A 229,227-nucleotide genomic window follows, 5' to 3' on the forward strand; every position below is an offset into this window, starting at 1 on the left:
GCCGGGTCAGAGTCGGCTCGCCCCGCCAGGGCAGGTGGGGAGCGAACATGACCCGCTCCCCCGCCGCGTCGACGAACCCCGCGGCGGCCAGGCCGACGCCGGCGACGGGCCGGCCGGCGGCCACCTCGGTGACCGCCTCAGTCAGCGCGTCCTCCACCAGCTCCAGCTCGACCCGGCGCCCGGGCGTGCTGCGCTGAGCGGTGCGGAGCACCTCACCGTCCGGTGAGACCTCCGCCGCGAGCACCTTGGTGCCGCCGATGTCGACACCGATGTGCAGGCTCAAGCCGCCACCTCCGTAGCGCAAGCGCAATCATACGGACGTGGCGGCCTGAGATTTATCGTCGCTCGCTGGCGCTCGCTCACTTGTGGTGGCTCACTTGCGAGCCAGGTCAGCAGCGCCGATCAAACCCGCCTGGTTGCCGAGCGTCGCCTTGCGTACGTCGAGCATCGGCCGGTGTCCCCGGCCGGTCAGCTGAGCTTGGAAGGCACGCCGAGCGGGCCCGAGCAGCAGGTCGTCGGCCTCGGCCACTCCCCCGCCGATGGCCACCACGGCCGGGTCCAGCACGGCGGCGATCGAGGCGATCCCCTCGCCGAGCCAGACGCCGAGGTCGGTCAGGGCCTCGATCGCGAAGGCGTCCCCGTCGCGGGCCGCCTCGGTGATCAGCGGGCCCTTGATCTTGTCGAGGTCACCCTCGGCCCGGTCCAGGACCTCGCGGGCCAGCAGGGAGCCGCCGCGCGCGGCGGAGCGGACGTTGCGCACCAGGGCCGACCCCGAGGCGTACTGCTCCCAGCAGCCGCGGTTGCCGCAGCCGCACAGGTGGCCGTTGGGCACGACCCGCATGTGGCCGATCTCGGCGCCGACGCCGAAGGCGCCGCGGTAGAGCTCGCCCTCGAGCACCAGGCCGCCGCCGACACCGGTGCCGACGGTCACCAGCATCATGTTGTCGACCTCGGCACCCGCGCCGTACTCGAACTCGCCCCACGCGGCCGCGTTGGCGTCGTTCTCGATCACGACCGGCAGCTCGAGCACCTTCTCCAGGCGCTCCTTGAGCGGTACGTCGCGCCAGGCGATGTTGGGCGCGAACATGACCGTCGAGCGGCCCTTGTCGATGTAGCCCGCGGCGCCGATGCCGACGCACTCGATCGGGTGGCGGGTCTTGAGCTCCAGGACCACCTCGATGATGGCGGCCTCGATGGCCTCCGGGCTCTTCGCCGGCGACTCGACGCGGTGGTCCTCGATGATGTTGCCGTCGTGGTCGACGACGCCGCCGAGGATCTTGGTGCCACCGACGTCGACGCCACAGGCGAGCTTCTTCGTCGTCGTCATGCCTCAGCTCCAGCCGTCGAGATCGATCCGCTCGACCTTCTCCGAGCGCTGCGCCCAGTCCCGGGTCGCATCTTCCTCAGCCCGCACGCCATCACTGTGAGCATCCTCGCCTTCACTAGGGCCAGCACCCGGACTCGTGGCCGCCGCATTGAGCACCGTGACCGCGGCCTGCATCAACGATGCGGCAGCGCTGGCCAGGTGCACCTTGACCTCCGGACTCGACTCCCGGAGGACATGTACGGTACGGCACAGCGGGCAGTAGGCACACTCCGGTGCCCCGGTATCGAGATGCTCTCCGACCGCCTCGGTGAAGTGGCCGATCCGGGAGTCCTTGGCCCACTCGCCGATGGCCTCCATCAGCCGGCCGAGCTCCTCGGCGGTCGACCCCAACGGCTCGTCCGCCCACTCGTGGCGCTGCTCGCTCACGCGACCACGTCCGTAGCGCGAGCGCCAGGATACGGACGCGGCCGCGTGTTGACCTGATGGCTCGCTCGCTGACGCTCGCTCACGATAACTCGCTCTCGGTGTTCGTCGTCTGACGAGAAAACGTTACTCGCAGCTCCCCGCCCTCGACCCGCGCCCCGCTGACGCGCATCCGGGCGAGGGCGGCGGGAAGGGTCAGCAGGCGGCGGTAGGCGCCCACGGTGATCGCCAGCTCGTCGCCGTTGCGGCCCAGCTGCACCTGGTCGCGCTCGACCCACTGGGCCAGCCCGGGCAGCGCCAGATGGACGATCGTGGCCTCGCCGGTGGTCTCGGTGCGGAACGGAGCCGCGGTCTCGGGGACGGCGAGCGGGTCGACGCTGCCGGTCCATGCATAGGCCGCCTCGGCTACCTCGCGCAGGTCCTCGACGCCCACCGGCTCGGTCGGCCGGTAGAACGAGCGCCAGACCGGCAGACCTTCGAAGGAGGCGCCGACGTCGCCGAGCACGTCGTCCTGGGCCTTGACCCAGCCGGCGCGCCAGTCGTCGGAGCCGCCGGCCGGGAAGATCCGGTTGGCTACCACACCGTCGACGCGGTAGCCGTAGAGGGAGAGCGTCGTCCAGGAGCGTCGCGCCTCGGCGAGCACGACCCGCTCGGGGGTCAGCACGATGCGTACGGATGCCTCGGGGCCGGACAGCAGGGCGCGGACCTCCGCGAGCTCGTCGTGGAGCCGCACCAGGGCGTCGAAGACGGAGTCGCCGGGCATCGGCACCCCGGCCGCCTTGGTCAGCACCGGCTTGAGCGCCTTCACCATCTTGCGCTGCACCGGGAGGATGCGCTCGAGATACCAGCCCAGGGCCTCGGGAAGGGCGAGCAGCCGCAGCGTCTCGGCGGTCGGGGCGCAGTCGACCACGATCGTGTCCCACTCCCCCGAGACCGCCATCCGGCGCAGCTCCAGGAGCGCGAAGACCTCCTCGGCCCCCGGGATGATGGTCAGCTCCTCGGCGGCGATCCGGTCCACCCCGATCGTGTCCAGGACGCTCAGCAGATAGCCCTGCACCTCCGCCCACGACTCCTCGAAGCGGCGCTGGGCGTCGACGTGCTGGACGTAGAGGTGCTCGGTGACCTGGACCGGCTCCGAACCCAACGCGCCGTCGACCCCGAACGCATCGCCCAGAGAGTGGGCGGCATCGGTCGAGAGGACCAGGGTGCGCAGGCCGCGGGCCGCGGACATCGCCGCGGTGCCGGCCGAGACGGTCGACTTGCCGACGCCGCCCTTGCCGGTGAAGAGAAGGATTCTCACGAAGGCATGCCCTACTTCTCGACTCTCTGCTTGAGGCCTCGCAGCGCGGTGTCGATCAGGACCTTCTCGCCCTTGCGCTTGAGCATGCCGATCAACGGGATGCTCAGGTCGAGCGCGAGCCGGTAGGTGACCTCGGTGCGACCGCCGAGGTCGCGCAGCACGTAGGCGCCGTCCATCGAGCGCAGCAGGTTGCCCTTCACCAGCGACCAGGTCACCTGGCGGTCGTCGTCCCAGTCGTACGTCAGGGTGTATTCGTCCTTGATCGGCGCGACATCCAGCACGAACCGGACCTGCTCGGCCCGCCCGTCGACGCCTGTCTCGAGGACGCTGACCTCCTGCATGCCCTTGGCCCAGGCCGGATAGGACTTGAAGTCCGCGATCACCGCCATCACTGCCGAGGGCGCGGCCTCGATCACGATCGTCGAGGTGGTCTGATCGGCCATCGGTGGTGTCCTCACTCCCTGACTTGCTAGGTGCCATGGAGCGTACCGGATAGCATCCCGGTGAAATGGTCGGGCTGTGACGGGGGTAACCTCCGGTTCGTACCCACCTACCATCAGTATGCGGAGGCCCTAGTGCGCGAGTTCTCCACGCCCGCGACGTACGTTGTTCCCCCCACCGGAAGTCTGAGCGACGATGTCGTGCGCAACGCCGCCGAGGCACCCGATGCCGCCGTCCTCAGCCGGCCAGGCGCGGACGGCTCCTGGGTCGACGTGACGTCGTCCGAGTTCCTCGCTGAGGTCTCGGCGGTCGCCAAGGGACTGATCGCGGCGGGCGTCGGCGCTGGGGACCGGGTCGCGCTGCTCTCGAAGACGCGCTATGAGTGGACGCTGATCGACTACGCGATCTGGTTCGCCGGCGCGACGACGGTGCCGATCTACGAGACTTCCTCGGCCGAGCAGATCGAATGGATCCTCCAGGACTCCGCCGCCGTGGCGATCATCGCCGAGGACGCCGGCCACATGAGCCGGATCAGCGAGGTCCGCGCGGGTTGCGCGGCGCTCAACAGCGTGTGGTCGATCAACGACAACGCCGTCGACCTGCTGGTCAAGCTCGGTGCCGACATCACCGACGAGGAGCTCGAGGCCCGCCGCAGCGCGGTCACCCCCGACGACGCCGCGACGCTGATCTACACCTCCGGCACCACCGGCCGCCCGAAGGGCTGCGTGCTGACCCACGGCAACTTCATGTTCGAGCTCGGCGTCGTCGTCGACTCGCTCGACGGCCTGTTCAACATCGAGGGCCGCAGCACGCTGCTGTTCCTGCCGCTCGCGCACGTCTTCGCGCGGATCATCCAGATCGGCTGCATCACGTCCCGCACCCGTCTGGGCCACACCCCCGACATCAAGAACCTCGTCGCCGACCTCGGCACCTTCCAGCCGACCTTCGTGCTGGCCGTGCCGCGGGTGTTCGAGAAGGTCTACAACACCGCCTCGCAGAAGGCCGTGGCCGACGGCAAGGGCCGCATCTTCGACATGGCCACCGAGGTCGCCATCGAATACTCCCGGGCCACCGAGACCGGCAAGGCGCCGTTCCTGCTCGCCGCCAAGCACAAGCTGTTCTCCAAGCTCGTCTACGGCAAGCTGCTCGCCGCGCTCGGCGGCAACTGCTCCTACGCGATCTCCGGCGGGGCGCCGCTCGGCGACCGCCTGGGCCACTTCTACCGCGGCATCGGCGTCACCGTCCTGGAGGGCTACGGCCTCACCGAGACGACCGGCGCGCTCACCGTCAACCTGCCCGAGGCGTTCAAGATCGGCACCGTCGGCCGGCCGATTCCCGGCACCTCGGTGCGTGTCGCCGATGACGGCGAGCTGCTCTTCAAGGGTGGCCAGGTGCTGAAGGAGTACTGGCAGAACCCGGCCGCGACCTCGGACGCGAAGACCGAGGAGGGCTGGTTCCACTCCGGCGACCTCGGCGAGGTCGACGACGAGGGCTTCGTCAAGATCACCGGCCGCAAGAAGGAGATCCTGGTCACCGCCGGCGGCAAGAACGTCGCCCCGGCCGTCCTCGAGGACCGCCTGCGCGCCCACGTGCTCGTCGACCAGTGCATCGTCGTCGGCGACGGCCAGCCGTTCATCGGCGCGATCGTCACCATCGATCCCGAGGCGCTGCCCACCTGGGCCGAGGCCAACGGCAAGTCCGGCAACATCGAGGATCTCGTCGAGGACGACGACCTGCGCGCGGCCATCCAGAGCGCCGTCGACGACGCCAACAAGGCGGTCTCGAAGGCCGAGTCGATCCGCAAGTTCGCGATCATCCCCGAGTCCTGGACCGAGGAGGGTGGCCAGCTCACCCCCAGCCTCAAGCTCAAGCGCAACGTGGTCATGCGCGAGTTCAGCCACGAGGTCGACGCGCTCTACAGCAAGTAAGACCACGCCGAGTCGGCTCGTTCTGACGAGCCGACTCGGCGCTGTTTTCGGTCAGGACGAGCCGACTCGGCTTCAGTCGAGGACGCGGTGGGCGATCGCGATGCGCTGCAGGGTCGTCGGGTGTGAGCCGAACCACGACTGCGACCAGGCCTGCGGGGACGGGTCGGAGAGCGAGCGGGCACCGAGGTCGTGCTGCAGCCGGGTGAACGACTCCAGGTCGCCGGTGGCATGGAGCGCGTCGACATCGGCGCGGGCCTCGACGTGCCGGCTGAGGCCGTTCTGGATCGGCATCGCCAGTACGCTCGCCAGCGCGAAGACGGCCATCAGCATCGGGACGGCTTCGGGGGTGGCGTACTCGTCCTGGCGGCGGTAGGACAGCAGCAGGCCGAGCAGACCGACGCCGGCGACCGCGCCCGCGGCTCCGATGACCGTGCCGACCAGGACGTCGTCGTGCTTGGCGTGGGCGAGCTCGTGAGCGACGACGGAGAGGACGGCGCCGCGCGCGGCCGCGCCCCGCTGCGAGTCGACGAGGTTGTCGTAGAGGACGACGCGGCGGGTGGAGCCGAAGCCGGTGACGTACGCATTGAGCGAGGTCGTACGCCGGGAGGCATCGACCACCAGGACGTCGTCGAGCTCGACGCCCTCACGCTCGGCGATCGCCATCACCTCGGTCCGGAACTGGCCGCGCGGCAGCGGCTCGAAGTCGTTGAACAGCGGCTCGATGACGACGGGGTAGACGAACGAGCCGACCACCACCAGGGCCGCGACCAGGACGGCGGCGACGGCCGGCCACCAACGCCGGCAGAGGCGGATGCAGGCGAAGAGAGCGAGCAGCGCCACGGAGGTGGTCACGATGCCGACGACCTGGTTCAGCAGCGAGTCGCCCAGCCAGGGCCCCCACGCCTGCCGGGAGAGCCCGTAGCGCATCTGCAGCCGGTGGATGGCCACCCCGAACGGCAGCGTCGCGATCCAGCCGAGCAGCGTGACCACGGCGACGGCGAGCACCACCCGAAGCAGCCACGGTCCACGCAGCCGCGCCACCAGACGCCGGCCCAGCGAGGTGAACCCGAGCACGCAGGCGACCACCAGGGAGACGACGAGCGAGGCCCGGCTGATCCAGCGAGCGGTGCCGGAGTAGGCCAGCATCCGCTCGAGCTCCTCGGGCGTGAACACGTCACGCTCGTCGGGCAGGTCGAGCGCGCCGCCCGGGTAGGGGTGCCACGGGATCAACGTCCAGGCGAGCACCACGAACGCCACCGCCCCGAGGACGAGAACCACCCAGGACGTACGCCGCGTTGCACTCATTTCTGCCCCCGTCATCGAGCCGAGTGTGACAGACGGGTCCGCCAGCGGGCGGTCAGCTCGTCCTCCCCGAAGCCGAAGCTTGCCTGCAGCGCCTTCTCCAAGCCGATGCCGCGCCCGGTCTCCTCGTAGAGGTCGACCAGGGCCTGCTCGCCGCCGGCCTCGGCGAGCACCTCGCAGGCGAGCCAGGCGGCTTCGTACTCGGCGCCGAAGTGCTCCGAGCGGGTGTTGAACTCGGCCTTGCCCGGCAGGTGTTCGGGGGCGCCGTCCTCGCGTACCTGAGCGAGGATCTGGCCTGCGGTCTTCGACAGTGGCAGCTTGGTGTCGCGGAGCGCGACGTAATCGGCGAAGCCCTCGACCAGCCACATCGGCCGGCGGGTGTTGGTCGCGGCGTCGGTGGCCGCGTGGGTGGCCTCATGGGTGATGACGATCTGGGCGCCGGGGGCATCGAGGTCGCCGATAACGCCCTGGTCGACCCATACGTGCAGCGGGGTCCCGGCCTTCGTGGACCCATCGACGGTCGCGGTCACCGCCGCGACGGCGGTGTAGGTGCCCGGCTGCGCGCCGAGAGCGGAGTCGAGGCCGTTCGCGGGCACCTCGAGGACCAGGCGCGGGTCGTTCCAGGGGATCACCTTGCGGACCCCAGCGACGGCGGTGGTGGCCAGCTCGGCGTAGCGGTCGGCGACCTCGGCGGACGCCTGGGCGACCACGAGCGTGGAGCCGGTGCGGCGCACCTCGACCGGGCCGCTGAGCCACAGCGGCAGCCGGGTGCCCTGGGCCGCCGAGAACCCGCTGATCGCGCCCTCGGCGTCGAAGCCGACCTTCAGCTCCTCGGTCAGCGCCGGGTCGCCGGGCGTGCGCCACGACATCTCCACGTCGGCCGTCCAGGAGCCGTCCGGCTCCACGTTGCCCGACTCGGCGACGTACCTCGCGGTGACGTCCCCGATGCCGATGGCCCGGGCGTTGCGCACCGCCACCGAGGCGGCGTCCTCGCCCTCGGGCTCCGCCCCGTCACGTACGCCGTCGACCAGCTCCTCCAGCGAGGCCCGGGCGCCTTCGGTGTCGGCGCGCACGACCGGCGCGCTGCTCGGGGTCGGTGCGACGTACTCGCCACCGCCGGTCAGCCGCCAGCCGACGAACCCGGCGAGCAGCATCACCAGCACGAGCCCGGCCCCGATCAGGGCGGGATGGGCCTGGATGCGGGAAAGAAGAGAGCCGACCGTTCGCACCTGCGAACGATCGGCCTCTTCGGGGTCCTGGGTCAACTCAGCCCGGGCGGACGGCGCCCGTGTAGGGCATCTCGTCCATCGGGGAGACCTTCACACCGGTGCTCGGGTTGGACGCGTGCACGATCATGCCGTTGCCGATGTAGATGCCGACGTGGCTGATCGGGCTGTAGTAGAAGACCAGGTCACCGGGGGCGAGCTGGTCGCGCGAGACCTGGGGTCCGCTGCTGTACTGCGCCGAGGAGGAGTGCGGGAGCGAGACGCCGGCCTGGCCCCAGGCACCCATGGTGAGGCCCGAGCAGTCCCACGACTCGGTGCCGGTGGCGCCGTAGACGTAGGAGTCGCCGACCTGGGCGAGGGCATAGTCGACGGCCACCTTGGCGCGGCCCGAGGGCGGCGGCAGGTTGGAGGGGATGCTGGTGTCGGTGGACTGGAACTCCTCCAGCTCATCGGCCTCCAGCTCGTCGAGCTCGGCCTGGGCCGCCTCGTACTTCTTGTCGATCTCGCTCTTCTTCTGCTGCATGGTCGTCTTGACCTTGGCCATCTGGGACTTGGCGTCCTCGGTGGCCTCGCGGCGGACCTGGAGGGCCTCCGCCTCGGTGTTGTACCGAGCCAGCAGGTCGGCCTGCAGCGCGTTGTAGGACGAGACGGTGGAGAGACCGGCGAGGAACTCCTGCGGGTCCTCGGAGGTGATCACCTGGCCGACGGCAGAGACGTCGGAGCCCTCGAACTGCCGCAGCACGGAGTCACGGAGCTCGGCGCGGATCTTGTCGAGCTCCTTGCTCTGACGCTTCTCGTCGGAGCTGAGGTCGTCGAGCTGGTCCTTGAGGTCCTGAAGCCGCAGCTTGGCGTTGCTGTAGTCCTCGTTGGCCGCCTCGGCCTGGGTGTAGAGCTTGTCGACCTTCTTGCGAACGTCGTCGATGTCAGGGTCTGCCTGGGCGGGGGTCGCTGCGGGAATGATCCCGGCGACACCGATGGCGGCGATGCCGGCTGCTCCGGCAATGAGTCGCTTCCGGTCGCGTGTCACGAGCGGACGGTCTCCTTGTGTGTAGTCGTTGACGCCTACCGGGTGAGCTGACGGGTTCAGGCACGACCTGCCTTACCACCGCTCCTCGATCTGGTCTCCCAGATCGCCCTTGCGGCGGATGCACCCCAGGTGATCGCACTCCGTTTTCGCGGCGTACGACCGGTGTGGTTCCCCGGCTCCTGGCCCGCCCCGAAGCGGGCCTGGACTAAGCGCGACACTCGCGTGGGCCGGTTGACCCACTTCCACGAGCGCCAAGTTCCTGCGCACACTAGCCGACGGCATCCCCCACCTGCCAACCACCCACGCCCAAAAGTTCGGCTACATCCCTTCCACCATGCGCAGCGGCGGGACCAGTCCACCCTCGGCCAGCACGTCGAGCGCCCGGCGCTCGTCGTCCTCGATGGTCAGCTCCGGAGGCGGCCCCAGAAGCACGGTGACCACGCAGTCGTGGCACGCCAGTCCCCGCACGAGGCAGGTGTCACAGTCGATTCTCGTCGTCATGTGAGTGACGGTCTCACCGAGCACCGACATTTTTGCTTTCGCCCGGTTGCGTCCGGCGTGTCACCACCATCGCAGCACGGTATTCAAGGCGGCGATCGCGGACCGGGTCCCTACACTTGGAACATGGAGGTCTCCGCGTACGCGACGCTCCCCGACACGGTCCGGGGGCGCATCGTCGCGCTCACGGCCGGGGTGCTTCCCGACGTGGTGCGCCTGCCGCCCGCGCTCAAGCGGATCGCCGACTTCGCGCCCGCCCGGCGGGCCAAGGCCGGTGGCGCGATGATCGCCTCGGTGCTCGAGAGCGACGACGAGGTCCGGGAGAAGGTCGGCAGCCAGCTGCGACCGGCGTACGTCTCCGAGGGCTCCTCCGACGACGTGGTCCTCCCCGAGGATCCGGCCGAGGCGGCCGCGGTCGTCTGGCTCATCCGCCCCGACGGCTGGGAGGTCTCGCTCAAGGAGGCCCTGGACCGGCTGGAGGCCGCCGCGGTGCCGGTGGTCGACGCCGAGGTCGCCCGGCTGCGCGGCAAGCTCGCCGCGGCCGAGGACGAGCTCCGCGAGGTGCGTGCCGACCGCAAGGCCCGCCTCGACGACCTCAAGGCCGACAACACCGCCCTGCGACGCAAGCTCGGCGAGGCCCGGGCCGCCGCCCGCGAGGCCGGCACGGGGCTGGACGAGGCTCTGACCGAGGCTCGCACGGCGCTCGCCCGCGCCGAGGACGAGCTCGCCGCACGTGACCGCCAGCTGCGGCAGCTCCGCAGCCAGATCGACAAGCTGGAGCGTGAGGCCGCTGCCGAGCGGCGTACGTCCAAGACGGACCGCGAGGATGCCTCGCTGCGGGCCCGGTTCCTGCTCGACACGCTGCTCGACGCGGCCGGGGGCCTGCGTCGCGAGCTGGCGCTGCCGCCGGTCACCGGCACCCCGGGCGAGCGGGTGGAGGCCGAGCTGGCCTCCGCGGACGCCGCCGCCGGTGCGGGGGTCACCAGCAGCGCCCACCTCGAGCAGTTCCTGGCGATGCCGCGGGTCCGGCTGATCGTCGACGGCTACAACGTCTCCAAGGCGCTGTGGCCCGGCTCGGCGCTCGATGCCCAGCGGCTGCGGCTGCTGCGGGCGATCGCGCCGATCGCCGCCCGCACCGGCGCCGAGACGACCGTCGTCTTCGACGCCCACTCCGCATCCGTACGTCCCACCGCGGTGCCTCCGCGCGGCGTCAAGGTCCTCTTCTCCCCCGAGGGCGTCATCGCCGACGACGTCATCCGCGACCTCGTCGACGCCGAGCCCGCCGGCCGCGTGATCCTGGTGGCCACCGACGACGCCGAGGTCGTCAAGGACGTACGCCGCGCCGGCGCGCGCACCGTCCCGCTCTCCTCGCTCTCGCCCCTGCTCGGTTGATCCAGCAGGCTTCCTGCGCCACCCCGGCCTGATTCGATAGGTTCTCCCGACGTTCGAATCATCGGGAGTGGGAGACCAGCGCGTGCGGCACACCCTCAGCGCGATCGCCAGGATGATCCTGTGCGCCGCGGGATTCGTGATGTCCATCTACGGCAGCGTCCAGCTCAACGCCCTCAAGTCCCCGGGATTCCGCGAGCTGCTGCACGAGTCGAGCTTCTGGGTCGCGGCTGTCGGGGGCCTGATGACCGCGATCGCGTTCGAGGCGATGCGACGGGCGCAGGTGCCCGTGGCTCCCGCTCCGCAGCCCGCTGAGCCCGTCACGCCCGTCACACCGGTCACGCCCGTTGCCTCCGAAGAGCCTGCGAAGGACGAGAGGGACGAGCGACCCGCCGATCAGGCCGACAAGCTGAGCCTCGTCGAGGTCGTCGGTCTCGCCGCGGGCGGCGTGATCGGATCGGGCTGGCTCCTGGCCGTTCCCACCCTCCACGAGAGCCTGGGCGAGGCCGCGCTCCTCGGCTGGGCCGCCGGCGGCGTACTCATGCTCACGATCGCGGTCGTGATGGTCGAGTTCGGGCTCATCTCCCAGCGCACCGGCGGGTTGCTGTTCCACCCGCACGACGCCTTCGGGCCGCTGGTGGTGATCATCCTCGCGGCATCCCTGTGGATCTCGTACGCCATCAACCCGGCCGCCCAGGCGGCGGCCGCGGTCAACGGGCTGGCCGAGATCGTCCCCGCCCTGGCCGGCGACGGCGGGCTCACCGGGACCGGATCGACCCTGGCGGTGCTGGTGACCGCCGCGATCATCGCCTTCGTCCTGCTGCCCCGACGGCTCGTCCTCCGCACGAACGCGGCCCTGACGCTGCTCAAGATCGCCATCCCGGTGGTCTTCGTGGTGTGCCTGGCGCTCGCCGTCCCCGCTCCCCTCACCGGCCCCGGACCGGCCGCCGGGCCGACGTCGACCGGCGTACTGAGCGCGCTGATCACCAGCGGCGTGATCTACGCCTACATCGGCTTCCAGGCGCCCCTGGACGTGACCGGCGAGGTCCGTGGCGGCCGTCGCGAGGTGGCCAGGCGGGTGCGCTGGGCGGTCTACGGCACGGTCGTCGGCTCGTTCCTGCTCTACTCCGCCCTCCAGCTGGTCTACGCCGAGCACATGGCCGGCTCCGGGGCCGAGCACGGCACCTCCTACGCTCGCCTGACCGACGCGGCCACGCTGGCCGGGGCGCCGCTCGACTGGCTGGTCGTGCTGGTCCGGATCGCCGCGATCCTGGCCCCGATCGGGTCCGGCATCGTGTTCACCTACGCCCTCAGCCGCGAGGTCTACGCGCTGAGCGCGGAGAGGTACGTCCCCAGCGGCCTGCACGAGCCGCGGGCATCACGGCTCCCCGGCCGCACCGGCGACTCGTTCTGGCTGATCCTGCTCGTGAACCTGGTGCTCGCGCTGGTCGTCCTGGTCGCGGTGGGCGGCGACTGGCAGACCCTGGCCGTGCTCAACACCATCCCGATCCTGATCCTGTACGCAGTCACCTGCGTCGTCCTGGCCGTGCGCTCCGACCTGCTCGGGACGGGTGCCCAGCGGCTCCTCCCGTTCGCGGCGTACGCGGCCTTCGTCGCCATCGCGCTGGTCGTCAACGAGTCCGCGTGGGACCGGGTGTGGAAGGGCGTGGCGGTGATCGGCTGGGGATCGCTCGTCCTCCTCGTGCTCCCCTGGCTCCATCATCTCCGGGTCCCCGGCCTGGGTTGGTACGACGCGAAGAACCACGGCGCGCGGCTGGTCTCTCGTGACCCGGCGAACCGTCCGTTCGTCGTGCTGGCGCTGTACCTGGTCGCACTGACGCTGCTCAGCGCCGTCCGCCACCGGATCGACGACGACTCCGTGTGGAGCGTGTGGAGCCTGCGTGCCCTGGTGATGATCGTCGCCTCGGGCGCGTTCGTCCTCCTCGTCGGTGCGGGGCGCCGCTACCTCAGACAGACCCGGCTCACGACGACCCGGCCCTGACCCACTCGGCCTCCTCCTCCTGGCCGGCGGCGACCAGGGCCTCCACGACGGCATCGACTCGGGCCCGGTCCTGCCACCGCCCCACCGAGCGGCGCAGGACCCCGGCGCGACTCGCCTCCGGATAGCGGTGCAGGCGCAGCCGGGTGGTGATGCCGACGATGTCGGTGGGGGTGACGCTCTGCGCCTGGTCGAGATAGCGGATCAGCAGCCGGTCGGCCGTGCCGGCGAGCTCCTTGCTCAGGAGCTGATGGGCGGTCTCGGCGATCGTCGGCCCGGCACCACGGCGGTTGATCGCCTCGTCGGCGAGGTGATGCCAGGACGTACGCACCGCGTCGGTGAACCCGGCCGACTCGAGGGCGGCGAGGCACTCGGCGTACCAGGCGACGTACGTCTCCTCGGTCGGCGCCGGGTAGACGAGCAGATCCTCGGCGAGCCTCCAGCCGACGTCGGCGGCGACGGCCGACCGGCCCCGTCTGCCGACCCGGGAGGGCACGTGCCCGAGCAGACCCACGATCTCCTCGGCGGGGCGGAGCCTGACCAGGGTCGCGGCGTGGCGCCGAAGGTCCTCGCCCAGCGTCCTGCCGTGGCCGTCGGCGAGATAGCCGGCGATGCCCTCCACGACGGCGGACGCCATCGGCTCGCGGTCCGCGCCCTCCGGGGTGAGCACCCAGTGGAGAAGCTTTCGGGTGGTGTCGGCGGACGGCTGCGCCCACGACCACCGGTCGAGGAAGTCGCCGAGTCGCTCGATGTGGCCGCTGTGGGCGAGCGCGCGGACGAGCATCGCCGCCTGGGCCTCGTCGCCCTCCTCCATGAGGGTCTCGCAGATGCGTTTGAGGTTCATCGGCGTCGCGTCGCCGGCCATGGCTGCCAGGAGGCTGTCGCGGCCGGGTCCCCGGCTGCCCCGCAGCAGCAGGACCACGTGCTCGCGCGCCTCCTCGGCGTTCTCGCTGCCGTCGAGGCGCAGCTTGAACCAGTCCTCGAGCACGCGTCCGCCCGGGCACAGCTCCCAGAACGCCGCGACGAGATCCTGCTGCTGGGCGGGACCCGGCGCCCGGCCGAGGTCACCGATCGCGCCGAGGGTGCGCCAGAGCAGGTCCAGGGCGATCTCACGCAGCCTCGGGCTGGCGTACAGCGCGACGTAGAGCAGCGCCTTGTCGAGGTTCGAGCGACCGCTGGCAGGGGCCGCGAACTGCTTCACCGTGTCGTTGACCAGGTCCGGCGCGCCGAGCAGGTGCAGCGCCCGGAGGAACCGGGCGATGTCGGGGACGGTCCGCTGACGGAGCACGTCGTGGATGACGGCGTAGGCGATGGAGGCGTCGTGCTCGGTCTCGATCGCGAGCCGGGCGGCGTCCTCGGGCGGGCGGTGCAGCGCGGCGGCCGCGATCAGGATCACCCGGTCCGCGGCGGACTCCAGCGAGGTCGCCACCACGGCCAGGTCGCCGTCCGCGAGCCGTCCGTAGGCGTGCAGCGCCTGGACCGCGATCGCCGGATGGCCCTGCGTACGCAGCTCCGCGAGCCAGGCCACGAACCGGTCGACACCTTGGGCCGAGACCCGGGCGAAGGCGTTGTCGATCAGCTTCTGGGTGTTGAGGACCTCGTCGGCCTTGGCGCCGTCGAGGACGGTGACGTACTCGACCAGGCCGGCCAGATCGCCGGTCAGCGTGTCGAGCACACGTTCGTTGAACCGCAGCGCCGCGGTCTGCCCGTCCTCGCTCAGCAGCGTCCTGGCCTGCTCACCGGCCTCGGCCGGCTCGACCTGCAACGAGCCCGAGCGAGCGAACCACCTGGCCCAGGGCCGGTCCTCGTTGCCGGACGTCGACCCCTCGGTGCCGCTGTTTCTCGCAGCGATCGCCCACACCTCCCATGTCAGGTGGCCACACCCTAGTGCCGCAAGACTGTCGGCGGCACTCGCTAATGTGTTCGCATGAGCACGGCAGCGGTGAGAGAGGCACGCAAGGAGATGCGCGCCCGGGCCGTCGCTCGCCGCCAGCGCGAGCAGGCCACCGGAGGCTGGGAGGCCCAGCGGGGCTTCGACGAGCTCGGCAGGCCGCTGCGCGACCTGACCTTCTGCGTGGTCGACCTGGAGACCACCGGCAACAGCCCCGACAACGGCGGCATGATCACCGAGATCGGCGCGGTGAAGGTGCGCGGCGGCGAGGTGCTGGGCGAGTTCCAGACCCTCGTCAACCCCCACACCGGCATTCCCCCCTCGATCGCCGTGCTGACCGGGATCACCAACTCGATGGTCGCCTCCTCCCCCACCATCGAGTCGGTGCTCCCGGCGTTCCTCGAGTTCGCGGAGGGCTGTGTGCTGGTCGCCCACAACGCCCCATTCGACGTGGGCTTCCTCAAGCACTTCGCCGCCAAGCAGGAGCGGCCCTGGCCGCGTTTCGAGGTGCTCGACACGGTGAAGATCGCCCGCCGGGTGGTCACCCGCGACGAGGCGCCCAACCACAAGCTCGGCTCCCTGGCCCGGGTCTTCGGCTCCCCCACGACCCCCAACCACCGCGCCCTCTCCGACGCCCGCGCGACGGTCGACGTCCTCCACGGCATGATGGAGCGCCTCGGCAACATCGGCGTGCAGACTCTCGAGGACCTGGCCGTCTTCTCCGCCAAGGTCACCACCGCCCAGCGCAAGAAGCGTCATCTGGCCGAGGACCTGCCGCACGCCCCCGGCGTCTATCTGTTCAAGGACGACAAGGGCCGGGCGCTCTACATCGGCACCTCCAAGGACCTCCGCACCCGCGTACGCACCTATTTCACCGCCTCCGAGACGCGCTCCCGGATGGGCGAGATGGTCGGCCTGGCCGCGACCGTGCAGGGCATCGAGTGCGCGACGGCGCTGGAGGCCGGCGTGCGCGAGCTGCGCCTCATCGCCGAGCACAAGCCGCCCTACAACCGCCGCTCGCGACGCCCGGAGAAGATGCACTTCGTCAAGCTCACCCAGGAGCCGTGGCCCAGGCTGTCGCTGGTCAAGCAGGTGCTCGACGACGACGCGGACTACCTCGGCCCGTTCGGCTCCAGGAAGGTCGCCGAGAAGGCGCTCCAGGCGCTGCACGACACCTTCCCGATCCGGCAGTGCGCCGACCGGCTCCCGCTGCTGCCGCGCAAGACCCCGTGCGTCCTCGCCGAGCTCCATCGCTGCCTGAGCCCGTGCGACCAGAGCGTCCCGTCCGAGACCTACGCGGCGCTGGTGTCTCGGGTCCGCGAGTCGCTGCTCCACCGGCCCGACGAGGTGGTCGAGACGGTCACCGAGCGGCTCACCGGCCTGGCCGAGCAGGAGCGGTTCGAGGAGGCGGCCGTCCACCGCGACCGGCTGACCTCCTACCTGCGCGCCGCCGCGCGCACCCAACGGCTCACCGGCCTCACCCGGCTGCCGGACCTCACCGCGATCCGGCGTGAGGACGACGGCCGCTGGGCGGTCCACGTGGTCCGTCACGGGCGCCTCGCCGGGGCCGGGGTGATCCCGCGTGAGGCCAACGCCCACGCCTACGTCGCCGACCTCCAGCTCAGCGCCGAGACGGTCCTGCCAGCCCCCGGTCCGGTGCCGGCCGCGAGCGCCGAGGAGACCGAGCTGGTGCTGCGCTGGCTGGAGTCCCCAGGGGTACGCCTCGCCCACGTCGAGGGCGAGTGGACCTGTCCGATCGGCGGTGCGGGCCGGCGGGCAGCGGCGCTCTAGGAGGATCGGCTAACGTGACCTGCGTGATCACAGCGATCGTCTTCATCAATGCCGAGGTCTCCCAGATCCCCGAGGTGGCCGAGGCCGTCGCCGCCATCGACGGCGTCAGCGAGGTCTACTCCGTCACCGGCCAGATCGACCTGATCGCCCTGGTGCGCGTCCGTGCCCACGAGGATGTGGCCAACGTCGTCGCCGACAAGGTCAACAAGGTCCCCGGAGTGCTCGAGACCGAGACCCACATCGCCTTCCGCACCTACTCCCAGGTCGACCTGGAAGCCGCCTTCTCCATCGGGCTCGACTGAGCCCGTCGTGTGTAGCCGACTCGGCGCATAATCATCTAGATCGCGCAGAGCGGGGTCAGCGAGCGGTAGCGGCAACCCACCGGTCGAGCACAGCCTGAGCAGCCCCGGAGTCGATCGCGTCGGCGGCGCGAGCGATGCCGCCCGCGAGACGCTCGTCGACACTGCCGGACCCGGCGTCGTGGACGGCGAGGGCGGCACCGGCGTTGAGCACGACGGCGTCGCGTACGGCGCCCTTCTCCCCGGCGAGCAGACGGCGGACGACGGCGGCGTTGTAGGCGGCGTCGTCGCCGCGCAGGTCCTCGGCGGTGGAGCGGCCGATGCCGTGGTCGAGGGGCTCGACGGTCGCCTCGGTCACGACACCCTGAGAGACCATCCACACGTGTGAGGTCGTGGTGGTGGTGAGCTCGTCGAGGCCGTCGTCGCCGCGGAAGACCCAGGCGTCGACGCCACGGCGGGCGAAGACGCCGGCCATGATCGGCGCGGCGGAGGCGTCGGCACAGCCGATCGCGGAGGACGCGGGGCGAGCCGGGTTGGTCAGCGGGCCGAGCAGGTTGAAGACGGTGGCGATGCCGATCTCCCGACGGGCCACAGCGGTGTGCCGGAACGCCGGGTGGAAGGCCGCGGCGAACAGGAAGGTGATCCCGGCCTCCTCGGCCACCTCTCCTACCCGGGAGACGTCGAGGTCGAGCCGGATGCCGAGCGCCTCGAGCACGTCGGCCGATCCCGACTTGGAGGAGGCGGACCGGTTGCCGTGCTTGACGATCTTGGCCCCGGCGCCGGCCGCGACGATCGCCGACATCGTGGAGATGTTGACCGAGAAGGACCGATCACCACCGGTGCCGACGATGTCGAGCACGCGCCCGGGCACGAAGATCGGGTTGGCCTTGGCCAGCATCCCGTCGGCGACCCCGGCGAGCTCGTCCACGGTCTCGCCCTTGGCACGCAGCGCCACCGCGAAGGCGGCGATCTGCGCGGGCGTCGCCTCTCCCGAGAGGATCTCCCCCATCGCCCACGCCGCCTGGTGCGCGGACAGGGACTGTCTCGCGACCAGCGTGGTGAGGACCTCGGGCCAGGAGTGGGGCGCGGACGTCATGCGCCAACGTTAACGGGCCGCAGCAGTCCCACGACCGTCCGGGCCAGCTCGAACGGGTCGAGCGGGTGCGGCACGGTGGCTTCCGCACGCGACCAGGTGCCGAGCCACGCGTCCTGAGGACGACCGATGAGGACCACGATGGGCGGAGCGTCCTTCACCTCGTCCTTGACCGCCTTCGCGATCCCCAGCCCGCCGGCCGGCGCGGCCTCTCCGTCGAGCACGGCCAGCGCCAGGCCACCGGCGTCGAGCTGCGCACGCACGGCCGGCTCGGTGGCCACCTCGACGTACTCCACCTCCGGCAGAGACGGGTGCGGGCGGCGCCCCAGAGCGAGGATCACCTGCTTGCGTACGTCGACGTCGTCGCTGTAGACGAGGATCTTCAGTGAATTCGAGGTGGTGTCGGTCACACCCTGATGCTAGCGCCAACACCATGCCCTGCGGCCACATGTCACACACCGAACCTGAGCGGTGTCTAAGGGTGTAGCAGCACCTTGAAACACGACACACAGGGTCCCAAGAAGACTCTGGAAAGGGGGCAGGACATAATGGCGGGCGTGGCGACAGTATCGACTCTTCCAACAGCCCGCCTGCACGGGCATCACGACCGTCCGAGCATGGTCAGCGTGGGGACGATCATCTGGCTCTCCAGCGAGCTGATGTTCTTCGCGGCGCTGTTCGCGGCCTACTTCACGATCCGCGCGGTCAGCCCCGAGGTGTGGGAAGCCAACACCGAGGTGCTCAACATCCCGTTCGCGGCGGTCAACACGACCATCCTCGTGCTGTCGTCGTTCACCTGCCAGTTCGGCGTCTTCGCCGCCGAGCGTGGTCAGGTCGGACGCAAGGGCTCCCTGTTCGCGGTCCGTCTCTGGGGCCTGCGTGAGTGGTTCATCCTCACCTACCTCATGGGCGCGGTCTTCATCGCCGGTCAGGCGACTGAGTACGCAGCCCTGGTGCAGGAGGGCATCGCCCTCAACAGCGGCTTCACCGGTCCCGACGACCCCTACGGCTCGGTCTTCTACCTGACGACGGGCTTCCACGGTCTGCACGTCACCGGCGGCCTGATCGCCTTCCTCTTCGTGCTCGGCCGGACGTACGTCGCCAAGCGCTTCACCCACGAGCAGGCCGTCTCCGCGATCGTCGTGTCCTACTACTGGCACTTCGTCGACGTGGTGTGGATCGGCCTGTTCGCGACCATCTACCTCCTCAAGTGACCAAGGACTGAATGTGCGTCTACTGAACCGCTCCGTCGGTCGACTGTCGCGGCACCGTCGCCGCCCGTTGGCCGGTGCCGCCGTGCTCCTGGTCGCCCTGTTGAGCACCGGCGGCGCGTACGCCGCGCTCGCCCCGGCCTCCCAGGCCGAGCAGGAGAAGGACAACGCTGCTCTCGTCGCCGAGGGCAAAGAGCTCTTCATGATCAACTGCTCCACCTGCCACGGCTCCAACGGCGAGGGCATCACCACCCAGAACGGGAAGCTCTACGGCCCCTCCCTGATCGGTGTCGGTGCCGCCTCCGTCGACTTCCAGGTCGGCACCGGCCGGATGCCGATGGCCCAGCCTGGCGCCCAGGTCGAGGTCAAGGACCCCAGCTTCAACCAGGACGAGATCGACGCCTTGGCCGCGTACGTCGCCAGCCTCGGCCCCGGCCCGGCCGTCCCGGACCGGGAGCAGTACGACCCGGAGACCTTCGCGTCCGAAGAGGAGAGGGAGGAGGCGGTCGCCCTCGGTGGCCAGATCTTCCTGACCAACTGCACCGCCTGCCACAACTTCACCGGCGCCGGCGGCGCGATGCCGCGCGGCGGCGAGGCTCCGAGCATCCTCAACACCGACCCGAGGCACATCTACCAGGCGATGCTGACCGGTCCGCAGTCCATGGACACCTTCTCCGACGGCAACATCAGCCCGGAGGAGAAGAAGGCGGTCATCGCCTACGTCGAGTCGATGAAGGAGCAGCCTGACTACGGCGGCTTCAACAACGGCGCGCTCGGTCCGGTGACCGAGGGCATCGTCGCCTGGGTGGTCGGGCTCGGCGTCCTGGTGGCATTCGCCTTCTGGATCGCCGCGCACACCACGCGCACCAACCAGACCAAGAAGGGATCTGCCAAGTGAGCAGCGACCTCAGCGAGATCGAGAAGCACGACGACTCGCACCCCGAGCTCAACGCGCACACCGACGCGCTGCTGCCCGACCCGGGCATGCACGAGCATCACTGGCGTCCCACCGACGTCGACCCCAAGGCGGAGAAGCGCGCCGAGCGCCAGGTGAGCGCGTTCTTCGGTCTCTCCGCGATCTGCTCGGTGCTGTTCGTCGTTGCGTACTTCGCCATCGAGCCCGGCTACGACGGTGACGTCTGGGCCGGCTTCGGCGCCTCCAACCTGGCGCTGGGATCGAGCCTCGGCTTCGCCCTCCTCTTCCTCGGCATCGGCGTCATCCAGTGGGCCCGCAAGCTCGTCGTCGACATCGAGCACTCCGAGGACCGCCACCCGGCCTCCTCCTCCCCCGCCACCCGCGAGGCCGCCGTCGCCGAGCTGAAGGCCGCGCTCCACGAGTCCGGCATGGCTCGCCGTCCCTTCATCCGCAACGCGATGATCGGCTCGGCCGCCCTGCTCGGTCTGCCCGCGGTCGTCATCCTCAGGGACCTGGGTCAGACCAACGCCCAGATCACCGAGGAGCAGCCCTACCCGGGCGCCGGCCTCGAGCACACCGTCTGGGATGCCGGCGTGCGGGTCGTACGCGACGTGGTCGGCACCCCGATCCGCCCGGGCGACCTGGAGATCGGTGACCTGGTCAACGCCGAGCCGGCGACGATCTTCGACGGCAGCCTGCACGGCGCGCCGCTGCAGATCGCCAAGTCGAAGGCGGCCACCATCCTGCTGCGGATGGACCCCAACGACATCGACAGCGACGTGACCCGCAACTGGTCGGTCAACGGCATCGTGGCCTACTCCAAGATCTGCACCCACGTCGGTTGCCCGATCTCGCTGAACGAGCGCACCACGCACCACCTGCTGTGCCCGTGCCACCAGTCGACCTTCGACCTCGCCGACCACGGCAAGGTCATCTTCGGTCCGGCCGGCCGCCACCTGCCGCAGCTGCCCCTGGGCGTCGACGCGGACGGCTTCCTCGTTGCCCTCTCGGACTACCCTGAGCCTGTGGGCGTCAGCTTCTGGGAGCGCAACACCTACGACATCGACGAGATCTTCGACGACTGGTCCAAGGACCACGCCGCCGATGCTGAGCAGTACGGCTACAAGGAGGGCGGCCAGTGAGCACCGACACGTCCAAGGTTGCCGCCAGCAACGGCACCGAAGCCGCTGCCCCGGCGGGCAAGCCGACCAAGGCAGGTGCGGCCGCGAACTGGGCCGACGAGCGCCTCGGCATCGGCGGGCTGAGCAAGTTCCTCTCCCGCAAGATCTTCCCCGACCACTGGTCGTTCATGCTGGGTGAGATCGCGCTGTGGAGCTTCGTGGTCCTGCTGGTCACCGGCACCTTCCTGACCCTGTGGTTCAAGCCGTCGATGGCCGAGATCACCTACCAGGGCTCCTACGCGCCGCTGCGCGGCATCGACATGTCCGAGGCGATGGCCTCGACGCTGGACATCTCTTTCGACGTACGCGGCGGCCTGCTGCTGCGCCAGGTCCACCACTGGGCGGCGATGCTGTTCATCGCCTCGATGATGATCCACATGATGCGCGTGTTCTTCACCGGCGCGCACCGCAAGCCGCGTGAGATCAACTGGGTCATCGGCGCGACGCTGCTGCTCCTCGGCACGCTCGAGGGCTTCACCGGCTACTCGCTCCCCGACGACCTGCTCTCCGGCACCGGCATCCGGGCCGCGGACGGGTTCATGATGGCGATCCCCATCGTGGGGACGTACCTCTCGTTCTTCCTGTTCGGAGGCGAGTTCCCAGGCGACGACATCATTCCACGCCTGTTCACGATCCACGTGCTGCTGATCCCAGCGATCCTGCTGGCGCTGATCGGTGCCCACCTGATCCTGCTGATCTACCACAAGCACACCCAGTGGCCTGGACCCGGACGCACCGAGAAGAACGTCGTCGGCTACCCGATGGTGCCGAACTACATCTCCAAGATGACCGGCTTCTTCTTCATCACCTTCGGTGTGACGGCTCTGCTCGGCGCCTTCTTCTCGCTCAACCCGGTGTGGAAGTTCGGCCCCTACGACCCGACCAAGGTCACCGCCGGCTCGCAGCCTGACTGGTACATGGGCTGGCCCGACGGCGCGCTGCGGATCATGCCTGGCTGGGAGTCGCACTTCTGGGGCTCGACCTGGTCGTGGAACATCTTCTTCCCGGTCATCGTGCTGCCGATGGCGGCCTGGATGGTCGTGCTGATGCTCCCGTTCATCGAGGCCTGGATCACCGGCGACAAGCGCGAGCACCACCTGCTCCAGCGCCCGCGCAACGCTCCGACCCGCACCGCCACGTTCGTCGCGCTGATGACGTTCTACGCGGGCTTCTGGGCCGCGGGCGGCAACGACATCATCGCGATCAAGTTCGACCTCTCGATCAACCAGATCACCTACTTCCTGCGGGCGTTCGTGTTCCTGGGTCCGATCGCGGCGTTCATCATCACGCGTCGTTGGTGCATCTCGCTGCAGCGTCACGACAACGAGAAGCTGCTGCACGGCTATGAGACCGGCACGGTCATCCGTACGCCGGAGGGCGCCTACCACGAGAAGCACCTCCCGCTTCCCGAGGCCGAGGCCTACGCCATGACCGTCCGCGACCGCGGCCGGGCCGGCGAGGAGCCGGAGCTGAAGAAGAATGGCAAGCCGTCGTTCCGCGCGAAGCTCCGGGCCTTCTACTACGACCACGACGTGGACAAACCGACTCCCGAGGAGCTCAGCGAGGCGCACCACCACGCCGAGCACGAGGCCCACGAGCTGGCTGCCCACGAGGGTCACCAGGTCGACGGTCACGACTTCGACGATCACCGTCACTCGGCGATCGAGGAGCCGCTCAGCCACTGACGCTGACGCTCGTACGCCGCGTGGCGCCGTTCCCTCCGGGGGACGGCGCCACGTGCGTTTCTGGGCGTTCTAGCGGCCGAAACCCGGTTGCCCGCGACCGCACGCGGACCCTAGGGTCCAGCACATGACCGGCCTCCAGGCTCGACTCCGAGCCGACCTCCTCACCGCCCGCAAGGCCCGCGACACCACGGCCACAGCCGTGCTCCGATCGACGCTGTCGGCCATCGCCAACGCCGAGGCGCTCCCGGTGGCGGAGGCGGCCCTCTTGGGCGACGGACCGATCGCCGGCGCCGCGAGCGGCGTGGGCGCCACCGAGGCCGCGAGACGCGACCTGACCGACGACGATGTACGAGGCATCATCACCGAAGAGCAGACCGAGCGGCTGAGCGCCGCGACGGACCTGGAGTCCCACGGCGCGGGCGAGAAGGCGGAGCAGCTCCGCGCCGAGGCGGAGCTGCTCGCGGCGTACCTCTAGGCGATCAGCCCTGGGGGTCGAGCTCGCCGCCGACGACCTCGAGCACCCGGGCGCGTACGTTGGCGGCGGCCTCCGGGTCGCGGGCCGCCACGGCGGCCACGAGCGCGTTGCCGAGGATGAGCTGCGGGATCCGGATGATCGAGTCGAGCTCCTGGCGGAACCCGGCGCGACCGCCCTGCGGGGTGACCAGCTCGACCTCGGCGAGCTTGGTCAGCTGGGTGCCGGTGAAGGAGGTCAGCGCGATGACGGCCGCTCCCCCGGCGACGGCCGCCTGGGCGACCTGGATGGTGGGCGCGGTGGCGCCGGTGCCGCTGACGACGACGCAGACGTCACCCGGCTGGAGCAGACGGGCGCGGATGAGCTGGTCGAGGTGGTCGCTGGGCGCGACGGTGCTCAGGCCTTGGGAGCCCAGTCTCATCGCGATGTCCTGGGCGACCGGCGAGGAGACACCGGTGCCGGCGACCAGGATCGAGCGGGCCTCGGCGAGCAGCTCAACGGCCCGGGTAACCTGCTCCTCGGAGAGGAGCCCGACCATGTCGGAGGCGGAGTCGGCGATGTCGGCGAAGAAGGAGCGCACCACCGTCAGCGGGCTGCCTCCCTCGGTCGTCTCGGTCTTGGCCGTGCCCAGGTCGCGCGCCAGCAGCACCTTGAGGTGCGGGAAACCGCGGAACCCGAGTCTCTGCGCGGCTCTGACCACGGTCGCGGTCGAGACGGAAGCCTCGGCGGCGATCTCGGCGGTGGTCGCCTCGATGGCCCACTCCGAACGGGTCAGCACGACCTCGGCGACCGCGCGCTCGGAAGGGTTGAGCCGCGGCATTGCGGCCCTGATGGCTGGGAGAACCGGCGCACTCGTCATGCCGCCACCGCAGTGGCTTCGGCGCCGTGCAGGATCCGGTGACGCAGCGTTGCTGACAGCTGGTCGACCAGGATCGTCACGATGATGATCACAGCTAGCATGATTCCACCCCACTCCCACTCACGGCCCCGAAGGACACGGTTTAATAACGCACCAATTCCACCAGCGCTCACGACGCCGAGGATCGCGCTTGCCCTGATGTTCACCTCGAAGCGGTAGAGCCAGAACGCCACGGTCTCCGGCATCATCTGCGGGATGACCGCCGTGCGGATCCGCTGCCACCACGTCGCACCGGCCGCCGTGACCGCCTCGACGGGGCGCGGGTCGACCGCCTCGATGTTCTCCAGCGTCAGCTTTCCAAGCGAACCGATCGAGTGGATGCCGATCGCCATCGCTCCTGCCATCGGGTTGAGCCCGAACAGCGGCAGCATCACGATCACCGCGAGCAGGATCTCCGGGACGGCGCGGATGGCGTTGAAGAAGAGCCGCACCGGGAGGCGTACGACCATCGGCGCGGTGGTGGAGGCGGCCAGGAAGGCCAGCGGGAACGAGAACAGCGCCCCGACGCAGGTGCCGATCCAGGCGAGCGCCACCGACTCCCCCATCAGCTTCAGCGACTGCAGCCACCAGTCCCCGTAGGTGAGCTCCGGGTCGGCCTGGCCCTCGGGATGCGCTCCGGGCCAGGTGAGCACGCCGTCGAGCATCTGCCCGGCGTACTGCAGGATCTCTCCGGGGAACTGCGGCAGCCGCTCCCACTTGGCGTCGTCCAGCGACCATGCGGCGACCAGCACGATGCCGATCAGCACCAGGCCGACCGCGGTGTAGGGCCACTTCGGCGGCGGCTTCGGCCGCGTCGTCGCTGTCGCCGAGGTCATACCAGCCTCCGGCGCAGGAACTGGGAGAGCAGGTCGATCGCGATGACCACCACGAAGATGACGATCACGACCGCCGCCAGCCGGGCATAGTCGGCCCGGTTGAAGTAGAGCATGATCAGCTGCCCGATCCCGCCGGCCCCGACCGCCCCCAGCACCACGGAGGCGCGGATGTTGAGCTCGAAGACATAGAGGACGTACGAGGCGTAGTTGGGCAGCACGGCAGGCACGATCGCGACCCGGGCCCGCTGCCAGCGGGTCGCCCCGGCGGCGTCGAGCGCCTCCAGTGGGCCGGGATCGACGGCGTCGATGCTCTCCGCGGTCAGCTTGGCGACGATGCCGATGTTGAAGATGGTCAGCGCCAGGATCCCCGGAAGCGGGCCGGTGACGACGGCGACGAAGACCAGCGCGTAGGCCAAATCCGGCAGCGACCGGATCACCGACATCACCGGCTTGGTGACCCGGTAGACCGCGGGAGGTGCGCTCACCTTTGAGCCCAGCAGCGCCACGCCGAGGGCGATCAGCGAGCCCACGAAGGTCGCGATGATCGCGATGGCCGCGGTCTCCTTCAGCGCGGTCCACAGCCGCGAGGACGGGTCGGTGATCTCCGCCCACTCGGGGTGCACGACCTCCTCGAGGATCATCGTCAGCATCGGCCACTGCTCGATGACCGGCGCGAGCGAGAAGTCGATCGCCCAACCCGCCACCACGGTGACGGTGACGGCACCGAGGATGCCCCCGATGAGGAGCGGGCTCGGCGGCGGCTGGGCCGGACGTACCTGCTTCGGCGAGCCGCCCGGGCGCTCGAGGGTCGCCTGACTCATGCCGCCGCCTCCGTGCGATAGGGCGGAGAATACGGACGCGGCGGCCTGAGGCTTATGGTCGCTCGCTTGCGCTCGCTCATGTCAAGACGTCCTCGGCGGTCAGCGAGCGCCCGTAGATCTTCTCGAAGACGGCATCGTCGACCTCGGCCGCGGGACCGTCGAAGACCACCTCACCCGCGCGCATGCCGATGATCCGGTCGGCGTAGCGCCGGGCGAGATCGAGGAAGTGCAGGTTGACCACAGTGGTGATACCCAGATCGCGGTTGATCCGTTGCAGGTCACGCATCACCAGGTTGGCCGTCGGCGGGTCCAGGGAGGCGACCGGTTCGTCCGCGAGCACCACAGAAGGCTGCTGCGCCAGCGCGCGGGCGATCGCGACCCGCTGCTGCTGCCCGCCGGAGAGCTGAGAGGCGCGTACCCACGCCTTCTCGACGATCCCGACGCGCTCCAGCGCCTCGAAGGCGATCTCCTTGTCGGCCTTGGTGTGCAGCCCGAGGGCCGACCGCACCCACGACTGGGCGTGCAGCCGCCCGGTGAGCACGTTGCCCATCACCGAGCGGCGGGTCACCAGGTTGAACCCCTGGAAGATCATCCCGATCTCGGCACGCAGCCGGCGCAGTCGGCGTCCGCGCGCCGTGGCCACCTCGGTCCCGCCCACCGACAGCGATCCCGAGGTGACCGGCACGAGGCCGTTGATCGTGCGGACGAGCGTCGACTTGCCGGCCCCGGAGAGCCCGACGACCACGACGAACTCCCCCGCCGAGATGGTCAGGGAGACCTTGTCCAGGCCGCGGGTGCCGTTCGGGTAGACCACCGAGACGTCGTCGAAGACGATGCTGTGCCCACCACCGCTGGTCCGGTCCCCGGGATCCGAGCTGCTCATTCGCCGAAGTTCTCCTCCACGGACTTCGCCTTCTTCAGCGCGGCCGTGTCGACCTTCTCCAGACCCTCGATCTCGTAGACGGCCTCCAGCGTCTTGAGCCCCTTGGGGTCCTTCGCCATCGCGGTGAACGCGTTGGTCACCTTCGTACGCAGCTCCTTGGAGAGGCCGGCGGCGACGACGATGCCGTCGTTGGGGATCTCTGTGGAGTAGGCGAAGACCACGACCTCGGAGGCGACCTTCGGCTCGTCGGCCGCGACCTCTTCGCGGGCGTCGTCGAAGCTCACCCCGATCGGGTAGTCACCGCGCGCCACGGCCAGGACCGCGGCGTCGTGGTCGCCGGCGAACTGCGCGTCGAGGTCGACGAGCGCGTCGCCGCCGGTGACCTGTCCCCACTGGGTGGCCGGGTAGTAGTAGCCAGAGGCGGAACCCTGGTCGACGAAGGCGATCGAGGTGCCGGGCTTGATCTTGGCGAGCGCCTTCTCGCCGGCGGGACCGGTCTTGGCGGCGTCGGTGCCGTTGCAGTACTTGAAGCCCTCGACCACCTTGACCTCGTCGGCGCAGTAGGTCTCGGGGTCGTTGGTGAACCACTGGGTGTGGTAGGTCCCCGAGCCGAAGCGCACCGACTGGAGGACCGGCACCGCGCCGGCCTGGTCCTCGGCCTGGACCATCCCGATCGGGCCGAGCATCGCGACCTGGGCCTGGTCGGCCTTCATCGCCACGATCGCGGCGGCATAGCTCTCGGTCACCTCGGCGCGTACGGGGATCCCGATCTTGTCGCTGAGGAACGACTCCAGGCCCTTCGCGCTCTCGGTGATCGAGTCGACGTCACCGGAGGGCACCAGCGACAGCACGATCTCCTCGGGGTCCTCCGCGGGCGCGGTGCTGTCCTCACCGCCGCCGCAGGCGGCGAGCGAGAGGGCGAGCGATGCGGCGGCACCGACCGCCAGCAACCGGTTCCTGGGGGTTCTCAACATTGGACAGACTCCTTGAGGGGGTGAGCTGCTATGAAGGATGACGGGTCACTCGACCAGTCCGAGACTGCGGGGTACAGGTCCACGAACGATCCTGCACGAACATGGGCCGGTCCCTGCCGGCGGTCGAAGGCGTCAACGTATGCAGCAACACAACCACGCTCGACGGCGGGGGCAAGGTCATTGCGCCAGATGTCGCCGACCGACATCAACCACTCCGGCGTGTCGGCGGCACCGACGTGGTCGAGGAAGGCGTCCAGGTGCCCCTTCATCCGGGTCGGCTTGAGCGCGTCGGTGCACACCTCGTCGACCACGTCGCGTACGCCGAGGTGCTCCAGGATCGCGTCGAGCCCGCTGCCGCCGGGCGAGTTGGTCAGGATCACCCGGTGCGCGTCGATCCCGTCGAGCAGGTCGATGAGCCCGTCGGGAGTGCGGATGTCACCCGGTTGCTCGCTGATCGCCTCCCGGCTCGCGACGTACGCAGCGCTGAGCTGCTCCTCGGAGACCCCGGCCGCCAGGCCCAGGATCTTGACCGCCTCATAGCCGTCCTGAGCGCCTGTCAGCGTCTTCGGGGCGGTCTCCGGCAGTCTCTGCCCGAGGAAGGCCGCTGCGGTCTCCAGGAGCACCTCAGGGGCGTCGGTGAGGTCCGCCACCCGGGTGGCGTAGAGAAGTGCCGGTGTGTCTCCGAGACACACCGTGCCGTCCAGGTCGAGCACCAGCACAGGCCGAGGCAACGAGTCCACCTTCCAGGGCGGCGCGGGCCGTCGGGGTCAGCCCTGCGCAACGCGATTACGTCCTCATTGGAACGTAGGTAAAGCCGCTTCCGGAAGCAAGCAGCAACCGCGTGATGTCACGCGCTATTTACTGCAGTGCACATTATCGACTCAGACCGCGCCGAGGACTCAGGCGGCGCCCGGCGCGCCGCAGGTCAGGCGAGGGCAGACCCCGCCTGGTATTCCTCGTAGGAGGTGTTCCAGTCGCCCCAGCCGTTGCTGAAGGTCATATCGCGGTTGGTGCCGACGGTCTCGACGACGTCACCGCGGCGGGTCATGTCGTAGAGGAACTTGGCGTTCTCGTCGCTCATCCCGGTGCAGCCGTGGGAGACGTTGGCATTGCCCTGCTGCGCGACCGACCACGGCGCGCCGTGGATGAACTCACCGGAGAACGTCAGCCGCATGGCCCACTTCACGCCCTCCATGTTGTAGTACTCCCGGTCGCCCTGATTGATCCCGATGGTCTCGGAGTTCATGGTCTTGCGCTTGAACTTCTCGATGATCACCTTCACGCCGCTGCGGGTGATGAACCCTTCCTTGCCGGTCGTGATCGGGATCGTCTTGATCTTCTGCCCGTTCTTGAAGACTTCCATCTGGTGAGTCTGCGCGTTGGCCCGGTAGATGTGCGCGTCACCGGTCTTGAACGTGATCTCGCGGTCCTTCTGGCCGAAGATGCCGCCACCGGCGGGGACCGAGTTGATGTTGAGCTTCACGTTGATCGTGGAGTTGGCCTGCCAGTAGGTGCGCGGGCGGTAGTGCACTTCCTTGTCGCTCACCCAGTACCACGACCCCTCCTGCTTCGGGGTCGACTCGACGATCATCTTCTTCTCGAAGGCGGCCTTGTTCGTCACCGGCAGGTCGTACGTCACGATGATCGGCATCCCGACGCCGACCGTCTCGCCGTCGAGCGGTGCGATCGACGGGTAGGTCTGGCGGTCCAGGCCGAGATCCTCGGTGGAGAACTTGATCTCGCTCGTCTGCTCCAGACCGTCGTCGCCGGTGGCGGTGACCGCAAGGGTGTAGGAGGCGGTCGGCTCGAGCACCTCACCCGCGCTCCAACTGAGCCCGTCCTCGGTGATCGTGCCCCGCACTTTGGTGCCCTTGGCGCCGGTCAGCATGACCTCGTCGAGACGCCCCTTGGCCACATCGACCTTGACGACCTTGTCGACCGCGACGCCGGTGGCGTTGTTCTCGATGTTGGGCGTGATCTGCACCGTCGGCTCGGCGGGCTTCTTGGGCTCCTTCGAGCCCGGGTCTGCCCCGCACGCGGCGAGCACCGGCGCGAGGGCCGCCGCTGCCGTGGTCAACAGCACCCGGCGGCGGGCAAACACGGACGGGCGGCGAAACGGTGACTGCGTTGACACGGTGAGACTGCTCCAGACCTGATTCATTTACCCCGACGCCCTGAACCGGGACGTGGGCGCGATAACCCTACCGGGCATCACCAAGAGCTTCCCAAGAAGGGAAGCGGGGCCCGATCCATCTCGGATCGGGCCCCGCGTACGTCCATCTGCTCAGTGCTTGAACTCGCCTCGGTAGTACTCAAAGTTCCAGCCGGCGAGGGCCAGCAGGCCGAGCACGGCGGCGATGATGAAGAGCCACCAGGCGGCCATGGCCACGGCGAGAACGATCAGACCGAAGGTGAGGGCGGCCCACAGCGGCCACCAGGAGAACGGCGGGAAGAAGCCATACTCCCCGGCGCCCTCGGCGATCTCGCCGTCCTCGCGGTCCTCGGGACGCGGGTCCATCTTGATCGCGTGGAAGCCGAGGTAGACGGTGATCATCGCGAACAGCAGCGTGCACATCACCAGCGCCGAGGTGCCGGTCCAGTCGCCGCCCTCCTCGGAGGCCGACGTGACGAACCAGTAGGCCGGGGTGACCAGCACCATGAAGGCGGTGCAGACCACGAAGATCCAGGCTTCAGACTTCATCGGGCTCAGCCTTCCTTGTTGGAGCCGGTGGAGGCGAGATCGTCCTCATCGTGCTCCAGCGCGGCGATCTCCGGGTGGTGGAGGTCGAAGGCCGGGGACTCCGAGCGGATCTTCGGGATGGAGACGAAGTTGTGGCGCGGCGCCGGGCAGGCGGTGGCCCACTCCAGCGAGCGGCCCCAACCCCAGGGGTCATCCACCTCGACCTTGGGGGCGTTGCGGGAGACGTAGAGGTTGTAGAAGAAGGGCAGCATCGACAGGCTCAGCAGGAACGCGCCCACCGTCGAGAACTGGTTCAGGAAGGTGAACCCGTCGCTGGGCAGGTAGTCGGCGATGCGTCGCTGCATGCCCTCGACACCGAGCCAGTGCTGAACCAGGAAGGTCGCGTGGAAGCCGACGAACAGCAGCCAGAAGTGGACCTTGCCGAGGCGCTCGTCGAGCATCCGGCCGGTCATCTTCGGCCACCAGAAGTAGAAGCCGGCGAACATCGCGAACACCACGGTTCCGAAGACCACGTAGTGGAAGTGCGCGACCACGAAGTAGGAATCGGAGACCTGGAAGTCGAGCGGCGGGCTCGCCAGGATGATGCCGGTCAGACCACCGAAGAGGAAGGTCGTCAGGAAGCCGATCGACCACAGCATCGGGGTGTCGAAACTGACCGACCCGCCCCACATCGTGCCGATCCAGTTGAAGAACTTCACGCCTGTCGGCACCGCGATCAGGAACGTCATGCCGGAGAAGAACGGCAGGTTGACCGCGCCAGTGACGAACATGTGGTGCGCCCACACCGCCACCGAGAGGATCGCGATGCCGAGGGTCGCGGCGACCAGGCCGACGTAGCCGAAGATCGGCTTGCGGCTGAAGACCGGGAGGATCTCGGAGATGATGCCGAAGAACGGCAGCGCGATGATGTAGACCTCGGGGTGACCGAAGAACCAGAACAGGTGCTGCCACAGGATCGGGCCACCATGGGCCGCGTCGAAGACGTGGGAGCCGAACTGGCGATCGGACTCGAGCATCAGCAGCGCGGCCGCGAGGATCGGGAACGCGATCAGCGCGAGGAGCGAGGTGACCAGGGTGTTCCAGGTGAAGATCGGCATCCGGAACATGGTCATGCCCGGGGCCCGCATGCAGATGATCGTGGTGATGAAGTTGACCGAGCCGAGGATGGTGCCCAGACCGGCCATGTAGAGACCCATGATCCACAGGTCGCCACCGACCCCCGGCGAGTACTGCGCGCTGGACAGCGGCGTGTAGGCGAACCAGCCGAAGTCGGCCGCACCGGTCGGGGTGAGGAAGCCGCTGGCCGCGATCAGGCTGCCGAAGAGGTAGAGCCAGTAGCTGAACATGTTCAGCCGCGGGAAGGCGACGTCAGGGGCGCCGATCTGCAGCGGCATGATCACGTTGGAGAAGCCGAAGAACAGCGGCGTCGCGAAGAGCAGCAGCATGATAGTGCCGTGCATCGTGAACAGCTGGTTGAACAGCTCGTCGTTGACGACCTGCTGTCCCGGGAAGGCCAGCTCCGAGCGCATCAGCAGCGCCATCAGGCCGCCGATCAGGAACCAGACGAACGACGTGACCAGGTACATCTTGCCGATCAGCTTGTGATCGGTGGTGGTCAGCAACTGGTAGATCTGCGTTCCGAGCGGCTTGCGGCCCTCGGTGACCGGGCGCGCAGCGGTGGCGGTCACTCGCCCTCCTCCTCGTGAGTGGGGATCTCGTCGGCGGGGCGGGTGGACTTGCCACCACCGAGCAGCGGGCGCTCGGCCTCGAAGCCGTTCTGCGCCAGCGTGTCGACGTAGGACTTGTAGTCGCTCTCGGAAAGGATCGCGACCTTGAAGATCATCCGGGCGTGGTAGACGCCGCAGAGCTCGTAGCAGGCGCCGCGGAAGGTGGTGCCCTCGATGAGGTCCTCCGCGCTCGGGTCGAAGGTGGCCGTGGCCTCCTTCGTGGTGATCGAGTAGTGGTTCACCCGACCCGGGATGACGTCCATCTTCATGCCGAAGTCCGGGATACCGAAGTTGTGGATGACGTCGGCCGAGCGCAGGTTGAACCGCGTGGTGGTCTCCTCCGGGAGGACCAGCGTCGGGATGTGCGAGCCCGTGCCCACGACGTAGCCGTAGCTGTCGTAGGCGAACTCGTCGTCGACGAGGTTCTCGTCCGCGCTCAGGTCGGGCTCACCGATGCCGTGGTTGAAGGTCCACTGCCACTGCTGGCCGGTCACCTCGATCACGTTGGTCGGGTTGCCGTCGTCCAACATCTCGTTCTGGACCTTGACTGTGTGGTCGAAGAACACGATCACCATCAGGACCGGGGCGATCGTGTAGAAGATCTCCAACGGCAGGTTGTAACGCGTCTGGACCGGGACGTCGGCGTCGCTGCGGCGCCGGTAGCGCCAGATCGCCCAGAAGATGAGCCCCCAGGTCAGGACACCCGTGATCAACGCGGCGATCCATGCGCCCTGCCACAGGGCGAGGTTGTGCTCCCCCTGCTCAGAACGTGGCTCGGGGAAGCCGAAACGCGCCGCCTCGTCCGAACAGCCACTCAGCAGGAGGGCGCCGGCCGTCAGCGTCGCCACCAGCGCACCACGTCGGGCGCGGGCGTGGGACGGAGTCGTTCCGGCCCCTGGCAAGTGCAGACCCACTACGAGCCTCTCTCTCATGCGAACACTCAGATGTCGGCAGACTACCGCGAGCGCCTCCGGATTCATCTTCAGGGGTTCCTCATGTCGCGTATGGCTACCGTTGGGTTCTGTGACCGACCGCTTCACCTACCTCGACGCCGCCTCGGCCGAACCGCTCCATCCCGCCGCGCGGGAAGTGCTGCTCGCCGCGGCGGATCAGGGGTACGCCGACCCCCGCCGCCTCCACCGGCCGGCCCGTAACGCCGGGCTGCTGCTCGCGAACGCCCGCGAGGTCGTCGCCGAGGCGCTGGGGGTGCGTCGAGATGAGGTGCTTTTCACATCCTCGGGGACCGCCGCCGTGCACGCGGGCCTCCTGGGTCTCGGATCACGTGGCATAGGTCACAGTGCCGTCGAGCACCAGGCCGTCATCGACGCCGCGCGATGGTCGCAGCGCTCCCCCGTCACCGAGCTGGCCGTCGACGGCGAGGCCCGGGTCGAGGTCTCCGCCGTCCGGGACGCGGTGCAGACCGGAGACGTCGACGTGATCGCCGTCCAGCAGGCCAACCACGAGGTCGGCACGCTCCAGCCCCTCGACGAGGTCGCCTCCGCCGCCGGCCCAGCGTCCCTCTTCGTCGACGCCGGCGCCGCCATGGGACGGCTGCCGCTGCCCTCGGTCGGAGATGCGATCGCCGGATCCGCCCGCAAGTGGGGTGGCCCCGGTGGGGTGGGAGTGCTGGTCGTACGCCGGTCCGCCCGGTGGCGCTGGCCGTTCCCGGGCGATGAGTGGTCGCGTACGGATCAGGGGTTCACGAACATCCCCGGGGCCTTGGCGGCCGCGGCCGCGCTCCAGGCGGTCGTCGCCGAGCGCGAGGAGGTCAACGCCCGCCAGCACGAGCTGGTCGCACTGGTCAGGGAACGGGTCAGGACGGAGATCCCGGACGTGGACGTCGCCGGCCCGGCCGAGGGGCGACTCCCCCACCTGGTGACCTTCTCGGCGCTGTACGTCGACGGCGAGGCGCTGGTGACCGCGCTGGACCGCATCGGCGCCGGTGTCGCCAGCGGTTCTGCCTGCACCTCCGACACCCGCGAACCCTCTCGGGTGCTTGCTGCCATGGGAGCGCTGACACACGGTAACGTTCGGCTATCGCTGACCCGCGACACGACGCGAGAGGATGTGGAGCGCGTGCTCGACGCACTGCCCGGGATCGTCAAGGACCTACGCGCCGAGGCCGGGCTGTGAGCGCGCCCAACATCACCCTCGACTGCCGCGGCCAGGCCTGCCCGCGACCGATCATCGAGCTCGGCCGCCACCTCGGCGACGTCGAGGTCGGCGAGGTCATCGCCGTCGCCGCCGACGACGTGGCCGCCCACCACGACGTACCCGCCTGGGCCCGCATGCGCGGCCAGGAGTTCGTCGGCGAGGTGGAAGCCGAAGACGGCGTGCCCGTCTATCGGATACGCCGTCTGAGCTGAGCCGGGAGGAATACCCGGTTAACCGGGTATTCCTTCACTTCTCTGGCGTTGCATTGCCAGAGAAGTGAAGGAAACACCTGAGAAGTTCAGGCCTTGATGTGCGGTGCGATCTGGTCCGCGGCGGTGTCGCCGTAGGACTCACGGACCCGGGCGACGAACTCCTCGGCGGTGAAGGAGTACTCCTGCGGGCCGACGGTCTCGACGCAGTAGGCGGCGAGGACGCAGCCGACCTCGGCGGCCTGCTCGAGCTCGCAGTCCCAGGCCAGCGCGGCCAGGAAGCCGGCCCGGAAGGCGTCGCCGACCCCGGTGGGCTCGACGGCATTGACATTCTTCGCGGCGGGCAGCTCGATCGCGTCCTCGCCCTTGCGCTGGATGCGTACGCCGTCCTTGCCGAGCGTGGTGACCTGGGTGCCGACGCGGGCCAGGACGTCGTCGGCGGACCAGCCGGTCTTCTGCTGGAGGACGTGCGACTCGTACTCGTTGGTGAACAGGTAGGCGGCGCCGTCGACCAGCTCGCGGATGAGCTCACCGTCGCCGAAGGCGAGCTGCTGGCTCGGGTCGGAGATGAAGGTGTAGCCGCGCTGGCGGGCCTCCTGGGTGTGGCGCTTCATCGCGTCGGGGTCGTCCGGCGCGATCAACACGAACGACGGCTCGCCGACCTTGTCGGCGATCGGGCCGAGCTCGATCTCGCGGGCCTCGGCCATCGCGCCGGGGTAGAAGCTGGCGAACTGCGCCATCGCGGTGTCGGTGGTGCACACGAACCGCGCGGTGTGCAGCGTCTCGGAGACGTGCAGGTGGTCGCAGTTGACGCCGTGGCGCTCGAGCCAGGAGCGGTAGTCGGCGAAGTCCTCGCCGACCGCGCCCACGAGCACTGGCGCCAGGCCGAGGTTGGCCAGGCCGAAGGAGATGTTGGCGCCGACGCCGCCGCGGCGGATCTCGAGGTCGTTGACCAGGAAGCTCACCGAGAGCTTGTCGAGCTGGTCGGCGACCAGCGAATCGGCGAACTTTCCACCGAAGCTCATCAGGTGGTCAGTGGCGATGGAGCCTGCGATCAGGAGTGAACCGGACATGCGCGGAACCCTACCGGCGAGACCTCGGGCGACGTTAAGGCTCGACCGTGGACAGCAGATGAAACATTACCGTTGAGTCGGCCTTCTGCTACTGATTGGTAGTGCTTACCGTCGTTTGCATGACAGACATGCGCGTTCCGTACGACGACCTCGACAGCCCCGCGCAGCTCTGCGCCGACTGCGCCGCCGCCGACAGCACGCTGCGCCTGCCCGCGCCACGGGTGCGCGAAGCGGCCCGCCCGGCACCCGCCGTACGGATGCAGGCCCGCGAGCCGGGCGACACCGCCATGCTCGAGGCCTGCGGACACGTCGCCGACGACCTCGCCCTGACCTGAGCCGGACGCAGCCACGACCGCATGCCGTGGCTGCCCGAAGACATGAGAGCCCCTGTCACGCACAGGGGCTCTCGTCATGTCGGCGACCCGGTCAGTCCCTCGCGGTCACCCCGTCCAGGGCGAGGTCGAGAAGCCTCGCGGCGCGGTCTGGGCCGGCAGCCCGCTCACGGCTGACGACCCAGGCGATCCCGGCGGCGAGATCGAAGACGTCGTCCATGCGTACGTCCCGCCGGATGTCTCCGGACTCCTGCGCCCGGGCGAGCAGCGTCCGGGTCGTCTCCTGCATGTGCTCACAGGTCACCCCGAGCAGCGACCCCTCCCGGCCGGCAGCGTCGAGCACGCTGCCCGGGAGTCCCCCGTAGGTGCTGATCTGGGCGATCGTCGCCAGCAGCCACTCCCGCAGGGCCGTCAGCGGCTCCTCTGCCCCGGCGAGCTCGGTGCCCCGCTTGTGCACCGCCGCCATGTTCTCCGCGAGCGCCGCGGAGATGAGCTCGTCGCGCGTCGGGAAGTGCCGATAGAGCGTCGCGTTCCCGACCCCCGCGGAACGGGCGATCTCGTCGATCGAGGTGTCGACGCCGTAGCGCGCGAAAGCCGCTCGCGCCGCCTCGATGACGGCGTCGTAGTTGCGGCGCGCATCCGCCCGCTTCGGCCGCCTGCTCTCCCAGTCGGTGATCTCGGTCGCAGTCATCATTACCCCTTGACAATAACCGGGGACTATCCCCACATTTGAAATGGGGAGTCTCCCTGGTTCCGATGATAGCGAGGTACGAAGACATGACAGAGCTTCACGAGGCACGGACCGGAAACAGAGCCGGAAGCAGAGCCGGTGCCCGCGGCGGAGGTTGGGCGGTGGCGGCGGTGGTGACCTGCCAGCTGATGCTGATGGTCGACGGCGTGATCGTCACCGTCGCCCTGCCCTACATCCGCGAGGAGTTCGGGCTCAGCGCGGTAGGCCTGTCGTGGGTCGTCTCCGCCTACGCCCTGGCGTTCGCGGGCTTCCTCCTGCTCAGCGGACGGCTGGGGATGATGTTCGGCCCCCGCCGCGTGCTCCTGGCGGGCGCGGCGGTCTTCGTGGTGGCCTCCGCAGCCGGAGGGCTCGCCCCGTCCGGGGAGCTGCTGATCGCCGCTCGGGCCGTGCAGGGCGTCGGTGCCGCGCTGGCCGGGCCGGCGATCATGGTGCTGCTGGTCGCGAACACCGACGAAGGGCCGCAGCGACTGCGTGGGATGTCGTGGTTCATCATCGGCTCCAGCCTGGGCAGCTGCCTCGGCCTGGTCGCCGGGGGCGTACTGACCGTGGCCCTCGACTGGCGCTGGGTGATGCTGATCAACGTACCCGTCGGGGCGGCGGTCATCGTGGGCACCGTGGCCTTCGTCCGAGAGGCCGACCGGACACCCGGACGCCTGGACATCCCCGGCGCCCTCGCCTCCGCCCTCACCATGGTCGCCCTGGTGCACGGGCTCACCCGAGCGGGCCAGGAGGGCTGGGGCGACCCCGTCGTGCTCGGCTCCCTGGCTCTCGCACTGCTCGCCCTGGTCGTCCTGGTCGCCGTGGAGTCACGCGCGGCACACCCCGTCGTACCGCTCCGCCTGCTCCGCGGCGCTCGCCGCGCCGTGCCCTATGCGGGCATGCTCCTGGTGCCGGCGATGATGATCGGGTTCTTCACGTTCTCGGTGCTCTTCCTGCAGGACGTACGCCACTTCGACGCCCTCGAGGCCGGGTTGGCCTACCTCCCGTGGGGAGCGTCGGTGATCATCGGCGCCCGGCTGGTGCCGGCGCTGGTGGCCCGCATCGGCGACCGCGGCACGATCGTTCTCGGGGTCGCCCTCGGCCTGGCCGGGCTGGTCGCGTTCGTACTGCTCGCCGCCGATGCCCCGCTGTGGGCCGGCGTCCTGCTGCCGTGCTTCGTCTTCGGCTTCACCGCGCCGTTCTTCTTCACCCCGGCCAGCGCCGCGATCATGGCGGCGGCCGGGGGTGAGGACTCCGGTGCCGCCGCCGGGATGTTCCAGGCGATGCAACAGCTCGGCGGGGCGATCGGCGTCGCGACGCTCACCGCCGTGTTCACCAGCCGCGCCGCAGCGGGCGTCGAACCGGCGATGGAGACCGCGATGCTCGCCTCCACCGCCTTCGGGCTCGTGCTCCTCGTGCTGGCCCTGGCGACGCCCGCGTTCGCCGGTCGCCGGCCCGCACCGGTCCCTGCCTGAGCGTCACCGAACGCGCGAGCGCCCCTGTCCGAGTCGGACAGGGGCGCTCGCGCTGATGCTCAGTGGCTGTGCTGACTCAGTGGAAGGAGTCGCCGCAGGCGCAGGAGCCGGTGGCGTTGGGGTTGTCGATGGTGAACCCCTGCTTCTCGATGCTGTCCACGAAGTCGATCATGGCGCCGTTGAGGTAGGGAACGCTCATCCGGTCGACGACGACGGAGACACCGTCGAAGTCGGTGACGACGTCACCGTCGAGGGTGCGCTCGTCGAAGAAGAGCTGGTAGCGCAGGCCGGAGCAGCCACCGGGCTGCACCGAGATGCGCAGGCTGAGGTCGTCTCGGCCTTCCTGCTCCAGGAGGCTCTTCACCTTCGAAGCGGCAACGTCGCTCACGTTGATGGAGTCTTCGCGGCGTTCGGTCGTCTGCTCGGTCATGTAGCTGGGCTCCCTGTGCGTGGGTGCGGGTGTGTCTTAAGGCTCAATCGTCGCACATCATCGGTTATTCCCGCTGGTCGACGGACCACGTACGGGCCACCCTGGCGGCGACCTGGACCAGGGAGTCGTACGCCTGGCCGAGCGCCTGCTCCTCGCCGACACTGTCGACGAGCGAGTAGGCGGCGTCGATGCCGAGCGTACGCATCTCCCGCCCGCTCATGCTGACCTTGCCCGCCAGCACGATGCAGGGCCGCAGCGCCTGCTCGGCCAGTTTGGCGACCCCGGCCGGCACCTTCCCGGCCGCGCTCTGCGGGTCGAAGGAGCCCTCACCGGTGATCACCAGGTCGGTCCGGGCGGCCAGCTCGGGCAGCCCCAGCAGGTCGGCGACGACGTCGAACCCCGGCCGCCGGGTGGCGCCGAGGAGCAGCAGCGCGAACCCGATCCCGCCGGCCGCCCCCGCGCCCTTCTCGGTCGCGGTCTTGCGCGACGTGGCAGCGGCCAGATCCTGGAGCACCCCGTCCCAGCGGGGCATGGTCTCCTCGGCCAGCCCCTTCTGTTCGCCGTAGACCTTGATCGCGCCGAAGAGCCCGGTCAGCGGGTTGTCCACGTCGCTGGCGATCACGATCTCGAGGCCCGGGGGCTCGGGGAGCGTGACCTCGGTGATGCCCTCGAGCCCGGCGACGCCGGCATCGAGCGGCCGGTCCGCGGTGGCGCCGAGCGCGGCGAGCAGCCCCGCTCCCCCGTCGCTGGTGCCCGAGCCGCCGAGGCCGACCACAACCGTGCTCGCGCCGGCGTCACGGGCGGCGAGGAGCAGCTGGCCCACTCCGTACGAGCTCGCCTGCTCTGCTCCCTTCCCGCCGGTCAGGTGCAGGCCGGCGGCCTGGGCCGACTCGACATAGGCGGTCTCGCCGTCGACCAGCACCTGCGCGGTCGCCGGCTCACCGTGCGGGCCCCTGACCTCGATGTCGTGGAGGTCGCCACCGAGGACGTCGTGCAGCAGTTCGAGGAAACCCGGTCCGCCGTCCGCCATCGGCGCGAGCGAGAGCTCGTCGCGGGGCGCCGTACGCCGCCAGCCCTCCGCGATCGCGGCGGCCGCCTGGGCGGCGGTGAGCGTGCCTGCGTACTTGTCGGGGGCGATCAGCACTCGCATGGCCGAAACCTACCCGCGCACGGAAGCACCAGGTGTTCCACCTGACGTTTTGAGTGTCGTAACCATTCCGCATGCGTCGCGTTAAGGTCGTTTCGTGCGGATCTTCGGGCGGCGCGGGGCCGGCGACTCAGAGACCAGGCGGATCAATGGCTTCTGGACCTGGTGGGCCCAGAAGGGCGCTCTGGCCTGTGGCGCGGCGCTCGACGCCGACGACCAGGACGCTCTCGTCGCGCTGCTGGCCAGACGGATCGACGCGATCGAGGCCGGTCTGAGCTGGGAGGTCGGCCCCGGGCCGTTGGGCGGCCGGCTGCTCGTCGTCTCGGCCGGCGGCAACCCGGACCATCGTGCGCTGGCACGCCGCTGGCTGCTCGCCGCCCCCGAGCCCGACGGCGTCTCGCCCTGGGAGTTCAGCGACCAGCGCCCGCCCGTCGACGACCCGGTCGAGGCGGTGCTCACCACGCCTTCCGGTGACGCGATCAGGCTGGCCGACGTGCTGGTCGCCGCCCGGCAGAACGGCGCTCACTTCGACCTCACCCTCTTCCACCCGGCCTTCCCCGACCTCGCCGACGACGCCCGTCTCCAGGTCGCCTTCCACGCCCTCGACACGACGCTGGGCGAGTCCAGCACGGAGCTGTGGATCGGCGAGGTCGACACGACCACCGCCCGACCCCGCGACGGCTTCGGCCTCGACGGGCTGCGCGTCGCCGTACGCAACCTCCGCAAGGAGTACGTCGACCCCGACGGCAACCCGGCCTGGGTGCTGCTCCACGGGGAGAGCCCCCAGGGGCCGGTGATCGCGAGCGCGGTCGTGCCCCTGCACCCGGTCACCGCCCCCAATCTGACCCATCACGTCGGCGTGATGGTCCCCTATGTCGGCTTCGCCGAGCGGGGTCTCCCCTCCCCCGACGCCCTGCGCGAGCTCGGCCAGCTCGAGGACCGGCTCGCCTCGACCCTCGGCCCCGACGGCCGCGTCGTGGCGCACGAGACCACCAACGGCGTACGCCTTCTCCACGCCTACGTCGACCCCACCACCTCCGCCCCGCAACGGCTCGAGGAGACGGTCGGCGGCTGGGTCCACGGAGACGTCGTCACCCGGGTCGACACCGACCCGGGGTGGGACGCCGTGCGTCCCCTGCGCGCTTGATCCGTACCACCATGTGACCCATGCCACCGGGGCGCCCAGCCCTCGACATGTATTATCGTCATCATGACGACTGTCGACCTCCCGCTGCTCCCCCTGGGGCGTGGCACCGACCTGAACTCCGAGCGTGGCGTCGAGTGCCCCGGCGATCTGCCGGCCGCCTCCGACCCCGACCTGGTCAAGCGCGCGCTCGCCGCCAAGGAGAAGCTCGGCGAGAAGGTGTTCGTCCTCGGACACCACTACCAGCGCGACGAGGTCATCCAGTTCGCTGACGTGACCGGGGACTCCTTCAAGCTCGCGCGCGACGCCGCCGCCCGGCCGGACGCGGAGTACATCGTCTTCTGCGGCGTGCACTTCATGGCCGAGTCGGCCGACATCCTCACCTCTCCGTCGCAGGCGGTCATCCTCCCCGACCTCGCGGCCGGGTGCTCGATGGCCGACATGGCGCGGCTGGGCCAGGTCGAGAAGGCCTGGGAGGCGCTCTCCGAGGCCGGTGTGGCCGACCAGGTCGTGCCGGTGACGTACATGAACTCCTCCGCCGACATCAAGGCGTTCTGCGGGCGCCACGACGGCGTCGTGTGCACCTCCTCCAACGCGCAGGCCGTGCTGGAGTGGGCCTTCGACCAGAAGACTGATTCAGAAGGGGGCGCCAAGGTCCTCTTCTTCCCCGACCAGCACCTCGGCCGCAACACCGCCGTGCTCAAGCTCGGCATGTCCCTGGGCGACTGCGTGGTCTGGGACCCGCTCAAGCCCGGTGGCGGCCTCAGTGCCGAGGAGCTGCGGGCGGCGAAGGTGATCCTGTGGAAGGGCCACTGCTCGGTCCACGGCCGCTTCTCCCCCGACACCATCGACGACCTGCGCGCCGAGATCCCGGGTGTGCAGATCCTGGTCCACCCCGAGTGCCAGCACGAGGTCGTCCTCAAGGCCGACCTGGTCGGCTCGACCGAGTTCATCATCTCGACCATCGAGGCCGCTCCCGCCGGGTCGGCCTGGGCGATCGGCACCGAGCTCAACCTGGTCAAGCGCCTCGCCAACGCCCACCCGGACAAGCGGATCGTCTTCCTCGACCGCACCGTCTGCTACTGCTCGACGATGAACCGCATCGACCTCCCCCACCTCGTCTGGGCCCTCGAGTCCCTCGTCGAGGGTCAGGTCGTCAACCGCATCGAGGTCGACCCCGACACCGAGCGCTACGCCAAGCTCGCCCTCCAGCGCATGCTCGACCTGCCGGGCAAGACCCAGGACGACTGACCTGTCCGCCCGGCGCCGAGATGGCGCCGGGTCAGGTGTCGTTGAGCCAGGCCAGGACGGCGAGCACGCGACGGTTGTCGTCGCTCGCCTGGGGCAGGTCGAGCTTGGTGAAGATCGAGCTGATGTGCTTGCCGACCGCCTTCTCGCTGACGAAGAGCCGGGCGGCGATGGCGGCGTTGGAGCGCCCCTCTGCGATCAGCGTCATCACCTCGCGCTCCCGCTCGGTGAGCCGGTCGAGCGGGCGTTCCCGGCGGGTGAGGAGCGCGGCGACGACCTCCGGGTCGAGGACCGTCCCGCCGCCGGCGACCTGGCGCACCGCCCCGAGGAAGGCGTCGACGTCGGCGACGCGGTCCTTGAGCAGGTAGCCGACCGCGCCCTCTCCCCCGGCGAGCAGGTCGCGCGCGTAGAGCGGCTCGACGTACTGGCTCAGCACCAGCACCGGAAAACCTGACCGCGCCTGCCTGGCCTCGATCGCCGCGGTGATGCCCTCGGTGGTGAAGGACGGCGGGAGACGTACGTCGACCACCGCCGCGTCCACGTCCGGCCGGACCAGGGCCCGAGCCAGGGCGGGCGCGTTGTCGACGGCCTCGACGACCTCGATCCCGCCCGCTTCGAGGATCCGGGTGAGACCGACGCGGAGGAGCGCCTGGTCCTCGCCCAGGACCACCCTCAGATCCGGCAAGGCACCTCCAGGGTGATCAGGGTCGGGCCGCCGGAGGGGCTCTCGACCTCGACCGTGCCGTCGAAGGCGGCCAGCCTCGTCGCGACGCCGGCGAGCCCGTGTCCGGTCGGGTCGGCGCCGCCGCGGCCGTTGTCGCCCACGACGATCCGCAGCCGCTGCCCGTTGTGGCTGCCGCGTACGAACGCACGGTCGGCGCCGGAGTGCTTGACAGCGTTGGCCAGGCACTCGGCCACCGCGAAGTATGCCGCCGACTCGACCGGGTCGGGTAGGCGCCCGGGCAGCTCGATGGCGACCGTGACCGGCAGCGGCAGTCCCGCGGTGAGAGCCTGGACGGCTCCCACGAGGCCACGGTCGGCGAGCACGGGCGGCAGGATGCCGCGTACGACTCCGCGTAGATCCTCCAGCGCGGACACCGTGGTCTCGCGGGCCTCGCGCAGCAGCGCGGCGGCGGCGTCGGGGTCGGACGCCATCAGCTTCTCGGCCAGCCCGACGCTCATCCCGACGGCGGCGATCCTGGCCTGGGCACCGTCGTGGAGGTCCCGCTCGATGCGACGCAGCTCAGCCGCCGAGTGGTCCAGCGTCTCGGCACGGGTCGACTCGACCTTCTCCACCCTGGCGGCCAGCGCGGCGACCTCCCCCTGACCGAAGATGCCGCGCTCGGCCAGCGTCCGCGCCCGGACCAGGCCCGGGGTCGCCACCCACCACACCAGCAGCAGCGGGCCGGTGAGCAGGAGCAGCAGCCAGACCACCCAGGTGATGCCGGCGAAACTCAGGATCAGCCAGGTCAGCGGCACGGTCAGGAACGCCGCGGGCAGCAGGGACAGCACGAAGCCCCCGGTCGCCGAGAAGCAGCAGAAGGCGAAGTCGCGCCAGCGCGCCTTCTCCCGAAGCCACCGGAACGGCCGGCTCAGGACCGGCCGCGCACTCAGGTCCGCGTACGTCTCCGGGATTGTCTCCCCGAGGAGCATCCCGCTCACCCGGCGATGCACTCCGGCGACGGCCTGGGTGGCCGGCACCGCGCCCAGGGCGATCCCGATGCCGACCCCGAACACCAGCCCGAGCGGGATCGAGAGCACGGTCAGGATCGCCAGCACCAGGGCGGGCGCCATCATCAGGGCGTAGCCCAGAGCCAGTCCGGTCAGCCGGAGCCGCTCGACGAGCGCCTGCCCGCTGAACGGCTCCGGCCGCACGGTCCGGATCGGTGCATCCCACTCGGTCATCAGGAGTGAGTGTGACATCAGCGGGCGCCGGACGTCGTGCGTAATGCCCGGCTCGTCGCACCGGCCGCGGAGGCCAGCGTCAGCGCCACGGCACCGGCGATCAGCAGGGGCGGCAGCCAGAGCTGTGCGTCGGGGACCAGGCCCTCACCCCGGACGTAGGCGAAGGGGACGATCGTCGCCTGGGCGGCGAGCAGGCCGATGACGGTGCCGACCGCGGCGACCACACCGGCCTCGGCGAGGATGGAACCGCGTACCTGGCCGGGGGTGGCGCCGAGCAACCGCAGCCGGTGCAGCTCAAGGCGCCGGTCGGCGAGGAGGGCGGCGAAGGCGTTGACGACCATGATCGCGGCGAACGCGCAGATCATCGCGGTGACCACGTTGTTGAGCAGGTTGATCGTCTCGTAACCCTCGGTGACCTCCGCGGGCAGACCGGTGGGCAGCGTACGCTCGTCGATCCCGACCAGCATCAGGATGCTGACCGCGGCGGCGGAGAGCACCATCACCGGCGCGAGCACACCGGCGAGCAGGTGGGACCTCCGCGAGGTGTTGTACGCCGCCAGGTGACCGCTCGTGCCGCCCAGCAGCGGCCGCAGCGCCCAGCTCCCGGCCCGCAGCAGCAGCGGTGCCAGGGCGGCGAGACCCACCGCGACCAGGAGGCCGAGGGAGCCGGTCATCGCCATCGCGTCGTACGGGTCGGCGGCGTCCTTGCCCGTGGCCATGGTCATCACGACCATGGTCGTGGCGTGGCCGACGGCGACCACGGCCACCAGCCACCGCCACCAGGCGATGCGTCCCGTGCCCGTCCTGGCCTCGGAGAGGGCGACGGTCGCCGGTCCGCGGGAGGCACGTGACCCGGCCAGGCCGGAGGCGGCCAGGGAGACGAGCAGGAGCAGGACGACGGTCGCGGCGAGTGCGACCCAGCCGCCCGAGTGGGCGACCTGCTCGCTGACGACGCCACCTGACTGCAGCAGGTCGAGGAGGGCTCGGCTGGTCAGGCTCGCCACTACGGCGCCGAGGACGGCGGCGACGAGCGCGACCACGAGCGTCTCCGCCCGTACCAGGGCGCGTACCTGACGGGGCTCGGCGCCGACGGTGCGCAGCAGGCCGATCTCGACCTCGCGCTGCCGGACGGTGACGCCGACGGTGGAGACGATCGAGAAGAGCGCGATGACGGTGCCCCAGGCTCCGACCACTCCCCCGAGGACGAGCAGGGTCTCCCGCTCGGCGCTCGGCGTGCCGGATTCGAGGGCGATCTGGATCAGCGGCGTGAACGAACCCATCACCGCCGTGCCCAGCAGGATCGCGACGAAGGTCGCGGTCATGGCGGTGGCGCGGTGTCGCAGCGAGCGCAGTGCCAGGGTCAACATCACACCATCTCCCGCTCGGCCCGGGCGGTGAGCTCGTCGAGATGTGCCATCTGGCCGGCGACGGCCTCGGCGGCGGGGTTGTCCATCCGCCCCACGGCACGGCCGTCGACGAGGAAGACCACGCTGTCCGCGTACGCAGCGGCGACGGGGTCGTGGGTCACCATCACGACGGTCGCACCGAGCTCGCGGACGAGGCTTCGGAGCAGGGCGAGCACCGAGGCCGCCGTGTGGGAGTCGAGGGCTCCGGTGGGCTCGTCGGCGAGGACGATGTCGGGACCGGTCACCAGCGCTCGGGCGATCGCGACCCGCTGCTGCTGGCCGCCGGAGAGCTGCGCCGGCAGGTGGCCGGTGCGATCTCCCAGGCCGACGCGATCGAGCAGCTCGCGGATCCGACGGCGGGCAGCCGCGTCGATCCGGCCCCCGGCCAGCCGCAGCGGCAGCGCGACGTTCTGCTCGGCGGTCAGGTAGGGCAGCAGGTGGAAGCCCTGGAAGACGAACCCGATCCGCTCGCGGCGCAGCCTGGTCCGGTGTGCCTCGGTCAGCTCGGTGACATCCTGGCCGGCGATGACGACCCGGCCGCCGGTCGGCTGCTCCAGCGCTCCGGCGCAGGTCAGGAAGGTGGACTTGCCGGAGCCGGAGGGCCCCATCACGGCGGTGAAGGTGCCCGGCGCGCAGGCCAGGTCGAGTCCGTTGAGCGCGTGCACGGCGGCCGCGCCGGTGCCGTAGGTCCTGGTGAGGCCGGTGACCTCGAGGGCTGGTGTGGTCATGCGATGGCTCCTGGGTTTCGGGTGGCTGATGTCACCCTTCGACGCTAAGGAACCCGCCGCTTCCCCACGATGGGCTCAAGGAGCCGAACCGGGTAGGGAAAACCCCACCTCAACCTTCGGACGAGCGCGGGAGGCGTACGGCGATCGTGGTGTCTCCCGGGGCGCTGGCGAGGGTCACGGTGCCGCCGTGGGAGGTGACGATGGCGTGGACGAGGGCGAGGCCGAGGCCGGCGCCGCCGTCGCGCTGACGGGCCTCGTCGGCGCGGGTGAAGCGCTCGAAGGCGTGCGGGACCAGGGCCGGAGGGAAGCCGGGGCCGTCGTCGTGGACGTCGAAGCCGTCAGGACGTACGCGGACGGTGACCGTGGTGCCGGCGGGCGTGTGCCGGCGCTCGTTGGTGAGCAGGTTGCTGATCACCTGGTGGAGGCGCTGGGCGTCGCCGGTGACGATCACCTCGGCATCACCGGAGTCGGCGTCGGCCGGCAGCTCGAGCCACCAGGTGTGAGAGGGGTCGACGACGCGGGCGTCGTCGACTGCCTCCAGGAGCAGCCGGGTCAGGTCGACCGAGTCGCGGGCGAGCGGGCGGCCCTGGTCGAGGCGCGCGAGCAGGAGCAGGTCCTCGACCAGCGCGGTCATCCGCAGCGACTCCTCCTCGACCTTGCCGAGCGCCGTCGGGACCGCTTCGGGTCGCTGCTGGGCCAGCTCGGTGTAGCCGCGGATGGTGGTCAGCGGGGTGCGCAGCTCGTGGGAGGCGTCGGCGACGAACTGGCGTACCTGCTGCTCGCTGCGGTGACGCTCGGCCAGCGATGTCTCGACGTGGTCGAGCAGCGAGTTGAGCGCGGCGCCCACCTGGCCGACCTCGGTGTCCTCGTCGGTGAGCCGCTCGGGCACCCGCTCGGTCACCGAGACCTCGCCGGAGGAGAGCGGCAGGGCGGCGACCGTGTGCGCGGTGGCGGCGACCTCTCGCAGCGGGCTGAGCTGGCGGCGTACGACGAAGTAGCCGACGCCCGCGGCGGCAACCACTCCCAGCAGGGTCAGCAGTGCCTCCCAGAAGATCAGGCTCTCGATGGTGTTGTCGACCTCGTCGGTCGACATCCCGACGACCTGTACCGCCTGCTCGCCGGTGTCGAGGAATCCGGACTGGGCGATCACGCGGAAGCTGCCTTGATCCAGCTCGACATCGTGTAGGCGGGCGTCGACACGTACATCCTCGAGAACCTCCAGGTCTGCGTCGGACAGCTCGTCGTCCGCGTCCGGGTCGAAACCACCGACCTGGCTGTCCGCGGCGGAGGAGGCTGGGATGAGCGCTCGGATCGCACCCGGCGGAACATTGATCATGCCCGCCGGCCTCGGGCGGCTCACCGACCCCGCCATCTCCTTGACGTCCCGGTCGAGGCGGTCCATCAACGTCTCGCGCAGCGCGATCGTGGCGAAGGTGGCGATCAGGAGCGAGACGACCAGCACCAGGGAGACCGCGGTGATGACCAGGCGCGAGCTCAGCGGCGCGACCAGCCGCTTGAGCTGGACGTTCACGCGACCACCTCCGTCGCGCAAGCGCCAGAGTACGGACGTGGTCGCGCGAGACTTTGATGGTTCACTCGCTGACGCTCGTTCACTCAGCGGCCTTCAGCACATAGCCCGCGCCGCGCATGGTGTGGATCATCGGCTCCCGCCCGGCGTCGATCTTCTTGCGCAGGTAGGAGATGTAGAGCTCGACGACGTTGGCCTGGCCACCGAAGTCGTAGGACCAGACCCGGTCGAGGATCTGGGCCTTGGACAGCACCCGGCGGGGGTTGCGCATCAGGAAGCGGAGCAGCTCGAACTCGGTGGCGGTGAGGGTGATCTCCTCGTCGCCACGGTGCACCTCCCGGGAGTCCTCGTCCATCGTCAGGTCGCCGACGCGGATGACCGAGTGTTCCTCGACCCGGGTCGCGCCGGCCCGCCGCATCAGCCCACGCAGCCGGGCGACGAGCTCCTCGAGCGAGAACGGCTTGATCACGTAGTCGTCACCGCCCGCGGTGAGCCCGGCGACCCGGTCCTCGACCGCGTCCTTGGCAGTGAGGAAGAGGACGGGTACGGCCGGGTTGGTCGACCGCACCCGGCGCAGGACCTCGAGCCCGTCGAAGTCGGGCAGCATCCAGTCGAGCACGATCGCGTCGGGAGCGGTCTCCTTCGCGGCAGCCACGGCCTTGGAGCCGGAGTGGGCCACGGCGATCTCCCAGCCCTCGAACCGCAGCGCCATCGCGATCAGCTCGGCGATGTTCACCTCGTCGTCGACGACGAGCACCCGCAGCGGCGAGCCGTCGGCGCGGGTCAGGTCCTTTCCTCCAGCACTCATGACCCCATCATGCGGCTGTTTGCTGTGTGGTGCCTGTGAGGTCGCTGTGGCGTGTCGATGTCATCGCTGACCACCGCCCGGCAGCTGTCCTCCGGGCCCGCCACCGGGCATCTGGACGACACCGCTGCCCGTGCGCCCGAAGCCCTGCTGCTCGGAGGTGTCACCGCTGGGCAGGTCCTGGGAGAGGTCCGCCAGGACGACCTGCTGACCCTCCTTCACCCCGTCGGTGACCTCGATCCGGGTGGAACCGAGTAGGCCGGTGGTGACCCGCTGGCGCTGGGTCGTGTCGCCGTCGACAACCAGCACCGAGCCGTTGGAGAGGGCCGAGGCCGGGATCGTCACGACATCCTCCGCGGAGCCGACCACGACCTCGACCGTGGCCATGTTGCCGGCGAGAAGGTCGAGGCCCGTCTCGTCGAGAGTGACCGTCACCGGGAACGTACTGCTCCCCGAGGAGGTGTCAGGCACCTGGCCGACCAGGGTGACCTTGCCCGGCAGGGCCTTCTCGGCGCCCGCCGGGGTGACGGCGGCGACCTGGCCGGTCTCGAGCTGCTCGACCTGGGTGGCGCTGACGGTCAGCTCGACGCTGGTCAGGCCCGCGGCGATGAGCGTCACCGCCGCGGTGCCGGCCGAGGCGCTGTCTCCCTCCTTCACCGCGATGGAGGCGACCGTGCCCGCTGCCGGCGCCTTCAGCACCGCGCCCGCGAGCGCCGCCTCTGCCACGGCCACCTCGGCCTTCGCCTGGTCGATCTCGGCCTGGTCCTTGGCCAGGGTCGCGGCGGTCACGCTCTCGCCTGCGCCGGAGGCGTTCGAACCGCTCTGGTCCTCCCTGCCGCTCTGCTCCTGGGAGCCACCGGTGCTGGGTATCTCACCGGGCTCGCCTCCGGCACCGGACTCCCCGCCTGCACCGCCCGCACCACCGGAGGGCTGCTCGGCCCCCTGCTGGGGCTGGCCGCCGCCGGACTGGTCCGGGTTCTGACCGCCGGACGAACCGGCAGCCGCGAGGGTCTCGTCGAGCTGCGCGCTGTAGTCCAGCAGGTCGGCCTTCGCGGTCTTCACCGCCGCCTTGGCATCGCTGAGAGCCGACTGGGCCGAGCCGAGCAGCGCGACGACCTCGGAGACGGTCCCGCCGGCAGCGTCCTGGGCACCGAGCGCGGTCTCCAGGTCCCCCTGGCAGGAGGTGGAGGTTTCCTCGGCACAAGACTCCTGGGCCGCCTTCAGCGCGGCGGCGAGCTCGCCGCCCTCGTCGAGGGTGCCGCCGGAGGCGACCAGCGCGGCCAGCTTCTCCTGGGCCGAGGCGAGGTCCGTCTGCGCGCTGCCGAGCCGGGTGTCGGCCGTGTCGAGTGCCTTCTGGGCCGAGACGACCGCGTCCTGCAGCTCCTTCACCTTGGCGACCAGGTCGGCGGTCGCGTCGGTCGAGGCGGTGTGCACGGCCGACGACGTGGCCCCGGTCCAGAGCGCGGAGACGGTCCCACCCGAGGAGCCGGTCACCGAACTCGGCGAGGCGGTGGTCCCGGAGGAGGACGTTGAGCCCTCCGATGAGGTGACACCGGAGACCTGGGCCTCCTTGTCGCTCTCCAGCTGCGCCCGGGCCGCGGCCAGCGCGGCCTTGGCGGAGGTGAGCGACTTCTTCAGGGACGTACGGTCCAACCGGGCCACCACCTGGCCCTTCTTCACGGTGTCGCCCTCGGCGACGACGGTCTCGACGGTCCCGTCGGTGGCGAAGGCGAGGTCGGCGCGGCCGTTGGGCGCGACGGTTCCGGTCAGCGAGAGGGTCTGCTCCACGTCGCCGGTGGTGACCGCGGCGGTGCGGTAGCCGGCCGAGGAAGAGGCGGTCGCTGCGTACGCGGTGTAGCCACCGCCCGCGACCACGATCAGCGCCGCGGCACCGGAGGCCGCCTTGACCCAGGTCCGCGAGACGCGTCTCACGAGGACGCCCCGTCCTGGCCCGGCGCGCCGCCCGGCATCCCGCTGCGGCCACCGAAGCCGGTGCTGCACTCGCCGTCGACCGGGTCGGAGACCGAGATCCGCTCGGCGGTGACCGCCCCGGTCTCGTCGGCCTCGCCGGTGGCGGTCACGCAGGTGCCGACGACCAGAGCGCTCTTCGTCGCCGTCCTGGTCGTCGTGTAGGTGGTCTCGGAGCCGACCGACACGCTCACCGAGGTCGTCTCCTCGGAGTCGCGCGAGGTCGCCGCCACGGTGAAGCCCGAGTCGCTGACCGCGGTCACCTCACCCGAGGTGCCCATGCCACCGCCCATGCCCCCGGGACCGCCCGACGGCATCCCCTCAGGCATGTCGCTGGGCAGATCGGTAGGCATGTCGCTCGGCATGTCGCTGGGCATCCCCTCGGGCCGCTGACCACCTCCGAAGCCGCCGGCGCAGGATCCGTCGGCCTTGTCGGTGATCCGGACGGTGCCCGCGGTCACGACGGTCTCGCTCGACTCGGCGCCGTCGGCGGTCGTGACCGTGACGCAGCTGCCGACCGTGACGTCGGCCAGCGCGGCGCTGACCTGCTGGCTGATCGTGGTCTTGTCGGTGTAGGTGACCGCGGTCTGGGCGTCGCTGCTCTGGACCTGGAGCGTGCTGCCTTCGATGGCGGCGATCTCGCCGGAGGCACCCGGCATGCCGCCGCCCATCCCCTGTCCCTGCCGTTGACCCTGCCCCTGGCCGTACCCCTGTCCCTGCTGGTCCGTGGCCGCGTCGCCGTCGGCGCTACAGCCGCTCAGGACGATGAGCCCGACCGTGGCGAGGGCAACGAGCGACAGCGTGCGAGTGCCTCGCGCGCCGGGTGTGAACGTGTTGGTCATCGAGATTCCTTCGTACGTCGAGATGGTGGTGTCACTCGCTGCGGAGCGCGTCGATCGGGGTCAGGCGAGCGGCCCTGCCGGCGGGGTAGACCCCGAAGCCGACGCCGAGCGCCAAGGAGGTGACCAGCGCGGCGGCGGTGGCCAGGAGGGACAGGGAGACGGGCTGGTCGATCAGGCCGGGAAGGCCCCAGGCGCCGACGGCGGCGATGACGATGCCGACGACACCACCGGCCAGGCCGAGCAGGGATGCCTCGGCCAGGAACTGGCGCCGGATCACCGACGGGGTCGCTCCGAGCGCCTTGCGCAGACCGATCTCGCGGATCCGCTCGGTGACGGAGACGAGCATGATGTTCATGACGCCGATGCCGCCCACGAGCAGCGAGATCGCCGCGATGCCGCCGAGCAGCACCGTCAGGGTCTTGTTGGTGGCATTGGCGGTCTCGACCAGCGAGTCCTGCGAGGAGATCGAGAAGTCGGCCTCGTCGGCGCTCACGCCGTGCAGGTTGAGCAGCAGCGCGTTGATCTCCTGGTAGGCCGCAGGCAGGGCCTCGTCGGAGACCGCCTCGACGTAGACCGTCGAGACCGAGCTGCTGGTCGAGCCGGTGAGCGACTTCGCGGTGCCCATCGGAGTGACCGCGGTGTCGTCCTCGGTGGAGCCCGACGAGCTCGCGCCGGTCGACTCCAGCACCCCGATGACGGTCAGCGCGGTGCCGCCGACCGAGACCGTCTCCCCGACGGGGCTGGCCGGCCCGGGGAAGAGCTCGGCGGCGGTGTCCGCGCCGAGCACTACGACCTTGGCGCCAGAGGCGACCTCCTCGGAGGTGAAGAACCGGCCGGTGGCGACCTCGCGCTTGCGCACCTGCGGCCACGTGGTCGTGGCACCGACCAGCGAGGTCGTCCAGTTGGTCGAGGCGGTGTCGAGCTGAGCGTTCGAGGTGGTCACCGGGGCGACCGCCTTCACGTCCGGCGCGGCCGCGTCGTCATCGAGAGCCTCGGCGTCGGAGAGGGTCAGCGTGGAGGCCGACCCGAAACCGCCGCGTACGCCCGAGGAGTCGGTGGATGAACCCGGCGAGACGATCAGCAGGTTGCTCCCCAGCGCGCTGATCTGGCTCTTGACCTGGTCCTGCGCACCTTGGCCGAGGCCGACGGTGAGGATCACCGAGGCGATGCCGATGACGATGCCGAGCATCGTCAGCAGCGACCGCAGCCGGTGCGAGCGCACCGCGTCCCACGCGGTCGCGAGGGTCTCCGCCCAGCTCATCGTGCACCTCCGGTCAGCACCGGCTCGTCGGCCGTGATCAGGCCGTCGCGGATGGTCAGCCTGCGGCCGGCGCGTGCGGCGACGTCGTGCTCATGGGTGATCAGCACGATCGTCCGCCCGCTCGCGTGCAGCTCGTCGAGCAGCGCGAGCACCGCCTCGGTCGAGCCCGAGTCGAGGTTTCCGGTCGGCTCGTCGGCCAGGATGATGTCCGGCTCGGTGACCAGCGCCCGGGCCACCGCGACCCGCTGCTGCTGGCCGCCGGAGAGCTCGCCGGGACGGTTCTCGAGCCGGTCGCCGAGCCCGACCCGCGCCAGGGCCCGGGCGGCGCGCTCGCGACGCTTCGACCTGGGCACGCCGGCGTACGTCAGCGGGAGCTCGACGTTGCGCCAGGCCGGCAGGCTCGGCAGCAGGTTGAACTGCTGGAACACGAAGCCGATCCGCCGATTGCGTACGTGGGCGAGGGATGCCTCCGACATCGTCGAGACGTCCTCGCCGCCGAGGTGGTAGCTGCCCTCGGTCGGCACGTCGAGGCAGCCGAGGATGTTCATCAGGGTCGACTTGCCGGAGCCGGAGGGCCCGATCACGGCGACGTACTCCCCTGCGTCGATCTCCATGTCGACGCCACGCAGCGCCTCGAACTCGATCGATCCGGACCGGTACGTCTTCCGTACGCCGTCCACGGAGACGACCGGGGCGCTCGCGCTCACCGACCGCCACCCATCTGGTCGGGCATCCCGCCACCCGGGAACTGACCGCCGCCGGGCAGCTGCCCCGTCTCCCCCTCGCCGCCGAAGCCACCGAAACCGCCCTCCTGGCCACCTTCCTGGCTCCCGGACCTCGAGCCGCCGGGACGGGTGAAGGCCTCGATCTCGACGGTGTCACCCTCGGCGAGCCCGTCGGTGATCTCGGTCGTGGCGCCGTAGACCTCACCGATGGTCACCTTCGTCTTGACGGTCTTGCCGTCGACGACCTTCTGGACGTACGCCTGGTCGCCGTCGGTCGTGATCGCGGCGCTGGTCACGGTGAGCACGTCCTCGCGCTGCTTCACGGTGATCTCGGCAGTGGCCGAGGTGCCCGGGTAGAGGTCGTCGCGCTCACCGGTGACCGTGATGCTCACCGGGAAGACCGCGGCGCCCGAGGAGCTCGTCTCGGCGACCTTGCCGACCGTCGCGACGGTCCCGAAGACCTCCTCATCGACCCCGTTGACGGTGACGGTCGCCTGCAGGCCCTTCTTCAGGGAGGCCGCGTCGTCCGCACTGACCGTCGCCTCGACGACATGGTCCCCCGCCGAGACGATCGAGACGGTGCCGGTGCTCGTCGAGTCCGTGGAGCTGTCCGTGCTCGCGCCGCCCGAGTCCTCGCCCATCGACGAGCCGGAGCCGCCGGAGGACGTGCCCGAGGAGCCGGATGACGAGCCCACGACATCACCGACGGCGATGTCGAAGGCGGTGACCGTGCCGCCGATCGTGGCGCGCAGCACCGCGTCGTCCACGGCCTGGCGGGCGGAGTCGAGGTCGGCCTCGGCGGCCGCGACAGCGGCCTCGTCCGAGGCGATCTGTACGTCGGAGGCTCCCGAGGAATCGTCGGTGTCGAGCTGCTCCTGGGCGGCGGTGAGGGCCGACTCGGCCGCGGTGCGGGCCGCGACCAGGGTGGTGTCGTCCACCCGGGCCAGCGGGTCGCCCTTCTTCACGGTGTCGCCCTCGGCAACGTAGATCTTCGTCACCGTGCCGGAGACCTCGAACGACAGGTCGGCGGTCTCGGCCGCCTCCACGGTGCCGCCGGCCGACACGGTCTCCTTCACGGTCCCAGACGTCGCCTGGACCTGCATCGCCTGCGCCTGCGCGGTGTCCTCGCGGGTGAGCGCCCACGCGCCCGCTCCGCCGCCGACCACCACTGCCGCCACCCCGGCGGCGAGCAGGATCCGGGCCGTACGCCCCAGCCTCCGCCACCGCTCCGTGAGTCTCTTGCGCACCACACTGCCTCTCTCCTACGCCCCGGCGGCGCCGGAGGCCTGACGAGAGGACTGTCGTGTGCGTGGCTATGCGGGAGGTCGGCTCCGGCTGTGGGGAGCCTATGAATCAGGCGCGTCGTCGGCTCGGCGGGCGGTGTGGACCATCAGGTCCGCACGCACCTCCACCTGCTCGGGGAGGACCGCGGCCAGGTCGGCGAAGAGCGCGGACCGGTCGGCGGCCGAGAGGATCCGGATCGCGGAGATGGTGTCGAGGTGGCGCACGTAGTCCGCACGAGCGAGGGTGAACCGGCGCGGCACCTCCCGCTGGCGTACGTCGCACAGCCGGTCGTCGGCCAGCATCTCGTCCCCGGGGAACAGCATCGGCGCGTCAGCCGCGGACGGCGGCGGCAGGTGGCGGCCCTCCGGGGCGTACGCCGCGATCATCTCGTCCTCGATGGCCGCGACCTCGTCGTCGGCCAGCACGAACGGGCCGCCGAAGAAGGCCACCGCTCCCCCGTCGCGGACCAGGGCGGTGGCGAGGTCCCACCGCGTCGCCGGCGCCGTCCAGTGCCAGGCGGCGGCAGCGTAGAGCAGGTCGAACGGCTCGTGCGCCGCCGGGTCGAGCTCCTCAAGAGCAGCGTGCACGGTGGTCACCGGCAGGCCCGCGCACTCGCGCCGGAGCACGCCGAGCATGTCGGTGTCGGGGTCGGTGGCGACCACCTCGATCCCGGCGGCCGCGAACGTCCGGGTCGCCTTCCCGGTGCCGGCGCCGATCTCGATCGCCCGTCGCACCGGGCCGTGGGCGACCTCGCTCACCAGCGCGACCAGATCCTCGGGGTAGCCGGGGCGGAAACGCTCGTAGTCCTCCGCGACCGCTCCGAAGCTCCGTGCACGTTCCATAGGTCTCAGAGCCCGGGGGCTCCCCAGACGGCGAGCCAGCGGGAGAGGTCCTTCTCGACCGGAAGATCGCCCTCGATCGCGCTGCGGACGTTGATCTCGAGCAGGTTGTCGCGCTGCTGCGGGCCGGTCGGGACGAAGGGGTAGAAGGTGCCCTGCTTGTAGAGGTAGATCAGGCCGACGCTGCGCCCGTCGGCGCCCGTGCTGTCGCGGAAGGCGATCAGCGAGCACAGCAGCCCCGGGCCGAAGCCGTTCATCTCCAGGGTGGTGTTGACCGCGTGCAGGTCGGTGACCAGGCCGGTGATGTCGGGGTTGTCCGGGTCCAGGGGCTCGTGGTCGACGCTGAGCCAGGTGAAGCCGAACTCGTCGACGCTCGTGGTCACCGTCGGCGCGCTCTCGGAGACGCCGAGCAGCTCGACGATGTCGCTCTGCGTGCCGGCGAACCCTGCGCCGGCCGCGGCCCGGTAGCAGACCGCTCCGTCGCCGGTCGGGACCAGCCCGAGCGAGGTCTGCATGGTGAGCGCGGCGGTCGGCACCGCGAACAGTGCGTCGAGGTTGGCCTGCTTCGGTCGCGTACGACCCGTGATGACGTCCCAGAAGCCCACGTCGCCGACCCTACTGGGTCGGGCGGCCGAGCTCGGCCTCGATCCGGGCGAGCTGCTCCAGGCGTTGCTCCAGCGAGGGGTGCGTCGAGGTGAGCGTACGCAGCGACTGGCCGCTGATCGCCGGAGCGATGAAGAACGCGTTCATCGCCTGCGACGACCGCAGGTCGCGGCTCGGGATCGCGGAGATCTCGCCGGTGATCTTCTGCAGCGCGCTGGCCAGCGCGCCCGGCTTCATGGTCAGCTGCGCGCCGGCCCGGTCGGCGGCCAGCTCGCGGTAGCGCGACAGCATCCGCAGCAGCAGCCACGACACGGCGTAGACCGCCAGCGAGACCAGCAGCACCACCAGCCACACCGGGAGACCGTTGTTGTTGTCGCGGCGGCCGCCACCTGCGTACGCACCGTACTGGGAGCCGCGGCTCAGCATCCCGGCCACGATGCCGGCCGAGGAGGCGACGGTCATCACCAGCACGTCGCGGTGGGCGACGTGGGAGAGCTCGTGGGCGAGCACACCCTCCAGCTCCTCGGCGGTCAGGCGCTGCATGATGCCGGTGGTCACCACGACGGCGGACCGCTTCGGCGAGCGGCCGGTGGCGAAGGCGTTGGGCATGTCGGTGTGCGCGATCCCGACCCGCGGCTTCGGCATGTCGGCCAGCGTGCACAGCCGGTCGATCATCGCGTGCAGCTCGGGCGCCTCCTGGGCCGACACCTCGCGCGCGCCCATGGCGCGCATGGCGAGGGTGTCGGAGGCGTACCACTGCCACCAGGCGATGCCGAGCCCGACGATGCCGATGATCGGCGCCCACTGCGCGGGCATGACGAACATCAGCGCCACGATGAGCCCGACGAACAGCGCGCCGAGCAGGAACATCACCGTGGTCATCCGGACGGTCAGCCCGGCATCACCCTGGAAGCGTGACATTGCTGGTCAGCCGGGGATGAGGCCCTCGTCGCCGAGCATCTCGGAGACCTCGGCGAGCGTGGAGCCGGGTCCGGGAAGGATCAGGTCGGAGGAGTCGATCGCGTCGACCGGGTGGGCGGTGCCCAACGAACGTACGCCATCGAGCAGTGCCGCCAGGGCCGCGTCGAAGACGGCCTCGTCGGTGCCCTTGCAGGCGGTCTCGACCGCGGCGTCGAGCTCGTTGAGCTTGTCGACTGCGGCCTCGTCGAGGTCGTACTGCCCCTCGCCCAGGATGCGTACGATCACTGCTCGGCCTTCTTCTCGGTCGACTCCACATCGATGACCGGCGCGTTGGCGTCGGCACCGGGCAGCGCCTGGGTCTGCTGCGGGGAGTTGAGGCCCTTGAGCGCGGCGAGCTCGGCCTCGACGTCGCTGGTCGAGCTGAGCGCGTCGAGCTGGCGGGTGATGTCGTCGGAGGGACCGGCGGTGAGGTCGTCGAGGGCACCGGAGGCGAGCAGCTCATCGACGGCGCCGGCGCGAGCCTGCATCTCCAGGGTCTTGTCCTCGGCACGCTGCATGGCCATGCCAACGTCGCCCATCTCCTCGCCGATGCCGGAGATCGCCTCGTTGATCCGGGTCTGCGCCTCGGCGGCGGTGTAGGTCGCCTTGATGGTCTCCTTCTTGGTGCGGAAGGACTCCACCTTGGCCTGCAGGCGCTGCTGGGCGAGGGTGAGCTTCTCCTCCTCACCCTGGAGGGTCGCGAGCTGGGTGTTGAGGTCGTTCATCTGCTGGGTGAGACCGCTCTTGCGCGTGAGGGCCTCGCGGGCAAGATCCTCGCGGCTCATCTCGATGGCCTTCTGGGCCTGCTGGGTGAGCTTGTCGGACTGCTGCTTGAGCCCGTTGATCTGCAGCTCGACGCGCTTGCGGCTGGTCGCGACGTCCGCGACACCGCGGCGCACCTGCTGCAGCATCTGAAGCTGCTTCTGGTAGCTGTAGTCGAGCACCTCCCGTGGGTCCTCGGCCTTGTCGAGCGCCTTGTTTGCCTTCGCCTTGAAGACCAGGCTCAGCCGCTTCATCACACTCATCGGTTCCCTTTACGCCTCTCATATGCGGCCGACCGCCGGCCGCCCCGCGTCGTCGCTTGCCGCTGGACTCTCGTCGTCCTAGGACAAGTGTTGCCTCTCACCTTAGGCCGGGTCCACAAAACTCGCTGTCAGGGTCCTTCGGGATATCCTGTATGTGTCCCAGCCAACAGTAAGAGGTCACCCCGTTGTTCGGTCGCAAGTCCCCCGCCCCGCAGGTCGTCGAGCCCGAGAACCAGGTCAAGGAGACCGGTAAGGGTCGTCCGACTCCTTCGCGCAAGGAAGCGGAGGCTGCCCGCAAGGCGCGCCTCAAGCAGCCGCGCTCCCGCAAGGAGATCAACGCCGCCAACCGCGCCCAGCGCTCCGAGCAGGGCGACAAGATGCGCCAGGCGATGAAGACCGGCGACGAGCGCTACCTTCCGCTGCGCGACAAGGGCCCGGTCAAGCGCTTCATCCGCGACTGGATCGACGCCCGGTTCACCTTCGCCGAGATCGTGCTCCCGGTGTTGATCATCGCGCTCGTGGTGCCCTACATCAGCCTCGAGCTGGCGATGTACTCCCAGCTCTTCACCCTCGTCGTGATGGCCACCGTGATCATCAACCTGATCGCGCTGCGCTTCCTGCTCCGCAAGGAGCTCAAGCGCCGCTTCCCCGACAACGACCTCAAGGGCACCACCTACTACGCGATCATGCGCTCGATCCAGATCCGCCCCCTGCGCCTGCCCAAGCCGCAGGTCAAGATCGGCACGCAGCTCCCCGACGACTACCGCTGAGTCTCGGGCCCGGGAGGGTCCTCGACCTCGCAGATCAGGCTGGCGCCGCCGGCGCGGTGCTGGAAGCTCCAGGCGCTGGCCAGATCGGTGAGCTTGTCGGCGATGAAGGGCTCCGGTGCCGCCGCGGGCATCGAGGTGAGGGTCCAGACCGCGGAGAGCTCGACCCGGGTCGGCGTACGCCACGCCAGCTTGACCCAGATCTCGCCGGGCAGGTTCGAGAGGGCCACGTGGACACCGAAGGCGGCGAGCACCTCGAGCCGGTTGGCGGCGCGGTCGCCGACGACCCGTGAGTCCGTCCACGCCCGTACCTGGGTCATCGCCTGGTCCGGCGTCAGCAGATCGACCGCATCCTCACGGTCCGTCTCGTGGACGTGGTCGCTCATCAAGTGACCTTTCGGGTGGGGGCTGGTGCGGCCGGAGTCGTCCGGATGTCCCAGATGGTGTCGAGGCCGGCCCGGCGGAGCCGGCCGGCGAGCGCCGGATCCGCGTTGCGGAGGCGAAGGGGTACGCCCCGCGTCCCGCAGCGACGTTTGGCCCACAGCAGCGCCGCGACGGTCGTCGAGGAGAACCCGGTCAGACCTGCCAGGTCGACCACGACCGCCTCGGGACCGCCCGCGAGCATCTCCGCCAACCGCCAACGCAGGCTGTGGATCGCCCGCAGGCAGGTGGCGTCGGAGAACGGGACGACGACGGTCTCGTCGACCGGGTAGAAGTCCCCCTCGCTCATGCCGTCCACACTGCCCACGCTGTATGGAGGGCCCTTCGCAGTTTCATGTCAGTTTCGTGTCACTTGCGGCGGGTGGGCCGCCATGGATCGGCCTCCTGACCGCTCGGGTGAGACGATGCGAGACGTGCAAGAGGCAGCCAAGCGAGTGCTCATCCTGGAGGACGACTACGGGCTGCGTACCTCTCTCCGGCTCTTCCTCGAGCAGGAGGGATACGTGGTCGGTGAGGCCGACGATGCCGAGATCGCCCTCGACCTGGACGCCGTCGAGCCGTTCGACGTGATGCTCGTCGACCTGATGCTCGGCGGCATCGACGGATTCACCTTCATCCGCAGCGTTCGCCCGCGGACGACCGCCCCCATCATCGTGATCAGCGCCCGCGACGGGTCCAAGGATGTGGTCGCGGCGCTCGAGGCAGGAGCAGACGACTACGTACGCAAGCCGTTCGACGTCGCCGAGGTCAGGGCCCGGATCAAGGCCGCGCTGCGGCGCCCGGACTACCCGCTCGTGTCCTCCTCGGGCGGCTTCACGCCGGTCGGGGGCATCGTGCTCGACTCGACCGACGGACCACTGGTCTTCGACCCGGCCGCCGCCACCCTGCGTCGCGGCGCCGAGGACCTGCACCTGACCAGCACGGAGTTCAAGCTCCTGCTCGCGCTGACGGCCAGCCCCGGCCGCGTGATGACCCGCGAGAACCTGGTCAGCCAGATGTGGCCCGAGGGCCACCACGGCGACGTCCGGGTCGTCGACGTTCACGTGAGCCGGTTGCGCAACAAGGTCGACAGCGACCCAGCGGCCGGCGGCGTCATCTCGACGGTCCGTGGGCTGGGCTACCGGCTGGATCCGCGATGATCCGGTGGCCGGCCAGGCGCGGGCTGCGCGCCAACGTCGTGGCGGCGTTCGCTGCCGGCGCACTGCTGATCAGCCTGATCCTCGCCTTCAGCACCTACTTCTCGGCGCGTCACTACCTGATCGTCCAGCGCGAGCGGAACGCATTGCAGCAGGCCTACATCGACGCTGCCCTGGTCAAGGAAAGGCTGCGCACGAACGGCGTGAACGTCGCCGAGGTCCTGTCCGAGATCGCCCCGCCGAGGCGCACCACGGTGTTCGTCCACCAGGACGGCCAGTGGTACTCCTCCGATCTCACCACGCGGGTCCACGACGCCACCAGCAACGTCGCGACCAGCGTCGAGGCCGGAGAGGTCGCGCTGTCGTGGACCGATACCGGCGACCGGCCCAACATCGTGGTCGGCGTCCCGCTCGAAGGGGTAGACGCCGACTACTACGAGGTCACCCACGCCAAGGAGCTCAGCGAGACCCTCGACACGATGGGCTACGCGGTCACGATCTCCGCGGCCATCACCACCCTCGCCGGCGGACTCCTGGGCTGGTACGCGGCCCGGCGGGTGCTGCGGCCGCTGCGGCAGGTCGCGCTGGCCGCCGCCCGGATCTCCGCCGGAGAGCTCGACACCCGGGTCGAGGCGACCGACGACCCCGACCTGGCCACGCTCACCGGGTCGTTCAACACGATGGTCGACACCGTCGTCGAGCGCCTCGACCATGACGCCCGCTTCGCGGCCGACGTCAGCCACGAGCTTCGTACGCCGGTCGCCACCCTCACGACAAGTCTCGGAGTCCTTCAGGGCGACCGCACGCTCTCGCCGAGCTCGGCAACCGCCGTCGGACTGATGGCCGGCGAGCTGGACCGGTTCCGCGGTGCGCTCGAGGACCTGATCACGCTGGGACGACTCGACGCGGGCGTGCGCGAGTCGGAGTGGGAGGTGCTGGGTGTCGCGGACCTGGTCGCCGCGACCCTCGCCGAGGCCGAGATCGGCGGCAGGGCCACCGTCGACGTCCCCGCTGATCTCGCGATCTATGCCGACCGGCTCCAGGTGCACCGGGCGCTGGCCAACCTGGTGCGCAACGCGGAGACCCACGGCGGCGGCCTGACCGCGGTGCGCGCGATCGCACGACGCGGCTACGCCGAGATCCATGTCACCGACTCCGGACCCGGCGTCCCCGCCGCCGAACGAGAACGCATCTTCGACAGGTTCGCCCGGATGGGCGCCCGCGGCGCGACCACCGGGAGCGGGCTGGGGCTGAGCATCGTCGAACAGACCGCACAGCTCCACGACGGCTCGGTCTGGTGTCGCGAGGCCGACTCCGGCGGCGCCGACTTCGTGCTCTCCTTCCCGCTGGCGCCCACGGCGAGGACCGCCTCGGCTCGAGAGGCGACATGAGGGCGGTGCGTACGTCCTGGGCTGCGGGCGCCGCCGGCCTCCTCCTGCTCGCGGTGGCGTCGTGCGGAGTCCCCGACGACGACGAGGTACGCACCGTCGACCCTTCGGAGGTGCCGTACCACCTGCTCGAGGACGTGGACGACGTCCCCTCGGGCGCGGCGAGCGGTCTCGCCGGTCCCCGGCTCTACTGGGTCGACGCCGAGGGCCGGCTCGTCGGCCGGCCGGCGGCGAGCTTCTGCGCGAAGACCCTCGCAGGCGTCGCCAGGAACATCCTCGGCCAGCTCGGCGACGGGCCCTCGGCCCGCGACCTGGGCTCCGGCCTCGGCACGGCCCTGCCTCCGGAGAGATGGCTGAAGCTCGTGGCGATCACCCACCGCACCGCCCACCTCCGCGTCTCCATCGACGACACGATCGCCACCAACCGGGTCGTGCTCGCGACGGCGCAGACGGTGCTGTCGCTGACCTCGATCCCCGGCGTGGACCGGGTGGAGATGGAGTACGACGCCGGGCCGCTGCAGGTACCGCGGTCCTCGGGTGAGCTCGCCGACGGACCGCTGCGGCACGACGACTACCGCAGCCTGCTCGCCGACCCCGCCGAGCAGCCCAAGGACGAGTCGCTCGAGCCCAGCGACCTCTGCCCGGGCTGAACTGACTCCCCGGCGGTCTCAGACGAGACCGAGGACTTCCTCCAGGCCGACCGTGAGCCCCGGCCGCGAGCCGATACCGCGGATCGCGGCGAGTACGCCGTGGGCGAAGGAGGCGTGCGAGAGCGAGTCGTGACGGATGGTCAGGAGCTCGCCGACACCGCCGAGGATGACCTCCTGGTGGGCGACCGATCCCGACATCCGCAGGGAGTGGACCGGGATGCCGTCCACAGAGGCCCCACGGGCCCCGTCGAGGGCCGAGGTGGTCGCGTCGGGCGCCGGGTCCACCCCCGCCTCGCGGCGCGCCGCAGCGACGAGCTCGGCGGTCCTGCGTGCCGTACCCGAAGGAGCGTCGGCCTTCCGCTCGTGGTGGGTCTCGACGATCTCCACCGACGGGAAGTGGGCGGCGGCGAGCTCGGCGAACCGCATCATCAGCACCGCGCCGACCGAGAAGTTGGGCACCACCATCGCGCCGACGCCCGGGTTCCTCGCCAGCCAGGTCTCGAGCTGCTCGACGCGGTCGGGCCCGAAGCCCGAGGTGCCGATCACCGTGTGCACGCCGTGGGACAGGCAGAACTCCGCGTTGCCCATCACCGCCTCGAGCGTGGTGACGTCGACGGCCACCTCGGCACCGGCGTCGGTGATCGCCGAGAGCTCGTCGTCACGACCGATCCTGGCGACGAGCTCCAGGTCATCGGCGGACTCGACGGCCTCGCAGACCGCCGAACCGAGCTTGCCACGTGCACCGAGAACAGCCACCTTAGTCATGAGGCCACACCTTATAGATCACGCTCCAGCAACGATCGACCACCATCCGGTGAACAAATTGCGAGGCTTGTTCAGAGCTTGTCGAAGGGGCTGTGAGCGGAACGGTATGAGGATCTGGCAGTCTTGGACCCATGGTGGTGCAGACGATCCCTGCTCGGATCCGTTGGGCCGTTGATTTCATGGACATTCAACCGAACGATCATGTCCTTGAGATCGGCTGTGGCCCGGGGGCTGGTGCCGAGCTGATCTGTAGCCGGCTGGAGACCGGAAAGCTATTTGCGATCGACCGCTCGGAGTCGGGTGTCGATCGTACGAAGCGACGCTGCGCGAAGTACCTGGAGGCAGGACGCCTCACGGTTCGCCAGATCGACCTCGCGACGCTGCGGGTCCCGGTCAAGCGGCTGACGAAGGTGTTCGCGTTCAACGTCAACCTGTTCTGGGTGCGTGACGCATCCGCCGAGATAGCGCTGCTCCATGAGCGCGTACTCCCCGGCGGCACCGTCAACCTCTTCTACGAGGCCACCCAGCGCGAGCAGGTCCCCGAGATCGTCGAGAAGGCGAGCAAGGCCCTGGCCGACGCCGGGTTCCGCGTCTCCATCGTCGACTCCAAGGTCCCCGCCGCCGTCGGGATCATCGGCAAGCGCTGACCCAGATCGCGCCGAGACGACTGGAGCGAGGTCGAGCGGCGAGCTTGCTCGTCCGCTCGCGCCGAGCGAAGGAGTAACCGCGCGAAGCGCGGAGTCGGCTCGTCATGACGAGCCGACTCGACCGGAAGTCCGGTCAGGACGCGCCGACTCGGCGTCAGGCCGGTCCCACTACCGCCAGGATCTCGGGCCGGGTGAGGATCTCGGCGGCAACCTCACGGCACTCCTCCAGAGTGACCGCGTCGATCCGCGCCAGCACCTCGTCGATCGAGTAGAGCTCGCGGTGGACCAGCTCGGCGCGGCCGATGCGGGACATCCGGGAGGCAGAGTCCTCCAGGCCCAGCACGAGGCCGCCACGCAGCTGGCCCTTGCCGAGCTCGAGCTCCTCGGCGGTGATGCCGTCGCGGGCTACGGCGGCCAGCTCGGAGCGTACGACCTCGAGGACCTCGTCGAGCTTGGCCGGCAGGCAGCCGACCTGGACCCCGAAGAGACCCGTCTCGGCGTGGCTGTAGGCGTAGGAGAAGACCGAGTAGGCCAGGCCCCGGTGTTCGCGGACCTCCTGGAAGAGCCGTGAGGAGGTCGCGCCGCCGACGGCGGTGTTGACCACCTCGAAGGCGAAGCGGCGGTCGTCGCCACGCTGCAGCCCCTCACGGGCCAGGATGACGTTGACCTGCTCCAGCGGCCGCTGGGCGCTGATCTCGCCGGGTGCGACCTCGAGCGGCGACCCCTCACGCGGAGGCACCGGCGCGGCCGATCCCCGCAGGAAGCCCGAGCCGGAGAACGCCTTCTCCACCATCGCCACGACCTCGTCGTGGTCGACGTTGCCGGCGACCGAGACGACCATCCTGGGCGCCACGTAGTGGGCTCGGTAGAAGTCGTTGATCTCCTCGCGGGTCAGCGCGGCGATCGAGGCCTCCGTGCCGGCGATGCCCCGCCCGAGCGGTGTCTCGGCACCCCACGCCTGCGCGGAGACGAGGTTGTGGATCACGTCGTCGGGGTCGTCGTCGTGCATCGCGATCTCGTCGAGGATCACGTCACGCTCGGCCTCCACGTCCTCCCCCGTGATCAGCGAGGAGGTCAGCATGTCGCCCACGACGTCGATCGCCAGCGGCAGGTCGACGTCGAGCACCCGCGCGTGGAAGCACGTGTATTCCTTGGCGGTGTAGGCGTTGAACTCCCCACCGACGCGGTCCAACGAGGAGGAGATCTCCAAGGCCGTACGCGACGGGGTGCCCTTGAACAGCAGGTGCTCGAGGAAGTGGGAGCAGCCGTGCTGACGCGCGGTCTCGTCGCGGGACCCGACGCCGATGAAGACGCCGATGGCGGCCGAACGGACCCCGGCCATCTGCTCGGTCACGATCCGCAGACCCGAGGGATGGACCGTGCGGCGTACGAGCGACGTCACCGCGCCGTTGACCTCGGTCTGCTCGAGCGTGACGGTGGTGCCGGGCTCCTGGTTATAGCCGGAGGACCGGCCGACACCTGCGTGTCGACCGGTCCCCCGGGTGGTGCGTGACGCCAAGGTCACTCCTCGTCTGCGGCCTCGGTGGCGGTCTCCGCAGGAGTCTCCTCGGAAGGAGCCTCCTCCTCGAGCACCGGGGCCAGCGAGAGCTTGCCGCGGTCGTCGATCTCGGCGATCTCGACCTGGATCTTCTGGCCGACCTCGACGACGTCCTCCACCGACTCGACCCGCTTGCCGCCGTTGAGGGCGCGCAGCTTGGTGATGTGGAGCAGGCCGTCCTTGCCCGGGAGCAGGGCGACGAACGCGCCGAAGTTGGTCGTCTTCACGACCGTGCCGAGGTAGCGCTCGCCGACCTCGGGCATGGTCGGGTTGGCGATCGCGTTGACCGCCGCACGGGCGGCCTCGGCGGCGCCGCCGTCGGTCGCACCGATGAGCACCGTGCCGTCGTCCTCGATGGAGATCTGGGCGCCGGTGTCGTCCTGGATCTGGTTGATGACCTTGCCCTTGGGCCCGATCAGCTCGCCGATCTTGTCGACGGGGACCTTCACGGTGATGATCCGCGGAGCGGTCGCAGCCATCTCCTCGACGCCACCGATGGCCTCGTGCATGACGTCCAGGATGGTCGTACGCGCGTCCTTGGCCTGGTTGAGGGCCTGAGCGAGGACCTCGGCCGGGATGCCGTCGAGCTTGGTGTCGAGCTGCAGCGCGGTCACGAACTCCGCGGTGCCGGCGACCTTGAAGTCCATGTCTCCGAAGGCGTCCTCGGCACCGAGAATGTCGGTCAGCGCGACGTACTTCGTCTCGCCGTCGATCTCACCGGAGATCAGGCCCATCGCGATGCCGGCGACCGGAGCCTTGAGCGGGACACCGGCGTTGAGCAGCGACATCGTCGAGGCGCAGACCGAGCCCATCGAGGTGGAGCCGTTGGAGCCCATCGCCTCGGAGAGCTGGCGGATCGCGTAGGGGAACTCCTCGCGGCTCGGGAGCACCGGCAGGAGCGCGCGGCGGGCGAGCGCACCGTGGCCGACCTCGCGACGCTTGGGCGAGCCCACGCGGCCGGTCTCACCGGTGGAGAACGGCGGGAAGATGTACTTGTGCATGTAGCGACGGTGCTTCTCCGGGGAGAGCGTGTCGAGCTGCTGCTCCATCTTGAGCATGTCGAGGGTGGTGACACCCAGGATCTGGGTCTCGCCGCGCTCGAAGAGCGCCGAGCCGTGGACCCGCGGGATCACGCCGACCTCGGAGTGCAGCGGACGGATGTCGGCCAGGCCACGACCGTCGATGCGGACCTTGTCGCGCAGGACCTGGGTGCGGATGGCCTTCTTGGTGATGGCCTTGTACGCCGCACCGATCTCGCCCTCGCGACCCTCGAACTGGGCGCCGATCTTCTCGAGCAGGGCGAGCTTGATCCGATCGCCCTCCTCCTCGCGCTCCAGCTTGGTCAGGACGCGCTCGCGCGAGCCCTTGACGCTGTAGAGGTCGGTGACGTCGGCGCCGACGGTGGCCTCGACGGCCTCGTAGACGTCGTCCTGGAAGTCCAGGAAGACCGGGAAGTCCTGAACCGGCTTGGCGGCCTGCTTGGCCAGCTCGGCCTGGGCCTCGACCAGCTGCTTGATGAACGGCTTGGCGGCGTCGATACCACCAGCCACGATGGCCTCGTTCGGGGCCTGGGTGCCGGACTGGACGAGCTCCCAGGCGACCTCGGTGGCCTCGGCCTCGACCATCATGATGGCGACGTCACCGGTCTCGGTGACACGGCCGGCCACGACCATGTCGAAGACGGCGTTCTCGAGCTGGCTGTGCGACGGGAAGGCGACCCACTGGCCCTCGATCAGGGCGACGCGTACGCCGCCGACCGGGCCGGAGAACGGCAGGCCGGAGAGCTGGGTCGACATCGACGCGGCGTTGATCGCGAGCACGTCGTAGGGCTGGTCGGGGTCGAGCGCCATGACGGTGATGACGACCTGGACCTCGTTGCGCAGACCCTTCTTGAAGGTCGGGCGCAGCGGGCGGTCGATCAGGCGGCAGGTGAGGATCGCGTCCTCGCCCGGGCGACCCTCGGAGCGGAAGAAGGAGCCGGGGATCTTGCCCGCGGCGTACATCCGCTCCTCGACGTCGATGGTGAGCGGGAAGAAGTCGAAGTGGTCCTTCGGCTGCTTGGAGGCGGTGGTCGCCGAGAGCAGCATCGTCTCGTCGTCGAGGTAGGCGGTCACGGAACCCGCGGCCTGCCGGGCGAGCAGCCCGGTCTCGAACTTGACGGTGCGGGTGCCGAACTTGCCGTTGTCGATGGTCGTCTCGACGGCAGTGATGACTGGTTCAGTCAAGGATTCGTCCTTGTCTAGGTCTCGGAGCGCCCCCGCGCCGGGCGTGTGCACTCGTTGTGCACGGGGCCGGTCTTCGATCGAGACCCTCAGGTCCGCGACGGACCTGGGAATCACTACCGAGGACCGAGCCGGACGGGCGGGCCGCTCCTGGTGATGTGTTCCATTTTCCGAGTGCCTGCGCGGCTGGCGCTAGCACTCATCGCTCAGCCTATCCGTCCCCTGCCCGAAATGCGGAACGGAGGCACGCGCGTGCCTCGGCGACGACATCACACGACGGTGACGGGGTGACGTACGACGGCGTCGAAGAGGTAGCCGCCGGGATTGTGGGCGGCGACGTCCGGCTGGGTGCGGCCGGCCCGGTCGGTTGCCCGGACGAGGATCTCGTACGCCCCCGGCTCGGGGTTGCGCCAGGTGTGGTCCCACTGCGCCCAGCCGAGGCCGTGGCCGCCGGTCGGACGACCGGGCGCGTGCGGAACCGCCCGCGCCCAGGTCTCTCCCCCGTCGGTGCTGATCTCGACGCGCGCGATCGGCGCGGCACCGGACCAGGAGCGGCCGCTCAGCACAATCCGGTCGCCGGTCGGGATCTCTGCGTTCCACTCGAGCTCGAGGGCGGAGCGGACCGGGTTGACGGTGAGCGGGCCGTCGACGTTGTACCACTTCGTGTCCCACGGCGAGGTCAGCACGCTCGTGGACACCTCCAGCGAGCCGAGCCACTTGATGCTCGCGATGCCGATCCAGCCGGGCAGCAGCAGCCGTAGCGGGAAGCCGTGGTCGGGCAGCAGGTCCTCACCGTTGGCGCCCCAGACGAGCAGGGCGTCGTCGAAGGCCTTCTCGATCGGGAACGGGCGCCGCACCCGGCCGTAGTCGACGCCTTTGTCCACATAGCTGGCGTCGAGCCCGCTCGCCTGCACCGAGACCGAGTCCTGACGGATGCCGACAGCGGTCAGGACGTCCGCCAGGCGTACGCCCTTCCAGCGGACCGCGCCCACCGCTCCCAGCGTCCACTTGGTACCGCTGACCTCCTGGCCCTGCTGGGTGGTGAAGAAGCTGCGGCCGTTGCCGGTGCACTCGTGCACCGAGGTCGTCTCGACGTGCCGGAAGGCCTTGAGGTCGTCGAGAGTGAGCTTGACGCCGGCCGGATCGCGCAGCCCGTCACCGAAGATCTCCAGCTCGTACGTCTCCGGGTCGATCTGCGGGGTCGCGGTGTGGTTGCGCACGAAGAGGTCGGCCTGCGGGGTCAGGTAGCGGCGCGGGTCGACCGAGTCCCAGCGGGTCTCGGCGTTGGTGCCGTAGTCGATGAACCGCTCGACGGGCAGCGGCTTGAGGATCGCCGGAGCACCCGCGGCGGCGCCGGCCGTCACCGAGTCAGTGACCTGGGTGGCGCCCACCGCTGCCGCCCCGAGCGCCGCGGTGGTGAGGAAGGTGCGTCGGTTCAGACCTGGGGACGTCATGCCGGGATATTAACATGACCAACTTACTCTTGTTTAGGTTTCGCCAGTCGACTCGGCCACCAGATCCGGTCGCCGGCATCGAGATTGATGGCGGTGACCAGGATCGACCGGACGATCATCGTGTCGAGCATGACCCCCAGCGCCACGGTCACCCCGATCTCGGCCAGGAAGACCATCGGCAGCGAGCCGAGCACCAGGAACGTCGCCGCGAGGACGACGCCCGCCGAGGTGATCACGCCACCGGTCGAGGTCAGGCCGACGAGCGACCCCGCCCGGGTGCCGAGGACCTGCGCCTCCTCACGCACCCTGGTCATCAGGAAGATGTTGTAGTCGATGCCCAGCGCGACCAGGAACACGAAGGCGAACAGCGGGAACCCCGGGTCCGTGCCGGCGAAGCCGAAGACGAACTCGAAGAGCAGCACCGATATGCCGAGTGCTGCCCCGAACGACAGGATCACCGTGCCGAGCAGGATCAACGGGGCGACCAGCGCCCGCAGGAGCACCATCAACACCAGCAGCACGACCAGCAGGACGATCGGGATGATCACCAGGTTGTCGCGCTGACTGGCATCGAGGGTGTCGAGCATCATCGCCGAGGTCCCGGTGACCAGCGCGCCCGAGCCATCCACCTCCTGCACCGACGAGCGTGCGGCGGCCACGATGTCGTACGCCTGGGGCGAGGTCACGTCAGCGTCCACCACCGCCGCGATCGCGACGACACCGTCCTGCGGCGGGCCGAGCGGGAAGCTCACCATCTCCCCCGCCGGGGTCTCGGTGGGCACCAGCCCGTCGACGCCGTCGAGCGCCTGCTGCACCTGCTCCTGCGCCGCCGCGTCGGCGACCACGAGGATCTGGTTGGACTGGTCGGCCATCTCGTGGTCGACCAGCACCTGCTGGCCGGTGATCGAGTCGAACTCCTTGGTGTAGGTCTCGTCCGATGCCAGTCCGTTGGCGTCGAGCCGGAACAGGCCGAGGCAGGCGAGGAGCAGAAGGCCGGTCGTCACCACCCAGACCCTGCGCGGCCGGACCGAGATCATCCGGCCGACTCTCGCCCACAGTCCGGTACCGGTCGGGTCCGCCGACCCGAACGCCGGACGCTTCGGCCAGAAGACCCAGCGGCCGCAGATGACCAGCAGGGCAGGCAGGAGGGTGACCATCACCAGATAGGTCACCCCGATCCCGACGGCCACGACCGGCCCCATCCCGGAGGTCGAGTTCATCTCCGCGAAGGTCAGGCAGAGCATGGCCAGGGCGACCGTCACGGCGCTGGCGAGGATCGCCGGGGCGGCACGGTGCAGGGCATGCGCCATCGCGTCGTGACGGTCCTCGAAGTTGCGCAGCTCCTCGCGGTAGCGGGAGACCAGCAGCAGGGCGTAGTCGGTGCCGGCACCGATCGCCAGGATGCTCAAGATGGCCTGGCTCTGGCCGTTGACGGTCAGCCCCGCCTCCTTCGCCAGGAAGTAGACCAGGCCCATCGTCACGCCCAGGCCGACCACCACCGAGACGATCGGGAAGAGCCAGAGCACGGGGCTGCGATAGACGAACAGCAAGATGACCACGACCACCGCGAGCGCGGCCAGCAGGAGCGTCGAGTCGATGCCGCCGAACGCCTCCGCCGCATCGGCCGCGGAGCCACCCTGGCCGGTGACGTGCAGCCGTACGCCGTCGTGATCGGCGATCCCGCGGACCTCGTCGACGAGGTCGGGCATCTTGTTCCAGCCGTCGGAGCCGAGGTCGAAGGTCACGGTGAGCTGGGCGACCTCGCCGTCCTCGGACAACCGCGGCGGCTCGATCTCGCCCTCGACCCCGTCGAGACCGCCGAGCTCGGCGATGTCACCCGAGGCGACCGCGGCGAGGTCGGCTCCGGTGGTGGTGGTCGAGGTGTAGACGAGCGTGGTGGGGATCGCGTTGGGGTTCTGGAAGGGGCTCATCTTGTCGAACCCGCGGGTCGACTCCGCCGACTCCGGCAGCCAGGAGCTGGCCTCGTTGTTCTGCACCTCGGTCAGCTTCCCGGCGAACCCGCCGAGGGCGACCACGGCGAGCAGCCAGAAGACCACCACGACGTACTTGGTCTTCGGCCCGGTCAGTTTGCCCGCAATCTGTCGATGCACGGTCTCCACACTGCGCCTGATTCACCCGAGAACGGGCAGGAATGCCCACTCGGGCCCAACCTTCCCTAAAACAGGCGAACGGGCCGCCCCCGATGTGGGGGCGGCCCGTTGCTGCGAAGATCAGGAGATCAACGACGAAGGCCGAGCTTCTCGATGATCGAGCGGTAGCGCTCGATGTCCTTCTTCTGAAGGTAGTTGAGAAGGCGGCGGCGCTGGCCGACGAGCAGCAGCAGACCACGACGGCTGTGGTGGTCGTGCTTGTGCTCCTTGAGGTGGTCGGTCAGGTGGGAGATGCGGTGCGACAGCAGCGCGATCTGCACCTCCGGCGAGCCGGTGTCACCCTCGGTCGTGGCGTACTCGGCGATGATCTTCTTCTTGGTCTCCGCGTCAGTTCCAACTGCCATGCGAAGGCTCCCTTCCGGCCCGAAGGCCTACTCGTTGCGCGGCGCGCCCGGGCCTGTTCACCGGGGCACTCTTGGTCCGCGGCCGATTTCACGGCTTGAGCCGCCGACCCCCATGGGTCGACAACCCGAGAAGATTAACAGCGAGCCGGCGTACGCCCCGAATCGCCGCCGGATCAGGCCACGAGCACGAGACGCGCCACCAGCCGGCGCAACCTCCACCAGAACTTCATCACTCTCCCCCTCGTCTCTCCCACCACTGGGTTCGACGCTGTGGAGCCGGGTTCGGTTGCATCGGTCAGCTCATGGTTTCTCAGCGGCGCTCGGCGAGGCGCTCGGTGAAGCGCTCGGGAAGGTCGTCGTGATCCCGGGAAGCGACGCCTTCGGTACGGTCGCCAGCGGCGGCTCCTGGATCACCGGTGCGTCCTCGCTCCCGTCCGCGAACGCGTTCGGGTCGAGCGCCGTGTCCGGCTGAACCCGGCTGGGCAGCGGGAAGACGTTGTAGAGTTGCGCGGCACCGTTGGACCACGGGTAGAAGATCCGCGGCTGCAGCGGCTCACCGGTCATCTCGTCGGTGCAGACCACCTCGGCCATGTCGAGCTCGTCGCCGGTGACCGGCGGGAGCGGAGCGGTGGACGTCGAGGTGCAGTCGGGCTGGGTGACGACGTCGATCGGCTTCCCCTCCTGGTCGAAGAGCTGGACGCCGGTCAGCGGCTTGCCCGAGGCGTCGTACGGGTAGATGTTGCTGACCCACTTCCCGTTGGCGTAGATCCCGGCCTGCTCGTCCATCGGCGCGGCGTACCCGCCGCCGGCGCCGGCCTCGTCGAAGCCGTCGCTCCAGCCACGGTCGTAGGCGGTGCTGCCACCACCCCCGCTCGCCCAGGTCATGAAGAGCACGAACGCGGCGAACGTGTTCAGACCCAGGAGCACGACCCGTGCGGCGGTCCCCCGCTCACCACCGGGCCAGACGCGACCGGCGCCGATGAACATGCTGACCGCCACCGCGACGATGAGGAGCAGCACGGCCGGGGCGCTCGACATGCTCCACCCGAACATCGCCGAGACCAGCCAGGCCGCGGCCCAGGCACGCACGATCCACCACAGCGGCCGCAGCCAGGCGACCACCGGCCCCAGGTCCGTACGCAGCAGCTCACCGAGCTTGGCGACCGCCGCGTCGAAGCGGTCGTGGCCGGCGTCCAGGAGCCCGTCGACCCGCTCCCCGAACCCCCGAGGCGCCTTCACGCCCACGGGGATGCCCGCGGCGGCCCGCAGCTCCTTGGCGTACTCGACCGGGTCGCCGAGCGCGTCGGGACCGCGCTCCTCGACCAGCTCGGTGAAGTCGGCCTCGAGCCCGTCGGTGATGTCGCTGAGCACCTCCGGGTCGAGGTCGTCGAGCTCGCGGCGTACGCGAGCCAGGAAGAGCCGCACCTCCGGCGCGACGTTGGCCTCGGCATCTGTGGTCGTCATGCGCTTGCCCCTCGGAGGATCTCGGTGACGGTGGTGGAGAAGTGGGACCAGTCCTCGCTCTGCTGCTTGAGCTGGCCTTGCCCGGCAGGTGTGATGCCGTAGTACTTGCGGTGCGGACCGGACTCCGACGGGACGACGTAGGAGGTCAGGGCGCCGGCGGCGTACAGCCGCCGCAGGGTGCCGTAGACCGACGCGTCGCCGACGTCCGTGAGCCCGCTGTCGCGGAGCTTGCGGACGATGTCATAGCCGTACGCGTCCTCGCCGTCGACGACGGCCAGGACGGTCAGGTCGAGCACCCCTTTGAGCAGCTGGGTGGTATCCATGCTTGGCACACTACTACGCAGTGCGCACTACTTGCCAGAGCATTGCACCGCGCGCCGCCGAAGAGCTCAGCGACGTCGAGGAGCCGGCCCTGAATCTGGCCCTGGAACGGGCTCGGCTAGGACCGGCCGCGTACGTCGCGTACGAAGTCCTTCCAGGCGGCCGTGTCGCCGGCCGGCCCGGAGGCCCGGGTGGGGCCGGTGAAGGTGCGCACCTGGACGGGCTGAACAGGCCGCCCCGCCGGCGAGGCGGGCGCGAGGCGGGTCTGGGCGGTCGGCACCGCGACGCTGGCGCGCAGCTGCTGGCCGTAGCCACCCGGCGCTCCCCCAGGGCCGCCGGGGCCGCCGGGACCCGCGGGACCGCCAGGGCCGCCGGAGATGAGCGAGGACATCGGCGTGTACTCCTCCACCTCGTCGCTCTTGCCCGGCACCGCGAGCCAGATCAGCGCGATCAGGAACCCGGTCGCCCACCCGTAGGTCAGCCCGTACGCAGCACCCGACTCGAGCGCTTCGCCGAGCGTGGCCACGAACGACGCGGAGTTGCCGGCGAGGTAGGAGTAGAGGCTCCCTGCGACCTGTCCCGCGGCGGTGGCGACGATCGCGGCGAACCAGCAGCCGAGGAACACCGGCCAGAACGCCCGCGGCCAGATGCCGATGGTGCCGAGCCAGGTCAGCAGCCAGGTGAGCACGAAGACGGTGCCGGTGAGGACGGCGGAGTTCACCAGGTCGTCGCCGGAGAAGAGGCCGCTGAAGGAGCCGTCGCCGAAGTAGGTGAGCCGGTCGCCGAGCAGCGCGGCCACCCAGCCGGCCGAGTCGGTGCCGTTCTCCTCCATCCAGGTCGAGAACGGTGCGGAGCCGGAGAGGAACTGCAGGACCCAGAGGCCACCGGTGACCAGGACCGCGTTGAGGAAGGCCGGGATGCCGCCGCGCGGGCGCTCGGCCTCGACCTCGGTCTCGTAGGCGGACGTTGGGGTGGGGTGGGGATCCATAGCCAACAATTCAACCGCACCTGGACCCTGCTGAACAGGCCGCGGGGTCTACGGCTCGGTAAGACCCTGCTGAAGGATGGCGCGAGCCCGCACCACGTCGGCGCGCATCTGCTCGACGAGCGCGTCGATCCCCTCGAAGGCGACCATGCCGCGCAGCCGCTCCACGAAGGCGACCTCGACCTCGACGCCGTAGAGCTCGAGGTCGTCGCGGTCGAGCACGTAGGACTCGACCCGGCGCCCGACCACGCCCTCGAAGGTGGGGTTCGTGCCGACCGAGATGGCGGCGGGGAACCGCTCGCCGGTGTCGCGCCGCGTCAGCCAGCCCGCGTAGATGCCGTCGGGCGGCACCGCGGTCAGCGAGTCGGTGGGCACGTTGGCCGTCGGGAAGCCGAGCTCGCGGCCACGCTGGTCGCCCTTCACGACGACGCCGCGCACCGAGTAGGGACGGCCGAGCGCCTCGGCCGCGCCGGTGACGTCACCGGTCGCCAGACACGTACGGATGTACGTCGAGGACCACACCTGGGGCCCGCCGTCGAGCGGGATCCCCTCGGCGGAGAAGTCGTGGATCTTGCCGTAGGCGACCAGGTCGGCCACGTCGCCGGCGGCCTTGCAGCCGTAGCGGAAGTTGGCGCCGACCACGCACGCCTCGGCGTGCAGCGCGTCGACGAGCACACGCTGAGCGAAGTCGTCGGGTGACCAGTTGGCCATCTCCATGTCGAACGGCAGCGCGAGCACGGCGTCGGCACCGGCCGCGAGCAGCAGCTCGGCGCGCTCCTCCATCGTGGTGAGCACACCGGGGGCGTGCTCGGGCCGCAGCACCGCCATCGGGTGCGGGTCGAAGGTGACCGCCACCAGGGTGAGGTCCTTGGCGTCCGCCACCTCGCGCCCCCGGCGCAGCACATGCTGGTGCCCGAGATGGACGCCGTCGAAGTTGCCGACCACGACACAGGTGCGGCCGAGGTCGGCGGGCACCTCGCTCAGACTTCTCCAGAACACGCCGCCAGAATATCCACCCTCGCTCCCCTTCCCGGGATCCGGGCCACCTGACAAGCGTTCCACCTCGCCGAGACGTCACCCCCGCAGGCCGAGACGTCACTCCGGTCGGTCGAGCTGGCACGGCTGTGCCAGCTCGACCGACCGGAGTGACGTCTCGGCGTGGGTTGTCAGCCGACGAAGACAGCGGTCGCCTTGGCCGTCTCAGGCCCGACCGGCTCGTAGAGCGCGAGGAACTCGCCGTCGGGAGCGAAGACGGCGGTGAGCCCGTCGACGGTGATCTTCAGCTTCCGGCCGAAGCGGACGTCCTGCGCCTGCTCCTCGGAGAGGTCGTACGGGGTGAAGGCGGCGCGGGCAGCCTCTGCCAGGGGCAGCGCGGCGAACTCGTCGCTGAGCTCGTCGAGCGTCTTGGCGACGTCGAGGCCATAGGGTCCGACTGCGGTGCGGCGCAGCATCGTCAGGTGGCCACCGACCCCGAGCGCCGCACCGACGTCGCGGGCGATCGCGCGGATGTAGGTGCCCGAGGAGCAGCGCACGGAGATGTCGACATCGACCACGTCGCCCTCGCTGCGGAGCTCGCCGACGGTGAGCTCGTGCACCGTGACCGGCCGGGCCTTCAGCTCGACCTGCTCCCCGTCGCGTACGCGCTGGTAGGCGCGCTTCCCGTCGACCTTGATCGCCGAGACCGCGGTCGGCACCTGGAGGATGTCGCCGACCTGGGTGGCGAAGGCGCTGCGTACGCGCTCCTCGTCGATGCCCGCGGCCGAGCGCGTCTCGACGACCTCGCCCTCGGCGTCATCCGTGGTCGTCGAGACGCCCAGCCGCACCGTCGCCGAGTAGGACTTCTCGGTCAGCATCAGGTGGCCGAGGAGCCGGGTGGCGCGCTCCACCCCCAGAACGAGCACGCCGGTGGCCATCGGGTCCAGGGTGCCGGCATGCCCGACCTTGCGGGTGCCGGCCAGCCGCCGTACGCGCGCGACGACGTCGTGGGAGGTGACCCCGGCAGGCTTGTCGACGATGACCAGCCCACCAGCCGAAGCGGAGCCCGAGGAGGTTCGCGGAGCGGGGGCACTCACTCCTCGTCGTCCTCGTCCCACTCATCGTCCGCGTCGCGGGGCTTCTTGTAGGGGTCTGGCTCGCCTGCGTAGGTCTCCCCGCGCGCAGCGGCGACCGCGTCGTCCTGCGCCTTGGCGCGCGCGAGCACGTCGTCGAGGTGGCGGGCGGTCTCCGGCAGCGCGTCGTGGATGAACTCCAGCGTCGGCGCGGTGCGGGTGCCGAGCTGCTTGGCGACCTCGGAGCGGATCAGCCCCTTGGCCGACTCCAGCGCGGCGGCCGTGCCGGCCAGCTCCGCCTCCGAGTCGGCGCCCAGCACCGTGTAGAAGATCGTGGCCTGCTGGCTGTCGCCGGTCACACGTACGTCGGTGACGGTGACGAACCCGATCCGCGGATCCTTGATCCGTCGCTCCAGCATCTGCGCCACGATGACCTTGATCCGGTCAGCGATCCGGCGAACCCGTGGGCTACTCATGTTCACACTCTCTCAAATAATCGAAGTAAATCGAGACGTTGGCCGGGCCGCGACTGCGACCCGGCCAACGTCAGAGGCTCATTTCAGCCTCGGGGAATCTCCACCATCTCGAAGGCTTCGATGATGTCGCCTTCCTTGATGTCCTGGAAGTTCTTCAGGACCAGACCGCACTCGAAGCCCTCGCGGACCTCGGAGGCGTCGTCCTTCTCGCGGCGCAGCGAGGCCAGGTCGAGGTTGTCGGCCGCCACGGCGCCGTCGCGCAGGACGCGAACCTTGGCGTTGCGGCGGATGAGGCCCTCGGTGACCATACAACCGGCGATGTTTCCGGCCTTCGACGAGCGGAAGATCGCACGGATCTCCGCCTTGCCGAGGACCTTCTCCTCGTACTCCGGCTTGAGCATGCCCTTGAGGGCCGCCTCGATCTCCTCGATCGCCTGGTAGATGACCGAGTAGTAGCGGATCTCGACACCCTCGCGATCGGCCAGCTCCGTCGCCTTGCCCTGCGGGCGGACGTTGAAGCCGATGATGATCGCGTCGGAGGCAGCAGCCAGGTCGACGTTGGTCTCGGTGATCGCACCGACACCGCGGTCGATGACCCGGATGGAGACCTCGTCGCCACCCACATCGATCTTGGCCAGTGCGTCCTCGAGCGCCTCGACCGAACCGGACACGTCGCCCTTGAGGATGAGGTTGAGCTCCTGGCTCTCGCCCTTCTCCATGGAGGCCATGAAGTCCTCCAGCGTGCGGCGTACGCGGCGCTTGGCCTGCTGCGCGGCACGCTCGCGTGCCTCGCGCTTCTCGGCGATCTGGCGAGCCATCCGGTCGTCCTCGACGACCAGGAAGCTCTGACCGGCACCCGGCACCGCCGAGAGACCCAGGACCATCGCCGGACGCGACGGGGTCGCCTCGGTGATCTCGTGGCCGTACTCGTCGATCATCGCGCGGACACGGCCGTGGGCCGGACCGGCGACGATGGACTCACCCACGCGCAGCGTGCCGCGCTGGACCAGGATGGTCGCGACGGGGCCGCGACCGCGGTCGAGGTGAGCCTCGATCACGATGCCCTGCGCGTCCTGGCTGGCGTTGGCCTGCAGGTCGAGCGAGGCGTCGGCGGTCAGCACGACGGCCTCGAGAAGGCCCTCGATGTTGATCCGCGACTTCGCCGAGATCTCGACGAACATGGTGTCGCCGCCGTACTCCTCGGGGATGACGCCGTATTCGGTCAGCTGGCCACGGATCTTGGTCGGGTCCGCCTCCGGCTTGTCGATCTTGTTGATCGCGACCACGATCGGGACACCGGCCGCCTTGGCGTGGTTGAGCGCCTCGATCGTCTGCGGCATCACACCGTCATCGGCAGCGACCACGAGGACCGCGAGGTCCGAGGACTGCGAGCCACGGGCACGCATGGCGGTGAACGCCTCGTGACCCGGGGTGTCGATGAAGGTGATCTTGCGCTCTTGGCCGTCGACCTCGGTCGAGACCTGGTAGGCACCGATGTGCTGGGTGATGCCACCGGCCTCGCCCTCGATGACGTTGGCGTCACGGATCGCGTCGAGCAGCTTGGTCTTACCGTGGTCGACGTGACCCATGACGGTGACGACCGGCGGTCGGACCGTCCAGTCGGACTCGTCGCCCTCGTCGCCGAGCTCGATGTCGAAGGACTCCAGCAGCTCGCGGTCCTCGTCCTCGGGGGAGACGACCTGGACGATGTAGTTGAGCTCCTCACCGAGCAGCTCGAGGGTCTCGTCGTTGACGGACTCGGTCGCGGTGACCATCTCACCGAGGCCGAACAGCATCTGCACCAGCTGAGCCGGGTCGACGTTGATCTTCTCGGCGAAGTCGGTCAGCGAGGCGCCACGGGCGAGACGCACGGTCTCGCCGTTGCCCTTGCGTACGCGGATGCCGCCGATGGTCGGGGCCTCCATGGCCTCGAACTCCTGGCGACGCGCCCGCTTCGACTTCCGGCCACGGCGCGAAGGACCACCCGGGCGACCGAAGGCACCCTGGGTCGTTCCGCGACCACCGGGACGACCGGCACCGGGGCGACCGCCACCGGGACCGCCGCCGAAGCCGCCGCCACCCGGACGACCGGCACCGCCGCCGCCACCGGGACGACCCGGAGCACCAGCACGACCGCCGCCGCCACCGGGACGACCCGGAGCACCGGCACGACCACCGGGACCGCCGCCAGGACGGGCACCGAACGCGGCCGGGGACTTCGGCATCATCGCCGGGTTGGGACGCGGCATACCGGGACGGCCACCTGCCTGGCCACCCTCACGGGCAGCAGCAGGACGCGGCGGACGCTGGTCGCCGCCGGCCGGGGCACCGCCCTGGCCACCTTGACCCTGGCCTCCACCCTGGCCGCCGGGACGCGGACGCCCCATGCCCTGGTTGGAGGAGAACGGGTTGTTGCCCGGGCGCGGAGCGCCGGGCTTGCCGACCGGACGCGGTCCGGGACGACCGGCACCGGCGCCGCCGGTGCCACCCGCGCCACCGCGAGCCGCGGGGGTCTGCGGACGAGCGCCGGGCTTCGGGGCACCAGGCCTGGGCGCACCCGGCTTGGGAGCGGCCGAGCGGCGGTCGCCGGACGGCGCCGCGTTCGGGCTGGGCTTGGGAGCGGCCGGAGCAGCCGACGCCGCGGGGGCGACCGGCGGAGCCTCGGCCTTCTTGGCCGGGGGCTTCGGGCCGGGCTTGGGCGCAGCCGGCTTGGACGCCGCAGGCGCCTCAGCAGGCTTCTCGGGCGCCGTGTCCGCAGCCTTCTTGGGGGCCGCGGGCCTGGGAGCTGCCGGCTTGGGGCCGGGCTTGGGGGCGGCCTTCTCGTCCGAGGACGCGGAACCACCCTTGCCGCCGGCCTTCAGGCCGGGGCCGATCTCCTTGCGGAAACGCATCTCCGCAGGGAGCTCGACGGTCGAGCTCGCCGACTTGACGAACTCACCCATCTCCTTGAACTTCTCGAGAACGAACTTGCTCTCGACTCCGAACTCTTTGGCGAGTTCGTGGACTCGGGTCTTAGCCACGTTTCTCCTTCTGGCCACAGACCCAAATCCGGGTTGAAACTGTGACCACTAATGGTTGTAGAACACGCTCATCGCGAAGTACTCATCGAGTGCTCATGAGCTTTTGCTCCAGTTCCTGGTCAGTTGACCGTCGGCGACGGTCGTGGATGTGTGACGCGTGTCGAGGTAGTCCTCCACCGGTGCGCTGGAAAGCCCGCCCGGGGCCCGTAGGGCCCGGGTGAACGCCTTCCGGCGCACCGCGAGTTCGTAACACTCACGCGTGGGGTGCACATGCGCCCCTCGCCCGGGTGCGGTGGCTGTCGGATCGGGCACCACGGCCGGCTGGCCGTTGCGGTCCGAGCCGGCGGTCACCCGCAACAACTCGCGCTTGGCGGCTCGCTTCCGGCAACCCACGCACGTACGGACAGGTCCGTTCTGCGTAGTTTCTTCGAGGCGTGCCACCGATCCTTAACACTACCGCTTGCGGGGTTCGGTAGACGAAACCGGGGCACAGGTCGTTCTTATTCCGTGACCCGTCCTCACCAGATAGCGGCGGTCACAGGATCGCGGCGATCTCCGGCCAGGCCCGCAGGCCGAGCTCACGGTCGGCCGCCTCCGAACCACCCCATGCGAGCCGCTGGCTGAGCGGGAGCACCGGCTCCCCGGGCAGCACGACCCGGTGGCCGGCGTCGGGATGGGTGACCACGACCGTCTCCAGGTCGTGGGCCGTACGCCGCCGCCGGACCGCCTCGGCGGCGAGGACCGAGGGCCACAGCGCGTCGCCTCCCCCGGCGACCAGGACGACATCACCGGCGATGCGCTCGACCGGGATGGTCGCAGCGGGCACCCGGTCGGCGTACGTCTCCAGTGCCGAGAGGTAGGCCTCGCAGAACGACGGGAGCTCCCCGCCTGCCTCCTTCACCGCATCCTCGATCGCCTCGTCGTCGAACGGCACGAACGGCACCTGCTCGCCGCGCAGCGTCCACGAGGACCGCTGCGGGCGTTCGTCGCTGAGGCCCGCCCAGGAGACGTACGTCGGGGAGATCCCGACCACCGCGTCGATCTCGGGGTGCAGGGTGCCGAGCAGGAGCGCGGCCTGGGCGCCCCAGGACGTCCCGAGCACCACCAGCCGCTGGTAGCGGGAGTGGAGGTCGGCGAGGACGTCGTCGAACGTCTCCAGCGGTATCAGCCGAGCTTCGCCCGGCTGTCCGGGGCCGCCGAAGTAGCGGATCGACGCCGCCGCCACCCCGTGCGAGGCCAGCATCCGGCACCTGTCGGTCTCGATCCGCCCCGACGACCCCGACAGCACGAGTACGCCTGTGGTGGCCCCGTCCGGCTCCAGCACGACGCCCTCGGAGTCGGTCAGAGTGGTCTCACGCACGCTCGCCATGCCGCACAGGCTAGCGACCTGGCGAGCCGCGATGTTCAGGCGACCGGGGTCTCCTCGTCGGAGCGGATGTCGATGCGCCAGCCGGTCAGGCGAGCGGCCAGGCGGGCGTTCTGGCCCTCCTTGCCGATGGCCAGGGAGAGCTGGTAGTCGGGCACCACGACACGGGCCGACTTGGTCGCCTCGTCGATGATCTGCACCGAGGAGACCCGGGCCGGCGAGAGCGCGGAGGCGACGAGCACCTTCGGGTCCTCGGACCAGTCGACGATGTCGATCTTCTCGCCCTGCAGCTCGGACATGACCTGGCGGACCCGCTGGCCCATCGGGCCGATGCAGGCGCCCTTGGCGTTGACGCCGGGGACGGTCGACTTGACCGCGATCTTGGTGCGGTGGCCGGCCTCGCGGGCGATCGCGGAGATCTCGACGGTGCCGTCGGCGATCTCGGGCACCTCGAAGGAGAAGAGCTTCTTGACCAGGTTGGGGTGGGAGCGCGAGAGGGTGATCTGCGGGCCGCGCATGCCCTTGCGCACGCTGACCACGAGAGCCTTGATCCGGGTGCCGTGGCTGTAGTCCTCGCCGGGCACTCGCTCGGAGAGCGGGATGACGCCCTCGAGCCGGCCCAGGTCGACGAGCACGTCGTCGGGGTTGCGGCCCTGCTGGATGACGCCGGAGAGGATGTCGCCCTCCTTGCCGGAGAACTCGCCGAACTTCACGTCGTCCTCGGCGTCGCGCAGCCGCTGCAGCACGATCTGCTTGGCGGTCGTCGCGGCGATCCGGCCGAAGCCCTCGGGCGTGTCGTCGTACTCCCCGACGACGTTGCCCTCGTCGTCGACCTCGGCGGCCAGCACGCGTACGTGCCCGGTCTTGCGGTCCAGGTCGACCCGCGCCTTCGTCTGCGAGTCGCCGGTCTTGTGGTAGGCGGTCAGCAGCCCCTGCTCGATCGCCTCGACGAGCACATCGAGCGAGATCTCCCGCTCCCGCTCCAGCATCCGCAGGATGCTCATATCGATGTCCATGGCCTACTCCCCCTCGTCGATCCGCTTGAACTCGATCTGCACAAGCGCCTTCTTCACGTCCGCGTACGCCACATCGCGGCGCTTGCCGCTCACCTCGAGGCTCACCCGCTCGTCGTCGGACTCCTTGACCCGTCCGGTGAACGCGGAGCCGTCGGTGGTGGTGACCTTGACCAGGCGACTCTTGTTGCGGCGCCAGTGGCGCGGCAGGGTCAGCGGCCGGTCGACGCCGGGAGAGGTCACCTCGAGCGTGTAGGGCTGCTCGCCCATGACGTCGGACTCGTCGAGGACCCGGTTGACCTCACGGGTTGCCTCGGTGACCTCCTCGTGGGTGATCCCGCCGTCCTTGTCGACGGCGATCCGCAGGATCCGGCGCTTGCCGGCCGGCGTGATCTCCACGGCCTCGATGTCGAAGCCCAGGGCCTGAAGCGGGTCTGCGAGGGCCTTTTCGATGGCACTCGCGATCGCGTCCTTCCGCTCAGCACTCAACGCGATCTCCCCCTGCATCCTGTTGTCCGGTCCTGTTGTATGCGCCTCCGAGCACGCAGCACTTCTGGTGACACCATACCTGTACGCCTCGGGCGTCTCGAACAGCGCGCGGCTGTGTTGGAAAGCCGCTGACGCGACTCCCGCCGGGTGTCGTTAGGGTTCCTCACGTGACCAGCGCACGTGCCCTCCGGATGCTCTCGCGGCGCACCGCTGTGGGTGTCGCCGTGGTTGCCCCGCTGGCCGCCTCGGCGTGTTCGGCCTCGGAGATGCTGGATCCTGTCAAAGCACCTCCACCCAGCACTCCCCCGGCCCCCGCCAACCCCGACCAGAGTGTGATCGACGCCACGGTCGCGGAGATCCTCGGCGCCGACGAGGGCGCCCCGTCCGCGTTCGTGCAGCTCCATCGCGTGCACATCGAGGCGCTGGCGCCGACCAAGGGCGTGACCGCGGCGCCGGCGGCCGGGCGCTGGCAGGAGCGCCAGCTCGCCCTGGTCACGACGCTCACCGCCGCGGCCGGGCGCGCAGCCGACCCGCAGCTGATCACGCTGCTCGCCTCGGCTGCCGCCGGTCAGCAGCAGCTCCTGCACGGACGAGGTCTCGCATGACGACCGCGACCTCGGCCTCGACCGAAGCGCTCCAGGCGGCGCTCGCGGTCGAGCACTCCGCGATCTACGTTCTGGGCGCCCTGGGCGGGCACACCTCGGCGACGTCCTCGCCGGCTCTGGCGCGGGCGCTCACCGATGCGTACGACGACCACGTGAACGCCCGGGAGGCGCTGGCCGCGCACGTGGTGGCCGCCGGGATCGAGCCGGTCGCGCCCTCCGCCGTCTACGACCTGCCCGGCCGGATCGGGTCGGAGGCCGGCATCCGCGCCGCGGCGCTGCGGCTGGAGCAGGACACCACCGCGACCTATCTCTCGCTGGCCCCGAAGGCGACCGGCACCGACCGGACGCTCCTCATCCAGCTGCTCTGCCGGGCGGCCGCGCGCCAGCTCGATCTGGGCGCGAAACCGCGGGCGTTCCCGGGGACCTAATCCCCAAAAGCCGAGATGGCCCGCGAACCGTCCGGCGCGGGAGACTCCCGAGATGTCTCCCGAGACCGGGCGGCTCGCGGGCCAGGTTTTGGCCTGGACACGAGGCCTGAGAAGTCGCCTGGGGCTGAACCTCTCTTGCAGAAGTATGCAATCCCCGCTCAGAATGGCCCAGACCCGCAAAAGCGCATTGCAAGAACTTGCAACTTTTCCTGGCGTCATTCCCAGGAGCGAACGATCTGGTGTATGTCGCTCAATCGTTGCGCGACAGCGTCCGGAGAGCCCTCGCTGTGGCCCACCTGGCTGCTCGGGATGTTGCTGTGCGGGATATGAATCGCCCGCAGACCGGCCTTCTGAGCACCGTACACATCGTCGAAGAGCCTGTCGCCCACGTAGACGCATCGAGACGGATCCGAGACCTTCACGGCATCCATGGCCGCGTGGAACGCCTCCTCGGCGGGCTTCGTCCAGGGAACCTCGGAGGTGTAGACGTCACCGTCGAGCAGGTCGAGCACCCGGTCGCGCTCGAAGAACCCGCGGTGCCACGCACGCGGCCAGATCGTGTTGGACAGCACCCCGACACGTACGCCGTCGGCGCGGAGCGCCTCCCACAGTGGCCCGACCTCGGGGTCGGTCAGGGTGTGCGGCTCCCAGAACTCGTAGTAGGCGTCGAGCAGGTCCGGGTCGTGTTCGAGGCCGGCCTCGTCGAAGAGGTCGCCGATCGCCGAGCTCTGCTGGTGGTCGCGGCTGCGGGCCCAGATCGTCTCGCCGGCCTGGTGGAGCCTGGTCGCGTTGACCGGGTGGTCGTCGTCGCAGGCACCGCTCACCGCCTGCGCGAGCGCCAGCGACTCCGCGTGGAAGTCGATGTCGTGCCACTTCGTCAGCGTGCCGCCCCAGTCGAAGATCACCGCGTCGATCGCCATGGCCACGACCCTAGCGGTGTGACAGCCGCCGACTCATCGTGATTTCAGTGGGACAGCTGGGCCGAATCGACCAGATCGGTGAGCTGCGCGCGGAAGTCGGGATGGGCGCAGTGATCGATGATCCGCCGGGCGCGGGCGGCGGGAGAGATGCCGCGCAGGTCGGCCACACCCTGCTCGGTGATGATGACCTGCACATCGTGCGCGGTGTGGTCGACATGGCCGACGAACGGCACGATGCGCGAGACGGTGCCTCGCTCGGCGGTGGAGGGGGCGGCGAAGACGTTGAGGTGGGCGTTGTTCGCGAAGTCACCCGATCCGCCGAGGGCGTTCACGTTGCCGTGGATGTCGGCCTCGGCCATCGAGTCGATCGCGATGAGGCCGAGCCGCCGGATGACCTCGGGGTGGTTCGACATCTCCTGCGGGCGCAGCAGGACCCGGCCCTTGTAGTGGTGGACGTCGTCGTTGAACCGGCGCGCGCCCGCCTCGGAGAGGCCGAAGGAGGTCGCCGAGACGCCGATCAGCTTCCCGGAGTCGAGCAGGTCGAGGAGACCGTCCCGGACGGTGTCGGTGTAGGCGGTCAGGTGCTCGAACTCGGCTTCCTGGAGCCCGGTGAGAACCGCGTCGGCGACGGGACCCGCGCCGGCGTGGAGCGGAAGCAGGCTGTGGTGCAGGCGGCCGTGGCGTACCTCATGGCGGAGGAAGTCCAAGACGAGCTCGGCGATCGCGCGACTCTCGTCGTCGATCACGCGTGGCGGTGAGCCTCGGTCGGGGCGATCGGTCTCGACGACGGCGACGACCTTGGCCGGATCGACGAGCAGGAAAGGGTCACCGATCCTCTGCATCGGCGTCGTCAGCTGGATCGGCGCCCGCGCCGGCGGCAGCTGGGAGCCGTGATGGATGTCGTGGAAGCCCTCGAACCCGCGCGGATGCCAGCTGTTGACCTCGAGGATCACGGCGTCGGCGACGTCGAGCCACGTCTGGTTGTTGCCGACGCTGCTCCCCGGGACGAGCAGCCCGTTGGGCAGGATCGCCGCCACCTCGACCACCGCGACGTCGAGAGCGCCGTAGAACCCGGAGGCCGCATGCTGGGCGACCCGCGAATGACGTACGTCGACGCCCTCCGGCCACTCCCGGACCAGCCCCAGGGCCTCGGGCACGGCCTTCGGTCGCCCGATTCCGGCGAACCCCGAGAACGCCACCGTCTTCCCCGGCCCGACCCCCGCAGCCGCCTCCGCGGCGCTCGTCACCCGCCGGGCGAGCGTACGGTCAAGAATCCTGTCCCCCGTCATGGGTCGATCTTGCCGCATCCGGGGGCGTTGGAATCCCCTGTTAACCGGGTATTCCTGCACTTCTCAGGCGTTGCAACACCCGAGAAGCGCAGGAAACACCCGAGAAGTCCCGGTTATGTCAGCCCCGGACGACCTCGGTGAGGTGGGCGACGGCAGCGTCGAGAGCGACCTCGGTCCTCTCGCCGCTCTTGCGGTCCTTGACCTCGACCTTGCCCTCGACCAGGCCCTTACCGACGGTGACGATGGTCGGGACGCCGATGAGCTCGGCGTCCTTGAACTTCACGCCCGGCGAGACCTTGGGGCGGTCGTCGTAGAGCACGTCGATGCCGGCGGCCTCGAGCTCACCGGCGAGCTTCGCGGCAGCCTCGAAGACAGCGGCGTCCTTGCCGGTCGCGACCAGGTGGATGTCGTACGGAGCGACGTTGCGGGGCCAGGCGAGGCCGATGTCGTCGAGGGTGCCCTCGGCGACGGCGGCCACGGCGCGGGTGACACCGATGCCGTAGGAGCCCATGGTGACGGTGACGAGCTTGCCGTTCTCGTCGAGCACCTGGAGCCCCAGCGCGTCGGCGTACTTGCGGCCGAGCTGGAAGACGTGGCCCATCTCGATGCCACGGGCCAGGGTCAGCGGGCCGGAGCCGTCGGGAGCCGGGTCGCCCTCGCGGACCTCGGCGGCCTCGATGGTGCCGTCGGGGGTGAAGTCGCGGCCGGCGACCAGGTCGATGACGTGCTTGCCCTCGATGTTGGCGCCGGTGACCCAGCGGGTGCCGGTGACCACACGCGGGTCCACGAGATACCGGATCCCCGATGCGGACGACTCCCCCAGAGCCTCAGGACCGATGTAGCCCTTGACCAGCTCGGGGTGCTTCTTCAGCTCGACGTCGTCCATGGGCTCGACCTCGATCGGCTCCAACTGGCCTTCGAGGCGCTTGATGTCGACGTCGCGGTCACCGGGCAGGCCGATGGCGAGCGGCTCGACGGTGCCGTCGGGGTGACGCAGCGTCACCAGCACGTTCTTCAGCGTGTCGCCGGCCTCCCAGGGACGGTCCTCGCGCGGGAACGCCTCGTTGAGGTGGTCGACGAGCGTCTGGATCGTCGGGGTGTCGGGAGTGTCCTCGGCGTGGGCGGCCGGCACGTCCTCGTAGGAGAGCGGCTCGGGGGCCAGCGTCGTGACCGCCTCGACGTTGGCGGCGTAGCCGCCGGGCGAGCGTACGAAGGTGTCCTCGCCGGCCTCGGAGACGGCCAGGAACTCCTCGGAGGCCGAGCCGCCCATCGCGCCAGAGGTGGCCTTGACGATGACGTACTCGAACCCGAGGCGGTCGAAGACCTTGACGTACGCCGCGCGGTGGGCGTCGTAGGCCGCCGACAGCCCTTCGTCGGTGTAGTCGAAGGAGTAGGAGTCCTTCATGATGAACTCGCGGCCGCGCAGCAGCCCCGCACGGGGACGCGCCTCGTCGCGGTACTTCGTCTGGATCTGGTAGATCGCCAGCGGCAGGTCCTTGTAGGAGCCGTAGAGGTCCTTGACCAGGAGCGTGAACATCTCCTCGTGCGTGGGACCGAGCAGGTAGTCGGCCTCCTTGCGGTCCTTGAGCCGGAAGATGCCGTCGCCGTACTCCGTCCAGCGGCCGGTCGCCTCGTAGGGCTCGCGCGGCAGCAGCGCCGGGAAGTGCACCTCCTGGGCGCCGATCGCGGCCATCTCCTCGCGGATGATCCCCTCGACCTTGCCGAGCACCCGCAGGCCCAGCGGCAGCCACGAGTAGATCCCCGGAGCGGCGCGGCGGATGTAGCCGGCACGGACAAGCAGCTTGTGGCTCGCGACCTCGGCGTCGGCGGGATCCTCACGCAGGGTCCGCACGAACAGGGTCGACATACGGGCGATCATGCGGGCAAGCGTACGGCGCACCGGACCGGTCCCGCGAACCGGTCAGGAGCGTGTTGCAACCGACCCCTGCCCGCGCACGTCATCCCTCCATGAGACGTATCCGAATCCCGGCACTGGCCACGGCCATCCTCGCTGCTCTCATGCTCCCGGTCTCACTGACGACACCGGCTTCTGCGGCGGCTCCGATCGTCGACGTACGCCCCTGGACGCTGCCTCAGGGCAGCGCACCCACGATCCCTTACCTGCACCATCCCTCCGAGGACGCCTGGTCGGTCGTCGACCCGAAGACAGGCATGAAGACTCCGGTCGCCGGCATCGACATCACCGACTCGGTCACGCTGCTCGGCAGGTCCGGCAGCGGGTTCCTGCTACGGATGAGCAACCGGTCCGACCGGATCGTCCGGGTCGAGCTGGACAAGCCGCAGCGCACGATCGTGGACGGGCTCCACTACCAGTCGTGGAGCAGGATGTCGGCCGACAACCGGTATCTGCTCATGACGACCTTCGTATCCAGCGGTACGCAGCTGCAGGTCCGCAACGCGGTCACCGGTGCCATCGTCGCCCGGCACACCTTCCGGAACACGACCGAGCCGAACCCCATCGACGTCAGCGGCACCCGCGTGCTTCTCGGCGGGTTCTCTCCGGCGCGGACGATGACGTGGAACTGGCAGACAGGCACGATCCGCACGATCGCGTCCCGGTCGGCGTACGCCGGCGCCTTCGGCATCGACCGGCTGGCGACGTACACGAAGAAGCCGTTCGAGCCCGACGCCTGCACCGTCGTGTCTACCGTCTCCCAGCCGGGCACGAGCCTGTGGCGCTCGTGCGCGGAGGCCGTGGGGGCCTTCTCCCCCGACGGCGCCCGGATCGCCACCGACGTGATCGGTTGGCGGGACGACTCATCGGTCGTACGCCGCCGCAGCATCCGCGGCACCCTGCTGGCGACCTACCGCAACCCCAACGGCGTCCGGGTGCGCGGTTGGGAGACCAGCACTCGGGTCCTGCTCGAGTCGGCACCCCAGACGGGCATCGACTGGCTGGTCCGCTGCGAGGGCGCCGAGTGCGAACGCGCCTGGCGGGCGTACTGATCAGGCGCTGAAATCAGAACATCGCCGAATCAGAACATGATGGTGGAGAAACGGGCCGTCTCGAGGAAGCCGGCCCGCTCGTAGGCGCGGCGCGCGGGCGCGTTCCACTCGTTGACGTAGAGCGAGACGCGCGGAGCGATCTCGCTGCGGACGATGTCGCAGACCGCGGCCATCCCGCGGGCAGCGAGGCCCTCGCCGCGGCGGTGCTCGGGCACCCAGACCCCCTGGATCTGAGCGGCCTCGGGGGTCGCGCAGGCGACCTCGGCCTTGAAGACGACCTCGCCGTCCTCGATCCGGGCGAAGGACCACCCGCGCGAGATCAGCTGGAGCACCCGGGCACGGTAGAGGTCGCGGCCGCCGCCGGTCTCCGGCGAGATCCCGACCTCCTCGGTGTACATCGCCACGCACGCCGGATAGAGGGCGTCCATGTCGGCGCGGACGGTGCGTCGTACGAACGGGTCCGGCTCGACGAGACTCTGCAGCTGCTGCTCGAGATGAGGCTGCTCCCAGCGCTGGTCGCGCGGCGTGCCCCAGGACTCGCCGATCGATCCCCACAGCGCCCGCACCGCGGCCTGCCGCCCGACGATCGTCGAGACGGTGCGGACTCGGCTGCGGGCCCGCTCACCGAAGGCGTACGCATCCTCCTCGGTGGCCTGGATGGGGACCAGGTTGGCGCCGACGTGACAGGCCGCGACCAGGTCGCCGCCGTCCCATCGGCCCCAGATCTCACCGCCGAGCCAGCGCGGCTCGAGGTTGGTGGTGCGCGCCCGATACTCCGCGAACACGTTGACCACCGGATCCTGACTGGTCAGGTCGAGGAACGCGCTGAGATCACCCGCGTGCAGCGGGCGGATCCCCTGGCGCGTCGTCAGCATGTCACGAGCCTAGGGCCAATCCGGTTGTACGTCGCCCTGCGGCTCGCGGACCGGATCAGCCAAAGATGCGTTCGATCGTGTGCATTCGCTCGCGGATGGTCTTGAGGCGTACGTCCTGGCCGGCCTCGCCGGTGTCTCCCCAGACCGCCCGGCCCACCATCACGCCGCGGGCGCCGAGCGCTTTGACCAGCGGCAGGCGCTCGCTGAAGTCGTCCCAGCCCATCCCGTCGGACCGCGCGACCCAGGAGGCTCTTCCGAGGTCGGCACGCTCGATGCTCTTCAGGCCCTCGTCGTTGACCTTGAGCTTGAGCACGATGCCGCCGCACCGCGACCTCGTGGCGAGGGCCGCCAGATCCTCGAGGCAGCCCGGCGTCGTGCAGTAGGGCTCGAGGAAGACCCGGTCGTAGCCGGGGAGGCGCTCCAGGATGTCGAGCGCCATCGGCGCGCACTCGGTCCGGTGGTCGTCGAACCCGACCTTCACCGCGTCCGTCGACCTCTCCGGGACGACGAGCTCATCGACGGCGTCGATGTCGGGAAGCCCGGCGCAGGCGAGCTCGCGGCGTACGTCGCCGTGGCCCTGCGTGGGACGCACGACGATGCCCCAACCAGGGGTGTCGGCCACCAGATCGAGGATGTCGGGCCTGATGTCGGAGGAGTCCGGGGTGCGGAACAGCGCATCGTCTGCGTGATCGATGGCAAGCCAGAAATTGGTCAACGTTGTCGCCAGTCTGAAGAGGGGAAGCAAAGACGTGTGGAGGCGCTAGGCGAAGCCTAGACAGCCCGGCGGCGCATCAGTGGCATCTCGGGTAAATTGCAGATTGCGCGCCGCCGGTCAGTACTCGCCGCCGTCTGCGACGACACACTGGCCGTTGATGGCGCTGGCCATGTCGGAGGCGAGGAAGACGCAGACCTTCGCGACGGCGTCGGCGGTGACGAACCGGTGTCCGGGGATGCGCGCGGCCCGGTAGGAGATGTACTGGTCGACGGTCACCCCCTCCTTGCGGGCGTGCTTGACGAACACCTGCCGCGACGACTCGCTCCACATCGGGCCTGGAGCGACCACGTTCGCCCGGACGATGCCCTCCTCCTCCTGCGCGATCGCCTGGGCGAGCCCGGTCAGCGCGTGCTTGGAAACGCCGTAGGCGGCCCGTCGTGACGGCGTACGGATCCCGAAGACGGAGCTGACCAGAACCACCCCTCCGGACCTGGCCGCCCGGAGCTTCGGCAGCGCGAGCGAGGCCGTGCGCCACACCGAGGTCAGGTTGAGATCGAGGGTGAGCTGCCACTCGGACCGGTCGATCTCGGCGACCGTGTCGGGGCTGGGGTTGATGCCGGAGCAGTTGATGAGCCCCGACAGCGTCTCGAACCCGGCGAGCGTCTCGGCCAGCGCGTCCACGCCGTCGTCGGTGGTCAGGTCACCCTCCACCCGCGCGACCGCACCGGTCTCGTCGGCGAGATAGGCCAGCTCGGTGGTGCGGCTGTAGGCGTGCAGGATCACCGGAGTGCCCTCCGCGCTGAGCCGGCGCGCGACCGCGCTGCCGAGGTCGCCGGTCGCGCCGAGGACGAGCACGGGAGCTCGCGGCGGGGTGCCTGACTCAGACGCTGTGCTCATGGCGCTCCTTGATCCGGTGGATCGCCGACCTCACCACGTCCTGATGGGCGGGCGGCAGACCAGTGAGACCCTCGAGATGGCTCACGCAAGTGATATCACCCATTTGCCCGAGCCGGTACGCGGTAATCGGAATCGCCGGGGCGAGGGTCGGATGATGCAGCCGATGGACCAGGGCGTCGGTGATGTCGGTGCCCCAGCCGAGCACGTCACGCTCGCGGGCGACCGCACCTGGGTCCTCCTCGCGGTCCAGGATCTCGAGATAGCCGTCGACCGGAACCCGGCCGCGCAGGATCAGCTGGAACATCGCCGCCTTCCGCAGGAACAGCGACCGGAACGCCTCCAGCACGAACTCCAGCTCGTCCCAGTAGCGCTCCGGCGCCTGGTCGAGGAGGTTGCCGTAGTCCTCGCGCTCCTCGGTCAGGTAGAGACAGATCAGCCGGTCCATCCAGGACAGGCTCTCGCGTACGCTCAGCCGGGCCACCGCGTCCAGGTCACCGGGCTGGAAACCGGCCTTGAGGAACGTCATCACCAACGGCCCCATGTGCATGTCCGCGAAGCGGGCGCCGTCGAGCGCCATCCCGTGCCCGTCGCGCAGCCGGTCGCGGATCCCCTCGGCGACGAAGTACTGGTAGAAGGTCTCGTGGGCGAACTCCGCCGACTCCACCGAGTCCTTGGTCCGGCCGGTCACGCCGAAGACCTCGGAGTGGTCGAGCAGGTCCGCGATCCATTCGTACGTCAGGAAGTCCCGCTGCCGGGTGATGTCGAGGTCGCGCTGCAGGTTGGCGAAGAGCCACTCCGAGACGCGCGGGACCGGGATCAGGTCCTGCTCCTGCGAGGTCGGCTCGTCCATCCCGGTGAACAGGTCCCAGGCGATGTCGCGGTAGGTCTGGAACCGCACCCGGCTGGGGATGCGTGAGCTCTTCCGGTCCCACGGCTGCCCGCAGACGTGCTTGAGATGGACGGTGTAGCCGTCCCACTGGGTCCGGGGCGCCGGAGCGCCCTCCTCGAGGGAGGCGTAGAGCTGCTTGAGGACCATCGGTGTCGCGGGGAAGAACCCGCCCCCGCGCTCCATCTCCGCGGCCAGGTTGCGCAGCCTGTCGTCACCGCCGCGCTCCTCACCGAGGGCGCGCACCTCGATCGGGGAGATCGGCTCGACGCGTACGACCATCGCCGACTCGACCCCGAGGTCCTCCAGCCGGGCCGGGCTGCGCAGCTGTTCGGCGAGCTCGTCGCGCTCGGTCTGCAGGTTGCGCTTGCTGATCACCACGAACCGTCCGCCGCGACCGAAGGCCGAGCGCAGCTCGCTCAGGTCGGGACGGGTGACGCCGTGCTCCTCGGCGCTGGAGGAGATCAGGTCGAAGTCGTCGATGACGATCGGCGCGCGGTCCTCGTCGACCAGGGCGCCGTAGTCGACCGCGCCGTCGCGCAGGCTGATGTAGCGCACCTGCTCCTGCGAGGCGGTCCACTCCCTGGTCTCGACCGTCTTTCCCGAGCCTGATGGGCCGGTGAGGAAGAAGAGGTTGGACTCCGGGTCATCCAGCCACCGGCCCAGCGCCTCGATGAGCGGGATCGTGGGCTGCTGCGTCGTCAGTCCGCTCAGGGCCGCCACCCGTGCCCGCGGGAAGGTCAGCCGGGAGCTGGTGGCGGGAACCGGGGCCGCCGGTGTGGCCGGGGCCAGCACGGGTCCGGGTGCGGCGGTGTCCTCGCCACGCCAGGCGTACGCCTTCCACCACTTCGCCTGCCAGATGCCGGTGTTCTTCCGGATCCACTCGCCCCGATGGGCCGGGTCGAGGGTGCGGGGCACCGCGCCGCCGACCACGCGGATGAGCTCGTCGAGCGGCATCAGCTTCGAGCCGGACGTACGCCGATAGAAGGTGCTCCGGGCCATCGCCACACCGGCGCCACCGTCAGCTTTTCCGGTCACCTGCCGGACCCAGGCGCGCAATTCGCTGTTGAACTGCTCCGGTGAGAGAGATTCGTCGGTCATTTCCCCTCGCCGAGTCGTCGCGAACGCGGTTGAGAGTATCTCGCAGGTGTCCCAATTCTGTCCCAGAAACGTCCCAACTCACCTGGGACTGTCTTCACATCGTCCCCACTCCCACCCGCCCTCTGGCGGGACGGATGTGGCCTCCGCCACCGTGGAGATGTCCCCACCGGGACAGCGCCGGCCCCACCTACGGGCCCCACCGCTGAAGGAGATGATGACCATGAGGAACCACAAGTTCAGCATCGCCACCTTCGCCGTCACGCTTCTTGTCGTGTTCGGCTTCAACCAGCTGCTCAGCGCCGAGCCGCCCAAGTGCGAGGCAGCCGCCGGCACCTCGTCCGTGTCCGTCGTCCTCACGGAAGGAGTGCTGTCATGATCAGCAACTTCATGCGCCCCGGCGAAACCGTCCGGGCCCGCGGCGGCACCCGCTCCGGAAAGCGCGGCGTCGTCGTCGCCACCGCCGCAGGCCGCACCAAGGTCCGCTTCAACGGCAGCAGCGGCACCCGCTGGGTGCGCACCGGCAACCTGAGCTACACCGGCAGCGGCTCGCTGTCCTGGATCATCCCGGTCAAGGCCGCACTCGTCCTCTTCCTGGTCGTGCCGGGCATCCGGTTCGTCGTCGTCCACCTGTGGACCCACGGCGGCCTGGACGGGTTCGCCACGGCCCTCGGAAACCAGATGGGCCAGGCGGCGCTCGCCTGGGGCCACCTGATCACCACGGACCCACTCGGAGCACTGCTCCACCTCGGGTTCCTCGGCCTGGTCTCCAGGCTGATGCACTGGTGAGACCACAAAGACCTTCGAGACGTACGCAGGGGGACGTCTCGGAGCACAAGAAGAAGCCCGGTCCGAGACTCGGACCGGGCTTCCTGCGTACGCCGGTACGTCGGTACGCGCGGGATGCTGACCGAGGTAACTCGGCGAGCGCGCACTGCCCTCGTGGAACTCCACGAAGGAAGCGACCGTTCACCGAGTTACCTCGGTGAACATCCACACCTCAGCCGCTGACCGACACCTGAGCGCCGGCACCCTCGACGGGCTCCATACCCTCGGCGATCTTCATCGCCTCCTCGATCAGGGTCTCGACGATGGCGGCCTCGGGGACGGTCTTGATGACCTCGCCCTTGACGAAGATCTGGCCCTTGCCGTTGCCGGAGGCGACGCCGAGATCGGCCTCGCGGGCCTCACCGGGGCCGTTGACGACGCAGCCCATGACCGCGACGCGCAGCGGGACCTCGAGGCCGTCGAGACCGGCGGTGACCTGCTCGGCGAGCGTGTAGACGTCCACCTGGGCGCGGCCGCAGGACGGGCAGGAGACGATCTCGAGGCGGCGCGGCTTGAGGTTGAGCGACTCCAGGATCTGGATGCCGACCTTGACCTCCTCGACCGGCGGCGCGGAGAGCGAGACGCGGATGGTGTCTCCGATGCCCTGGCTGAGCAGGTGGCCGAAGGCGACCGAGGACTTGATCGTGCCCTGGAAGGCCGGACCGGCCTCGGTGACGCCGAGATGGAGCGGCCAGTCGCCGGCCTCGGCGAGCAGCTCGTAGGCGCGCACCATCACGACCGGGTCGTTGTGCTTGACCGAGATCTTGAAGTCGTTGAAGCCGTGCTCCTCGAAGAGCGAGGCCTCCCAGATCGCCGACTCGACCAGCGCTTCGGGGGTGGCCTTGCCGTACTTCTCCAGCAGCCGCTTGTCGAGCGAGCCGGCGTTGACGCCGATCCGGATCGAGGTGCCGTGGTCCTTCGCGGCCGCGGCGATCTCCTTGACCTGGTCATCGAACTTGCGGATGTTGCCCGGGTTGACCCGGACCGCCGCGCAGCCGGCCTCGATGGCGGCGAAGACGTACTTCGGCTGGAAGTGGATGTCGGCGATCACCGGGATCTGCGACTTCTTCGCGATCGCGGGCAGCGCGTCGGCGTCGTCCTGGCTCGGGCAGGCGACCCGGACGATGTCGCAGCCCGACGCGGTGAGCTCGGCGATCTGCTGCAGCGTGGAGTTGACGTCGGAGGTGAGCGTGGTCGTCATCGACTGCACGGAGATGGGGCTCTCGCTGCCCACGCCCACCGACCCGACCTTGATCTGGCGGGTCTTGCGGCGAGGGGCGAGCACCGGGGCGGGTGCCTCCGGCATACCGAGGGGGATCGACGTCATGTCTACCAATCTTACGGGCGGGTCAGGCTTGGAGATGAAGTGGGACGACGAGGTCAGCGACGATCAGGACAACACCCATCACCAGGAGCGCCGAGGCCACGACGTACGCCACCGGCAGCAGCTTCGCCGGGTCGGCATGTCCCGGGTCGGGCCGCCGGAAGACCTTGGCGAAGGCGCGGCGTATGCCCTCCCACAACGCCGTGGCGATGTGACCGCCGTCGAGGGGCAGCAGCGGGACGAAGTTGAAGATGCCGATGAACAGGTTGAAGCCACCGACCAGGAACGCGAAGCTGGCGACCTTCTCGCCGACATCGAGGCCCTCGTGGGCGGCGATCTCGCCGGCGATGCGGCCGCCGCCGACGATGCTGACCGGGCTGTCGGCCGAGCGCTCCTCGACACCGACGATCGCGAGCGCGACGTGCCAGACCTTGACCGGCAGCCTCAGCAGCGAGTGGACGGCGTTCTCGGCCATCACACCCATCTCCTTCAGCGCGTAGACCGGCCCTTCCTTGGTGGTGACCACGTGCGACTCGGGAGACATCCCGAAGAAGCCGACCTTCGCGGTCTCCGGGTCGGCGCTGGTGTCGTCGACGTCCTTGACCCGTTCCTGCACGACGGTCTGGGTGTGCAGCGTCATCCGCTCACCGTCGCGCTCGATCACGATGGTGGCGTCGCCGTCCATGTTGTCGCGGATCAGCTCTTGGGCGACCGTCCACGAGGTCAGCTCGGTGCCGTTGAACGAGATCAGCTCGTCGCCGGGCTTGAGTCCGGCGTCGGCGGCCGGGGTGGGCTTGTCGCTGGCGCGGCACTCGCGGCCCTGGTCCTCCCAGGTCAGCAGGCACTCCTGCAGGCTCGAGACGACCGGATGTCCCTTGTCGACGACGTTCTCGCGGACCCCGTAGATCCCGAAGACGCCCCAGAGCACGAAGAACGCGATCGCGATGTTCACCGTGGGCCCGCCGGCCATCACGATGACCTTCTTCCACCACGTCATCTTGTAGAACAGCCGCGGCTCGTCCTCGGGACGGATCAGCTCCCACTCGGCCGAACGCGCGTCGCTGATCAGCTGGGTGAACATGCCGGTGTTGGACTTGCGCACCTTGAGCGCACCATCCTCGGTGCGCTCCCCCAGCTGGTCGGCTCCGGGCGGCAGCATCCCGAGGATCTTCACGTAGCCACCGAGCGGGATCGCCTTGAAGCCGTACTCGGTCTCGCCGACCTGCTTGGACCACACTGTCGGCCCGAAGCCGATGAAGTACTGGGTCACCTTCCCGCCGAACGCCTTCGCCGGGATCATGTGGCCGAGCTCGTGGAGCCCGATCGAGACCAGGATCGCGAGAATGAAGCCGATCACGGCCAGCGTGTAGAGCAGATAGCTCATGGACGGGTCTCCAGGATCCGAGTGGTCTCCTCGCGCGCCCAGGCGTCGGCGGCGAGCACGTCCTCGATGGTGAGGGTGCTTTCAGAGCGTACGCCGCGATGGGCTGCCATCACCTCCGCAATCGTGTCCACGATGCCGGGGAACGGGATCCGGCCCTCGTGGAAGGCGTCCACGCAGACCTCGTTGGCCGCGTTGTAGACCGCGGGATGGGTGCCGCCGCGGGTGCCGGCCTCGCGGGCGAGGCGCACCGCAGGAAAAGCAGAGTCGTCGAGCGGCTCGAAGCGCCAGTCGGCGGCCTTGGTCCAGTCGATCGGCGTCTCGGCGTCCGGCACCCGCTCGGGCCAGGCCATCCCCATCGAGATCGGCACGAGCATCGTCGGCAGCCCGAGCTGGGCGACCACGGCGCCGTCGGTGAACTCGACCATCGAGTGGATGTACTGCTGCGGGTGGACGACGACCTCGATCCGGTCGAAGGGTACGTCGAAGAGCAGGTGCGCCTCGATGACCTCGAGACCCTTGTTGACCAGGGTGGCGGAGTTGGTCGTGATCACCCGTCCCATCGCGAAGTTGGGGTGCTTGAGCGCCTGCGCCGGGGTGACCTGGGCGAGCTCGTCGCGGGTGCGGCCGCGGAACGGGCCGCCGGACGCGGTCAGCACCAGCTTGCGTACCTCCTCGGCACGGCCGGCGCGCAGCGACTGGGCGATCGCGGAGTGCTCGGAGTCGACGGGGACGATCTGCCCCTCGCGCGCGACCCGCTTGACCAGCGGTCCGCCGATGATCAGCGATTCCTTGTTGGCCAGGGCGAGCGTGTTGCCCGCCTCCAGCGCGGCCAGCGTCGGGCGCAGACCGACGGCGCCGGTGATCCCGTTGAGCACCACGTCGGCGGGCTGGGCGGCGGCCTCGACCGAGGCCTCCTCCCCCAGCCCGGAGAGCTTGGGCGCGAACTCGGCCACCTGCGCCTCGAACAGCTCCTTGTTGGCCCCGCCCGCGGTCAACGCCACGACCCGGAACCGGTCCGGGTTGGCCCGCACCAGGTCGAGGGCCTGGGTGCCGATGGACCCGGTCGAGCCGAGGATCACCACGTCGCGTGGTCGCTGCTCATTCACCCACCCATCTTCCCAGCAGAGGCTGAGAAGGCGCCAAGCGGCGGGCCTCTCAGGAGACCTTCCCGGCGAGCCCCTGGAAGACGTCGACCAGGACGCGGTCGAGGTTGGCGACGTCCGCGGGCTCGCTCAGGTTGCGCAGCGCTCCCCCGGTCTCCCCGGTCAGCCTGCCGAGCACGCCGATGGGTGCCTGGTCTCCGATCCCGACGGCGATGACCGGGATCGCGCCCTCGCCGCCGATCTCGTCCATCAGGGCGTCGAGGCTCTGCGGCGGGTTCTGGCCACCATCGGAGAGGAGGACGATCACGGTACGGTCCGAGACCTCGGTCTCGGACGCGTCGATCGAGGCGCTTGCGTCGCGGATCGCGTCGTACAACGGCGTCTCGCCCAAAGCCCTCAGGTCACAGATCTCGCGCTCGAGCTGCGCACGGGTCGTACCGCTCAGTGGCTTGATCTCGGTAGAGGTGTCCTTCCCGGCAGGCGGGAACCAGTCCAGGCCCACCGAGTCGCGGCCGTCCTTGAGCTCCCCGATGGCATTGAGGGCCGCGCTCTTCGCGACCTGGAGGTACGTCGGGTTGTCGGTCGTCTCCTCGGTGCAGGCGTCGGTGAAGCCGTCGAGGCGGACCCGGCGGTCCTGCCCGTCGATCTGTTCCATCGAGCCCGAGGTGTCGATGGAGAGCAGCACGCGTACGGGAAGGCGTACGTTCTGCCACTGGTGCCGCCACTGGTTGACCGTCTTCGGTTCCGGCCACGGGGTCACGGTCTCGACGTCGACGGCATCGACCACGTCCTGGAGCTCATCGGTGACCTTCTCCGGCTCACCGGCGGCTCGGAAGCCCCACGCACGAAACTCGTTCTGCGCCTTCTTCGTCCTCAGGTAGTCGACGAAGGCCTCCGACACAGACCGCTTCGCCTCGTCGGAGTCGAGGGAGGCCATCGGGACCGCGGGGTGATCGAACGCATAGATCGTGTCGTCCGGGCTCACCGCGACCATCCGGCGGTCCTTGCCGGTCACCGTGTCGTGACAGGAGAAGTCGTCGGAGCCGAGCGGGTCCTGGCAGTTGTAGAGGTAGGCGGTCTGCTCCTGGGCCACCACGGCATCCATCTGAGCGAGGAGGTCCGGGTTCTGGTAGACGCGGTTCATCAGCCGGGTGATGTCCTCGCCGGCCAGCTCGTCGGGCACCGAGGCGATCGCGTCGCGCAGCAGCCCGACCGCGTCCTCCTCGTCGTGGTCGGCGACCAGCGCCTCGTTGAGGGCGACCGAGGTCGCCATCCCCGAGGTCGAGCCGATCGGGTCGTCGATAGCGATCGACAGCTCACCACCGGCGGCCTTGGTGAGGAGCTCGTCCCAGTCGGGCGAGCCCGAGAGCTTCTCCCGCCGCGCCGCGGGCATCAGGATCGACAGGACGGAGGAGGCGACCGAAGTCCACTCGCCGTCGTTGTCGGCCAGTTCGTCGCCGCCGTCCTCACCGAGCTCGCCGGCCGCCAGAAGCTCCGGCCAGACCGACTCCGTCGGCAGCCAGAGGTCCGGCTTGCGCGCCTCGACGACCTCGCAGTCCTCCGGATCGTCGACCGGGCACTCAAGACGGTCGTCGGGGGCCGCGGCCCAGCCGGTGGCGATCGCCTCGGCGGCGTCACCAGAGTTGACTCCGAACACCTCGACATCTGCGCACGCGCCGTCCTCGCCTCGGTACTCCTCGTTGAAGTCGGCGGCCAGCTGGTCGATGAGACCGTCCTTCTCGGTGCTGACCACGACGCTCAGCCTGGTCGCGTCTCCTTCGCAGGCTGCGGCCGGGACCAAGCCGCCACCACCTGAGCCGAGGATCGGCTGGATCGCGGCCAGCAGGGCGATCACCGCGGCGACCGCAACCGGGACCAGCCAGCCGGTGCTGCGCCACCAGGAGGCACCGCCGACCAGGGCCCGCGCCTTGTCGCGGGTCAACGGCAGGTAGCGCGGTCCGCGGTCGTCGGTGCCGTCGAGCAGTCCGACGACCTTCCGGTTGCCCGTCTGCAGGAGCGGCGCACCGATCAGCTCCTCGCCGGTCGCGGTCTTCTCGGCGTCGAGATTGACGACTCGGTTGTGCTCGCCGACCGCGTGCGCCCGTCCGCCGAGCTCACGGTTGCCGTCCCCGTGCCAGGCCTCGGCGACCACCAGCGCGTTCTCGACGTGTCGCCGGACCAGCGAGGCGCTCTTCACCTGCCGAGGCAGCTTGTCCTCGGGCATCAGGGTGAGCAGCGCATAGCCACCCGGCAGCGCGGTCACGGCGACGTCGCGTGACTCCGCCGGAAACTTCCAGTGGACCCGCACGAACATCCCGTCGGTGACCGTCGTCGCCTCGCCCGCCGCGAGGACGACGGCCGCCGAGGTCATCAGGTGGCGCTTGGTCACCGGGAACGCGTAGCCGACGACCTCCTCATCCTCGTCATAGACCGCTGCGGTCATCATCAGGGCCGCGGACGTGGCCGGGATGGCGCGCTTCCTCGCCGCGTCCCAGGCGAGCAGCGCGTTGAGCACGACCGCGACGACGACGCAGCCGATGCCCGCGATGATGGCGAAGATCCCGGCCTGACCTTGGAAGACGGACTGGAGGTAGGCGAGCGCTGCCATCGCCACGGCACCGACCACCGACGTCAACGCCCACGGCTTGGCGGACGACAGGTCCGGGTGTTGCGCCATCCGAGTCTCCTAGCGGGCATCGATCCGATCGCGCGGAGTCTAGTGAAGGCTATTCGAATCGCACTGCGAAAAGAGCCCGATTGCCTGAAGGGGCGGCGGGCCAGACAACCCCGGAAATAGCAACAGCCCCGGACTCCCCCACGGGTCCAGGGCTGTGCATGAAACGTTTTGCAACGTCTGCCCACAATTAAGCCACAAAGAGGCACGTAAAGGCAAATCCCGAAACGCGCGTCCCAGTTAAATCCGCGGTTTGATCAGATCTGGCTAGATCAGCGGCGCCAGGATGGCGCCGAGCCGCGGCGTGACGTGGCGGACCCAGGACTCGGTCAGGTGCGAGTCGTCGTAGTAGGTGACCGTCTCCCCCACCACCAGCGGGCAGCGGTCATCAGCGCACACGAATCGCTCGGTGTCGACGTACGCCGCCTCGGTGCCCTTCAGCGCTGCCTCGGTGAGCTCGTTGCTGCTGGTCTCGCGCGAGTCCGGGTCGCTGAGGCAGGAGCTCTGGTCGGCCTCGGGGGCGCTGATGCAGTCGGCGGGGTTCTGGTCGACCTTGGGCACGTCGCCGAGGACGACGACCTTGCGGGAGATCTCCCGATAGGCCTTCACCGTGCTGCGCACCGCCTGCGACCACTGCTCGTCGCGGTCCATCCCGTCGTAAGTCTTCGGCATGAAGAGCTGGCCGCGAGCCGTCGAGACGATCGTGTCGGGGTCGAGGCGCTCGAGGCGGTCCGCGGACCAGTCGCGGAAGTCATCGCACTCGGCCTGGGTCATCTTCTTGCCGCGGTGCTGGACCGGATAGGGGGCGCAGCCGACCTTCACGACCGGCACGACCCGGAAGCCTTTCTCCTTGCCGAGGTCGTCGAAGGCGGTCAGCCACATGCCTGCGTGGGAGTCGCCGACGACGGCGACGGTCTTCTTCGCGTCGGTGTCGCCGAGGGTGCAGTCGGCGCCGCGGGTGTCTCCGTAGTTGGCGTAGCAGTCGCCGTACGCCTTCTGCCACCGGTCATCGGTGATCTCCTCGCCGAGCACGGCCGGCGGGATCGGGCCACCGCGGTCGGCGATGTCGAGGGCGGCACGGAGCTCGCGCTGCACCTGCGGCGGGCCGCCGGTCTCGGCAGCGGTGTCGGGGACCTCGTTGGCCGCGAACCACGCCTGCGCCTCGGCGGCCCGCTCCTTCTCGGCGTACGCAGCATAGCCGGTCGTCAGCCAGCCGCTGCCGACCGCCAGCACGAGCGCTGCCGGCCACAGGGCCAGCGAGCGCAGCCCGTGGGAGAGCACGGGCACCTGCTTGTGCTGGAACGGGAGCTCGATGAAGCGGTGGCTCAACGCGGAGAGGACCAGCGCAACTGCGACCGCGACCGTCATCTCGAGCGCCGCGTTGCCGAGATGGAGGAACTCGGGGGCGAGCACGATCAGCGGCCAGTGCCACAGGTAGAGGGAGTAGGAGATGTCGCCGACGTACCTCAGCGGCTTGACCGCGAGCAGCCTCGCGGTCGGGGCATTGGCGCCGGAGGCGAGCAGCGCGACCGTGCCGAGGGTGGGCACCAGCGCCTGCCACCCGGGGAATGGGGTGGCCTCGCTGAACGCGACCGTGGAGACGAGGATCGCCGCGGCTCCGCCGAGGCCGGCGGCGACGCTGGCGGCTCCCTTGAGCCGGCCGCCCCAGCAGGCCAGCAGCGCTCCGGCGGCGAGCTCGTAGGCGCGGGCCGGGGTGGAGAAGTAGGCCGCGGTCGGGTTCTCGCCGGTGGCATGGATCGACCAGGCCAGGCTCGCGACCGCGATCACCGCAGCGACGACGGTGAAGCCCTTGCGTCCGAGCCTGGGGATGAGTAGGAGCGCCAGCACCGGCCAGACGAGATAGAACTGCTCCTCCACCGAGAGCGACCAGTAGTGCTGGAAGGGCGAGGGCTCGCTGGGCTGGAAGTACTGCACCCCGTCGGCCGCGAAATGCACGTTGGCCAGGAAGAACGCCGCCCAGGTGCCGTCAGCGGCCGCGTCGGTGAGCCGCGTGGTGGGCAGCTGCCAGGCGGCGTACGCCAGGACGACCAGGATCACGAGGGTGGCTGCCGGCAGGATCCGGCGGGCGCGCCGCGCGTAGAACTGCGGGATGCTGACCGTGCCTGATGTGTCGGCCTCGCGCAGCAGCAGGGTGGTGATCAGGAAGCCGGAGAGGACGAAGAAGACGTCGACGCCGACGAACCCGCCCTCGGTGTGCGGGACGCCCGCGTGGGCAGCGACGACCAGGCCTACGGCAACGGCCCGCAGACCTTGGACATCTGTCCGCCATTGCTTGGCTGACATGTGGGGTGCACCTCGTGTGGGGGTTCGGCTGCTTCCATTGCTGGGTCCGCCCCGCGGAGGTACACGAAACGGCCCTCGATGCTTTCACGGACGCCACCGGCCCGCACATCGAGGGTCGCACGCCCACACGTTTGTCTAGCGGATTACTCGCCGATGAACGACATGACGTGCTTGATCCGGGTGTAGTCCTCGAACCCGTAGACGGAGAGGTCCTTGCCGTAGCCGGAGTGCTTGAAGCCGCCGTGGGGCATCTCGGAGATGTAGGGGATGTGGGTGTTGATCCACACCACGCCGAAGTCGAGGCGCTTGCTGACCCGCAGCGCGGTGGCGTGGTCCTTGGTCCACACGCTCGACGCGAGGCCGTAGTCGACGTCGTTGGCACATCTGAGCGCCTCGGCCTCGTCGGCGAAGCCCTGCACCGTGATCACCGGACCGAAGATCTCCTGCTGGATCTGCTCGTCGTCCTGGCGGAGCCCGGCCAGCACCGTGGGCTGGTAGAAGTAGCCGTTCTCGCCCCCTTCGACTCGTGCCGGCGCGCCACCGGCCGCGATCGTGGCGTGGTCCGGGAGGCGGTCGACCATGCCGGCGACCCGGGCGAGCTGGCCTGGGTTGTTGAGTGCGCCGACGTCGGTGTTGTCGGCAGGGAGGCCGACGGTGGTGTTGCGGGCCGCCTCGGCGAGCGACGCGACGAACTCGTCGTGGATGCCGTCCTGCACCAGCACCCGGCTCGCGGCCGTGCAGTCCTGGCCGGCGTTGAAGTAGCCCGCCGCGGCGATGCCGGCGACCGCCTTGCCGATGTCGGCGTCGTCGAAGACGATCACGGGCGCCTTGCCGCCGAGCTCGAGGTGGACACGTTTGAGGTCCTCGGCGGCGCTCGCGGCGACCTCCATGCCGGCGCGCACCGAGCCGGTGATGGCGACCATCTGCGGCGTCTTGTGCCGGATCAGCGCGCGGCCGGTGTCGCGGTCGCCGGTGACGAGGTTGAGCACGCCCGGCGGCAGGAACTCCTGGGCAATCTCGGCCAGCAGCGCGGAGCTGGCCGGGGTGGTGTCGGAGGGCTTGAGCACGACCGTGTTGCCGGCGGCCAGGGCCGGGGCGATCTTCCAGGACATCATCGCGAGCGGGTAGTTCCACGGCGTGACCTGCCCGATCACGCCGATCGGCTCGCGACGGATCCAGGAGGTGTGGTCCTGTAGGTATTCGCCTGCACTCTTCCCCTCCAGGGTCCGCGCGGCGCCCGCGAAGAAGCGGAAGTGGTCGATCGTCGGCGGCAGCTCCTCCTCGAGGGTCAGCTGGAACGGCTTGCCGGTGTCCTTGACCTCCACGGCGGTCAGCTCCTCGGCCCGGGCCTCCATCGCGTCGGCGATCCGGAGCAGAGCCAGGCTGCGCTCCTGGGGCGTGGTCTCGCCCCAGGTCTCGAAGGCCGATGCGGCCGCGGCGTACGCCTGGTCGACGTCGGCCTCCCCCGACATCGCGGCCTGCGCGTAGACCTCGCCGGTGGCGGGGTCGACGACGTCGTACGTCGCAGCGTCGGCGGCCTCGCGCAGCTCGCCGCCGATCACGTTCCTGAAGGTCTGGTCAGCCATGCGGTAGAGACTAACTCCTTCCTGTAACAGGGATGTCACAACCGAATCCGAAGTGGAATTGATGGTTTGCTACTGATTCGCTTGCGAAGGCGAGATGCATTGGGTGACCATTGAGTCATGACCGGCAACTACGAGCAGCTGCAGCGCGACGCCAAGGACCATCTCTGGATGCACTTCACGCGGCATTCGAGCTACGCAGAGGCCGACGTGCCGATCATCGCCAGGGGTGAGGGCGCCTACATCTACGACATCGAGGGCAATCGCTACCTCGACGGTCTCGCGGGGCTCTTCGTCTCCCAGGTCGGCCACGGGCGCGCGGAGCTCGCCGACGCGGGCGCGGAGCAGGCCAAGCAGCTCGCCTTCCACCCGCTGTGGTCCTACGCGCACGAGCCGGCGATCGAGCTGGCCGCGCGGCTGGCCTCACTCGCCCCCGGCGACCTGAACCGGGTCTTCTTCACCAACTCCGGCTCCGAGGCCGTCGAGACCGCGTGGAAGCTCGCCAAGAACTACTTCAAGCTGCGGGGAAAGCCGGGCAAGCACAAGGTGATCGGGCGCAACATCGCCTACCACGGGACCACGCACGGAGCGCTGTCGATCACCGGCCTGGCCGACATCAAGGCGCCGTTCGAGCCGCTGGTCCCCTCGACCTTCCGGGTGCCGAACACCAACATCTACCGGGCCTCGGAGATCACCGGCGGGCTGATGGACGGGAGCGACCCGGAGGCGTTCGGACGCTGGTGCGCCGACCAGATCGAGGTCGTGATCCGCGCCGAAGGCCCCGACACCGTCGCCGCGGTCTTCCTGGAGCCGGTGCAGAACTCGGGCGGCTGCTTCCCTCCTCCCCCGGGCTACTTCCAGCGGGTGCGGGAGATCTGCGACGAGTACGACGTGCTGCTCGTCTCCGACGAGGTCATCTGCGCCTACGGGCGGCTGGGCACGATGTTCGGCTGCGAGCGGTTCGGCTACGTCCCCGACATGATCACCTCCGCCAAGGGGCTGACCTCGGGCTACGCGCCGTTGGGCGCCACGATCATCTCCGACCGGCTGATGGAGCCGTTCCTCACCGGTGAGGAGACCTTCTACCACGGCTACACCTTCGGCGGTCACCCCGTCTCCACCGCGGTGGCGATGGCCAACCTCGACCTCTTCGAGGCCGAGGACCTGCTCGGCAACGTACGCCGCAACGAGGACGCCTTCCTCGCCACGCTGTCGAAGCTGAAGGACCTGCCGGTCGTCGGCGACGTACGCGGCACCGGCTACTTCTACGGCATCGAGCTGGTCAAGGACCGCGAGACCAAGGAGACCTTCACCGAGGAGGAGTGCGAGCGGATCCTCTACGGGTACGTCTCCAAGGCGCTGTGGTCCGAGGGCCTCTACTGCCGCGCCGACGACCGTGGCGAGCCGGTCATCCAGCTCTCCCCGCCGCTCACCGTGGGCCAGGCCGAGTTCGACGAGATGGAGCAGATCCTGCGCCGGGTGCTGGAGAAGGCTTCTACGATGCTGTGATCTGCCCGTCTTGGATCCGCGGCCACGGCGACTGCTCCTCGAGGGCATAGGCGAGCTCGAGGAGCGTCCGCTCGTCGCCGTACGCCGCGGAGAGCTGGACCCCGATCGGCAGCCCCTCCTCGCTGAGCCCCATCGGCAGCGAGATCGCCGGCGCACCGGTGATGTTCTGCAGCGGGGTGAACGCGACGTGCCGCAGGAGCCGGTCGACGAGGTCCTCGAACGGCACGTTCGGGGAGAGATGACCCAGCGGCGGGGTGACGCCGGCGACGACCGGGCACAGGACCACGTCGTGGTGGTCGAAGACGGAGGCGTACGCCGCCGCGGCCCGCCGCAGGCGTAGCAGTGCGGTCGGGGTCCGGCGCCAGCCGCCGGAGGCGAAGGCGCGACGCAGGCCGTCGGTGAGACCGTCGAGGCGGCCGGTGTCGAGCGTCCGGTCGATGGTCAGGCGGCCCAGGTTGCCGGCGAGGAAGGCGAGCAGACCCCAGTAGCTGAGGAAGTCGTCGCCGAAGCGCGCGTCGACGGGGATCGGGACCGGCTCGACGCTGTGGCCCTGCTCCTCCAGCAGGGTCGCGGTACGTTCCACGGCCGCCTTGGTCGGCGTGTCCACGACGGCATCGGTCACCGACTCGATGATCATCGCGACCCGGAGCCGCCGCCGCGCGGGGCCCTCGACGAGCCCGAGGGGCGGCAGCGCCGGGTTGCGCCAATGCCGCTCGAGCGCGGCGTGGAAGGTCGCGGTGTCGCGGACCGTACGCGTCACCACCCCCTCGCTGACCATGTTGATCGGCAGGGTCCGAGCCATCTCGCCGTCGATGTGCCGGCCGCGGCTGGGCTTGAGGCCGACGAGGCCGGCGGCCGCGGCCGGGATCCGGATGGAGCCGCCGCCGTCGTTGGCGTGCGCGATCGGCACGGCTCCGGCGGCGACCAGCGCCGCTGCGCCGCCGGAGGATGCCCCGACGGAGTGGCGCGTGTTCCAGGGGTTCGGCGTCGGCGGCCCGCTTCGGAACTCGGTGGTCGCGTTCAGCCCGAACTCCGGCATCCGGCTCTTGCCCAGCACCGTCATCCCGGCGCTGAGGAACTGGGTCGTGTATCGCCCGTCGTGTGTGGCCGGACGCGCCCGGAACGCCTCCGACCCGTGGTTCGTCGGCATCCCGAGCAGGTCGGTGTTGTCCTTGAGCAGGGTCGGCACACCATGGAGCAGGCCGGTGTCGGCGTCCGCGCGACGGGGCGTGTCGTAGGCCTCGTACGCCATCGCGTGCAGCCCCGGGGCCACCTGTCGCAGCCGGGTGACCGCCGCCGCCTCGACCTCAGCCGCGCTCAGCTCTCCCGCCCGGATGAGGTGGGTGAGCTCGACGGCGTCGCGGTCGCCGAGGGCGTCGTCGGTGAAGGCGTGTACGCGGGCGGGTGCGGTCATGTCGGACAGCGTGCTGGATGGGCTCCGAAAAGTCTAGAAGATCTTCCAGACTTGTGCCGGATTGCGTGAAACACTCAGCCCATGAAGCGACGGCACGGCGACAGCGCCAGGCAGCGACGCGACGCCCTCGTCCGCGCCACGATCGAGGTGGCTGCAGAGAAGGGCATGGCCGGGGTCACCCATCGGGCCGTGACCGAGCGCGCCGGACTGCCGCTGGCCACCGTCGGCTACTTCTTCGACTCGATCACCGATCTGGCGGCCGAGGCGCTGCGCACGGGCGTGGCCGAGGACGTCACCCGGCTGCGTACGCTCGCCGACGAGCTCGCCGCGACCGAGTCCGGCACCGATGCGATGGCCGAGGCGTTCGTCGCGGCGCTGATGTCCCCGCCGGCCGACTCACTCGCCTTTCTCGAGGGGTTGCTCCACGCCGCCCGCGAGCCGCAGTTCCGGCCGGTGGTGGCCGAGGCGATCACCGCCGGCCGCGCCGTCTCGGACCGCGCGGCGAGCGTGGCGGGCGCGACGCGGACCGATCCGGACTCCGTGCTCGCCCTCGCGCACGGCTACCTGCTGCACGCCCTCGCGGCACCTGAGCTGGTCGACCCCGAGGCGTTGTTGCGTGGGCTCCGTGCCCTTGTCATCGGCACCCTGGTCGAGAGCGGCGAGGTCTCGCTCGCCCTTCGCCTCGCGGGTCGCGACTCAGCCGACGACGCGTACCTCGCTACCTAGGACTGCCCCGTCCTGCAGAGTCAGGTGGTCGCCGGACCAGAAGCGACCCGGGTCGTAGTAGTTGGTCGGGCGCTCGTCGTCGAGCAGGCCCATCTCCTGGTAGGTCGCGGCGACGACCTCGGCACAGAAGACCTGCTCGAGCCCGGCCTTCGAGCGCACCCTCCCCCGCGCCCAGCGTCCGGCCAGCGCAGCGGTCGAGGGGAACGGCGTGCCGTCGAGTCTGGCGATCGTCCGCAGCAGCGCGTCCTCGCGCGGGCGGTCGATGTCGGCGGTCAGCTGACGCAGCCAGACCTGCTGCTCGTAGCGGCCGGCCCACTGCTCGACCGCGGCACGCAGATCATGGAGCTGTACGCCACGGTGGTGCGTGCCGGTATAGAGATCGAGCAGCCCCTTGCCGAGCTCGGCGTGCCACATCAGCGGCGGCAGGTCGTCGAGCACCACCGCCATCCCGACATGGTTGACCGGGGCGTTGCTGAGCATCCGGATCGCTCGGTCGGCGGCCGAACGCCCGCGGAAGAGCCACAGATCACCGGTGCGGGTCTGGTCCACGGCGTCGGCAAGGGAGATAGTGGTGTCATCAGACATCGTGAGCAGGGGGTCCTATGAGTTTCGGCAGTGCACGCGTGTGGAAGATCGTCGGTCTCGCCGGACTGGCCGGAGTCACCGCGACAGGCGTCATCATCGCGCGCAACCACCGCCAGCGTACGCAGCGCACGCCGGAGGAGATCCACGCGAAGCTCCGCGAGCGGGTCGCGGCGGCGCAGGACGCTGCCTGAGCCCGGTGCAGGGATACCCGGTTAACCGGGTATCCCTGCACTTATCAGGCAATGCAACACCCGAGAAGCGCAGGAATTGCCTGTACGCCGTGACGGATGAGGTTCGAGTGACTCGCCGCTAGGAGTCGAAGCCGAGCCCGAGCCGGTCCATCGTCCGCAGGAACAGGTCACGGCGCCCGCCGTTGGCATCGGCCTTGCCGAGCGAACGCACCATCATCGAGATGCCGGCGTACCGGGCAGGCTCGGGAGGGAACGGCAGCGGCTTGGAGCGCACCATCTCCAGCGACGTACGTTCCGTCTGCTCGCCGCCGAGGAGGTCGAGCATGACCTGGGCGCCGAAGCGGGTGGCTCCGACGCCGAGACCGGTGTAGCCGAGGGCGTAGGCGACGCGGCCGGCGTACGCCTTGCCGAAGAACGCCGAGAAGCGGGTGCAGGTGTCGATGATGCCGGCCCAGCGGTGGGTGAAGCGCAGGCCCTCTAGCTGCGGGAAGGTCTCGAAGAAGTGGCCGGCGAGCTTGTCGTGGGTGGCGCCGGTCTCGAGCTCCGGTGAGATCTTCGAGCCGAAGTGGTAGATCGCGTCGTAGCCGCCCCACAGGATCCGGTTGTCCCTGGTCAGGCGGTAGTAGTGGAAGTGGTTGGCGGAGTCGCTGACGCCCTGCCGGTTCACCCAGCCGATGGCGTCCATCTGCGCGGCGGAGAGCGGCTCGGTCATGAGTACGTAGTCGTAGACCGGCACGGTCATCATCCGCAGTCTCCGCAGCAGCGGCGGGAAGGCGTTGGTGGCCAGTGCCACCCGCCCGGCCCGGACCGAACCCGCGATCGTCGAGACCCGCATCCCCGCCCCGTCCCGGTCGAGACCGGTGACCGCGGAGCCTTCGTGGATCACCACACCGGCGTCCAGACAGGCCTGCCGCAGACCCCAGGCCAGCCGCGCCGGTTCGACCGTGGCCGTGTCACCGACCACCTCCAGGCCACCGAGGTAGGTCGGCGAGCGGAGCTCGTCCCGCACCCCGGTCTCGTCCAGCAGCCGGTGCTTGATGCCGTGCTCGGTCAGCGCGGTCGACCACTCGGCGAGGTCGTCGACCTCGTGCGGGCGGGTGGCGACGTTGAGCGCGCCGGTGAGCTGCCAGTCGCAGTCGATGCCGTGCTCCTCGATCGTCGCGGCCATCTCGTTGAGGTTGTCCTGGCCGAGCCGGTCCAGCGTCGCGAGCTCGTCGGGCCAGCGCTCCAGACCGTTCCAGAAGCCATGGGTCAACGACGCCTCGGCGAAGCCGCCGTTGCGGCCCGATGCCTGGTCCCCGCACTGGCCGGCCTCCAACAGCACAACCGACCACGACGGAAACCGCTCGCGGGCCAGCAGTGCCGTCCACAGCCCCGAGTATCCGCCTCCGACGACCACCAGATCCGCCGACTCCACCCCGAGCAGAGGCGGCAGCGGCGCTGGCTTCGCAGGGTCGTCCAGCCAGTAGACGGCGGGCTTCGCATCGGTCAGCGAGACATGGTTCACGACGCCCACTATGACAACTTCAGCGACCTTCAGCCACACACAATGTACGGAATCATGGAAATTGTTCGTTACACACGACGGATTTCGTTGCATCTGGCCACGGCAAACAGGTTGACTGGGTGCCATGACCACTCGCAAGCGCAACGGGGGCGCTCACCTCGACGAGGTCAACAAGCTGATCATCGAGCAGCTCCAGCAGGACGGGCGACGCAGCTATGCCGCGATCGGCAAGGAGGTCGGCCTGAGCGAGGCCGCGGTGCGGCAGCGCGTGCAGCGCCTCGTCGACAGCGGCGTCATGCAGGTCGTCGCCGTCACCGACCCGCTCGAGCTCGGCTTCGCGCGGCAGGCCATGATCGGCGTACGCACCTCCGGACCGATCGAGGGCATCGCCGACGAGCTCGGCAAGCTGGACGAGGTCGACTACATCGTCATCACCGCCGGCTCCTACGACCTGCTCGTGGAGGTCGTCGCCGAGAGCGACGAGGCCCTTCTCAACCTCGTCTCCAGCAAGATCCGCGCCATCGAGGGCGTGGTGAGCACCGAGACGTTCATGTACCTCCACCTGCACAAGCAGACCTACGCCTGGGGCGTGAGGTGAGCAACTACCCCGAGATCAGCCTGTGGCACGAGACCGCCGGCGACACCTGGGAGCCGCGGCCGGCGCTGATGGGCGACATCGAGGTCGACGTCGCGATCGTGGGTGCGGGCTACACCGGCCTGTGGACGGCCTACTACCTGGCCGAGGCGAGGCCCGACCTGAAGATCGCGGTCCTCGAGGCCGAGGTCGCCGGGTTCGGGGCCTCGGGCCGCAACGGCGGCTGGTGCTCGGCCCTCTTCCCCGCCTCGCTCGACAAGGTGGCGGCGGGCTCCAGCCGGGAGGCCGCGCTCGCCCAGGACCGGGCGATGCGGGCGACCGTAGACGAGGTCATCCGGGTCGCCGAGGCCGAGGGCATCGAGGCAGACATCGCCAAGGGCGGCACGGTCGTCGTTGCCCGTACGGCTGCCCAGCTCGAGCGCGCCCGCGACGAGGTCGAGCACGCCCGCTCCTGGGGGCTCGGTGACGCCGAGATCTCTCTGCTGGACCGGACCGCTGCCGAGAAGCGGCTCGCCGCGACCAGCACCCTCGGTGCGACCTACACCCCCGACTGCGCCGTGCTCCACCCCGCAAAGCTCGTCCGCGGCCTGGCCCGCGCCGTCGAGGCCCGCGGCGTCACGATCTACGAGCAGACCCGGGTCACCGCGATCGAGCCGCACCAGGTGCGAACCGAGCGTGACGTGGTCACCGCCGATGTCGTCGTACGCGCCACCGAGGGCTACACCCCGACGCTGGCCGGCCTCGAGCGCGAGGTCATCCCGGTGCGCTCCCTCATCATCGCCACCGAACCGCTCTCCGACCTGGTCTGGTCGAGCATCGGCCTCGAGGAGCGCGAGACGTTCTCCGACGGCCGGCACCTGCTGATCTACGGGCAGCGCACCGCGGATGACCGGCTGGTCTTCGGCGGCCGGGGCGCGCCGTACTCGTTCGGGTCGAAGATCACTCACGCGGACGCCTCCGACCTGCGCACGCATCGTCGCCTGCTGGCGACCCTGATCGAGATGTTCCCGGCCGTACGCGGCCACAAGGTCACCCACCGATGGGGCGGCGTGCTCGGCATCCCGCGTGACTGGCACGCCTCGGTCGGCTACGACCCCGCCAGCGGCCTCGCGCACGCCGGCGGTTACGTCGGCGACGGCGTCGCGACCACCAACCTCGCCGGCCGTACGCTGCGCGACCTGGTCCTCGGCACCGAGTCCGATCTCACCGCCCTCCCCTGGGTCGGTCACGTCTCACCGCGCTGGGAGCCGGAGCCGCTGCGCTGGCTCGGCGTCAACGCCGGCCTGCGCGCGATGACCATGGCCGACGCCGAGGAGACCGCCACCGGCAAGGGCTCCCTGGTCGCCCGGGCCGTCGCTCCGCTCGTCGGCGGTCACTGACGATCTTCGGGCTCCCCATCGCGAGACCGACGGACTCCGTCTGCTGACGTCGAGCGGCTACGCTGCCGCTGTCGTACACAGAATCTCGGGGGAAGTCATGTCCGTGTCGTCCGGCGCCACGAAGGCGCTCATCTCAGGGGCGGTCGCCATCGCCGTCTGTGCGCTGGTCGTCGGGGTCGCGCACTGGCGAGCCCACGACCTGGTCGCCGGCGACGTCGTGTGGCACACGGAAATCGACCGGGACGCCAGCGAGGCAGTTGTCGTACGCGACCGGATCTACACCTACGAAGACGACCAGCTCACGATTCGTGACCTGGGGACCGGGAAGACAGTCGCCGAGGAGTACCAGGACGGCACCTGGGCACACATCGGGGACGGCGGGCACGCTGCGGTCGTCGACATCGAGAGCATCGCGATGTACGACCGGGACGGCAGAGAGGCGTGGCACCAGAGAATGGATGACCTCTATCTGCCGATCGCCATCAGCCGCGACGGTCAACTCGATGCCATCGCGTGCCCGGAGAAGGGCACGTGCATCACAGTTCATTTCGACGCCTCGGGTCGAGAGACGTCACGAACCAGACGCGAATCGCCCGACCTCTGGACACCGGCGTTCATCGGCACCGACTCCTTCGAGGACCACCCGTCTGTGCAACGCGCCCCAACGATCCCGACAGGCACCGACTCAAAGCAAAGTGCGGCCTTCCAGGTACGTGACGGCAAGCCGTTCGGTCCGTCTGTCGAGGTCATGGACGATGTCGCAGCCCAGGTCGGTGACCTGCTCGTGGGCATGACACGCAAGGACGGCACCTGCACCTTCAACGCCGTCCGAGCGGGCGAGCAAGCCTGGACCAGTTCAACGCCCTGCCCGGACCTCGGGTACCCGAAGGTCGACGTTTTCACCAACCGGATCTACGTCACCAATCCCTCCGGTGACGCCTACGACGTCGTCACCGCTGACCTCAAGGGTCGACGAGCCACCAGCTTCCGGGTTCGGACCGGACCGTCCTCGGAATCGGATCGGACGCAGTTGTCGCCGACATCGGATGCGGTCGTGCTCGCGCTGACCGACCAGGTCTCCGCGTACTCCCCCACCACCGGGAAGCGTCTGTGGACCAAGAAGCTGAACCGAACCTCTCACGACGCGCTCGAGAAGACGAAGAAGATCTATCCCGGCATCGAGGTCAGCGGTCCGGTCATCGACCAGTATGAGAATGCTCCCCAGGCATTGGCCGGACTCGCTGTCGGGCGGGACGTACCGGCGTACACGCACACCTACATCGACGCAGCCTCCGGCAAGGAATCAGCCGAGCTCGCCGCGCCCTACGGGGTCGCCTCCCTCGGGCTGGACGACGGACGTGTGCTGGTGCTCGGCGACGACGATCTCTGGCTCGTCGCCCCCTAGGGGCCCGATAAACCTGTTGCATACGCCGGTCGCGGTCCTCCACCATGGAGCGCGACCGGCGTCCTCGTCCACGAGGCGCCCCTGATCGAGAGGAGCAGACCATGACTGTCGTTGTCCTGTGCCTGCCCACAGACCACATCTCTCGTATCAGGAGCACCCGAAGTGACTCAGGAGAACCTCTCCGCTGATCCTCTCCAGAGGATCGACCCGAATTTCGTCTTCGACTTCCAGGCGTACGACGACCTGGACGACGGACAACGCTGGTCCACCTGGCTCTCCGTGGAGCCGCTCTCCCGTGGACCGGAGCCACGCCCGGACTGGGTGGTGACCTCTCAGGGCGCCATCGACACCGAGCTCGGCATCCTCAAGACCGGCAAGGAGGCCGACGCCTTCCTGGTCGTACGGGCCGACCCGCTCTTCCCGGAGCAGGAGGCGCTGATGGTTGCCAAGCGCTACCGCGACGCCGACCACCGCACCTTCCACCGGGCCGCGAGCTACACCGAGGGCCGTTCGGTCAAGCGCTCCCGTGACGAGCGCGCGCTGAAGAAGGGCTCGACCTTCGGCCGCGAGGTCGCCAAGGCCGAGTGGGCCAACGCCGAGTGGAACGCGCTCGTACGCTGCTGGAATCTCGGCCTCCCGGTCCCCTATCCGGTGCAGATCGACGGGACCGAGATCCTGATGGAGTGGATCGCGGTCGACGACGGCAACGGCGAGCTCGAGACGGCGCCGCGGCTCGCCCAGACCCGGCCGGAGCATCATGTCCTGGAGATGTGGTGGGACGGGCTCGTCGACGCGCTGGCCACGATGGTGCAGGCCGGCCTGGTCCACGGTGACCTCTCGCCGTACAACATCCTGGCCCAGCAGGACCGGCTCGTGATCATCGACCTTCCTCAGATCATCGACCTGGTCGGCAACCCGCTGGGTTTCGACTTCCTGCTCCGCGACATCAGCAACGTCGCGAAGTGGTTCCAGGCCCGAGGCCTGGAGGTCGACGAGCAGGAGGTCTACGCCGACCTGATGGCGCACGCCTTCTGAGCCCGCCGGGTGCTGCCAGGAGTGCGCGATGACGTACTCCTGGCAGCACGGCGCGGCGGTTCAGCCACTGAAGGAGCAGACCTTGGGGGCTCCCTCGAAGAAGAGGTGCCCCAGGATCGAGTCGCCGAGAAACTGCGTACGCATCGTGACGCCCGAGGGATGCTCCAGATCGGCGGAGTCGAAGTCGCGGTTGGTGCCGGCGACCATGCCGTTCAGGTTCTCCCGCTTGCTGATCCGCCATCCGTGGTCGGCGAGGTAGTCGAGGATCTCGACATACCCGGCAGCTCCCGCCTCGCTCACCTCATCGAAGGCAACCTCCTCGGTCGCCTCCCACACGAACCAGGCACCAACCTGGACCAGGCTGTGGTCCGACTCGTCGACGCGGCACTCGTCCACCGTGGCATCCTCCGGCCAGCGGAGCCCGTCAGGCGTCGGGATCGAGTTGATCTGCTCGAGGTGGGGTTCGAGCTCGTCACGCCAGACCTCGAGCGCCTTCAGGTCCGTGACGACCGCGCGCTCCGCTTGTCTGCTCTCATCCACGCTCGCCCGGATGACAATCCCTGCGAGCAGCAGGAGGGTGCAGAGGATCGCGATGCCGATCCCCACTTCCACGAGTACGCTGCGTGCCGCCACCGCGCGAAGAAGGCGCATCTAGCGGGCCAGGCCGCGCATCAGGGTGGCGACGACGTCCTCCAGCATCCGCTGGGACTGCTCGGGCGTCACGAAACCGGAGCCGACGAAGGTGGCCAGGCCCTGGATCGCGGCCAGGACGGTGACGCCGATGACCTCGGGGTCACCGTCGACGACCTCACCACGGGCCTGGCCCTCGGTGAGCAGGGCGGTGGGGTGGGCAAAGGCGGCGGCGACGGCCTCGGCGATCTCGGCACCGGAGGTCTCGCTGTGCTTGCGTGCGAACATCACCGAGAGCAGTGCCGGGTTGTCGGTGGCGAACTCCAGGTAGGCCGAGGCGAAGGTCACCAGGTCGTCGGTCAGCGAGCCGCGGGTGGCCAACGCGGCGTCCATCACCTCGCCCAGCCGCCGGAATCCGGCGACCGCGAGCGCGTCGAAGAGCGCGTTCTTGTCGCGGAAGTGGGCGCTCGGCGCAGCGTGGCTCACGCCCAGATCGCGGGCGATGCCGCGCAGCGAGAGCGCGTCGGTGCCCGACTCGCGCAGCACCTCCTCCGCACGGCGGAGCACCGCGGCGCGCAGGTCGCCGTGGTGGTAGCGGGTCATCGTCTCGGTCATCAGGCACACCTTATCGAGATTTCACCCATATAGACATTGTCAAGATTCTTGGCAGCGCCTAGATTGGAGACATGACCGAACAGAAGTGGACTTCCGAACGGCTGCCGACCTTCGAAGGCCGCACCGTCATCGTCACCGGCGCGACCAGCGGCCTGGGCCGCATCGTCGCCACCCAGCTGGGTGCGAAGGGCGCCCGCGTCGTCCTGGCCGTACGAAACGTCGCCGCCGGCGAGGAGGTGGCGGCCGCGATCGGCGGCCGCGCCGAGGTGCGGGCGCTCGACCTGGCCGACCTCGGCTCGGTGCGGCACTTCGCCGAGGAATGGGAGGGCGAGATCGACGTACTCATCAACAACGCCGGGATCATGATGGTGCCCAAGCGCCTCACGGCCGACGGCTACGAGAGCCAGTTCGCCACCAACCACCTGGGGCACTTCGCGCTCACCAACCTGCTGCTCCCCCACATCACCGACCGCGTCGTGACGGTCGCCTCCTCGGCCCACCGCTGGGGCGGGTTCGACCTCGACGACCTCAACTGGGAGCGGCGCGACTACCAGACCGAACGGGCCTACGGGCAGTCGAAGATCTCCAACCTGCTCTTCACCCTCGAGCTCCAGCGGCGCCTGGAGGGCACCGGGCTCCGGGCGTACGCCGCCCACCCGGGCTACGCCGCGACCAACCTGCAGAGCCACACCGGCAACCCGGTCAAGCACGCCCTCATGGCACTCGGCAACCGGGTCGTCGCGCAGTCCGCGGAGGCGGGCGCCCTCCCGACCCTGTACGCAGCCAGCCAGGACCTTCCGTCGGGAAGCTACGTCGGGCCGGACGGCTTCGGCGAGTACCGCGGCAGCCCGACGCTCGTCGGCCGCACCGCGGTCGCCTCCGACCCCGAGCTCGCCCGCAAGCTGTGGACCGAGTCCGAGCGCCTGACCGGAGTCTCCTGGCCACTGTGAGTCGGTAGGTTTCTCGGTATGAAGCATCACCGCGGACGGCATGTCGACATCGAGTCGGTGGAGGAGCTCGACGGGCATCTGGCGGCGGGGGCGGGGAGCCTGAAGGGATGGCGGCTGCGGTCGCTGAACCTGAGCTCGCGTTCGGAGACCCTGCGGGAGACCGAGCTGGCCGGGGCGACGTTCCTCGGGTGCACCTTCGCGCCCGGGGACGGCGACTACGCCGAGGACGAGGGCGCGCTGGTGATGCCGGTGATCCCGGAGACACCGGTCGACGTCTACCGCTCCCGGCTCTACACCGCCGATGAGCTCTACGACGACCCGGTCTATGCGCGGAGCCTGGATGCGAGGGCGTACGCCTGGCTGCAGCAGCCGCTCGACGCCGACGATGAGCTCGCGATCACCCTCCACGACCATGCGATCGACGCCGCGCTCGAGGCATGGGTGCGGGCGCGACGCGACGAGGGCACGCGGATCGTCGGGATGATGGGCGGGCATGCGCTGCGGCGGGGCGAGGAGGGCTACGCGACCGCCGCCCGCCTCGCCCAGCACCTGGCGAGCCGTCATGTGGTCGCCACCGGCGGCGGCCCGGGAGCCATGGAGGCCGCCAACCTGGGCGCCTTCCTCGCCGGGGCGCCGAAGACGGTGCTCGACGATGCGCTCGCCTCCCTGGCCGCGGTGCCGTCGTTCCGGCCCTCGATCAGGTCATGGGCGCAGGTGGCTCTGGACGTACGGAACCAGGTCGAGGGCAAGCCCGGAAGGTCGCTGGGGATCCCGACCTGGCACTACGGGCACGAGCCGCCCAACGTGTTCGCCGGGGCGATCGCGAAGTACTTCCGCAACGCCACCCGCGAGGCGGTGCTGCTGGAGGTCTGCGACGGCGGGATCGTCTTCCTGCCCGGTGCCGGCGGCACGGTGCAGGAGGTCTTCCAGGACGCCTGCGAGAACTACTACGCCGACGCGAGCGCGGTCGCGCCGATGGTGCTCGTCGGGCGCAGCTACTGGACCGAGGAGCTGCCGGTCTGGCCGCTCCTGCAGGCCCTCGCCCGCGGCCGCGCGATGGAGGGCCACGTCCACCTCGTCGACACCGCCGAGGAGGTCCTCGACGTCATCGCAGCCGGCGCCCCCGGATGACGTCGCGGTAGTGGTCGACCAAGGCCGCGTTCACCGCGCCCCAGGACTTGTGCGCGACGCTCTTGCGGGCCTCGCGCCCCATCCGCAGCCGCAGCTGCGGATCGTTGTGGAGCAGCGCGACGTGGGAGCCGAGGTCATCGCGGCTGCCGGGCTCGTAGAAGAACCCGGTGACGCCGTCGGCGACCAGGTCCAGCGGCCCGCCCGAGCGTGGCGCCACTACCGGGACACCGGAGGCGAGCGCCTCCTGGACCGCCTGGCAGAACGTCTCGTGAGAGCCGGTGTGCGCGAAAACGTCGAGGGAGGCGTACGCAGCCCCGAGCTCCTCCCCCTGCAGCACGCCCATGAAGGTCGCGTTCGGGAGCAGGTGGCGCAGCTCGCGCTCCTGCGGGCCGCCACCGACGAGCACGACCTTGTACGCCGGGTTCTGCGCGAGCGGAGCCAGCAGGTGCAGCTCCTTCTCCTGGGCGAGGCGGCCGACGTACCCGACGATGGTCTCCCCGTTGGGCGCGAGCCGGGCGCGCAGATCGTGGTCGATGCGGCTCGGGTGGAACAGCTCGACGTCGACGCCTCGCGGCCACAGCCCGGTGCGCTGTACGCCGAGACCCTCGAGCTGGGTGAGGGCCGACGAGCTCGGTGCCAGGGTGCGGTCCGCGGCCGAGTGCGCCTGACGGGTGAGCATCGCCGCGGCCTGCGGGCCGCCGACCGCCTTGTACTTGTCCCAGAAGCCGACCAGGTCGGTCTGGTAGATCGCCACGCTCGGGATGCCGAGCTCCTTGGCCACCAGCACCGCCTGCCGCCCGAGCAGCGCGGGTGAGGCGACGTGGATGACGTCGGGGCTGAACCGGCGCATCACCGCGCGCAGCTTGCGCCGCGTCTCCAGGCCGACGCGGAAGTCCTTGTAGACCCAGAACGTCGCACCTCGGGTCCGGGTCACCGGGAACCCGGCGTACTCGGTGGGCCCGGTGGGGGCCACGACCTCGACGGTGTGGCCGTCGATCGCGAGATGCTCCAGCACGCGGCGTACGGAGTTGGTCACGCCGTTGACCTGGGGCAGGAACGACTCCGTGACGATGAGGACACGGAGCGGCTCTGAGTTGGCGGCGACCAGCGGGACCCGATCGAGGCTGATGCTCATGTTCCTGATCGTGAGCGCCGTCCGGCAACGTGACCCCCGACTTGGTTGACGGGTCGGTGAACCTCCCGTGGCCAGAACTCCGTGACGGGCGACAGATGGTCCGGGCGGTGTCATCAGCGGAAACGTCGCGTGACTCTCAGAAATCTGGGGCTTGCCGCCCGCCCGCTCACTTTGCCACGATCGCGGCATGACCACCGATGAGGAGCACCTCCGGCCCGAAGGCGTCGACGACCTCACCGTCGAGGCGCTCGGCTCCATCAGCGAGGCACTCGAAGCGATCGAGATCGCCCGCGGTCATCTGTACGCGATGCATCGCATCACCGGCACGGCCGACCTCACCCTCGGCAAGGGTGTCGAGCAGCTGCGCGAGGCCGGTCACACCGAGCTGGCGGACACGTTCGAGCGCGAGCTCGTAGGACGCAATGTGCTCGACGGCAGGTGGACGTTTCAGATCGTCGAGGAGTACGACGACGGCTACTACGCCACTTTCAAACGGCTGGAGAAGGAGGCTCGCGAAACTCTCGTCGAGGGCAAGCGGCACCTCTACGAGTCGGAGATGAAGGAAGTCCGCCGCACCCGAGGCCGACACGGCCACGAGAGCCGGCCCGAGCCAGGGGCTTGAGCCGGCCGATCGTGAAGCCGCGTCGCGCTAGGACACCGACTGAGCCGCGAGCTGGCCGCAGGCACCGTCGATCTCACGGCCGCGGGTGTCGCGGACGGTGGTGGAGATGCCCTTGGCCTCGAGGCGGCGTACGAACTCGCGCTCGTCCTCCGGGTCGCTCGCGGTCCACTTGGAGCCGGGGGTCGGGTTCAGGGGGATCAGGTTGACGTGGACCCAGCCCCAGTCGCCGTAGGAGTTGAGGACGTCGGCGAGCATGTCGGCGCGCCAGGCCTGGTCGTTGATGCCGCGCATCATCGCGTACTCGATGGAGACCCGGCGCTTGGTGACCCGCGCGTAGTTCCAGGCGGCGTCCACGGTCTCAGCGACGGAGAAGCGGGTGTTGATCGGGACGAGCTCGTTGCGCAGCTCGTCGTCGGGTGCGTGCAGCGAGAGGGCGAGGGTGACCGGGATGCCCTCCTCGGTGAGCTGCTTGATCCGGGGTACGAGGCCGACCGTGGAGACGGTCACGTGGCGCGCCGAGAGACCCAGGCCCTCGGGTGCCGGCGAGGTGAGGCGGCGGACCGCGCCCATCAGCGCCTTGTAGTTGGCCATCGGCTCGCCCATGCCCATGAAGACCACGTTGGATAGACGACCGGGGCCGCCGGGGATCTCGCCGCTGGCCATCTGCCGGGCCGCGACGACGACCTGGTGAACGATCTCGGCGGTCGACATGTTGCGTTCGAGACCGCCCTGGCCGGTCGCGCAGAACGGGCAGGCCATGCCGCAGCCGGCCTGGGAGGAGATGCAGACCGTGGCGCGGTCGGTGTAGCGCATCAGCACCGACTCGACGAGGGCGCCGTCGAAGAGCTTCCACAGCGTCTTGCGGGTGGTGCCCTTGTCGGCCTCCTGCTGACTGATCGGCGTCATCAGGTCGGGCAGGAAGGTGTCGACCAGCTCCCGGCGCTGGCCGGCGGGGAGGTCGGTCATCTTCTCGGGGTCGTCGACCAGCCGCTCGAAGTAGTGCACCGAGAGCTGCTTGGCCCGGAACCCCGGCAGCCCGGCCTCCTTCGCCGCGTCCTGACGGCCGGCCAGATCGAGGTCGGCCAGGTGGCGCGGCGGCTTTCCGCGGCCCTTGGGCGGCGCCATCACCAGGGGCAGGCGGCGCCCCTCCATCGCGGCGGCCTCGGCCTCAGGGCTGTGCGGGGCCGGTACGTTCGCAGGGTCGGGCTCGGTCACGCATCCATTGTCCCACCGGGGTGCGGCGTACGGCTAAACCTGGATCCGGCCCGCCCGGTCAGCCCGTCTTCAGCAGGATCCAGAAGACCAGCGAGCCGACACCGACCACCACCAGCACGGTGAGGATGATTCCCAGCCAGACGAACTCGGCCAGGCGGCGGGTCTTGCGCGGGATGAGCAGAGCCAGGGGCACCAGCAGGGTCAGCGCCACCCACGGGAACAGCTCCTCGGCCCGCTCCTGCCCGACGACCCACGTCAGCAGCGCGCCCCAGGTGCCGGGCACGAGGATCGCGTACGCCAAGCCGATGTAGAAGCCGACCAGGGCCGCCACAGTCGGGTGCGAGTCGTGCAGCCATGCCGACAGGCCACTGGACCCCGAGGACTCCTCCTCCGGGCCGTGATCTGCCTCGACGTCTGGATCGGAGTCCACGTCGAGGTCCGCGGGACGCTGGGTCACTCTTCAACCGTAGCGCCGAACGACGACTTCCTTTGGTAAAGAATCGCTGCCCCGACGAACTCTGGGTGATTGCGGCCGATCAGGCGTCGACGGTGATCAGGTCTGGGAAGGCGAGGTCTCGCCACCGGGCGAGATCTGGCGGCGTGCCCGTCAGCTCGCTCACCAGGACGGTCCAGGCCGTGCCGTGACCGATGAGCACGGCGTCTTCGCCCGCGTGGGCCGAGAGGATTCCGCCAACGGCCTTCGTCACGCGGGCGCGGCACTCCTCGAGCGGCTCCCAGCCGTCGTACGCCGGCAGCGTCGGCTCCGCGAACGCTCGCTCGACTGTGGCGTGGAAGTCCTCGATCCAGGCCTCGCCGCGGCGGTGCTCACGGAGAGCATCGACCACACCGACGTCGCCGTCGGTGAGGAGCTGGGCGGTCTGCTGTGCCTTGGGCTCGGGCGAGGAGTACCACGCCGCGCCGGCCGGCAGCCGGTCACGCAGAGCCCAGACGTCGTCGAACCCGGCCGGGTCGAGCTCCCAGTGCTCCGCGGCGACGCCGCGCACCTGGATGGGTCGTCCGTGGCGTACGAGGAAGAGCATCCGGCTGGAACCCGGTCAGAAGACGGCGTAGTGGAGGATCAGCCAGACCGGGGCGACGGTCGCCAGGAGCGAGTCGAGGCGGTCCATGAGGCCGCCGTGGCCGGGGATGATCTGACTCATGTCCTTGATGCCGAGGTCGCGCTTGATGACCGACTCGACCAGGTCGCCGAGGACGGCCATCACGCAGGCGACCACGCCGAGCGCGACACCGACCCACCAGGCGCCGTCGAGCAGCCATACGACCAGGCCGACGCCGGTGGCGACGGTGAAGACCACCGAGCCGACGAAGCCCTCCCACGACTTCTTCGGGGAGATCACCGGCGCCATCGGGTGCTTGCCGAAGAGGACCCCGGCCACGTAGCCGCCGATGTCGGACATGATCGTGAGCAGGACCCAGACGATGATGCCGCGTACGCCGTCGTCGGAGAGGCCGCCCGAGGTCCAGCCGCCGCCCTCGCGGAGCATGAGCGCGACGAACGAGCCCAGGAACGGCAGGTAGAACAGGGTGAGGACGGCAGCGGCCGAGGTGCGTACGTAGCCGTCGACCCCACGCCGCAGCACCCATAGCATGATCACCAGAGCGGTCACCGCGGTGGCCGTCACCAGCGCGTCGGAGCCCAGGAAGTAGGCGACCAGGACCATCACCGTGCCGCCGATCATCAGCGGTTGCTCGGGGACGTCCATGTCCTTGGCCATCAGGCCCCGGTGGAGCTCCCAGACCGCAGCGACGACACAGCCGACGACGATCAGCATGAACGCCGTCTTCACGAACATCAGGCTCAGCGCGATGGCGACCAGGAGGACGACGGCAGAGCCGATCGCCGCGGGCAGGTTGCGGCCGGCGCGGCCGTAGTCCTTCTTCGGCGGCTCGGAAGCTGACGGAGAAGGAGACGGCGGCGTCTGGCTCACGAGTGATTCCTTCATGCTCAGGTCTTTCTTCTGGATCCCGGCCGCGGCGCTTGTGGGGCTCGACTGCGTCGCGCGATGGATCTCGACACGCGGTCGCCGCTTCGCAAGCTCAGCGGCGCGGTCGCTCGATCTCTTCGCGTTGTGACCCTGCGACTTCGTCGCAGGGTCACAGGCTCAGACCTCGAGCAGCTCGGCTTCCTTGGACTTGAGCAGCTCGTCGATCGCGTCGGTGTGCTTCTTGGTGAGGCTGTCGAGGCGCTTCTCGGCACCGGTGACGTCGTCCTTGCTGGCCTCGCCGTCCTTCTCGAGCTTCTCAAGACCCTGCTTGGCCTTCTGGCGCACCTGACGCACGGAGACGCGGCCCTGCTCGGCCTTCTCCTTGGCGAGCTTGATGTATTCCTTGCGGCGCTCCTCGGTCAGCTCCGGGAAGACCGCACGCAGGATCTTGCCGTCGTTGGACGGGTTGACGCCGAGGTCGGAGTCGCGGATCGCCTTCTCGACGTTGGCCATCGCGCCGATGTCGAACGGGGCGATGTTGATGATCCGCGGCTCGGGGCTGGTGAACGAGGCGAGCTGCTGGATCGGCGTCGGGGTGCCGTAGTAGTCGACCAGGATCTTGCTGAACATCTGCGGGGTGGCCCGGCCGGCACGAATCGTGGCGAAGTCCTCACGCGTGGAGTCCACCGACTTCACCATCTTGCTGTCGGCCTCGTTGAGGATGTCGTTGATCACCGGATGCTCCTGTGCGCTCGTAAGTGTTGTGGGTGTGGGTGGCGTGTGGGCTCGTGCCGCTCAGCCAGCGGTGACGAGCGTACCGATCTTCTCACCCTGGACGATCCGGTAGACCGCCCCCTCGTCCTCCGCACCGTAGACGACGATCGGCATCTTGTTCTCCATGCAGAGGGCGAACGCGGTGGCGTCGGCGATCTTGAGCTGCTTCTGCAGCGCCTCACCGAAGGTGATCTCATCGTACTTCGTCGCCGTCGGGTCCTTCTTCGGGTCGGCGGTGTAGATCCCGTCGACGCCGTTCTTGGCCATCAGGACCACCTCGGCGTGGACCTCGAGGGCGCGCTGGGCGGCGACGGTGTCGGTGGAGAAGTAGGGCATGCCGGAGCCGGCGCCGAAGATCACGACGCGGCCCTTCTCGAGGTGACGCATGGCCTTGCGCGGGATGTAGGGCTCGGCGACCTGGCCCATCGTGATCGCGGTCTGCACACGGGTGTCGACACCCTCCTTCTCGAGGAAGTCCTGCAGCGCGAGGCAGTTCATCACGGTGCCGAGCATGCCCATGTAGTCGGCGCGGGACCGGTCCATGCCGGCCAGCTGGAGCTCGGCGCCGCGGAAGAAGTTGCCACCGCCGACGACGATCGCGACCTGCACGCCGGAGGCCGCGACAGCGGAGATCTCCTTGGCGATCGCGGCGACCACGATGGGGTCGACACCGACCTCGCCACCGCCGAAGTTCTCTCCGGACAGCTTGATCAGGATGCGCTGGTAGCGGGTCATGCCGTGGCCTTTCCTGGGGCGACGTCTTGCGGGGTGGTGCATGTAGGGGTGGCGTACGAAAGGGCCGGTCCGATGATCACCATTCGGTTCATCGGACCGGCCCCTTTCGTCGTACGTTGCTGCTCAACCTAACTGATCACGCGCCGTTGGCGCGGAGTCAGGCTCGGTTCAGGCGCCGACGTCGAAGCGGGCGAACTGCTTCACCTGCGTGTTGGCGGCGTCGAGGACCTGCTTGACGGACTTCTTCGACTCGAAGACCGACTCCTGGTCGAGCAGGACGATCTCCTTGAAGAACGCCTTGATCCGGCCCTCGACGATCTTGGCGACGGCAGCCTCGGGCTTGCCCTCCTCGAGCGTCTTCTTGGTGAGGACGTCCTTCTCGGCGTCGACCACGTCGGCCGGCACCTCGTCGGAGGTGAGGTACTGCGCCTTGAGCGCGGCAGCCTGCTGGGCGGCCTGCTTCGCGGCCGCCTCGTCACCCTCGTAGGCGACCAGGACGCCGAGGCTCGGCGGCAGGTCGGAGGCCTTCTTGTGCAGGTAGACCGTGGTCTCACCCTCGAAGTAGGCGACCTGGCCGAGCTCGATCTTCTCGCCGATGGTGCGGGCGAGCTCCTCGACGGTCTCGCCGACGGTCTTGTCGCCGAGCGAGATGGCCTTGAGGGCCTCGAGGTCGTTGACCTTGTTGGCGTCGGCGGCCTCGGCGATCTGCTGGGCAGCAGCGACGAAGCTCTCGTTCTTGGCGACGAAGTCGGTCTCCGAGAGGAGGCTGACCAGAGCGTTGCCGGACGCGGCGACGAGGCCGGCCGAGGTGGTGCGCTCCGCGGCGCGGGCGGCGGCCTTGGCCGTGCCCTTGACGCGAAGGATCTCGACAGCCTTGTCGAAGTTGCCGTCAGCCTCGTCGAGCGCCTTCTTGCAGTCCATCATGCCGGCCTGGGTCAGCTCACGGAGCTTCTTGACGTCGGCAGCGGTGTAAGCCATGCGTGTCTTCCTCTGACTTGTTAAGTGGCTTTGGGTGGACGATGAGGCTCAGGCCTCGGCCGGGGCCTCGGGGCTCTCGGCGGGGGTCTCCTCGGCCGGAGCCTCGGTGGTCTCAGCAGCCTCAGCGGCGGGCGCCTCGGCGGCGGGGGCCTCGGCGGCCGGGGTCTCCTCGGCCTTCGCCTCCTCGGCAGCCGGGGTCGCCAGGAGCTCGCGCTCCCACTCGGCCAGCGGCTCCTCGGCGGTGGCGCCCTCGGTGCCCTCGGTCTTGCCACCGGAGCGGGCGATGAGGCCCTCGGCGACGGCGTCGGCGACCACGCGGGTCAGCAGGCCGACCGCGCGGATGGCGTCGTCGTTGCCCGGGATCGGGAAGTCGACCTCGTCGGGGTCGCAGTTGGTGTCCAGGATGCCGACGATCGGGATCCTGAGCTTGCGAGCCTCCTCGACAGCGAGGTGCTCCTTCTTGGTGTCGACGATCCACACGGCGGACGGGGTGCGACCCATCTCGCGGATGCCGCCCAGGGTCTTCTCGAGCTTGTCGCGCTCCCGCTTCATCTGCAGGAGCTCCTTCTTCGTGCGGCCCGAGCCGGCGACGTCGTCGAAGTTGACCTCGTCGAGCTCCTTGAGGCGGTTGATCCGCTGGTGCACGGTCTGGAAGTTGGTGAGCATGCCGCCCAGCCAGCGCTGGTTGACGTAGGGCATCCCGACGCGCGTCGCCTGCTCGGCGATGGCCTCCTGGGCCTGCTTCTTGGTGCCCACGAACATGATCGTGCCGCCCTTGGCCACGGTCTCCTTGATGAAGGCGTAGCTGCGGTCGATGTAGGCCAGCGACTGCTGAAGGTCGATGATGTAGATGCCGTTGCGGTCCGTGAGGATGAACCGCTTCATCTTCGGGTTCCAGCGACGGGTCTGGTGTCCGAAGTGGACGCCGCTCTCGAGGAGCTGGCGCATGGTCACGACTGCCATGATGTTTTTTCTCCTAGGTGGTGGCCCGCGTGTGCACCGCTGGTTGCTCGACCTTGCGTTTCTCGAGGTCGGGCGGGTGTTGGCGCGAGCCGGTCGGTTTTCAGTTTCGCGCCCATCAGTGCTGATGGGCCCTGACGCCTGCACGCGGTCCGACCTGAGCGTGCTGCTCGGGACTGAGGGCCGCGCCCGCGGGCGACCGGCGTCTCGGAGCGAGGCACCGTCGCGGTCTGCTGGCGTGCGAAGTCAGCCCACAGGGGGCTGCCGGTCCAAGACTAGCCGCCGACCGGGGTCTCGGGCCAATCCTCCGTGACCGGCTCCGGCGCGGGCCGATCAGTGTCCACAGGGGTGTCTCGGGACGGGGTTATCCACAGGACGTACGCCGCTCGTTGTGCGGGTCCTCGATCCGGGGTTGTCTGCTCGTCATGACCTCGTACCGCCTCTCCGACCGGGCCCGTGCCCTCGTCGCGGCCCTGTTCCTCGTCGTCCTCATCGCCCCGGCAAGCCCAGCCCTCGGAACGCCACGTGCCGAGGTGGCGCCGTCCGGCGCCTCGCTGGGTGGGGCAATGGGTCACGACGAGGGTCCGAGCCCGGTCGGAGAAGCCGACGAAGTCCCCCAGGGCGAATGGCCACTGGCGCCCCAGCCGGAGGTCGTGCGCCGCTTCGATCCACCAGATGCTCCGTGGGGTGCGGGTCATCGCGGCGTGGACCTGGCCGGGTCGCCGGGCGCGGTCGTCCGCGCCGCGATGGCCGGCACGGTCGCGTTCGTCGGAGTGATCGCCGGCAAGGCGGTGGTGAGCGTCGACCACGGAGCCACGCGGACCACCTATGAGCCGGTCGTGGCCACCGTGGCCGTCGGCGATCCGGTCGCGGCCGGAGCGCCGTTGGGCCGGCTCGGTATCGCCAGCTCCCACTGCTTCCCGGCCGCCTGTCTGCATTGGGGCTGGATCCGCAACGCGGACGATGTCTACCTCGACCCGCTCCTGCTCGTCGACGCACCGCAGCCGGTCCGGCTCCTCCCCCTCTGGCGCGGCGACCCGATCCGGTAGGCCGAATCCGCAGTTGTGGCGGGCCGAAACCGTAGTTGTGGGCGAAGAAGCTCGACTTTCGTCGCCCACAACTCACTTCTCGGCCGCCACAACTACACACTCGGCCGACGCGGGTGACGTCTCGTCGGATCAGGCGCGGGGGTGGGCCTGACGGTAGGCCTTGCGGAGCCGGTCGCTGCTGACGTGGGTATAGATCTGGGTGGTGGCCAGGCTGGCGTGACCGAGGAGCTCTTGGACCGAGCGCAGGTCGGCGCCACCCTCGAGGAGGTGGGTGGCGGTGCTGTGGCGCAGGCCGTGGGGACCGATGTCGGGGGCGCCGGGGACGTCGGCGAGGCGGCGGTGGACGAGGGTGCGTACGGCACGCTGGTCGAGCCGGCCGCCGCGGGCCCCGAGAAACAGGGCCGGTCCGGAGGACTCGGTGACGAGCTGCGGGCGGCCACGGACGACCCAACGGTCGAGCGCGCGCACCGCGGGGCCGCCGAAGGGCACCATCCGCTCCTTGCGTCCCTTGCCGAGCACCCGGATGACGCGGCGTTCGTAGTCGACATCGTCCAGGTCGAGGCCGACGAGCTCACCGACGCGGGCGCCGGTCGCGTAGAGCATCTCCAGCGCGGCGATATCGCGCATCCCGACCGGCGTGCCGTCCTCGGCCGCTGTGATGGCGGCGGCGATGAGGGACTCGACCTCGTCCGGGCGTAGCACGGGCGGAAGGGTCCGGTGGGCCTTGGGCGAGCCGAGCGCGGCACCGGCATCGACCTGCGCCCGGCCGGTCCGGACCAGCCATCCGCAGAAGACCCGGGCCGCGGTGGCTCTCCGGGCCAGGGTCGTACGTGAGTGGCCGGTCGTCTGCTGCTTGGCCAGCCAGCTGCGCAGCGTGCGCAGGTCGATCGCCTCGGGCTCGGTGCGGCCCATGCGGCCGGCGTGGTCGAGCAGGCTGCGGATGTCGCCCAGGTAGGCCCGGACCGTGTGGTCGGAGAGCCCGCGTTCGGCGCTGAGGTGTCGCTCGTAGTCCCCGAGCAGCGCGGCGTAGACCTCGGGCAGCTCCGCTTCCGCGGCCCCGCCTTCCGGGTCCCTCTCGGGTTCAGCGCTCACCCGAGCCAGGATAGGTGTTTGCCCGGGCCTCAGGTGCGAGCCGCGCCCGGTGCCAGCTGCCACCCATCGGGGAACCGCTCGGCGAGACCGAGCGCCTCGAGCCGCGACAGCGCGGTGCCGGCCGTCTTCGGGTGCAGGCATGCCGACCTCGCGATGGCGAGCTGTGAGGAGGGGCTGCTCACCGGGACCGCGTCGAGAACCTGCTTCTCGACGGAGGTGAGCGAGTCGCGGCGGCGTACGGGGCCTCGGGGTTCCTCGGGGACGGCCTCCCCCATGTCGCCGACGAGCTCGCGTACGTCGAGACCGTCGGTCACCAGGACGCCTTTGCCGCTGCGTACGAGCTCATGGGTGCCGACCGAGGTCATCGCGCCCACCTGACCCGGCACCGCCATCACGGGTGTGTTGATGCTGTAGGCCCAATGGGAGGTGTTGAGGGAGCCGCTGCGCGCTGCCGCCTCGACGACCACGGTGCCCCGGGCGAGGGCGGCGATGATCCGGTTGCGGGAGAGGAACCGATAGCGGGTGACCGGGAACCCGGGCGCGATCTCCGAGATCACCGCTCCGCTCTCGGCGATCGCGTCGATCAGGCGCCGGTTGCGGAGCGGGTAGGGAACGTCGACGCCACCTGCGAGAACGGCGACGGTGCTTCCAGGCGGGCCGGTGAGTGCGCCCCGGTGCGCGGCCGCGTCGATGCCGACCGCTGCCCCGGATACCGTCACGAAGTCGTTGACCGCGAGGTCGGCCGCGATCCGCGCCGCGGCGTCGGCGCCGTAGGCCGTCGCGTCTCGGGACCCGACGATCGCGACCGACCGGTCGAGGTCGCTGAGCAGGAGCGGCCCCCGCACCCACAGACCGAGTGGGGTGCCGGTGCGGTATTGAAGAGGCTCCTGGCCGGCGAGCCGCTCGACCTGGGTGGGCCACTCCTCGTCGCCGGGGATGACGTAGCGGAACCCGGCGTTGGCCGCCCGCTCCAAGTCGCGGTCGGGGTGGATCTGGGCCAGCCGCAGCCTGGCTTCGAGGCCGTCGTCGCCGAGGTCGGGGTCCTCCGCGGCGAAGCGTCGGTAGACCTCGGTCGCGGTGGATCCCACCATGCAGGGGTCGAGCAGCGGGGTGCCGGGCTCGATCAGTTGGGTCAGCGCGATCCGGGCCAGACGCTCGCGCTCGAGGTCGGTGAAGGACGGTGCGACGGGCGCCGCGGTCATGCCGACCTCCCCTCGAACGCCGAGACCGTGAGCGACCCGCCGTTGCGCAGCGCGAGCGCCGTCTCGGTCTCGGTGACGCCCGGCCAATCGACCCCGGCGAGGTCGGCCACCGTCCACGCGAGGCGATGCACGCGCACCGCACCTCGACGGGTCAGGGCACCGGAGAAGATGCGTGAGTCGATGAGCGCCTCGGCCGATGGCGGCAGCGGCCAGTTGTCGCGCAGGGCGATCCCGCTGGCCTGGCCGTTCAACCGCCACCCGAAGTCGGCGTAGCGCTCACGTTGGCGGCGCCTGGCCGCCGTGACCCGTTCACGGATGTCGGCGCTGGTCTCCGAGCCCCACGGGTCATGGTTCTGCTCGGACATCGGCCGCAGCGTGCGGATGATGTCGATGCGGTCGGTGATCGGGCCGGAGACCTTCCGCTCGTAGGACTGACGCTCGTTGGACCGGCAGATGCAGCCGTCCTTGGTGATCGAGGCGTCGAAGTTGCCGCACGGACACGGGTTGGCGGCGAGCACGACGAGGGCGCGCGCCGGGAGCGTCACCGACTCCTCGCCTCGCGACACCGTGATGTCGCCGCTCTCGAGCGGCTCGCGCAGGCACTCGATGACGTCGCTCTTGAACAACGGGAACTCATCGAGGAAGAGGACGCCGGCGTGGGACAGCGAGACCTGGCCCGGGCGGACCCGTCCGGTGCCGCCGCCGACGATGCCGGGTTTGGAGGCATCGTGGTGGGGAGCCGCGAACGGCGGCCGGGTCAGGAGCCCTCGGTCGACGTCGAGCACCCCGGCCAGCGACTGCACCGCCATCACCTCCAGCGACTCCTCACGCGAGAGATCGGGCAGGATCGTCGGGATCCGCTCGGCGATCGAGGTCTTGCCGCAGCCCTTCGGTCCCTTGAGCAGCAGGTGGTGTCCACCGGCGGCCGCGACCTCGACCGCGTAGCGGGTCTCGGGCATGCCGCGAAGGTCGGACATGTCCATGTCGTCGAGCCTGCGGTCACCTCGCCAGCCGAGCAGGCTGCCGCCCGTGCCGGTAGCGACCGGCGGCGCGTCGGGCACCGGCTCGCCACGCAGCTCGGCGACCACCTGGCCCAGCGACCGGAACCCGAGGATCTCCATCCCGGGCACCATCCGCGCCTCGGCCACCTGCGGCTCCGGCACCACCACCCGAGCGATGCCGGCGTGGGAGGCGGCGAGCACCATCGGGAGCACGCCGGAGGTCGGCCGCAGCCCACCGTCGAGCGCCAGCTCCCCGATGAAGACCGTGCGCTCCAGCCCGGTCGTCTCGAGCTCGCCACTGGCCGCGAGGATCGCCAACGCCATCGCGAGGTCGTAGTGCGAGCCGCCCTTCGGCAGGTCGGCCGGCGAGAGCAGCACCGTGATCCGCTTGGTCGCTGGCCACTCGAGGTCTGAGTTGATGATCGCCATCCGGACCCGGTCGCGCCCCTCGGCCAGCACGCTGTCGGCACGGCCGACCAGCGTCACGCCGACCAGGCCGGGCGAGACGTCGGCCTGTACGTCGACCAGGTGGCCGACAGCGCCCCGAAGGGCGACGCCATGAGCTCGCGCGTATCCCATCACAGGCCCCTGACGTGCTCGACCAGCGCCGAGCCACGAGGCGCGTGCATCACCGCGACGAGATCGATCCGGATCCCCGGGGCTCGCACGTCGTGCTGCTCCAGCCAGGCGATCGCCAACCGCTTCAGCCGGTCGAGCTTGGTCTTGTCGACCGCCTCGTGCGGCGTGCCGCACCCGTCATGGCTGCGGGTCTTCACCTCGCAGACGACGAGGGTGTCGCCCTCGCGCAGGACCAGGTCGATCTCCCCATCAGCACATCGCCAGTTGCGGTCGAGCACGGTCATACCCGCCTCGACCAGATGCCTCTCGGCGACCGATTCGCCGTAGTTTCCCAGCGCGATCCGCGCTGGCGCCGTTGAACTCATCATGGACCTCCTGCCCTTCGGCTTCGAGGTCCAGACTCATCGCGAGCACCGACAATCCGGGCTGGTTCCGGGGCGCCTGGGGATAACCCCGGATCGAGATCGCCCTGTGGACGGTAACTGGCCCGAGATCAGCCGTACGTCAGTCCAGCGGCTGGTCGATGTCGGTCGGGTTGAGCGTCTCGACGTTGACGTCCTTGAACGTGAGCACCTTGACCGCCTTCGCGAACCGGGCCGGCCGATACATGTCCCACACCCAGACGTCGTTCATCGACACCTCGAAGTAGACGTCCCCCGAGTCCGTGCGCGCCCGCACGTCGACCTGGTTGCACAGGTAGAAGCGGCGGTCGGTCTCGACGACGTACTTGAAGATGCCGACCACGTCGCGATACTCGCGGTAGAGGGTCAGCTCCATCTCGGTCTCGTACTTCTCGAGATCCTCCGCGCTCATGCCGCCGCCTCCGTAGAGGAAAGCGAGGAATACGCACGCGGCGGCCTGAGGTCATTGGTCGCTCGCTGGCGCTCGCTCATGTTCAGGACTCTAGAGCCAACACAGGCGAAGAGCCGGGAAGACTCCACGAGCGGCGGTGATATGCCGACGGTCCCAGGCGCTCCAGCGCCGCGATGTGGGCGGGCGCGGAGTAGCCCTTGTTGTCGGCCCAGGCGTAGTCGGGATATTCGTCGTGGAGCGCGACCATCAGCGCGTCGCGCGAGGTCTTCGCCAGGATCGAGGCGGCGGCGACGGCGGCACACTTCATGTCGGCCTTGATCATCGTCGTCACCGGCGGCACCTCGACCTCCTCCACCATCTGGGAGACCTCACCGAAGAGGCCCTCCTGCACGGGCGGGGTCAGGTAGTTGTGGTTGCCGTCGAGCAGCAGCGCGTCAGGACGTACGTCCAGGGCGCTCAACGCTCGCTGACCGGCCAGCCGCATCGCGGCCATGATCCCGACCTCGTCGATCTCGGAGGCCAGCGCATGCCCGACAGCCGAGTCGACGGCCCAGCGGCGCACCTTCGGCGCGAGCATCTCGCGAGCCTCGGGAGTGAGCAGCTTGGAGTCGCGTACGCCCTGCGGTGCTGTGCGGGTCGCCTCGGTGATGACCACGATCCCGATCGAGACCGGCCCACAGAGCGCGCCGCGCCCCACCTCGTCGACGGCACCGAGATGGGTGACGCCGTCGCGCAGCATGGACCGCTCGACTCGCAGAGTTGGCGCACTGCTCACGGTGACGGCACGTCCTCGAAGCTCTCGGGCCGGTGGATCCACTTCGCCCGGTCCAGCGGCCAGCCCAGCGCGACGACCTTACCGACCACGTTGTCCTCCGGCACCCAAGGCACCAGCGCGCAGTCGGTCTCGTTGGCCGTGCACATGTGGACGGTCGAGTCGGCCGAGTTGGCCCGGTTGTCGCCCATCACGAACAGCGACCCCTCGGGCACCGGACCGGCCTCCCAATGGCGGTTGCCGGGCATCGGCCCGAAGCACTCGCCCTCCTTGTTGGGGCGGCCGCACTTGGTCTGGGAGGGCCGAGCGTACGGCTCGTCGATCGGGACGCCGTTGACGATCAGCCGACCCTGCTTGTCGCAGCACTCGATGACGTCGCCGGGGACTCCGATGACACGCTTCACCAGGTGGCCGCCCTCGGGGTAGAGACCGATGACCGCGAGCGCCTTGCCGAAGAGATTGTTGGGGCCTGCCGACTCGTCGACACCGAGCCAGGATCCCGGGTCGGAGAAGACCACGACATCGCCGCGCTGCGGCGTGCCAGCGAGCCAGTAGGACGGCTTCTCCACCAGCACCCGGTCGTCGGTCGCCACCGACGGGCCGCCCTGCAGGCCGGGTTCCATGGACTCCGAGGGGATGTAGAAGGCCTGCACGAACAGGGCCTTCACGACGATCGCGACCAGCACGGCCAGAACGACCAGGACGATGCCCTCCTGCCAGGCCGACAGGCGGGGCTTGTGCTCCTCCTCGCGGCGCGGTCCGTTGGCCGGGCCCTGCTGCTCAGAGGCCCAGCGCGGGGCCTGAGGAGAAGACGAGAACGACCGCGATCCCCCCATCTCGGGCCCGTCCCAGCGGGCCTGGGGCCCTACGCCGACGGAAGGATCGCGGTCGTTCGAAGTCACGCGGTGAGTCTAGAGACTCCCTCCACAACGAGCCTCATCGACTCGCAATGCTCAGGAAACCCTCAGACCTCGCGGCGCTCCTTGATCTTCGCCTTCTTGCCGCGCAGGTTGCGCAGGTAGTAGAGCTTCGCGCGACGGACGTCACCGCGGGTGACGACCTCGATCTGCTCGAAGATCGGGGAGTGCAGCGGGAAGGTGCGCTCGACACCCACGCCGAAGGAGACCTTGCGGACGGTGAAGGTGCGGCCGATGCCGGAACCGTGGACGCGGATCACGACGCCCTGGAAGACCTGGACGCGGGACCGGCTGCCCTCGACGACCTTGACGTGCACCTTGACGGTGTCACCGGCGCGGAACTCCGGCAGGTCGTCGCGCTTGGCGACGTTGCCGACCTCAGCGAGTACGTTGCTCATCATTTTCTCCTCACGCTCGCCACAGGCCGATCGCGGTCATCCATGCCCTGGTCAGGGCGATCTTTGGCGGTGGTCCAGCCACGCTGGCCGGCGGCGTACGGTTCCCCCTGTGGCAGGAGCCCGTCGCGACACCTCCGGGTGTCATCTTCGGAGCGTGCTTCGGCCGACTGGACCGGCCCACAAGTCTGCCACAGCGCCGTGGACCGCCGGGAATCGCGACGTACGCGGCACAACCGCGCCCGTGCGAGGATGCCCCCGTGACCGACACCGACTGGCCACCGCACACCTACGTGACGCGTCCGTACAAGCAGCGGATCCCGCGCGGTCCGCGCGTGGACCGGCTGCTCCGTGAGGTCACGGTGGCGCTGCCGCCGCATATCGCCGATCTCGACCTGGCGCTGGAGCGGCCGGTGGCGGCGATGACGACCGCCAGCGCGGGCGCACTCCGCCATCTCGACCTGGTCCACGGCCGGACGATGGACGGGCTCAACCACCTGCAGCTGCGCACCGAGGCGATCGACTCCTCCAAGATCGAGCACGTCGAGGCCAGCCTGGCCGACTACGGTCGGGCCCTGCTCGGCATCGGCGCCAACTCCTCGGCGACCTCGATGGCATCCGCGACCCAGGCGATGCAGCGGCTGATCAGCGAGGCCGACACGACCCGAAAGATCATCTCCGACGCGATCCTGCGCGCCCACCGTGACCTGTTCGTACGCCATCCCGACGAGGCGGCCAGCGCCGGCAGGTTCCGCGTCGTGCAGAACTGGGTCGGCGGCTCCGACTACGCACCCCGCGACACCCTCCACGTGCCACCGCCACCGGAGACGGTCATCGACTACATCGAGGACCTGGTCGCCTTCGCCAACCGCGACGACCTCTCCCCCATCGCCCAGGCCGCGATCGTGCACGCCCAGTTCGAGTCGATCCACCCCTTCATCGACGGCAACGGCCGTATCGGGCGGGCCCTCATCCACGCCGTGCTCCGGCGACGCCGCGCCTCGCGCCATCTGGCCGTCCCGATCGCCTCGGCGCTCGTCGCGCACCGCGACCGCTACTTCGCCGCCCTCAACGACTACCGGGCCGGCACCGCGTCCACGATCATCGCCATGCTCGCCGCCTCGACGACCATCGCGACGACCGAGTCGTGGAAGACGGCAGAGACGCTGGAGAGCATCCGGCGCAGCTGGGGCGAGGCGGCCGGTGACCCACGGCCCGGGTCGGCTGCGTACCGTCTTCTCGACCTGCTCACCGAGGAGCCCATCCTCAACGCCGAGCTGGTCACCAAGAGCCTCGGGATCGAGGACCCCACCGAGACGATCGACGGCCTGGAGCAGTCCGGGATCCTCACCCGAGCCAAGCGCACCCGCCACTCCCCTGTGTGGGTCGCGCCGGCGGTTCTGGCCGAGGTCGAGGATCTCAGCACCCGCATCCAGCACCAGGCCCGACAGCTTCCCTACGGCCCTCGCTGAGACACGCCGCGAGGCCCGCCCCGGCGAACCGGGACGGGCCTCATGATCGATGCGACGGCTCAGCCGAGCTCGGAGTAGCCCGGCTCGTGGAGAACGGTGTCGATACCGGCGACCTCGTCCTCCTCCTTGGCGCGGAAACCGATGGTCTTCTCGATCGCGAAGCCGATGATGAAGGCGACCACGAACGAGAACACGATCACGGTGAGCGAGGAGAGGACCTGGGCACCGAGCAGCTTGAAGGTGCCGCCGAAGACCAGGCTGCCGCCGGTGAGAACCTCGGCGCCGAAGATGCCGACCCACACGCACCCGATGAAACCGGCGACCAGGTGGATGCCGACCACGTCGAGCGTGTCGTCGAAGCCGAGCTTGAACTTGATCTCGACGGCCAGGGCGCAGATGGCACCGGCGACGAGGCCGAGGACGAGGGCCCAGACCGGGGTCACGAACGCACAGGCGGGCGTGATGGCTACCAGGCCGGTGACGATGCCGGAGGCGGCGCCGACGGCGGTCGGCTTGCCGTCCTTGAACTGCTCGACAACGATCCAGCCGATCAGACCAGCGGCCGGGGTCAGCAGGGTGTTGAGGAAGATCAGCGAGGTCTGGCCCTCGTCGGCGCCGAAGACACCGGTGTTGAAGCCGAACCAGCCGAACCAGAGGATCGCGGTACCGATCAGCACGAGCGGTACGTTGTGGGCAACCGTCTCCTCCTTGGAGAAGCCGACCTTGCGCCGTCCGAGCACGAGCGCGAGCGCGAGGGCCGCGGCACCGGCGGACTGGTGGATCACGGTGCCGCCGGCCCAGTCGAGCGCACCGCCGAGGCCGTAGACGTTGTTGGCGAGCCAGCCGTAGAAGTTGCCGTCGGCGTCCACGCCCCAGATCCAGCGGAAGGTCGGGAACACCACGAAGGTGGCGAAGAAGACCGCGAAGATCATCCACGGCCAGAAGCGCGCACGGTCGGCGACCGCCCCCGAGACCAGGGCGACGGTGATGATGCAGAAGGCGACCAGGAAGGCGTGTCCGCCGAAGAGGTTGCCGGCGTCGCCGCTACCCGCAGAGGTGACGAGGTCGGTCATTCCGAAGTCCTCGAACGGGTTACCGAAGAGCTTGCTGCCACCGCTGGTGCCGTTGCCAGCGATGCCGGTGCCGCCGTAGAGGACATAGAGGATCGTGACGACGGCGATCGAGCCGAAGCTCAGCATCATCATCGAGACGACGGACTTGGCCTTCACCAGACCGCCGTAGAAGAAGGCGAGGCCGGGAGTCATGAAGATGACCAGGGCCGCGCACAGGAGTTGCCATGCAAGTTCGACAGACATTCAGTGCCTCATAGTTGAGTCTCGGGATGTGGCTGTGGCGTCACGCGAGCCACGTCGCTCGTCGTACGCATTGCCCGGCATCGTTGCGACGCAACGTTTCAGAGACGGATGCCTTGTGTTACAGGAAAGTAACAGAGTTGTCGGTTGCCGTTCCGTTACCGTCGAGTTGCGCGGGTCTTCGTCATGATGACGGCGCCTGGCGGAGCCTCGAGGTCGCGGCGCAGCCGGAACCCGGCCTTCTTGTAGATCCTCTGGTTCCGCTCGCTCTTCGCTCCGGTGAAGAGCGAGTGCGTCCTGACATCCACCGGCGCGACCGCCTGGATGTGGTCCAGTAGCTGACGCCCGAGGCCTCGACCCTGCAGGTCCGGGGCGGTCATCAGCCGTCCGATCTCCCAGACGTCGCCCTCGAGCCGGGCACGGACCGAGCCGACCAGCCGCCCGGCGGAGCGGACCACGTAGACGTCGTGCGTCTCCAGTGCGCGCACGGTGTCCTCCAGCGACTCGTGCAGCGGCGGGATCTCGACGCCGGGGTTGTCGTGCATCTCCTGCACCCAGCAGGCGAGCTGCAGCGTGTGCAGCTCGGGGACATCGGCGCGTACGGCGGGCACGATCTCCCACTCCGTGGCTGCCTGGGATGCGTGGAGCAGGTCGGGGCGGCGTACGGAGGTCCGGGCCACCGCCTGGTCGTGGCGCCACTGCGCGATGCGCTTGTGATCGCCGCTGAGCAGCACCTTCGGGACCTCGAGGTCACGCCAGGAGGCGGGCTTGGTGTAGACCGGGTACTCCAACAGGCCGTCCTCGTGGGACTCCTCCACGAGCGACTCGGCGTTGCCCATGAACCCGGGGAGCAGACGTACGACGGCCTCCGTGATCGCCATGGCGGCGACCTCTCCCCCGTTGAGGACGTAGTCGCCCAGGGAGATCTCGCGGACCTCGGCGCGGGTGGCGGCGTGGTCGAGCACGCGCTGGTCGATGCCCTCGTAGCGACCGAGCAGGAAGACGAGCCTTTCCCGGGTCGACAGGTCGCGAGCCAGGGCCTGGGTGAACGGCTCACCGCTCGGCGTCGTGACGATCACGGTCGCGCCGTCGATCGCCAGCTCGTCGAAGGCCTCACCGAACGGCTCCGGCTTCATCACCATCCCGGCGCCCCCGCCATAGGGCGTGTCGTCGACGGTGCGGTGGCGGTCGTGGGCCCAGTCACGTACGTCGTGGACGTGCATCTCCAGAAGCCCCGACTCGATCGCCTTGCCCGGCAGGCTCAGCCGGAGCGGCGCGAGATAGTCGGGGAAGATGGTGAGGTAGTCGAGCCTCACGTGGCGTCGTCCTCGTCCTCGGCGAACGGCGTGACCAGGCCGGGGCGGTCGGCGATGACGACCTTCTTCTCGGCGAGGTCGACGACCGGCACCAGCGCCTTCACGAACGGCACCAGCGCATCGCGCCGGTCAGGGGTGCGGATCGTCAGCAGGTCCTGGGCTCCCCCATGGACCAGCGCCTTCACCGTGCCCAGCTCGCGGCCCTCCTCGTCGAAGGCGGTCAGGCCGACGAGCTGATGGTCGTAGTACTCGTCGGGGTCCTCGGGAGTCTCCTCTGCCGGGACGTCGGCGAAGAGCAGCGTCCCGCGAGCCGCCTCGGCCTCGTTGCGGTCGGTGATCTCCTCGAAGGCGACCTGGAGCACCTGCCCGTGCCAACGGGCGCCCTCCACGGTCAGCTGCTTGGCGGCGTACGCCGATCCCTTCGGCGGCTGCGCCCGCAGCACCGTACCCTCGGCGAACCGCCGGTCGGGCTCGTCGGTCCGCACCTCGACGGTCACGAACCCCCGGATGCCATGCGGCTTGCCGATCCGTCCGACCAGCACCTCGATCAACTCCACAGGAGTGAGATTAGGGGCTGTGGGGTGCCGGGCAGGAATCACCGGTTAACCGGTGATTCCTGCACTTCTCAGGCGTTGCATTGCCAGAGAAGTGCAGGTTTACCCGGTTAACCGGGTAAACCAACGGGCGCCACCCCCGAAGGAGTGGCGCCCGTTGTGCGTTTGATGCAGCCGTGCTCAGCGACCGCCGTCGACATCGACGAAGTCGATCCGCGCGCCGCCCTTGCCGGCCAGCGCGGAGATGACCGTACGGAACGCGGTGGCGGTGCGGCCGCCGCGGCCGATCACCTTGCCGAGGTCGTCGGGGTGGACCCGGACCTCGAGGACGGAGCCGCGACGAAGCTGCTTGTCGCGCACGCTCACCTCGTCCGGGTTGTCGACGACTCCTCGGACGAGGTGCTCGAGAGCTTCGGCGAGCATGCTGCTCAGGCCTCGGCCTCGGCGGCCGGGGTCTCCTCGGCCTTGGGCTCCTCGGCCTTCGGCTCCTCGGCCTTGGGCTCCTCAGCCTTCGGCTCCTCGGCCTTCTTGGCGGACTTCTTCGTCACGGCCTCGGCACCGGCGGAGGCGTGAGCCTCGGCGAGGGCCTTGTTGAAGAGCTCGAGCTTGTCGGGCTTCGGCGGGGCGACCCGGAGGGTGCCCTCGGCGCCCGGGAGGCCCTTGAACTTCTGCCAGTCGCCGGTCACCTTGAGGATCGCCTCGAGAGCCGGGGTCGGCTGGGCGCCGACGCCGAGCCAGTACTGGGCGCGCTCGGAGTCGACCTGGATGAAGCTCGGCTCCTCCTTGGGACGGTAGAGACCGATCTCCTCGATGACAGCGCCATCGCGCTTCTTGCGCGAGTCGACGATGACGATGCGGTACTGCGGAACCCGGATCTTGCCCAGGCGCTTCAAGCGGATCTTGACAGCCACTGTTGGTGGTATTCCTTTGGAATCGAATATGGGTGAAGAGGCCCGTGTCGGTGTGGGGACACCCGTCAGGCAACTTCGGCGGGCACTGTCGCGCTGGGTGAGAGGGTCCCTGCGCACAGGACACACAACTCAGTTTGCCAGAGGTGCCCGGAAGCGGCGAAATCTCAGGCGTAGACCTTCCCCCGGAGTACGACGGCAGCCGGCCGGGCGAGGACGGTGAGGTCGTCGAGGGGGTTGGTGTCGTAGACGACGAAGTCGGCGGGGTCGCCCTCGGCGAGGCCGGGGTTGTGGCCGAGCCACTCCCGGGCGCGCCAGGAGGCGGCGCCGAGGACGACGTCGGCGGGCAGACCGAGGCGGTGCATGGCGACGACCTCGGTCGGGAGTACGCCGTGCAGCTGGTCCCCCGCGCCGTCGGAGCCTGCGTAGAGAGCGACCCCTGCCTCGTAGGCGCTCATGATCGTCTCGCGACGGCGGGCGTAGAGGTCCTCCATGGTGGCGGCGTACGTCGGGAACTTGGGTGCCGCGGCGGCGGCCAGGTCGGGGAAGATCTCCAGCTGGGCGACGGTGGGGACCAGTGCGGTGCCCTGCTCGGCCATGGCCTCGACGAGGTCCGGGGTCAGGCCCGTGCCGTGCTCGATGCAGTCGATCCCGGCCTCGATCAGGCCGGGCAGGACCTCGCGGCCGAAGCAGTGCGCCGTGACCCGCGCGTCGTTGTCGTGGGCCACCTTGATCGCCTCGGCGAACGACTCCGCCGGGAAGGACGGCTTCAGGTCTCCCTCGGCCCGGTCGATCCAGTCGCCGACGAGCTTGACCCAGCCGTCACCGGAGCGCGCCTGCCGCTCGACGGCCTCGGCCAGACCGTCGGGCTCGACCTCGTCGGCGTAGTTGCGCATGTAGCGCTTCGTACGTCCGATGTGGCGACCGGCGCGGATCAGCCGGGGCAGGTCCTCGCGGGACTGGACCCAGCGGGTGTCGGCGGCTGAGCCGGCGTCGCGAAGCAGCAGCGCGCCGGCGTCGCGGTCGGCGATCGCCTGAGCCTCGGCGGTCTCCTGGTCGACGGCACCGTCGGGACCGAGCCCGATGTGGCAGTGCGCGTCGACGAGGCCGGGCACGATCCAGCCCGATGCGCCGGTCTCCGCCCCCGACGGCCGCTCGTAGGTGATGCGGCCGTCGAGGACATAGAGGTCCCGCACCTCTCCATCGGGAAGGACCGGGCCGGAGAAGCGCAGAGCAGTCATGTGACGCAGGTTACCTAGTTGCCCGGCACCTTCACGCCGGCGGCCTCGAGGATCGGGAAGTGCTGGGCGAGCGGGATGACCTGGCCGGTGACGACGTTGCTCTCGTCCCACCCGATGGAGGTCGGGACGCCGACGAGCTCACCGTCGTCGTTGACCGCGGCGCCACCCGAGTTGCCGCTGGAGATCCGGGCGGTGACGTCGAAGACGGCCCGCTCCTCGCCTTCGAAGGAGAGGATCGTCGCCACGTTGCCCTCGGCGACGGTCGGCGGCTGGAAGAGCACGCCCTCCTTGTCGGCGAAGCTCTCCTTCGGCAGCATCGGGAAGCCGATGGTGGCGATGAAGTCGCCGCGGTCGACCGCGTTGGAGTCGCCGAGCGAGATCGTCGGCAGGTCCAGCGAGGACGGGTTCACCGGGTTGCCCTCGCCGTCGGCGACGATCTGCACGACCGCGCTGTCGACCTCGCCGTCGGACTCGATGACCTTGGCGATGTAGTCGGGCTCGCCGACCTTGTAACCCTCGGCCGGGTCGGTCAGGTGGATGTTGACGACCTCGGGCGAGACCTCGCCCTTCGCGGCGTACTCCGGGATCTTCGCCGGGTCGGCGACGTGGGCGTTGGTGAGGATCTTGCCGTCCTCGGTGACGATCGACCCGGATCCCATCGCGATGGTGTCCTCGGTCGGCGCGTACGTGATCCAGACGACGGCCCGCTGCGCGCTGTTGAGCTCGTCCTTGGTCAGGCCGGTGTCCTGAGCGGCCGACTCGCCGCCGGGCACGACGAACATCGCGACCACCAGTCCGATGACCACGACCGCGGCCGCGGCCCCGATCCCGCCCCACAGCAGCAGCTTGTTGCGGCGCTTCGCGGCGGCACGAGCGACCTCGACCTCGGCAGCGTAGATCGGGATGACCTTGAGGATCTCGCCCGCGACCGGGTGCCCGAGGCGGATCTCGGTCTCCTCGTCGATCTCCTCCCTGACCAGCGGCTTCCCCTTGAGGAACGACCCGGTCTGGGAGCCGTTCTCGAAGGTCCAGCCGCCGGGGATGGCGACCAGCCGGGCGTGCTGGCGCGAGACGCCCTGGTCCTCCAGTACGACCGAGTTGTCGGCCGCGCGGCCGATGGTCACCGTGACCGGGTGGCGGAAGCGGTGCTCCTTGCCCTCGGCGACCAGCAGCAGGTCGGGGCCGGTCGGCGCGGTCGGCGGTTGCCCCGGGGCGACCGGACGTGCCATCCCGGGCGCGATCGTCATCTCCGAGATGTCCTGGGTCGCCGAGGGCGCCGGGGGCGCGGGCGGGAGGTTGCCGGGCGGGGGCGGAGCCGCCGGTGCCGCCCCGGACGGCGGGGCAGCCGTGGCGCCCGCCATCGCCGGCGGAGGCGGCGGAGCCGGCGCCTGGGCACGCGGAGCACCCGCCGCGACCGGCGCGTCGTCGAGGGTGACGGTGATCGTCGAGCCCGGTCCCGCCGGGCCGAGCTGGATCTCGGTCGCCCCGGTCAACGGCACCTCGGTGACGCGGCTGCCGGAGACGTACGTCCCTCCGGCGGAGCCGACGTCGACCAGCTTCCACCCGGACGGGTCCGGGCGCAGCTCCGCATGAGCGCGGGAGACGGAGGATGACGAGAGCACCACGTCGGCATCAATCGAACGCCCTATTCGGACGATCTTGTCGGGCGGGAAGCTGAGCGCTCGTCCCGATACGTCTACGCGAAGCGTCTGCATGCACGAATCATGCACCGAAATGGCCCGATCCAAGCGTCGCGAATCGAAGATTCGCACAACTCGGACCGGGCCTTTTCGCTATCGGCGGGTCTTCAGACCGTGTCCGTACGCAAACAGCGGGTCATAGTCGGAATCGCCGATGTTGATCGGCTCCTGGTCGACCGAGCGGGGCCAGGTCACCGGGAGCTTCCCGGTGAACGGACGCTTGCCGAAGAGCACGTCGGCGACGCCCTTGCCCTCGCTGCCCGGCAGCCAGGAGGCGACCAGGGCGTCGATCTGCCCGAGCAGCCCGGGCGGGATGATCATCGGACGCCCGGAGACGACGAGCACCGTGCAGGTCGCGGCGGCCGCGCAGACCGTCTCGATCGCCGCGGTGTCGGCCTCGCTGAGGTGCATCGTCAGCGCGGGCCGCTGCACGCCGCCCTCGCCGGGGTCGTAGCCCCAGCGGGGGCCGCCGATGTCACCGAAGCCCTCGGCGTACGGGTGCTCGCCGACGACCACGACACCATGTGAGCCGGCCGGGACCGGCGCGGAGGCGTCGGGCGAGTGGGTCACCTCGCCGCGGGCCGCGGACTCGATGCCGTCGAGGATCGTGTCGCCGGGGATCTGGTGGGTCGAGTTGCCCTGCCAGGTGATCGTCCAGCCGCCGGCCTGGTCGCCGATGCTGTCGGCCTTGCTGCCCGCGACGTAGACGTCGTCGCCTCCGGAGAGCGGGAGCGCGTGCCTGTTCCGGAGCAGAACCTGAGACTTCGCCACCGCCTCGCGCGCGACGCGACGGTGGGCGGCGCTGCCGATCTCGTCGATGTTGCGCCGGTCGGTGAACGGCTTCTCGAAGAGGCCGAGGTCGAACTTCGCGGTCAGGATCCGGGAGACCGCGTCGTCGATGCGGGCCATCGGGACGGCACCGTCCTCGACCGCGGCGGTCAGCGTCTCGATGAACTGCGGGTAGCCGACGGTGTCACCGGAGAACGGCTCCATGAACATGTCGACGCCGGCGTTGACCGAGATGGCGACCTGCTCGGCGTACGTCCCCGGGATCTGGTGAATCGCCCGCCAGTCGGAGATCACCAGGCCGTCGAAGCCCTGCTTCTCCTTGAGCCAACCCGTGACCAGCTCCTCGTGGGCGTGCATCTTGAGTGGGTTGCCGAGACCGTCCTCGGTCCAGTCGACGCTGGAGAAGGACGGCATCACCGAGCCGACGTCGTGCTTCTTGATGGCGGTGACGTACGGCGAGAGCGCCAGCTTCTCGAACTCGGCGCGCGAGGCCTGGGTGATGCCCTGGTCGATGGTGTAGTCGCCCTCGCCCGTGCCGAAGGTCGTGAAGCCGTCGCCGGCGAAGTGCTTCGCGGTGGCCAGGACGCGGTCGGGATCGTCGAGCTCACCCTTGTCGCCCTGGAACCCCTCGATCATCTGCGACATCTTGGCGGCGAGCTTCGGGTCCTCCCCGAAGGACTCGTACGTCCTCCCCCACCGGTCGTCGCGGGCGACGCAGATGCACGGCGCGAAGGTCCACTGCGGCCCGGACGCGCGGGTCTCCTCCGCGGTGATGTGCCCGATCCGCTCGGCGAGCTTCGGGTCACGGGTCGCGCCGAGGCCGATGTTGTGCGGGAACACGGTCGCGCCGTTGAGGTTGCCGTGACCGTGGACCGAGTCGACGCCGTAGAGCAGCGGGATCCCCAGCCGCGTCGAGAGCGCCTGCTCCTGGAAGGCGTCGACCGTGTCGGCCCAGGCCTCCGGGGTGTTCTCGGCGGGGGTCGAGCCGCCGCCGGAGAGTACGCTGCCGAGCCCGAGCTCGGCGATCTGGCCGGGGTTCGCGGCGACGTCCGCGCGCTCGGCCTGGGCCATCTGACCGACCTTCTCGGCCAGTGTCATCCGGGCGAGCAGGTCGGCGACGCGGGTCTTGGTGGCGAGGCGTGGGTTCTTGTAGGGCAGCGCGTGGTCCACGCGCGTGAGCGCATCGGTGGCGGACACGGTGGGTGACGCTGCGGTTGACGCTGCGGTTGACGCTGGGGCTACGAGGAGCGTGGCGCAGAGCAGGCCGGCGAGAGCCGAGGCTCCGCCGATCGCGCCGCGCTGTCTGTGTGATCGCACGGGACAGGCCTCCTGAGAGTGATCTGTCGGCACCTCGGCGTTGGGGTGCCGCGGCTCGTGAGAGCGCTCCCAGCGTGACGGCGATCACAATCACGGTCAATGGCTACGCACGCGTAACCCCGCGAATTCCTCAGATCTGGTCAAGCAACCAGGACGGTCCCAGGGCCGTGGCGCCGCCACAACGAGCCTGGAGCAGCCGGTCGGCGGTCACCAGCGTCACCCGGTCACCCTTCTCCAGCGCGTCACGGACGACACCGACGATCGCGGCGTCGCCGTCCTTGGGGGCGTGGACCGTGTGCACGTGGGCGTCCCTGCCCGGACGTACGCCGCCCTTGGCCTGTCCCTCCAGGACCAGGACGATCCGGTCCTGCGGGAGATCGGCGACGAGCAGCGCCTCGTGCAGCCGGCGCGCCGCGCCGGCACGGTCCTTCCACCAGCCGTCGGGGCGGGCGCCGACGACGTTGGCGCCGTCGACGACAAGGACCGTCGACACCTACTTGAGGAACTTGGAGAAGTCGGAGGGCAGGTTGAGGTCGGCGGCGGCCTTCTCGTAGTCGATCTCCTCGCCACCCGGCATGCCGAACGGGTTGGCTGCGGCCGGCTTCTTCTCGGCATCCGCCTTCGCCTGCTGGGCGGCCTTGGCGGGGTTGCCGGACTTGCGCGCGCCCTTGCCCTTCTTCTTCTGGGCCACCTGCTTGGCGCCGGCGCGCTTGCCGAAGCTCGCACCGGGCGCGCCGGGCATCCCGGGCATGCCGCCACCGGAGGCGAGCTGCTTCATCATCTTCGACGCCTCGGTGAAGCGCTGGATGAGCTGGTTGACGTCGGAGACCTGGCGGCCCGAGCCCTTCGCGATGCGGGCGCGGCGGGAGCCGTCGAGGATCTTCGGGTTGGCGCGCTCGGCCGGGGTCATCGACTGGATGATCGCCTGGATCCGGTCGATCTCGCGCTCGTCGAAGTTGTCGAGCTGCTCGCGGAACTGGCCCATGCCCGGCAGCATGCCCATCAGCTTCGACATCGAGCCGAGCTTGCGCAGCTGCTGCATCTGCTTGAGGAAGTCCTCGAGCGTGAACTCGCCGGTCGCGATCTTGGCCGCGTCCTTCTCGGCCTGCCCCTGGTCGAAGGTCTTCTCGGCCTGCTCGATCAGGGTGAGCATGTCGCCCATGTCGAGGATGCGGCCGGCCATCCGGTCGGGGTGGAACAGGTCGAAGTCGGTCATCTTCTCGCCGTTGGAGGCGAACATGACCGGCTTGCCGGTGATCTGGACGATGGAGAGCGCCGCACCACCGCGGGCGTCACCGTCGAGCTTGGTGAGGACCACGCCGTCGTAGCCGACGCCGTCGAGGAATGCCTGCGCGGTGTTGACCGCGTCCTGACCGATCATCGCGTCGACGACGAAGAGGACCTCGTCGGGGTTGACCGCCGCCTTGATGTCGGCGGCCTGCTTCATCAGCTCCTCGTCGATGCCGAGGCGGCCGGCGGTGTCGACGATGACCACGTCGTGGAGCTTGCGCTTGGCCTCCTCGACGGCGTCACGAGCGACATCGACCGGGTTACCGACACCGTTGCCGGGCTGGGGTGCGTAGACGGGAACGCCCACGCGCTCGCCGTTGACCTGGAGCTGGTTGACCGCGTTGGGCCGCTGCAGGTCGGCGGCCACCAGCAGCGGCGCCTTGCCCTGCTCCTTCAGCCACAGCGCGAGCTTCGCGGCCAGGGTGGTCTTACCGGCACCCTGCAGACCCGCGAGCATGATGACGGTCGGACCGGTCTTGGCGTAGCGGAGCCGGCGGGTCTCGCCACCCAGGATCGTGACCAGCTCGTCGTTGACGATCTTGACGATCTGCTGGGCGGGGTTCAGCGCCTGGCTGACCTCCTCGCCGCGTGCCCGCTCCTTGACCCGGGCGACGAACTCGCGCACCACCGGCAGCGCGACGTCGGCCTCGAGCAGCGCGATGCGGATCTCGCGAGCGGTGGCGTCGATGTCGGCATCGGTGAGGCGGCCCTTGCCCCGAATGTTCTTGAACGTCGTGGCGAGCCGGTCGGAGAGCGTGGCGAACAAAGCGGTCCTTCAGCAGAGTGGTTGTCCTGCCAAGACTAACGAACTGTTGTGTGTGGGGTGCTATTCGGCAGGCTCGGTCGGGGGTAACACGGTGTTCGCACGGGTAGCAGCGGGCTGCAGCACGCTGCTACCCGGTGTAACACCGTGTTACCCCTGCGGCGGCGTGCCGAAACTCACCGAGTTACCTCGGTCAGCACTCGAGGGCCGCGCGGACCGCATGGGCCGCCTCCGCCGCCCGATGCTCGGCGAGGACTCCGGCCGAGGCCTCCTGGAGGTAGAAGACGTCGACGGCCTGCGGGCCGAGGGTGGAGATGTGGGCGGAGCGGACGGCGATCTCCATCCGCGCCAGCGCGACGGCGACGGTGTAGACGACCCCGGGACGGTCGATGGTACGCACCTCGAGGACGGTGGCCTTGCTGGATGCCTCGGGACGTACGACGACCGAGGGCTCCCTCCCCCGCGCAGCCGCGCTCGGGGCCAGCCGGGTCGCCGGGTCGAGGCGGCCCTCGGTGATGGCGGAGAAGCGCGTGCGCAGCACCGCGGCGTCGACATAGGAGTCGTCGAGGTCCCACACACTGACCCCGAAACCTCCCTGCTGCCAGGCACGACACGCTCTGACCGGCAGCCGCGCGACCGCGAAGGTGGCGGCCAGGTCGGCGAGGAGGCCGAGCCGGTCGGGCGTGATCACCCAGACCCGGGCGCCGTCGGCGAGCGGCTCGGCGCGGAAGGAGGTCGAGCCCGAACGTACGCTCTCGGGGATCTCGACCGCAGCCTGCGGCCGCTCCCCCGCGGCGACGCCGGTGTCTAGGACCCGCGCGGCCCGGCGGGCGAGGTCGAGGATGAGCCGGGCCCGCCAGGTGCTCCAGGCCTGGGTGCTGGTCGCCCGGGCGTCGGCCTCGGTGAGCGCGGTGAGCAGGGCGAGCGCCTCGGCATCGCCCATCGTGTCCACCACCAGGTCGACGGTCGCCGGGTCGTCGGGATCACGGGTGGTCGCGGTCGTGGAGAGCAGCAGGTGCCAGCGCACCAGCTGCGAGATCAGGTCGACCTCCTCCTCCGAGAATCCCATCCGGGAGGCGATCCGGCGGGCGATCGGCTCCCCCGCGACGCTGTGCTCGGTCAGCGACCCCTTGCCGATGTCGTGGAGCAGCGCCGCGACCAGCAGCACATCGGGTCTGGCCACGCGCGGCAGCAGCGCGACCGCCTCGATGCAGGTCTCGATGGTGTGCCGGTCGACGGTGAAGCGGTGGATGATCGAGGCGTGCGGGAGGAGCCGGATCCGCTCCCACTCGGGAAGGATCCGGGAGACCGCGCCGGTCTCCTCCAGCGTCTCCCAGACCGCTAGCAGCCCGCGCCCGGCACCCAGGAGCCGTACGAAGAGATGCCGCGCCTCCTCCGGCCACGGCTCGGCCAGCGCCGGGGTGTCCCGGGCCAGTCGCGCGGCGGTCGGCGGCGCCAGCGCGACCCCGTGCTCGGCAGCCAGCGCCGAGGCGCGCAGCAGCATCAGCGGATCCCGCGACGGACGGGCGCCCGGCACCAGCACCACCTCGCCCGAGGCGAGCGCCAGGCCGTTGCCCAGCGGCGCGAGCCGCGGGCGGCGCGGTGCTCCGGGCCGCGAGCGCTCCAGGACCCCGTCCACCCGTCGCCAGGCCAGGCGGGAGAGATGGGCGAGGCGGCGGCCGATGGTGCGTACGTGGGCCTGCGCCGTGCGGGCGTCGGCCAGCTCGAGCCTCTCGGCGAGCTGGTCCCACATCTCCGGCACGACCCGGTCGGTGGCCCGGCCGCCGATCTCCTGGACGAGATCTCGTACGTCGAGCAGGGCGCGGCGGGACTTCTCCAGGTCGACCGCGGGCACGTCGACCAGCCAGGTCGCCACGATCGCCTTGATCACGACCGCATCCCGCAGCCCGCCGTACATCTCCTTCAGATCCGGCACCGAGGCGTGCGCGAGCTCACCGGCACGCCGATGTCGCTCCACGCTCATCGTCCTCAGCTCGGGCAGCAGGGCCCGGGCGAGCTTGCGCCAGTGCGCCAGCATCGTCGTACGCAGCCGCAGCACCAGCCCGCGATCGCCGGCCAGGTGCCGGATGTCGAGCAGCCCGAGGGCGACCCGGAGGTCTCCGGTCGAGGACGAGAGCATCTCGGAGAACGACCGCACCGAGTGGTCGAGCTTGGGCGCGGTGTCCCAGAGCGGATACCAGACCTGCTCGGCCACCGAACCCGGCGAGACGGCGTCGTCGTGCACCAGGACCACGTCCCAGTCGGAGAAGGGTGCGAGCTCCCCGCGCCCGTATCCCCCGACCGCGACGAGGGCGACCCCGACCTCGGGGCCGCCCGCCGCGGCGTACGCCTTGGCGCACTGCTCGTCTGCCTCGGCTGTGCGCGCCGCCCGGCCCTCAGCCGTCACGCGCCAGCCTCATTCACGATGTCAGATCGCGGCGTCGTCGCGGTCGCCGGTGCGGACCCGCACGATGGTCTCCAGCGGGGAGACCCAGACCTTGCCGTCACCGATGCGCTCGGTCTTCGCCGACGTCTCGATGGCGCTGACCACCGACTCGACCTCCTCGTCGGGCACGGCGATCTCGATGCGGATCTTCGGCACCAGGGCGACGTCGTACTCAGCGCCGCGGTAGACCTCGGTGTGACCCTTCTGCCGGCCGTAGCCGGAGACCTCGGAGACGGTCATGCCGGTGACACCGACAGCTTCGAGGGCGACGCGGACGTCTTCCCACTTGTGGGGTTTGATCACTGCGGTGACGAGCTTCATTTCTCTCCTCCGGTGGGATTCGATGGACCGGCACTCGAACGAAGCCTAGTCAGAGCGCCTCGGCGTCGCGCGCACCGGTCCGTACGCGGACGACGGACTCGATCGGGCTGAGCCAGACCTTCCCGTCGCCGATCCGCCCGGTCTGTGCGGTCTTCACGACGATCCCGACGACGTCCGCGGCATCCTCGTCCTCCACCACGATCTCGATGCGGATCTTCGGCACCAGGGCGATGTCGTACTCGGCACCGCGGTAGACCTCGGTGTGGCCCTTCTGCCGGCCGTAGCCGGAGACCTCGGAGACGGTCATGCCGGTGACGCCGAAGGCCTCCAGGGCCTCGCGCACGTCCTCCCACTTATGGGGCTTGATCACTGCGGTCACGAGCTTCACGAGAGGGCGCCTCCAGAGGTCCTTGATCCTGTCATCTTCGCCGCCACCTTGACCCGGGGACGTTTCGACACCCCGAAGCGTCTGTTTCCACTGTGTAACAGACCATTTCCCTGTACGTCGCCGAAGCATCGAAACAGCCCGTAAATCGCCCGTGCCGCACCCGCGCGGCGCCACCAAAGGTCGCTACCCTCGTCGCATGTCGCACTACGCCGTCGAGATCGACCTCGATCACCGCAACACCAGCCATGTGCAGGTCATCGACCTGGCTGAGTCCGCCGCCTCGGCGGGCAGTGGGAAGCGGGTCCTCGACGTCGGCTGCTGGACCGGTGAGATCGGCCGGATCCTCACCGAGCGCGGCTGCACCGTCACCGGCATCGAGATCGACTCCGAGGCGGCGACCCTGGCCGACAAGGTCCTGGACAAGGTGGTCGTCGCCGACCTGGATGTGACCCCGCTGACCGAGATCGTCGAGCCCGGCTCCTTCGACGTGGTGATCTTCGCCGACGTCCTCGAGCACCTCGTCGACCCGCGGGCGGCACTCGAGCAGGCCCGTGACCTGCTCGCCCCCGGCGGCCGGGTGGTCATCTCGATCCCCAACGTCACCCACGGCTCGGTCCGCCTCGCCCTGCTCCAGGGCCGCTGGCAGACCACCGACACCGGTCTTCTGGACCGCACCCACATCAAGTTCTACTCACGCGAGGGGCTGCTGCAGCTCTTCACCGAGGCGGGCTACGCGGTCGAGGACCTGCGCGGCACCACGGCCGACCCGCTCAACGTCGAGGTCTCGGTCGACCCCGGCCTGCTTCCCGAGGTGGCCGTGGAGTGGGTGCGCCAGCAGCCCGACGCGCTGGTCTACCAGTTCCAGCTGGCCGCCCGGCCGCTCGCCGACGGCGAGGTCCCGCCGGCCGCGCCCGAGCTCGTTCAGGCCGCTCCGGCCGACGAGGTCCGGCTCCGCGACGTACACACCCAGAAGTTCGAGGAGGTCACCCGCTCCCGGCTGGCCACCCGCGACCACATCCTCGGCATCCAGGCCTCGGCCAACTCCGCCCAGGCCCGGGTCGGCACCCTGTCCAAGCAGCTGCGCGAGGCCCGCGAGGTCAACCGGCGCCGTCGCGAGCGCATCGAGCGGTTGCGCGGCAAGGTCGCCGGCCTCGAGGCCGACCTGACCTACGCCACCCGCCACCCGGTGCGGAACTTCGGCCGACGAGTCGTACGCCGCCTCCGCCGCGCAGCCCAAGGCTGACCGCCGGGTCAGCGGACGCCGTTGGAGTACGCCTCGCGTACATGCTCGTAGTTGCCCCAGCGGTTGTTGATGAAGTCCTTCTCCCAGTCGTGGACCGCGTTGTCGCGGCTGACGGACTCGAAGTGGAAGAGGGTGACGTCGTGGAGCCAGACGAGGCGCAGGCCGAGTGAGCGACGCACCTTGAGGCACAGGTCGACGTCGTTGTAGTTGACCGGGAGCCGTTCGCTGAAGCCGCCGGCGTCGAAGAAGACCTCGCGCCGCATCGCGACGCAGGCGCCGGTCAGCGCGGAGGTCTCCCGGTTGATGTGCAGCTCGCCGTGGTTGCCGCGCTCCTCGGGGCGCGCGCGGTAGTAGGCGTGGGTGATGGTGCCGCTGCCGTAGACCAGGCCGGCGTGCTGGATGCGGTAGTCCTCGAAGAGGAGCTTGGGACCGGTCATGCCGACGTCCGGCTCGCGCAGCGGCGCGATCAGGTTCTCGATGACGCCCTCGGAGTACGCCTCCATGTCGTCGTTGAGGAAGATCAGGACGTCACCGGTGGCGTGGGCGGCGCCGACGTTGCACTTGGCGCTGAAGCTGAACTTCTCCTTGAACTCGACGAGCTTGATGTCGGCGCCCTCGATCGCCCGCAGCGCCTGCAGCACCGGGGCCGGGGTCGGGGTGTCGTAGACGATCACGAACTCGACGTTGCGGTGCTTGGTGGAGGCGACCACGGAGCGTACGGTCTCGACGACCATCGCGCGCTTCTCGCCCCACACGATCGCGCTGGTGCCGATGGTCGGGATGATCACGCTGACCGGGGTGTCCAGGTCGGGCTCGCGCTCGACGCGGTAGAGGCCGGGCGAGACGCCGTGCGAGGCCGTGGCCCGGATCCCGAGCCGGTCGAGGTGGGCCTGGACGGCGCGTACGCCGGCGTCCCAGGCGTACGGCTTGGCCTGGTTGTCCGCGGCGGCAGAGCCCGGAACCTGGCGCCAGTGGTAGAGCGCGCCGGGGACGTGGACGATGCGTCGCGCGCGCTCGCTGACCCGCAGTACGAGGTCGTGGTCCTGGGAGCCGTCGAAGCCCTCCTGGAAGCCGCCGATCTCCTCCACGACCGAGCGGCGGAACACCGAGAAGTGGGTGCAGTAGTTGTGGTGCCGCAGCCGCTCCGGGGACCAGTCGGGCTTGTAGTAGGCGTCGCGGAGCTCGCCTGCATCCGACATCAGGTCCTGGTCGCTGTAGGCGTAGTCGAGGTCCTCGAACCGGTCGTAGGCGCGGACCATCTTCTCCAGCGCGTTCGGCACGAGCACGTCGTCGTGGTCGAGCAGGGCGATCAGCTCGCCGGTCGCCTCGGCCAGCGACGAGTTCGAGGCGGCCACGATGCCACCGTTCACCGCACGCTCCACGATGCGCACCCGCGGCTCCGTCGCGGCCAGCTGCCGCAGTCGCGGCAGCACCCAGGGCGCGGGCGAGCAGTCGTCGCTGAGGACCCACTCCCAGTCCTCGTGAGTCTGACCGAGAACCGACGCGATCGTGTCCTCGAAGGCATCGGCGGGCGGGTTGTAGACAGCGGTGATCAGCGATACCCGGGGCGATGGCATGGTCTTCAGCCTATGACCCCCACCGAGGGTTCGCGGAACCCGACACGGGGCACTCGACCGTTTGGGGGACGGTCGTCATCCCGACTTCTCGAAGGGTTCACCGAGTGTCTGGAGGGAGACGGCAGCCGCCCCGCAGGGAGGGTCGGGGGCGGCTGCCGAGTCTGGCGTGACGTACTTCAGAGGCGTACGTCAGTAGCGCAGCGCACGCAGGTAGGAGTAGCCGACGTCCGCGGTGTGGAGCGGGCTGATCTCCGGGGTGTCGTTCTCGACGATGTACTCCTCGACCTCGTGGGCCGCGAAGACCTTGGCGAAGTCGATGAAGCCGGTGCCGAGGTCGACGTGGTCGCCGGTGGTGGGGTTGCGGTCCTTGACGTGGTACTGCCGCACCCGCTGCGGGCCCGACTTGATGGTGTCGATCGCAAAGTCGACGGCGTCGTCGTTGGACAGGCCCTGGTTGACCCCGCCCGTCACGGCCCAGTAGATGTCGATCTCGAGGTGCACCAGACCCGGGTCGAGCTCGGTGGTGAGGATGTCCCACGGGGTCACACCGCCGCCGAGATCGGTCGTGAACTCGTGGGCGTGGTTGTGGTAGCCGTAGGCGATCCCGTAGCGCTTCGCGGCCGCCGCCTCGACGTTCATCTGCTCCGCCCAGGTCTGCCAGTCCGAGAGCGAGTTGGAGGCGAGGTAGGGCACCACCATGTAGCGCTGGCCGAGGGTTGCGGCGTTCTGCAACTTGGTCTGCAGCTCGGCGGGGGTGGCGCTGATACCGTCGTGGGACGAGGAGGCGCGGATGCCGAGGTCGTCGTAGAAGGCCCGCAGCTCGGCCGCGGTCTTGTCGAAGTAGCCCAGCGCCTGCTCCACCCGCGGGTAGCCCATCTCGGCGATCGAGGTCAGCGTCGCGTCGAAGCCCGGGTCGCCCCATAGCGCGTCGCGGACCGTCCACAGCTGGATGCTGATCCGGCCCGGAGGCACCCGGCACCCGCCGCGCTTGGCCGCCACGGCAGCGCCGGCCGGCGAGAGCAGACCCGGCACGGCCGCCAGTGCGGCACCGCCGGCGACGGCGCCCAGGGCGCCCTTGAACATGGAGCGACGGCTCAGGCCGCGCTCCTCCAGCGAGCGGCGCAGCGCGCCCTCACCATCGAATCCGTAACACATGGGGGTTTCCTCTCGGGTTGTCGAACTCTCGGTGGTCGAGTCAGTCGGTGGTGCTGAAGGCGGAGTCGAAGGAGGCGTCGGGGGCGTCGAAGGCGAGCCGGCGGACGAACTCGAGCGCTTCGGGGGCACCGACGAGGCGGTCCATGCCGGCGTCCTCCCACTCGACCGAGATGGGGCCGTCATAGCCGATGGAGTTGAGCATCCGGAAGCACTGCTCCCACGGCACGTCGCCGTGACCGGTGGAGACGAAGTCCCAGCCGCGCCGCGGGTCGGCCCAGGCGAGGTGGGAGCCGAGCCGGGCGTTGCGGCCGTTGCCGGTCTGCATCTTCGTGTCCTTGCAGTCCACGTGGTAGATCCGGTCGCGGAAGTCCCACAGGAACCCGACCGGGTCGACCTGCTGCCACACCATGTGGCTGGGGTCCCAGTTGAGCCCGAAGGCCTCGCGGTGGCCGATCGCCTCCAGCGTCGCGACGGTGGACCAGTAGTCGTAGGCGATCTCGGAGGGGTGGACCTCGTGGGCGAACCGCACCCCGCACTCGTCGAAGACGTCGAGGATCGGGTTCCACCGGTCGGCGAAGTCCTGGTAGCCGGCCTCGATCGCCTCCTGGGAGACGGGCGGGAACATCGCGACGTACTTCCAGATGGAGGAGCCGGTGAAGCCGACGACCGTCTTGACCCCCAGGTTCTTCGCCGCCCGGGCGGTCATCTTCATCTCCTCGGCCGCCCGCTGACGTACGCCCTCGGGGTCGCCGTCGCCCCAGATCTTGGCGGGCAGGATGTCTTTGTGGCGCTGGTCGATGGGATCGTCGCAGACCGCCTGGCCCTTGAGGTGGTTGGAGATCGCGAAGACCTTGAGGTTGTGCTTGGCCAGCAGGTCCAGCTTCGCCTGGACGTACGTCTCGTCCTCGGCGGCCTGCCAGACGTCGAGGTGGTCGCCCCAGCAGGCGATCTCGAGGCCGTCGTAGCCCCACTCGGAGGCGAGGCGGCAGACCTCCTCGAACGGCAGGTCGGCCCACTGGCCGGTGAAGAGCGTGATCGGTCGGGTCATGGTGTTAGTCCTTCCTCAGGGGAGCGGTTCAGGGGAGCAGGGATGCAAGCAGGTCGCGGACCTCGGTGGCCTCGAACCGGTCGCGCTTGACGGAGGCGTCGGAACAGACGAGCACCGGGCCGTGCTCGGGGTCGTCCGGCAGCCGGCCATGGCTGCCGGAGACGGGGGCGGGGTCGAGCGGCACCACGCTCATGGCGTAGCGCAGCCCGGCCGTCTTGCGGGCCAGCGTGGTGGCGGCGCGCAGCTTGACCCAGCGGTCCTCGGGGTCGAGGAACAGCTCGGCGGGGTCGTAGCCGGGCTTCTTGTGGATCTCGACGCCGCGGGCGAAGTCGGGCGCGTTCGCGTCGTCGAGCCAGTAGTAGTAGGTGAACCAGGCATCCGGCTCGGCCACCACGACGAGCTCGCCGGCACGCTCGTGGTCGAGTCCGTACGCCGCCTGGCCGGCGCGGTCGAGGACCTCGGCCACGCCGTCGAGCCCCTGCAGCAGCTCGCGCACGCGGTCCAGGTCGGCGGGGTCCTTGATGTAGACGTGGGCGATCTGGTGATCGGCGACCGCGAAGGCCCGCGACGTCCACGGGTCGAGCAGCTCGCCGGTGGCGTTGTGGTGGACGTGCAGGAGGCCCTCGCGGCGCAGCAGCCGGTTGACGTCGACCGGGCGGGTGGCGCGGGTGATGCCGTACTCGCTCAGCAGCACGACGCGTACGCCCGCCGCCTCGGCGTCGTCGAGCAGCGGCGCCAGGGCGGCGTCGACGTCGCGGGCGGCCTGGACCGCCTGCGGGCTGTCGGGGCCGAACCTCTGCAGGTCGTAGTCGAGATGCGGGACGTAGACGAGGGTGAGGTCGTGGTCGGGCATGACCTTGCGAGCGGCCGCGACGATCCATGCCGAGCTCTTGATCGAGGCCGTGGGCCCCCAGTAGGTGAACAGCGGGAACGGGCCCAGCTCCGAGGTGAGGGTGTCGTGGAGCTCGGGCGGCCATGTCCAGCAGTCCGGCGACTTCTTGCCGTCTGCGTGGTAGGCCGGGCGCGGGGTGACGGTGGTGTCGACGTCGGCGCCCATGGCGTACCACCAGCAGATGTTGGCGACCTTCGCGCCGGGTCGCCGGCGGCGTACGACGTCCCACAGCTTCTCGCCCTGCACCAGCGCGTTGTGCTGGCGCCACAGGAGCACCTCGCCGAGGTCGCGGAAGTACCAGCCGTTGCCGACGATGCCGTGGTCGCGCGGCAGCGCGCCGGTCAGGAAGGTCGACTGGACCGAGCAGGTGACCGCGGGCAGCACCGTGCCCAGCTCGGCGGTGAACCCCGACTCCCCCACCTGCCGCACCCGCGGCATGTGCTGGAGCAGCTCGGGGGTCATCCCGACCACGTCGATGACCAGCAGCTTCTCACCCAGGTTGTCGTTCGTACGCTCGCTCATGCCGATGCCTCCTGCAGCTGTTCGAGTCCGGCCTCGAGGAGCCGGTCGCGTGTCCAGGCCAGCTCGGCCGCGATGCCCGCGACCAGGCCGGCGTCCCCCTCGGGACGGACCTGCTCGGGCAGTACGCCCCACGTGTAGGTCTCGACCTCGAGGTGGTCGGTGTGCGCCACCGGGCCGCCGAGGAGCGCGTCGAGCGTGCCCGCGAGGTGGTCGCGGGTGCTGCGCAGCGGCGGGGCCGGGTCGGCGTGGAGAGGTACGTGGAAGTGCACCCGCCAGGGATGCTCGGCCGGCAGCGGACGATGGCCGGCGAGCGCCTCGGGCAGGTCGTCGCGGCTGTCCACCCGCGCCCCGCGCGGCTCGCGGGTCTGGTGGAGGAAGCGGTCCTCGGCGTAGGAGGCCAGGGCCTCCCTGGTCGCCGGGTCGCTGGGGTCGTCGGCGTGCAGGGCCGCGGAGACCTGGACCTTGACGACCGGCAGCCCGGCCACCCGCAGCCGGTCGAGCGCCTCGGTGGCGTCCTCGAACTGGGTGGCGAGATGGCAGGTGTCGACGCAGATCCCGAGGTGGTCGGGAGCCAGTCCGGCGAGCCGGGTGACCGCGTCCCGGGTCGTCTCCACGACGCAGCCGGGCTCCGGCTCGAACCCGACCCGCACCAGCCGGCCGTGCTCGGCCTCGATCCCGGCCAGGCCGTCGGCGAGCTCGCCGATCAGCTCGCGCGCCGCCCGGTCGCGGTCGGTGAACCACGGGGTGCGCCAGCCCAGCGGGAGTGTCGAGATGCTGCCGCGTACGGCATCGTCGGGCAGCAGCGCCGACAGCACCCGGGCGCAGTCGAGGGTGTAGTCGAGGCGGCGCCGGGTCGACCAGTCCGGGGAGTAGACGTCGCGCTTCACGACCGGGGCATGGAACCCGGCGTACGGGAAGGCGTTGAGGGTGACGACCTCCAGACCGTGGCGGTCCAGGCCGGCGCGCAGCCGGTCGAGGGTGGCCGGGTCGCCGGCCAGCTCGTGGGCCGTCGCGGCGGGCAGCCACAGACCGAGACCGAGCCGCTGGACGCCGAGCCGGGCGCGTACCTCGCCGGCGTAGCGGCGGAGCTGGTCGAGGATGCCGTCGACGTCCTCGGCGGGATGCACGTTGCTGCAGTAGCCGAGGTGGACGACCGTGCCGTCGCGGTGCCGGAACCTCATGCCCGCTCACCTCGCAGCAGCGAGTTGCCGGCGAAGGTCGCACCCTGGTCGGCCGCAGGTACGTCGAGCAGCAGCCGTCCGCTCTGGCCGAAGAACTCCACCGGGTTGCGCCACAGCACCCGGTCGACGTCGTCCTCGGTGAAGCCGGCCGCCAGCATCGCCTCGCCGGTCGCCCGGGTGCGCAGCGGGTCGCTCTTCCCCCAGTCGGCGGCGGAGTTGACCAGCACCCGGTCGAGGCCACGGCCCAGCTCGACTCTTCGGCCGAGGATCGCGACCATCCGGTCGGGGTCCATCTTGGTGTCCGGATAGATCGAGAAGCCCATCCAGGCGCCCGCCTCGTCGACGACGTCGACGGTCACCTCGTTGAGGTGGTCGACGACGACCATCCGGGGCTCCATCCCGGCCGCCTCGACGAGGTCGAGGGTGCGGCGGGTCCCGGCCAGCTTGTCGCGGTGGGGCGTGTGCACCATCGCGGGCAGCGCGAACTCGCGGGCCAGCTCCAGCTGGCGGCTGAACGCCTTCTCCTCGTCCTCGGTCATCGAGTCGAAGCCGATCTCACCGACCGCGACGACGCCGTCCTTGGCGAGGTAGCGCGGCAGCAGGTCGAGCACCGGAGTGCAGCGCGGGTCGTTGGCCTCCTTCGGGTTGAGCGCGATCGTGCAGTGGTGGGCGATGCCGAACTGCGAGGCCCGGAACCGCTCCCAGCCGACCAGCGCGTCGAAGTAGTCGACGAACGAGTCGACGCTGGTCCGCGGCTGGCCGAGCCAGAAGGCCGGCTCCACCAGGGCGCGGACGCCGGCGGCGTACATCGCCTCGTAGTCGTCGGTCGTACGCGAGGTCATGTGGATGTGCGGGTCGAAGATGCGCATCAGGACTCCCGAGCGGTCTGGGTGGGGGCGGGAAGGAAGGAGAGGGCGTCGGCGGGCACCTCGCGGCCGGCTGCGCGCCGCTCGGCGGCGTAGTCGCCGACCATCCGGCGCAGCTCGTCGTCGGATCCGTTGGGTCGGTCGAGGCCGGCCACCAGGCGAAGAGGTACGCCGACGAAGAGGCACTTGAGGACGGCCTGGCGCCACGCGGCGGGATCGAGACGAGCGGCGTACGTCCCCAGTGCGGCTGCCACCAGGCGCGGGTCGTTGGTGCGCAGCGCGTCGTGGAGCAGGTCGACGGCGCGGTCGCCGATCACGTCCTCAAGACGGCCGAGGCCGAGCAGGACCGCCCGCCGCTCGTCGGCGTCGCCGAAGCGGTAGAGGTCGTGCACCTCGGCGCTCAACGCGTCGGCGTCACCAGCCAGGCCTCGGCCGAGCGCCACCAGCAGCCGCACGCGTACGTCGTCCTCGACCCGCTCAGTGCCCGGCTCCGGCGAGGTGCCCGGCGTGCGGCCGATCTCCCTGGCCGCGGCCGGGAAGCGGGTCCTGATCCGGGTGGGGTCGGCTTCGATCTCGGCGCACCACTCGGCAAGCAGCTTCTCGTTCATGCGCCCACCTCCTCGGATCGGGGCAGGTCGTCGAGGGTCTCGCGCAGGAACGCGAGGGAGCGCTCGGCGACGACTGGGGCGGCGTGGGACTGGCGGGGCAGCTCGAGCGCGGCGAGCCCGGTGTAGCCGATCTCGACGAGGGTGCCGAGCGCGGCGGCGAAGTCGACCTCGCCGGTGCCCAGCTCCAGGTGCTCGTGGACGCCCTCGACCATGTCGTCGACCTGCACGTTGGCCAGCAGCGGACCGGCTAGGCGGATGGTCTCGGCCATCCCCCGCGGCTCGTTGCACACCACATGGCCGAGGTCGAGGGTGACCCGCAGCAGCTCCGGGTCGTCGAGGCGCCGGCGCAGCTCGATCACGGAGTCGAGGGTGTCGACGAAGTGCCCAGGCTCGGGCTCGACGGCGCACACGACGCCACGGCGGGTCGCGAGGTCGAGGACCCGCCACACCCCGTCGCACAGGCGTCCCCAGGCCCGCTCCTCGTCGACGCCGTCCGGCAGGGTGCCCGACCAGAACGAGACCGCCTCGGCGCCGAGGTCGGAGGCCACCTCGACCGCCCGGTGCAGGTAGTCGACCCGGCGGCTCGCGTCCGAGCCCGGATGAAGCAGGGTCGGGTAGTGCTTGCGGAGCGGATCGAGGATGTAGCGAGCGCCGGTCTCGATCACGACCGACAGGCCGAGCTCGTCCAGCCGGCGGCCGACCTGGGCCACCCGGCCCGGCAGGTTCGGCCGGAAAGGGTCCAGGTGAAGGTGGTCGAGGGTCAGCGCGACCCCGTCGTAGCCCAGCGCGGCCAGGAGGCTCAGCGCGTCCTCGAGCCGGTGGCTGTGCATGCCGTTGGTGCCGTAGCCGAACCGCAACGTGCTCGTCGTGCTCATGTCGGTGACACCACCTTCGAGGCGGCCTTGACGATCGGGCCAGCGGCCAGCAGCGCGACCGCGGCCAGCGGCGAGCGGCGGGCGACAAGCGCGGCCTGGAGCGGGATCATCCCGCGGATCCCGGCGCCGGTGGCGCGCCGGACCGTACCGGCATCCGGCGAGGAGACCGCGGCCAGCTGCGCGGAGCCGACGCTGTGTGCGTACGTCGCGGCGAGGGCGACGGGAAGCGCCGCCCGTCCGTGGCCCGCCGCCGCGGCCGCGGTCGCGACCGTGACCCCGCCCGCGAGACTCGCGGTGACGGGCCGGGTGCCGTGGACCTCGCCCCGGCTGAGCAGAGTGACCCCGGCGGTGTGGGCGGCGAGCAGACCGGCCGGCACCAGCCCGGCCCGCGTACGTCCGCTCGCACTCGCCCCGAGCAGCACATCGAGACCTCGGGCGGCGGCCATCGCGACCGGCCCGGCCGAGGTGTCCTTGAGAACGGTGTCGTAGGCCCACACCGTCCCGGCCAGGGCGACCGCCGTCACCGCGGCCGGACGCCCTCCGGCGAGCGCGGCCAGCCCGACACCCGCCGCGGTCAGCCCGACTGCCACTCCCAGCGCCTGCCGCGGGCGGACCCGGCCCGACGGGATCGGCCGCTCGGGGCGCTCGACGGCGTCGAGGTCCCGGTCGGCCCAGTCGTTGAGCGCCATCCCGGCCCAGTAGAGCGCCACCGAGGCGGCCGGCATCGCGACCGCGCGGGCCCGCAGCGGACCGGCCGCGGCGGCCCCGGCCAGGGTGTCACCCGGCACGGTGAGGGCCGCCGGCAGCCGGACGAGCTCGGCGAAGGCTCGGGCGCGAGACGTCATCCGCCCACCCGAGCGCACCACGCGACCAGCTGTTCCCACTGTGGGCCGAGCCGGTGCTCGGTGGAGCCGGCCGGGTCCTTGAAGAAGAACCCGAACGGAAGCGGCCCGCTCTCCCCCACCTCCTGCGCGCGCAGGACCAGCCGGGCGAGGTCGAGCACCAGGGGCGCGGCCAGCGCGGAGTCGCAGCCGCTCCAGGTGAACTGCAGCGACATCCGCACCCCGAGGAACCCCTCGAAGGAGACATGGTCGATGGCGGTCTTCCAGTCGCCGTGGTCGGGGACGTAGTCGATGTGCATCGGCCCCTCCACCGGGTGACCGAGCATCGCCTCCAGCCCCTGGGCCTTGGTGACGAGCTTGCTCTGCGCGTTGGCCGGGTCGGCGAGCGTGGCGCCGTCACCACCGCCGAGCATGTTGTACGAGGCCCAGGCGTTGACCTGCAGCGCCCGCGTCGAGAACATCGGCGCCAGCGCCGACTTCAGCAGCGTCTCCCCGGTCTTCCCGTCCGAGCCCGCCCACGGGAGCCCGGCGCGCTCGGCGAGGGTGACGAGCACCGGCAGCCGCGGCCCGGGACTGGGTGTGAACGAGACCACCGGACAGCCGGCCCGGTAGGCGGCCAGGACGTAGACGGAGCTGGCCGGCAGCGGGGACTCCCCCGCCGCCAGCGCCGCGTCGAGGGCGTCGGGGTCGGCGAGCGGTCCGCCGTCCACGACCTCAGCGGGCGGCTCGGTGCTCGCCACGTCGATCACGACCACCCGCTCGAGCCCGTGCTCCTCGCGGAAGGCGACGAGGTCGGCGGTCAGCCGCTCGACCGCGACACCCTGCGGCTCGGCGCCCGCCGGGTCGTAGCCCGTACGCAGCCGCCCCTCGACCTCCTCCAGCTCACCGGCGATCGCCGGCAGGATCCCGGCGGGAACGACCCCGCCGGCGGCGAGCCGCTCGGCCCGCTTCAGCAACGGGTCCGCCCGCAGGTCGTGCCCACCGATCACCAGGTCGTCCAAGGAGGGCAGCCCGGCAGCGGCGATCTCCGGCTGCTCGGCGACCAGTCCGACCCGTCCGGCGAGCCCGGCCCGGACGGCCAGCGCGCCGACGGTCGTCGTGACTCCCACCGAGCCGCAGGCACCTACCAGCCAGAGCCCGACTCTCCCGCTCATCTGTCCGCCTCGCAGCGGAACCGCTCGACCCCGGCGACCATCTCGATGCCACCGAGCACGTGGGAGAGGAACTCCGGCTCGGTGAACGACTCCGAGGTGTGGCCCATGCCGGTGTAGAAGGCTCGGCCGCCGTCGTAGCGGTGGCACCAGGCGATCGGGTGCGGGTCGCCCATGGCGAACCGGCCCGGGTCGTAGCTGCGCTCGTCGAGGTCGGCGAGGACCCGGATCGAGTCGGCCGGGCGGTCGCGGAAGCTGTACCACTCGTCCCAGCGAGTCCACCGCTTCGGCAGCTCGGCCGTCGCGGCGGTGTTGTGCGCGTGCACCTTCACCGTCGCGGTCTGCTGGGCAGGGTGGCCGGCGAAGTAGGCACCGACGAGGCCGCCGTACCAGGGCCAGTCGTACTCGGTGTCGGAGGCGGCGTGCACGCCCACATAGCCACCGCCGTCCTGGATGTAGCGCTCGAAAGCAGCCTGCTGGCCAGCGTCGAGCACATCCCCGGTGGTGGAGAGCCACAGCACCGCCTCGTACGCCGCGAGGTCGGTGTCGTTGAACACCGCCGCGTCCTCGGTGGCGGTCACCGTGAAGCCGTTCTCGGCACCCAGCTTCTCGATCGCTGCGATGCCGTCAGGGATGGAGCCGTGCCGGAACCCGGCGGTCTTGGAGAACACCAGGACGTCGTACGTCCCGACTGCCTCGCTCCCTTCGGAGCGGTCGGCACTCGCTGCCGGCGCCGGTGACAGGCCCGGGGCGAAGGCGGCCACTGCCACCAGCCCGACTCCCGCGATCAGCGTCCGGAACCTTCTCGATCCGTGCTTCATGTGCGTATCCCTTCTGTGCTCAACGGTCTGAACAGGCTGGAATCGGCCGAGCGGCCCCGGGTGGATCAGGTGGGGATCTCCTGCCACGTCCTGGTGTCGGAGCTGGTCTCCACCGCGGCGAGAACGCGCTGCACCTGGAGTCCGTCGGCGAACGTCGGCGTCGGCTCGGTGCCCTCGCCGAGTGCCCGGACGAGGTCGACTACCTGGTGGGTGAAGCCGTGCTCGTAGCCGAGGCCGTGGCCCGGGGGCCACCAGCCGGCCACCCACGGGTGCTCGGGCTCGGTGACGACGATCCGGCGGAAGCCGCCCTCGGCGGCCGGCAGGGTCGCGTCGTGGAAGTGCAGGACGTTCATGTCCTCGAAGTCGAAAGCCAGGCTGCCCTTCGACCCGTTGATCTCGATCCGGATCGCGTTCTTGCGGCCGGTGGCGAAGCGGGTGGCCTCGAAGGAGCCGACCGCTCCCCCGGCGAACCGCGCCAGGAACACCGCGGCGTCGTCGACGGTGACCGGCCCACGTTCGGCGCCGGCGGTGGCGGAGAGCCCGGACGAGGTCTCGGCCACCGGGCGCTCCTTGACGAAGGTCTCCAGCATCCCGGAGACCTCCAGGATCCGGTCACCGGTGATGTGCTGGGTCAGGTCGATGACGTGGGCGCCGATGTCGCCGAGCGCACCCGAGCCGGCCTTGGTCTTGTCGAGGCGCCAGCTCAGCGGGGTCTCGGGGTCGGCCAGCCAGTCCTGGAGATACTGCGCACGCACGTGGTGGAGCTCCCCGAGACGACCGTCGGCGACCAGCTTCCGGGCCAGGGCGATGGCGGGCACCCGGCGGTAGGTGAACCCCACCATCGCCCGCACTCCACGCTCGGCGGCCACCGCGGCGGCCGCGGCCATCCGCTCGGCCTCGGCCACGCTGTTGGCCAGCGGCTTCTCGCAGAGCACGTGCTTGCCGGCCTCGAGCGCGGCGATCGCGATCTCCGCGTGGGTGTCGCCGGGCGTGCACACGTCGACCAGGTCGACGTCGTCGCGGGCGATCACGTCGCGCCAGTCGGTGACGCTCTCCTCCCAGCCGAACCGGGTGGCGGCCTCCGCCACGCGAGTCGCGTCACGGCCGCAGAGAACCTGCATCCGCGGGGTCAGGGGAAGGTCGAAGAAGCGGTGGGCACTGCGCCAGGCGTGGGAGTGGACGGCGCCCATGAAGGCATAGCCGATCATCCCCACCCCGAGCGTGGCGTTCTGCTCGGTCATCGGAACTCGATCCTGTGTTTCGGTGGTGTCGCTCCGCGCCCGAGCGCGGAGCGATCTTGCGGTCTGACTGGGTCGGGCTCGATCAGGACTCGAAGGCCGTGGGCAGGAACTCGTCCACGTTCTCCTTGGTGACGACGGGCGCGTCCAGCTGGATGGTGCGCGGCACGGTCACCTCGACCAGGTCGGACATGGCCTTTTCCTGGGCCAGGAGCCGGGCGAGCTTGATGCCGTCAGCGGCCTGGGTGGAGGGGTAGATGACCGTCGCCTTGAGGACGCCCTTGTCAGACTCGATCTCGCGCATCGCGTTGGCCGAGCCGGCGCCGCCGATCATCGTGAACTCGTCGCGACCTGCGTTGTTGATCGCGGCGAGGACGCCGACGCCCTGGTCGTCGTCGTGGTTCCACAGGAAGTCGATCTTCGGCGCGGCCTGGAGCAGGTTGGAGGCCGCCTTCTCGCCACCCTCGACGGTGAAGTCGGCGGCGACCCGGTTGTCGACGTCGAGGTCGCACTTGGCCAGCGCGTCCTTGAAGCCCTTGCTGCGGTCCTGGGTCAGGGGCAGCGAGTCGATGCCGGCGATCTCGGCGACGACGGCGTCCGTCTTGCCGTCGGCCTGCCCACAGACGTACTCACCGGCCGAGACACCCATGCCGTAGTTGTCGCCGAGCACGGTGACTCGGGCGGCGTTGGGGTCGTTGAACTCACGGTCGACGTTGATGACCGGAATGCCGGCCTCCATCGCCTTCAGAGCCACCGGCGTCATCGCGGCGCCGTCGAAGGGCAGCAGCACGATGGCGTCGACCTTGTCGTTGATGAAGGTCTCGACCTGGCTGATCTGCAGGCTGACGTCGTTGGTGCCCTCCGCCAGGCGCAGGTCGACGTCCTCGTAGGAGTCGGCGGCGGTCTTGGCCTGCTCGCTGATCGCACCCATCCAGCCGTGGTCGGCGGCGGGGGCCGAGAAGCCGATGACGACCGTGTCGCCCTTCTCGTCGTTGGAGCCGGCCTTGGCGTTGGAGGTGCCACCGACGTTCTCGGACTTCTCGGGGGTGTTGCTGATGCACGCCGAGAGGGCGAGCACCGAGAGGCCGGCGACGACGATTCTTGCTGTGGACTTCAGTTTCATGGAAGTGCTCCTAGATCGTGCGAGGTGGAGAAGGGATTGGTCCGAGAGCCGTGGACGGCTGGCTGGATGGCGTCGGGCGGTCATGACCCTGGCTGTCGTGAGAACCGCTTCTGCAGCAGCACGGCGGCGATGATGATCAGGCCCTTGGTGAAGGCCTGAGCGGAGATCGAGAGGTTGTTGATCACGAAGACGTTGGTGAGGGTCATGAAGATCAGCACCCCGAAGACGGTGCCGACGATGGTGCCGCGCCCGCCGGCGAGCAAGGTGCCGCCGATGACGACAGCCGCGATGGCGTCGAGCTCGTAGAGCTGACCGTGGGTGGCGCTGCCGGTCGTGGTGCGGCTGACCAGCATGATCGCGGCGATGCCGCAGCAGAGGCCGACGAGCACGTAGAGGAGCACGGTGTGGCGGCGTACGTTGATGCCGGCCAGGCGCGAGGCCTCCGGGTTGCCGCCGATGGCCAGGGTGCGCCGGCCGAAGGTGGTGCGGTTGAGCAGGACCCAGCCGATCACGGCCACGATGGCGAAGATCCAGATCAGCACCGAGACCCCGAGCACGTCGCGGGAGAGCGCATCGGTGAAACCCGGCACGCTGACGATCTGGGTCTTGCGCGCCGAGATGATCTCGGCCAGACCGCGGGCGCTGGCCATCATCGCCAGGGTCGCGATGAACGGCGCCACGCCGCCGTACGCGATCAGCAACCCGTTGATCAGGCCGGCGCCGGCGCCGACCAGGAGGGCGGTGGTCACGATGATGATCCAGTGGATGTCGTTGGCCATCGTCTGGGTGGCCACCGTCGTGCACCAGATCGAGGAGAGGGCGACCAGCGCACCCACCGAGAGGTCGATGCCGCCGCCGGTGATCACGAACGTCATCCCGATGCTGACCACGCCGATCACCGCGGCGAGGCGCAGGATCGTCATCACGTTGTCGACCGAGGCGAACCGTTCACCGCCCGTGATGACGCCGACCAGGGCCAGCAGCGCCAGCGCCAGCACCAGGCCGAGGTTGTGGCCGACACTGCTGCGCAGCAGCTGGCCGAGACCACTGGGCTCGGCCCGGCGGGCCGCCTCCTTCTCGACCCGAGCCGTGTCCTCCTGGGCCACAGCAGCGTTCGTCGGGTTGGTGTCGCTCATGCGACCTCTCCTTCCATCACGAGGTCCAGGACCTTCGACTCGTCGATCTCGGTGGCGGGTCCCTCGTGGACGACGGCACCCTCGCTGATGACGAGGACCCGGTCGGCTAGACCGAGCACCTCCTCCACCTCGCTGGACACCACGACCACGGCGACACCTTCGTCGGCCAGGCGGCGGACGAGGTTGTAGATCTCGGTGCGTGCCCCGACGTCGACGCCCCGGGTGGGCTCGTCGAGGAGCAGCACCTTGCAGTCGCGCAGCAGCCAACGGGCGAGCACGACCTTCTGCTGGTTGCCGCCCGACAGGTTGCGGACCGGCCGGTCCACCCCGGTCGGACGTACGTCGAGCGAGCGGCTGAGCTCCTCGGCGGCGCGGCGCTCGGCGCCGCTGTCGAGGAAGCTGCCCTTGGAGAACCGGCTCAGGGACGAGACGGTCACGTTGCGGTAGACCGCCTGGTCGAGCAGCAGCGCCTGGCTCTTGCGCTCCTCGGGGGCGAGGCCTATCCCGGCCGCCACCGCGGCGCGCACCGAGCCACGGCGAAGTCGGCGGCCGTTGACGGTGACCGTGCCCGCACTGGAGCGGCGGGCGCCGTAGACGGTCTCGAGGATCTCCGAGCGGCCGGAGCCGACCAGGCCGGCCAGACCGACGATCTCGCCGGCGTGGACGCGGAGATCGATGTCGCGGAATCGGTCGCCGGACAGGCCGGTGGCCTCGAGCACCGGCGTGCCGTCCCGACCGGGTGCGATCGCGGGGCGCTGGGGGAAGACGTACTCGATCTGGCGGCCGGTCATCAGCGTGATCAGCTCCCGGGTCGGGGTCTCCGCGACCGAGAGCCCGGTGGCCACCGTGCGGCCGTCCTTGAGGACCGTGATCCGGTCGCCGATCTGGCGGATCTCCTCGAGGCGATGGGAGATGTAGATGATCGCGACGCCCTCCGCGGTGAGGCCGCGCATGACCCGGAAGAGGTTGTCCACCTCCTCCTGGTCGAGGACCGCCGACGGCTCGTCGAGGATGAGCAGGCGGGTGTCGTGGGACAGCGCCCGCGCCATGCTCACGATCTGCTGCCCGGCGGGCGAGAGATCGCCGACCAGCTTGTTCGGGTCGACCTCGCTGTGGCCGAGCCGGGCCAGGAGCGTACGCACCCGCTGGGTCGCCTCGCTGCGGCGGCTGAACCCGGCCGTGGCGAGCTCGTGGCCCAGGAAGATGTTCTCGGTCACGGTGAGCCCGGGCACCAGGTCGAGCTCCTGGTAGATCGTCGAGATGCCGCGCTTCATGGCGGCGACCGGCGTGGTCAGCCGGACCGGCTCGCCCTCCCAGAGGATCTCCCCCTCGTCGGGCTGGTACGCCGCCGAGAGCACCTTGATGAGGGTCGACTTGCCGGCGCCGTTCTGTCCGAGAAGGCAGTGCACCTCCCCCGCGCGGACGTCGAGGTCGACGCCGCCGAGGGCGAGCACGCCGGGGAACCGCTTCACGATCCCGGTCATCTCGAGCAGTACGTCACCCCCGTCTGCGCTGGCGGCGGGGCCGTCCGGCGACGGCTTCGGGGTCTGGGTCATCGGGTTCCTCCGTGCAGTTCGGCGAGGGCGGTGGGGTCGGAGAGCACCGGCTCCAGAGAGACCAGTGCGCCGCCGCGTACCGCGGCGGTGGGGCCGAAGGCAGAGATCGCGACCTGGGTGCCACCGGCACGTGGCGCGAGGACGTCGGCGGCGAGCCGCGCCTCGACGGCCGGGCGCAGCCACTCGCCGAGCACGGCGAAGTAACCGCTGAGCACGACGGTGCCGGGGTTGAGCGTGTTGACCAGGACGGCGGCGCCCGTGCCGAGCCATGTCCCGACCTCGTCCAGCGCGGCCAGGGTGCGGCCGTCGGCGAGCCGGACCCGCTCGACCAGGGTGGCGAGGCGCTCCTCCAGGGTCAGCACGGGGTCGCGGACGGGGTCGTCGGGGTCGGTGGCCGCCTCGAGCAGCGCCCGCAGGCCGACCACGGTCTCCCAGCAGCCGGTGCGGCCGCAGCCGCACAGCCGCCCACGAGGGTCGACCGGGAGGTGGCCGATCTCGCCGGCCCAGCCGTGCCGGCCCGGGGCCACTCGGCCGCCGCTGACGATCGCGCCGCCCAGGCCGACCTCGCCGTAGAGGACCACCATGTCAGCGCGGTCGGCGTCCGCCGGGTCGAGCTCGGCGGTGGCGGCGAGGGTGGCCTCGTTGGCCACGCGCACCGGCGGCACCGGCGCGGCGTCGGCGGCCAGCCGGCGGCGTACGTCCTCGGCGGCGTCGATGTCGCGCCAGCCGAGGTTGGGGGCGAGGGTGACCCGCTGCGTGGCGGTGTCGACGAGGCCCGCGACGCCGACGGTGATGCCCGCGACGGTGGTGCCGGCGGTCCGTGCCTCGGCGAGGGCATCGGCGACCAGGACTGCGAGCTCGGCCAGCACGCCCTCGGGCGGAAGACTGCGTCCGTCGATGCCGCGACGGAACTCGGCGATCACGGACCCGGCGAGGTCGACGGCGACGACGGCGAGGTGGTCGACGTTGATCTCGGCACCGACCCCGCACACCGAGCTGCCGACGAGCCGGACCTGGACACCGGGGCGGCCGGCGCCGCGGCGGTGGGCGTCCTCGCAGGTGACCAGCCCGAGCTCGGCGAGCTCCTCGATCAGTCCGGTCGCGACCGAGCGGGTCAGTCCAGTCTCCTCGGCCAGGCGCCCACGCGAGCGCGGGCCGCGGTCGCGGAGCGCCCGCAGGAGCAGGCCCATCCGCGCGGTCCGCACTGCGGCCGGGTCGGCGGTGGCGGAGACCCGCACGGTGATGTCTGCGTCGCGCACGGTTGCCTCCTGTCCGGGGTGGGGTCGCCCATCGCAGGCAGCCTGTGATGGCAGTCACAGAATTCGGTGACTGAGAGACAAACTAGTGACCGCGCTCACGTTGTACAACCCTTTCGCGGCGGTTTCTGCAAAGTTTCTGTCGAACTTTGAAAAGTGATTGGACAAAGTAGCCGAAAGGGGCACCCGGCCACGGCTGGCCGGATGCCCCTTTCAGGTCGATCGCGAGGGTCACTCGCTGGGTGCGATCACCACCTCGTCAGAGCCGGTGAGCGCCGGGATGTCGCCCTCGCCGGGGTCGGTGTACTCAGCCACGAAGACGGCGTTCAGGTCGTCCTGCCCGGGGTCGTGGCCACCAGGGACAGTCGTCACGATCGAGCCGCTGCAGCCGTTCGCGGTGGACTGCGGGTGCCCGTGCTCGTCGTGGCCCAGGACGTACGTCACCGAGACCCGGTCGCAGTCGACGGCCTGGTCATCGGTCACCTCGACCTGGAACTGGACGGTGTCGCCGAAGTGGAACGCCTCGCCGGGCGCCGGGCTGGTCGTCAGGGTCACCACCGGAACGTCGTTGCCGACCACGACGTCGACGTCAGCCGAGGCGTGCTTGCCTCGGCCCGCCTTGCCCTTGTCCGTGACGGTCAGAGTCGCCCGGTAGGCCCCCGGCTCCTCATAGGTGTGGGTGGCGGTCTTCCCGGTGGCGTCGAAGCTGCCGTCACCGTCGAAGTCCCACTGGTAGACGAGGCGGTCACCATCGGGATCGGTCGTCCCGGCGCTGTCGAAGGCGACGGTCAGCGGCGGCTGCCCCGCGGTCTTGTCGGCGCTGATGACCGGCTTCGGGCTGTGGTTGCCGGTGCGGGCGATGTAGTCGATCCGGGAGACCTGGGCCTCCTCGTTCTCGCTGAAGAACCCGTCGCCGTACTCGAGCATGTAGAGCGAGCCGTCCTTGCCGAACTCCAGGTCCATCACGTTGTCCGTGGCGAACGTGGAGAGCAGGGACTCGATGCCGGTGAGCTCGCCGCCGGCGTCGAGCCGCATGCCCTTGATGTAGTCCCGACCCCACTCCGCGAACAGCGGTACGCCGTCGTAGTACTCCGGCCAGGCACCGGAGAGCGGGTCCTTCGTCGCCGACTTCCGGAAGTCGTACGCCGGGCCGGCCATCGGGGCGATACCGCCCGTACCGAGCTCGGGGAACTCCTCCGACTGGCTGTAGGTGTACCAGACGGTCGGCTGGGTGACCGGCGGGAGCTCGGTCAGACCGGTGTTGTGCCGAGAGTCGTTGACCGGGGCGTCACAGTCGAACGCCGGTCCCGAGGTCCCGGTCGCGAAGTCGTAGTCGCGGTAGGGCATCTCGGCGGTCGCACACAGCGGCCAGCCGTAGTTGGCCGGCTCCGTGACGACGGTCCACTTGCCCTGGCCCGCCGGCCCGCGGTCCGGGTTCGCGGCAGAGGCGTCGGGCGAGTAGTCGGCCACGAAGACGCGGTCGGTCTGCGGGTCGATCTCGATCCGGAACGGGTTGCGCAGACCCATCGCATAGATCTCCGGGCGGGTCTTGTCGGTGCCCGGTGCGAACAGGTTCCCGGCGGGGACGGTGTAGCCGCCGCCTGCCTTCGGCTTGATCCGGAGGAGCTTGCCGCGCAGGTCGTCGGTGTTGGCGGCCGTACGCCTCGCATCGAAGGCCGGGCTGCGGTTCTCGCGGTCGTCGAGCGGAGCGTAGCCGTCGGACTGGAACGGGTCGGTGTCGTCGCCGGTGGCGAGGATCAGGTTGCCCGCGGAGTCGAAGACGATGTCGCCGCCGACGTGGCAGCAGCGCCCCCGGTCCACCGGTACGTCGATGATCTGCTGCTCGGTGGACAGGTCGATCTTGCCGCCGGCGTACTTGTAGCGCGAGAGCCGGATCGCACCCTTGAAGGGCTCGAAGTCGGCGGGCGTGCCGTACTCGGGGGCGTCACCCTCGTTGACGTCCGGCGTGGCCGGGTCGTCGACGGGGGTGTTCATCGGCGGTGAGTAGTAGACGTAGACCCACTTGTTGGTCCGGCCGTTGTATCCGGGGTCCAGAGCGATGCTCTGCAGACCCTCCTCGTCGTGCTGGTAGACGTCGAACTCGGCTGCGACGCTGTTGACGCCGGTGTCGGTGTCGTTGAGCCACACCTTCCCGGCCCGGGTCGTGTGGAGGACGTCCCCGTTGGGCAGGACCGCGAGGTCCATCGGCTCACCGGGGCGGTCGTTGAGGGTCACCTTCTCGAAGTCGGTGTCCGGCGGCGGGGCGGCCGTGGGGGCCGCGTCCGCGGACGTCGTGAGGGGGAGAACCAGGAGGCCGGAGACCACGGTGGTGGCGACGCTCCAGAGGGTGAATCTGCGCACGGTCCATCTCCTTCTCTCGCTGTCATGGGAGGGGAGCGAGATCGTCCGCGAACGTATCGATGTGACGCCGGTCACGTCAAGTGACTTGCGTACTTTCGCAAGATGATTTCGAAAGATGGGACGACAGTGCGCCTCTGGGGGGTCGAGAGTGGGGTCTACGCCTCGCCGCTGCTGGGCGCGTAGACCGAGGCGCTGATCAGGTGCGCGGCCCCGATGACGCCGCCCTCGTCACCCAGCTCGCTGAGCACGATCGGGAGGTTGCCGGTCGCCAGCGGCAGCGAGCGGCGGTAGGTCACGCTGCGGATCTCGGCGAGCAGGCCATGGCCCAGCTTGCTGACCCGTCCGCCGATGACGATCAGGCCGGGGTTGAAGAACGAGACCAGGCTGGCCAGGACCTGGCCGATGCGGTGTCCGCTCTCCCTGATGAGCTGGACCGCCTGGGCGTCGCCGCGGGCCACCGCGATGGCGATGTCCTCGGCGCTCAGCTCACCCTTCTCCGCGAGCAGCTCGGCCAGCACGGGCGAGCGTCCGGAACGGGCTGCGGCGAGCGCCTCGCGAGCGAGCGCCGCCCCTCCAGAGAACGCCTCCAGGCAGCCGGTGTTGCCGCAGGCGCAGGTGGGTCCGAAATCCTCGACGCGGATGTGGCCGATGTCGCCGGCACAGCCGTCGACGCCGCGGTAGAGCTCCCCGTCGACGACGATCCCGCAGCCGATACCGGTGCCGATCTTGACGTAGAGGAAGTCACGAGCGGTGCGGGCGACGCCGGCGTGCTGCTCCCCCGCCGCGAGGACGTTGACGTCGTTGTCGAGCACGACCGGACAGCCAAGCTCCCGGGCGACCGCGTCGCGCACCGGGTAGCCGTCCCAGCCCGGCATGATCGGCGGGGACACCGAGACTCCGCGGTGGAAGTCGACCGGTCCGGGTACGCCGATGCCCGCGCCCATCGGCTCGGTGACGTCGTGCTCGTCCAGGAGCGCGCGCACCTCGTCGAGCGCGGTCGCGAGCACCTTCTCCGGGCCGCTGCGGATGTCGCACGCCCGGGTGCGGGTGCCGATCACCGACAGCCGACCGTCAGTGAGGCCCACCGACATGCTGGTGGCGCCGATCGAGATGCCGACGAACCGGATGTCCGGTGCGAGGTCGACCAGGGTCGAGCGCCGGCCGCCGCGGGAGGCCGCCGGCCCCACCTCGTGGGCCATGCCCAGCTCGGTGAGGCGACCCACCTCGGCCGCGATCGTGGTGCGGGAGACGTTCAGTCGGTCAGCGAGCTGAACCCGCGACAGCGGGCCCTCGTCACGGAGCTGGGCGAGCAGTCGTGCCTGCATGGAAGTCTCGGCCCGGCCGGCGAGTGAATGGCGCATACCGGCGATCCTGCCATGCTGACCGTGGAGCTAGCCCAGGAGCGCGTCGACGAAGGCCTCAGGGGTGAACGGGGCCAGGTCGTCGGGGCCCTCACCGAGGCCGACGAGCTTGACCGGAACGCCGAGCTCGCGCTGCACGGCGACGACGATGCCACCCTTGGCGGAGCCGTCGAGCTTGGTGAGGACGATGCCGCTGACGGCGACGGCCTCGCTGAAGACGCGGGCCTGGATGAGGCCGTTCTGGCCGGTGGTGGCGTCGAGGACGAGCAGCACCTCGGTGACCGGGGTCTGCTTCTCGATGACGCGCTTGACCTTGCCGAGCTCGTCCATCAGGCCGGCCTTGTTCTGCAGCCGTCCGGCGGTGTCGACGATGACGGTGTCGACGCCGGTGTCGAGGCCCTCCTTGACCGAGTCGAAGGCGACGCTGGCCGGGTCGGTGCCCTCCGGGCCGCGTACGACCTCGACGCCGACGCGCTCGCCCCAGGTGGTCAGCTGCTCGGCGGCAGCGGCACGGAAGGTGTCGGCGGCACCGAGGACGACCTTGCGGTCCTCGGAGACCAGGATCCGGGCGAGCTTGCCGGTGGTCGTGGTCTTGCCGGTGCCGTTGACGCCGACCATCAGCACGACACCGGGGGCACCGTCGACGCCGCTGACCTGGAGCCGGCGGTCCATGCCGGGGTCGACCAGCTTGATCAGCTCGTCACGCAGTGCGGCCTTGGCGTCGACCTTGCCGCCCTCGACGCGCAGCCGGGTGCGCAGCCCCTCGACCAGCTCCTGGGTCGGGGCGACGCCGATGTCGGCGGTGAGCAGCAGATCCTCGATGGACTCCCAGGTGTCCTCGTCGAGCTTGTCGGTCGAGAGCAGGTTGAGCAGGCCGCGGCCCAGCGCGTTGGAGCCGGCCAGGCGCTGGCGCAGCCGCACCAGGCGGGAGGCGGTGCTCTCCGGCTTCTCGATGACCGGCGCGACGGGCTCCGCCGGCACCGTCTCCGGCTCGGCCTCCCCGACCGTCGGCTCCTCTGGGCGGGTGATGACATCGGTCCCCGCCTCGGTCGGCAGCGAGCGCTCCTTGCGGCGCCGGGTGCTGGTGACCAGACCGACGATGCCGCCGCCGATGATCGCGACAGCGGCGACCGCGATGATGACGATGAGGGTGACCATGTCCATGGGCCTCATCCAATCAAACTAGGCGTTCTTTTCCGTAGTTCCTGGCTTACGCTCACCGAGCAGCTCGGTGAGACGGTCCTCACGGCGGGTCTGCAGGCGCGTGGCCGGACTGAGCGTTGGGGCCGTGTCGACGGCCCGCTCCATCGCCTTGCCGAGCTTGGTGGCGTACGGCATCTTCTGTCCGCGGTGGGGGAAGACCGTGTAGACGATCACGAGTCCGGCCAGCGCGACGATGACGAACATCGCCACGAAGATGACAAGGATGGTCGTCACTGGCTCGGCCAGCCCCCTTCTGGATACGCACGGACGGCGTCCACCCTTGCACACCTCGCGTCCGGAGCCCACAACGCCACGCGCGCGCCCGCGCGGGCGTCCCGCCGTACGGCGCGGGATCTCGACAACGTCCACCGGGCCGGTAGTGTTTCACGGCATGAGGATCATCGGGACAATGATGGTCCGGGACGAGGTCGACATCGTCGCCGCGATGATCGAGCACCACCTGGACCAGGGTGTCGACACGTTGATCGTCACGGACAACGCGTCGGTCGACGGCACCACCGAGGTGCTCGAGCGCTACGCCGCCACGGGACGCGTCGAGCTCCACCACGACCCCGTCCACGAGAAGCAGCAGGGCAAGGTCGTCACCTCGATGGCCCGACGTGCCCGCACCCACTTCCGCGCCGACTGGGTCCTCAATCTCGACGCCGACGAGTTCCTGGTGCCCAAGGACAAGGGCCTGACCGTACGCCAGGCGCTTGAGGCCACTCCCCTGTCGCTGAACGCGTTCACCGTCGAGGTCGAGAACCTCGTCGGCCCGCCCGCCTGGACCGGCGGCGGCATCAATCGGCTCCAGTGGCGCGACCGGCGCCCCGACGAGCGCCTCGAGGCGGTCGGGCTCCACGCGCATCCGACGCCCAACGCCGTCCACCGCGGCGAGTCGGACATCAAGGTCGTCCAGGGCAACCACTTCGTCTCGCTGATGAGCAACGGCCAGCCGCCCGACGAGGTCGCTCTCGAGGTGCTCCACCTCCCCTGGCGCTCCTGGGCCCAGCTCGAGCGCAAGGTGATCAACGCCGGCAAGGGCTACGAGGCCAACCCCGACCTGAAGCCGAGCCCGCGCCACCACGGGATGCGCGACTACCAGCGCTACCTCAACGGCACCCTGCAGGACGCCTACCTCGCGCGCACGCCGACGCGGGCCGAGCTCGCCGCCGGCGCCTTCTCCGGGGACTACTCGTTCGACGACTGGCTGACCTACCACCTGCACATCGTGCTCGGCCGCGCGCTCGTCCCCGACCTCATGCGTGACGTGCTCGATCCCGAGAACGACAAGGCCGTGCCCGACGACGAGCACGCCCTCGGCGCCGAGCGCGGCCGGGCCGCACTGGCCGCCGAGCCCTACATCCCACCCCGCAAAAGCTGAATCTCTCTTCTCAGGAGGACCTGTCTTGCCCACCTTCAGGGGCGCCGTACGCCGCGGCCTCGCCGCCGCAGGTCTGCAGACCGTCCGTGCCGCCGATGCCGAGGCCGCGCGCCTGCACGGCCGGATCGACGAGCTCAAGCAGCGCAACCAGAAGCTGCGTACGAAGGTGGAGGGGCTGCAGGGCGACCGAAACCGCACCACCGCGGTGCCGGCCATCCCCGGCCTGGACCGGCTCGAGCTGCGTCGCGAGCAGGTGCTCGCCGGGGTCAAGCCCGACGCCCTGATCCTGGAGATCGGTCCCGCGCACAACGCGATCCTGCCCAAGCGGGACGGCTATGACGTACGCATCGTCGACTATCTCGACCGCGGGGGTCTGGTTCAGCGCTATGCCGGCTTCTCCCAGTACGACCCCGATGACATCGAGGAGGTCGACTACGTCTTCCGGCCGGGAACTCCCTGGTCAGACGTGATCCCGGAACGCTTCGACCTCGTCGTCGCCTCCCACGTCATCGAGCACACCACCTCGATGATCGACTTCCTCAACGAGTGCGAGAAGCTGCTCAACCCCGACGGCGTGCTCGCCCTGGTCATCCCCGACCACCGCTACTGCTTCGACCGGTTCCGCGAGCGCGCCTCGCTCTCGCGGGTCATCGACGCCTCGCTCTACCCGTCGTCGGTGCACACCATGGGCGCGGTCATCGAGGAGCGGCTCAACGCGGCCAAGCACGGTGGCATCACCGCCTGGGGTCCGCGCCACAAGGGCGACTACACCTTCGCCCACGGCCTGGAAGCCGTGAAGGCGAGCGGTGCGGAGGCCCATCGCGGGGAGCGCTACATCGACACCCACAACTGGGTCTGCACCCCCAACCACCTCCGCCTGCTGCTCCAGGACCTCGCCGACCTCGACTTCATCTCGATGCGGGAGACCACCTTCCACGACACCGTCAAGCACGAGTTCTTCATCAACCTCTCCCCCACTGGCGAAGGCACCGGCCTCACCCGCGAGGAGCTGGTCGTCCTGGCCGACGACGAGCGCCGCGTCCTCGATCAGGCAGTCTTCGAGAAGTAGCCGAGCCTGCTGCTGCCGAGTCGGCCCGGATGGCGAAGCGTCACTTAGGACGGCCGACTTGGCACTGCCGTGACGTCTCGGCCGACGTAAGTGACGTTTCGCCCGCCATATGTGACGTCTCGGCCGACGTAAGTGACGTTTCGGCGGGTCAGCGGCGACGGAACTCGCGGAGGGCGAAGGCGGCGGCGAGGCCTACGACGACGCCGAGGAGGGTCTCGGCGAGGCGGGACCAGAGCAGGGCGTCGACGGGCTGCGGGTGGCCGAGCTGGACCATCAGCAGCGAGAGCGGGGTGATGGCGACGAGGGCGAGGCCGTAGTGACGCCCGACGAGCAGCTCGGTGACCGCTTGGAGCGCGGCGACGACCACCGCGACGACGAGGGCGGGAAGCGAGACCGAGAGCAGCACCGCGGCCAGGACCAGGCCGACCAGGGTGCCGACCACACGCTGCAGCCCGCGGGTCGTCTGCGCCAGCAGCCCGGTGACGCCGAACGGCACCGCCGCGGCAACCATCGCCCAGTAGGTGTGGCTGAGCCCGAGCGCGGTGGAGATCGTGCCGGCGACCACGACCGCGACGACGACCGCGGTCGCGTGATCGAGCCGTGCCTCACCACGACTGGCCTCGACCGAGGCTCCGCTTCCGGCCAGCCGCTCCTCGAGCAGACCGAGGAGCACGGCGATCAGGGCCGCGGCGGCCGCCACGCCGACGGCCACCGCGACCCCCGACAGGGTCACCGGAAGCGCGGCACAGGTCGCCACCGCGAAGACCGGGAACATCGGTCCCGGAGGCCGCAGCACGAACCGGTCCGAGAGCATCGACCCGGCCGCGGCCCATACCGCGGCGACGGGGATGACGAGCCAGGCCCGGTGCGGGGAGGTCGCGACGAGCGCGCCGCACAGGACCGCGGCACACATCAGCGCCCCGGCCGCAGCCTGGGTCCGCCAGCGTCCTCGCAGCGGCTGGCGGCCGCCGTAGATCGAGGCGAAGGTGCCGAAACAGGCGTACGCGGCCAGCTCGATGTGTCCGATCCCGGCCAGCGCCACCAGTCCGACGAGCAGCGTCACGCTCGCGCGCCAGGCAGGCGAATGGCTTCCTGGCGCCGGGGAGACCCGGACGGACTCCTGCATCAACCGTTCGAGCCGACTCCGGTCGCTGCCCAACCCGTCTCCCCCATACCGTGATGCCGTCATCGCATCAGCCACCTTACGGCCCCCTGGACGAACCAGATGGTTCGGAGTGCTCAGCCCAGCCGGTGCCGCAGCTCGGGGACCCCGTCCCCCTTCAGGTCCTCGAGCACCTCGCGCCTTCCGGCCATCGCCATGACGAGATCGAGCAGGCGTCCGTGGACCTCAGGCCCGTCGCCGGCCACGAACACGGCGTCGACGGCTCGGAGCCGCAGCCCGTCGACCAGCGACTTGCTGTTGACCGCGAAGTCCTTGGCGGCAAAGAACCTGGCGACCGCCGAGAGCCCTTCGGGGTCGGGGTCGTGCCGGATGCCGAGGGGCCGCCGGATGTCCTCGCCGTGCACGATCATCTCGCCCAGCCCGCCGACGCTCTCCTTCCGCGGCAGCCCGATGGGTCCGATCCCGGCGAACATCTCGAGCGTCTCCTCCGGCGAGGAACCGCGGAACTCCTCGAGCCGCCTGCGGTTGTGTACGTCCGGATCGAACCGCGCCCCGATCATGCTGCGCAGCCAGGCCGGGAACGAGAGTCGTGACGCCGCGCCGAGGTGCGACACGACCTCCTCCGCGTCCCACTCCCCGCAGAGGGTGGCCGAGCGCCACTGCTCGGGTGAGAGCGACCTGAGGTCATCGACCAGCGCGTCCCGTTCGCGCAGCTGGATCACCGACAGCTTCGTCATGCGGACACTCTGACAGGTCGCTAGGGGCGGTCGCGCTTGGCGCGCTCCTCGAGCGCGATGTCGAGGAGGGAGCGGGCGCGGGCGTCGAAGCCGTGGTCGCGGTGGATGCGGGCGGCCTCGGCGCGGATGTGCTCGTCGGTGCCGAAGACGACCGAGGGGTCGGGCATCGAGGACCATTTCACCAGGTCCTCGGGGGTCTCGTAGACCTGCACGGTGTCACCGAAGACGTCGCGGAGGCCGACGACGTCGTCGGAGATGACCCGGGCGCCGGAGGCGACGGCGTCGAAGAGCCGGTTGGAGATGAAGCCGTAGTCGCGCATGTCGGCCCAGTGGTCGTTGAGCACTACTCCGGCGGCCCGGTACTCGGCACCGAGCCGGGTGTTGGACATGAACTGGGCCTTGACGTAGTGGCGCGGGATGTAGGGCTCCCAGCCGTGGCCGTAGACCGACAGCGGCAGCCCCGCCGAGACCGCGTCGTGGATGATCGGGCGCTCGACGTCGCGCGAGGTGCCGACGAAGAGCACCGCGTGACCGGAGTCGGGCAGCGCCCGGTCGGGGTTGAACAGCTCGGGGTCGGTGGCCTGCAGGAGCGGGTCGATGCGGATGCCCCACCGTGCCGACATCCGCTCGGCCCAGATCGGCCCGGCCGCCAGCAGCCGGTCGAACGAGGCCGCCTCGGCACGGGTGACCGCGTCGGGGTGGGAGATCACCCAGCCGATGTTGATCCGGCCATCTGGCGCGGGGAAGTAGCGCGAGAGGCCCCGCAGGGTGACCACGACGTCGTCGTCGAGCGCGCTCGGCCGCTCCCACTCGTAGTGGTGGTCGACGACCGCGGACTGGCCGAGCCTACGCAGCGAGCGGGCCAGCGCACGGGCGAAGTGGGTGTCGCCCCACCGCTCCCCCTCCGGCGCCCCGGGCGCGGAGATCTTGATCGACCAGCGCAGCTGCGGGACGCCCTCGACGACCGAGGTGCGCGGCATCGGGGCGAGGATCGGGCGGGTGGCGGCGTACGTCTTCGCAGGTCCGGTCGGGTTCCCGGCCGCCGCCCGGCCGACGACCTGGTAGCCGCAGGCCGCCCAGGCGGCCACGTCGTCGCGAGGCTCGGTGCGCCCGGCCCAGCGGTCGAGGTAGATCAGCCGGTTGCGCGGGGCGCGGGCGAAGCGACCCTTCGACTTCGACTCGTGGTGGACGACCTCGGCGGAGGTCACGACCCGGAACGAGCCCGGACGCAGCGCGGCGAGCCGGTGGCACAGGTCGACGTCCTCCATGCCGTTGGTGAAGATCGGGTCGAACCCCTCACACGCGACGACGTCGCGGTAGCGCATCACCAGCGCCGCGCCGGTGAGCGCGGAGAACGGGTGGCCGTCGAGACCGGCGGCGTCCTCGGGCGGGTACTCGGCGAGCATGTTGTAGGGCAGCCCGCCGTAGGGCGGGAAGACGACCCCGGCCGACTGCACCGACCCGCTCGGGTAGAGCAGCAGCGGCTGCACCGCGAGCACCTCGGGATCCTCGAGGGCCGAGACCAGCGGCTCCAGCCAGCCGGCCAGCGCCGTGGTGTCGTTGTTGAGGAAGACAACGGTCTCGCCCGTGACGTACGGGATGGCGAGGTTGTTGCCGAGCGCGAAGTTGTGGTTGACCGTGCTGTGGACCACCTTCACCTCGGGGAACCGCAGCGGCAGCGAGTCGAGCACCGCCGAGACGCGGGCCGAGGAGCCGTTGTCCCAGACCACGATCTCGAGCCGCTTCTCCCCCGCGCCGTGCTCCATCACGGCCTCGACCGCACCCACGGTCAGCAGCGAGTCGTCGTAGGTGGGGATGACGACCGAGACCACGTCCGGGTCCGGGGTGCGCGAGCCGAGCGCCGCCCAGTCGATGAAGGTCCGGTTGCGTACGACGTCGTCCCACGACTCGAGGTCGAAGGGGTCGAGCGGGAGCCGGTCCTGGCGCGGACGGCGCGGGTTGATGCCCTGGCGGCGCTCGACGCCAGCCTCGGGCACGACCTCGACCGCTGCCCGGGAGGTCAGCCGCAGCGCGAGGTCGTAGGCCCAGCCGAAGCCGATGTCGTCACGGGGACCACCGACCTCCGCCAGAAGGGGCGCCGAGATCAGAAGTCGCGAGAGCAGGGTCCGCATCAGCGGACCGGGCACGTCGGGTCCGGGCGAGGCCGGAGGTACGTCGACGGCGAACCGCTGCTCCGCCTGCCAGGGACGCTCCAGCACGTCGGCGACCAGCGGCTTCCCGGCCGCCTCGGCCACCGAGACCAGCCGCGCGAGCCGTCCGGGCCTCCAGACATCTCCCCCGGCGACGTACGCGACGAAGTCGCCGCTCGCCTGCGAGAACGCCGCGACCACGCCGGGCTCACCGCGGTCCGGGTCGCCGAGCAACACCCGGGCGCCGGGGGTGACCTCAGGGATGACCTCGGCGACAGACGGGGTCAGGCCGCGGTCGATGACGATGATCTCGGTGCTCACCCCGGCCTGGGCGGCGACGCTGTCCAGCGTCGCGCGGGCGAGCTCGTCGGAGGCGCCCAGATCGACGATGACGGAGACCGTGCCGACCGGCTCACGACCGGCGGGGGCGGCCGAGGCGGCCGGGGCGTGGTTGATGTCCGGCCGCCAGGTCTTCGGGCCGCCCTGCCGGGCCTGCCACTCCGCGCGCCGGTCGCGGATCCAGTCGCGCAGGTCAGGGAACCGGCCGTCGACCTGCTCCATCCAGTCGTTGGCGCGGCGTCCGTTGCGGGCGCCCCGGTCGACGTAGTGACCGATCGCGCCGCCGTAGAAGTTCTCGGTCTTGCGTCGTTCGGTGTAGCCGTCGGTGTCGAAGAGCGGATGCGTCGGCTGCAGCCACAGCTCGGCGCGCAGCCAGTAGAGGAACGGGTCCTGGTCGCCCATCTGCTTGCGCAGCCGCGGGGTCAGCCGCGCGAGGAAGAACTCCGGGTCGAAGAGCGGGCTGGGCTGCACCAGCGGCTTGGCCGGGTCCTGCTCGAGATAGTGCCGGGCGGCCCGTTTGCGGTCGAGACGCTGCCCGACCTGCTCGGCGTACCACTCGTGGTCGAACAGCGGGCAGTCGACGAGCAGACGTACGTCGTCGGCCCGGCTGTAGAGGGGCGAGTCGTTGTAGACCTTGCGAGCAAGGTCTCGCCCCCTGCGCAGTCCGCCACGTGCGATGCGCTTCAACTCTTCGTCCACAGAGGTCCCCCAAGACGCTCTAGATCGTGCTACGGCGGTGGATCAGCCTGTCACAGTGCCGGACAACGGTGAATGGCGCCACGCAAGATTTAGCGAGGCGTCACCGTCAGTTCTGCCGCCACAGCGGCATGACCGCTTCCCGGATCTCATCGGGCATCGGCGTCACCGGACGTGACGGGTCGGTGTTGTCGACGTACACGTGCACGAACCGGCCCTCGGCGGCGGCCTCCTCGCCCGGCCCCTGGAAGAGCCCGATCCGGTAGATGACCGACGAGCTCCCGACCTTGTCGACGACCAGCCCGGCCTCGACCGGCTCGGGGAACCCGATCTCGCGCAGGTAGCGGCACGAGGTCTCCGCTACGATCCCGATCTTCGGCAGCTTCCGCACGTTCACGCCGGTCGTCTCGAACAGATAGGCGTTGACGGCGGTGTCGAAGTACTCGTAATAGGTCGCGTTGTTGAGGTGACCGTACGCGTCGTCGTCGCGCCAACGGGTGGTGATCGTGCGCCAGTGCACGTAGTCGGCGCGGGTCGGGGCCTTGCGGTCAGGAGTGCTCATCGCCGCTGATCTTAGATCCTAGAGCTCGTCCTCGACCGCACGGACCAGATAGGGCGCCAGCGTCATCGAGAAGGTCGCGGTGATGTGGCTCCGGTCGCGATAGGCCTGCACGTGGCCGACCACCAGGGGACACCGGTCCTCGTCGCAGTAGGCCGCAGAGAGGTCTATCAGCGAAGCGCCCGGCCCTGCCAGGCGGACCGCTTCGGCGAGCGGGTCAGAGGTGGCGTACGCCTCCTGGCGGGTCATCTCGCACGCGCCGGCGTCCGCGAGCGTCTCGATCTCGTCGAGGCAGGTCGCCGCCTCGGGGGTGAGGTACGGGTTGTCGGCGAGCGCGATGATCTTCGTGCCCCGCTCGAGGATCGGCTTCCAGGCCTGGGCGAGCTGGTCGGCGACCGGGTTCGGCTCGCCGGCCGCGAGGTTCGGATTGCGGCGTTGGGTGACCAGCACGACGTCGTACGCCCCCTGGTCGAGCTGCTCGATCAACGCCTCGCGGTAGGCGCGGCGCGGGTCACCAGCAGTGGCCGGGAGCAGCCCACCGCCGTTGGCGACCAACGTGTCGACCGACCATCCTGAGCTCTCGGCGACCCGGGTCAGGCCGGGGATCAGCGAAGCGCCGTGCGAGTCACCGACCAGCGCGACCCTGAGCGCATCCGGGTCGTCGGAGCCGAGGTGGCAGACCTCGGGGCGGGCGTCGGCGGCGTACGTCTCGATCTCGGGGAGGTAGCACCGGTAGGCCCGGCCGGTGTCATCCTTGCGGGCGATCGGCGCAGGGAGAAGTACGCCGTCGAGCTCCGGGTTCCGGCACCCCTCCATCAAGGCGGCGGCGCCGAAGCACTCGGTGTCTCCCGATGCGAGCGCCTCAGCCTGGGCGCGACTCTCCTCGACCAGGTTGCGCCCGTGCAGGATCCCGGGGACCGCGACGGCGGCGACCAGGGCCGCTCCGAGCACCCCGAAGAGGAAGGCCCGCGGGGCGGTCTCCAAGATCGGTCCGGTGCGGAACGGCGTCTCCACGAACCGGTAGGTCAGGGCCGCGAGGCCGATGGTGACCAGGAGGATCAGCGGCTCGCGGAGCCAGGTGCCGAGCACGGGGCCGGTCTCGGGGAGCACGACCACGAGCGGCCAGTGCCACAGATAGAGCGAGTAGGAGACCGTCCCGATCCACTGCACGACCGGATGGCCGACGACCCGAAGCCCGAGGCCGCGGGGCGCGCCCGCCCAGATGACCAGCGCGGTGCCGACGACCGGCAGCAGCGCCACCCAGCCCGGGAACGGCAGCGAGTCGTTGAAGAGCAACAGCGCGCCGAGCACCCCGAGCCAGCCGGCCACCGCGAGGTACGGCGCCCAGCGCCCGGGCACGCGCTTGAGGGAGAACGGCAGCACAGCGATGAGACTGCCGACCGCGAACTCCCAGGCGCGCACGTAGGTGACGAAGTAGGAGTCGGCGCCGTCCGTCGCGGTGACATACACCGAGGCCACGAAGCTGACCACGAAGACGGCAAGGAAGACCGCCCGGATCGCCGTCAGCCGCACTTTCGGCCGTCGCCGGGTCAGGAGCGTCGCCGCGACGATCAGCAGCGGCCAGATGAAGTAGAACTGCTCCTCGACCGAGAGCGACCAGTAGTGCTGCGCGGGCGAGGGCGGGTCCTCGGCGGCGAGGTAGTCCACCGCAGCCCAGGACAGCTGCCAGTTCTCCACATAGAACGCGGCCGCGACCGTCTCCCGCAGGAACTGCTGCCACAGGGCCTCCGGCACCAGGACGTACGTCGCCCCCGCACTGCACACGAGCACCAGCAGCGCCGCCGGAAGCAGCCGCCGGATCCGGCGCGCCCAGAAGGCGCCCAGCCGCACCCCGCCCGGCTTGGCGGCCTCTCGCACCAGGTGGGAGGTGATCAGGAAGCCCGAGATGACGAAGAAGACGTCGACGCCGGCGTAACCGCCCCGGATCGCGCCCGGCCACAGGTGGAAGAGCACGACCCCCAGCACCGCGGCCGTACGCAGCGCCTGGATCTCCGGCCGCTTGTCCCGCGCGGGCTGCCCGGCCCGCCCGGGCTGCCCGTCCTTGGCGGGCGCGACGGCGACAGCGGTCACCGGCGCACCCTGCGGACGATCCGGCCGGCGACCCGGCGGGCTTTGCGGACACCCCGTTCGCCGAAGGTCAGCGGGATCTCGATCCCGTGGCGCGGGCGACCGTCGAGCTGGACGATTCGCGCGCGCTCGCCGACCCGCTCGCCGATGACGTCCTCGGGGATGACGACCGGCCCGTCGAACTCGCCCAGCGCGTCGCGACCCTCGAACCGGACCCACCACCGCCCACCCGAGAGGGCGGCGGTCGGCAGCGCCACCTCGAGGTGCCCGGAGGCGAGCTCGGTGGCAGCGTAGTCCAGGACCCGGCGTCGACGGTCGTGAAGGAACACCACCCGGAGCCGCTCGGCGCCCACCATCGTGTGTGCCAGTCGCAGGTGAGCGCGCCCGTCCACGAGCGCGAGCGAGGTTGCGGTCACTGGGTCGGTCGCGCCCGAGACGACATGGCGCAGCAGCTCCGGGCCCTCGTCGAGAGCTGCCAAGATCCGGTCGAGCCGCCAACCCGTGGCCCCGTCAGCGTCGCCGGCCTCGACTACCTCGACTGCCGCGGCTGCCTCCGCGACCACCGTGAACAGGTCGCGGTGCTTGAGCACGAGGTCGGCAAGGTCGTCCCCGACGAGCGTCTCGTCGCCCAGCGAGATCGTCGCGATGGCGTTGACGAGCGGCCGCTGGAGCGTACGCAGCGGCACCACGCCGCTGTCCGCGACCAGCTGCAGCGTCTCCAGGATGTCGGCGACCGTCCGGTCGCCCCAGCGGACGTCCTCGCCGATCAGGCGGGCGGCGGTCGCCCACTGGCCCGACTCGACCAGGCGCCAGCCCCACCGCTTGTCGCGCTCGAGGTCGTCGACGACACCGTCGTCGAAGAGCTCGACCAGCTCGGCGATCAGCGCCCGCGCCGGATCCAGCGCCACCGGGTCGATCACGGACATGCCCCGCAGCGCGCGAACGATCGCCATCCAGCCGTCGGCGTCGAAGATCAGCGAGGCGTACTCCGCGAGCACCTTCGGGTCGCCGAGCGCAACGATCCGGCGGGCACAGCGCAGCTCCTGCTCGAGATAGCTGATGATCCCGGCCGGCGAGTGCGACTTCGCCGTCATCGATCCCGGTCCGGGCCGGTCGCGGTAGACGTAGACCGTCTCGGTGACGATGTCGAAGCGGGCCCTGGTCAGCGCGTGCACCATCGGCTCGATGTCGTTGGAGCGCGAGGCGTCGGGGAACGAGATCTGGGCGGCATCCCAGAAGTCGCGCCGGAAGACCCGGTTCCAGCAGGCCCGGTTGCGCAGGGCCGACGGCGCGTCGGCCAGCGTGACCAGGGTGCGCTCCTCGTCGAACGCCGGCCATGCCCGCACCGGCCACCAGACCCGGTCGCTGAACAGCTTGAAGAACCGGCCGACGACCATGTCCGAGCCGGTCTCCCGCGTCTTGCGCAGCATCGCGGCGTACGCCCCGCGGGGCACCAGATCGTCGCCGTCCGCGAACGCGAGGAAGCGGCCGCGCGCCAGCGAGACACCGTGGTTGCGCGCCTGTCCCCCACCCTTCCCTGGCGAGCGGACCACCGTCAGGCGGGGGTCGCGGGCGGCGTACGCCTCGGCGATCTCGAACGTCTCGTCGGTCGAGCTGTCGTCGACGACGATGACCTCCAGGTCCACCGGATCGGCAGGCGTGGACTGGTCCTCGAGGATGGAGGAGAGCAGCTCGCCGACCCACAGGCCGACATCGTGCGTCGGGACGACGACGGAGAGCTCAGGGGTGGCCATCAGGCTGCACCCTCCAGATCGCCGGCCAGATCGCTTGCCAGCCCGTCAAGCAGCCGCAGGTAGTCGCGCGACATGTCATAGGGCGTGTACGCACGTGTGAACTCCCGAGCGGCCTGATGCCGCGACTTCTGCCCGTCCAGGGCCTCCAGGATCGCCGCCGCCAGCGCCACCGGCTCATCGGGCTCCGGCGCGTACGTCACCACCCACGGCTCGTCAGCGAACTGCCGCGCGACCGGGGTGCCCTCGGGGATGAGGGCGGTGCGGCCGAAGGTGCCGGCGGCTAGCAGCGAGCCGGAATTGAGGATGCGGCGGTAGGGCAGCGCCACGACGTCGCTGGCCCGCATCCAGTCGGAGAAGTCTGCGGCCTCGACGAACCCGAGCCGCTTGACGATGTTGGGCGCCGAGAGCATCTCCTCGACCGTCTCCACGTCGGAGGCGGGCACCACCTTGCCGGCCACGACGAAGGTCAGGTCGGGCACCTGCTCGGCAGCGATCTCCACCGCTCGGCAGAGCACGTCGAGGCCCTTGTACGCCCGGATCTGACCGATGAAGCCGACCGTCGGCACCCCCTGCGGGACCCCGATGCGCTCGCGCGAGGCGGCGTCGTCACCACCGTCGGGGTAGACACCGAGGTAGGACGAGTGCGGCAGGTCGACCACCTTGTCCGGCGGGAGCGCGTAGTAGGCCGCGGTCTCCTCGATGGTCGCCGGGTTGAGCCGGATGATCCGGGTCGCGTAGCTCGCCAGTGCCTTGGCGACGGCCAGTTCGACATCGACGTAGTCGGCCTCGTGGGCGATCGAGTTGTGCACCGTCCACAGCACGTCGGCGCCACGGTCACGCAGGCCGCTCAGCACGTCCTCGAACCGGGCCGCGTTGGCCCAGGCCTCCTCGACGCTCTCGCAGCCGGCCGTCACAGGCGAGGTCCAGTGGACGTGAAGCACGTCTCCCCGCCCCATGTGCTCCGCGCGCGCCTCTAGCCGGCGTAGACCTCGTATGCCGTCCGTGACGTCCCAGCCCGCGGCTCGCGGCGCCACGGTGAGCATGGTCAGGTACGGGTTGCTCGCGTAATGGGGGAACGACAGCAGGGTCGAAGGCATGTGGGGGGTCCTCGAAGGTTTCTCGTTATGACGTGACGCTCCCCCGGACGGACGTCAACATGACGAGACGGGTCTCGCCGGAGCCACCAATCAGCCGGCGGCTGAGGAATTCTAGACGGCTCAAGAGGACCGCCTTTACCAATCAGCGCCATTGCTAGCGCGCGTTGACCTTTTGTTCATTGAACGTTCACGAGACATACGCGTTCATATCGCCGAGGACCTGGTCTGATGCCACATCGAAGTACCAGTCAGGCGTCAACCGCTATATCACCCAGCGCCGTCTCTCGCCTTGACCCAGTCGTCGTACGGCACCGGGTCGGCGTCGTTCTCCGCCTGGCCGACGATGCTGTCGGTGAACCAGGTCCGTAGCGACACCATCTCCGGAGTGGAGCGCAGGGTGAGCAGCTGGTGGGTCTCGCTGAGCTCGTCGGCCAGGTTGTCCGCGGCCAGCAGCTCACGCAGCATGGGAGCCATCTCACGGGGAAGGGTCATCTCGATGTCGACGTACTCCAGCCCCGCCGCGGCTGCGTCCAGGGCGGTACGACGCCCCAGGTGGCGCGCGAAGGCCGGTCGAGTCACCAGCCGCTCGATGAGCTCGCCGAGCTCGCGCGGCGGGGTCGGGCCGTCCTCGGAGTCGATGAGCTGGAGCTCACGGACCAGATCGTCGAGGCGCTGGTCGATCTGGAGCCCCAGCTGCACCGGACAGGCGGGAAGCCGAACCGTGACCCAGTCCGCGGGAAGGGCGGCCGGCTCCGGCATCGCCTGCTCGCCGTACTCCACCATGGGAGGTCGTACGTCGTGCTCGACGCCGTCGCCGGCGAGCTCGGCCCAGATGCGTCGCCCGTCGACACGCTCCTCGATCCCCCACGACTTCGCCAGCACCGACACGATCACCAACCCGCGCCCGGTGGTGCCCTGACTCTCGACAGGAGGCGGGGCCACTGCAGGAAGCGGGACCAGCGCGCCGTCGTCCTCGACGCTGAGCCGTACGCCCGGCTCGAGGTCACGCAGTCGGACCTGCATGTAGGGGCTGCCGCTGTGCAGGGCAGAGTTCGCGGCCATCTCGGTGACACACAAGGCGGCATCGTCGACGAGATGCCCGCGGCCCCACTCCACCAGCCCGTCCGTGACGAATCTGCGCGCACCAGGCACGCTCGCCGCCTCCGCCGCAAGACGCATCCGCAGCTCAGGACGGCCTCCGTCGGACGCGGACTTCATGGGGTCAGTGTGCCTCCCGCCGGCCCCAGCCGTCAGCGACTCGACCTGACGGCTCCGATCAGTGAGCGGCCAGCGAGCGCCGGGCGCGGTGCCGGCGGACCGCGGCGCGGTTGGCGCAGCGGACCGAGCAGTAGCGCTGTCGTCCGTTGCGGGTCACGTCCACGACCACCGCGGCGCATGGGTCCCCCTCTGCTTCGCCGGCAGCGCACCGGCTCAGCCGATGGATGCCCCGAGTGGTCAGGTGCAGCGCCGTGCCCACGCTGATCACCGCTCGCAGCACGTCGGGAAGGGAATCGTTGGTGTCATCGCGGTAGTGGATGTGCCACCCTTCACGCCCGTGGTCGGTCAGCCGCGGATACGCGGTCGCCTGCGCCATCAGCTCGTTCAGCAACCGCGCCCTCTCCCCCGGCTCCGACGCATCGACGACGCGAAGCCACTCATCGATCACCTGCCGAGTGCGCGCGTGGTCGTCTGGAGACTCGGCGAAGTCCATCGTCATCCCGAACTGCCGGGTCCGGGCCTCGATGCTGACCCGGTCCGCAGGCCAATCGTCGGCGAGCGAGGCGGCCAGGAGCACGGCGTACTCGCCGTAAGGGTTGAGATGCATAAGACCATTACAGCAGAGTGGCGACCATGACCGGCAGCGCAACAGAGGAGTCCCGGCGTGCGGACGCCACCCACGACCACGGCTGGCTCACCGAGTCCAGCCATCAGACCTCAGAGGGCCGAGTCGTCTACGTGCGCTGCGCACTCTGCGGCGTACGTCGCGTCGACCTCCAGCCTCATCCGCTCCTACCGCCGCGGGCGCTGAGCCGCGAGCAGGGGCGGTAGGCGGGGCGTCAGTCAGAACGGCGGAGGGCCGAGGATCTCGATCGCACCCGTAGCAGCAGCTGCCGCGCGGACCCGCCCGAAGTCCGGCATCGGCTGGTCGCCAGGGCCGGCCGGCTCGCTCGCGTGCCGGTAGAACGCTTCCCCTCGGCCCGGCGTCTGGAGGCAGAGCATCCGTGCCGTCGGCGTCACCACCATGAACGCGTGAGGCACGCCGCGCGGGATGATCGCGATACCGCCCGCCGCGAGCCGCTGCTCCTCGCCGGCGATGTACAGCCGAACCTCGCCCTCGAGCATGTAGAACGTCTCGTCCGCCTCGGGATGTTGGTGCAGCGGAGTCGTCTTGCCCTCATCCAGCGCGTCCTCGAAGAGCAGGTACGCGCCGCCGGTCTCCTCCTCGGTGGCCAGCCAGGTGTGTACCCCGCCGCCGCAGAACCAGCGACGCTCACCCTGCCCGTCCGCTCGCACGGTTGTCTCTCGCGTCTCCATGGCGACCTGCCTTCATTATGGGACTTGAGTCCCATAATGACACTAAGGTACCGTGATGCCCATGTCAATGCCGTACGTGCGTACCGGCCGAACCAGACAGAAGCAGCGGACCCGCGATGCCTTGGTGGCTGCCGCGCGGGACCTCGTCGCCCAAGGTGGTGCCGCACCGACGGTCGAGGCTGCCGCGGAGGCCGCGTCCGTCTCACGCACGACCGCCTATCGCTACTTCCCCACCCAGAAGGCCCTGTTGGTCGCAGCGCACCCTGAAACCACCGCCACCACCCTGGTCCCACACAACGCCGGTGATGATCCGGAGGCGCGTCTCCTGGGTGCCGTCGCGGCCTTCATCGAGATCGTCGTCGACACCGAGCACCAGCAGCGGACGATGCTGCGGCTCTCGCTCGATCCGGAGACCTCGAGCGAATCCCTGCCTCTACGTCAGGGCCGGGCCATCGCCTGGTTCGAGGAGGCCCTGGAGCCGTTGCGCCCACGACTCACCGACACCGAGATCCATCTCCTGGCGTTGGCCGTCCGCAGTGCTGTCGGCATCGAGTCACTCGTCTGGCTCACCGACGTCGCCGGGCTCACCCGGAAGGAAGCCGCCGATCGGATGCTCTGGTCAGCGCGGGCGCTACGTCTCCAAGCGCTCGCGGACGCCGACCGGATCGCCGCCCTCAACGACAGCGATCAGTGACGCAGCAGGTTGAGGTGAGCCAGTCGGGTGGTTCGTGCTCGTCGGCAAGCCACGCGGATCAGGCAGGCTGGGCGTCGCGGAGGCGCTGCGAGATGACGGTGGTGACACCGTCGCCGCGCATGGTGACGCCGTAGAGGGCGTCGCCGACCTCCATCGTGCGCTTCTGGTGGGTGATGACGAGCAACTGCGAGGACTCGCGCAGCTCCTCGTAGATCTCCAGGAGCCGGCCGAGGTTGGTGTCGTCGAGCGCGGCCTCGACCTCGTCGAGGATGTAGAAGGGCGAGGGGCGCGCCTTGAAGAGCGAGACCAGGAAGGCTACGGCCACCAAGGACCGCTCGCCGCCGGAGAGCAGCGAGAGCCGCTTGACCTTCTTGCCCGGCGGGCGCGCCTCGACCTCGATGCCGGTGGTGAGCATGTTGTCCGGGTCGGTGAGCACGAGCCTGCCCTCACCGCCCGGGAAGAGCCGCGCGAAGACGTGGTCGAAGGCGACGCGTACGTCCTCCCAGGCCTCGGTGAAGACCTGCTCGACGCGGTTGTCGACCTCCTTGACGATGTCGAGAAGGTCCTTGCGGGTCTGCTTGAGGTCCTCGAGCTGCTCGGTGAGGAACTTGTGACGCTCCTCCATGGCCGCGAACTCCTCGAGGGCAAGCGGGTTGACCTTGCCCAGCGCGCGCAGGTTCTTCTCGGCGATCTTGAGCCGCTTGGCCTGCTCGGCACGGACGTAGGCGATCGGCTCGCGCTCGTTGCCGTCCTCGTCGGGGTGCTGCGGGACCAGCTGGTCAGGGCCGTAGTCCTTCACGATCGCCTCGGGGTCGAGGCCGAGCTCCTCGAGGATCCGCTCCTCGAGCTGCTCGATCCGCATCCGCTGCTGGGCGCGGGCCATCTCGTCGCGGTGGACCGAGTTGACCAGCTCCTCGAGCTCCTTGCCGAGGTTGCGCAGCAGCGAGCGGCACTCGCGCAGCGCCTGCTCGCGCCCAGCGCGGGACTCCTCGATCTCGGTGCGGGCGCGGGCGGCCTGCTGCACCGAGACCTCCAGACGGTCCAGTGCGTACGCCACCGCGGTGCCGACCGCTCGCGCGGCCTCGCCCTCGCGGCGCATCTGCTCACGGCGGGCGGCCGCCTTGGCGCGCTGCTCGCGCTCCTGACGGGCCGCGCGGAGCAGACCGTCGGCACGGCCGGCCAGCGCGCGGGCGCGTTCCTCGGAGGTACGCAGCGCCAACCGCGCGTCCATCTCACGCTGTCGTGCGTCGCGGGCGGCCTGGGCCAGCTCCTCGCGGGCGCTGAGGTCGGGCTCGTCCTCGGGGTCCTCCTCGGCCATCGCGAGGCGTTCCTCGAGCTCGGCGAGCCCGGCGACGGCGTTCTCGCGCGCCTCCTGTGCCTGCTCGACGGCGGCCAGCAGCCGCTCGGCCTCGCCGCGAGCCGCACGCGACTGCGCCCCGAACTGGCCGAGCTCCTCGGCGACGGCGGCCAGGGTCGCGTCGGACTCGTGCAGCTTGGCCAGGGCGACGTCGACCCGCTTCTGCGCGGCCAGCCGCTCGGCCTCGAGCCGGGAGGTCTCGAAGGTGGCGCGCTCGGAGACCGCGTGGGCGTCGGCGAGCTGGGCGGTGGCCTCGTCGACCGCGGCCTGCACCTCGATCAGGCTGGGTACGCTGGAGGAGCCGCCGGAGGCGAAGTGGGCGCCGATCAGGTCGCCCTCGCGGGTGACCGCGGTGACGTCGGGGTCAGCCGCCGCGAGCGCCCGGGCCGTGGCGAGGTCCTCGACCACCGCGACCTTGTCGAGCAGCCGCGCCACCGCGGGCCGCAGCACCGGCTGGCACTCGACCACGTCCAGCGCGTACTCGGCGCCGGCAGGCAGCGCCGGCCAGCCGCCGGTCTCCTCGGGGGAGCCGCCCAGGAGAAGCCCGGCGCGGCCGAGATCCTCGGTCTTGAGGTGCTCGATCGCGCCGACGGCACGCTCGGCGGACTCGACGACGACCGCGTCCGACGCGGTCCCGAGCGCCGCCGCGATCGCGGCCTCGTAGCCGGAGCGGACCGCCAGCAGCGAGGCGACCGACCCCAGCACTCCCGGAAGGTCGGAGCCGAGCAGCGCGCCGGCGCCGTCCTTGCGGTTCAGACCCATCTCCAGGGCGTCCTTGCGGGCGGCCAACGTCGAACGGTCCCGGTCGGCCTGCGACGCCTCGGCCTGCAGCTTGGCGAGTCGCTCCTCGATGTCCTCGAGCGCGGCGGCGGCGGCCTCGTGCTCGGCGTCGAGGCCCTCCTCCCCCGCGTCCAGCCCGGCGACCTTGGTCTCCAGGGCGGTGAAGTCGCGCTGGGCCCGCTCGGCGCGCGCCAGCGCCTCCTCGCGAGCGGCGGTCAGCCGCCCGACCTCGTCATCGGCGGCAGCGGCCCGCGACTTGAGCGCGTTGACCTGACCGGTCAACCGGGCCAGCCCCTCGCGACGGTCGGCGGCGGCGCGCTCGAGCCCCTTGACCCGGCGCTCCTCCTCGGCCGCGGCATCCTCCGCTTCCTTACGAGACTCGACGGCCTCCTCGAGGGAGTAGCGAAGCTCCTCGACCTCGGCGTCTGCGGTCTCCTCCTGCTCGCGCGCCACCTCGGCCTGGGCCTCGAGCTCCTCAGGGTCACGCCCCTGGCGCACCTCCAGGTCCTCGGAGCCGGCCGCGTTGCGCACCCGCTCGGAGGCCAGCGACTGCGTGCCTCGCAGCCGCTCGCGCAGCGAGTTCAGCGCGAACCAGGTCTCCTGCGCGGCTGCCAGCGCCGGCAGGTCCTCGCGCAGCGCGGCCTCGAGGACCGCCTCCTGCTCGCGGCCCTCCGCGATGGTCTCCTCGACCTCGGCCCTCCGGGCCAACAGCGCGCCCTCGTCGGCGAGCTCCTTGTCGAGCTCGGTCTTCGCGGTGACCAGGTCGTCGGCGTAGATGCGGGCCTTGGCGTCGCGTACGTCCATCTGCACCGTCTGCGCCTGGCGGGCGACCTCCGCCTGGCGGCCGAGCGGCTTGAGCTGGCGGCGGATCTCGACGAGCAGGTCCTGGAGGCGGTCCAGGTTGACCTGCGTGGAGTCGAGCTTGCGCAGCGCCTTCTCCTTGCGCTTGCGGTGCTTGAGGACGCCGGCGGCCTCCTCGATGAAGCCGCGGCGGTCCTCCGGGGTCGCGCGCAGGATCGTGTCGAGCTGGCCCTGGCCGACGATGACGTGCATCTCGCGGCCGATACCGGAGTCCGACAGGAGGTCCTGGACATCGAGCAGCCGGCACGGACTGCCGTTGATGGCGTACTCCGAGCCGCCGTTGCGGAACATCGTGCGCGAGATGGTGACCTCGGCGTACTCGATCGGCAGCGCGCCGTCGGTGTTGTCGATCGTCAACGAGACCTCGGCGCGGCCCAGAGGGGCGCGCCCGGCCGTGCCGGCGAAGATGACGTCCTCCATCTTTCCGCCGCGCAGGCTCTTGGCACCCTGCTCACCCATGACCCAGGCGAGCGCGTCGACGACGTTGGACTTGCCCGAGCCGTTGGGGCCGACGATGCAGGTGATCCCCGGTTCGAGCTCGAGGGTCGTCGCGGAGGCGAACGACTTGAAACCCTTCAGCGTCAGACGCTTGAGGTACATCGGCTTCTCCCCCGGCTCAGGACCACGTGGTCGTACACAGTTCGCAACACATCAGCGTGGCTGAGGTGAGCCAGCAAATCTAATCGCCGCTGCTCAGGGGAACCCCAGCGGGTCGAGGATAACCCGCTGAGGTCACTCATCGACGGACGTCGAGCTTGAGCCTGTCGTCGGCCACCCGCCACAGGTGACGAACCGCCTTCAGCGCCGCACCGACCACGCAGCCAACCAGCCCGGAGCCCACGGCCGATCCACACTCCCGACGAGCTGGAGGAGAAGGCTCAGGTCGACGGTGTTGTCGGATACGACCATGGCCCGATAGTCGACGCCGAGGTGCTTGGACCTGAGATAGAAGTTGGGTTTCACGAACGTCGAGGGAAAGAGCTCCACGAGCCGGGTGCCGGAGCGGGAGAAGACCAGGTTGGTGAGGCCGGCACCGTGTGGGGCGACGATGACGTCGGCGGCGCCGAAGACATGTGCCTGCTCGTCGATGTCCAGGTCTTCGGCGTAGACGATCTGGTAGCCGAGGTGTGCGAGGGCGCTCTCGACGTCGGCCTCGTTGTCGAATGAGCGTACCGACCGGGCCCGGGAGAGGTAGACGCGGCGGTAGCGGCGGTCGATGTCGCCCGACCCCAGTGCGCCGAAGAAGTCATAGACCCAGCTCGCCCACAGGAACGGCGGCGGGTCCGGCCAGTAGGCACAGGCGACGAGGGTGGTCTCGAGATCCTTGGCCGCGACCAGGCGGGACGGGTCGAGCCCGAGCCGCTCGAAGACGAAGGGCAGGACACCGAATCGGTCCTCGACGTAGACGATCGGGACGTGGTCGGGCACCCGGTGGACGCTTCGCAGGCCGGCCGCCGTCTCAGCGATCGCGTGATAGTAGTTCACGTAGTTGTGCGCGAACGGCAAGACGTACGCAGCAGGGATCTGGTCGGTGACGGGCGCGGCGATGTTGAGGCTGCTGGCCTTGGCGTACCGGGAGGCGCGGATCGCGCGGGTACGGCGCTGTCCGGTGAAGGCCGTGGCGACGTCTTCGTTGCTGATGCAGAAACGCACGTCTCGGGCGAGGAAGACCCGCTCGACGTCGGTCTCGGTGTGTCCGCGGTCGAACCCGGCCGCCAGCAGGACCTCGCGCTGATCGGCCGGCAGCTCGGCGAAGTCCTGGTCGAAGGTGGACGGCTGATCCGCGATCCTCGACCCGGTCTGGAAGCAGACCAGGTCTGCCTCGGTGTCGAGCGGAAGGCGATCTGGCATCGGCCGGCGCTCGAACTCGCGCGCTTCGGTGAGCCGGACGAGCTCGTATGCCCCACTGTCGACGTGCTTGGTGAACTCCTCGAACTGGCGACGCACGCCGTCGATGACGCTCTTGGCGCTCTCCAACCGCTGGTCGCCGCCGGGGAGCAACCCGAGCTGCTCCACCTCGCCAACCACTCCGGCCGCCAGATCCTGCAGCCCGTAGAAGCTGAGGAAGCGCACGACGGCGTTGAACCTGCTCCCGTCAACGGTCCCGTCCGGCCGGACCAGACGGTCAGCAACGAGACGACCGGCACCGTTCTGCAGGGCCTCGGCGGCGATCAACAGCCCCTCGTCAGGACTCCGCCCGCTCTGCTGGCGCCACGCCTCGAGCGCGGCTATGGCCCTGGCGACGTCTCTGGCCTCGACGAGCCCTTGAATCTGCTCCTCGGTGATCCCGTTCATGAACGCCGCAGACCGCGCGCAACCCGCCCGACCTTGCTGCGGACGCGGCGCTTGATGCCCAGCGCCTCGGCACGTGCCTCGGCGACCTCAGCGCGCTTCCGGTTGGCATGTGCCCGGTTCCTGACGTTCTCGATCCGCTGGCGTGCCATCGCCAGCTGTTCCCGCAGATCGGCCACGGCCAGATCACTGTCCCCACGGGTGATCTTCTTGACCGGCTCGGCCGTGCGAAGGTCGATGAGACCGAGCTCCTTGCTGGAGCGCCACTCGACCCCCCACACGGCGTCGAGAGCCTCGATGGGGCTGACCGTCTCGGAGGCGTATCGCAACGCGCGGCTGTAGGCCTGGGTCGGCCTGATCGTGAGAACCTCGGACTGCTCGACACCCTCGGGCGGGAAGTAGTTCACCACGCCGAGGTCGTTGCCGTAGACGTCCCGCATGATCTCGTTCAACGCGCTGGGTCCCAGTCCGAGGGTGACCGGTACGTCGAGGCGGTAGGGCGAGGGGAAGACGTCGTCGGGGTCGTCCTCGACCATCGTGACGCGGCCCTCGCACCGGTACCACTCCTGCAGCAGATGAAGCTCGACCGCCACGTCGGCGAGCACCCGACGCCGCCCGGTCTCCAGCGTCGACCAGGGACCGACAAGCAGCACCTGCAGGTCGGACTCGGTCTGGTTGAGCAGCATGTCGACGCAGCGCCGGGCCACCTCGGCGGTGTCGATGTCGACCTTTACCACGGCGGTGACGAACGGCACCTCCCACTGACGGTTCGTCGCGGCACGCCGGTAGCGCGGGATCGGCATCCGCTGCGCGAAGTGGACGTCGTTGAAATGAGCGACCTCGCGGCCCTTGTCCTGCACCGTCGCACGACCCAGGTGATAGGTCTGGGCCGACTGCACCGGGATGAAGACCGCGCCCCGCTGCCAGATCTGGTAGGCGATCTCGGTGTCGTCTCCGAGCTTCAGCTCAGGACGCTGCCCGAAGGTCTGCTCGTAGACCGAGCGGGTAACCGTGGCGCACGCCCCCATGTGCGTGGAGTAGTTGCGACCACCGCTGGCGTTGAGGTCGTTGGTCTCCTCGTAGATGTCCAGCGACCAGTGCCGGTGCAGAGTCTCCAGGTCGTGGTGCTTGCGGATCTCGCCGGATCTGACCTCCTCGAAGACCTGCTCGGGAGTGAAGTCCCACTCCTCGACGAACCCCTTGTGGCCGATGGTCGCCGCCTCGGGGATGAAGTGCGCCCACTTCGCGTGCTCACGCACGTTGTTGGAGAAGAGGATCATGTCCGAGTCGACCCAGTAGATGATGTCGCCGTCGGAGGCCTCGATGCCGATTTGCAGTGCGTTGGAGCGTCCCCAGCCCTCGCCGAGTTCCTCGTGGACCCGGATCAGTCGCGTGTTCTTCGGGGCGTACTTCCCGATCTCGACAGCCGGCTCACTGCCGTCGTCGATGACGATGACCTCGAGGAGCTCCTCGGGATAGTCCTGCGCCGCGAGCGAGGCGAGGGTGAGATCGAGGGTCTTGGAGTTGAAGGCGGCGGTGACCACCGAGACCTTCAGCGTCGGCTCCCAGCCATCCGGGACGGTGCCGTCGAACACGTCGCGCCATTGGTTCTTGAAGACGACGTCGCTGAGCGCGGGATTAGGGGTCAATGACTTCGGCATGGAGTCCTTCTCTGGGCCTTCTGTGGGGGTTTCGCTAGGGGGTTCTGGACGGCCGAGCGCGTGAGCGCTCAGCCTTCGACGATCTCGGGCATGAAGCGTGGCCACTGTTCGTAGGAGCCGGCGACCAGGCTGGAGTCGTCACGCCGCCAGGTGTGTCCGTCGGCGTGACGGATGTAGACGTAGCCGAGCCCGTGGGTGCGATAGCCGATCGCACCCGCGTTCCCCGCCCGGATCAGCACCGACCGGTCGGTCGAGTTGGGTGTGGGCCGCCATCCACCGATCTCGTTGAGCATGCCGGTGGAGAGCATCATCGCGCCGCCGGCGAGCTGGTAGTGGTACGCCTCGGTCGCGAAGGTGCGGTGGACGGTGTGGTCGAGCGCCTCGAGGTAGAGGTACTCGGTCGTCTTCCCGACCATGTCGGCACCGGAGTAGAGGTAGGCGAGCACCAGGTCGCCGATCACCTGCGGGCCGTAGATGTCGTCGTCGTCGATCTTCACGACCAGGTCTCCCGACGCCACCCGCGCCGCGTCGGCCAGGACGGAACCGAACGCCTTCGCCTTCTCGTGGCGGGTGACGATCGCGCCGGTTGCTGCGATGACCTTCTCCAGCCGCGGCGGGAGCGGCCCCTCGGCACCGTGGACGGCGACGATGATCTCCAGGTGCGGATAACGCTGCGCGGCGAGTGCCTCGATCACCCCGGCGACCCGGCCCGGCCGCATTGTGGAGAGGACGGCGCTGACCTTGGGGAGCAGCCGGTGCCCGTGCTCCTGGGCGTGGCCGGCGAGCTCGAAGAAACCGCCGAAGCGCTCCATCGCCTCGCGTCGCTGGGGCACCGACCGCAGCTCACGCACCAGGCCGCTGCTCGGTCGGTGCGGCAGGCGCAGCATCGCAGCCAGCTCCTTGCCGAGTACGTCCTCGGCGAGCCGCATCGCGGCGGGGAGCGAGTGCAGGATGACGCCGGTGGCCGCCAGCTCGGCCAGCCGGCGATATACCGCACGCTCCTCGCCGGCGTCGGTGACCTCGAGGCCGGACAGATCGACCGACTCGATCCGGCGCAGGCTGCGCACGTCCGCGGCGCGCAGCGGCTCCGTCAGCGCCTGAGCGAACCCCGTCGCCGCGGAGCTCGAGGCAGCAGTCGGCTCGAGCCGCAGCTGCCCGGAGGCGAGGGTCGCCGTCAGCCAGCCGTCGGGGTCGTACCAACCCTGGAACCGCCCGACCGGGTTGTGCACGTTGAGGTCGACCAACGGGGCGATGCCACGGTCCGAGACGACCAGGTGTCCGGTCGTGGTGTCGACGGCCAGCGGGTGCCGGAAGACCGTGTTCGCCGGGTCGTCCTTGACTGCGGTCAGCTCGGCCAGCCGCGATCGGTCGCTGACGAGGCCGAAGTCGGCCAGGCTCAGGCCGACGCCGCTGAGGTGGTCGACCGGCAGCTCCGGGATGCCCGGGGCTGTCGGCGTGGGCAGCAGCCCGAGTCCGGCGGGCGCGAGCGCGTCGGTGCCGAGCTCGACGTACCCGTAGCCGTGCTGCCCGCGCGTGACCGCGAAGAGCGGGTAGACGGCGCGAACGATCGCGGCGAGCGGAATTGGCTCGCGTAGCACGATCTCGACCTCGGCGGTGCCGACACCGCTGCGCGGATAGCGCACCTCTTGGCGGAGCACTCCTGGCGCCCAGCCGAGGCGGCCGTTCCACCGACTGTGCGGGGACTCCCACCGCTCGATCCGCATCGCGAACCGGTGCGCGGTGACCTCCGGGTCGGCGAGCGTCAGGACGCGAACCAGGTCCACGTCGGCGACCACGATTGACACCTGGCGGGCGGCCCGCGGCAGCTGCGCGAGATAGGTCCGTACGTCCTCGGCGCTCGCCAGCACCTCGTCCTCACGGGGTTCGGCTGATGCACTTGTCACGGGGTGTGTGGGCATGGGTCCTTCAATTTCCTAGGGCTGCCGTCGTGGCCGCGTCGAGGCGGCCCGTCAGACTCTTCACGTATGTCGCGGTCACGTGCGAGCGGTCGCAGTAGGCCACCACCCCGCCGATCGTCGCGTAGCACCTGCCATCACGGCAGAAGTCGGTGGTGGTGTCGAGCACCTCGACACCGTCCAGGGGTGAGGTGCGGGCGACGGCCGCCATCGGGTCCGGTGATGCGGTCTGCTTCACACTTCCGTCGCACGCGCCGAGATCACGCGGGTTGGCGGCGACGCAGTCCGGCGTGTTCGGCGTCGGCGGCGTGGGCGGGTCCTCGATCACCAGCACCCTCTTGTCGGCGGCCACCCAACGCTTCAGCACCCGGCCGGACGCCTTACGGGCCAGCTCGAGGCTCTCGCCCCGATCACCGTCGGCGGCAGCCATGGTGCGGTAGTAGCGGTTGCTGACCACCACCAGCCGTTCCCGACCACCCGCGACCCGGTTGACGACATAGGTGTTCCAGTCGGCGCACGCTTTCGTCGCCGCCTGGTCTGGCAGCTCAACCGGCCGGTCAACGGTGTAGCACTCGTACATCAGGTAGGCCGTGACCTGCCAGTTACGCTCCCGGGCGACGAGCTCCAGCGCCGGCGCCCACATCGCGGCATGCGAGTTGCCCACCAACGCGACCGGGGTCGCGTCGGGTGCGTCGCTCCCGAAGGTGCAGGTACGCCGGGACGTGTCGTCCATCTGCAGGACGCATCCATTCTCGAAGAGGCGAGACTTGTCGTCGACAGCGGCCAGCGGCGGCAGGTAGAGCTCTCCCGAGCCGTGCGGGGCGCACGACGCCTGAGACAGCGCAGCCGCCGCATAGCAGGGGTCCTCCGTGGACGAGGGCGCCGCGGTCTGCCGGGCCTGCGCCTCGGACTCGCGGTGGAGTGCGAACCCGCAGGTGCCGATGATCAGTGCTCCGGCCAGCGCGAAAACGAAGCTGCGGCGCAGTGGAAGACCGAGCGGACGCCGTCCGCGCAGCGGGTCTTCCACATAGGTCTTGGTCGCCCACGCGGCCAGCACGACAGCACACAGGCCGAGGAGCTTGACCACGCCCGGAACCGGACCGTCCAGCGCGTAGGGCAGCAGGACGACCAGCGGCCAGTGCCACAGATAGATCGAGTAGGACAGGTCGCCGAGCACCTGCAACGGACGCCTTGCCATCAGCCACAGCGGAGACAGCGGGCCGCGACGTACGTCGGCGGCGATGACCAGAGCGGCACCGACGACCGGCACCAGCGCAGCGGAACCCGGGAACACGGTGGCGTGGTCGAACACAACCGAGGCGTACGCCACCAGCCCCAGCCCGCTCCAGACCAGCGCCAAACGGGCGACGGCCGGCAACCGGCCCAGGCGTGGTGTGGCGATCGCGACCAGGCCGCCCAGACCCAGCTCCCAGACCCGTGTCTGGGTCACGAAGTAGGCCGAGGCGTCGGTGATCAGGACCGAGCAGAGCAGCGAGCCGACCACGAGGAGCGCCACAGCCACGCCTGCGACGCGGCGTACCGACATCCTGCGGCGGCGGGCGACCACGCCGACGGCGAGCAGGAGCACCGGCCAGAGGAGATAGAACTGCTCCTCGACCGAGAGCGACCAGTAGTGCTGCACCGGCGTGGCGGCGTTGTCGGCAGCGAGGTAGTCGACCGCCTCCCCCGCGAGGAACCAGTTCTGCACGTAGATGGCGGAGGCGACCGCCTGCCGGGCCGTACCGTCCCACAGCGTCGCCGGAGCGATCCACCATGTGGCCGCCAGCGTCACCGCGATCACGCTCAGCGCGGCCGGGAGCAGCCGCCGGATCCGCCTCCCCCAGAACTCACCGAGGTCCCGCAGCGAGGACGGGACGTGGTCCAGCAGGTGCGTGGTGATCAGGAAGCCCGAGATGACGAAGAAGACGTCGACGCCGACGTAGCCACCGGTGAGCCGGTGCGGCCAGAAGTGGTAGACGACGACGAGCGACACCGCGACGGCCCGCAGCGCCTGGATGTCGAATCGCGGGCCAGGACGGCCCTTCATCGTGCGGCTTGTGGTGGCAGCAGCGCGCACGCCGAGTCCAGGGCATGGCACAACGAGTACAAGGGAGGAGCTCCTGTGGGGGAGGATGCGGAGGTCCGCCGTCCGCGGCGAACCGCGTGATCTTAACCAAGTCGGTTGTTCCTCGCCACCTGAAGGGTGAATTTCAGGGGATGCTCCGCAACCAGTGAGTAGTCCGCTCCAAAAGGTCGAAACCGACCCTGAGTTTCAGAGTCGGTTCCCCCTGAACGAAGCTAGCCGTGAAACACGAAATAGCTCTCGCTCGTGGTGTTGCAGAGTTGCCCGCAGGTCAGGCGGGCTGCATCTCCTGCATCGAGGTGTCCAGGTCGGCGGTGTGAGCCGCGACCAGAGCGTCGTTCTCCGTCTTCAGAGTGAGAACGAGATCCTCGAGCTCACGCACACGTGCACGCAACCGAGCATTCTCGGCGGTGAGGTGGGCGGGAGTCCGCAGGTCGCTGCTCATGTAACCGATCAGCGCCTTCGCCATGAATACGTTTCCTTCGTTGGAATCACTAGAAGTTCCCGCGATACCGGGCCGTCTACAAGAGTGACACCGTTATCGACAAGCGTCAACGTCACGCGTCCAAAGCCGGGACCTCCGACCATGCATTCACCGCGAATACGGCCGAAACTTGAGTGGATCACACTCAACTTCGGCCGATTTCCGCCTCAGCCGCGGCGTCGGCGTTCCCGCAGCTGCATGAGCTCCTTCTTCTCCTTGCTGGTCAGCGAGTCGGCGCCCTCGGCGTGGATCTTCTCGAGGAGCTCGTCCATCCGCTGGTCGTCCTTGGAGACGGTCGAGGACTCCCAGGGACCGGTGACCACGGTCGGGCCCGACTTGCGCTTCTTGGCCTTGGCCGGCTTGGCCGCCTTCGGCTGGCCGGGACCGCCGGCCACCTGCGGGATCCAGGGGAACCGGTCGAGCAGGCCGAACTGGCGCGCCACGAAGGCGTTGACGAAGAGGCCGACGACGAAGACCAGCAGCATCACCCAGCTGCGGTAGCCGAGGTACTGGATCAGCTGGATGCCGACGAGGATCACGCCGAAGAGCCAGGCCGGGATGTTGAACATGAACATCCGGTCGGGCCACTGCGCGATCCACAGCAGCACCACCATCATCTCCAGCATCCCGAGGCCGGCGAGAATGTAGTTCGGGTCCAGCACCGCGCCGAAGACGACGGCCAGGAACGAGAGCACCGCGGTGAAGGCCACCAGCAGCCAGGCGAACCGGACCCGGCCGAGCTCGTTGCGCTCGAGGTCGGAGCCGAAGTACCAGAAGAAGAAGATCGCCAGGACGTCGAAGATGCTGAACTGCGGGTAGGCGAAGGGCCAGGTGAACAGCGTCCACAGCTTGAGCTCGGCGAGGTTGGGCTGGATCAGGGCCAGCCCGGCCAGCACACCCTGGCCGCCCATCACGGCGAAGAGGACCAGCCCGACGATGCTCGCGAAGACCACGAGCCACGTCGTGGTCACCCCCAATGAACCGATGTGGAACCAAGGCTCGTGGGGGTAACGACCGCCTGGGGTCAACCGGAAACGTTCTCGCACGGGGCCGAGCCTATCCACGCATTGGTTGCCGCGTCAGCAGGGCACTCCCATCGACCTTCTCGATGTTGCCCAGATCCAGGGGCAGCGCCGGATCGTTGCGCCACGGATGCTGCCGAAAGGCTGCCCGGGCGCCGTACCTGTCGATCATCGCGATCAGCGCGACGAGGTCCTCTGCACGGTCCTGGGCGACCAGCCACGCCATCAGCCGTTGAGCACGTGGAACCGCCGTGTTCTCGAACGGCACCCCGGCGTCGTACCAGAACTCCAGGACGGCGGCGCGCAGCAGCTTCCAGTAGCGGCTCGGGTCCTCGGTATCGGGGTGGACGGCCGCGCGGAAGTGCTCCCACATGTCGATCGGCAAGACCTCGACGAGCAGGGTCTCCATGAGCTTCGCCGAGCCGGCCGCGCGAACTAGCTCGATGGTCTGGCGCTTGGTGTCGATCCGCTCGACGAGGTTCGCGATCTGCGCACGCTTCTGCGTCGCCGAGGACCGGTCGGAGCGGACCTGCCAGTCGTAGACGATCTCGGTCATCACGTCGAAGGAGTCTGCGGCAAGGAACACCTGAGTGAGCGCGACCTGGTCCTGGTAGCGCGTGCGCTCGGGGAAGGCGATCGCGTTCTCCGTCCAGAACGACCGCCGGAAGATCTTGTTCCAGACGAAGATGTCGGCGAGCATGAGCGGCGCGTCTTCGATCCGGCACCTGAGCCGCTCCTCCGCGTGGTTGCGGCGCATCAGCGGCGTCATGAACCTGCGCTCCACCCCGCCTTCGACGGCCACCCGCTCTGCCGCACCGACCGCGAAGTCCGAGCCCGTACGCCGCAGCGACCGCACCATCGCCGACCACGCATCGTGCGGCAGGGTGTCGTCGGGGTCGACGAACGTCAGCAGCTCACCTGTCGCGGCGTCGATCCCGGTGTGACGTGCTCGGGACACCCCCGAGTTCGGCTGGGTGATGACGGTGATGCAGGACTCCTCCGCGGCCAGTCGACGCAGGATCTGCGCCGACCCGTCGGTCGAGCCGTCGTCGACGACGATCACCTCGAGCTTCGAGATCTCGTTCCGCGGCTGGTCCAGGACGCTGCGCAGGCTCTTCTCGACGTACTCCGCCACGTTGTAGACCGGCACGACCACGCTGAGCGTCGGCCTGAACCTCGCCAGGTCCCGCACTCGACGGACACCGGCTTCGCCCAGCTTCCTCCAGCCCGTCACGCCCGAGCAACTCTCACAGTTGGGCGTCCTTCCGGGAGCTTGTGGGGAGCCACCTGATGTCCTTGTCGAGCTGTTGACCAACCGATGGCAGAGACTGTCGTTCATCTGTGCCGGTATGGGCCGTGGTTTGTCTTCCCCGAGATCCGGATGACCACGTCGCCACCCGGCTAAAACCGCCAGCCCGAACAAGGCGGTGCGTCGTCTGCTGCGCCCAGCCGGCGCATCGCTGCACCCAGGACGAACGGAGACGAACGGACCAGAGATTAACCCACGGGAATCCGGTTTCCTTAACCAACGCTGAGGATCGTCGGAACTGTCACGGGCCCGCAACATTCGGTTGATCCGAAGGGGCCGTGAGCAATAGCCCAGATGGACTATCTACCCCGGGATTCGCCGGGTTCGAGGTGCCGGCTGGCAGGTGGGGCAGAAGTAGGAGGAGCGGTTCATGAAGGCGGTGCGGCGCATCGGGGCACCGCACCGGTCGCAGGGCTCGCCCTCACGTCCGTACGCAGCGAGCGACCGCTCGAAATAGCCCGACTCGCCGTTCACGTTGACGTAGAGCGCGTCGAAGGAGGTGCCGCCCTGGGACAGCGCTTCGGTCATCACATCGCGCACGTGGCCGAGCAGCTCGCGCACCTTGGGGCCGGTCAGCCGGTCCCCCGGCCGTTCGCCGTGCAGCTTCGCGCGCCACAGGGCCTCGTCGGCGTAGATGTTGCCGACGCCGCTGATCAAGGTCTGGTTGAGCAGGATCCGCTTGATGCCGCTAGAGGAGCGGCGTACGCGGGCCACGACCGCCTCCGCATCGAAGGCGGCCTCGAGCGGGTCCGGGGCGATGTGGACGATCTCGGGCGGGAGCTCGCCTCCCCCGGGGCTGATCGAGAGGCCGCCGAACATGCGCTGGTCGACGAAGCGGAGCTCGCGGCCCTCCGCGGCGCCGTCGAGGCGGATCCGGACGCGCAGGTGCCGCTCGTCGGGCGAGGCCGGCGGCTGGACGAGCATCTGGCCGCTCATCCCGAGGTGGGCCATGAGCGCGTCACCGGAGTCCAGCGGCAGCCACAGATACTTGCCGCGGCGGCGGGCGCCGACGAGCACGCGGCCCCTCAGCTCCTCGGCGAAGGCCGAGGCACCGGCGAGGTGGCGGCGTACGGGCCTGGGGTGCAGGACCTCGACAGCGACGATCCTCGCGCCGAGTACGTGGCGCTCGAGGCCGGCGCGGACGACCTCGACCTCGGGAAGCTCAGGCAAGGACAGTCCGTCTCAGGCGGAAGAGGAGGCAGCGGCTTGGATCTCGCCGTAGGCCGTCTCCGCGGCGGCCTGCTCGGCCTCCTTCTTGGAGCGGCCGACGCCGTTGCCGTAGAGCTGCTCGCCGACTCGGACCTTCGCGGTGAAGGTCTTCATGTGGTCGGGGCCCTCATCGGTGATGACGTATTCGGGCACACCGAGGGCACGCTCGGCGGCGAGCTCCTGCAGGGAGGTCTTCCAGTCGAGCCCGGCACCGAGGTCGGAGGCCGCCTCGATGAGGGGGTCGAAGAGTCGGTGGACGAGGACGGTGGAGACCTCGATGCCACCGGAGAGGTGGACCGCTCCGATCACCGCTTCCACGGTGTCGGAGACGATCGACGCCTTCTCGCGCCCACCGGTGGCCTCCTCGCCACGGCCCAGCTTGATGTGCTGGCCGAGGCCGATGGCCTGACCGACCTCGGCCAGGGCGCGGGCGTTCACAACTGCCGCCCGCAGCTTGGCCAGCTTGCCCTCGGGCAGGTCGGGGTGGATGCGATACAGGGTCTCGGTGACCACGACGCCGAGCACCGAGTCGCCCAGGAACTCCAGGCGCTCGTTGGTGGGCAGGCCACCGTTCTCGTAGGCGTAGGACCGGTGTGTCAGCGAACGCTCAAGCAGCTCGGGGTCCAGGATCGGATCCCCGAGCGCTTTGCGAAGCTCGGCGTAGTTGGTCAGGAGACTAACCGCGTGTCAGATCAGAGGACCTGGCGACGCTCGGCGCGAGCGCCGTACTGGCCGCACTCGCCGCACGCACGGTGCGGGATGTGCTTGGCGCCGCAGGCGGGGTTCGCGCACGTCACCAGGGTCGGCGCAACGGCCTTCCAGGCCGAGCGGCGGTGACGGGTGTTGCTGCGCGACATCTTCCGCTTCGGGACAGCCACTGTTTTCTCCTCTTATTCGGCCGGTCGGATCTCGACCGGCTACTGAAGCCTAGTTACTGGCGAACTCTAGTTGCTGGGCTCATCTTTCAGCGAAGCCAGCCCCGCCCAGCGCGGGTCGACCTTGTCGCCGTGGTTGTGCCCGGGCTCATCCGCGAGCCGCGCCCCACACTCGGGGCACAGTCCCGGACAGTCGTCCTGGCACATCGGCTGGAACGGCAGTGCGAGCACCACCGCATCCCTGAGCACCGGCTCGAGGTCGATCAGGTCGCCCTCGGTCCGGCTGGTCTCGTCGTCCTCGTCAGGGGCCTGGCCGTCACGAGAGTCGTTGTAGACGTACAGCTCCTGGATGTCGACCTCGGCTTCGTCCTCGATCGGCTCCAGGCACCGCACGCACTCGCCCTCGAGGACAGCAAAAGCCGTCCCCGTGACCAGCACACCCTCCATGACCGCCTCGAGCCGCAGGTCGAACTCGACCGGCGAACCCTCAGGGACAGAGAGGACTTCGATACCAAGATCCGCCGGCGCCGGCACCGTCCGCTCAACGTGACGCTCGGACCCCGGGCGGCGGCCGAGCTCGCGTGTATCGAGCACGAGCGGCGCTCTCGGGTCCAGGGCAGTCATGTTTCACTTCCGGATGAGGGCACGACAGATCAGATGAGATCTTACCGGGACCGGACGACGGCGACCAAAAGGACGGTCACCACACCGGCCACACACGCGACACCGGCGATGCCCGTCGCGACCCAGGCCGCCGACTGGAAGACCGGTGCGGTGGCCAGATCGCCGCCGGACGGGTTCGGCGGAGCGATGTGGGCGGCGAAGACCGCGAACGCCGCCGCGGCCCAGACCGCGACCGCCGGCCCCGCCAGACGCGGCGTGGCAGCGAGCCCGAGCGCGGTGAGCAGACTGGTCACGACGGTGAGCGGGATGAGATAGCGCCAGTACGCTCCCCCGCCACCAGCCGCGTAGTTCAGCTGGATCCCGACGATGACCGCGGTCAGAGCGAGCAGCAGCAGCGCCGTCGCCACCCGGACGGGCTCCCGCCGCGACCGGGAGAACGCGCGGAGGCCGACGATCAGCCCGAGCACGAGCGGGGCGATGGTGAGCACGGCACCGATGGTGATGTGCTCCTGGAGCGCCGGCGGGATCAGCAGCTGGCACCAGATGTCGGGGTCGGTGGCGACGTCGAGCACGGGACGTACCTCCCGTTCCTGCAGGGGGCCACCGGGCTTGCCGACGAGGTCGGTCTGCATGCCGGACCAGTTGCCGGTGGCACGGAAGTTGCGGATGTAGAACCACGCGTTGACGGCGACGGCGAGGAGCACCGCGATGCCCAGACGCAGGATGCCCGTCCAGTCACGGCGCGGGCCGATCAGCCAGACCAGGCCGAGGGTCGTCGCGCACAGGCCGATGAAGACGACGCCGGGGAGCCGGGTGCCGAGGGCGGCGGCGGCGTACAGGCCGAAGAGCACCAGCCCGCCGGTCCGGGACCCGTTGCGGAGCAGCCAGACCGTCTGGCCGACCAGGAGGGTGGCCCACAGCACGAACAGGTTGTCGTTGAAGACGACGCCACCGAGCCTGGTCAGTGCCGGGCTGAGCGCGGTGACCAGGCCGGCCGCGACCGACACCTCGGGGCGGCTGGGGACGATCTGGCGGGTCGTCCACATCACCGCGGCCACGACCAGGCAGGTGATCACGAGGGCGATGCCGCGGGCCGCCATCCCGGCGGCGAGCAGGTGGCCGGCGTCGGTGAGCGGTCCGACCACGGGTGCCAGCAGCAGGTAGAAGAGCGGTGGATGCTGGCCGGTCCAGTCGAAGGGCAGCGTGTAGCCCCAGATCTGCGGCATCCGCATCGGGTCGCCGATGCTGATCAGGGTGCCGTGCCACAGCTGGTAGGCGTGGTCGACGTGGGCCACCTCGTCCTTGGTGCCGTAGAGCGGCGAGGAGAGCGCGTAGCCGGCGCAGACGCCGGCACAGGTGATCAGGTTGGCGATCAGGCCGGCGGTCCAGAGCTGCGGTGCGGTGGGCCGTGCGGTGGGCACAGGGGTCTCCCGAGGGGTTCGATGGCTGGTGAGGGAAGGTCGCCGGCGCGACGGGTCAGGAAAGCGGCGATGAAAGCGACGACGACATCGACCAGGACGGCGATCCCGCGGGCCAGCAGAGCGACCAGCAGGGCCAGCCCGGGCGAGAGGACGCCGGAGAGGGCGACCACCAGGACGGCCTCACGCAGCCCGGCGCCGGCCGGGAGCCCGATCGCGGCCATGCCCAGGCTGAACCCGAGCGCATAGCCGCCGACGCTGGCCAGCAACGAAGGCAGCGGGTCGCCGCCCAGGCCGACCACGACGACCCAGATCTGGAGACCGAGCAGGAGCCAGACCAGGCTCTGCAGCGCCAGCGCCGTGCCGATCCCCCGCCAGGTCGGCAGCACCCGGAGCGGCTCGCGACGCAGCAGCCGTAGTCCGGTGTCGGCGACCTTCGCGAAGACCGGCGGATGCAGCGCCACCAGGATCAGCGGCAGGAGCAGGACCGCCCACCAGTAGCGCGCGAACGTCTCCTGGCCGAGGAACGGCATCAGCAGCACCGACACCATCACCCCTGCGCCGACGGCGATCGCCAGCACGAGAACACCCTGGGTCAGGGACGTACGCCGCGGCACCCGCTCGGCGCGGGCCAGCTCCATCTGTCCGACGATCGTCCAGACCGAGCCGGGCAGGTACTTCCCCAGCTGGCTGACGTAGAAGATCCTGGCCGCGGGCACCAGTGGGAGCGGCGAGCCGAGATCGGCCAGCACCACCCGCCACATCAGCAGCGCGACGCACTGGGCGAGCACGGTCAGCGCGAAGGCGACACCGAGCACCCACAGCGGCAGCTCCTCGAAGCCCCGCACGAGCGCGTCCCAGTTGCGGTGGACCGCGTACGCCGCCACCAGGACGACGATCGCGACGACCACCGCCTTGAGCGGCACCGCCTTCGTCCAACCTCGGCCCACGGGTCCTCCTTGGCAGCACTTTTCGGGTGCCGACATCTCAGATGCGGGGTGTGCTGCTCGAACTTTCCTTGACCTCGACCCTAACGTTGAGGTGATGCACATCGTCGCCTTCGGCACCTACGACGTGGCCTCCCATCCGCGGGTCGCGGTACTCATCGAGGGCTTACGCGCCTGTGGCGCGGAGGTCACCGAGGTCAACCGGCCGCTCGGCCTGGACACCGCGGCGAGGGTGGCGATCCTGCGACAACCGTGGCGGTTGCCGCTGCTCGTGCTGCGCCTGCTGACCTGCTGGAGCGGGCTGGTCGTGGAGTCGCTGCGACGGCGCGGGCGTCCCGACGCCGTGCTGGTCGGCTATCTGGGTCACTTCGACGTACACCTGGCCCGTCTCCTCCACCCGCGTTCGACCATCCTGCTCGACCACATGGTCTCGGCGGCCGGGGTCGCCACCAACCGGCGGCTGGCCGGCTCGGGCGGGTTGAAGCTGCGCCTGATGAAGGCGATCGACAAGATGGCGCTGAAGCAGGCCGACGTGGTCATCGTGGACACGGTCGAGCAGCAGGAGGGATTGCCCGAGGACGTACGCCGGCACTCGGTCGTGTGCCCGGTGGGTGCCACCAAGGAGTGGTTCGACGCGGGCGCCAGGGCGCTCGAGCGGCCGACCGAGGAGCCGCTGAAGGCTGTCTTCGTCGGCCTCTTCTCCCCCACCCACGGCGCCCCGGTGATCGCCGACGCCCTCGACATCCTCGCCGACGACGAGCGGATCGAGGTGACGATGGTGGGCCAGGGCCAGCAGTACGACGAGGCCCGGCGCCTCGCGGCCGGCAACCCGCGCGTCTCCTGGGTCGACTGGGTCGACGCCGAGGACCTGCCCGACTTCGTCGCCGGGTTCGATGTCAGCCTCGGCATCTTCGGCACCGTCCCGCAAGCACGTCGGGTGGTGCCCAACAAGGCGTTCCAGGGCGCCGCCGCCGGCGCCGTCGTCGTCACCTCCGACACCGCGCCCCAGCGGCGGATGCTGGAGAGCGCGGCCATGCTCGTCTCCCCCGGAAGCCCCGAGGAGCTCGCCTCGGCCCTGACCAAGCTCGCCGACGACCCGGACGAGGCCCAGCGCCTCCGCGAGGCGGCCTACGAGCAGGCTCGCGAGCACTACACCCCGCAGGCCGTCGCCTCCCCCATCCTCGAATGTCTTACGTGAACCCAACCCGACCCAGGAACCAGATGCCGCTCACCGCCACCGACCGCCCGCTGCCTCCGCTCGCACCCCGCGCCTGGCTCCGCTACGACGTCGTCAGCCGGATCATCGACCGGCTGGCGCCGGCGACGGCGCTGGAGATCGGCTGCGGTCAGGGCGCCTTCGGTGCCCGCCTGGCCACCCGCGCCGACTACCTCGGGATCGAGCCCGACGCGGACTCGTTCGCGGTGGCGTACGAGCGGATCACCTGCATGGGCGGAACGGTGCTCAACGCGATGTCCTCGGAGCTGGAGTCGGGGAGGACGTACGACATGGTCTGCGCCTTCGAGGTGCTCGAGCACATCGAGGACGACAAGGGGGCGCTGGCCGAATGGGTCACCCACGTCCGCCCCGGTGGGCAGCTGGTGCTGTCGGTGCCGGCCTTCCAGGAGCGGTTCGGTCCGATGGACCGGCACGCCGGCCACTTCCGTCGCTACAGCCCCGAGGAGCTGACCAACCGGCTGGAGGAGGCCGGTCTGGGCGAGGTCGACATCACCGTCTACGGCTGGCCGCTCGGCTACGCCCTGGAGGCGGTCCGCAACCGGATCGACGCCAGGAAGCTGGAGAAGGTGGGCGACCTCACACCCGAGGAGCTCACCCGGGCGACCGGACGTACGTTCCAGCCCAGCGGTCGGCTCAAGGGCGCCGCCATCGCCCTCGCGACCAGCCCGTTCATGGCCCTGCAACGGCTACGGCCCGACACCGGCACCGGGCTGGTGGCCGTCGCGACCAAGCGCGACTGACCCGCCGGCCGGAACGACCGAAAGACAACTTGAACGACCTACCGCGCGCGCTACCGGCGCCCGTTCCCGACTACTCATAGATTTCCGGCTGTGATCCCATCCGATCGGTGGCGCTCGGGCGTCGTCCTGGCACTTCTCGTCCTCTTCGTGGCGGTGACCTTCGGTCCCGCGCTCGTGGGACAGGGCATGCTGCTGGACACCGGATGGCTGCACGCGATGATGCCGTACGCCGCCGACGGCCCGATCCCGCAAGGGACGCTGTGGTGCCGCGGCGACACCTGGGACTACTACCTGCCCGGCGTCGAGAACATCGTCGAGGGCGCGCGTCACGGCAACTGGCAGACCTGGGCGCCGTACGAGGTGGGGGGCGCGCCGCTGGCCTCGCTGCCGAACCACGCCGTGCTGAGCCCGGTCTCGTGGCCCTACTGGGTGATGCCGATGTGGCTGGCGCCGGCTTGGGTGAAGCTGACCGAGCTGGTCCTGGTGCTGGCCGGGATGATGCTGTTCCTCGGCCGGCTCGGGGTGCGGCGCAGCATCGCGCTGGTCGCCGGGCTGGTCTTCTTCACCTCCGGGTTCATGATGATGTGGACCAACTGGCCGCACACCAAGGTCGCCTGCCTGGTCCCGCTGCTGCTGTGGGCTCTGGACCGTGCGGTGCGGGAGCGCGGCGCGCGCGACCTCGCCGCCGTCGGCCTGGTCGTCGCGGCGATGCTGCTCGGCGGGTTCCCGGCGGTGACGATGTTCGCGCTGACCCTGGGCGGGATCTACGTGGTCGTCCGGGCGCTGGCGCTGCGGGACATGCGGCGCACGCTGGTCGCGGGCGGCATCGCCGCCGGCGGGGTCGGGCTCGGGGTCGCGCTCTCCGCGGTCCAGGTGCTCCCCTTCGCGCTCAACATGAGCGCTCTCGGGCTCGACGGGCGGGTCCCCAACCAGGTCAAGCCCGCCAGTCTCGCGCTGACGACGGTTGCCCCCGACGTCTACGGCACCTGCGTCGACGGGCTCTGGTTCGGCGAGGACAACCCGATCGAGTCGATCTCCTTCATCGGCGTCGCGGCGCTGATCCTGGTCCTGTGCGCCCTGATCGTCAGGCTCCCCGGCGGTCGCCGCCCCTCGACGCCCGCCCTGCTCGCGGTCGTGCTGGCCGCGGTCGTCTGGCTGCTGTGGATCGGCGGGCTGCCGCTCGAGCTGCTCCAGAAGCTGCCCGGCTACAGCTCCAACAGCTTCGGGCGGGCCAACTCGATCTTCGGGTTCCTGTGTGCGGTGCTGGCCGGGATCGGGCTGGAGCGTCTCCTCCAGCGGGCCGAGGTGTCGCGGTCTGCTGATGAGGAGGGTCGGCCCTGGCGTCCGCGTCTGGTGGTGTCGCTGGTCCTGCTGCTGGCGGCTGCGGGGGTGGCTGCGTACTTCCTGTATGCGGCGTACGTCTACATCGACGGCGCCTCGCGACCTATCCCGGACCTCGCCGCGAAGCTGCGGGTGCCGGCGCTGCTGGGAGTGGTCTCGGTCCTCGCGGTGGCGGCGACGCTGCTGCTGCGGGGCCGGCTGCGGCTGCTGGGGCCGCTGGTGCTCGTGCTGGCGGTGCTCGCGCAGAGCACGATGTTCGCGCGCGAGGTGCTGCCGCTCACCGACCGCGACGAGTTCTACCCGGTCACACCGGCCCACGAGTTCCTCAAGGAGAACCTGGGCGAGGAGCGCTACGGCGCCTCGAGCTGGGAGCACTCGGCCGTCGCCGACCACTACCGGCTGCGTACGCCGACAGGCCATGAGTTCACCTCGCCGGAGTGGAAGGCGCTGATCGCCGCGGTCAGCCCGGACGCCCAGCTGTCCCCGACCTACAGCGACTTCCCCGCCAACGTGCCCACGCCGGGGCGTCAGCCGGTGCTCGACCAGCTCTCGGTCCGCTACTGGGTGACCCAGCCGATGGAGGTCATCGGGGTCTCGGAGCCGACGCCGGTGCCGGTCGCGCAGCGGCAGCCGCTGACGGTGATGCCCGGCCAGCAGGCGACGTGCCGGGTCCCGCAGGGCGACCTGCGCGGGATCGAGGTCACCGTGCCCGACGGCCTGAAGCCGCGGGCGCAGACGCCGACGGTCGTCCGGGTGAGCGTCGGGGCCGGCGCAGAGAAGGTCACCTCCGAGCGGGCCATCGCCGTGAACCGGCCGCTCAAGCGCGGGGAGAAGCTGCGCGTCGCCGTGCCCGACCACCGCTTCGCGTCCGGCCCGGTGCCGGTCACCATCTCGTTCTCGGGGAAGAAGAAGCCTGTCCAGCTGGCCGGTCGCACCGACGGTTCCGCGGTCTGCGCCGCGGTCCGGCCGGAGAAGGGCGACGGGCTGCGGGTGGTGCACGCCTCGGCCGGCGCGGTCGTCTACGAGCGCGCGAGCGCACTGCCCCGGATCCGCTGGGCCGGCACCAGCGAGGTCGTCACCGACGGGCCCACGCGAGTGCGGCGCCTGACCGAGGGCGTCGCGCCCGGCACCGTGCTTCTCGACGACGACTCGACGCCGGCCGCGTCCGGCTCGACCGCCCGGGTCGACGTACGCCGCGACGAGGCCGAGACGATCTCGGCCGAGGTCACCGCTGACGGAGCCGGATACCTCGTCGTCGCCGACTCGATCGCCCGCCCGGGCTGGTCGGCGACGGTCGACGGCCGCCCGGTGGACCTGGTCGCCGGCAACCACGCCTTCGCCGCCGTGCCCGTCCCCGACGGGACCCACACGGTCGCCCTCCGTTATGACGCGCCGGGCCTGCGGGCCGGGGCGGTGATCTCCGCAGTCGGCGTTCTTGTCCTTCTTGGCCTCCTGCTCATCCCGACCGTGTTCCGCAGGTGGCGGCGAAGCAGGAACGACTCCTTGGCCGCGAAGGATGCCGACATCTAGAACACGTTCCACCCAGCGACACCGCAGGCGTGACACCGGTCCGCCTACGTACCAAGGTCTCGCTCATGGCTGTTCAGATCGCCGACCTGTTCGAGCATGTGGTCGATGTCGTCCCGGAGCGACCGGCGCTGATCGCCGGCGAGGTGCGCTACACCTACGTCGAGCTGGACGCGGAGGCCAATCGCTTCGCTCACCACCTGCTCGGTGCCGGGATCGAGCCGGGCGAGCATGTCGGGCTGATGGCTCGCAACGTGGCCGAGCATGTGGTCGCGATGCTGGGGTGCTTCAAGGCGCGGGTGGTGCCGATCAACATCAACTACCGCTACCTCGAGGCGGAGCTCGACTATCTCTTCGAGAACTCCGGGATCGTCGGCCTCGTCCACGAGGAGCGCTATGCACCGGTGCTGGCCGGGGTCGTGTCGCGGCACGAGCGCCTTCGGCATGTGATGTCGATCCGCGACGGGAGTGGCGAGAGCGCGGCGTACGAATCCATCGACTGGCGGACGGCGCTCGATCGCGAACCTGCGACGAGAGGGTTCGGCGAGCGCAGCGCTGATGACGTCTTCATCATCTTCACCGGCGGGACGACGGGTTATCCCAAAGGCGTGGTGTGGCGGCAGGAGGATGCCTGGCGGGCACTGGGAGGCGGCACCGACTTCGCGACCCGGGAGCCGATCGAGGAGTTCGCGCCGTCACGGGCCGCGGCCGAGAATCCATCGCCGCTGGTCTCGCTCCAGCTCGGGCCCATCATGCACGCCAGCGGGCAGTGGGCGATGTTGATGCGGTTCATCACCGGGCAGACCAACGTACTTCTTCCCAAGTTCGACCCGCCGACGATCTGGCGGACCTTCGAGGCCGAACGGATCAACACGATCTCATTGGTCGGGGACGCGATGGCACGACCGCTGATCGAGGAGTTCGAGCGCGGCACCTACGACGGCAGCACGCTGACGACCGTGACCAGCGCGGCCGCGCTCTTCTCCGTCGAGGTCAAGGAGCGGTGGATCAAGACGTTCCCGGACGCGGTGGTGCTCGACGTCATCGGCTCCTCGGAGACCGGGATGACCGGCAACGGACGGATCGAGCACGAGACGCTGGCGGACAAGGGGTCGCTGGTGCACCTCGGCCCGGGGACCGCCGTGGTCGACGAACAGCACCGGATCATCGATCCGAGCGAGGTCGGTGCGATCGGGCTGATGGCACGCTCGGGCACCATCCCGATCGGCTACCTGGGCGATCCGGAGAAGACTGCGCGCACGTTCATCGAGATCGACGGCACCCGGTACGCAGTGCCCGGCGACTATGTCCAGATCGAGGAGGGCCATCGGCTGACCCTGCTCGGACGCGGATCGGGCTGTATCAACACCGGCGGCGAGAAGGTCTATCCCGAGGAGGTCGAGGTCGCCCTCAAGTCGCACCCGGGAGTCTTCGACACCCTCGTCTTCGCGCTCCCCCACCCGACCTACGGCCAGCAGGTCGCAGCCCTCATCGAGCCCCGGCCAGGTGTCGCACTCGACGTCGAGGACGTCCGCGCGCACCTGCGCACCCGCCTCTCGGGCTACAAGGTCCCGCGCACCGTGCACGTCGTCGAGAAGGTGCCACGACACGTGACCGGCAAGGCCGACTATCGCCGTGCCCGGGAGACCTCCGACGCCCTCCGCGCCGAGAAGGCGAGCTGACCATGTCGTACGTCGCGGTCGACCGCCCCGCCGACGGCGTCGCCGTCCTCACCCTGGACCGTCCCGAGCGGATGAACGCCATGTCGTTCGACGTGATGGTGCCGGTGCGCGACCAGCTGGTCGAGATCGGCCACGACAACAGCGTCCGGGCGATCGTGATCACCGGCGCCGGCCGGGCGTTCTGTGCAGGAGCGGACCAGGAGTCGGCCGGGCGGCCACCGCACACCGAGGGGCTCGCCCGACCGGGCTACGCGTTACGGTCGCTGGATCTCCTGGAGGACGTGATCGGAACGATCCGCCGCCTGCACCAACCGATCATCGCAGCGGTCAACGGTGCGGCCATCGGTGGCGGGCTCTGCCTGACTCTCGCCTGCGACATCCGGGTCGCCTCCACCGCGGCGTACTTCCGTGCAGCCGGTATCAACAACGGCCTCACCGCGAGCGAGCTCGGGCTCAGCTATCTGCTGCCGCGGGCGGTCGGCTCCAGCCACGCGGCGGATCTGATGTTCACCGGCCGCGACCTGGGCGCTGAGGAGGCCGCCCGCATCGGGCTCGTCTCGCGTCTGGCCGACCCGGTGCTCGAGGAGGCCATCACGATCGGGACGCGAATCGCGGAGCTCTCCCAACCGGGCATCGAGCTGACCAAGAAGTCGCTCCATGCCGGGATCGCAGCCGGTTCGATGGAGAGCTACATGCCGATCGAGGGCATCGGGCAGCTCTACCTCCGCCTGCTCACCGACAACTTCGAGGAAGCCACGCGCGCCCGCAAGGAGGGGCGGCCGGCACGCTTCCGCGACGACCTGCCCCGACCTCAGGCCGGTCCCTAGCCCACCGAGCCGCTCGACTCGCAGGCAAAGGAACGGACACGGCGTAGACCAGTGTTGAACACCAGGTTGCCTTAGCACATACGCCGGATGACACCCGCGAGGGGGCGTGGGGCCGCGGAATCCACGCGGTAATGTGGCGGTTCAGAAGCCCCTCATCTGCCCCGAATCCTGTGTCCGGTCCCACTACTTGCCCTGAGGTCCCTGTGAAGCTTGTCGTTCAAGTCCCCTGCCTCAACGAGGAGGAGACGCTCCCGTCCGTGCTCGAGTCGATTCCGAAGCAGATTCCCGGAATCGACGAGATCGTGATCCTGATCGTCGACGACGGATGCACCGACCGGACGGTCGAGGTGGCCAAGGAGCACGGCGTGCGCGAGTTCGTGCACCACTCCCGCAACCAGGGGCTGGGCCGTTCCTTCCACGACGGGGTGGTTCGCGCGCTGGAACTTGGCGCCGACATCGTGGTCAACACCGACGGCGACAACCAATACCCGCAGGACCGCATCACCGACCTGGTCCAGCCGATCATCAACGGCCAGGCCGACATCGTCATCGGCGACCGGCAGGTCGACCGGATCGAGCACTTCTCCGGGCTGAAGAAGAAGCTGCAGAAGGTCGGCTCCAAGGTGGTCAACATGGCCGCCGAGACCGATCTGCCCGACGCGGCCAGCGGCTTCCGCGCATACTCGCGTGAGTCGCTGATGCTGCTCAACACCGTGACCCGCTTCTCCTACTGCATGGAGACGATCATCCAGGCGGGCAACAAGCGGATGAAGATCGCCTCGGTGCCGATCGAGACCAACGCCAAGACGCGTGAGTCGCGGCTGTTCAAGTCGATGCCGGAGCACATCATGAAGTCGGGCGCGGCGATCGTGCGCTCCTACATGATGTACAAGCCGTACGCCATCTTCGTCTGGCTCACCGCCTTCTTCTTCGTCCTCGGGGCGATCCCGTTCTTCCGCTACCTCGTGCTGTGGCTGAGCGGCGACAACGGCAACCACATCCAGTCGCTGCTGCTCGGTGGCGTGCTGATCAACCTGGCCTTCATGTCCGCGATGCTCGGCGTGATCTCCGACCTGATCCGCACCAACCGGGTGCTCATCGAGGACGACCTGGAGCACACCAAGAAGGCTCGCTTCGGCAAGTCCGGCACCGAGATGCTCCGCGACCAGACCTCGGTCGCCGAGTTCGACCTGCCGCACACGCCGCGCGCGAGCAAGTCATCTGCCCAGTCCGGCGAGACGTGGACGACCAGCCTGTGACAACGACCCACTCCGGCCCGGTCTCCGCCACGGGGGCCGGGTCGTCGGCTACGCCCAGCCCGACGAAACCCAGCCTGGCGAAGCGGCTGCTCAAGATCGCGCTCGCTCTCCTCGTCGTGCTCGGCGGCGCCTACCTGGTCTGGCGCGAGCGCGCCGATCTGGCCATCGCGGTCCAGGAACTGAGCCTCGGCCGCGTTGCGATCGCCGGGGTCCTGGCGATCGTCGGCACCATGCTGATCGGCCAGACCTGGGTCGCCCTCCTGCACGGCATGGGCATCCGGCCGTCGCTGCGCGAGTCCCACTCGGTCTTCTACGTCTCCCAGCTGGGCAAGTACCTGCCCGGCTCGGTGTGGCCGGTCGTCGCGCAGATGCAGTTCGGCCTGCGCTGGGGCGTCGCGCGCCGGACGATGCTCGGCGCCAACATCCTCTTCATGGGCGTCGTCGTCGCGAGCGGCATCGGCATGGGCGCGCTCCTGCTCCCCTGGTCGTCCTCCGAGGGCCTCGACCGCTACTGGTGGCTGCTGCTCCTGCTGGTGCCACTCGCCGTCTGCCTGCACCCGCGCGTCGTCCCGGGCGTGCTCGACTGGCTCTTCGCCCGGCTCGGCCGGGAACCCCTCAACGTACGCCTCACCGCGCGGGGCCTCTTCACCGCGATCGGCTGGGCGGTGCTCGCCTGGGTCGCCTTCGGCCTCCACCTGGCCGTGATGATGCAGTCGTACGCCTCGATCGGGCTGCTCGGGGTCGCGGCCGCGACCGGTGGGATGGCCCTGGCATGGGCCGCGGGGATCGCGTTCATCCCCGCCCCGGCCGGCGCCGGGATCCGCGAGGGGCTGCTCGCCCTCACTCTCGGCCCGATCATCGGGGTCCCCGAGGCGCTCACCGTCGCGCTCGCCTCGCGCGTCCTCCTGCTCATTGCCGACGTGCTGCTGGCTGCTCTGGGAGCGGTTGTCGGGCGGCGTACGTCCTGACCGGCCAGGCCGCGAGGCAGACGGCGAGCACACCGCACGCCACGCCCGCGGCGACCACGAGCTCGGCCCCCCGCGACTCGGAGTTCGGCAGCCGACCGGCGTAGATGGCCGAGCTGACGAACCAGTCGAAGATCAGCAGGGCGTACCCGCCCAGCGCCAGGGTCATCGCGGCCGCCGCCAGTTGCGGCCGCGACTCACGGGAGCCGACCGGGATCAGGTCGACGAGCGCGATGACGCCGACGGCGAGCGCCGTGGCCAGCAGGGGCATCAGCGGCATCAGATAACGGTCGTTCGGGTTCCCGCCGCCCGCGACGAACCCGACCAGGTTCACCAGGATGACCGCCGCATGGACCGTGAGCAGCAACCATCCCGCCGCCGAGGAGGGCTGATCCGCCGGCCCGGCGATCCGCCGCCGGACGAGCAGCACGAGAAGCCCTGCCACCGCGACGACGGCGAGCACATCGACGACCACGACGTACCCCTCCGCCAGCAGCGGCACCCACAGACGCTCGTACCAGTCCTTCCAGAGCGAACCGTCCGTCACGACCTGCCACCAGGTCCCGTTCGGCTCCCGGTCGAACTTGTCCAACAGCGCATCGGTGGCGGTCGGGTCGCCGTAGAGGACGATGTTGCGGACGTAGAACCATCCGGTCGCGAGCGCGGGAACGCCGGTGGCCACGGCCGAGGCCCCCAGAGCGCGGAGCACGCCGCGACGCGAGTGGTCCCTCAGCAGCAGAGCCACCGCGATGGCCGCACCGCACAGGACGACGGTCAGGACCCCCGGCGCCTTCGCCCCTGCCGCGGCGGCCCCGGCCAGGGCAACCAGTGCCAGGCGTCCCGGCGACAGGCCGCGGTTCAGGATCCGGATCGTCGCCAGCAGGGTCAGCGATGACGCCGCCACCGCGACCCCGTCGTTGGCGATGTGCCCGCCGGCGGTCACCAGTACGGCACACGAGGCGCTGATCCCGGTGGCCAGGAACGCGACCGCCTCCCGCCGGGTCACCTCGAAGGCGATCAGGCCCACCAGCAGTACGCACAGCGCGGTGCCGACGGCATTGATGAGCCGCATCCCGACGATCATCACCTGAGGTGCGTCGAGCGCCCCGGCCGCAGCCACGAACGGCAGCGACATCAGGTAGTAGAGCGGAGGGTGGTTGGCGGTCCAGATGTGCCGGTGCGGCTCGTCCACCATGGTCCCCAACCCCTCGACGACCTGGGGATAGCGGCGAGCATCCGTCGTCACGGGTGTGTCGATCGTCGGCAGCCGTCCCGAGGCGAGCTCCACCGCGTAGCCGGCGTTCGGCCCCTCGTCGCGGGTCTGGTACTGCAGCGCCCGGGTCAGGGCGACGTAGCTGCTCAGGCTCAGCGCGAAGATCGCAACCAGCACCATCGCCGCCAGTAGCCGTCTTGGGAGACGTACGTTGCGGTCCTCTGGTGTGGAGTGGAGCATTTGGGACCTTCGGGTGGGGCGTGTGGGCTTTGGTGAGCCTATGCGTGTTTCGCTGGTGTGCTCCTGCTCTTGTGGCCGTGTCGCTTGGGGGCTCTTGTCTTTGGCCTTTTGCGGGGTTGTTCTTGTTTTTTCGACTGTTGTGTGGGGCTGGGCTTGGGCCGCCGACCCTTTCTTTGAGGGTGTTCTCGACCTGCCCCGGAGTCAAGGACGGCCTGCGGCCGCCGGCTACGCCGGTCGCCTGCGGCGATCCTTGACACCGGACCACGTCGAGAAAAGATTTGGCTGGCTATCGGGGCGGCGGCCCGGGTGTGGCCACGGCACACTCACCCACGGAAGGTGACCGCTCCACGCCTACGCCAGACATGGGGTCTCCGGGTGGAAGAAAAATTTCTTTCACCCGGAGACCCCACCCCGCCCAACGCGGCGTCTTGAGACGAACGAATTTTCGTTCGCCTCCCCCGCTCGGGCCGAACGAAAATTCGTTCGCCTCCCACCCCGCCCACCTGCAGCGACAGAACCGATCAGCCCAAATCCCAATCCCGTGCCCAACCCAAACCCCCGCGCCAAACCCCTGCCGCCGACCCGATAGCCAGCCAAAATTCTCGCCGGCTCCCGGTGTCAAGGATCGCCGCAGGCGACCGGCGAAGCCGGCGGCCGAAGGCCGTCCTTTACTCCGGGATCCGGCGAGAACACCCTCCAAGAACGGGTCGGCGGCAACCCCAACCACAAAAACACAGCACCCTCAGCGCGTCAGCCCCATCGCCCCACCCCGAACAGTGAGATCCCGCTGCTGAACATCACCACGAGACTTGTGAGTCCAGATCGTCACCGTCGTCGCCTGCTTCTCGATCCTCACGACCGAGCACGGAACATAGTTGGCGCGGATGGCATCGGTGAGCCACGGCTGCGGAGTGTGCAACGGCATCGTCTCGATGATGACCGGGATCGAGCCGTCCTCGAGCTGAGGCACCAGCACGTCCTCGTACTGCGCGAAGTCGTAGTGGAACAGGTAGTAGGGCGTCGGGTTGGTGATCGCCAGCGCGTCGTAGAGCTCGAGATAATTGGGCATCACCAGTGCCTCGCGGGTGCCGCCGCTGCAGCGTTCGTACTCCGGGCCCGCCCAGCGGGCGATCGAGTCGCTCACCGCGAAGGACTTCGCGTCGCGGCGCATGTCGTCGAGGTGGTCGACGGCGGCAAGCGCGGGTACGCCGCCCAGCGCGACCAGCGCGCCGGCGGAGACCACCGCGACGGCCCGGCCGAGGAACGCGGCGCCGAGGGTCGCTCCAGCGATCGCCAGGGCCACCAGGAGGACCGCGCCGAGCATGCTCTGCAGGCCGAAGCCGATCCAGAGGGTGGCGGCTGCCCAGGCGGCTCCGAGCACGGCGAGAGGTAGGGCGATGACGGTCCGTGTTGGTTTCGGCTCGGTCAGCGAGGCGCGGCGCTCGTAGAGCTCGGCCACCGCCAGGACCACGGCGAGAAGGACGAGGGCGGAGACGGTGGTGGTGTGGGGGTTGTCGACCCGCCGGATCGGGACGACAACGAGGACCAGGCCGGCCAGCGCGATCAGCCGGGTGGAGTCCGAGATCCGCTGCCACACCAGCGGCACGAAGGGGATCAGCAGCGCGAACGGGTAGAGCGCCAGGATGAAGAAGCGCCCCGACTCGGTCGGTAGATCGAAGAAGTTCCACACGGCGTACTGCGAACCCTCGTGCGTCTCGGTCTGCCCGAGGATCACCTGCCGGTTGAAGTCGGCGAAGGAGAGCCCCCACACGAGCTTGTACGCCACCGCCTGGACGACCAGCCCGAGCACGAACCCACCAGCCAGCTGAACACAGTTGAGGAGCCGGGTGCGCCAGGGCGCCGAGCGCCGCGCGAACAGCTCGAAGAGGCCCGAGGCGCCGGTGAGGAGCACGGCCAGCTCGACGTACTGCCAGAAGACGAGGGCCGGGAGGAGCACCCGTGCGGCCGCGGCCAGGCGTGGGCGTGACTCGAGCCAACCGGTGGGCAGCAGGACGAAGACCCACAGCAGGCAGATCGTGTACTTGATGTGCAGCGGGGTGGCCAGCAGGAGCACGCCGAGCGCGAGCGCGATCATCACGGCCGGGTGCAGCCGCAGACGGAGGCCGATGGCGGCGGCGAGGACCGCGCCGAGGCCGGCGCCGAGCAGACGGCCCCAGAGGAAGTACCAGATCGTCGGGCTGCCGCTCGCGATCGCGTAGAGCGCCGCGTTGACCCAGAACGAGCCGGCGTTCCAGCCGTGCTCGAAGTCGACCAGCGGGATCGCGCCGTGGGCGGTGATCTTCGCCAGGTGGTACTGCGCGCCGAAGTCCTGGGTCAGGAACGAGCCGTTCTGGGCGCCGACCGAGTAGGCCGCCCAGACCAGCGCCACGACACAGACCCCGGCGAACGTCGCCCAACGCACAGCTCCGACTGGTTCGTTTCGCTCCCCCGGTGATGCCATGCGCCAGACCTTAGAGCGCGTAAGCGGCGGCGTGGATAATCCACGCCGCCGCTTGCGAAACGTACGAGATCAGCCCTTGGTCAGGACCGAGGTGCGCTCCGGGTAGGGCAGGGTCGGGGTGAGACCGGCGTGGATGGTCTCCTTCATCCCCGAGGCGGCGATGGCCTCGACGTAGCGCTTGCGGCGGCTGTTGTCGAAGACGATGATCCCGCCGGGAGCGAGCCGGTCCTTGGCCTTCTCCAGGCACGCCTCACGGGCACGCCCGTCGATCACCACGAGGTCGAACTCGCCGTCGACGTCGTCGATGGAGTTGACGTACGCCTCGAAGTCGAGGCCCGCGTGGCCCTCCTTCTGCGAGGGGACGACGGGGTTGTCACTGGCGACCGGCTCGATGACCCGCAGCGAGATCTTCTCCTCGCCGGCGAGCTCGGCCTGCATCATCTCGCCGAAACCCTTGTGGTGCTCGACGGAGTGGATCTCGTCGGCGCGACGGGAGAGCCAGATGGTGGAGGCGCCGGAGCCGTACTCGTAGATCCGGATCGGGCGCTCGCGCTCGCTCAGCCAGGCGTCGACCGCGGCGATGGCGTCGTAGGTCCACCACGGCACGTCGAGCTTCGCCATCGCCAGCGAGTCGTAGACCTTGGTGAGCGAGTGGGCCCAGTGACGCCAGCGCTGCTCGACCGGCGGCGCGGTCTCCTTCGCGAGTCCCGTCTTCGTCAGCCCGCGACCGACGGCCTTGAGGGAAGCGGCATAAGACTGCTTGGCCAAGGAAAGCGGGGAACGGCCTGAGGTGGACATTGATCTCCAGGGAAAGGATTGTCGGGGAGCCCTAGGAAGGACTACCCAGGGAACGATACCGGCGAACGCTCCCCCTTACTCGGAACGTTCTGCCAAACGCTTGGTGAGTCGCGCAAGAACATCCGGCGGCAGGAAAGCCGACACATCCCCACCGAAATGGGCCATCTCCTTGATCAGGCTGGAGGAGACCGCCGCCCAGCGCGGGTCGTTGAGCAGGAAGACGGTCTCGACGCCGGTCATGTGGGCGTTCATCTGCGCCATCGGCGCCTCGTACTCCAGGTCGGGTGCCCCGCGCAGCCCCTTCACGATCGCCTGGGCGTCTATCTCGACGCAGAAGTCGGTGACCAGGCCGGTGAACCCCTGGACCCGTACGTTGCCCAGCGGAGCGGTCACCTCGGTGATCATCTCCATCCGTTCCTCGGCTGTGAACAGGCGCTTCGACTTCGACGGGTTGACCCCGACGGCGACGACGACCTCGTCGAACATCGCCGAGGCGCGGGTGAAGATGTCGAGGTGGCCGAACGTGGGCGGGTCGAACGAACCCGGGCACACCGCACGACGCGTCATTGTCTTTTCTCCCATTTCGATCAGTCCAGCCGGTCAGTCCGGCGCGTGGCCGTACCAGAGCGTGGTCTCGCCGTACTTCTTCGACTTCTGGTCGGTGAACCCGTCGGGCCACACCGGCTCGGGGCTGCGTGCGGACCGCTCGACGACGACCAGGGCGCCCGGAACCAGCCAGCCGTGCTTGACCAGCAACGCGATGTCCTCGGAGACGGCGTCGTCGGAGAGCGGGTAGGGCGGGTCGAGGAAGGCCAGGTCGTAGGGAGCCGGCGGCGGCGTCACCAGGGTGCTCGCCACGGTGGCCGCGACCACGTGGGCCCGCGGGAAGCCGAGCTCCTTCGCGTTGGACCGGATCACCCCGGCCGTACGCCGGTCCGACTCGACCAGGGTCACGACCCCGGCGCCGCGGGACCATGCCTCCAGCCCGACCGCGCCGGTGCCGGCGTAGAGGTCGAGGAAGCGCAGTCCGGCCAGAGAGCCGTATGAGGACTCGATCGCCGAGAAGAGCGCCTCGCGGACCCGATCGGTGGTGGGACGGGTCCGCACCCCCTTGGGAGCGAGTAGGCGTCGCCCTCCTGCGACGCCACCGATGATCCGAGTCATTGGGATACCTTAGGACTTTTCCAAGTAGTCGGCGGAAGCGGACTCCTCGATCTCGGTGACCCGCTCGGCCAGGAGTGGTGCGGTCGCGAGCTCCGGGTCGGCCTCGAGCAGCGCCTCGGCCGCCTCGCGCGCCTCCAGGATCGTCTCCTCGTCACGGAGCACACGCAGGCTCTCCAGGCTCGATCGCCGGCCCGACTGGGAGGCGCCGAGCACGTCTCCCTCGCGGCGCTGGTCGAGGTCGACCCGGGACAGCGCGAACCCGTCGGTGGTCTGGGCGACCGCGTCGAGGCGGGTCCTGGCCGGGGTGCCGGCGTCGGCGTGGGAGACCAGCAGGCACAGCCCGTGCAGTCCGCCACGGCCGACCCGGCCGCGCAGCTGGTGGAGCTGGGAGACCCCGAAGCGGTCGGCGTCGAGGATGACCATGGTGGTGGCGTTGGGTACGTCCACGCCGACCTCGATCACGGTCGTGGCGATCAGCACATCGATGTCGCCGGCGGCGAAGGCGCTCATGGTGCGCTCCTTCTCCTCGGCGGGAAGCTTGCCGTGGAGCTTGGCGACGCTCAGCCCCTGCAGCGGACCGGTGGTCAGCTCCTCGGTGACCTCGTCGACGGCCGAGAGCTGGGCAGGGGCGGCCTTGACCTCGTTGCCGTCGGCGTCGAAGTCGCGCTGGTCGCTCTCCCCCTGCTCGGACTCGTCGCCGCTGATCCGCGGGGCGACGACGTAGACCTGGTGGCCCTTCTCGACCTCTTCCTTGACGCGCTCCCACACCCGGGCGATCCACGCGGGATGCTCCACGAGCGAGACCAGGTTGGTCTGGATCTCGGCACGTCCGGCCGGAAGCTCGGTGAGCGTGGAGACCTCGAGGTCGCCGAAGACGGTCATCGCGACCGTGCGCGGGATCGGCGTCGCGGTCATCACCAGCAGATGCGGTGGGGTGCCGGCCTTATCGGTCAGGGCGGCCCGCTGCTCGACGCCGAAGCGGTGCTGCTCGTCGACGACGACCAGGCCGAGGTCGTCGAACATCACCTGGTCCTGGAGCAGGGCGTGGGTGCCGACGACGATCCCGGCCTCGCCGGTGGCGATCCGGCTCAGCGGACCCTTGCGCTGGGTCTTGGTCATCGAGCCGGTCAGCAGCTCGACATGGGTCTGCTCCTGGTCGCCGGCGAAGAGCCCGCCGGCCAGGCCGCTGGCGGCCAGGTCGCCGAGCATCGCGGTGATCGAGCGGTAGTGCTGCTGGGCGAGCACCTCGGTCGGTGCCAGCAGCGCGGCCTGGCCCCCGGAGTCGACGACCCGCAGCATCGCGCGCAACGCGACCAGCGTCTTGCCGGAGCCGACCTCACCCTGGAGCAGGCGGTTCATCGGGTGGGGCTGGGCCAGCGCCGCCTCGAGCTCCTCCCCGATCTCCTCCTGCCCCTTGGTCAGGGTGAACGGCAGCCGCTCGTCGAAGGCGTCGAGCAGGTGGTGGACGCCGCCGGTGCGGGCGGTTGTGCCCAGCGCCTGGAGCGCCCGTCGCCGTCGCCCCAGCACCAGCTGCAGCCCGAGCGCCTCCTCGAACCGGAACCGGTGCAGGGCGCGCTGGACGTCCTTGAGCTCATGGGGCGCGTGGATCAGGTCCAGGGCGTCGCGCAGCCCCGGAACGGCGTACGTCTCCCGGAGCTGCTCCGGGAGCACGTCGGTGACGTCCTCGACGACCTGCCGGGCGAACCGCACCGCGCGCATCACGTCCCAGTGCTGGAGTCCGGCGGTGAGCGGGTAGATCGGGAAGAGCTCGGTCAGCTCCTCGACCGCCATCTGGTTGTCGGCCGCCTCGGCGGCGTTCTCGGAGTCGGACGGGTCACCGAAGACGACCATCTGCGGGTTGGCCAGCTGCCACTCGCCGCGGAAGGATCCGGCCTTGCCGACGAAGACGCCCCGGACGCCCGGGGCGAGCACGCCGCGGCGCCACTCGGCGATCCGCTGGGACTTGGAGAAGAAGGTGAGCTGCAGGTCGGCGGTGCCGGCCTTGAGCTGGGTCTCGACGCGGAAGGCTGGCCGGCCGGTGCGGCGGTCGGTGTGCTGGCGTACGACGCTGCGGACCACCTCGCCGAGCACGGTGAGCATCTCGCCCTCGTGCAGCTGCGGCGTCTGGCTGAGGTCGGCGGTGCGCAGATAGCGCCGCGGGAAGTGGTAGAGCAGGTCGCCGACGGTGCGCAGCCCGAGACCCTTGGTGAACTTCGTGGCGTGCTTGCTGTTGCCCAGCACGGCCTCGATCGGCGACTCGAGGGTGATCGGCACCGTCTCTTCTCCTCTACTCCACCGACATCAGGAGGGGGTAGCGCTCCTGGCCTCCGTCGTACACCATCACATCAACGGCCGGGTGGTTGGCAGCCAGCCACGCCGCGACGGCACCGGCGAGCTCGCCCGTGGGGTCCTCGAGACCGGAGACCAGCGTCACCAGCTCGCCGCCACCACCGATGAGCCGGGCGAGCACGTAGGTCGCACATGTCTCCAGCTCCTGGCCGACCTTGACGAAGTCTCCGTCGAGCACCCCGAGCGCGTCGCCCGGCATACACGGCCCGGCCATGGTAATCGCTCGGGTGTTCGAGATGGTGACCGCACCATGCCGCGCGTGTCGCGCGGTGGCGGTCATCTCCAGCACGTCCTTGTCGAACTTCCGGCCGGGCTCGTGGACCGCGATCGCCGCCAGCCCCTGCACCTGGCTGCGGGTCGGGATCACCGCGACGTTGATGTCGAGGTCGTCCTCGGCGGTGCGGGCCGCGGCCTCGGCCGACTGCCGGGTCGGGAAGTCGTTGGGCAGCACGATCACCTCGGCAGCACCGGAGGCGGTGATCGCCTCGAGCAGCTCGGAGGTCGTCGGGCGCCGGTGCGGGCCGCCCTCGATCACGATCGCGCCGGCACCACGGAAGAGCTCGGCCAGACCCGGCCCGGCCGCGAACGCGATCACCGCCCGGCCGCCGCGGGTGGCGTGACGATGGGCCTGTCCGGCGATCTGCTCGGCGAAGTGGGTCACATGGATCCGGTGGGGCCGCCCGGCGTTGATCCCCGCCTCGATCGCGGCGCCGACGTCGTCGACGTGGACGTGGACGTTCCAGATGCCCTCGCCCCCGACCACGACCAGCGAGTCGCCCAGCGGCTGGAGCCGCTTGCGGAGGTCGGGGATCGCGGCGTCCTCGGCGTCGAGCAGGTACATCACCTCGTACGCCGGCCCACCGGGCTCCAGCGCGTGGCCGTCGGCCCCGCCCAGAGCCGCGGGGATCGGGATCGGGATGTGCGCGGTCGGTTCCTGCGGACTGGGTCGGCGCCCGGTCAGGGCGGTCTCGAAGGCGTCGAGAAGCACGCAGATCCCGCGGCCGCCGGCATCGACGACCCCGGCAGCGGCGAGCATGGGCAGCTGCTCCTGCGTACGGGCCAGCGCGGCGCGGGCCGCGCTGGCGGCGACCGACATCACATCGCGGGTGCGTGCGGTCTCGTCGATCTCGACGCACGCCTCGGCCGCATCCGCGGCGGCCCGGAGCACGCTGAGCATGGTGCCCTCCTGGGGCTCCCCCACCGCGGCGTACGCGGCGTTGGCAGCCTTGCGCAGCGCGTCGGCGAAGACCGTGGCGGTGCGCTCCTCCTCAGTGGCCCGGATCAGGCGACGCAGCAGGGCGCCGATCATCTCGGCCAGGATCACGCCCGAGTTGCCACGCGCGTCCAGGAGCGCGCCGCGCGAGAAGGCGCGCAGCCCCTCACGCCAGTCGGGACCGGTGAACTCGCGCAGCCGGTCACGGGCCGCGGCGATCGTGAGGTAGAGGTTGGTGCCGGTGTCGCTGTCGGGCACCGGGAAGACGTTGAGCGCGTCGATCTCCTCGCGGTGCGACGCGAGCGCGTCGGTCGCCAGGTCGCCGAACCGGCGGAACAGATCGAGCTTGACCTCGGCCACGCTGCCCTCCCTACTCCTCGACACCCCTGCATACACCCAGACACCGTGACGCCGGGCACAATTCCCGGTATCGCGGCCCCAAGGGTAGGCGGTCTCTGGGTACGGGGTAAACGACGGGTGAACAAATCCGAGGCTGCAGCAAAGACACGAGCGAGTAACAACTTCTACCGAGTCATCCCCTGCGCCGGCGACGATCCATCCCTAGTGTGGAGACCTCCCCAACGCCGAAGGACTCACGGATGTCGATCCCGACCCCGACCCCACGCGCGAAACGCGTCAACGAACTCTTCGACTTCTCGGCCGGGCGCGGCCTGGAGATCGGACCCCTGCACCAACCGCTGATCCCCCGAGACGCCGCGAAGGTCGCCTATCTCGACCTCTACGACCGCGACCGGCTCTACGAGTCGTACGCCGAGCAACCGCAGGTGAACCA

At 69.9% G+C, this 229,227-nt stretch carries 211 protein-coding genes, 1 pseudogene and 1 riboswitch (2 of these 213 running past the window's edge); of the genes and pseudogenes, 51 read left to right on the forward strand and 161 right to left on the reverse strand.

Annotated features, from left to right (window positions below; all coding sequences use genetic code 11):
* The 5 genes from OH802_RS24125 to OH802_RS24145 form a co-directional block, all read right to left on the reverse strand.
* A protein-coding gene (locus tag OH802_RS24125; protein WP_406022846.1) for an ROK family protein crosses the window boundary here: on the reverse strand, positions 1-283 show its beginning. The gene continues 683 nt to the left of window position 1, outside the view; only the first 283 of its 966 coding nucleotides appear in the window; its start codon is at positions 281-283; the stop codon falls past the left edge of the window.
* A 90-nt stretch (positions 284-373) separates the two neighbouring features.
* On the reverse strand, positions 374-1,327 hold the full coding sequence (locus tag OH802_RS24130; protein WP_406022848.1) for an ROK family glucokinase: 954 nt from the start codon (positions 1,325-1,327) through the stop codon (positions 374-376).
* A 3-nt stretch (positions 1,328-1,330) separates the two neighbouring features.
* Positions 1,331-1,753, reverse strand: a complete 423-nt coding sequence (locus OH802_RS24135; RefSeq protein ID WP_160024370.1) for a DUF5304 family protein — start codon at positions 1,751-1,753, stop codon at positions 1,331-1,333.
* A 79-nt stretch (positions 1,754-1,832) separates the two neighbouring features.
* Positions 1,833-3,050, reverse strand: coding sequence for an ArsA family ATPase (locus tag OH802_RS24140; RefSeq protein WP_406022851.1), 1,218 nt, complete (start codon positions 3,048-3,050; stop codon positions 1,833-1,835).
* Between the two features lie 11 nt (positions 3,051-3,061).
* Positions 3,062-3,493 carry an SRPBCC family protein gene (locus OH802_RS24145; protein WP_406022852.1) on the reverse strand — a complete coding sequence of 144 codons (432 nt, stop codon included), beginning with the start codon at positions 3,491-3,493 and terminating at the stop codon, positions 3,062-3,064.
* A gap of 132 nt (positions 3,494-3,625) precedes the next feature.
* Here OH802_RS24145 and OH802_RS24150 point away from each other — a divergent pair, with 132 nt between their 5' ends.
* Positions 3,626-5,419 (forward strand): AMP-dependent synthetase/ligase, encoded by a 1,794-nt coding sequence (locus tag OH802_RS24150; RefSeq protein WP_406022854.1) that lies wholly within the window; start codon positions 3,626-3,628, stop codon positions 5,417-5,419.
* Positions 5,420-5,491: 72 nt separating this feature from the next.
* Here the strand turns inward: OH802_RS24150 and OH802_RS24155 are convergent, their stop codons facing one another.
* The 4 genes from OH802_RS24155 to OH802_RS24170 form a co-directional block, all read right to left on the reverse strand.
* On the reverse strand, positions 5,492-6,739 hold the full coding sequence (locus tag OH802_RS24155; protein ID WP_406022855.1) for a M48 family metallopeptidase: 1,248 nt from the start codon (positions 6,737-6,739) through the stop codon (positions 5,492-5,494).
* Complete coding sequence (locus OH802_RS24160; protein ID WP_406022857.1) at positions 6,736-7,950, reverse strand: hypothetical protein; 1,215 nt, start codon at positions 7,948-7,950, stop codon at positions 6,736-6,738. The genes OH802_RS24155 and OH802_RS24160 overlap by 4 nt, the downstream gene beginning before the upstream one ends.
* 37 nt (positions 7,951-7,987) lie before the next feature.
* Positions 7,988-8,974 carry an NlpC/P60 family protein gene (locus OH802_RS24165; RefSeq protein ID WP_406022859.1) on the reverse strand — a complete coding sequence of 329 codons (987 nt, stop codon included), beginning with the start codon at positions 8,972-8,974 and terminating at the stop codon, positions 7,988-7,990.
* A 17-nt stretch (positions 8,975-8,991) separates the two neighbouring features.
* Positions 8,992-9,196: riboswitch (cyclic di-AMP (ydaO/yuaA leader) on the reverse strand.
* A 96-nt stretch (positions 9,197-9,292) separates the two neighbouring features.
* A complete protein-coding gene (locus tag OH802_RS24170; RefSeq protein ID WP_091049976.1) occupies positions 9,293-9,475 on the reverse strand; it encodes a hypothetical protein in 183 nt (60 codons plus the stop codon).
* Positions 9,476-9,598: 123 nt separating this feature from the next.
* Here OH802_RS24170 and OH802_RS24175 point away from each other — a divergent pair, with 123 nt between their 5' ends.
* Both OH802_RS24175 and OH802_RS24180 read left to right on the forward strand, forming a co-directional pair.
* A complete protein-coding gene (locus OH802_RS24175; protein WP_406022862.1) occupies positions 9,599-10,864 on the forward strand; it encodes an NYN domain-containing protein in 1,266 nt (421 codons plus the stop codon).
* 82 nt (positions 10,865-10,946) lie between these two features.
* Complete coding sequence (locus OH802_RS24180) at positions 10,947-12,863, forward strand: APC family permease (RefSeq protein ID WP_406022863.1); 1,917 nt, start codon at positions 10,947-10,949, stop codon at positions 12,861-12,863.
* Here the strand turns inward: OH802_RS24180 and OH802_RS24185 are convergent.
* Positions 12,844-14,721, reverse strand: a complete 1,878-nt coding sequence (locus OH802_RS24185) for a hypothetical protein (protein WP_406022864.1) — start codon at positions 14,719-14,721, stop codon at positions 12,844-12,846. The genes OH802_RS24180 and OH802_RS24185 overlap by 20 nt on opposite strands.
* A 102-nt stretch (positions 14,722-14,823) precedes the next feature.
* Between OH802_RS24185 and OH802_RS24190 the strand changes: the two genes are divergently transcribed.
* Together OH802_RS24190 and OH802_RS24195 are read left to right on the forward strand one after the other, a co-directional pair.
* Positions 14,824-16,542: a DEDD exonuclease domain-containing protein gene (locus tag OH802_RS24190; protein ID WP_406029397.1), complete on the forward strand. Its 1,719-nt coding sequence runs from the start codon at positions 14,824-14,826 to the stop codon at positions 16,540-16,542.
* 23 nt (positions 16,543-16,565) lie between these two features.
* Entirely contained in the window at positions 16,566-16,844 is a 279-nt protein-coding gene (locus OH802_RS24195; RefSeq protein ID WP_141803873.1) for an Lrp/AsnC ligand binding domain-containing protein, read from the forward strand.
* Positions 16,845-16,899: 55 nt separating this feature from the next.
* On the opposite strand, the gene trpD is transcribed toward OH802_RS24195, so the two are convergent.
* Both trpD and OH802_RS24205 read right to left on the reverse strand, forming a co-directional pair.
* Positions 16,900-17,937: an anthranilate phosphoribosyltransferase gene (gene trpD / locus OH802_RS24200; protein ID WP_406022867.1), complete on the reverse strand. Its 1,038-nt coding sequence runs from the start codon at positions 17,935-17,937 to the stop codon at positions 16,900-16,902.
* Positions 17,934-18,344, reverse strand: coding sequence for a hypothetical protein (locus tag OH802_RS24205; protein WP_141803871.1), 411 nt, complete (start codon positions 18,342-18,344; stop codon positions 17,934-17,936). Before OH802_RS24205 ends, trpD begins: the two co-directional genes overlap by 4 nt.
* Positions 18,345-18,560: 216 nt before the next feature.
* Here OH802_RS24205 and OH802_RS24210 point away from each other — a divergent pair, with 216 nt between their 5' ends.
* The 5 genes from OH802_RS24210 to OH802_RS24230 all read left to right on the forward strand — a co-directional run bounded on the left by OH802_RS24210 (position 18,561) and on the right by OH802_RS24230 (position 23,402).
* Positions 18,561-19,148 carry a heme-copper oxidase subunit III gene (locus OH802_RS24210; protein WP_406022869.1) on the forward strand — a complete coding sequence of 196 codons (588 nt, stop codon included), beginning with the start codon at positions 18,561-18,563 and terminating at the stop codon, positions 19,146-19,148.
* A 13-nt stretch (positions 19,149-19,161) separates the two neighbouring features.
* Positions 19,162-20,043: a c-type cytochrome gene (locus OH802_RS24215; protein WP_406022871.1), complete on the forward strand. Its 882-nt coding sequence runs from the start codon at positions 19,162-19,164 to the stop codon at positions 20,041-20,043.
* Entirely contained in the window at positions 20,040-21,203 is a 1,164-nt protein-coding gene (locus OH802_RS24220; RefSeq protein WP_406022873.1) for a Rieske 2Fe-2S domain-containing protein, read from the forward strand. The genes OH802_RS24215 and OH802_RS24220 overlap by 4 nt, the downstream gene beginning before the upstream one ends.
* Positions 21,200-22,927, forward strand: a complete 1,728-nt coding sequence (locus OH802_RS24225) for a cytochrome bc complex cytochrome b subunit (protein ID WP_406022875.1) — start codon at positions 21,200-21,202, stop codon at positions 22,925-22,927. The genes OH802_RS24220 and OH802_RS24225 overlap by 4 nt, the downstream gene beginning before the upstream one ends.
* 124 nt (positions 22,928-23,051) lie before the next feature.
* Positions 23,052-23,402, forward strand: coding sequence for a hypothetical protein (locus OH802_RS24230; protein WP_406022877.1), 351 nt, complete (start codon positions 23,052-23,054; stop codon positions 23,400-23,402).
* Between the two features lie 4 nt (positions 23,403-23,406).
* On the opposite strand, the gene OH802_RS24235 is transcribed toward OH802_RS24230, so the two are convergent.
* From OH802_RS24235 to OH802_RS24280, 10 genes are all read right to left on the reverse strand, one after another.
* Positions 23,407-24,219: a MurR/RpiR family transcriptional regulator gene (locus OH802_RS24235; protein ID WP_406022879.1), complete on the reverse strand. Its 813-nt coding sequence runs from the start codon at positions 24,217-24,219 to the stop codon at positions 23,407-23,409.
* A gap of 35 nt (positions 24,220-24,254) precedes the next feature.
* Positions 24,255-25,133 (reverse strand): phosphonate ABC transporter, permease protein PhnE, encoded by an 879-nt coding sequence (phnE, locus tag OH802_RS24240; RefSeq protein ID WP_406022880.1) that lies wholly within the window; start codon positions 25,131-25,133, stop codon positions 24,255-24,257.
* Positions 25,130-25,954 (reverse strand): phosphonate ABC transporter, permease protein PhnE, encoded by an 825-nt coding sequence (gene phnE / locus OH802_RS24245; protein ID WP_406022882.1) that lies wholly within the window; start codon positions 25,952-25,954, stop codon positions 25,130-25,132. Before phnE (OH802_RS24245) ends, phnE (OH802_RS24240) begins: the two co-directional genes overlap by 4 nt.
* A gap of 76 nt (positions 25,955-26,030) precedes the next feature.
* The gene (phnC, locus tag OH802_RS24250) at positions 26,031-26,837 is read right to left on the reverse strand and encodes a phosphonate ABC transporter ATP-binding protein (RefSeq protein WP_406022884.1); all 807 of its coding nucleotides are present in this window, start codon (positions 26,835-26,837) and stop codon (positions 26,031-26,033) included.
* The gene (gene phnD / locus OH802_RS24255; protein WP_406022886.1) at positions 26,834-27,811 is read right to left on the reverse strand and encodes a phosphate/phosphite/phosphonate ABC transporter substrate-binding protein; all 978 of its coding nucleotides are present in this window, start codon (positions 27,809-27,811) and stop codon (positions 26,834-26,836) included. The genes phnC and phnD overlap by 4 nt, the downstream gene beginning before the upstream one ends.
* Positions 27,805-28,542: an HAD family hydrolase gene (locus tag OH802_RS24260; RefSeq protein WP_406022887.1), complete on the reverse strand. Its 738-nt coding sequence runs from the start codon at positions 28,540-28,542 to the stop codon at positions 27,805-27,807. The genes phnD and OH802_RS24260 overlap by 7 nt, the downstream gene beginning before the upstream one ends.
* Positions 28,543-28,736: 194 nt before the next feature.
* Positions 28,737-29,945 carry an Ig-like domain-containing protein gene (locus OH802_RS24265; RefSeq protein WP_406022889.1) on the reverse strand — a complete coding sequence of 403 codons (1,209 nt, stop codon included), beginning with the start codon at positions 29,943-29,945 and terminating at the stop codon, positions 28,737-28,739.
* A gap of 150 nt (positions 29,946-30,095) precedes the next feature.
* Complete coding sequence (locus tag OH802_RS24270; protein WP_406022891.1) at positions 30,096-30,512, reverse strand: cytochrome c oxidase subunit 4; 417 nt, start codon at positions 30,510-30,512, stop codon at positions 30,096-30,098.
* A 5-nt stretch (positions 30,513-30,517) separates the two neighbouring features.
* On the reverse strand, positions 30,518-32,200 hold the full coding sequence (gene ctaD / locus OH802_RS24275; RefSeq protein WP_406022893.1) for a cytochrome c oxidase subunit I: 1,683 nt from the start codon (positions 32,198-32,200) through the stop codon (positions 30,518-30,520).
* Positions 32,197-33,087, reverse strand: a complete 891-nt coding sequence (locus OH802_RS24280; RefSeq protein WP_406022895.1) for a cytochrome c oxidase subunit II — start codon at positions 33,085-33,087, stop codon at positions 32,197-32,199. The genes ctaD and OH802_RS24280 overlap by 4 nt, the downstream gene beginning before the upstream one ends.
* Positions 33,088-33,262: 175 nt before the next feature.
* Between OH802_RS24280 and OH802_RS24285 the strand changes: the two genes are divergently transcribed.
* On the forward strand, positions 33,263-34,372 hold the full coding sequence (locus OH802_RS24285) for a cysteine desulfurase family protein (protein WP_406022897.1): 1,110 nt from the start codon (positions 33,263-33,265) through the stop codon (positions 34,370-34,372).
* On the forward strand, positions 34,369-34,605 hold the full coding sequence (locus OH802_RS24290) for a sulfurtransferase TusA family protein (RefSeq protein WP_350661555.1): 237 nt from the start codon (positions 34,369-34,371) through the stop codon (positions 34,603-34,605). The genes OH802_RS24285 and OH802_RS24290 overlap by 4 nt, the downstream gene beginning before the upstream one ends.
* Before the next feature lie 86 nt (positions 34,606-34,691).
* Here the strand turns inward: OH802_RS24290 and OH802_RS24295 are convergent, their stop codons facing one another.
* The gene (locus OH802_RS24295) at positions 34,692-35,675 is read right to left on the reverse strand and encodes a carbohydrate kinase family protein (RefSeq protein ID WP_406022899.1); all 984 of its coding nucleotides are present in this window, start codon (positions 35,673-35,675) and stop codon (positions 34,692-34,694) included.
* 119 nt (positions 35,676-35,794) lie between these two features.
* Between OH802_RS24295 and OH802_RS24300 the strand changes: the two genes are divergently transcribed.
* Complete coding sequence (locus tag OH802_RS24300; RefSeq protein WP_406022901.1) at positions 35,795-36,010, forward strand: hypothetical protein; 216 nt, start codon at positions 35,795-35,797, stop codon at positions 36,008-36,010.
* Positions 36,011-36,101: 91 nt separating this feature from the next.
* Here the strand turns inward: OH802_RS24300 and OH802_RS24305 are convergent, their stop codons facing one another.
* Positions 36,102-36,698 carry a TetR/AcrR family transcriptional regulator gene (locus OH802_RS24305; RefSeq protein ID WP_406022903.1) on the reverse strand — a complete coding sequence of 199 codons (597 nt, stop codon included), beginning with the start codon at positions 36,696-36,698 and terminating at the stop codon, positions 36,102-36,104.
* Positions 36,699-36,784: 86 nt separating this feature from the next.
* Between OH802_RS24305 and OH802_RS24310 the strand changes: the two genes are divergently transcribed.
* The gene (locus OH802_RS24310) at positions 36,785-38,212 is read left to right on the forward strand and encodes an MFS transporter (protein WP_406022905.1); all 1,428 of its coding nucleotides are present in this window, start codon (positions 36,785-36,787) and stop codon (positions 38,210-38,212) included.
* A 76-nt stretch (positions 38,213-38,288) separates the two neighbouring features.
* On the opposite strand, the gene erpA is transcribed toward OH802_RS24310, so the two are convergent.
* A complete protein-coding gene (gene erpA, locus OH802_RS24315) occupies positions 38,289-38,642 on the reverse strand; it encodes an iron-sulfur cluster insertion protein ErpA (protein WP_350661565.1) in 354 nt (117 codons plus the stop codon).
* 64 nt (positions 38,643-38,706) lie between these two features.
* On the reverse strand, positions 38,707-39,792 hold the full coding sequence (locus OH802_RS24320; RefSeq protein ID WP_406022907.1) for a glycerate kinase: 1,086 nt from the start codon (positions 39,790-39,792) through the stop codon (positions 38,707-38,709).
* Between the two features lie 94 nt (positions 39,793-39,886).
* Between OH802_RS24320 and OH802_RS24325 the strand changes: the two genes are divergently transcribed.
* Positions 39,887-40,936 carry a DUF695 domain-containing protein gene (locus tag OH802_RS24325; RefSeq protein WP_406022909.1) on the forward strand — a complete coding sequence of 350 codons (1,050 nt, stop codon included), beginning with the start codon at positions 39,887-39,889 and terminating at the stop codon, positions 40,934-40,936.
* Positions 40,937-40,999: 63 nt separating this feature from the next.
* On the forward strand, positions 41,000-42,184 hold the full coding sequence (gene nadA, locus OH802_RS24330) for a quinolinate synthase NadA (protein ID WP_406022911.1): 1,185 nt from the start codon (positions 41,000-41,002) through the stop codon (positions 42,182-42,184).
* 31 nt (positions 42,185-42,215) lie between these two features.
* On the opposite strand, the gene OH802_RS24335 is transcribed toward nadA, so the two are convergent.
* The 16 genes from OH802_RS24335 to OH802_RS24410 all read right to left on the reverse strand — a co-directional run bounded on the left by OH802_RS24335 (position 42,216) and on the right by OH802_RS24410 (position 58,060).
* The gene (locus tag OH802_RS24335) at positions 42,216-42,857 is read right to left on the reverse strand and encodes a LuxR C-terminal-related transcriptional regulator (RefSeq protein WP_406029399.1); all 642 of its coding nucleotides are present in this window, start codon (positions 42,855-42,857) and stop codon (positions 42,216-42,218) included.
* On the reverse strand, positions 42,854-44,086 hold the full coding sequence (locus OH802_RS24340) for a histidine kinase (protein WP_406022913.1): 1,233 nt from the start codon (positions 44,084-44,086) through the stop codon (positions 42,854-42,856). The genes OH802_RS24335 and OH802_RS24340 overlap by 4 nt, the downstream gene beginning before the upstream one ends.
* A 17-nt stretch (positions 44,087-44,103) precedes the next feature.
* Positions 44,104-45,453, reverse strand: a complete 1,350-nt coding sequence (locus tag OH802_RS24345; protein WP_406022915.1) for an FtsX-like permease family protein — start codon at positions 45,451-45,453, stop codon at positions 44,104-44,106.
* Positions 45,453-46,220 carry an ABC transporter ATP-binding protein gene (locus OH802_RS24350; RefSeq protein WP_406022917.1) on the reverse strand — a complete coding sequence of 256 codons (768 nt, stop codon included), beginning with the start codon at positions 46,218-46,220 and terminating at the stop codon, positions 45,453-45,455. Before OH802_RS24350 ends, OH802_RS24345 begins: the two co-directional genes overlap by 1 nt.
* Before the next feature lie 109 nt (positions 46,221-46,329).
* Positions 46,330-47,751 (reverse strand): sensor histidine kinase, encoded by a 1,422-nt coding sequence (locus OH802_RS24355; protein ID WP_406022919.1) that lies wholly within the window; start codon positions 47,749-47,751, stop codon positions 46,330-46,332.
* A gap of 79 nt (positions 47,752-47,830) precedes the next feature.
* Positions 47,831-48,556: a response regulator transcription factor gene (locus tag OH802_RS24360; RefSeq protein WP_406022921.1), complete on the reverse strand. Its 726-nt coding sequence runs from the start codon at positions 48,554-48,556 to the stop codon at positions 47,831-47,833.
* Between the two features lie 60 nt (positions 48,557-48,616).
* The gene (locus tag OH802_RS24365) at positions 48,617-50,485 is read right to left on the reverse strand and encodes an efflux RND transporter periplasmic adaptor subunit (RefSeq protein ID WP_406022923.1); all 1,869 of its coding nucleotides are present in this window, start codon (positions 50,483-50,485) and stop codon (positions 48,617-48,619) included.
* On the reverse strand, positions 50,482-51,363 hold the full coding sequence (locus OH802_RS24370; RefSeq protein ID WP_406022925.1) for a hypothetical protein: 882 nt from the start codon (positions 51,361-51,363) through the stop codon (positions 50,482-50,484). The genes OH802_RS24365 and OH802_RS24370 overlap by 4 nt, the downstream gene beginning before the upstream one ends.
* A 31-nt stretch (positions 51,364-51,394) precedes the next feature.
* On the reverse strand, positions 51,395-52,624 hold the full coding sequence (locus OH802_RS24375; protein ID WP_406022927.1) for an ABC transporter permease: 1,230 nt from the start codon (positions 52,622-52,624) through the stop codon (positions 51,395-51,397).
* Complete coding sequence (locus OH802_RS24380) at positions 52,621-53,331, reverse strand: ABC transporter ATP-binding protein (RefSeq protein ID WP_406022929.1); 711 nt, start codon at positions 53,329-53,331, stop codon at positions 52,621-52,623. Before OH802_RS24380 ends, OH802_RS24375 begins: the two co-directional genes overlap by 4 nt.
* Positions 53,328-54,596, reverse strand: coding sequence for an efflux RND transporter periplasmic adaptor subunit (locus OH802_RS24385; protein ID WP_406022931.1), 1,269 nt, complete (start codon positions 54,594-54,596; stop codon positions 53,328-53,330). Before OH802_RS24385 ends, OH802_RS24380 begins: the two co-directional genes overlap by 4 nt.
* A 99-nt stretch (positions 54,597-54,695) precedes the next feature.
* Positions 54,696-55,475 carry a class I SAM-dependent methyltransferase gene (locus OH802_RS24390; RefSeq protein WP_406022933.1) on the reverse strand — a complete coding sequence of 260 codons (780 nt, stop codon included), beginning with the start codon at positions 55,473-55,475 and terminating at the stop codon, positions 54,696-54,698.
* Positions 55,476-55,480: 5 nt separating this feature from the next.
* Entirely contained in the window at positions 55,481-56,077 is a 597-nt protein-coding gene (locus OH802_RS24395; protein WP_406022935.1) for a hypothetical protein, read from the reverse strand.
* A 10-nt stretch (positions 56,078-56,087) separates the two neighbouring features.
* Positions 56,088-56,996 carry a zinc metalloprotease HtpX gene (gene htpX / locus OH802_RS24400; protein ID WP_355017991.1) on the reverse strand — a complete coding sequence of 303 codons (909 nt, stop codon included), beginning with the start codon at positions 56,994-56,996 and terminating at the stop codon, positions 56,088-56,090.
* A gap of 6 nt (positions 56,997-57,002) precedes the next feature.
* Positions 57,003-57,281, reverse strand: a complete 279-nt coding sequence (locus OH802_RS24405; RefSeq protein WP_406022937.1) for a hypothetical protein — start codon at positions 57,279-57,281, stop codon at positions 57,003-57,005.
* Positions 57,278-58,060, reverse strand: a complete 783-nt coding sequence (locus tag OH802_RS24410) for a PspA/IM30 family protein (protein ID WP_406022939.1) — start codon at positions 58,058-58,060, stop codon at positions 57,278-57,280. Before OH802_RS24410 ends, OH802_RS24405 begins: the two co-directional genes overlap by 4 nt.
* Before the next feature lie 185 nt (positions 58,061-58,245).
* On the opposite strand from OH802_RS24410, the gene OH802_RS24415 reads away from it, so the two are divergent.
* Positions 58,246-58,830 (forward strand): DUF3043 domain-containing protein, encoded by a 585-nt coding sequence (locus tag OH802_RS24415; protein WP_406022941.1) that lies wholly within the window; start codon positions 58,246-58,248, stop codon positions 58,828-58,830.
* Here the strand turns inward: OH802_RS24415 and OH802_RS24420 are convergent.
* Positions 58,821-59,213 (reverse strand): hypothetical protein, encoded by a 393-nt coding sequence (locus OH802_RS24420; RefSeq protein WP_406022943.1) that lies wholly within the window; start codon positions 59,211-59,213, stop codon positions 58,821-58,823. The genes OH802_RS24415 and OH802_RS24420 overlap by 10 nt on opposite strands.
* Complete coding sequence (locus tag OH802_RS24425) at positions 59,213-59,557, reverse strand: STAS domain-containing protein (protein ID WP_406022945.1); 345 nt, start codon at positions 59,555-59,557, stop codon at positions 59,213-59,215. The genes OH802_RS24420 and OH802_RS24425 overlap by 1 nt, the downstream gene beginning before the upstream one ends.
* A 115-nt stretch (positions 59,558-59,672) precedes the next feature.
* Here OH802_RS24425 and OH802_RS24430 point away from each other — a divergent pair, with 115 nt between their 5' ends.
* The 3 genes from OH802_RS24430 to OH802_RS24440 are packed head-to-tail and all read left to right on the forward strand — an operon-like array spanning position 59,673 to position 62,442.
* A complete protein-coding gene (locus OH802_RS24430; RefSeq protein ID WP_406022947.1) occupies positions 59,673-60,407 on the forward strand; it encodes a response regulator transcription factor in 735 nt (244 codons plus the stop codon).
* Positions 60,404-61,795 (forward strand): ATP-binding protein, encoded by a 1,392-nt coding sequence (locus tag OH802_RS24435; protein WP_406022949.1) that lies wholly within the window; start codon positions 60,404-60,406, stop codon positions 61,793-61,795. The genes OH802_RS24430 and OH802_RS24435 overlap by 4 nt, the downstream gene beginning before the upstream one ends.
* 5 nt (positions 61,796-61,800) lie before the next feature.
* On the forward strand, positions 61,801-62,442 hold the full coding sequence (locus OH802_RS24440; protein WP_406022951.1) for a GerMN domain-containing protein: 642 nt from the start codon (positions 61,801-61,803) through the stop codon (positions 62,440-62,442).
* Positions 62,443-62,460: 18 nt separating this feature from the next.
* Here the strand turns inward: OH802_RS24440 and dapB are convergent, their stop codons facing one another.
* On the reverse strand, positions 62,461-63,207 hold the full coding sequence (gene dapB / locus OH802_RS24445; protein ID WP_406022953.1) for a 4-hydroxy-tetrahydrodipicolinate reductase: 747 nt from the start codon (positions 63,205-63,207) through the stop codon (positions 62,461-62,463).
* A 179-nt stretch (positions 63,208-63,386) separates the two neighbouring features.
* On the opposite strand from dapB, the gene OH802_RS24450 reads away from it, so the two are divergent.
* A complete protein-coding gene (locus OH802_RS24450; RefSeq protein ID WP_229788274.1) occupies positions 63,387-63,854 on the forward strand; it encodes a trans-aconitate 2-methyltransferase in 468 nt (155 codons plus the stop codon).
* A 154-nt stretch (positions 63,855-64,008) separates the two neighbouring features.
* Here OH802_RS24450 and OH802_RS24455 read toward each other — a convergent pair whose 3' ends face one another.
* The 16 genes from OH802_RS24455 to rimP all read right to left on the reverse strand — a co-directional run bounded on the left by OH802_RS24455 (position 64,009) and on the right by rimP (position 82,785).
* Positions 64,009-65,379: a M16 family metallopeptidase gene (locus OH802_RS24455; RefSeq protein WP_406022955.1), complete on the reverse strand. Its 1,371-nt coding sequence runs from the start codon at positions 65,377-65,379 to the stop codon at positions 64,009-64,011.
* Positions 65,376-67,637 carry a polyribonucleotide nucleotidyltransferase gene (locus OH802_RS24460; protein WP_406022957.1) on the reverse strand — a complete coding sequence of 754 codons (2,262 nt, stop codon included), beginning with the start codon at positions 67,635-67,637 and terminating at the stop codon, positions 65,376-65,378. The genes OH802_RS24455 and OH802_RS24460 overlap by 4 nt, the downstream gene beginning before the upstream one ends.
* Before the next feature lie 266 nt (positions 67,638-67,903).
* Complete coding sequence (locus OH802_RS24465) at positions 67,904-69,088, reverse strand: molybdopterin-dependent oxidoreductase (protein WP_406022959.1); 1,185 nt, start codon at positions 69,086-69,088, stop codon at positions 67,904-67,906.
* 23 nt (positions 69,089-69,111) lie between these two features.
* Entirely contained in the window at positions 69,112-71,199 is a 2,088-nt protein-coding gene (locus tag OH802_RS24470) for an MMPL family transporter (protein ID WP_406022961.1), read from the reverse strand.
* A gap of 128 nt (positions 71,200-71,327) precedes the next feature.
* Positions 71,328-71,603 (reverse strand): 30S ribosomal protein S15, encoded by a 276-nt coding sequence (rpsO, locus tag OH802_RS24475; RefSeq protein WP_008363208.1) that lies wholly within the window; start codon positions 71,601-71,603, stop codon positions 71,328-71,330.
* A 300-nt stretch (positions 71,604-71,903) separates the two neighbouring features.
* On the reverse strand, positions 71,904-73,067 hold the full coding sequence (locus OH802_RS24480) for a hypothetical protein (protein ID WP_406022963.1): 1,164 nt from the start codon (positions 73,065-73,067) through the stop codon (positions 71,904-71,906).
* Positions 73,064-73,390 (reverse strand): PadR family transcriptional regulator, encoded by a 327-nt coding sequence (locus OH802_RS24485; RefSeq protein ID WP_045548854.1) that lies wholly within the window; start codon positions 73,388-73,390, stop codon positions 73,064-73,066. The genes OH802_RS24480 and OH802_RS24485 overlap by 4 nt, the downstream gene beginning before the upstream one ends.
* 116 nt (positions 73,391-73,506) lie before the next feature.
* On the reverse strand, positions 73,507-74,376 hold the full coding sequence (locus OH802_RS24490; protein ID WP_406022966.1) for a hypothetical protein: 870 nt from the start codon (positions 74,374-74,376) through the stop codon (positions 73,507-73,509).
* A 48-nt stretch (positions 74,377-74,424) separates the two neighbouring features.
* Positions 74,425-75,372 carry a bifunctional riboflavin kinase/FAD synthetase gene (locus tag OH802_RS24495; RefSeq protein ID WP_406022968.1) on the reverse strand — a complete coding sequence of 316 codons (948 nt, stop codon included), beginning with the start codon at positions 75,370-75,372 and terminating at the stop codon, positions 74,425-74,427.
* A gap of 167 nt (positions 75,373-75,539) precedes the next feature.
* Positions 75,540-76,445, reverse strand: a complete 906-nt coding sequence (gene truB, locus OH802_RS24500; RefSeq protein WP_406022970.1) for a tRNA pseudouridine(55) synthase TruB — start codon at positions 76,443-76,445, stop codon at positions 75,540-75,542.
* The gene (gene rbfA / locus OH802_RS24505; RefSeq protein WP_406022972.1) at positions 76,442-76,897 is read right to left on the reverse strand and encodes a 30S ribosome-binding factor RbfA; all 456 of its coding nucleotides are present in this window, start codon (positions 76,895-76,897) and stop codon (positions 76,442-76,444) included. Before rbfA ends, truB begins: the two co-directional genes overlap by 4 nt.
* An 83-nt stretch (positions 76,898-76,980) precedes the next feature.
* Complete coding sequence (gene infB / locus OH802_RS24510; protein WP_406022974.1) at positions 76,981-79,917, reverse strand: translation initiation factor IF-2; 2,937 nt, start codon at positions 79,915-79,917, stop codon at positions 76,981-76,983.
* A gap of 93 nt (positions 79,918-80,010) precedes the next feature.
* Positions 80,011-80,358, reverse strand: coding sequence for a YlxR family protein (locus tag OH802_RS24515; protein ID WP_355229133.1), 348 nt, complete (start codon positions 80,356-80,358; stop codon positions 80,011-80,013).
* Between the two features lie 94 nt (positions 80,359-80,452).
* Positions 80,453-81,286: an alpha/beta fold hydrolase gene (locus tag OH802_RS24520; protein ID WP_406022976.1), complete on the reverse strand. Its 834-nt coding sequence runs from the start codon at positions 81,284-81,286 to the stop codon at positions 80,453-80,455.
* A gap of 35 nt (positions 81,287-81,321) precedes the next feature.
* Entirely contained in the window at positions 81,322-82,299 is a 978-nt protein-coding gene (gene nusA / locus OH802_RS24525) for a transcription termination factor NusA (protein WP_378673309.1), read from the reverse strand.
* 3 nt (positions 82,300-82,302) lie between these two features.
* Positions 82,303-82,785, reverse strand: a complete 483-nt coding sequence (rimP, locus tag OH802_RS24530; protein WP_406022978.1) for a ribosome maturation factor RimP — start codon at positions 82,783-82,785, stop codon at positions 82,303-82,305.
* A gap of 167 nt (positions 82,786-82,952) precedes the next feature.
* Between rimP and OH802_RS24535 the strand changes: the two genes are divergently transcribed.
* Positions 82,953-83,390, forward strand: a complete 438-nt coding sequence (locus OH802_RS24535; RefSeq protein ID WP_406022980.1) for a hypothetical protein — start codon at positions 82,953-82,955, stop codon at positions 83,388-83,390.
* Positions 83,387-83,818 carry a DUF4439 domain-containing protein gene (locus OH802_RS24540; protein WP_406022982.1) on the forward strand — a complete coding sequence of 144 codons (432 nt, stop codon included), beginning with the start codon at positions 83,387-83,389 and terminating at the stop codon, positions 83,816-83,818. Before OH802_RS24535 ends, OH802_RS24540 begins: the two co-directional genes overlap by 4 nt.
* Before the next feature lie 215 nt (positions 83,819-84,033).
* Here the strand turns inward: OH802_RS24540 and OH802_RS24545 are convergent, their stop codons facing one another.
* From OH802_RS24545 to OH802_RS24555, 3 genes are all read right to left on the reverse strand, one after another.
* Positions 84,034-84,738, reverse strand: coding sequence for an HAD family hydrolase (locus tag OH802_RS24545; RefSeq protein WP_406022984.1), 705 nt, complete (start codon positions 84,736-84,738; stop codon positions 84,034-84,036).
* A 44-nt stretch (positions 84,739-84,782) separates the two neighbouring features.
* A complete protein-coding gene (locus OH802_RS24550) occupies positions 84,783-86,027 on the reverse strand; it encodes an acetyl-CoA hydrolase/transferase C-terminal domain-containing protein (protein WP_406022986.1) in 1,245 nt (414 codons plus the stop codon).
* Positions 86,028-86,145: 118 nt separating this feature from the next.
* Positions 86,146-87,906, reverse strand: coding sequence for a proline--tRNA ligase (locus OH802_RS24555; RefSeq protein ID WP_406022988.1), 1,761 nt, complete (start codon positions 87,904-87,906; stop codon positions 86,146-86,148).
* An 89-nt stretch (positions 87,907-87,995) separates the two neighbouring features.
* Here OH802_RS24555 and OH802_RS24560 point away from each other — a divergent pair, with 89 nt between their 5' ends.
* A complete protein-coding gene (locus OH802_RS24560) occupies positions 87,996-88,994 on the forward strand; it encodes a hypothetical protein (RefSeq protein WP_406022990.1) in 999 nt (332 codons plus the stop codon).
* Between the two features lie 29 nt (positions 88,995-89,023).
* On the opposite strand, the gene OH802_RS24565 is transcribed toward OH802_RS24560, so the two are convergent.
* The 4 genes from OH802_RS24565 to OH802_RS24580 form a co-directional block, all read right to left on the reverse strand.
* The gene (locus tag OH802_RS24565) at positions 89,024-89,869 is read right to left on the reverse strand and encodes a GNAT family N-acetyltransferase (protein WP_406022992.1); all 846 of its coding nucleotides are present in this window, start codon (positions 89,867-89,869) and stop codon (positions 89,024-89,026) included.
* A gap of 55 nt (positions 89,870-89,924) precedes the next feature.
* Positions 89,925-90,584 (reverse strand): hypothetical protein, encoded by a 660-nt coding sequence (locus OH802_RS24570; protein WP_406022994.1) that lies wholly within the window; start codon positions 90,582-90,584, stop codon positions 89,925-89,927.
* 117 nt (positions 90,585-90,701) lie between these two features.
* Positions 90,702-91,481, reverse strand: a complete 780-nt coding sequence (locus OH802_RS24575; protein ID WP_406022995.1) for an SDR family NAD(P)-dependent oxidoreductase — start codon at positions 91,479-91,481, stop codon at positions 90,702-90,704.
* Complete coding sequence (locus OH802_RS24580) at positions 91,465-93,468, reverse strand: hypothetical protein (protein WP_406022997.1); 2,004 nt, start codon at positions 93,466-93,468, stop codon at positions 91,465-91,467. The genes OH802_RS24575 and OH802_RS24580 overlap by 17 nt, the downstream gene beginning before the upstream one ends.
* Positions 93,469-93,688: 220 nt before the next feature.
* Between OH802_RS24580 and OH802_RS24585 the strand changes: the two genes are divergently transcribed.
* Entirely contained in the window at positions 93,689-93,844 is a 156-nt protein-coding gene (locus tag OH802_RS24585; RefSeq protein ID WP_355018025.1) for a hypothetical protein, read from the forward strand.
* Positions 93,841-94,254 (forward strand): hypothetical protein, encoded by a 414-nt coding sequence (locus OH802_RS24590; RefSeq protein ID WP_406023000.1) that lies wholly within the window; start codon positions 93,841-93,843, stop codon positions 94,252-94,254. Before OH802_RS24585 ends, OH802_RS24590 begins: the two co-directional genes overlap by 4 nt.
* 211 nt (positions 94,255-94,465) lie before the next feature.
* Here OH802_RS24590 and ispG read toward each other — a convergent pair whose 3' ends face one another.
* The 6 genes from ispG to OH802_RS24620 all read right to left on the reverse strand — a co-directional run bounded on the left by ispG (position 94,466) and on the right by OH802_RS24620 (position 104,668).
* On the reverse strand, positions 94,466-95,620 hold the full coding sequence (gene ispG / locus OH802_RS24595; RefSeq protein WP_355018028.1) for a flavodoxin-dependent (E)-4-hydroxy-3-methylbut-2-enyl-diphosphate synthase: 1,155 nt from the start codon (positions 95,618-95,620) through the stop codon (positions 94,466-94,468).
* 22 nt (positions 95,621-95,642) lie between these two features.
* Positions 95,643-97,001, reverse strand: a complete 1,359-nt coding sequence (locus tag OH802_RS24600) for a M50 family metallopeptidase (protein WP_406023002.1) — start codon at positions 96,999-97,001, stop codon at positions 95,643-95,645.
* Entirely contained in the window at positions 96,998-98,107 is a 1,110-nt protein-coding gene (gene dxr, locus OH802_RS24605) for a 1-deoxy-D-xylulose-5-phosphate reductoisomerase (RefSeq protein ID WP_406023004.1), read from the reverse strand. Before dxr ends, OH802_RS24600 begins: the two co-directional genes overlap by 4 nt.
* Positions 98,108-98,156: 49 nt before the next feature.
* Positions 98,157-100,781 carry a substrate-binding and vWA domain-containing protein gene (locus tag OH802_RS24610; protein WP_406023005.1) on the reverse strand — a complete coding sequence of 875 codons (2,625 nt, stop codon included), beginning with the start codon at positions 100,779-100,781 and terminating at the stop codon, positions 98,157-98,159.
* Positions 100,782-101,045: 264 nt separating this feature from the next.
* Complete coding sequence (locus OH802_RS24615) at positions 101,046-103,082, reverse strand: acyltransferase family protein (protein ID WP_406023007.1); 2,037 nt, start codon at positions 103,080-103,082, stop codon at positions 101,046-101,048.
* Between the two features lie 143 nt (positions 103,083-103,225).
* Complete coding sequence (locus tag OH802_RS24620; protein WP_406023009.1) at positions 103,226-104,668, reverse strand: gamma-aminobutyraldehyde dehydrogenase; 1,443 nt, start codon at positions 104,666-104,668, stop codon at positions 103,226-103,228.
* A gap of 117 nt (positions 104,669-104,785) precedes the next feature.
* On the opposite strand from OH802_RS24620, the gene OH802_RS24625 reads away from it, so the two are divergent.
* Positions 104,786-106,174, forward strand: coding sequence for an aspartate aminotransferase family protein (locus tag OH802_RS24625; protein ID WP_406023011.1), 1,389 nt, complete (start codon positions 104,786-104,788; stop codon positions 106,172-106,174).
* Here OH802_RS24625 and OH802_RS24630 read toward each other — a convergent pair.
* Positions 106,161-107,588: an amidase gene (locus OH802_RS24630; protein WP_406023013.1), complete on the reverse strand. Its 1,428-nt coding sequence runs from the start codon at positions 107,586-107,588 to the stop codon at positions 106,161-106,163. The two genes, OH802_RS24625 and OH802_RS24630, sit on opposite strands and share 14 nt — an antisense overlap.
* A gap of 81 nt (positions 107,589-107,669) precedes the next feature.
* On the opposite strand from OH802_RS24630, the gene OH802_RS24635 reads away from it, so the two are divergent.
* Complete coding sequence (locus OH802_RS24635; protein ID WP_406023015.1) at positions 107,670-108,314, forward strand: TetR/AcrR family transcriptional regulator; 645 nt, start codon at positions 107,670-107,672, stop codon at positions 108,312-108,314.
* Here the strand turns inward: OH802_RS24635 and OH802_RS24640 are convergent.
* Complete coding sequence (locus OH802_RS24640; protein ID WP_350661678.1) at positions 108,285-108,899, reverse strand: hypothetical protein; 615 nt, start codon at positions 108,897-108,899, stop codon at positions 108,285-108,287. The two genes, OH802_RS24635 and OH802_RS24640, sit on opposite strands and share 30 nt — an antisense overlap.
* Before the next feature lie 17 nt (positions 108,900-108,916).
* Between OH802_RS24640 and OH802_RS24645 the strand changes: the two genes are divergently transcribed.
* Entirely contained in the window at positions 108,917-109,090 is a 174-nt protein-coding gene (locus OH802_RS24645) for a hypothetical protein (protein WP_168381104.1), read from the forward strand.
* Between the two features lie 118 nt (positions 109,091-109,208).
* On the opposite strand, the gene OH802_RS24650 is transcribed toward OH802_RS24645, so the two are convergent.
* Positions 109,209-110,597, reverse strand: a complete 1,389-nt coding sequence (locus tag OH802_RS24650; RefSeq protein ID WP_406023017.1) for an NAD(P)/FAD-dependent oxidoreductase — start codon at positions 110,595-110,597, stop codon at positions 109,209-109,211.
* Between the two features lie 124 nt (positions 110,598-110,721).
* Here OH802_RS24650 and OH802_RS24655 point away from each other — a divergent pair, with 124 nt between their 5' ends.
* From OH802_RS24655 to OH802_RS24670, 4 genes are all read left to right on the forward strand, one after another.
* Complete coding sequence (locus OH802_RS24655; protein ID WP_008363265.1) at positions 110,722-111,195, forward strand: Lrp/AsnC family transcriptional regulator; 474 nt, start codon at positions 110,722-110,724, stop codon at positions 111,193-111,195.
* Complete coding sequence (locus OH802_RS24660) at positions 111,192-112,571, forward strand: NAD(P)/FAD-dependent oxidoreductase (protein ID WP_406023019.1); 1,380 nt, start codon at positions 111,192-111,194, stop codon at positions 112,569-112,571. The genes OH802_RS24655 and OH802_RS24660 overlap by 4 nt, the downstream gene beginning before the upstream one ends.
* A gap of 97 nt (positions 112,572-112,668) precedes the next feature.
* Entirely contained in the window at positions 112,669-113,976 is a 1,308-nt protein-coding gene (locus OH802_RS24665; protein ID WP_406023021.1) for a hypothetical protein, read from the forward strand.
* A gap of 162 nt (positions 113,977-114,138) precedes the next feature.
* The gene (locus tag OH802_RS24670) at positions 114,139-115,011 is read left to right on the forward strand and encodes a serine protein kinase RIO (protein ID WP_406023023.1); all 873 of its coding nucleotides are present in this window, start codon (positions 114,139-114,141) and stop codon (positions 115,009-115,011) included.
* Positions 115,012-115,071: 60 nt separating this feature from the next.
* Here the strand turns inward: OH802_RS24670 and OH802_RS24675 are convergent, their stop codons facing one another.
* Both OH802_RS24675 and OH802_RS24680 read right to left on the reverse strand, forming a co-directional pair.
* Positions 115,072-115,662: a hypothetical protein gene (locus OH802_RS24675; protein WP_406023025.1), complete on the reverse strand. Its 591-nt coding sequence runs from the start codon at positions 115,660-115,662 to the stop codon at positions 115,072-115,074.
* Positions 115,663-116,256, reverse strand: coding sequence for a TetR/AcrR family transcriptional regulator (locus OH802_RS24680; protein ID WP_357360784.1), 594 nt, complete (start codon positions 116,254-116,256; stop codon positions 115,663-115,665).
* Positions 116,257-116,327: 71 nt separating this feature from the next.
* Between OH802_RS24680 and OH802_RS24685 the strand changes: the two genes are divergently transcribed.
* Both OH802_RS24685 and OH802_RS24690 read left to right on the forward strand, forming a co-directional pair.
* Positions 116,328-117,206 carry an oxidoreductase gene (locus tag OH802_RS24685; protein ID WP_406023027.1) on the forward strand — a complete coding sequence of 293 codons (879 nt, stop codon included), beginning with the start codon at positions 116,328-116,330 and terminating at the stop codon, positions 117,204-117,206.
* An 18-nt stretch (positions 117,207-117,224) separates the two neighbouring features.
* Complete coding sequence (locus OH802_RS24690) at positions 117,225-118,337, forward strand: LOG family protein (protein WP_406023029.1); 1,113 nt, start codon at positions 117,225-117,227, stop codon at positions 118,335-118,337.
* Here OH802_RS24690 and OH802_RS24695 read toward each other — a convergent pair.
* On the reverse strand, positions 118,312-119,472 hold the full coding sequence (locus tag OH802_RS24695; protein WP_406023031.1) for a glycosyltransferase family 4 protein: 1,161 nt from the start codon (positions 119,470-119,472) through the stop codon (positions 118,312-118,314). The genes OH802_RS24690 and OH802_RS24695 overlap by 26 nt on opposite strands.
* Before the next feature lie 187 nt (positions 119,473-119,659).
* Here OH802_RS24695 and OH802_RS24700 point away from each other — a divergent pair, with 187 nt between their 5' ends.
* A complete protein-coding gene (locus OH802_RS24700; RefSeq protein ID WP_406023033.1) occupies positions 119,660-120,094 on the forward strand; it encodes a hypothetical protein in 435 nt (144 codons plus the stop codon).
* A gap of 27 nt (positions 120,095-120,121) precedes the next feature.
* Here OH802_RS24700 and rlmN read toward each other — a convergent pair whose 3' ends face one another.
* The 8 genes from rlmN to rpsB all read right to left on the reverse strand — a co-directional run bounded on the left by rlmN (position 120,122) and on the right by rpsB (position 126,705).
* Entirely contained in the window at positions 120,122-121,246 is a 1,125-nt protein-coding gene (gene rlmN, locus OH802_RS24705; protein WP_406029401.1) for a 23S rRNA (adenine(2503)-C(2))-methyltransferase RlmN, read from the reverse strand.
* 121 nt (positions 121,247-121,367) lie between these two features.
* A complete protein-coding gene (locus OH802_RS24710; RefSeq protein WP_355229198.1) occupies positions 121,368-121,766 on the reverse strand; it encodes a hypothetical protein in 399 nt (132 codons plus the stop codon).
* A 79-nt stretch (positions 121,767-121,845) separates the two neighbouring features.
* Complete coding sequence (locus tag OH802_RS24715; protein ID WP_406023035.1) at positions 121,846-122,349, reverse strand: histidine phosphatase family protein; 504 nt, start codon at positions 122,347-122,349, stop codon at positions 121,846-121,848.
* A 15-nt stretch (positions 122,350-122,364) separates the two neighbouring features.
* Positions 122,365-123,258: a phosphatidate cytidylyltransferase gene (locus OH802_RS24720; protein ID WP_406023037.1), complete on the reverse strand. Its 894-nt coding sequence runs from the start codon at positions 123,256-123,258 to the stop codon at positions 122,365-122,367.
* Positions 123,259-123,432: 174 nt separating this feature from the next.
* A complete protein-coding gene (gene frr, locus OH802_RS24725; RefSeq protein ID WP_201451342.1) occupies positions 123,433-123,987 on the reverse strand; it encodes a ribosome recycling factor in 555 nt (184 codons plus the stop codon).
* A gap of 63 nt (positions 123,988-124,050) precedes the next feature.
* Positions 124,051-124,764, reverse strand: a complete 714-nt coding sequence (gene pyrH, locus OH802_RS24730; protein ID WP_406023039.1) for a UMP kinase — start codon at positions 124,762-124,764, stop codon at positions 124,051-124,053.
* Positions 124,765-124,932: 168 nt separating this feature from the next.
* Positions 124,933-125,742 carry a translation elongation factor Ts gene (gene tsf, locus OH802_RS24735; protein ID WP_355229204.1) on the reverse strand — a complete coding sequence of 270 codons (810 nt, stop codon included), beginning with the start codon at positions 125,740-125,742 and terminating at the stop codon, positions 124,933-124,935.
* Between the two features lie 48 nt (positions 125,743-125,790).
* The gene (gene rpsB, locus OH802_RS24740) at positions 125,791-126,705 is read right to left on the reverse strand and encodes a 30S ribosomal protein S2 (protein WP_406023041.1); all 915 of its coding nucleotides are present in this window, start codon (positions 126,703-126,705) and stop codon (positions 125,791-125,793) included.
* Between the two features lie 422 nt (positions 126,706-127,127).
* Here rpsB and OH802_RS24745 point away from each other — a divergent pair, with 422 nt between their 5' ends.
* Complete coding sequence (locus OH802_RS24745; protein WP_406023043.1) at positions 127,128-127,751, forward strand: M23 family metallopeptidase; 624 nt, start codon at positions 127,128-127,130, stop codon at positions 127,749-127,751.
* 129 nt (positions 127,752-127,880) lie between these two features.
* Here the strand turns inward: OH802_RS24745 and OH802_RS24750 are convergent, their stop codons facing one another.
* From OH802_RS24750 to rplS, 8 genes are all read right to left on the reverse strand, one after another.
* On the reverse strand, positions 127,881-128,843 hold the full coding sequence (locus tag OH802_RS24750) for a tyrosine recombinase XerC (protein WP_406023045.1): 963 nt from the start codon (positions 128,841-128,843) through the stop codon (positions 127,881-127,883).
* A gap of 29 nt (positions 128,844-128,872) precedes the next feature.
* Positions 128,873-130,045: a DNA-processing protein DprA gene (dprA, locus tag OH802_RS24755; protein WP_406023047.1), complete on the reverse strand. Its 1,173-nt coding sequence runs from the start codon at positions 130,043-130,045 to the stop codon at positions 128,873-128,875.
* Positions 130,042-131,625 (reverse strand): YifB family Mg chelatase-like AAA ATPase, encoded by a 1,584-nt coding sequence (locus tag OH802_RS24760; protein ID WP_406023049.1) that lies wholly within the window; start codon positions 131,623-131,625, stop codon positions 130,042-130,044. The genes dprA and OH802_RS24760 overlap by 4 nt, the downstream gene beginning before the upstream one ends.
* Positions 131,625-131,990 carry a YraN family protein gene (locus OH802_RS24765; RefSeq protein ID WP_160024477.1) on the reverse strand — a complete coding sequence of 122 codons (366 nt, stop codon included), beginning with the start codon at positions 131,988-131,990 and terminating at the stop codon, positions 131,625-131,627. The genes OH802_RS24760 and OH802_RS24765 overlap by 1 nt, the downstream gene beginning before the upstream one ends.
* 139 nt (positions 131,991-132,129) lie before the next feature.
* A complete protein-coding gene (locus tag OH802_RS24770; RefSeq protein WP_045550889.1) occupies positions 132,130-132,438 on the reverse strand; it encodes a DUF2469 domain-containing protein in 309 nt (102 codons plus the stop codon).
* Positions 132,439-132,520: 82 nt separating this feature from the next.
* Positions 132,521-133,213, reverse strand: a complete 693-nt coding sequence (locus OH802_RS24775; protein ID WP_406023052.1) for a ribonuclease HII — start codon at positions 133,211-133,213, stop codon at positions 132,521-132,523.
* Positions 133,210-134,112 (reverse strand): signal peptidase I, encoded by a 903-nt coding sequence (gene lepB, locus OH802_RS24780; RefSeq protein ID WP_406023054.1) that lies wholly within the window; start codon positions 134,110-134,112, stop codon positions 133,210-133,212. The genes OH802_RS24775 and lepB overlap by 4 nt, the downstream gene beginning before the upstream one ends.
* 62 nt (positions 134,113-134,174) lie before the next feature.
* Positions 134,175-134,525 (reverse strand): 50S ribosomal protein L19, encoded by a 351-nt coding sequence (gene rplS, locus OH802_RS24785; RefSeq protein ID WP_406023056.1) that lies wholly within the window; start codon positions 134,523-134,525, stop codon positions 134,175-134,177.
* A gap of 257 nt (positions 134,526-134,782) precedes the next feature.
* On the opposite strand from rplS, the gene OH802_RS24790 reads away from it, so the two are divergent.
* Positions 134,783-135,994 carry a Fic family protein gene (locus OH802_RS24790; protein ID WP_406023058.1) on the forward strand — a complete coding sequence of 404 codons (1,212 nt, stop codon included), beginning with the start codon at positions 134,783-134,785 and terminating at the stop codon, positions 135,992-135,994.
* A 59-nt stretch (positions 135,995-136,053) separates the two neighbouring features.
* Here OH802_RS24790 and OH802_RS24795 read toward each other — a convergent pair whose 3' ends face one another.
* The 14 genes and pseudogenes from OH802_RS24795 to OH802_RS24860 all read right to left on the reverse strand — a co-directional run bounded on the left by OH802_RS24795 (position 136,054) and on the right by OH802_RS24860 (position 150,340).
* Positions 136,054-137,310 (reverse strand): ammonium transporter, encoded by a 1,257-nt coding sequence (locus OH802_RS24795; protein ID WP_406023060.1) that lies wholly within the window; start codon positions 137,308-137,310, stop codon positions 136,054-136,056.
* 155 nt (positions 137,311-137,465) lie between these two features.
* Positions 137,466-137,852: a GNAT family N-acetyltransferase gene (locus OH802_RS24800; protein ID WP_406029403.1), complete on the reverse strand. Its 387-nt coding sequence runs from the start codon at positions 137,850-137,852 to the stop codon at positions 137,466-137,468.
* Positions 137,853-137,954: 102 nt separating this feature from the next.
* Positions 137,955-138,623, reverse strand: a pseudogene (trmD, locus tag OH802_RS24805) (tRNA (guanosine(37)-N1)-methyltransferase TrmD); the annotation flags it as partial.
* Complete coding sequence (gene rimM, locus OH802_RS24810) at positions 138,620-139,180, reverse strand: ribosome maturation factor RimM (RefSeq protein WP_406023062.1); 561 nt, start codon at positions 139,178-139,180, stop codon at positions 138,620-138,622. The gene rimM and the pseudogene trmD, both read right to left, overlap by 4 nt.
* A 177-nt stretch (positions 139,181-139,357) precedes the next feature.
* Complete coding sequence (locus tag OH802_RS24815) at positions 139,358-139,600, reverse strand: RNA-binding protein (protein ID WP_008363327.1); 243 nt, start codon at positions 139,598-139,600, stop codon at positions 139,358-139,360.
* Positions 139,601-139,605: 5 nt separating this feature from the next.
* A complete protein-coding gene (rpsP, locus tag OH802_RS24820) occupies positions 139,606-140,088 on the reverse strand; it encodes a 30S ribosomal protein S16 (protein ID WP_160024482.1) in 483 nt (160 codons plus the stop codon).
* Between the two features lie 164 nt (positions 140,089-140,252).
* A complete protein-coding gene (locus OH802_RS24825; protein ID WP_406023064.1) occupies positions 140,253-141,326 on the reverse strand; it encodes an amidohydrolase family protein in 1,074 nt (357 codons plus the stop codon).
* A 14-nt stretch (positions 141,327-141,340) separates the two neighbouring features.
* Positions 141,341-143,041: an FHA domain-containing protein gene (locus OH802_RS24830; protein ID WP_406023066.1), complete on the reverse strand. Its 1,701-nt coding sequence runs from the start codon at positions 143,039-143,041 to the stop codon at positions 141,341-141,343.
* Positions 143,042-143,119: 78 nt separating this feature from the next.
* Entirely contained in the window at positions 143,120-145,012 is a 1,893-nt protein-coding gene (locus tag OH802_RS24835; protein WP_406023068.1) for a glycoside hydrolase family 3 protein, read from the reverse strand.
* Positions 145,013-145,262: 250 nt separating this feature from the next.
* On the reverse strand, positions 145,263-145,625 hold the full coding sequence (locus tag OH802_RS24840; RefSeq protein ID WP_406023070.1) for a hypothetical protein: 363 nt from the start codon (positions 145,623-145,625) through the stop codon (positions 145,263-145,265).
* Positions 145,626-147,188 (reverse strand): signal recognition particle protein, encoded by a 1,563-nt coding sequence (ffh, locus tag OH802_RS24845; protein ID WP_406023072.1) that lies wholly within the window; start codon positions 147,186-147,188, stop codon positions 145,626-145,628.
* A 190-nt stretch (positions 147,189-147,378) separates the two neighbouring features.
* A complete protein-coding gene (locus OH802_RS24850) occupies positions 147,379-149,592 on the reverse strand; it encodes a [protein-PII] uridylyltransferase (RefSeq protein ID WP_406023074.1) in 2,214 nt (737 codons plus the stop codon).
* A 21-nt stretch (positions 149,593-149,613) separates the two neighbouring features.
* On the reverse strand, positions 149,614-149,952 hold the full coding sequence (locus tag OH802_RS24855; protein WP_008363338.1) for a P-II family nitrogen regulator: 339 nt from the start codon (positions 149,950-149,952) through the stop codon (positions 149,614-149,616).
* Between the two features lie 49 nt (positions 149,953-150,001).
* Positions 150,002-150,340, reverse strand: a complete 339-nt coding sequence (locus tag OH802_RS24860; protein WP_141803747.1) for a P-II family nitrogen regulator — start codon at positions 150,338-150,340, stop codon at positions 150,002-150,004.
* Positions 150,341-150,536: 196 nt separating this feature from the next.
* Between OH802_RS24860 and OH802_RS24865 the strand changes: the two genes are divergently transcribed.
* Entirely contained in the window at positions 150,537-151,583 is a 1,047-nt protein-coding gene (locus OH802_RS24865; RefSeq protein ID WP_406023076.1) for a class I SAM-dependent methyltransferase, read from the forward strand.
* Positions 151,584-151,591: 8 nt separating this feature from the next.
* On the opposite strand, the gene OH802_RS24870 is transcribed toward OH802_RS24865, so the two are convergent.
* The 20 genes from OH802_RS24870 to OH802_RS24965 form a co-directional block, all read right to left on the reverse strand.
* Positions 151,592-153,160: a glycosyltransferase gene (locus OH802_RS24870; RefSeq protein WP_406023078.1), complete on the reverse strand. Its 1,569-nt coding sequence runs from the start codon at positions 153,158-153,160 to the stop codon at positions 151,592-151,594.
* A gap of 189 nt (positions 153,161-153,349) precedes the next feature.
* Positions 153,350-154,315 carry a sugar phosphate isomerase/epimerase family protein gene (locus OH802_RS24875; RefSeq protein ID WP_406023080.1) on the reverse strand — a complete coding sequence of 322 codons (966 nt, stop codon included), beginning with the start codon at positions 154,313-154,315 and terminating at the stop codon, positions 153,350-153,352.
* Between the two features lie 40 nt (positions 154,316-154,355).
* Positions 154,356-155,363, reverse strand: a complete 1,008-nt coding sequence (locus OH802_RS24880; RefSeq protein ID WP_406023082.1) for a sugar phosphate isomerase/epimerase family protein — start codon at positions 155,361-155,363, stop codon at positions 154,356-154,358.
* Positions 155,364-155,391: 28 nt separating this feature from the next.
* Complete coding sequence (locus OH802_RS24885) at positions 155,392-156,777, reverse strand: alkaline phosphatase family protein (RefSeq protein WP_406023084.1); 1,386 nt, start codon at positions 156,775-156,777, stop codon at positions 155,392-155,394.
* Positions 156,774-157,958, reverse strand: coding sequence for a metabolite traffic protein EboE (gene eboE / locus OH802_RS24890; protein WP_406023085.1), 1,185 nt, complete (start codon positions 157,956-157,958; stop codon positions 156,774-156,776). Before eboE ends, OH802_RS24885 begins: the two co-directional genes overlap by 4 nt.
* Complete coding sequence (locus tag OH802_RS24895) at positions 157,955-158,827, reverse strand: TatD family hydrolase (RefSeq protein WP_406023087.1); 873 nt, start codon at positions 158,825-158,827, stop codon at positions 157,955-157,957. Before OH802_RS24895 ends, eboE begins: the two co-directional genes overlap by 4 nt.
* Positions 158,827-159,432: an EboA domain-containing protein gene (locus tag OH802_RS24900; RefSeq protein WP_406023089.1), complete on the reverse strand. Its 606-nt coding sequence runs from the start codon at positions 159,430-159,432 to the stop codon at positions 158,827-158,829. Before OH802_RS24900 ends, OH802_RS24895 begins: the two co-directional genes overlap by 1 nt.
* On the reverse strand, positions 159,429-160,307 hold the full coding sequence (locus tag OH802_RS24905; RefSeq protein WP_406023091.1) for a sugar phosphate isomerase/epimerase family protein: 879 nt from the start codon (positions 160,305-160,307) through the stop codon (positions 159,429-159,431). Before OH802_RS24905 ends, OH802_RS24900 begins: the two co-directional genes overlap by 4 nt.
* Positions 160,304-161,152, reverse strand: a complete 849-nt coding sequence (locus tag OH802_RS24910; RefSeq protein WP_406023093.1) for an SCO3242 family prenyltransferase — start codon at positions 161,150-161,152, stop codon at positions 160,304-160,306. Before OH802_RS24910 ends, OH802_RS24905 begins: the two co-directional genes overlap by 4 nt.
* Positions 161,149-162,303 (reverse strand): inositol-3-phosphate synthase, encoded by a 1,155-nt coding sequence (locus OH802_RS24915; protein ID WP_406023095.1) that lies wholly within the window; start codon positions 162,301-162,303, stop codon positions 161,149-161,151. The genes OH802_RS24910 and OH802_RS24915 overlap by 4 nt, the downstream gene beginning before the upstream one ends.
* On the reverse strand, positions 162,300-163,121 hold the full coding sequence (locus OH802_RS24920; protein ID WP_406023097.1) for a ThuA domain-containing protein: 822 nt from the start codon (positions 163,119-163,121) through the stop codon (positions 162,300-162,302). The genes OH802_RS24915 and OH802_RS24920 overlap by 4 nt, the downstream gene beginning before the upstream one ends.
* Positions 163,122-163,186: 65 nt before the next feature.
* Positions 163,187-164,362, reverse strand: coding sequence for a Gfo/Idh/MocA family protein (locus tag OH802_RS24925; protein WP_406023098.1), 1,176 nt, complete (start codon positions 164,360-164,362; stop codon positions 163,187-163,189).
* An 82-nt stretch (positions 164,363-164,444) separates the two neighbouring features.
* Complete coding sequence (locus OH802_RS24930) at positions 164,445-165,482, reverse strand: substrate-binding domain-containing protein (protein WP_406023100.1); 1,038 nt, start codon at positions 165,480-165,482, stop codon at positions 164,445-164,447.
* 80 nt (positions 165,483-165,562) lie between these two features.
* Positions 165,563-166,618 carry an ABC transporter permease gene (locus OH802_RS24935; RefSeq protein ID WP_406023102.1) on the reverse strand — a complete coding sequence of 352 codons (1,056 nt, stop codon included), beginning with the start codon at positions 166,616-166,618 and terminating at the stop codon, positions 165,563-165,565.
* Positions 166,615-168,174, reverse strand: a complete 1,560-nt coding sequence (locus OH802_RS24940) for a sugar ABC transporter ATP-binding protein (protein WP_406023104.1) — start codon at positions 168,172-168,174, stop codon at positions 166,615-166,617. The genes OH802_RS24935 and OH802_RS24940 overlap by 4 nt, the downstream gene beginning before the upstream one ends.
* A complete protein-coding gene (locus OH802_RS24945) occupies positions 168,171-169,433 on the reverse strand; it encodes an ROK family protein (RefSeq protein WP_406023106.1) in 1,263 nt (420 codons plus the stop codon). The genes OH802_RS24940 and OH802_RS24945 overlap by 4 nt, the downstream gene beginning before the upstream one ends.
* Positions 169,434-169,661: 228 nt before the next feature.
* Positions 169,662-171,791, reverse strand: a complete 2,130-nt coding sequence (locus OH802_RS24950) for a PQQ-dependent sugar dehydrogenase (protein WP_406023108.1) — start codon at positions 171,789-171,791, stop codon at positions 169,662-169,664.
* Positions 171,792-171,946: 155 nt separating this feature from the next.
* Positions 171,947-173,152: an ROK family transcriptional regulator gene (locus tag OH802_RS24955; RefSeq protein ID WP_406023110.1), complete on the reverse strand. Its 1,206-nt coding sequence runs from the start codon at positions 173,150-173,152 to the stop codon at positions 171,947-171,949.
* 30 nt (positions 173,153-173,182) lie between these two features.
* Positions 173,183-174,316, reverse strand: coding sequence for a signal recognition particle-docking protein FtsY (ftsY, locus tag OH802_RS24960; protein WP_406029405.1), 1,134 nt, complete (start codon positions 174,314-174,316; stop codon positions 173,183-173,185).
* A gap of 18 nt (positions 174,317-174,334) precedes the next feature.
* Positions 174,335-174,589, reverse strand: a complete 255-nt coding sequence (locus OH802_RS24965) for a hypothetical protein (RefSeq protein WP_355020083.1) — start codon at positions 174,587-174,589, stop codon at positions 174,335-174,337.
* A 157-nt stretch (positions 174,590-174,746) separates the two neighbouring features.
* On the opposite strand from OH802_RS24965, the gene OH802_RS24970 reads away from it, so the two are divergent.
* The gene (locus OH802_RS24970) at positions 174,747-175,739 is read left to right on the forward strand and encodes a glycosyltransferase family 2 protein (RefSeq protein WP_406023112.1); all 993 of its coding nucleotides are present in this window, start codon (positions 174,747-174,749) and stop codon (positions 175,737-175,739) included.
* A gap of 25 nt (positions 175,740-175,764) precedes the next feature.
* Positions 175,765-176,808, forward strand: coding sequence for a methyltransferase domain-containing protein (locus OH802_RS24975; protein WP_406023114.1), 1,044 nt, complete (start codon positions 175,765-175,767; stop codon positions 176,806-176,808).
* A gap of 148 nt (positions 176,809-176,956) precedes the next feature.
* On the opposite strand, the gene OH802_RS24980 is transcribed toward OH802_RS24975, so the two are convergent.
* The 9 genes from OH802_RS24980 to OH802_RS25020 form a co-directional block, all read right to left on the reverse strand.
* Positions 176,957-177,997: an FUSC family protein gene (locus OH802_RS24980; RefSeq protein ID WP_406023116.1), complete on the reverse strand. Its 1,041-nt coding sequence runs from the start codon at positions 177,995-177,997 to the stop codon at positions 176,957-176,959.
* A 50-nt stretch (positions 177,998-178,047) separates the two neighbouring features.
* A complete protein-coding gene (locus OH802_RS24985) occupies positions 178,048-178,668 on the reverse strand; it encodes a maleylpyruvate isomerase family mycothiol-dependent enzyme (RefSeq protein WP_406023118.1) in 621 nt (206 codons plus the stop codon).
* 20 nt (positions 178,669-178,688) lie between these two features.
* A complete protein-coding gene (locus tag OH802_RS24990; protein WP_406023120.1) occupies positions 178,689-181,844 on the reverse strand; it encodes a glycosyltransferase in 3,156 nt (1,051 codons plus the stop codon).
* A gap of 118 nt (positions 181,845-181,962) precedes the next feature.
* Positions 181,963-182,415, reverse strand: coding sequence for a thioesterase family protein (locus OH802_RS24995; RefSeq protein ID WP_008358262.1), 453 nt, complete (start codon positions 182,413-182,415; stop codon positions 181,963-181,965).
* 18 nt (positions 182,416-182,433) lie between these two features.
* A complete protein-coding gene (locus tag OH802_RS25000; RefSeq protein ID WP_406023123.1) occupies positions 182,434-184,503 on the reverse strand; it encodes an acyltransferase family protein in 2,070 nt (689 codons plus the stop codon).
* Entirely contained in the window at positions 184,500-186,254 is a 1,755-nt protein-coding gene (locus OH802_RS25005; RefSeq protein WP_406023125.1) for a glycosyltransferase family 2 protein, read from the reverse strand. The genes OH802_RS25000 and OH802_RS25005 overlap by 4 nt, the downstream gene beginning before the upstream one ends.
* A complete protein-coding gene (locus OH802_RS25010; protein ID WP_406023127.1) occupies positions 186,254-187,351 on the reverse strand; it encodes a glycosyltransferase in 1,098 nt (365 codons plus the stop codon). The genes OH802_RS25005 and OH802_RS25010 overlap by 1 nt, the downstream gene beginning before the upstream one ends.
* Positions 187,352-187,618: 267 nt before the next feature.
* Positions 187,619-188,569 carry an ATP-binding protein gene (locus OH802_RS25015; RefSeq protein ID WP_406023128.1) on the reverse strand — a complete coding sequence of 317 codons (951 nt, stop codon included), beginning with the start codon at positions 188,567-188,569 and terminating at the stop codon, positions 187,619-187,621.
* 58 nt (positions 188,570-188,627) lie between these two features.
* A complete protein-coding gene (locus OH802_RS25020; protein WP_406023129.1) occupies positions 188,628-189,176 on the reverse strand; it encodes a CGNR zinc finger domain-containing protein in 549 nt (182 codons plus the stop codon).
* A gap of 26 nt (positions 189,177-189,202) precedes the next feature.
* Here OH802_RS25020 and OH802_RS25025 point away from each other — a divergent pair, with 26 nt between their 5' ends.
* A complete protein-coding gene (locus OH802_RS25025) occupies positions 189,203-189,400 on the forward strand; it encodes a hypothetical protein (protein WP_406023130.1) in 198 nt (65 codons plus the stop codon).
* Positions 189,401-189,412: 12 nt separating this feature from the next.
* Here the strand turns inward: OH802_RS25025 and OH802_RS25030 are convergent, their stop codons facing one another.
* Complete coding sequence (locus OH802_RS25030; protein WP_406023131.1) at positions 189,413-189,886, reverse strand: quercetin 2,3-dioxygenase; 474 nt, start codon at positions 189,884-189,886, stop codon at positions 189,413-189,415.
* A 61-nt stretch (positions 189,887-189,947) separates the two neighbouring features.
* Between OH802_RS25030 and OH802_RS25035 the strand changes: the two genes are divergently transcribed.
* Complete coding sequence (locus OH802_RS25035) at positions 189,948-190,580, forward strand: TetR/AcrR family transcriptional regulator (RefSeq protein WP_406023132.1); 633 nt, start codon at positions 189,948-189,950, stop codon at positions 190,578-190,580.
* A gap of 58 nt (positions 190,581-190,638) precedes the next feature.
* Here the strand turns inward: OH802_RS25035 and smc are convergent, their stop codons facing one another.
* From smc to OH802_RS25105, 14 genes are all read right to left on the reverse strand, one after another.
* The gene (smc, locus tag OH802_RS25040; protein WP_406023133.1) at positions 190,639-194,178 is read right to left on the reverse strand and encodes a chromosome segregation protein SMC; all 3,540 of its coding nucleotides are present in this window, start codon (positions 194,176-194,178) and stop codon (positions 190,639-190,641) included.
* Positions 194,179-194,376: 198 nt separating this feature from the next.
* Entirely contained in the window at positions 194,377-195,873 is a 1,497-nt protein-coding gene (locus OH802_RS25045) for a glycosyltransferase family 61 protein (RefSeq protein WP_406023134.1), read from the reverse strand.
* Positions 195,870-197,531 carry a glycosyltransferase family 2 protein gene (locus OH802_RS25050; protein ID WP_406023135.1) on the reverse strand — a complete coding sequence of 554 codons (1,662 nt, stop codon included), beginning with the start codon at positions 197,529-197,531 and terminating at the stop codon, positions 195,870-195,872. Before OH802_RS25050 ends, OH802_RS25045 begins: the two co-directional genes overlap by 4 nt.
* A gap of 68 nt (positions 197,532-197,599) precedes the next feature.
* A complete protein-coding gene (locus tag OH802_RS25055) occupies positions 197,600-199,450 on the reverse strand; it encodes a glycosyltransferase (RefSeq protein ID WP_406023136.1) in 1,851 nt (616 codons plus the stop codon).
* A gap of 7 nt (positions 199,451-199,457) precedes the next feature.
* On the reverse strand, positions 199,458-201,524 hold the full coding sequence (locus OH802_RS25060; RefSeq protein WP_406023137.1) for an acyltransferase family protein: 2,067 nt from the start codon (positions 201,522-201,524) through the stop codon (positions 199,458-199,460).
* A 277-nt stretch (positions 201,525-201,801) separates the two neighbouring features.
* Positions 201,802-201,999: a hypothetical protein gene (locus OH802_RS25065; protein WP_141803713.1), complete on the reverse strand. Its 198-nt coding sequence runs from the start codon at positions 201,997-201,999 to the stop codon at positions 201,802-201,804.
* A 182-nt stretch (positions 202,000-202,181) separates the two neighbouring features.
* The gene (locus OH802_RS25070; protein ID WP_406023138.1) at positions 202,182-202,985 is read right to left on the reverse strand and encodes a DUF6576 domain-containing protein; all 804 of its coding nucleotides are present in this window, start codon (positions 202,983-202,985) and stop codon (positions 202,182-202,184) included.
* An 85-nt stretch (positions 202,986-203,070) separates the two neighbouring features.
* Positions 203,071-204,270: a glycosyltransferase family 2 protein gene (locus OH802_RS25075; RefSeq protein WP_406023139.1), complete on the reverse strand. Its 1,200-nt coding sequence runs from the start codon at positions 204,268-204,270 to the stop codon at positions 203,071-203,073.
* Positions 204,271-204,648: 378 nt separating this feature from the next.
* Positions 204,649-205,515, reverse strand: a complete 867-nt coding sequence (mutM, locus tag OH802_RS25080; protein WP_406023140.1) for a bifunctional DNA-formamidopyrimidine glycosylase/DNA-(apurinic or apyrimidinic site) lyase — start codon at positions 205,513-205,515, stop codon at positions 204,649-204,651.
* Positions 205,516-205,527: 12 nt separating this feature from the next.
* Positions 205,528-206,226: a ribonuclease III gene (gene rnc, locus OH802_RS25085; RefSeq protein ID WP_355020137.1), complete on the reverse strand. Its 699-nt coding sequence runs from the start codon at positions 206,224-206,226 to the stop codon at positions 205,528-205,530.
* Positions 206,227-206,246: 20 nt separating this feature from the next.
* On the reverse strand, positions 206,247-206,432 hold the full coding sequence (rpmF, locus tag OH802_RS25090) for a 50S ribosomal protein L32 (protein WP_008358292.1): 186 nt from the start codon (positions 206,430-206,432) through the stop codon (positions 206,247-206,249).
* A 66-nt stretch (positions 206,433-206,498) separates the two neighbouring features.
* Positions 206,499-207,053 carry a YceD family protein gene (locus OH802_RS25095; protein WP_406023141.1) on the reverse strand — a complete coding sequence of 185 codons (555 nt, stop codon included), beginning with the start codon at positions 207,051-207,053 and terminating at the stop codon, positions 206,499-206,501.
* Between the two features lie 41 nt (positions 207,054-207,094).
* Positions 207,095-208,474 carry a hypothetical protein gene (locus OH802_RS25100; protein WP_406023142.1) on the reverse strand — a complete coding sequence of 460 codons (1,380 nt, stop codon included), beginning with the start codon at positions 208,472-208,474 and terminating at the stop codon, positions 207,095-207,097.
* Positions 208,426-209,421, reverse strand: coding sequence for a lysylphosphatidylglycerol synthase domain-containing protein (locus OH802_RS25105; protein ID WP_406023143.1), 996 nt, complete (start codon positions 209,419-209,421; stop codon positions 208,426-208,428). The genes OH802_RS25100 and OH802_RS25105 overlap by 49 nt, the downstream gene beginning before the upstream one ends.
* Before the next feature lie 94 nt (positions 209,422-209,515).
* On the opposite strand from OH802_RS25105, the gene OH802_RS25110 reads away from it, so the two are divergent.
* From OH802_RS25110 to OH802_RS25140, 7 genes are all read left to right on the forward strand, one after another.
* Complete coding sequence (locus OH802_RS25110; RefSeq protein ID WP_406023144.1) at positions 209,516-210,616, forward strand: glycosyltransferase; 1,101 nt, start codon at positions 209,516-209,518, stop codon at positions 210,614-210,616.
* Positions 210,613-211,395, forward strand: a complete 783-nt coding sequence (locus OH802_RS25115) for a class I SAM-dependent methyltransferase (RefSeq protein ID WP_406023145.1) — start codon at positions 210,613-210,615, stop codon at positions 211,393-211,395. Before OH802_RS25110 ends, OH802_RS25115 begins: the two co-directional genes overlap by 4 nt.
* A 90-nt stretch (positions 211,396-211,485) precedes the next feature.
* Positions 211,486-214,266: a YfhO family protein gene (locus tag OH802_RS25120; RefSeq protein ID WP_406023146.1), complete on the forward strand. Its 2,781-nt coding sequence runs from the start codon at positions 211,486-211,488 to the stop codon at positions 214,264-214,266.
* A 65-nt stretch (positions 214,267-214,331) separates the two neighbouring features.
* The gene (locus OH802_RS25125) at positions 214,332-215,945 is read left to right on the forward strand and encodes an acyl-CoA synthetase (protein ID WP_406023147.1); all 1,614 of its coding nucleotides are present in this window, start codon (positions 214,332-214,334) and stop codon (positions 215,943-215,945) included.
* Between the two features lie 2 nt (positions 215,946-215,947).
* On the forward strand, positions 215,948-216,772 hold the full coding sequence (locus tag OH802_RS25130; RefSeq protein ID WP_406023148.1) for an enoyl-CoA hydratase: 825 nt from the start codon (positions 215,948-215,950) through the stop codon (positions 216,770-216,772).
* 257 nt (positions 216,773-217,029) lie between these two features.
* Positions 217,030-218,031: a glycosyltransferase family 2 protein gene (locus tag OH802_RS25135; RefSeq protein ID WP_406023149.1), complete on the forward strand. Its 1,002-nt coding sequence runs from the start codon at positions 217,030-217,032 to the stop codon at positions 218,029-218,031.
* Positions 218,028-218,999, forward strand: a complete 972-nt coding sequence (locus tag OH802_RS25140; protein ID WP_406023150.1) for a hypothetical protein — start codon at positions 218,028-218,030, stop codon at positions 218,997-218,999. Before OH802_RS25135 ends, OH802_RS25140 begins: the two co-directional genes overlap by 4 nt.
* Here the strand turns inward: OH802_RS25140 and OH802_RS25145 are convergent.
* From OH802_RS25145 to OH802_RS25175, 7 genes are all read right to left on the reverse strand, one after another.
* Positions 218,941-220,449: a phospholipid carrier-dependent glycosyltransferase gene (locus OH802_RS25145; RefSeq protein ID WP_406023151.1), complete on the reverse strand. Its 1,509-nt coding sequence runs from the start codon at positions 220,447-220,449 to the stop codon at positions 218,941-218,943. The genes OH802_RS25140 and OH802_RS25145 overlap by 59 nt on opposite strands.
* A 742-nt stretch (positions 220,450-221,191) precedes the next feature.
* Positions 221,192-222,871: a hypothetical protein gene (locus OH802_RS25150; protein ID WP_406023152.1), complete on the reverse strand. Its 1,680-nt coding sequence runs from the start codon at positions 222,869-222,871 to the stop codon at positions 221,192-221,194.
* 108 nt (positions 222,872-222,979) lie between these two features.
* The gene (locus OH802_RS25155; protein WP_355230117.1) at positions 222,980-223,678 is read right to left on the reverse strand and encodes a class I SAM-dependent methyltransferase; all 699 of its coding nucleotides are present in this window, start codon (positions 223,676-223,678) and stop codon (positions 222,980-222,982) included.
* A 105-nt stretch (positions 223,679-223,783) separates the two neighbouring features.
* Positions 223,784-224,275: a pantetheine-phosphate adenylyltransferase gene (gene coaD, locus OH802_RS25160; protein ID WP_350661889.1), complete on the reverse strand. Its 492-nt coding sequence runs from the start codon at positions 224,273-224,275 to the stop codon at positions 223,784-223,786.
* A gap of 33 nt (positions 224,276-224,308) precedes the next feature.
* Complete coding sequence (gene rsmD / locus OH802_RS25165; protein ID WP_160024539.1) at positions 224,309-224,872, reverse strand: 16S rRNA (guanine(966)-N(2))-methyltransferase RsmD; 564 nt, start codon at positions 224,870-224,872, stop codon at positions 224,309-224,311.
* Positions 224,873-224,881: 9 nt separating this feature from the next.
* A complete protein-coding gene (locus OH802_RS25170; protein WP_406023153.1) occupies positions 224,882-227,146 on the reverse strand; it encodes an ATP-dependent DNA helicase RecG in 2,265 nt (754 codons plus the stop codon).
* Between the two features lie 13 nt (positions 227,147-227,159).
* The gene (locus tag OH802_RS25175; RefSeq protein ID WP_406023154.1) at positions 227,160-228,794 is read right to left on the reverse strand and encodes a DAK2 domain-containing protein; all 1,635 of its coding nucleotides are present in this window, start codon (positions 228,792-228,794) and stop codon (positions 227,160-227,162) included.
* A gap of 239 nt (positions 228,795-229,033) precedes the next feature.
* Here OH802_RS25175 and OH802_RS25180 point away from each other — a divergent pair, with 239 nt between their 5' ends.
* Positions 229,034-229,227 carry the beginning of a class I SAM-dependent methyltransferase gene (locus OH802_RS25180; RefSeq protein WP_406023155.1) on the forward strand. It continues 835 nt past the right edge of the window, so 194 of the gene's 1,029 nt are visible here — the first part of the coding sequence; the start codon lies at positions 229,034-229,036; the stop codon falls past the right edge of the window.

The sequence above is a fragment of the Nocardioides sp. NBC_00850 genome, assembly GCF_045207335.1.
In the GTDB taxonomy this organism is placed as follows: domain Bacteria; phylum Actinomycetota; class Actinomycetes; order Propionibacteriales; family Nocardioidaceae; genus Nocardioides.

What these genes read in the sequence shown, in the direction of transcription:
- OH802_RS24130 (WP_406022848.1), bottom strand. Translation starts at nt 1,327, where the DNA reads ATGACGACGACGAAGAAGCTCGCCTGTGGCGTCGACGTCGGTGGCACC.
- OH802_RS24145 (WP_406022852.1), bottom strand. Translation starts at nt 3,493, where the DNA reads ATGGCCGATCAGACCACCTCGACGATCGTGATCGAGGCCGCGCCCTCG.
- OH802_RS24155 (WP_406022855.1), bottom strand. Translation starts at nt 6,739, where the DNA reads ATGACGGGGGCAGAAATGAGTGCAACGCGGCGTACGTCCTGGGTGGTT.
- OH802_RS24170 (WP_091049976.1), bottom strand. Translation starts at nt 9,475, where the DNA reads ATGACGACGAGAATCGACTGTGACACCTGCCTCGTGCGGGGACTGGCG.
- OH802_RS24175 (WP_406022862.1), top strand. Translation starts at nt 9,599, where the DNA reads ATGGAGGTCTCCGCGTACGCGACGCTCCCCGACACGGTCCGGGGGCGC.
- OH802_RS24190 (WP_406029397.1), top strand. Translation starts at nt 14,824, where the DNA reads ATGCGCGCCCGGGCCGTCGCTCGCCGCCAGCGCGAGCAGGCCACCGGA.
- trpD (WP_406022867.1), bottom strand. Translation starts at nt 17,937, where the DNA reads ATGACGTCCGCGCCCCACTCCTGGCCCGAGGTCCTCACCACGCTGGTC.
- OH802_RS24230 (WP_406022877.1), top strand. Translation starts at nt 23,052, where the DNA reads ATGACCGGCCTCCAGGCTCGACTCCGAGCCGACCTCCTCACCGCCCGC.
- OH802_RS24235 (WP_406022879.1), bottom strand. Translation starts at nt 24,219, where the DNA reads ATGCCGCGGCTCAACCCTTCCGAGCGCGCGGTCGCCGAGGTCGTGCTG.
- phnE (WP_406022880.1), bottom strand. Translation starts at nt 25,133, where the DNA reads ATGACCTCGGCGACAGCGACGACGCGGCCGAAGCCGCCGCCGAAGTGG.
- phnE (WP_406022882.1), bottom strand. Translation starts at nt 25,954, where the DNA reads ATGAGTCAGGCGACCCTCGAGCGCCCGGGCGGCTCGCCGAAGCAGGTA.
- phnC (WP_406022884.1), bottom strand. Translation starts at nt 26,837, where the DNA reads ATGAGCAGCTCGGATCCCGGGGACCGGACCAGCGGTGGTGGGCACAGC.
- phnD (WP_406022886.1), bottom strand. Translation starts at nt 27,811, where the DNA reads ATGTTGAGAACCCCCAGGAACCGGTTGCTGGCGGTCGGTGCCGCCGCA.
- OH802_RS24270 (WP_406022891.1), bottom strand. Translation starts at nt 30,512, where the DNA reads ATGAAGTCTGAAGCCTGGATCTTCGTGGTCTGCACCGCCTTCATGGTG.
- OH802_RS24295 (WP_406022899.1), bottom strand. Translation starts at nt 35,675, where the DNA reads ATGTCCGGTTCACTCCTGATCGCAGGCTCCATCGCCACTGACCACCTG.
- OH802_RS24300 (WP_406022901.1), top strand. Translation starts at nt 35,795, where the DNA reads ATGACAGACATGCGCGTTCCGTACGACGACCTCGACAGCCCCGCGCAG.
- OH802_RS24305 (WP_406022903.1), bottom strand. Translation starts at nt 36,698, where the DNA reads ATGACTGCGACCGAGATCACCGACTGGGAGAGCAGGCGGCCGAAGCGG.
- OH802_RS24310 (WP_406022905.1), top strand. Translation starts at nt 36,785, where the DNA reads ATGACAGAGCTTCACGAGGCACGGACCGGAAACAGAGCCGGAAGCAGA.
- erpA (WP_350661565.1), bottom strand. Translation starts at nt 38,642, where the DNA reads ATGACCGAGCAGACGACCGAACGCCGCGAAGACTCCATCAACGTGAGC.
- OH802_RS24320 (WP_406022907.1), bottom strand. Translation starts at nt 39,792, where the DNA reads ATGCGAGTGCTGATCGCCCCCGACAAGTACGCAGGCACGCTCACCGCC.
- nadA (WP_406022911.1), top strand. Translation starts at nt 41,000, where the DNA reads ATGACGACTGTCGACCTCCCGCTGCTCCCCCTGGGGCGTGGCACCGAC.
- OH802_RS24340 (WP_406022913.1), bottom strand. Translation starts at nt 44,086, where the DNA reads ATGACCGAGTGGGATGCACCGATCCGGACCGTGCGGCCGGAGCCGTTC.
- OH802_RS24345 (WP_406022915.1), bottom strand. Translation starts at nt 45,453, where the DNA reads ATGTTGACCCTGGCACTGCGCTCGCTGCGACACCGCGCCACCGCCATG.
- OH802_RS24350 (WP_406022917.1), bottom strand. Translation starts at nt 46,220, where the DNA reads ATGACCACACCAGCCCTCGAGGTCACCGGCCTCACCAGGACCTACGGC.
- OH802_RS24360 (WP_406022921.1), bottom strand. Translation starts at nt 48,556, where the DNA reads ATGAGTGCTGGAGGAAAGGACCTGACCCGCGCCGACGGCTCGCCGCTG.
- OH802_RS24370 (WP_406022925.1), bottom strand. Translation starts at nt 51,363, where the DNA reads ATGACCAACACGTTCACACCCGGCGCGCGAGGCACTCGCACGCTGTCG.
- OH802_RS24375 (WP_406022927.1), bottom strand. Translation starts at nt 52,624, where the DNA reads ATGAGCTGGGCGGAGACCCTCGCGACCGCGTGGGACGCGGTGCGCTCG.
- OH802_RS24390 (WP_406022933.1), bottom strand. Translation starts at nt 55,475, where the DNA reads ATGGAACGTGCACGGAGCTTCGGAGCGGTCGCGGAGGACTACGAGCGT.
- htpX (WP_355017991.1), bottom strand. Translation starts at nt 56,996, where the DNA reads ATGTCACGCTTCCAGGGTGATGCCGGGCTGACCGTCCGGATGACCACG.
- OH802_RS24410 (WP_406022939.1), bottom strand. Translation starts at nt 58,060, where the DNA reads ATGAGTGTGATGAAGCGGCTGAGCCTGGTCTTCAAGGCGAAGGCAAAC.
- OH802_RS24420 (WP_406022943.1), bottom strand. Translation starts at nt 59,213, where the DNA reads ATGAGCGACCACGTCCACGAGACGGACCGTGAGGATGCGGTCGATCTG.
- OH802_RS24425 (WP_406022945.1), bottom strand. Translation starts at nt 59,557, where the DNA reads ATGAGCGAGGGGGACTTCTACCCGGTCGACGAGACCGTCGTCGTCCCG.
- OH802_RS24430 (WP_406022947.1), top strand. Translation starts at nt 59,673, where the DNA reads ATGCGAGACGTGCAAGAGGCAGCCAAGCGAGTGCTCATCCTGGAGGAC.
- OH802_RS24435 (WP_406022949.1), top strand. Translation starts at nt 60,404, where the DNA reads ATGATCCGGTGGCCGGCCAGGCGCGGGCTGCGCGCCAACGTCGTGGCG.
- dapB (WP_406022953.1), bottom strand. Translation starts at nt 63,207, where the DNA reads ATGACTAAGGTGGCTGTTCTCGGTGCACGTGGCAAGCTCGGTTCGGCG.
- OH802_RS24450 (WP_229788274.1), top strand. Translation starts at nt 63,387, where the DNA reads ATGGACATTCAACCGAACGATCATGTCCTTGAGATCGGCTGTGGCCCG.
- OH802_RS24465 (WP_406022959.1), bottom strand. Translation starts at nt 69,088, where the DNA reads ATGACGTCCCCAGGTCTGAACCGACGCACCTTCCTCACCACCGCGGCG.
- rpsO (WP_008363208.1), bottom strand. Translation starts at nt 71,603, where the DNA reads ATGGCAGTTGGAACTGACGCGGAGACCAAGAAGAAGATCATCGCCGAG.
- OH802_RS24480 (WP_406022963.1), bottom strand. Translation starts at nt 73,067, where the DNA reads ATGACGACCACAGATGCCGAGGCCAACGTCGCGCCGGAGGTGCGGCTC.
- OH802_RS24485 (WP_045548854.1), bottom strand. Translation starts at nt 73,390, where the DNA reads ATGGATACCACCCAGCTGCTCAAAGGGGTGCTCGACCTGACCGTCCTG.
- OH802_RS24490 (WP_406022966.1), bottom strand. Translation starts at nt 74,376, where the DNA reads ATGGATCCCCACCCCACCCCAACGTCCGCCTACGAGACCGAGGTCGAG.
- rbfA (WP_406022972.1), bottom strand. Translation starts at nt 76,897, where the DNA reads ATGAGTAGCCCACGGGTTCGCCGGATCGCTGACCGGATCAAGGTCATC.
- OH802_RS24520 (WP_406022976.1), bottom strand. Translation starts at nt 81,286, where the DNA reads ATGGCGAGCGTGCGTGAGACCACTCTGACCGACTCCGAGGGCGTCGTG.
- nusA (WP_378673309.1), bottom strand. Translation starts at nt 82,299, where the DNA reads ATGGACATCGATATGAGCATCCTGCGGATGCTGGAGCGGGAGCGGGAG.
- OH802_RS24540 (WP_406022982.1), top strand. Translation starts at nt 83,387, where the DNA reads ATGACGACCGCGACCTCGGCCTCGACCGAAGCGCTCCAGGCGGCGCTC.
- OH802_RS24545 (WP_406022984.1), bottom strand. Translation starts at nt 84,738, where the DNA reads ATGGCGATCGACGCGGTGATCTTCGACTGGGGCGGCACGCTGACGAAG.
- OH802_RS24550 (WP_406022986.1), bottom strand. Translation starts at nt 86,027, where the DNA reads ATGACGGGGGACAGGATTCTTGACCGTACGCTCGCCCGGCGGGTGACG.
- OH802_RS24555 (WP_406022988.1), bottom strand. Translation starts at nt 87,906, where the DNA reads ATGATCGCCCGTATGTCGACCCTGTTCGTGCGGACCCTGCGTGAGGAT.
- OH802_RS24560 (WP_406022990.1), top strand. Translation starts at nt 87,996, where the DNA reads ATGAGACGTATCCGAATCCCGGCACTGGCCACGGCCATCCTCGCTGCT.
- OH802_RS24565 (WP_406022992.1), bottom strand. Translation starts at nt 89,869, where the DNA reads ATGCTGACGACGCGCCAGGGGATCCGCCCGCTGCACGCGGGTGATCTC.
- OH802_RS24575 (WP_406022995.1), bottom strand. Translation starts at nt 91,481, where the DNA reads ATGAGCACAGCGTCTGAGTCAGGCACCCCGCCGCGAGCTCCCGTGCTC.
- OH802_RS24580 (WP_406022997.1), bottom strand. Translation starts at nt 93,468, where the DNA reads ATGACCGACGAATCTCTCTCACCGGAGCAGTTCAACAGCGAATTGCGC.
- OH802_RS24585 (WP_355018025.1), top strand. Translation starts at nt 93,689, where the DNA reads ATGAGGAACCACAAGTTCAGCATCGCCACCTTCGCCGTCACGCTTCTT.
- OH802_RS24590 (WP_406023000.1), top strand. Translation starts at nt 93,841, where the DNA reads ATGATCAGCAACTTCATGCGCCCCGGCGAAACCGTCCGGGCCCGCGGC.
- ispG (WP_355018028.1), bottom strand. Translation starts at nt 95,620, where the DNA reads ATGACGTCGATCCCCCTCGGTATGCCGGAGGCACCCGCCCCGGTGCTC.
- OH802_RS24600 (WP_406023002.1), bottom strand. Translation starts at nt 97,001, where the DNA reads ATGAGCTATCTGCTCTACACGCTGGCCGTGATCGGCTTCATTCTCGCG.
- OH802_RS24610 (WP_406023005.1), bottom strand. Translation starts at nt 100,781, where the DNA reads ATGGCGCAACACCCGGACCTGTCGTCCGCCAAGCCGTGGGCGTTGACG.
- OH802_RS24615 (WP_406023007.1), bottom strand. Translation starts at nt 103,082, where the DNA reads ATGTCAGCCAAGCAATGGCGGACAGATGTCCAAGGTCTGCGGGCCGTT.
- OH802_RS24620 (WP_406023009.1), bottom strand. Translation starts at nt 104,668, where the DNA reads ATGGCTGACCAGACCTTCAGGAACGTGATCGGCGGCGAGCTGCGCGAG.
- OH802_RS24625 (WP_406023011.1), top strand. Translation starts at nt 104,786, where the DNA reads ATGACCGGCAACTACGAGCAGCTGCAGCGCGACGCCAAGGACCATCTC.
- OH802_RS24630 (WP_406023013.1), bottom strand. Translation starts at nt 107,588, where the DNA reads ATGACCGCACCCGCCCGCGTACACGCCTTCACCGACGACGCCCTCGGC.
- OH802_RS24635 (WP_406023015.1), top strand. Translation starts at nt 107,670, where the DNA reads ATGAAGCGACGGCACGGCGACAGCGCCAGGCAGCGACGCGACGCCCTC.
- OH802_RS24640 (WP_350661678.1), bottom strand. Translation starts at nt 108,899, where the DNA reads ATGTCTGATGACACCACTATCTCCCTTGCCGACGCCGTGGACCAGACC.
- OH802_RS24645 (WP_168381104.1), top strand. Translation starts at nt 108,917, where the DNA reads ATGAGTTTCGGCAGTGCACGCGTGTGGAAGATCGTCGGTCTCGCCGGA.
- OH802_RS24655 (WP_008363265.1), top strand. Translation starts at nt 110,722, where the DNA reads ATGACCACTCGCAAGCGCAACGGGGGCGCTCACCTCGACGAGGTCAAC.
- OH802_RS24665 (WP_406023021.1), top strand. Translation starts at nt 112,669, where the DNA reads ATGTCCGTGTCGTCCGGCGCCACGAAGGCGCTCATCTCAGGGGCGGTC.
- OH802_RS24675 (WP_406023025.1), bottom strand. Translation starts at nt 115,662, where the DNA reads ATGCGCCTTCTTCGCGCGGTGGCGGCACGCAGCGTACTCGTGGAAGTG.
- OH802_RS24680 (WP_357360784.1), bottom strand. Translation starts at nt 116,256, where the DNA reads ATGACCGAGACGATGACCCGCTACCACCACGGCGACCTGCGCGCCGCG.
- OH802_RS24685 (WP_406023027.1), top strand. Translation starts at nt 116,328, where the DNA reads ATGACCGAACAGAAGTGGACTTCCGAACGGCTGCCGACCTTCGAAGGC.
- OH802_RS24690 (WP_406023029.1), top strand. Translation starts at nt 117,225, where the DNA reads ATGAAGCATCACCGCGGACGGCATGTCGACATCGAGTCGGTGGAGGAG.
- OH802_RS24695 (WP_406023031.1), bottom strand. Translation starts at nt 119,472, where the DNA reads ATGAGCATCAGCCTCGATCGGGTCCCGCTGGTCGCCGCCAACTCAGAG.
- OH802_RS24700 (WP_406023033.1), top strand. Translation starts at nt 119,660, where the DNA reads ATGACCACCGATGAGGAGCACCTCCGGCCCGAAGGCGTCGACGACCTC.
- rlmN (WP_406029401.1), bottom strand. Translation starts at nt 121,246, where the DNA reads ATGGAGGGGCGCCGCCTGCCCCTGGTGATGGCGCCGCCCAAGGGCCGC.
- OH802_RS24715 (WP_406023035.1), bottom strand. Translation starts at nt 122,349, where the DNA reads ATGCTCTTCCTCGTACGCCACGGACGACCCATCCAGGTGCGCGGCGTC.
- pyrH (WP_406023039.1), bottom strand. Translation starts at nt 124,764, where the DNA reads ATGACCCGCTACCAGCGCATCCTGATCAAGCTGTCCGGAGAGAACTTC.
- tsf (WP_355229204.1), bottom strand. Translation starts at nt 125,742, where the DNA reads ATGGCTTACACCGCTGCCGACGTCAAGAAGCTCCGTGAGCTGACCCAG.
- rpsB (WP_406023041.1), bottom strand. Translation starts at nt 126,705, where the DNA reads ATGGCAGTCGTGACCATGCGCCAGCTCCTCGAGAGCGGCGTCCACTTC.
- OH802_RS24745 (WP_406023043.1), top strand. Translation starts at nt 127,128, where the DNA reads ATGACCTCGTACCGCCTCTCCGACCGGGCCCGTGCCCTCGTCGCGGCC.
- dprA (WP_406023047.1), bottom strand. Translation starts at nt 130,045, where the DNA reads ATGACCGCGGCGCCCGTCGCACCGTCCTTCACCGACCTCGAGCGCGAG.
- OH802_RS24760 (WP_406023049.1), bottom strand. Translation starts at nt 131,625, where the DNA reads ATGGGATACGCGCGAGCTCATGGCGTCGCCCTTCGGGGCGCTGTCGGC.
- OH802_RS24765 (WP_160024477.1), bottom strand. Translation starts at nt 131,990, where the DNA reads ATGAGTTCAACGGCGCCAGCGCGGATCGCGCTGGGAAACTACGGCGAA.
- OH802_RS24770 (WP_045550889.1), bottom strand. Translation starts at nt 132,438, where the DNA reads ATGAGCGCGGAGGATCTCGAGAAGTACGAGACCGAGATGGAGCTGACC.
- rplS (WP_406023056.1), bottom strand. Translation starts at nt 134,525, where the DNA reads ATGAGCAACGTACTCGCTGAGGTCGGCAACGTCGCCAAGCGCGACGAC.
- OH802_RS24795 (WP_406023060.1), bottom strand. Translation starts at nt 137,310, where the DNA reads ATGTCTGTCGAACTTGCATGGCAACTCCTGTGCGCGGCCCTGGTCATC.
- OH802_RS24800 (WP_406029403.1), bottom strand. Translation starts at nt 137,852, where the DNA reads ATGCACGACAACCCCGGCGTCGAGATCCCGCCGCTGCACGAGTCGCTG.
- OH802_RS24815 (WP_008363327.1), bottom strand. Translation starts at nt 139,600, where the DNA reads ATGCTCGCCGAAGCTCTCGAGCACCTCGTCCGAGGAGTCGTCGACAAC.
- OH802_RS24825 (WP_406023064.1), bottom strand. Translation starts at nt 141,326, where the DNA reads ATGACTGCTCTGCGCTTCTCCGGCCCGGTCCTTCCCGATGGAGAGGTG.
- OH802_RS24830 (WP_406023066.1), bottom strand. Translation starts at nt 143,041, where the DNA reads ATGCAGACGCTTCGCGTAGACGTATCGGGACGAGCGCTCAGCTTCCCG.
- OH802_RS24855 (WP_008363338.1), bottom strand. Translation starts at nt 149,952, where the DNA reads ATGAAGCTCGTCACCGCAGTGATCAAACCCCACAAGTGGGAAGACGTC.
- OH802_RS24865 (WP_406023076.1), top strand. Translation starts at nt 150,537, where the DNA reads ATGTCGCACTACGCCGTCGAGATCGACCTCGATCACCGCAACACCAGC.
- OH802_RS24870 (WP_406023078.1), bottom strand. Translation starts at nt 153,160, where the DNA reads ATGCCATCGCCCCGGGTATCGCTGATCACCGCTGTCTACAACCCGCCC.
- OH802_RS24875 (WP_406023080.1), bottom strand. Translation starts at nt 154,315, where the DNA reads ATGTGTTACGGATTCGATGGTGAGGGCGCGCTGCGCCGCTCGCTGGAG.
- OH802_RS24880 (WP_406023082.1), bottom strand. Translation starts at nt 155,363, where the DNA reads ATGACCCGACCGATCACGCTCTTCACCGGCCAGTGGGCCGACCTGCCG.
- OH802_RS24885 (WP_406023084.1), bottom strand. Translation starts at nt 156,777, where the DNA reads ATGAGCGAGCGTACGAACGACAACCTGGGTGAGAAGCTGCTGGTCATC.
- eboE (WP_406023085.1), bottom strand. Translation starts at nt 157,958, where the DNA reads ATGAGGTTCCGGCACCGCGACGGCACGGTCGTCCACCTCGGCTACTGC.
- OH802_RS24895 (WP_406023087.1), bottom strand. Translation starts at nt 158,827, where the DNA reads ATGCGCATCTTCGACCCGCACATCCACATGACCTCGCGTACGACCGAC.
- OH802_RS24900 (WP_406023089.1), bottom strand. Translation starts at nt 159,432, where the DNA reads ATGAACGAGAAGCTGCTTGCCGAGTGGTGCGCCGAGATCGAAGCCGAC.
- OH802_RS24905 (WP_406023091.1), bottom strand. Translation starts at nt 160,307, where the DNA reads ATGAGCACGACGAGCACGTTGCGGTTCGGCTACGGCACCAACGGCATG.
- OH802_RS24910 (WP_406023093.1), bottom strand. Translation starts at nt 161,152, where the DNA reads ATGACGTCTCGCGCCCGAGCCTTCGCCGAGCTCGTCCGGCTGCCGGCG.
- OH802_RS24915 (WP_406023095.1), bottom strand. Translation starts at nt 162,303, where the DNA reads ATGAGCGGGAGAGTCGGGCTCTGGCTGGTAGGTGCCTGCGGCTCGGTG.
- OH802_RS24920 (WP_406023097.1), bottom strand. Translation starts at nt 163,121, where the DNA reads ATGAAGCACGGATCGAGAAGGTTCCGGACGCTGATCGCGGGAGTCGGG.
- OH802_RS24925 (WP_406023098.1), bottom strand. Translation starts at nt 164,362, where the DNA reads ATGACCGAGCAGAACGCCACGCTCGGGGTGGGGATGATCGGCTATGCC.
- OH802_RS24930 (WP_406023100.1), bottom strand. Translation starts at nt 165,482, where the DNA reads ATGAAACTGAAGTCCACAGCAAGAATCGTCGTCGCCGGCCTCTCGGTG.
- OH802_RS24935 (WP_406023102.1), bottom strand. Translation starts at nt 166,618, where the DNA reads ATGAGCGACACCAACCCGACGAACGCTGCTGTGGCCCAGGAGGACACG.
- OH802_RS24940 (WP_406023104.1), bottom strand. Translation starts at nt 168,174, where the DNA reads ATGACCCAGACCCCGAAGCCGTCGCCGGACGGCCCCGCCGCCAGCGCA.
- OH802_RS24955 (WP_406023110.1), bottom strand. Translation starts at nt 173,152, where the DNA reads ATGCGCCATTCACTCGCCGGCCGGGCCGAGACTTCCATGCAGGCACGA.
- ftsY (WP_406029405.1), bottom strand. Translation starts at nt 174,316, where the DNA reads ATGGACATGGTCACCCTCATCGTCATCATCGCGGTCGCCGCTGTCGCG.
- OH802_RS24970 (WP_406023112.1), top strand. Translation starts at nt 174,747, where the DNA reads ATGAGGATCATCGGGACAATGATGGTCCGGGACGAGGTCGACATCGTC.
- OH802_RS24980 (WP_406023116.1), bottom strand. Translation starts at nt 177,997, where the DNA reads ATGACGGCATCACGGTATGGGGGAGACGGGTTGGGCAGCGACCGGAGT.
- OH802_RS24985 (WP_406023118.1), bottom strand. Translation starts at nt 178,668, where the DNA reads ATGACGAAGCTGTCGGTGATCCAGCTGCGCGAACGGGACGCGCTGGTC.
- OH802_RS24995 (WP_008358262.1), bottom strand. Translation starts at nt 182,415, where the DNA reads ATGAGCACTCCTGACCGCAAGGCCCCGACCCGCGCCGACTACGTGCAC.
- OH802_RS25005 (WP_406023125.1), bottom strand. Translation starts at nt 186,254, where the DNA reads ATGGCCACCCCTGAGCTCTCCGTCGTCGTCCCGACGCACGATGTCGGC.
- OH802_RS25010 (WP_406023127.1), bottom strand. Translation starts at nt 187,351, where the DNA reads ATGCCTTCGACCCTGCTGTCGTTCCCCCATTACGCGAGCAACCCGTAC.
- OH802_RS25015 (WP_406023128.1), bottom strand. Translation starts at nt 188,569, where the DNA reads ATGAAGTCCGCGTCCGACGGAGGCCGTCCTGAGCTGCGGATGCGTCTT.
- OH802_RS25020 (WP_406023129.1), bottom strand. Translation starts at nt 189,176, where the DNA reads ATGCATCTCAACCCTTACGGCGAGTACGCCGTGCTCCTGGCCGCCTCG.
- OH802_RS25025 (WP_406023130.1), top strand. Translation starts at nt 189,203, where the DNA reads ATGACCGGCAGCGCAACAGAGGAGTCCCGGCGTGCGGACGCCACCCAC.
- OH802_RS25030 (WP_406023131.1), bottom strand. Translation starts at nt 189,886, where the DNA reads ATGGAGACGCGAGAGACAACCGTGCGAGCGGACGGGCAGGGTGAGCGT.
- OH802_RS25035 (WP_406023132.1), top strand. Translation starts at nt 189,948, where the DNA reads ATGTCAATGCCGTACGTGCGTACCGGCCGAACCAGACAGAAGCAGCGG.
- smc (WP_406023133.1), bottom strand. Translation starts at nt 194,178, where the DNA reads ATGTACCTCAAGCGTCTGACGCTGAAGGGTTTCAAGTCGTTCGCCTCC.
- OH802_RS25045 (WP_406023134.1), bottom strand. Translation starts at nt 195,873, where the DNA reads ATGAACGGGATCACCGAGGAGCAGATTCAAGGGCTCGTCGAGGCCAGA.
- OH802_RS25050 (WP_406023135.1), bottom strand. Translation starts at nt 197,531, where the DNA reads ATGCCGAAGTCATTGACCCCTAATCCCGCGCTCAGCGACGTCGTCTTC.
- OH802_RS25055 (WP_406023136.1), bottom strand. Translation starts at nt 199,450, where the DNA reads ATGCCCACACACCCCGTGACAAGTGCATCAGCCGAACCCCGTGAGGAC.
- OH802_RS25065 (WP_141803713.1), bottom strand. Translation starts at nt 201,999, where the DNA reads ATGGCGAAGGCGCTGATCGGTTACATGAGCAGCGACCTGCGGACTCCC.
- OH802_RS25095 (WP_406023141.1), bottom strand. Translation starts at nt 207,053, where the DNA reads ATGACTGCCCTGGACCCGAGAGCGCCGCTCGTGCTCGATACACGCGAG.
- OH802_RS25110 (WP_406023144.1), top strand. Translation starts at nt 209,516, where the DNA reads ATGCACATCGTCGCCTTCGGCACCTACGACGTGGCCTCCCATCCGCGG.
- OH802_RS25125 (WP_406023147.1), top strand. Translation starts at nt 214,332, where the DNA reads ATGGCTGTTCAGATCGCCGACCTGTTCGAGCATGTGGTCGATGTCGTC.
- OH802_RS25130 (WP_406023148.1), top strand. Translation starts at nt 215,948, where the DNA reads ATGTCGTACGTCGCGGTCGACCGCCCCGCCGACGGCGTCGCCGTCCTC.
- OH802_RS25145 (WP_406023151.1), bottom strand. Translation starts at nt 220,449, where the DNA reads ATGCTCCACTCCACACCAGAGGACCGCAACGTACGTCTCCCAAGACGG.
- coaD (WP_350661889.1), bottom strand. Translation starts at nt 224,275, where the DNA reads ATGACGCGTCGTGCGGTGTGCCCGGGTTCGTTCGACCCGCCCACGTTC.
- rsmD (WP_160024539.1), bottom strand. Translation starts at nt 224,872, where the DNA reads ATGACTCGGATCATCGGTGGCGTCGCAGGAGGGCGACGCCTACTCGCT.